General features: G+C 64.4%; 206 protein-coding genes, 5 tRNA genes and 2 pseudogenes (2 of these 213 cut by a window edge). 130 read left to right on the forward strand and 83 right to left on the reverse strand.

Annotated elements, in window-relative coordinates:
- On the forward strand, nucleotides 1-796 hold the 3' portion of the coding sequence (locus tag ACVWYQ_RS03245) for a helix-turn-helix transcriptional regulator (RefSeq protein ID WP_456725417.1). 341 nt of this gene lie to the left of the window's left edge; 796 of the gene's 1,137 nt are visible here — the last part of the coding sequence; its start codon lies beyond the left edge, outside the window; it ends in the stop codon at nucleotides 794-796.
- Nucleotides 797-903: 107 nt separating this feature from the next.
- On the opposite strand, the gene ACVWYQ_RS03250 is transcribed toward ACVWYQ_RS03245, so the two are convergent.
- The 3 genes from ACVWYQ_RS03250 to ACVWYQ_RS03260 form a co-directional block, all read right to left on the reverse strand.
- Nucleotides 904-1,782 (reverse strand): DUF1236 domain-containing protein, encoded by an 879-nt coding sequence (locus ACVWYQ_RS03250; protein WP_456725418.1) that lies wholly within the window; start codon nucleotides 1,780-1,782, stop codon nucleotides 904-906.
- A 209-nt stretch (nucleotides 1,783-1,991) separates the two neighbouring features.
- Nucleotides 1,992-2,759 carry a DsbA family protein gene (locus ACVWYQ_RS03255; protein ID WP_036022886.1) on the reverse strand — a complete coding sequence of 256 codons (768 nt, stop codon included), beginning with the start codon at nucleotides 2,757-2,759 and terminating at the stop codon, nucleotides 1,992-1,994.
- A 96-nt stretch (nucleotides 2,760-2,855) separates the two neighbouring features.
- The gene (locus ACVWYQ_RS03260; protein WP_036022887.1) at nucleotides 2,856-4,256 is read right to left on the reverse strand and encodes a M48 family metalloprotease; all 1,401 of its coding nucleotides are present in this window, start codon (nucleotides 4,254-4,256) and stop codon (nucleotides 2,856-2,858) included.
- Between the two features lie 205 nt (nucleotides 4,257-4,461).
- On the opposite strand from ACVWYQ_RS03260, the gene ACVWYQ_RS03265 reads away from it, so the two are divergent.
- From ACVWYQ_RS03265 to ACVWYQ_RS03275, 3 genes are all read left to right on the forward strand, one after another.
- Entirely contained in the window at nucleotides 4,462-5,649 is a 1,188-nt protein-coding gene (locus ACVWYQ_RS03265; protein WP_456725419.1) for a pyridoxal phosphate-dependent aminotransferase, read from the forward strand.
- 89 nt (nucleotides 5,650-5,738) lie between these two features.
- Nucleotides 5,739-6,296, forward strand: coding sequence for a biotin transporter BioY (locus ACVWYQ_RS03270; RefSeq protein ID WP_404546223.1), 558 nt, complete (start codon nucleotides 5,739-5,741; stop codon nucleotides 6,294-6,296).
- An 82-nt stretch (nucleotides 6,297-6,378) separates the two neighbouring features.
- Nucleotides 6,379-7,713, forward strand: a complete 1,335-nt coding sequence (locus ACVWYQ_RS03275) for a dicarboxylate/amino acid:cation symporter (protein WP_404541356.1) — start codon at nucleotides 6,379-6,381, stop codon at nucleotides 7,711-7,713.
- Nucleotides 7,714-7,797: 84 nt separating this feature from the next.
- Here the strand turns inward: ACVWYQ_RS03275 and ACVWYQ_RS03280 are convergent, their stop codons facing one another.
- Entirely contained in the window at nucleotides 7,798-9,030 is a 1,233-nt protein-coding gene (locus ACVWYQ_RS03280) for an NAD(P)/FAD-dependent oxidoreductase (RefSeq protein ID WP_271546725.1), read from the reverse strand.
- Nucleotides 9,031-9,096: 66 nt separating this feature from the next.
- Complete coding sequence (locus ACVWYQ_RS03285; RefSeq protein WP_442869366.1) at nucleotides 9,097-12,213, reverse strand: Rne/Rng family ribonuclease; 3,117 nt, start codon at nucleotides 12,211-12,213, stop codon at nucleotides 9,097-9,099.
- Nucleotides 12,214-12,916: 703 nt separating this feature from the next.
- Here ACVWYQ_RS03285 and ACVWYQ_RS03290 point away from each other — a divergent pair.
- The 5 genes from ACVWYQ_RS03290 (at nucleotide 12,917) to ACVWYQ_RS03310 (ending at nucleotide 19,809) form a co-directional block, all read left to right on the forward strand.
- Complete coding sequence (locus ACVWYQ_RS03290) at nucleotides 12,917-14,212, forward strand: N-acetylmuramoyl-L-alanine amidase (RefSeq protein ID WP_271546719.1); 1,296 nt, start codon at nucleotides 12,917-12,919, stop codon at nucleotides 14,210-14,212.
- 227 nt (nucleotides 14,213-14,439) lie between these two features.
- Nucleotides 14,440-16,941 (forward strand): penicillin-binding protein 1A, encoded by a 2,502-nt coding sequence (locus ACVWYQ_RS03295; protein WP_404541351.1) that lies wholly within the window; start codon nucleotides 14,440-14,442, stop codon nucleotides 16,939-16,941.
- A 107-nt stretch (nucleotides 16,942-17,048) separates the two neighbouring features.
- Nucleotides 17,049-18,180, forward strand: a protein-coding gene (prfB, locus tag ACVWYQ_RS03300; RefSeq protein ID WP_100213343.1) for a peptide chain release factor 2 whose coding sequence is annotated in 2 segments (ribosomal slippage) — nucleotides 17,049-17,117 and nucleotides 17,119-18,180 — 1,131 coding nt in all. Because the reading frame shifts where the segments join, the coding sequence is not laid out codon by codon here.
- 2 nt (nucleotides 18,181-18,182) lie between these two features.
- A complete protein-coding gene (locus ACVWYQ_RS03305) occupies nucleotides 18,183-19,067 on the forward strand; it encodes an NAD(P)-dependent oxidoreductase (protein ID WP_404541349.1) in 885 nt (294 codons plus the stop codon).
- A gap of 139 nt (nucleotides 19,068-19,206) precedes the next feature.
- Complete coding sequence (locus ACVWYQ_RS03310; RefSeq protein WP_404541347.1) at nucleotides 19,207-19,809, forward strand: DUF4337 domain-containing protein; 603 nt, start codon at nucleotides 19,207-19,209, stop codon at nucleotides 19,807-19,809.
- 249 nt (nucleotides 19,810-20,058) lie between these two features.
- Here ACVWYQ_RS03310 and ACVWYQ_RS03315 read toward each other — a convergent pair whose 3' ends face one another.
- Nucleotides 20,059-20,991 (reverse strand): LysR family transcriptional regulator, encoded by a 933-nt coding sequence (locus ACVWYQ_RS03315; RefSeq protein ID WP_157285908.1) that lies wholly within the window; start codon nucleotides 20,989-20,991, stop codon nucleotides 20,059-20,061.
- 169 nt (nucleotides 20,992-21,160) lie between these two features.
- Between ACVWYQ_RS03315 and ACVWYQ_RS03320 the strand changes: the two genes are divergently transcribed.
- The 4 genes from ACVWYQ_RS03320 to ACVWYQ_RS03335 all read left to right on the forward strand — a co-directional run bounded on the left by ACVWYQ_RS03320 (nucleotide 21,161) and on the right by ACVWYQ_RS03335 (nucleotide 25,871).
- The gene (locus tag ACVWYQ_RS03320) at nucleotides 21,161-22,135 is read left to right on the forward strand and encodes a Bug family tripartite tricarboxylate transporter substrate binding protein (RefSeq protein WP_157285907.1); all 975 of its coding nucleotides are present in this window, start codon (nucleotides 21,161-21,163) and stop codon (nucleotides 22,133-22,135) included.
- 52 nt (nucleotides 22,136-22,187) lie between these two features.
- Nucleotides 22,188-23,456, forward strand: a complete 1,269-nt coding sequence (locus ACVWYQ_RS03325; protein WP_404541343.1) for an FAD-dependent oxidoreductase — start codon at nucleotides 22,188-22,190, stop codon at nucleotides 23,454-23,456.
- 7 nt (nucleotides 23,457-23,463) lie between these two features.
- The gene (locus ACVWYQ_RS03330) at nucleotides 23,464-24,672 is read left to right on the forward strand and encodes a cytochrome P450 (protein ID WP_404541341.1); all 1,209 of its coding nucleotides are present in this window, start codon (nucleotides 23,464-23,466) and stop codon (nucleotides 24,670-24,672) included.
- A 215-nt stretch (nucleotides 24,673-24,887) separates the two neighbouring features.
- A complete protein-coding gene (locus ACVWYQ_RS03335; protein ID WP_456725420.1) occupies nucleotides 24,888-25,871 on the forward strand; it encodes a DMT family transporter in 984 nt (327 codons plus the stop codon).
- Here the strand turns inward: ACVWYQ_RS03335 and ACVWYQ_RS03340 are convergent.
- Nucleotides 25,858-27,213, reverse strand: coding sequence for a M23 family metallopeptidase (locus ACVWYQ_RS03340; protein WP_404541337.1), 1,356 nt, complete (start codon nucleotides 27,211-27,213; stop codon nucleotides 25,858-25,860). The two genes, ACVWYQ_RS03335 and ACVWYQ_RS03340, sit on opposite strands and share 14 nt — an antisense overlap.
- A gap of 111 nt (nucleotides 27,214-27,324) precedes the next feature.
- Nucleotides 27,325-28,038 carry a peroxiredoxin gene (locus ACVWYQ_RS03345; protein WP_404541335.1) on the reverse strand — a complete coding sequence of 238 codons (714 nt, stop codon included), beginning with the start codon at nucleotides 28,036-28,038 and terminating at the stop codon, nucleotides 27,325-27,327.
- A gap of 195 nt (nucleotides 28,039-28,233) precedes the next feature.
- Here ACVWYQ_RS03345 and ACVWYQ_RS03350 point away from each other — a divergent pair, with 195 nt between their 5' ends.
- Complete coding sequence (locus ACVWYQ_RS03350; protein ID WP_271546701.1) at nucleotides 28,234-32,040, forward strand: YhdP family protein; 3,807 nt, start codon at nucleotides 28,234-28,236, stop codon at nucleotides 32,038-32,040.
- A 172-nt stretch (nucleotides 32,041-32,212) separates the two neighbouring features.
- Here the strand turns inward: ACVWYQ_RS03350 and ACVWYQ_RS03355 are convergent, their stop codons facing one another.
- From ACVWYQ_RS03355 to tyrS, 4 genes are all read right to left on the reverse strand, one after another.
- Nucleotides 32,213-33,907, reverse strand: coding sequence for a methyl-accepting chemotaxis protein (locus ACVWYQ_RS03355; protein ID WP_404541333.1), 1,695 nt, complete (start codon nucleotides 33,905-33,907; stop codon nucleotides 32,213-32,215).
- A 387-nt stretch (nucleotides 33,908-34,294) separates the two neighbouring features.
- On the reverse strand, nucleotides 34,295-34,705 hold the full coding sequence (locus tag ACVWYQ_RS03360; RefSeq protein ID WP_271546697.1) for a DoxX family protein: 411 nt from the start codon (nucleotides 34,703-34,705) through the stop codon (nucleotides 34,295-34,297).
- Between the two features lie 230 nt (nucleotides 34,706-34,935).
- Complete coding sequence (locus tag ACVWYQ_RS03365; protein ID WP_404546221.1) at nucleotides 34,936-36,219, reverse strand: MFS transporter; 1,284 nt, start codon at nucleotides 36,217-36,219, stop codon at nucleotides 34,936-34,938.
- Nucleotides 36,220-36,275: 56 nt separating this feature from the next.
- Complete coding sequence (gene tyrS, locus ACVWYQ_RS03370) at nucleotides 36,276-37,538, reverse strand: tyrosine--tRNA ligase (protein WP_404541331.1); 1,263 nt, start codon at nucleotides 37,536-37,538, stop codon at nucleotides 36,276-36,278.
- A 166-nt stretch (nucleotides 37,539-37,704) separates the two neighbouring features.
- On the opposite strand from tyrS, the gene ACVWYQ_RS03375 reads away from it, so the two are divergent.
- From ACVWYQ_RS03375 to ACVWYQ_RS03385, 3 genes are all read left to right on the forward strand, one after another.
- A complete protein-coding gene (locus ACVWYQ_RS03375) occupies nucleotides 37,705-38,808 on the forward strand; it encodes an anhydro-N-acetylmuramic acid kinase (protein WP_404541329.1) in 1,104 nt (367 codons plus the stop codon).
- A 111-nt stretch (nucleotides 38,809-38,919) separates the two neighbouring features.
- The gene (locus tag ACVWYQ_RS03380; protein WP_404541327.1) at nucleotides 38,920-39,615 is read left to right on the forward strand and encodes a glutathione S-transferase family protein; all 696 of its coding nucleotides are present in this window, start codon (nucleotides 38,920-38,922) and stop codon (nucleotides 39,613-39,615) included.
- A gap of 10 nt (nucleotides 39,616-39,625) precedes the next feature.
- Entirely contained in the window at nucleotides 39,626-39,949 is a 324-nt protein-coding gene (locus tag ACVWYQ_RS03385) for a DMT family transporter (protein ID WP_275499148.1), read from the forward strand.
- A 13-nt stretch (nucleotides 39,950-39,962) separates the two neighbouring features.
- Here ACVWYQ_RS03385 and ACVWYQ_RS03390 read toward each other — a convergent pair whose 3' ends face one another.
- The 3 genes from ACVWYQ_RS03390 to ACVWYQ_RS03400 form a co-directional block, all read right to left on the reverse strand.
- Nucleotides 39,963-40,253 (reverse strand): DUF1330 domain-containing protein, encoded by a 291-nt coding sequence (locus tag ACVWYQ_RS03390; protein ID WP_404541325.1) that lies wholly within the window; start codon nucleotides 40,251-40,253, stop codon nucleotides 39,963-39,965.
- Between the two features lie 64 nt (nucleotides 40,254-40,317).
- Nucleotides 40,318-40,965 (reverse strand): alpha/beta hydrolase, encoded by a 648-nt coding sequence (locus ACVWYQ_RS03395; protein WP_025036034.1) that lies wholly within the window; start codon nucleotides 40,963-40,965, stop codon nucleotides 40,318-40,320.
- Between the two features lie 347 nt (nucleotides 40,966-41,312).
- Nucleotides 41,313-42,152: a LytTR family DNA-binding domain-containing protein gene (locus ACVWYQ_RS03400; protein ID WP_456725421.1), complete on the reverse strand. Its 840-nt coding sequence runs from the start codon at nucleotides 42,150-42,152 to the stop codon at nucleotides 41,313-41,315.
- Nucleotides 42,153-42,344: 192 nt separating this feature from the next.
- Here ACVWYQ_RS03400 and ACVWYQ_RS03405 point away from each other — a divergent pair, with 192 nt between their 5' ends.
- The 9 genes from ACVWYQ_RS03405 (at nucleotide 42,345) to ACVWYQ_RS03445 (ending at nucleotide 51,200) form a co-directional block, all read left to right on the forward strand.
- Nucleotides 42,345-43,538 carry an acyltransferase family protein gene (locus ACVWYQ_RS03405; protein ID WP_404541322.1) on the forward strand — a complete coding sequence of 398 codons (1,194 nt, stop codon included), beginning with the start codon at nucleotides 42,345-42,347 and terminating at the stop codon, nucleotides 43,536-43,538.
- Nucleotides 43,539-43,590: 52 nt separating this feature from the next.
- Complete coding sequence (locus ACVWYQ_RS03410) at nucleotides 43,591-44,730, forward strand: cysteine desulfurase family protein (RefSeq protein ID WP_404541320.1); 1,140 nt, start codon at nucleotides 43,591-43,593, stop codon at nucleotides 44,728-44,730.
- Between the two features lie 113 nt (nucleotides 44,731-44,843).
- Nucleotides 44,844-46,340 (forward strand): Fe-S cluster assembly protein SufB, encoded by a 1,497-nt coding sequence (sufB, locus tag ACVWYQ_RS03415; protein WP_275499138.1) that lies wholly within the window; start codon nucleotides 44,844-44,846, stop codon nucleotides 46,338-46,340.
- A gap of 132 nt (nucleotides 46,341-46,472) precedes the next feature.
- Complete coding sequence (gene sufC / locus ACVWYQ_RS03420; RefSeq protein ID WP_157285890.1) at nucleotides 46,473-47,225, forward strand: Fe-S cluster assembly ATPase SufC; 753 nt, start codon at nucleotides 46,473-46,475, stop codon at nucleotides 47,223-47,225.
- Nucleotides 47,226-47,237: 12 nt separating this feature from the next.
- Nucleotides 47,238-48,542: a Fe-S cluster assembly protein SufD gene (sufD, locus tag ACVWYQ_RS03425; protein WP_456725422.1), complete on the forward strand. Its 1,305-nt coding sequence runs from the start codon at nucleotides 47,238-47,240 to the stop codon at nucleotides 48,540-48,542.
- Entirely contained in the window at nucleotides 48,539-49,786 is a 1,248-nt protein-coding gene (locus tag ACVWYQ_RS03430; RefSeq protein ID WP_456725423.1) for a cysteine desulfurase, read from the forward strand. The genes sufD and ACVWYQ_RS03430 overlap by 4 nt, the downstream gene beginning before the upstream one ends.
- Nucleotides 49,783-50,154 carry an SUF system Fe-S cluster assembly protein gene (locus ACVWYQ_RS03435; protein WP_018641712.1) on the forward strand — a complete coding sequence of 124 codons (372 nt, stop codon included), beginning with the start codon at nucleotides 49,783-49,785 and terminating at the stop codon, nucleotides 50,152-50,154. Before ACVWYQ_RS03430 ends, ACVWYQ_RS03435 begins: the two co-directional genes overlap by 4 nt.
- A 49-nt stretch (nucleotides 50,155-50,203) precedes the next feature.
- A complete protein-coding gene (locus ACVWYQ_RS03440; protein WP_074447904.1) occupies nucleotides 50,204-50,614 on the forward strand; it encodes a HesB/IscA family protein in 411 nt (136 codons plus the stop codon).
- Nucleotides 50,615-50,780: 166 nt separating this feature from the next.
- Nucleotides 50,781-51,200, forward strand: a complete 420-nt coding sequence (locus tag ACVWYQ_RS03445) for a TfoX/Sxy family protein (RefSeq protein ID WP_271546675.1) — start codon at nucleotides 50,781-50,783, stop codon at nucleotides 51,198-51,200.
- Nucleotides 51,201-51,374: 174 nt separating this feature from the next.
- On the opposite strand, the gene ACVWYQ_RS03450 is transcribed toward ACVWYQ_RS03445, so the two are convergent.
- The 3 genes from ACVWYQ_RS03450 to ACVWYQ_RS03460 form a co-directional block, all read right to left on the reverse strand.
- Nucleotides 51,375-52,442, reverse strand: a complete 1,068-nt coding sequence (locus ACVWYQ_RS03450) for a GGDEF domain-containing protein (protein ID WP_271546673.1) — start codon at nucleotides 52,440-52,442, stop codon at nucleotides 51,375-51,377.
- A 164-nt stretch (nucleotides 52,443-52,606) separates the two neighbouring features.
- Nucleotides 52,607-54,115, reverse strand: coding sequence for a DEAD/DEAH box helicase (locus ACVWYQ_RS03455; RefSeq protein WP_036022928.1), 1,509 nt, complete (start codon nucleotides 54,113-54,115; stop codon nucleotides 52,607-52,609).
- A 299-nt stretch (nucleotides 54,116-54,414) separates the two neighbouring features.
- Nucleotides 54,415-55,380 (reverse strand): helix-turn-helix domain-containing protein, encoded by a 966-nt coding sequence (locus ACVWYQ_RS03460; RefSeq protein WP_456725424.1) that lies wholly within the window; start codon nucleotides 55,378-55,380, stop codon nucleotides 54,415-54,417.
- Nucleotides 55,381-55,582: 202 nt separating this feature from the next.
- On the opposite strand from ACVWYQ_RS03460, the gene ACVWYQ_RS03465 reads away from it, so the two are divergent.
- The 4 genes from ACVWYQ_RS03465 to ACVWYQ_RS03480 all read left to right on the forward strand — a co-directional run bounded on the left by ACVWYQ_RS03465 (nucleotide 55,583) and on the right by ACVWYQ_RS03480 (nucleotide 60,280).
- A complete protein-coding gene (locus tag ACVWYQ_RS03465) occupies nucleotides 55,583-57,097 on the forward strand; it encodes a caspase family protein (protein ID WP_157285884.1) in 1,515 nt (504 codons plus the stop codon).
- A 378-nt stretch (nucleotides 57,098-57,475) separates the two neighbouring features.
- The gene (locus ACVWYQ_RS03470) at nucleotides 57,476-57,907 is read left to right on the forward strand and encodes a hypothetical protein (protein ID WP_456725425.1); all 432 of its coding nucleotides are present in this window, start codon (nucleotides 57,476-57,478) and stop codon (nucleotides 57,905-57,907) included.
- Nucleotides 57,908-58,118: 211 nt separating this feature from the next.
- On the forward strand, nucleotides 58,119-59,336 hold the full coding sequence (locus ACVWYQ_RS03475) for an FAD-dependent oxidoreductase (protein ID WP_456725426.1): 1,218 nt from the start codon (nucleotides 58,119-58,121) through the stop codon (nucleotides 59,334-59,336).
- A gap of 179 nt (nucleotides 59,337-59,515) precedes the next feature.
- Nucleotides 59,516-60,280 carry an outer membrane protein gene (locus ACVWYQ_RS03480; RefSeq protein WP_456725427.1) on the forward strand — a complete coding sequence of 255 codons (765 nt, stop codon included), beginning with the start codon at nucleotides 59,516-59,518 and terminating at the stop codon, nucleotides 60,278-60,280.
- A 111-nt stretch (nucleotides 60,281-60,391) separates the two neighbouring features.
- On the opposite strand, the gene ACVWYQ_RS03485 is transcribed toward ACVWYQ_RS03480, so the two are convergent.
- The 4 genes from ACVWYQ_RS03485 to parE form a co-directional block, all read right to left on the reverse strand.
- Complete coding sequence (locus tag ACVWYQ_RS03485) at nucleotides 60,392-61,162, reverse strand: SDR family NAD(P)-dependent oxidoreductase (RefSeq protein WP_271546662.1); 771 nt, start codon at nucleotides 61,160-61,162, stop codon at nucleotides 60,392-60,394.
- A 21-nt stretch (nucleotides 61,163-61,183) separates the two neighbouring features.
- Nucleotides 61,184-61,369 (reverse strand): hypothetical protein, encoded by a 186-nt coding sequence (locus tag ACVWYQ_RS03490; RefSeq protein ID WP_036000069.1) that lies wholly within the window; start codon nucleotides 61,367-61,369, stop codon nucleotides 61,184-61,186.
- 190 nt (nucleotides 61,370-61,559) lie between these two features.
- Nucleotides 61,560-62,342: an outer membrane protein gene (locus ACVWYQ_RS03495; RefSeq protein WP_404541303.1), complete on the reverse strand. Its 783-nt coding sequence runs from the start codon at nucleotides 62,340-62,342 to the stop codon at nucleotides 61,560-61,562.
- A 442-nt stretch (nucleotides 62,343-62,784) separates the two neighbouring features.
- Nucleotides 62,785-64,827 (reverse strand): DNA topoisomerase IV subunit B, encoded by a 2,043-nt coding sequence (gene parE / locus ACVWYQ_RS03500; RefSeq protein ID WP_271546657.1) that lies wholly within the window; start codon nucleotides 64,825-64,827, stop codon nucleotides 62,785-62,787.
- A 273-nt stretch (nucleotides 64,828-65,100) separates the two neighbouring features.
- Here parE and ACVWYQ_RS03505 point away from each other — a divergent pair, with 273 nt between their 5' ends.
- Nucleotides 65,101-65,631 (forward strand): DedA family protein, encoded by a 531-nt coding sequence (locus tag ACVWYQ_RS03505; protein WP_271546656.1) that lies wholly within the window; start codon nucleotides 65,101-65,103, stop codon nucleotides 65,629-65,631.
- Between the two features lie 54 nt (nucleotides 65,632-65,685).
- On the opposite strand, the gene ACVWYQ_RS03510 is transcribed toward ACVWYQ_RS03505, so the two are convergent.
- On the reverse strand, nucleotides 65,686-66,687 hold the full coding sequence (locus ACVWYQ_RS03510; RefSeq protein ID WP_404541299.1) for an MBL fold metallo-hydrolase: 1,002 nt from the start codon (nucleotides 66,685-66,687) through the stop codon (nucleotides 65,686-65,688).
- A gap of 369 nt (nucleotides 66,688-67,056) precedes the next feature.
- Here ACVWYQ_RS03510 and ACVWYQ_RS03515 point away from each other — a divergent pair, with 369 nt between their 5' ends.
- Together ACVWYQ_RS03515 and argC are read left to right on the forward strand one after the other, a co-directional pair.
- Complete coding sequence (locus tag ACVWYQ_RS03515; RefSeq protein ID WP_275509733.1) at nucleotides 67,057-67,722, forward strand: FMN-binding negative transcriptional regulator; 666 nt, start codon at nucleotides 67,057-67,059, stop codon at nucleotides 67,720-67,722.
- On the forward strand, nucleotides 67,719-68,702 hold the full coding sequence (argC, locus tag ACVWYQ_RS03520; protein WP_036022938.1) for an N-acetyl-gamma-glutamyl-phosphate reductase: 984 nt from the start codon (nucleotides 67,719-67,721) through the stop codon (nucleotides 68,700-68,702). Before ACVWYQ_RS03515 ends, argC begins: the two co-directional genes overlap by 4 nt.
- Before the next feature lie 150 nt (nucleotides 68,703-68,852).
- On the opposite strand, the gene ACVWYQ_RS03525 is transcribed toward argC, so the two are convergent.
- Nucleotides 68,853-69,251, reverse strand: coding sequence for an MAPEG family protein (locus tag ACVWYQ_RS03525; protein ID WP_271546649.1), 399 nt, complete (start codon nucleotides 69,249-69,251; stop codon nucleotides 68,853-68,855).
- Nucleotides 69,252-69,373: 122 nt separating this feature from the next.
- The gene (locus ACVWYQ_RS03530; RefSeq protein ID WP_404541297.1) at nucleotides 69,374-71,182 is read right to left on the reverse strand and encodes a PHA/PHB synthase family protein; all 1,809 of its coding nucleotides are present in this window, start codon (nucleotides 71,180-71,182) and stop codon (nucleotides 69,374-69,376) included.
- A gap of 253 nt (nucleotides 71,183-71,435) precedes the next feature.
- On the opposite strand from ACVWYQ_RS03530, the gene ACVWYQ_RS03535 reads away from it, so the two are divergent.
- From ACVWYQ_RS03535 to ACVWYQ_RS03565, 7 genes are all read left to right on the forward strand, one after another.
- The gene (locus ACVWYQ_RS03535) at nucleotides 71,436-71,711 is read left to right on the forward strand and encodes a hypothetical protein (RefSeq protein ID WP_404541295.1); all 276 of its coding nucleotides are present in this window, start codon (nucleotides 71,436-71,438) and stop codon (nucleotides 71,709-71,711) included.
- 228 nt (nucleotides 71,712-71,939) lie between these two features.
- Entirely contained in the window at nucleotides 71,940-73,160 is a 1,221-nt protein-coding gene (locus ACVWYQ_RS03540; RefSeq protein WP_271546642.1) for an LL-diaminopimelate aminotransferase, read from the forward strand.
- Between the two features lie 28 nt (nucleotides 73,161-73,188).
- On the forward strand, nucleotides 73,189-74,505 hold the full coding sequence (locus ACVWYQ_RS03545; RefSeq protein ID WP_157285872.1) for a homoserine dehydrogenase: 1,317 nt from the start codon (nucleotides 73,189-73,191) through the stop codon (nucleotides 74,503-74,505).
- 165 nt (nucleotides 74,506-74,670) lie between these two features.
- Entirely contained in the window at nucleotides 74,671-75,672 is a 1,002-nt protein-coding gene (gene glpX / locus ACVWYQ_RS03550; protein WP_157285871.1) for a class II fructose-bisphosphatase, read from the forward strand.
- A gap of 148 nt (nucleotides 75,673-75,820) precedes the next feature.
- Nucleotides 75,821-76,540: a haloacid dehalogenase type II gene (locus ACVWYQ_RS03555; RefSeq protein ID WP_404541292.1), complete on the forward strand. Its 720-nt coding sequence runs from the start codon at nucleotides 75,821-75,823 to the stop codon at nucleotides 76,538-76,540.
- Between the two features lies 1 nt (nucleotide 76,541).
- Complete coding sequence (locus ACVWYQ_RS03560) at nucleotides 76,542-76,955, forward strand: ASCH domain-containing protein (RefSeq protein WP_275517256.1); 414 nt, start codon at nucleotides 76,542-76,544, stop codon at nucleotides 76,953-76,955.
- Nucleotides 76,936-77,460: a DUF4269 domain-containing protein gene (locus tag ACVWYQ_RS03565; RefSeq protein WP_404541289.1), complete on the forward strand. Its 525-nt coding sequence runs from the start codon at nucleotides 76,936-76,938 to the stop codon at nucleotides 77,458-77,460. The genes ACVWYQ_RS03560 and ACVWYQ_RS03565 overlap by 20 nt, the downstream gene beginning before the upstream one ends.
- 55 nt (nucleotides 77,461-77,515) lie before the next feature.
- Here ACVWYQ_RS03565 and ACVWYQ_RS03570 read toward each other — a convergent pair whose 3' ends face one another.
- The 3 genes from ACVWYQ_RS03570 to ACVWYQ_RS03580 all read right to left on the reverse strand — a co-directional run bounded on the left by ACVWYQ_RS03570 (nucleotide 77,516) and on the right by ACVWYQ_RS03580 (nucleotide 82,636).
- On the reverse strand, nucleotides 77,516-78,487 hold the full coding sequence (locus ACVWYQ_RS03570; RefSeq protein ID WP_404651880.1) for an MBL fold metallo-hydrolase: 972 nt from the start codon (nucleotides 78,485-78,487) through the stop codon (nucleotides 77,516-77,518).
- A gap of 213 nt (nucleotides 78,488-78,700) precedes the next feature.
- Complete coding sequence (locus tag ACVWYQ_RS03575; protein WP_456725428.1) at nucleotides 78,701-81,715, reverse strand: autotransporter outer membrane beta-barrel domain-containing protein; 3,015 nt, start codon at nucleotides 81,713-81,715, stop codon at nucleotides 78,701-78,703.
- Between the two features lie 255 nt (nucleotides 81,716-81,970).
- Nucleotides 81,971-82,636 carry a GntR family transcriptional regulator gene (locus ACVWYQ_RS03580; protein WP_271546629.1) on the reverse strand — a complete coding sequence of 222 codons (666 nt, stop codon included), beginning with the start codon at nucleotides 82,634-82,636 and terminating at the stop codon, nucleotides 81,971-81,973.
- Between the two features lie 117 nt (nucleotides 82,637-82,753).
- On the opposite strand from ACVWYQ_RS03580, the gene ACVWYQ_RS03585 reads away from it, so the two are divergent.
- From ACVWYQ_RS03585 to ACVWYQ_RS03610, 6 genes are read left to right on the forward strand one after another with little or no spacing between them, the layout of a single operon-like run.
- Entirely contained in the window at nucleotides 82,754-83,548 is a 795-nt protein-coding gene (locus tag ACVWYQ_RS03585; RefSeq protein ID WP_271546627.1) for an enoyl-CoA hydratase/isomerase family protein, read from the forward strand.
- 9 nt (nucleotides 83,549-83,557) lie between these two features.
- Nucleotides 83,558-84,817, forward strand: coding sequence for a CaiB/BaiF CoA transferase family protein (locus ACVWYQ_RS03590; protein ID WP_271546625.1), 1,260 nt, complete (start codon nucleotides 83,558-83,560; stop codon nucleotides 84,815-84,817).
- A gap of 52 nt (nucleotides 84,818-84,869) precedes the next feature.
- Complete coding sequence (locus ACVWYQ_RS03595; RefSeq protein ID WP_271546623.1) at nucleotides 84,870-85,862, forward strand: Bug family tripartite tricarboxylate transporter substrate binding protein; 993 nt, start codon at nucleotides 84,870-84,872, stop codon at nucleotides 85,860-85,862.
- 11 nt (nucleotides 85,863-85,873) lie between these two features.
- On the forward strand, nucleotides 85,874-86,356 hold the full coding sequence (locus tag ACVWYQ_RS03600) for a tripartite tricarboxylate transporter TctB family protein (protein ID WP_157285863.1): 483 nt from the start codon (nucleotides 85,874-85,876) through the stop codon (nucleotides 86,354-86,356).
- Nucleotides 86,357-86,368: 12 nt separating this feature from the next.
- Nucleotides 86,369-87,907 carry a tripartite tricarboxylate transporter permease gene (locus ACVWYQ_RS03605; RefSeq protein ID WP_057029102.1) on the forward strand — a complete coding sequence of 513 codons (1,539 nt, stop codon included), beginning with the start codon at nucleotides 86,369-86,371 and terminating at the stop codon, nucleotides 87,905-87,907.
- Nucleotides 87,904-88,905: a 4-hydroxythreonine-4-phosphate dehydrogenase PdxA gene (locus tag ACVWYQ_RS03610; protein ID WP_271546621.1), complete on the forward strand. Its 1,002-nt coding sequence runs from the start codon at nucleotides 87,904-87,906 to the stop codon at nucleotides 88,903-88,905. Before ACVWYQ_RS03605 ends, ACVWYQ_RS03610 begins: the two co-directional genes overlap by 4 nt.
- 32 nt (nucleotides 88,906-88,937) lie before the next feature.
- On the opposite strand, the gene ACVWYQ_RS03615 is transcribed toward ACVWYQ_RS03610, so the two are convergent.
- Together ACVWYQ_RS03615 and ACVWYQ_RS03620 are read right to left on the reverse strand one after the other, a co-directional pair.
- Nucleotides 88,938-89,681: an SDR family oxidoreductase gene (locus ACVWYQ_RS03615; RefSeq protein ID WP_271546619.1), complete on the reverse strand. Its 744-nt coding sequence runs from the start codon at nucleotides 89,679-89,681 to the stop codon at nucleotides 88,938-88,940.
- Between the two features lie 317 nt (nucleotides 89,682-89,998).
- Complete coding sequence (locus ACVWYQ_RS03620) at nucleotides 89,999-91,075, reverse strand: methyl-accepting chemotaxis protein (protein WP_404541285.1); 1,077 nt, start codon at nucleotides 91,073-91,075, stop codon at nucleotides 89,999-90,001.
- 282 nt (nucleotides 91,076-91,357) lie between these two features.
- Between ACVWYQ_RS03620 and recJ the strand changes: the two genes are divergently transcribed.
- From recJ to ACVWYQ_RS03635, 3 genes are all read left to right on the forward strand, one after another.
- Nucleotides 91,358-93,199, forward strand: a complete 1,842-nt coding sequence (gene recJ / locus ACVWYQ_RS03625; RefSeq protein WP_404541284.1) for a single-stranded-DNA-specific exonuclease RecJ — start codon at nucleotides 91,358-91,360, stop codon at nucleotides 93,197-93,199.
- A gap of 89 nt (nucleotides 93,200-93,288) precedes the next feature.
- Nucleotides 93,289-94,098, forward strand: a complete 810-nt coding sequence (locus ACVWYQ_RS03630; RefSeq protein WP_271546613.1) for an SDR family NAD(P)-dependent oxidoreductase — start codon at nucleotides 93,289-93,291, stop codon at nucleotides 94,096-94,098.
- Nucleotides 94,099-94,194: 96 nt separating this feature from the next.
- On the forward strand, nucleotides 94,195-94,986 hold the full coding sequence (locus tag ACVWYQ_RS03635) for an aldolase (RefSeq protein ID WP_404541281.1): 792 nt from the start codon (nucleotides 94,195-94,197) through the stop codon (nucleotides 94,984-94,986).
- Nucleotides 94,987-95,025: 39 nt separating this feature from the next.
- Here ACVWYQ_RS03635 and ACVWYQ_RS03640 read toward each other — a convergent pair whose 3' ends face one another.
- Nucleotides 95,026-95,910: a LysR substrate-binding domain-containing protein gene (locus ACVWYQ_RS03640; protein ID WP_404541279.1), complete on the reverse strand. Its 885-nt coding sequence runs from the start codon at nucleotides 95,908-95,910 to the stop codon at nucleotides 95,026-95,028.
- 108 nt (nucleotides 95,911-96,018) lie between these two features.
- Between ACVWYQ_RS03640 and ACVWYQ_RS03645 the strand changes: the two genes are divergently transcribed.
- Nucleotides 96,019-96,708 carry an FMN-dependent NADH-azoreductase gene (locus ACVWYQ_RS03645; RefSeq protein ID WP_404541277.1) on the forward strand — a complete coding sequence of 230 codons (690 nt, stop codon included), beginning with the start codon at nucleotides 96,019-96,021 and terminating at the stop codon, nucleotides 96,706-96,708.
- A 50-nt stretch (nucleotides 96,709-96,758) separates the two neighbouring features.
- Here the strand turns inward: ACVWYQ_RS03645 and ACVWYQ_RS03650 are convergent, their stop codons facing one another.
- Nucleotides 96,759-97,988: a lytic murein transglycosylase gene (locus ACVWYQ_RS03650; RefSeq protein WP_404541275.1), complete on the reverse strand. Its 1,230-nt coding sequence runs from the start codon at nucleotides 97,986-97,988 to the stop codon at nucleotides 96,759-96,761.
- Between the two features lie 190 nt (nucleotides 97,989-98,178).
- Here ACVWYQ_RS03650 and ACVWYQ_RS03655 point away from each other — a divergent pair, with 190 nt between their 5' ends.
- Complete coding sequence (locus ACVWYQ_RS03655) at nucleotides 98,179-98,430, forward strand: hypothetical protein (RefSeq protein WP_271546604.1); 252 nt, start codon at nucleotides 98,179-98,181, stop codon at nucleotides 98,428-98,430.
- Between the two features lie 35 nt (nucleotides 98,431-98,465).
- On the opposite strand, the gene ACVWYQ_RS03660 is transcribed toward ACVWYQ_RS03655, so the two are convergent.
- Nucleotides 98,466-98,984, reverse strand: coding sequence for a MarR family winged helix-turn-helix transcriptional regulator (locus ACVWYQ_RS03660; protein WP_157285853.1), 519 nt, complete (start codon nucleotides 98,982-98,984; stop codon nucleotides 98,466-98,468).
- A gap of 54 nt (nucleotides 98,985-99,038) precedes the next feature.
- On the opposite strand from ACVWYQ_RS03660, the gene ACVWYQ_RS03665 reads away from it, so the two are divergent.
- Both ACVWYQ_RS03665 and ACVWYQ_RS03670 read left to right on the forward strand, forming a co-directional pair.
- Nucleotides 99,039-99,518 (forward strand): carboxymuconolactone decarboxylase family protein, encoded by a 480-nt coding sequence (locus tag ACVWYQ_RS03665; RefSeq protein WP_157285852.1) that lies wholly within the window; start codon nucleotides 99,039-99,041, stop codon nucleotides 99,516-99,518.
- Nucleotides 99,519-99,539: 21 nt separating this feature from the next.
- Nucleotides 99,540-100,043 carry a cupin domain-containing protein gene (locus ACVWYQ_RS03670; RefSeq protein WP_225141852.1) on the forward strand — a complete coding sequence of 168 codons (504 nt, stop codon included), beginning with the start codon at nucleotides 99,540-99,542 and terminating at the stop codon, nucleotides 100,041-100,043.
- A 29-nt stretch (nucleotides 100,044-100,072) separates the two neighbouring features.
- Here ACVWYQ_RS03670 and ACVWYQ_RS03675 read toward each other — a convergent pair whose 3' ends face one another.
- The 3 genes from ACVWYQ_RS03675 to efp all read right to left on the reverse strand — a co-directional run bounded on the left by ACVWYQ_RS03675 (nucleotide 100,073) and on the right by efp (nucleotide 103,350).
- Nucleotides 100,073-101,059, reverse strand: coding sequence for a DUF808 domain-containing protein (locus ACVWYQ_RS03675; protein ID WP_271546600.1), 987 nt, complete (start codon nucleotides 101,057-101,059; stop codon nucleotides 100,073-100,075).
- 77 nt (nucleotides 101,060-101,136) lie between these two features.
- Entirely contained in the window at nucleotides 101,137-102,738 is a 1,602-nt protein-coding gene (locus ACVWYQ_RS03680) for a M23 family peptidase (RefSeq protein ID WP_456725429.1), read from the reverse strand.
- A gap of 45 nt (nucleotides 102,739-102,783) precedes the next feature.
- Nucleotides 102,784-103,350: an elongation factor P gene (efp, locus tag ACVWYQ_RS03685; RefSeq protein ID WP_028136595.1), complete on the reverse strand. Its 567-nt coding sequence runs from the start codon at nucleotides 103,348-103,350 to the stop codon at nucleotides 102,784-102,786.
- A 162-nt stretch (nucleotides 103,351-103,512) separates the two neighbouring features.
- Here efp and epmA point away from each other — a divergent pair, with 162 nt between their 5' ends.
- The 3 genes from epmA to ACVWYQ_RS03700 all read left to right on the forward strand — a co-directional run bounded on the left by epmA (nucleotide 103,513) and on the right by ACVWYQ_RS03700 (nucleotide 105,979).
- Nucleotides 103,513-104,565 carry an EF-P lysine aminoacylase EpmA gene (epmA, locus tag ACVWYQ_RS03690; protein WP_271546596.1) on the forward strand — a complete coding sequence of 351 codons (1,053 nt, stop codon included), beginning with the start codon at nucleotides 103,513-103,515 and terminating at the stop codon, nucleotides 104,563-104,565.
- Complete coding sequence (locus ACVWYQ_RS03695) at nucleotides 104,562-105,656, forward strand: lysine-2,3-aminomutase-like protein (protein ID WP_456725430.1); 1,095 nt, start codon at nucleotides 104,562-104,564, stop codon at nucleotides 105,654-105,656. The genes epmA and ACVWYQ_RS03695 overlap by 4 nt, the downstream gene beginning before the upstream one ends.
- Before the next feature lie 68 nt (nucleotides 105,657-105,724).
- Nucleotides 105,725-105,979, forward strand: a complete 255-nt coding sequence (locus ACVWYQ_RS03700) for a hypothetical protein (protein ID WP_157285847.1) — start codon at nucleotides 105,725-105,727, stop codon at nucleotides 105,977-105,979.
- A gap of 62 nt (nucleotides 105,980-106,041) precedes the next feature.
- Here the strand turns inward: ACVWYQ_RS03700 and ACVWYQ_RS03705 are convergent, their stop codons facing one another.
- From ACVWYQ_RS03705 to ACVWYQ_RS03730, 6 genes are all read right to left on the reverse strand, one after another.
- The gene (locus ACVWYQ_RS03705; protein ID WP_271546593.1) at nucleotides 106,042-107,127 is read right to left on the reverse strand and encodes a 3-deoxy-7-phosphoheptulonate synthase; all 1,086 of its coding nucleotides are present in this window, start codon (nucleotides 107,125-107,127) and stop codon (nucleotides 106,042-106,044) included.
- Between the two features lie 235 nt (nucleotides 107,128-107,362).
- Complete coding sequence (locus ACVWYQ_RS03710) at nucleotides 107,363-107,941, reverse strand: HdeD family acid-resistance protein (protein WP_275509755.1); 579 nt, start codon at nucleotides 107,939-107,941, stop codon at nucleotides 107,363-107,365.
- A 70-nt stretch (nucleotides 107,942-108,011) separates the two neighbouring features.
- The gene (locus ACVWYQ_RS03715) at nucleotides 108,012-109,052 is read right to left on the reverse strand and encodes a PrsW family glutamic-type intramembrane protease (protein ID WP_271546589.1); all 1,041 of its coding nucleotides are present in this window, start codon (nucleotides 109,050-109,052) and stop codon (nucleotides 108,012-108,014) included.
- Between the two features lie 323 nt (nucleotides 109,053-109,375).
- Nucleotides 109,376-109,618 (reverse strand): hypothetical protein, encoded by a 243-nt coding sequence (locus tag ACVWYQ_RS03720; protein WP_198399898.1) that lies wholly within the window; start codon nucleotides 109,616-109,618, stop codon nucleotides 109,376-109,378.
- A gap of 97 nt (nucleotides 109,619-109,715) precedes the next feature.
- The gene (locus ACVWYQ_RS03725; RefSeq protein ID WP_456725431.1) at nucleotides 109,716-110,342 is read right to left on the reverse strand and encodes a PilZ domain-containing protein; all 627 of its coding nucleotides are present in this window, start codon (nucleotides 110,340-110,342) and stop codon (nucleotides 109,716-109,718) included.
- Nucleotides 110,343-110,491: 149 nt separating this feature from the next.
- Nucleotides 110,492-111,148, reverse strand: coding sequence for a hypothetical protein (locus ACVWYQ_RS03730; protein WP_456725432.1), 657 nt, complete (start codon nucleotides 111,146-111,148; stop codon nucleotides 110,492-110,494).
- Between the two features lie 695 nt (nucleotides 111,149-111,843).
- Here ACVWYQ_RS03730 and ACVWYQ_RS03735 point away from each other — a divergent pair.
- Nucleotides 111,844-111,987 carry a hypothetical protein gene (locus tag ACVWYQ_RS03735; protein WP_271546583.1) on the forward strand — a complete coding sequence of 48 codons (144 nt, stop codon included), beginning with the start codon at nucleotides 111,844-111,846 and terminating at the stop codon, nucleotides 111,985-111,987.
- Between the two features lie 1,049 nt (nucleotides 111,988-113,036).
- On the opposite strand, the gene ACVWYQ_RS03740 is transcribed toward ACVWYQ_RS03735, so the two are convergent.
- Nucleotides 113,037-113,111, reverse strand: a tRNA-Glu gene (locus tag ACVWYQ_RS03740).
- Nucleotides 113,112-113,335: 224 nt separating this feature from the next.
- Between ACVWYQ_RS03740 and ACVWYQ_RS03745 the strand changes: the two genes are divergently transcribed.
- From ACVWYQ_RS03745 to ACVWYQ_RS03755, 3 genes are read left to right on the forward strand one after another with little or no spacing between them, the layout of a single operon-like run.
- Entirely contained in the window at nucleotides 113,336-113,590 is a 255-nt protein-coding gene (locus ACVWYQ_RS03745) for a PilZ domain-containing protein (protein WP_036033409.1), read from the forward strand.
- Nucleotides 113,591-113,640: 50 nt separating this feature from the next.
- Nucleotides 113,641-113,889 carry a hypothetical protein gene (locus ACVWYQ_RS03750; RefSeq protein ID WP_456725433.1) on the forward strand — a complete coding sequence of 83 codons (249 nt, stop codon included), beginning with the start codon at nucleotides 113,641-113,643 and terminating at the stop codon, nucleotides 113,887-113,889.
- A 5-nt stretch (nucleotides 113,890-113,894) separates the two neighbouring features.
- Nucleotides 113,895-114,062: a hypothetical protein gene (locus ACVWYQ_RS03755; RefSeq protein WP_225149579.1), complete on the forward strand. Its 168-nt coding sequence runs from the start codon at nucleotides 113,895-113,897 to the stop codon at nucleotides 114,060-114,062.
- A gap of 128 nt (nucleotides 114,063-114,190) precedes the next feature.
- Here the strand turns inward: ACVWYQ_RS03755 and ACVWYQ_RS03760 are convergent, their stop codons facing one another.
- From ACVWYQ_RS03760 to ACVWYQ_RS03785, 6 genes are all read right to left on the reverse strand, one after another.
- The gene (locus ACVWYQ_RS03760; RefSeq protein ID WP_456725434.1) at nucleotides 114,191-114,829 is read right to left on the reverse strand and encodes a glutathione S-transferase family protein; all 639 of its coding nucleotides are present in this window, start codon (nucleotides 114,827-114,829) and stop codon (nucleotides 114,191-114,193) included.
- A gap of 289 nt (nucleotides 114,830-115,118) precedes the next feature.
- Nucleotides 115,119-115,571, reverse strand: coding sequence for a VOC family protein (locus ACVWYQ_RS03765; RefSeq protein WP_135171220.1), 453 nt, complete (start codon nucleotides 115,569-115,571; stop codon nucleotides 115,119-115,121).
- Nucleotides 115,572-116,445: 874 nt separating this feature from the next.
- Nucleotides 116,446-117,129: a hypothetical protein gene (locus ACVWYQ_RS03770; RefSeq protein ID WP_456725435.1), complete on the reverse strand. Its 684-nt coding sequence runs from the start codon at nucleotides 117,127-117,129 to the stop codon at nucleotides 116,446-116,448.
- Nucleotides 117,130-117,322: 193 nt separating this feature from the next.
- Nucleotides 117,323-118,204, reverse strand: a complete 882-nt coding sequence (locus ACVWYQ_RS03775) for a hypothetical protein (RefSeq protein ID WP_456725436.1) — start codon at nucleotides 118,202-118,204, stop codon at nucleotides 117,323-117,325.
- A 9-nt stretch (nucleotides 118,205-118,213) separates the two neighbouring features.
- A complete protein-coding gene (locus ACVWYQ_RS03780; protein WP_456725437.1) occupies nucleotides 118,214-118,996 on the reverse strand; it encodes a hypothetical protein in 783 nt (260 codons plus the stop codon).
- Nucleotides 118,997-119,551: 555 nt separating this feature from the next.
- Nucleotides 119,552-120,211, reverse strand: a complete 660-nt coding sequence (locus tag ACVWYQ_RS03785; RefSeq protein WP_456725438.1) for an oxidoreductase — start codon at nucleotides 120,209-120,211, stop codon at nucleotides 119,552-119,554.
- Between ACVWYQ_RS03785 and ACVWYQ_RS03790 the strand changes: the two genes are divergently transcribed.
- Entirely contained in the window at nucleotides 120,199-120,429 is a 231-nt protein-coding gene (locus ACVWYQ_RS03790) for a transposase domain-containing protein (protein WP_456725439.1), read from the forward strand. The genes ACVWYQ_RS03785 and ACVWYQ_RS03790 overlap by 13 nt on opposite strands.
- Here the strand turns inward: ACVWYQ_RS03790 and ACVWYQ_RS03795 are convergent.
- From ACVWYQ_RS03795 to ACVWYQ_RS03805, 3 genes and pseudogenes are all read right to left on the reverse strand, one after another.
- Nucleotides 120,417-120,986 (reverse strand): protein-tyrosine phosphatase family protein, encoded by a 570-nt coding sequence (locus ACVWYQ_RS03795; protein ID WP_456725440.1) that lies wholly within the window; start codon nucleotides 120,984-120,986, stop codon nucleotides 120,417-120,419. The genes ACVWYQ_RS03790 and ACVWYQ_RS03795 overlap by 13 nt on opposite strands.
- Before the next feature lie 242 nt (nucleotides 120,987-121,228).
- Complete coding sequence (locus ACVWYQ_RS03800) at nucleotides 121,229-121,645, reverse strand: tannase/feruloyl esterase family alpha/beta hydrolase (protein WP_456727122.1); 417 nt, start codon at nucleotides 121,643-121,645, stop codon at nucleotides 121,229-121,231.
- A 117-nt stretch (nucleotides 121,646-121,762) separates the two neighbouring features.
- Nucleotides 121,763-122,848: pseudogene (locus ACVWYQ_RS03805) on the reverse strand (tannase/feruloyl esterase family alpha/beta hydrolase); the annotation flags it as partial.
- Nucleotides 122,849-123,038: 190 nt separating this feature from the next.
- Here ACVWYQ_RS03805 and ACVWYQ_RS03810 point away from each other — a divergent pair.
- Nucleotides 123,039-123,239, forward strand: a complete 201-nt coding sequence (locus ACVWYQ_RS03810; RefSeq protein WP_404541241.1) for a hypothetical protein — start codon at nucleotides 123,039-123,041, stop codon at nucleotides 123,237-123,239.
- Nucleotides 123,239-123,499 carry a hypothetical protein gene (locus ACVWYQ_RS03815; protein ID WP_404541239.1) on the forward strand — a complete coding sequence of 87 codons (261 nt, stop codon included), beginning with the start codon at nucleotides 123,239-123,241 and terminating at the stop codon, nucleotides 123,497-123,499. Before ACVWYQ_RS03810 ends, ACVWYQ_RS03815 begins: the two co-directional genes overlap by 1 nt.
- A 4-nt stretch (nucleotides 123,500-123,503) precedes the next feature.
- On the opposite strand, the gene ACVWYQ_RS03820 is transcribed toward ACVWYQ_RS03815, so the two are convergent.
- The gene (locus ACVWYQ_RS03820) at nucleotides 123,504-123,656 is read right to left on the reverse strand and encodes a hypothetical protein (protein WP_157783960.1); all 153 of its coding nucleotides are present in this window, start codon (nucleotides 123,654-123,656) and stop codon (nucleotides 123,504-123,506) included.
- Nucleotides 123,657-123,714: 58 nt separating this feature from the next.
- Nucleotides 123,715-123,906, reverse strand: a complete 192-nt coding sequence (locus ACVWYQ_RS03825) for a DUF3072 domain-containing protein (RefSeq protein ID WP_225141865.1) — start codon at nucleotides 123,904-123,906, stop codon at nucleotides 123,715-123,717.
- Nucleotides 123,907-124,004: 98 nt separating this feature from the next.
- Between ACVWYQ_RS03825 and ACVWYQ_RS03830 the strand changes: the two genes are divergently transcribed.
- On the forward strand, nucleotides 124,005-124,238 hold the full coding sequence (locus ACVWYQ_RS03830; protein ID WP_271546558.1) for a hypothetical protein: 234 nt from the start codon (nucleotides 124,005-124,007) through the stop codon (nucleotides 124,236-124,238).
- A complete protein-coding gene (locus tag ACVWYQ_RS03835) occupies nucleotides 124,232-124,459 on the forward strand; it encodes a hypothetical protein (protein WP_025036169.1) in 228 nt (75 codons plus the stop codon). The genes ACVWYQ_RS03830 and ACVWYQ_RS03835 overlap by 7 nt, the downstream gene beginning before the upstream one ends.
- A 42-nt stretch (nucleotides 124,460-124,501) precedes the next feature.
- On the opposite strand, the gene ACVWYQ_RS03840 is transcribed toward ACVWYQ_RS03835, so the two are convergent.
- Nucleotides 124,502-124,738, reverse strand: a complete 237-nt coding sequence (locus ACVWYQ_RS03840) for a hypothetical protein (RefSeq protein WP_157284226.1) — start codon at nucleotides 124,736-124,738, stop codon at nucleotides 124,502-124,504.
- A 431-nt stretch (nucleotides 124,739-125,169) separates the two neighbouring features.
- Here ACVWYQ_RS03840 and ACVWYQ_RS03845 point away from each other — a divergent pair, with 431 nt between their 5' ends.
- Complete coding sequence (locus ACVWYQ_RS03845) at nucleotides 125,170-125,397, forward strand: hypothetical protein (protein ID WP_035999684.1); 228 nt, start codon at nucleotides 125,170-125,172, stop codon at nucleotides 125,395-125,397.
- A gap of 60 nt (nucleotides 125,398-125,457) precedes the next feature.
- Here ACVWYQ_RS03845 and ACVWYQ_RS03850 read toward each other — a convergent pair whose 3' ends face one another.
- Nucleotides 125,458-125,760, reverse strand: coding sequence for a hypothetical protein (locus ACVWYQ_RS03850; protein ID WP_275502085.1), 303 nt, complete (start codon nucleotides 125,758-125,760; stop codon nucleotides 125,458-125,460).
- A 123-nt stretch (nucleotides 125,761-125,883) separates the two neighbouring features.
- Nucleotides 125,884-126,375 (reverse strand): hypothetical protein, encoded by a 492-nt coding sequence (locus tag ACVWYQ_RS03855; RefSeq protein ID WP_404541234.1) that lies wholly within the window; start codon nucleotides 126,373-126,375, stop codon nucleotides 125,884-125,886.
- 272 nt (nucleotides 126,376-126,647) lie between these two features.
- On the opposite strand from ACVWYQ_RS03855, the gene ACVWYQ_RS03860 reads away from it, so the two are divergent.
- The 3 genes from ACVWYQ_RS03860 to ACVWYQ_RS03870 all read left to right on the forward strand — a co-directional run bounded on the left by ACVWYQ_RS03860 (nucleotide 126,648) and on the right by ACVWYQ_RS03870 (nucleotide 128,258).
- Nucleotides 126,648-126,944, forward strand: a complete 297-nt coding sequence (locus tag ACVWYQ_RS03860) for an HU family DNA-binding protein (protein ID WP_008558895.1) — start codon at nucleotides 126,648-126,650, stop codon at nucleotides 126,942-126,944.
- 495 nt (nucleotides 126,945-127,439) lie between these two features.
- Nucleotides 127,440-127,574 (forward strand): hypothetical protein, encoded by a 135-nt coding sequence (locus tag ACVWYQ_RS03865; RefSeq protein ID WP_260347228.1) that lies wholly within the window; start codon nucleotides 127,440-127,442, stop codon nucleotides 127,572-127,574.
- 486 nt (nucleotides 127,575-128,060) lie between these two features.
- Nucleotides 128,061-128,258: a hypothetical protein gene (locus tag ACVWYQ_RS03870; RefSeq protein WP_333920065.1), complete on the forward strand. Its 198-nt coding sequence runs from the start codon at nucleotides 128,061-128,063 to the stop codon at nucleotides 128,256-128,258.
- On the opposite strand, the gene ACVWYQ_RS03875 is transcribed toward ACVWYQ_RS03870, so the two are convergent.
- Nucleotides 128,255-128,380 carry a hypothetical protein gene (locus tag ACVWYQ_RS03875; RefSeq protein WP_057029130.1) on the reverse strand — a complete coding sequence of 42 codons (126 nt, stop codon included), beginning with the start codon at nucleotides 128,378-128,380 and terminating at the stop codon, nucleotides 128,255-128,257. The genes ACVWYQ_RS03870 and ACVWYQ_RS03875 overlap by 4 nt on opposite strands.
- A gap of 77 nt (nucleotides 128,381-128,457) precedes the next feature.
- Entirely contained in the window at nucleotides 128,458-128,700 is a 243-nt protein-coding gene (locus ACVWYQ_RS03880; protein ID WP_404541232.1) for a hypothetical protein, read from the reverse strand.
- 270 nt (nucleotides 128,701-128,970) lie between these two features.
- Here ACVWYQ_RS03880 and ACVWYQ_RS03885 point away from each other — a divergent pair, with 270 nt between their 5' ends.
- Nucleotides 128,971-129,255, forward strand: a complete 285-nt coding sequence (locus tag ACVWYQ_RS03885) for a hypothetical protein (RefSeq protein ID WP_157284232.1) — start codon at nucleotides 128,971-128,973, stop codon at nucleotides 129,253-129,255.
- 95 nt (nucleotides 129,256-129,350) lie between these two features.
- On the opposite strand, the gene ACVWYQ_RS03890 is transcribed toward ACVWYQ_RS03885, so the two are convergent.
- On the reverse strand, nucleotides 129,351-129,602 hold the full coding sequence (locus ACVWYQ_RS03890; RefSeq protein ID WP_271540429.1) for a hypothetical protein: 252 nt from the start codon (nucleotides 129,600-129,602) through the stop codon (nucleotides 129,351-129,353).
- Nucleotides 129,603-129,767: 165 nt separating this feature from the next.
- On the opposite strand from ACVWYQ_RS03890, the gene ACVWYQ_RS03895 reads away from it, so the two are divergent.
- The 4 genes from ACVWYQ_RS03895 to ACVWYQ_RS03910 all read left to right on the forward strand — a co-directional run bounded on the left by ACVWYQ_RS03895 (nucleotide 129,768) and on the right by ACVWYQ_RS03910 (nucleotide 132,160).
- The gene (locus ACVWYQ_RS03895) at nucleotides 129,768-130,529 is read left to right on the forward strand and encodes an SIR2 family NAD-dependent protein deacylase (RefSeq protein ID WP_456725441.1); all 762 of its coding nucleotides are present in this window, start codon (nucleotides 129,768-129,770) and stop codon (nucleotides 130,527-130,529) included.
- A gap of 198 nt (nucleotides 130,530-130,727) precedes the next feature.
- Nucleotides 130,728-131,390, forward strand: coding sequence for a cold-shock protein (locus ACVWYQ_RS03900; RefSeq protein ID WP_157284234.1), 663 nt, complete (start codon nucleotides 130,728-130,730; stop codon nucleotides 131,388-131,390).
- 115 nt (nucleotides 131,391-131,505) lie between these two features.
- Nucleotides 131,506-131,991, forward strand: a complete 486-nt coding sequence (locus ACVWYQ_RS03905) for a DUF192 domain-containing protein (RefSeq protein WP_271540426.1) — start codon at nucleotides 131,506-131,508, stop codon at nucleotides 131,989-131,991.
- A gap of 92 nt (nucleotides 131,992-132,083) precedes the next feature.
- Nucleotides 132,084-132,160 (forward strand) — tRNA-Pro (locus ACVWYQ_RS03910).
- Between the two features lie 224 nt (nucleotides 132,161-132,384).
- On the opposite strand, the gene ACVWYQ_RS03915 is transcribed toward ACVWYQ_RS03910, so the two are convergent.
- Nucleotides 132,385-132,546, reverse strand: coding sequence for a hypothetical protein (locus tag ACVWYQ_RS03915; protein ID WP_456725442.1), 162 nt, complete (start codon nucleotides 132,544-132,546; stop codon nucleotides 132,385-132,387).
- 329 nt (nucleotides 132,547-132,875) lie between these two features.
- On the opposite strand from ACVWYQ_RS03915, the gene ACVWYQ_RS03920 reads away from it, so the two are divergent.
- Complete coding sequence (locus ACVWYQ_RS03920; RefSeq protein WP_456725443.1) at nucleotides 132,876-133,070, forward strand: hypothetical protein; 195 nt, start codon at nucleotides 132,876-132,878, stop codon at nucleotides 133,068-133,070.
- A gap of 12 nt (nucleotides 133,071-133,082) precedes the next feature.
- Here the strand turns inward: ACVWYQ_RS03920 and ACVWYQ_RS03925 are convergent, their stop codons facing one another.
- Nucleotides 133,083-134,255 (reverse strand): OpgC domain-containing protein, encoded by a 1,173-nt coding sequence (locus tag ACVWYQ_RS03925; protein ID WP_456725444.1) that lies wholly within the window; start codon nucleotides 134,253-134,255, stop codon nucleotides 133,083-133,085.
- 254 nt (nucleotides 134,256-134,509) lie between these two features.
- Between ACVWYQ_RS03925 and ACVWYQ_RS03930 the strand changes: the two genes are divergently transcribed.
- A complete protein-coding gene (locus tag ACVWYQ_RS03930) occupies nucleotides 134,510-134,815 on the forward strand; it encodes an ETC complex I subunit (RefSeq protein ID WP_024337795.1) in 306 nt (101 codons plus the stop codon).
- A gap of 251 nt (nucleotides 134,816-135,066) precedes the next feature.
- Nucleotides 135,067-135,549 (forward strand): Lrp/AsnC family transcriptional regulator, encoded by a 483-nt coding sequence (locus ACVWYQ_RS03935; protein WP_404541226.1) that lies wholly within the window; start codon nucleotides 135,067-135,069, stop codon nucleotides 135,547-135,549.
- 55 nt (nucleotides 135,550-135,604) lie between these two features.
- Here the strand turns inward: ACVWYQ_RS03935 and ACVWYQ_RS03940 are convergent, their stop codons facing one another.
- Nucleotides 135,605-136,633, reverse strand: a complete 1,029-nt coding sequence (locus tag ACVWYQ_RS03940; RefSeq protein WP_456725445.1) for an AraC family transcriptional regulator — start codon at nucleotides 136,631-136,633, stop codon at nucleotides 135,605-135,607.
- Between the two features lie 111 nt (nucleotides 136,634-136,744).
- Between ACVWYQ_RS03940 and ACVWYQ_RS03945 the strand changes: the two genes are divergently transcribed.
- From ACVWYQ_RS03945 to ACVWYQ_RS03960, 4 genes are read left to right on the forward strand one after another with little or no spacing between them, the layout of a single operon-like run.
- Nucleotides 136,745-137,917, forward strand: a complete 1,173-nt coding sequence (locus tag ACVWYQ_RS03945; protein ID WP_271540413.1) for an isovaleryl-CoA dehydrogenase — start codon at nucleotides 136,745-136,747, stop codon at nucleotides 137,915-137,917.
- A 24-nt stretch (nucleotides 137,918-137,941) separates the two neighbouring features.
- Nucleotides 137,942-139,546 (forward strand): carboxyl transferase domain-containing protein, encoded by a 1,605-nt coding sequence (locus ACVWYQ_RS03950; RefSeq protein ID WP_275509775.1) that lies wholly within the window; start codon nucleotides 137,942-137,944, stop codon nucleotides 139,544-139,546.
- A 4-nt stretch (nucleotides 139,547-139,550) separates the two neighbouring features.
- Nucleotides 139,551-141,554 carry an acetyl/propionyl/methylcrotonyl-CoA carboxylase subunit alpha gene (locus tag ACVWYQ_RS03955; protein WP_456725446.1) on the forward strand — a complete coding sequence of 668 codons (2,004 nt, stop codon included), beginning with the start codon at nucleotides 139,551-139,553 and terminating at the stop codon, nucleotides 141,552-141,554.
- Nucleotide 141,555: 1 nt separating this feature from the next.
- Nucleotides 141,556-142,467, forward strand: a complete 912-nt coding sequence (locus ACVWYQ_RS03960) for a hydroxymethylglutaryl-CoA lyase (RefSeq protein ID WP_404541218.1) — start codon at nucleotides 141,556-141,558, stop codon at nucleotides 142,465-142,467.
- Nucleotides 142,468-142,578: 111 nt separating this feature from the next.
- Here ACVWYQ_RS03960 and ACVWYQ_RS03965 read toward each other — a convergent pair whose 3' ends face one another.
- The 4 genes from ACVWYQ_RS03965 to ACVWYQ_RS03980 all read right to left on the reverse strand — a co-directional run bounded on the left by ACVWYQ_RS03965 (nucleotide 142,579) and on the right by ACVWYQ_RS03980 (nucleotide 146,462).
- Nucleotides 142,579-143,505 carry a dihydrodipicolinate synthase family protein gene (locus ACVWYQ_RS03965; RefSeq protein WP_271540406.1) on the reverse strand — a complete coding sequence of 309 codons (927 nt, stop codon included), beginning with the start codon at nucleotides 143,503-143,505 and terminating at the stop codon, nucleotides 142,579-142,581.
- 76 nt (nucleotides 143,506-143,581) lie between these two features.
- The gene (locus ACVWYQ_RS03970) at nucleotides 143,582-144,565 is read right to left on the reverse strand and encodes a TRAP transporter substrate-binding protein (protein WP_456725447.1); all 984 of its coding nucleotides are present in this window, start codon (nucleotides 144,563-144,565) and stop codon (nucleotides 143,582-143,584) included.
- A gap of 23 nt (nucleotides 144,566-144,588) precedes the next feature.
- Complete coding sequence (locus ACVWYQ_RS03975; RefSeq protein ID WP_404541217.1) at nucleotides 144,589-145,854, reverse strand: TRAP transporter large permease; 1,266 nt, start codon at nucleotides 145,852-145,854, stop codon at nucleotides 144,589-144,591.
- Complete coding sequence (locus tag ACVWYQ_RS03980; protein WP_404546216.1) at nucleotides 145,854-146,462, reverse strand: TRAP transporter small permease; 609 nt, start codon at nucleotides 146,460-146,462, stop codon at nucleotides 145,854-145,856. Before ACVWYQ_RS03980 ends, ACVWYQ_RS03975 begins: the two co-directional genes overlap by 1 nt.
- A gap of 230 nt (nucleotides 146,463-146,692) precedes the next feature.
- On the opposite strand from ACVWYQ_RS03980, the gene ACVWYQ_RS03985 reads away from it, so the two are divergent.
- On the forward strand, nucleotides 146,693-147,376 hold the full coding sequence (locus ACVWYQ_RS03985; protein WP_275502057.1) for a GntR family transcriptional regulator: 684 nt from the start codon (nucleotides 146,693-146,695) through the stop codon (nucleotides 147,374-147,376).
- 102 nt (nucleotides 147,377-147,478) lie between these two features.
- Here ACVWYQ_RS03985 and ACVWYQ_RS03990 read toward each other — a convergent pair whose 3' ends face one another.
- The 3 genes from ACVWYQ_RS03990 to ACVWYQ_RS04000 are packed head-to-tail and all read right to left on the reverse strand — an operon-like array spanning nucleotide 147,479 to nucleotide 150,407.
- Entirely contained in the window at nucleotides 147,479-148,837 is a 1,359-nt protein-coding gene (locus ACVWYQ_RS03990) for a TRAP transporter large permease (protein ID WP_456725448.1), read from the reverse strand.
- Nucleotides 148,834-149,388 (reverse strand): TRAP transporter small permease, encoded by a 555-nt coding sequence (locus ACVWYQ_RS03995; RefSeq protein WP_036045576.1) that lies wholly within the window; start codon nucleotides 149,386-149,388, stop codon nucleotides 148,834-148,836. Before ACVWYQ_RS03995 ends, ACVWYQ_RS03990 begins: the two co-directional genes overlap by 4 nt.
- The gene (locus ACVWYQ_RS04000) at nucleotides 149,385-150,407 is read right to left on the reverse strand and encodes a TRAP transporter substrate-binding protein (RefSeq protein ID WP_128261779.1); all 1,023 of its coding nucleotides are present in this window, start codon (nucleotides 150,405-150,407) and stop codon (nucleotides 149,385-149,387) included. Before ACVWYQ_RS04000 ends, ACVWYQ_RS03995 begins: the two co-directional genes overlap by 4 nt.
- Before the next feature lie 328 nt (nucleotides 150,408-150,735).
- Between ACVWYQ_RS04000 and ACVWYQ_RS04005 the strand changes: the two genes are divergently transcribed.
- Nucleotides 150,736-150,981: a pentapeptide MXKDX repeat protein gene (locus ACVWYQ_RS04005; RefSeq protein ID WP_036027965.1), complete on the forward strand. Its 246-nt coding sequence runs from the start codon at nucleotides 150,736-150,738 to the stop codon at nucleotides 150,979-150,981.
- Nucleotides 150,982-151,101: 120 nt separating this feature from the next.
- Here ACVWYQ_RS04005 and ACVWYQ_RS04010 read toward each other — a convergent pair whose 3' ends face one another.
- The gene (locus ACVWYQ_RS04010) at nucleotides 151,102-151,449 is read right to left on the reverse strand and encodes a DUF6481 family protein (protein WP_157284263.1); all 348 of its coding nucleotides are present in this window, start codon (nucleotides 151,447-151,449) and stop codon (nucleotides 151,102-151,104) included.
- 264 nt (nucleotides 151,450-151,713) lie between these two features.
- Here ACVWYQ_RS04010 and ACVWYQ_RS04015 point away from each other — a divergent pair, with 264 nt between their 5' ends.
- From ACVWYQ_RS04015 to ACVWYQ_RS04025, 3 genes are all read left to right on the forward strand, one after another.
- Entirely contained in the window at nucleotides 151,714-151,950 is a 237-nt protein-coding gene (locus ACVWYQ_RS04015; protein WP_275509791.1) for a hypothetical protein, read from the forward strand.
- 76 nt (nucleotides 151,951-152,026) lie between these two features.
- Nucleotides 152,027-152,260 carry a hypothetical protein gene (locus tag ACVWYQ_RS04020; protein WP_271540396.1) on the forward strand — a complete coding sequence of 78 codons (234 nt, stop codon included), beginning with the start codon at nucleotides 152,027-152,029 and terminating at the stop codon, nucleotides 152,258-152,260.
- A 175-nt stretch (nucleotides 152,261-152,435) separates the two neighbouring features.
- On the forward strand, nucleotides 152,436-153,197 hold the full coding sequence (locus ACVWYQ_RS04025; protein WP_275502052.1) for a hypothetical protein: 762 nt from the start codon (nucleotides 152,436-152,438) through the stop codon (nucleotides 153,195-153,197).
- A 383-nt stretch (nucleotides 153,198-153,580) separates the two neighbouring features.
- Here ACVWYQ_RS04025 and ACVWYQ_RS04030 read toward each other — a convergent pair whose 3' ends face one another.
- Nucleotides 153,581-153,742: a hypothetical protein gene (locus ACVWYQ_RS04030; RefSeq protein WP_035999590.1), complete on the reverse strand. Its 162-nt coding sequence runs from the start codon at nucleotides 153,740-153,742 to the stop codon at nucleotides 153,581-153,583.
- A gap of 163 nt (nucleotides 153,743-153,905) precedes the next feature.
- Between ACVWYQ_RS04030 and ACVWYQ_RS04035 the strand changes: the two genes are divergently transcribed.
- On the forward strand, nucleotides 153,906-154,091 hold the full coding sequence (locus tag ACVWYQ_RS04035) for a hypothetical protein (RefSeq protein ID WP_157284271.1): 186 nt from the start codon (nucleotides 153,906-153,908) through the stop codon (nucleotides 154,089-154,091).
- Nucleotides 154,092-154,377: 286 nt separating this feature from the next.
- Here the strand turns inward: ACVWYQ_RS04035 and ACVWYQ_RS04040 are convergent, their stop codons facing one another.
- Nucleotides 154,378-154,605 (reverse strand): DUF2171 domain-containing protein, encoded by a 228-nt coding sequence (locus ACVWYQ_RS04040; RefSeq protein WP_025036201.1) that lies wholly within the window; start codon nucleotides 154,603-154,605, stop codon nucleotides 154,378-154,380.
- A 114-nt stretch (nucleotides 154,606-154,719) separates the two neighbouring features.
- Here ACVWYQ_RS04040 and ACVWYQ_RS04045 point away from each other — a divergent pair, with 114 nt between their 5' ends.
- Nucleotides 154,720-155,988 (forward strand): hypothetical protein, encoded by a 1,269-nt coding sequence (locus ACVWYQ_RS04045; RefSeq protein WP_456725449.1) that lies wholly within the window; start codon nucleotides 154,720-154,722, stop codon nucleotides 155,986-155,988.
- A gap of 140 nt (nucleotides 155,989-156,128) precedes the next feature.
- Complete coding sequence (locus ACVWYQ_RS04050; RefSeq protein ID WP_456725450.1) at nucleotides 156,129-156,305, forward strand: hypothetical protein; 177 nt, start codon at nucleotides 156,129-156,131, stop codon at nucleotides 156,303-156,305.
- A gap of 79 nt (nucleotides 156,306-156,384) precedes the next feature.
- On the opposite strand, the gene ACVWYQ_RS04055 is transcribed toward ACVWYQ_RS04050, so the two are convergent.
- Nucleotides 156,385-156,461, reverse strand: a tRNA-Arg gene (locus ACVWYQ_RS04055).
- Between the two features lie 420 nt (nucleotides 156,462-156,881).
- On the opposite strand from ACVWYQ_RS04055, the gene ACVWYQ_RS04060 reads away from it, so the two are divergent.
- The 6 genes from ACVWYQ_RS04060 (at nucleotide 156,882) to ACVWYQ_RS04085 (ending at nucleotide 168,058) form a co-directional block, all read left to right on the forward strand.
- Nucleotides 156,882-162,077, forward strand: coding sequence for an alpha-2-macroglobulin family protein (locus ACVWYQ_RS04060; RefSeq protein WP_456725451.1), 5,196 nt, complete (start codon nucleotides 156,882-156,884; stop codon nucleotides 162,075-162,077).
- 95 nt (nucleotides 162,078-162,172) lie between these two features.
- Nucleotides 162,173-164,281 (forward strand): penicillin-binding protein 1C, encoded by a 2,109-nt coding sequence (gene pbpC, locus ACVWYQ_RS04065; protein ID WP_404655640.1) that lies wholly within the window; start codon nucleotides 162,173-162,175, stop codon nucleotides 164,279-164,281.
- A gap of 50 nt (nucleotides 164,282-164,331) precedes the next feature.
- Nucleotides 164,332-166,074 (forward strand): ArnT family glycosyltransferase, encoded by a 1,743-nt coding sequence (locus ACVWYQ_RS04070; RefSeq protein ID WP_456725452.1) that lies wholly within the window; start codon nucleotides 164,332-164,334, stop codon nucleotides 166,072-166,074.
- Between the two features lies 1 nt (nucleotide 166,075).
- On the forward strand, nucleotides 166,076-166,921 hold the full coding sequence (locus ACVWYQ_RS04075) for a phosphatase PAP2 family protein (RefSeq protein WP_456725453.1): 846 nt from the start codon (nucleotides 166,076-166,078) through the stop codon (nucleotides 166,919-166,921).
- Nucleotides 166,922-166,985: 64 nt separating this feature from the next.
- A complete protein-coding gene (locus ACVWYQ_RS04080) occupies nucleotides 166,986-167,723 on the forward strand; it encodes a glycosyltransferase family 2 protein (RefSeq protein ID WP_275502044.1) in 738 nt (245 codons plus the stop codon).
- Nucleotides 167,720-168,058 carry a lipid-A-disaccharide synthase N-terminal domain-containing protein gene (locus tag ACVWYQ_RS04085; RefSeq protein ID WP_025036223.1) on the forward strand — a complete coding sequence of 113 codons (339 nt, stop codon included), beginning with the start codon at nucleotides 167,720-167,722 and terminating at the stop codon, nucleotides 168,056-168,058. The genes ACVWYQ_RS04080 and ACVWYQ_RS04085 overlap by 4 nt, the downstream gene beginning before the upstream one ends.
- Before the next feature lie 65 nt (nucleotides 168,059-168,123).
- Here ACVWYQ_RS04085 and metC read toward each other — a convergent pair whose 3' ends face one another.
- Nucleotides 168,124-169,308, reverse strand: coding sequence for a cystathionine beta-lyase (gene metC / locus ACVWYQ_RS04090; protein ID WP_404651811.1), 1,185 nt, complete (start codon nucleotides 169,306-169,308; stop codon nucleotides 168,124-168,126).
- A 397-nt stretch (nucleotides 169,309-169,705) separates the two neighbouring features.
- Between metC and ACVWYQ_RS04095 the strand changes: the two genes are divergently transcribed.
- From ACVWYQ_RS04095 to ACVWYQ_RS04125, 7 genes are all read left to right on the forward strand, one after another.
- Entirely contained in the window at nucleotides 169,706-170,722 is a 1,017-nt protein-coding gene (locus tag ACVWYQ_RS04095) for an amino acid ABC transporter substrate-binding protein (RefSeq protein ID WP_057029155.1), read from the forward strand.
- Nucleotides 170,723-170,747: 25 nt separating this feature from the next.
- Nucleotides 170,748-171,953, forward strand: coding sequence for an amino acid ABC transporter permease (locus tag ACVWYQ_RS04100; RefSeq protein ID WP_036027974.1), 1,206 nt, complete (start codon nucleotides 170,748-170,750; stop codon nucleotides 171,951-171,953).
- Nucleotides 171,950-173,470: an amino acid ABC transporter permease gene (locus tag ACVWYQ_RS04105; protein WP_456725454.1), complete on the forward strand. Its 1,521-nt coding sequence runs from the start codon at nucleotides 171,950-171,952 to the stop codon at nucleotides 173,468-173,470. The genes ACVWYQ_RS04100 and ACVWYQ_RS04105 overlap by 4 nt, the downstream gene beginning before the upstream one ends.
- 11 nt (nucleotides 173,471-173,481) lie before the next feature.
- Nucleotides 173,482-174,219 carry an amino acid ABC transporter ATP-binding protein gene (locus tag ACVWYQ_RS04110; protein WP_456725455.1) on the forward strand — a complete coding sequence of 246 codons (738 nt, stop codon included), beginning with the start codon at nucleotides 173,482-173,484 and terminating at the stop codon, nucleotides 174,217-174,219.
- 93 nt (nucleotides 174,220-174,312) lie between these two features.
- Nucleotides 174,313-176,544, forward strand: coding sequence for an O-linked N-acetylglucosamine transferase, SPINDLY family protein (locus ACVWYQ_RS04115; protein ID WP_456725456.1), 2,232 nt, complete (start codon nucleotides 174,313-174,315; stop codon nucleotides 176,542-176,544).
- A 114-nt stretch (nucleotides 176,545-176,658) separates the two neighbouring features.
- Entirely contained in the window at nucleotides 176,659-178,932 is a 2,274-nt protein-coding gene (locus tag ACVWYQ_RS04120) for a tetratricopeptide repeat protein (protein WP_404541198.1), read from the forward strand.
- 118 nt (nucleotides 178,933-179,050) lie between these two features.
- Entirely contained in the window at nucleotides 179,051-181,288 is a 2,238-nt protein-coding gene (locus ACVWYQ_RS04125) for a tetratricopeptide repeat protein (protein ID WP_404541196.1), read from the forward strand.
- Between the two features lie 61 nt (nucleotides 181,289-181,349).
- Here the strand turns inward: ACVWYQ_RS04125 and ACVWYQ_RS04130 are convergent, their stop codons facing one another.
- Nucleotides 181,350-182,384, reverse strand: a complete 1,035-nt coding sequence (locus tag ACVWYQ_RS04130) for a cysteine synthase A (protein WP_035999544.1) — start codon at nucleotides 182,382-182,384, stop codon at nucleotides 181,350-181,352.
- A gap of 724 nt (nucleotides 182,385-183,108) precedes the next feature.
- Between ACVWYQ_RS04130 and ACVWYQ_RS04135 the strand changes: the two genes are divergently transcribed.
- From ACVWYQ_RS04135 to ACVWYQ_RS04165, 7 genes are all read left to right on the forward strand, one after another.
- Entirely contained in the window at nucleotides 183,109-184,593 is a 1,485-nt protein-coding gene (locus ACVWYQ_RS04135) for an efflux transporter outer membrane subunit (RefSeq protein ID WP_404541194.1), read from the forward strand.
- The gene (locus ACVWYQ_RS04140) at nucleotides 184,583-185,974 is read left to right on the forward strand and encodes an efflux RND transporter periplasmic adaptor subunit (protein WP_404541192.1); all 1,392 of its coding nucleotides are present in this window, start codon (nucleotides 184,583-184,585) and stop codon (nucleotides 185,972-185,974) included. The genes ACVWYQ_RS04135 and ACVWYQ_RS04140 overlap by 11 nt, the downstream gene beginning before the upstream one ends.
- 37 nt (nucleotides 185,975-186,011) lie before the next feature.
- Nucleotides 186,012-189,161 carry an efflux RND transporter permease subunit gene (locus ACVWYQ_RS04145; RefSeq protein WP_456725457.1) on the forward strand — a complete coding sequence of 1,050 codons (3,150 nt, stop codon included), beginning with the start codon at nucleotides 186,012-186,014 and terminating at the stop codon, nucleotides 189,159-189,161.
- Entirely contained in the window at nucleotides 189,161-192,268 is a 3,108-nt protein-coding gene (locus ACVWYQ_RS04150) for an efflux RND transporter permease subunit (RefSeq protein ID WP_157284297.1), read from the forward strand. The genes ACVWYQ_RS04145 and ACVWYQ_RS04150 overlap by 1 nt, the downstream gene beginning before the upstream one ends.
- 36 nt (nucleotides 192,269-192,304) lie before the next feature.
- Complete coding sequence (locus ACVWYQ_RS04155; RefSeq protein WP_271542155.1) at nucleotides 192,305-193,045, forward strand: tRNA-uridine aminocarboxypropyltransferase; 741 nt, start codon at nucleotides 192,305-192,307, stop codon at nucleotides 193,043-193,045.
- A gap of 84 nt (nucleotides 193,046-193,129) precedes the next feature.
- Nucleotides 193,130-193,203: transfer RNA gene (locus ACVWYQ_RS04160), tRNA-Cys, on the forward strand.
- A 174-nt stretch (nucleotides 193,204-193,377) separates the two neighbouring features.
- The gene (locus ACVWYQ_RS04165) at nucleotides 193,378-193,524 is read left to right on the forward strand and encodes a hypothetical protein (RefSeq protein ID WP_198399783.1); all 147 of its coding nucleotides are present in this window, start codon (nucleotides 193,378-193,380) and stop codon (nucleotides 193,522-193,524) included.
- 83 nt (nucleotides 193,525-193,607) lie between these two features.
- Here the strand turns inward: ACVWYQ_RS04165 and ACVWYQ_RS04170 are convergent, their stop codons facing one another.
- On the reverse strand, nucleotides 193,608-193,802 hold the full coding sequence (locus ACVWYQ_RS04170) for a hypothetical protein (RefSeq protein ID WP_157284301.1): 195 nt from the start codon (nucleotides 193,800-193,802) through the stop codon (nucleotides 193,608-193,610).
- Between the two features lie 263 nt (nucleotides 193,803-194,065).
- Here ACVWYQ_RS04170 and ACVWYQ_RS04175 point away from each other — a divergent pair, with 263 nt between their 5' ends.
- From ACVWYQ_RS04175 to ACVWYQ_RS04210, 8 genes are all read left to right on the forward strand, one after another.
- Entirely contained in the window at nucleotides 194,066-194,326 is a 261-nt protein-coding gene (locus tag ACVWYQ_RS04175; protein ID WP_271542157.1) for a hypothetical protein, read from the forward strand.
- Nucleotides 194,327-194,763: 437 nt separating this feature from the next.
- Nucleotides 194,764-195,927: a PspA/IM30 family protein gene (locus ACVWYQ_RS04180; protein WP_404541185.1), complete on the forward strand. Its 1,164-nt coding sequence runs from the start codon at nucleotides 194,764-194,766 to the stop codon at nucleotides 195,925-195,927.
- Between the two features lie 10 nt (nucleotides 195,928-195,937).
- Nucleotides 195,938-196,597: an OB-fold-containig protein gene (locus tag ACVWYQ_RS04185; RefSeq protein WP_157284307.1), complete on the forward strand. Its 660-nt coding sequence runs from the start codon at nucleotides 195,938-195,940 to the stop codon at nucleotides 196,595-196,597.
- A gap of 23 nt (nucleotides 196,598-196,620) precedes the next feature.
- On the forward strand, nucleotides 196,621-198,315 hold the full coding sequence (locus tag ACVWYQ_RS04190; protein WP_157284309.1) for a flotillin family protein: 1,695 nt from the start codon (nucleotides 196,621-196,623) through the stop codon (nucleotides 198,313-198,315).
- A 208-nt stretch (nucleotides 198,316-198,523) separates the two neighbouring features.
- Nucleotides 198,524-198,892, forward strand: a complete 369-nt coding sequence (locus ACVWYQ_RS04195; RefSeq protein ID WP_271542159.1) for a hypothetical protein — start codon at nucleotides 198,524-198,526, stop codon at nucleotides 198,890-198,892.
- 136 nt (nucleotides 198,893-199,028) lie between these two features.
- Nucleotides 199,029-199,103, forward strand: a tRNA-Asn gene (locus ACVWYQ_RS04200).
- Nucleotides 199,104-199,826: 723 nt separating this feature from the next.
- The gene (locus tag ACVWYQ_RS04205) at nucleotides 199,827-200,888 is read left to right on the forward strand and encodes an AI-2E family transporter (protein WP_404541182.1); all 1,062 of its coding nucleotides are present in this window, start codon (nucleotides 199,827-199,829) and stop codon (nucleotides 200,886-200,888) included.
- A 26-nt stretch (nucleotides 200,889-200,914) separates the two neighbouring features.
- Nucleotides 200,915-201,367, forward strand: a complete 453-nt coding sequence (locus ACVWYQ_RS04210) for a potassium channel family protein (RefSeq protein WP_456725458.1) — start codon at nucleotides 200,915-200,917, stop codon at nucleotides 201,365-201,367.
- Between the two features lie 57 nt (nucleotides 201,368-201,424).
- Here ACVWYQ_RS04210 and ACVWYQ_RS04215 read toward each other — a convergent pair whose 3' ends face one another.
- Entirely contained in the window at nucleotides 201,425-202,108 is a 684-nt protein-coding gene (locus ACVWYQ_RS04215) for a helix-turn-helix domain-containing protein (RefSeq protein ID WP_036039435.1), read from the reverse strand.
- 304 nt (nucleotides 202,109-202,412) lie between these two features.
- Here ACVWYQ_RS04215 and ACVWYQ_RS04220 point away from each other — a divergent pair, with 304 nt between their 5' ends.
- Complete coding sequence (locus ACVWYQ_RS04220; RefSeq protein ID WP_271542163.1) at nucleotides 202,413-203,036, forward strand: response regulator transcription factor; 624 nt, start codon at nucleotides 202,413-202,415, stop codon at nucleotides 203,034-203,036.
- 60 nt (nucleotides 203,037-203,096) lie between these two features.
- Nucleotides 203,097-203,576, forward strand: a complete 480-nt coding sequence (locus tag ACVWYQ_RS04225) for a response regulator (protein WP_456725459.1) — start codon at nucleotides 203,097-203,099, stop codon at nucleotides 203,574-203,576.
- Nucleotides 203,577-203,590: 14 nt separating this feature from the next.
- Here the strand turns inward: ACVWYQ_RS04225 and ACVWYQ_RS04230 are convergent, their stop codons facing one another.
- The 3 genes and pseudogenes from ACVWYQ_RS04230 to ACVWYQ_RS04240 all read right to left on the reverse strand — a co-directional run bounded on the left by ACVWYQ_RS04230 (nucleotide 203,591) and on the right by ACVWYQ_RS04240 (nucleotide 206,783).
- Nucleotides 203,591-204,175, reverse strand: a complete 585-nt coding sequence (locus ACVWYQ_RS04230; protein ID WP_456725460.1) for an invasion associated locus B family protein — start codon at nucleotides 204,173-204,175, stop codon at nucleotides 203,591-203,593.
- A 23-nt stretch (nucleotides 204,176-204,198) separates the two neighbouring features.
- Nucleotides 204,199-205,026, reverse strand: a complete 828-nt coding sequence (locus tag ACVWYQ_RS04235; RefSeq protein WP_456727123.1) for an alpha/beta hydrolase family protein — start codon at nucleotides 205,024-205,026, stop codon at nucleotides 204,199-204,201.
- 67 nt (nucleotides 205,027-205,093) lie between these two features.
- Nucleotides 205,094-206,783, reverse strand: a pseudogene (locus ACVWYQ_RS04240) (aspartate:alanine exchanger family transporter).
- Between the two features lie 132 nt (nucleotides 206,784-206,915).
- On the opposite strand from ACVWYQ_RS04240, the gene ACVWYQ_RS04245 reads away from it, so the two are divergent.
- The 5 genes from ACVWYQ_RS04245 to ACVWYQ_RS04265 all read left to right on the forward strand — a co-directional run bounded on the left by ACVWYQ_RS04245 (nucleotide 206,916) and on the right by ACVWYQ_RS04265 (nucleotide 214,358).
- Nucleotides 206,916-207,596, forward strand: a complete 681-nt coding sequence (locus tag ACVWYQ_RS04245; protein WP_157284503.1) for a YoaK family protein — start codon at nucleotides 206,916-206,918, stop codon at nucleotides 207,594-207,596.
- The gene (locus ACVWYQ_RS04250; RefSeq protein WP_456725461.1) at nucleotides 207,593-209,296 is read left to right on the forward strand and encodes a SulP family inorganic anion transporter; all 1,704 of its coding nucleotides are present in this window, start codon (nucleotides 207,593-207,595) and stop codon (nucleotides 209,294-209,296) included. Before ACVWYQ_RS04245 ends, ACVWYQ_RS04250 begins: the two co-directional genes overlap by 4 nt.
- 133 nt (nucleotides 209,297-209,429) lie before the next feature.
- A complete protein-coding gene (locus ACVWYQ_RS04255) occupies nucleotides 209,430-212,183 on the forward strand; it encodes a decarboxylase (RefSeq protein WP_456725462.1) in 2,754 nt (917 codons plus the stop codon).
- Nucleotides 212,184-212,201: 18 nt separating this feature from the next.
- Nucleotides 212,202-213,902 (forward strand): aspartate:alanine exchanger family transporter, encoded by a 1,701-nt coding sequence (locus ACVWYQ_RS04260; RefSeq protein WP_271542168.1) that lies wholly within the window; start codon nucleotides 212,202-212,204, stop codon nucleotides 213,900-213,902.
- A gap of 15 nt (nucleotides 213,903-213,917) precedes the next feature.
- Nucleotides 213,918-214,358 carry a hypothetical protein gene (locus ACVWYQ_RS04265; RefSeq protein ID WP_271542169.1) on the forward strand — a complete coding sequence of 147 codons (441 nt, stop codon included), beginning with the start codon at nucleotides 213,918-213,920 and terminating at the stop codon, nucleotides 214,356-214,358.
- Nucleotides 214,359-214,521: 163 nt separating this feature from the next.
- Here ACVWYQ_RS04265 and ppk2 read toward each other — a convergent pair whose 3' ends face one another.
- The gene (gene ppk2, locus ACVWYQ_RS04270; protein WP_157284331.1) at nucleotides 214,522-215,322 is read right to left on the reverse strand and encodes a polyphosphate kinase 2; all 801 of its coding nucleotides are present in this window, start codon (nucleotides 215,320-215,322) and stop codon (nucleotides 214,522-214,524) included.
- Between the two features lie 17 nt (nucleotides 215,323-215,339).
- Nucleotides 215,340-215,792 (reverse strand): hypothetical protein, encoded by a 453-nt coding sequence (locus tag ACVWYQ_RS04275; RefSeq protein ID WP_271542170.1) that lies wholly within the window; start codon nucleotides 215,790-215,792, stop codon nucleotides 215,340-215,342.
- 160 nt (nucleotides 215,793-215,952) lie between these two features.
- Between ACVWYQ_RS04275 and ACVWYQ_RS04280 the strand changes: the two genes are divergently transcribed.
- From ACVWYQ_RS04280 to ACVWYQ_RS04305, 6 genes are all read left to right on the forward strand, one after another.
- Nucleotides 215,953-216,378, forward strand: a complete 426-nt coding sequence (locus tag ACVWYQ_RS04280; RefSeq protein WP_271542296.1) for a hypothetical protein — start codon at nucleotides 215,953-215,955, stop codon at nucleotides 216,376-216,378.
- Nucleotides 216,371-217,606 (forward strand): HlyD family secretion protein, encoded by a 1,236-nt coding sequence (locus ACVWYQ_RS04285; protein WP_271542171.1) that lies wholly within the window; start codon nucleotides 216,371-216,373, stop codon nucleotides 217,604-217,606. The genes ACVWYQ_RS04280 and ACVWYQ_RS04285 overlap by 8 nt, the downstream gene beginning before the upstream one ends.
- A 123-nt stretch (nucleotides 217,607-217,729) precedes the next feature.
- Nucleotides 217,730-219,622, forward strand: a complete 1,893-nt coding sequence (locus ACVWYQ_RS04290) for a sensor histidine kinase (protein ID WP_271542172.1) — start codon at nucleotides 217,730-217,732, stop codon at nucleotides 219,620-219,622.
- 92 nt (nucleotides 219,623-219,714) lie between these two features.
- A complete protein-coding gene (locus tag ACVWYQ_RS04295; RefSeq protein WP_456725463.1) occupies nucleotides 219,715-220,695 on the forward strand; it encodes an ABC transporter substrate-binding protein in 981 nt (326 codons plus the stop codon).
- 112 nt (nucleotides 220,696-220,807) lie between these two features.
- Entirely contained in the window at nucleotides 220,808-222,490 is a 1,683-nt protein-coding gene (locus ACVWYQ_RS04300) for a DUF3300 domain-containing protein (RefSeq protein ID WP_271542174.1), read from the forward strand.
- A protein-coding gene (locus ACVWYQ_RS04305) for a DUF2950 domain-containing protein (RefSeq protein WP_271542175.1) crosses the window boundary here: on the forward strand, nucleotides 222,487-223,287 show its 5' portion. It continues 117 nt past the right edge of the window; only the first 801 of its 918 coding nucleotides appear in the window; the start codon lies at nucleotides 222,487-222,489; the stop codon falls past the right edge of the window. The genes ACVWYQ_RS04300 and ACVWYQ_RS04305 overlap by 4 nt, the downstream gene beginning before the upstream one ends.

The raw sequence follows: 223,287 nt of genomic DNA on the forward strand, positions 1-223,287 counted from the left end.
CGAATTTTATAACGAGATCCTGCGGCCGATGAAAAGATATTACGGCCTCACGGTATGGAACGGCTCGCAGAATCCGTGGCTTCAGATCGCTTCCTGCCGCACCCGCTCGAAAGGCCCCTTTCTGGAGCGCGAGGCGCACGCATTGGAGCAACTGTTTCCCCATTTGACACGCGCGCAACAGCTGCACCGGCGGTTGCGGACCGGGAATGATCGAGTGGCGGGACTGACGGCCGTAATCGAACGGCTCGCGGATGCCGCGATCGTACTTGACGCGGCGGGCCGTCTGCTGGTTGTCAACACGCGTGCACGCCAGATCCTCAATCAACGGGACGGGCTCTCTCAAGTCGCAGGCGCGTTGCAAGCCGCGACCGCAGCCATCACCGATCGGCTCCAGCATGCCATTGCGGAGGCCGCCACGTCGGCGGCCGATCATGGGCGGCGATTGAGTGTGGCGCGCTCTGGCGGGCGATTGCCGTTGCTGCTCGACGTCATGCCGGTCTGGCGACTTGGTCTTCCCGAGCCCGGGATGCGCTCACCGCGCGTCATCATCTTCATCAAGGAGCCGGACGCGCCGCCGCAGATCGACGAAAGGGCGCTCATCGAGACGTTTGGGCTCACGGCGCGCGAATGCCAGATCGTGTGCCTGCTGGCGGGCGGGCTGGGCGTGACGCCAATCGCCGCACGTCTGAAGATTCGAGTCGGCACTGTGCGGCAAAATCTGAAAAGCGTCTTCGGCAAGGCCGCCGTGCATAATCAGGCCGCCCTGGTAGCGTTGGTCCGCAACTTCGGACGTTAGTCTGGGAGCTTGAGGACAGCGCGCGTACGACCGCTTCAGAATTGGCGGCACCAAGAGAAAAGAAGGGCGGGCATCGCTGCCCGCCCCTCAGATTGCCGTGTTCTGCGTCAGACGTTCAGCACAGCCACGATCTCGTAGGTGTCCGGATCGACGATGACGATCTCTTCCCGGACGAGGACGTACTTGTAGCTCCGCCATTCCGGATAGATCGACACGACCCGCGACGGCAGAGCGTGAAGGGTGATGCCCTCCCGCGGAATGCGAGTGCCGACCGAGATCGAGAAGTTCACGTTGGTCACCGGGGCGACGCGCTGCTCGCGGATCACTGACGTGATCTGCGTGCGCTGCTCAGTCGAAAGCTTGGCAGCGGCGCCGGCTTGGCCGACCGTGGTCGAGCTCTGGCCCTGCGCGTTCTGGGTCGAGCTGGTGCCAGTCTGACCCTGCACGTTCTGGTTGGTGCTGGTGCCGGTCTGGCCCTGAGCATTCTGGTTGGTGCTCGTGGTGCCGGTGCCCTGTCGGGTCTCGGTGGTCGAGGTGCCGCTCTTGCTGCCCTCAGCCTTCATGTCCTTCTGGTCCTTAGCACCGGACTTGCTGGTGTCCTGGCTCATGCTCTTGGACTTGTCCTGCTGGGACTTGTCCATCTGGCCCTGCGCGCGATCATCGGTGCGCTGGCCCTTGGTGGTACCAGACTTGTCCTCTGCCGCGTTCTTGTTCATCGCGCCGCCCGAGGAGCGCTCGTCCTTCATCGCGCCGGACTTGTCTTCGGACTTCATCGTCCCGGAGCCGCCGGCCTGGCCAACGGTCCCCTTGTCCTGGCTCATCGAGCCACCGCGCTCAGCAGCGCCGCCGGAAGGTTGCGAATGCTGCATCTGCGCGCCACCGGCGGCGCCGCCGCTGTCGCGGCCCATATTGCCCTGCGCGTTCGCGAGGCCAGTGCCCGCGACGAGCGCGACTGCGGCAACCGAAATCATAAAGCGGTTCAACATCGAAATTCTCCTCACGTGTTCATTCGCGTCATTGCCCGCGCCGACAACGAAAGGGGATTTGAGTTGTTCCGGAACTTCGACTGTTCCGCGGCTTTTGTTTGTTGAACGCCAGATGAATGACTTTGCACGAAGGCGCCAACGTTCAGCGCAAGAAAAAGGGCCGGCATGTCTGCCGGCCTTTTTGTGTTCTCGCTATCGTAAAACTGTGATCAGCAAGTCGCCTTGCCGCAACGGGCAATGCCGATCTTCTCCTTCAGGCTTTCAACACCGACGGCACCGATCACGATCTGCTTGCCGATCACGTAGCTCGGCGTACCGTTCATGCCCATCGCTTCGGCGAGCTTGAAATTCTCCTCGAGGGTGGCGCGCACCTCGGGGCTGGCGATGTCCTTCTCGATGCGAGCCGTGTCGAGACCGGCTTCCTTGGCGGCTTGCATCGCGCGGGCCTTGTCGGCGGCGCCGCGGCCGCTGAGCAGCTTCTGATGGAAGTCGAGATATTTCTTGCCGGAGGGATCCTGCATGCGCACGGCGACCCCGACCTGCGCCGCTTCCACCGAGCCCTGGCTCAGCACCGGAAATTCCTTCAGCACCACCTTCAGCTTCGGATCGCCCTTCATGATGGTCAGCATGTCGTCCATAGCACGCTTGCAATAGCCGCAATTGTAGTCGAAGAACTCGACGAAGGTGACGTCGCCGTCCCTGTTGCCGAGCACGACCTGGCGCGGCGAGTTGAAGATCGCCTCGGCGTTCTGCGCGATGCTGGCCTGGTGCTTCTGCGTTTCGGCCGCGGCCTGGCGCTTGCTGAGCTCGGCCATGGCCTCCTCGAGCACCTCGGGATGGCTGACGAGATAGTTCTTGATGATCTTCTCGATCTCGGTGCGCTGGCTGTCGGAGAAACTGTCGGCCGAGGCGGGCACGGCTGCGCCGAACATGGCGAGCGCGAACAGGGCAGGAGCGAGCAGGCGCAGCGAAGGCATAGTCAAATCCTCTTATCCAAAGCAGGTTTCGAGAACGTCCCGGCGGATTCAGGCCCGGTGTCGTGACGTCGTGGTCGGGCGTCGTTCGAGTTTGCGTCAGTTGCGCGGCGGCTTCGCCGCCACGATGTCGTCGGCCTTGACCCATCCGGGGGTGCCGACGGCGAAACGTGTTTTCGCGCGCGTGGCAAGCTCGCGGGCGGTTTTGTTGTCGCCGCGCAAATATGCGGCCTGGGCCGAGGCGAGATCTGCCTCCGCATAATCTCCCTTCCGGCCATAGGCCATCGCGAGCTGGGTATACCCGAGCGCCGCCTCGGGCTCCCGGGCCACCGCGGCGCGGAGAATCCGAACGGCATCGTCGGTGTAGGCCTTATTATCGGTTCCGACCAGAGCCTGCCCAAGTAACATCTCGATGAGGGGGGCGTTGTTCGAGAGGGCGACGGCCTTGCGCAAGGGAGCGATCGCTTCGGCCGCCTTGCCGCTTTCCAGGAGCGCCTGGCCGCGCACCTCGTAGAAATACGGGTTGTTCGGCTGCACCTGGATCAGCGCGTCGATCTGGGCGAGCGCGCTGCGCAGATCACCGTGCAGATAGGTGCTGATGGCGCGGGCATAGCGCGCCGGCAGGCTGTCGTTGGTCTGGGGATAGCGGCGGTACACCGTCTCCGGCCGCTCCATGAAGGCGGAGATCTTGGCGCGGACCATGTCGTGCCGAAGCTGGAGCGCGGGATCGTCCTTCTTGTTCCAGTAGGGGCTGGAGCTTGCGAACTCCTGTAGCGCGGCGACGCGCTCGGCCGGCATCGGATGCGACTGCAGGTAGGGATCGGCACCGCGCGCGGCGAACAGGCTCTCGCTGGTGAAGCGCTTGAACGTCTCGTACATGCCCTTGGGCGATTGCTGGGTCGCAGCCAGGAACTTCACGCCGGCGCGGTCGGCATTCTCCTCCTGCTGGCGCTGGTAGGACAGCAGCGTGCGGCGGATCACCTCCTGCGGAGCGGCGATGGCGGCCGCGCCAGCATTGGCGAGCCCGTTGTTGCCTACGCTGCTGCGCTGCGTGCTGCCGGCCGCAATCGCGCCGGCGCCGAGCAGCATCGCGATGATCATCTGGGTCTGGGCGGCGGCGAGCTGCTCTCGCAGCTTGGACAGATGGCCGCCCGCCAGATGTCCGGTCTCGTGCGCGAGCACGCCGATGATCTGGTTCGGCGTCTCCGATTGCAGGATCGCGCCCCAATTGACGAAGATGCGGCGGCCATCCGCGACGAAGGCGTTGAACGAGCCGTCGTTGATGATCACCATCTGGATGTTGTGCTTCTCCAGACCCGCAACGCGCAGGATCGGACGCGTGTATTCGCGCAGCAGCTGCTCGGTCTCGGTGTCGCGCAGGACCGGCGGCCCCTTGGCCTGAGCGCGCGCGGCCGAGAACGGCGTCAGCGCGATCGCCGTGGCCGTGACGAGGGCGGTGAGGGCGGAGGCCTTCTTGCGCAATGCGATCTGGAGCGACATCAAGCGGTCTTGGTCAAAAGGGGCTCGGTCAAGTGATCTTGGTCAAGCAGTTCAGTGATTGGTTTTGGTGATTGGCGGCGGACCGGATACGCGATATGCCCTTGTGAACGGTGCCCTTATGAGCCGTACAATGCGGCCAGTCTGGGGCACAAGCGCCCCGTTTACGGACCGGACGGACCGGTTCGCCAGCCAATAGCAGAAATCGATGCGCGACGCGACATTGAGGAACCGGTTGGGGCAGTGGCTCGAGCCCTCCCGCCGCAGCGATGTTCCCCCGTTCATGGTGATGGACGTCATGGCCGCGGCGGCCCGAATCGAGGCCGCCGGCGGTCATGTGATCCATATGGAGGTCGGCCAGCCCGCGGCCGGCGCCCCCAGGACTGCGATCGCGGCCGCCCATGCGGCGCTCGAGGCCGGACGGATCGACTACACCTCCGCGCTCGGCATCCCCGGTCTGCGCGCGCGCATCGCGCGCCATTATCGCGACACCTATGGCTGCGATGTCAGCCCCGAGCGGATCGTGGTGACGACGGGCTCATCGGGCGGCTTCATCTTGGCCTTCCTGTCGATGTTCGAACCTGGCGATCGCGTCGCCGTGACGGTGCCGGGCTATCCGCCGTATCGACATATCCTGACCGCGCTCGGCTGCGAGCCGGTGCTGATCGAGACCACGAACGAAACGCGTCACGCGCTGACCGGCGAGGCCCTGCTCGCGGCGCATCGCAAGGCACCGCTGAAGGGTGTTCTGGTCGGCAGCCCCGCCAATCCGACGGGCACGATGATGTCCCGTGAAGCGCTCGCCGGCCTGATCGCGGCGGCGGAAGATGCCGGCATCCGCTTCATCTCCGATGAGATCTATCACGGGCTCGATTACGCGTTGCCGGCCGTGACGGCGGCCGCGCTATCCGAGCACGCGCTCGTGATCAATTCGTTCTCGAAGTATTTTTGCATGACGGGCTGGCGCGTCGGCTGGATGGTGGTGCCCGAGATCCTTGTGCGGCCGATCGAGCGGCTACAGCAGAACCTCTCGATCTCGGTGCCCGCGCTGTCGCAGATCGCAGCGGAGGCTGCCTTCGACGGCACGGCCGAGATGGAGGCGATCAAGCACGGCTACCAGGAAAACCGGCGCGTCCTGATCGATGGCTTGCCCAAGGCCGGACTGACGAGATTCCTGCCGGCTGACGGCGCCTTCTATCTCTATGCCGACGTCTCGGATTTCACCTCGGACAGTTTTGAATTCGCAAAGCAGATGCTGGAGCAGGCGCGCGTGGCGACAACGCCCGGCCTCGACTTTGATCCTGTCCATGGCCGTTCATTCATCCGCTTTTCCTATGCACGCTCGCTCGATGAGATGCGGGAGGCAGTTGACCGGATCGCTCACTGGCTTAAATAGCCGCCAGTTTCGACAGCCCTCCGGAGTTCGACGTGCCTGACCGTTCCACCCCGTCCGCGGCAACGCCACATTCCTCTCTCGCCGCATTGATGTGGCCGACGCAACCGGGCGAAGCCGTCGGCACGCTGCGTGCCGTCGTGCTGATTGCGCTCGGCACCGCGCTGATGGCGCTGTCGGCCAAGGTAAATCTGCCGCTGCCCTACGTGCCAATGACGCTGCAGACTTTGGTGGTGCTGATGATCGGTGCCGCCTATGGCTGGCGCCTTGGCAGCGCAACCATGATCGCTTACCTCGCCGAGGGCGCGCTCGGACTTCCGGTGTTTGCAGGCCCTGTGGGTGGGATCGCGCCGCTCGTCGGGCCGACCGCAGGCTATCTGTTCGGTTTCGTTGTGGCAGCTTTCGTGACCGGTTGGCTCGCCGAGCGCGGCTGGGATCGCAGCGTCGTGCTGCTGTTTGCAGCGATGGCCGCCGGCCATGTGGTCATTCTTGCCGCCGGCTTCGGCTGGTTGGCCTTTGGCCTCGATCTCGGCGCAGCGAAAGCTTGGCAGGTCGGCATCGTGCCGTTCATTGCGGGTTCGCTGGTCAAGAATGCGCTCGGCGCGGCGTTGATGCCGGCCGCGCGCCGCATCGTCGATCGCCGCGGTTAAACCTGCCACAATTTGCAGCTCCAATTAACGGGCCGGCCAAGTTGATCTTGGCTGGCCCAGCGCTTTGAGGGGAAGTGAAACGATGACGACGACAACAATAGCGGAGGCGCCGGTCGCGCCGCCCGCCGCCAAGCCGTGGTACAAAGTCCTCTACATCCAGGTGCTGATCGCCATCGTGCTCGGCGCCATCGTCGGATGGCTGTGGCCGTCCGTCGCCACCAACGATTGGATCAAGGCGCTCGGCGACGGCTTCATCAAGCTGATCAAGATGGTGATCGCCCCGATCATCTTCTGCACCGTGGTCTCCGGCATCGCCCACATCCAGGACGCCAAGAAGGTCGGACGCATCGGCGTCAAGGCGCTGGTCTATTTCGAGGTCGTCTCGACCTTCGCGCTGGTGCTCGGCCTCGTCGTCGGCAATCTCGTCAAGCCGGGGTCCGGCTTCGGTGGCGGAGCGGCAAACGAAGCGGCGGTGGCCAATTACGCCAAGCAGGCCGCTGGACAAAAGTCCGTCGACTTCGTGCTGCACATCATTCCGGACACCGTGGTCGGCGCCTTCGCGCAAGGCGAGATCCTTCAGGTGCTGCTGTTCGCGGTGCTGTTCGGCTTTGCCTTGATGAGCCTCGGTGAGCGCGGCCACACCATCCGCAGCTTCATCGACGATGCCGCGCACGCGGTGTTCGGCGTCATCTCGATCGTGATGCGCGCGGCGCCGATCGGCGCGTTCGGTGCGATGGCCTACACGATCGGCAAGTTCGGCACCGGCGCGATCCTCAATCTGCTCGGTCTGATCGCGACGTTCTACGTCACGGCTGCGCTGTTCGTGTTCGTCGTGCTCGGCCTCATCGCGCGCATGGCCGGGTTCTCGATCTTCAAGTTCCTCGCCTACATCAAGGACGAGCTGCTGATCGTGCTCGGCACCTCATCCTCGGAAAGCGCGCTGCCGTCCATGATGGAGAAGCTGGAGCGGCTCGGCTGCTCCAAGTCGGTGGTCGGCCTCGTCGTGCCCACGGGCTATTCGTTCAACCTCGACGGCACCAACATCTACATGACGCTGGCGACGCTGTTCATCGCGCAGGCGCTCGGCGTCGAACTCTCCTTCGCCCAGCAGATGACCATCCTGGTCGTGGCGATGCTGACCTCGAAGGGCGCCTCCGGCATCACCGGCGCCGGCTTCATCACACTGGCGGCGACGCTCGCGGTGGTCGATCCGCGCCTCGTGCCGGGTATGGCGATCGTGCTCGGCATCGACAAGTTCATGAGCGAGTGCCGGGCGCTGACCAATCTGTGCGGCAACGGCGTCGCCTGCGTGATCGTCGCCTGGTGGGAAGGCGAGCTCGACCGCGACAAGCTCAACGCCAATCTCGCCAAGGAGATCGATCCGACCGACATGGAGACGGCGATCACCACGGACTGATCGGGCTCTGGCAGCGCGAGCTGCGCTATCAGACTTAAAGCAATAGGGCTGATCGAACTGCTCGATCAGCCCTTCTTCTGTGGGCTAAAATCGCTCGGGCCGATACGGCGTGGGATCGACCGCAGGCGTTTCGCCGCTCATCATCTCCGCGAGCAGGCGTCCGGTCGCAGGGCCCAGCGTGAAGCCCTGATGGCCATGGCCGAAATTCATCCAGAGGCCGGGGTGGCGCGGGGCGGGGCCGAGCACCGGCAGCATGTCGGGCGTGCAGGGCCTCGTGCCGAACCACGGATCCGGCTCGACCCGTTTGCCGAGGTCGATCAGCTCGCGCGCCGAGGCTTCGGCGCTGGCGAGCTGCACTGGTGTTGCGAGTGCGTCCGCGCCGGTCAATTCGGCGCCGGTGGTGATGCGGATGCCCTTGGCCATCGGCCCCATGGCGTAGCCACGGGCCTTGTCGACCAGCGGAAGGTCGAGCGAAGCGCCGCCGCTGTAATGCATGTGGTAGCCGCGCTTGCGCACCAGCGGGATGCGATAGCCGAATTTGTACAATAAATCAGGCGACCACGGCCCGAGCGTCACGACGGCGTGGGCAGCGTCGATGCGGCCCTGGTCGGTGTCCACTGACCAGCCGGTCGCGGTCTGTCGCAGCGACTGCGCATCACCGAGCACGATCCTGCCGCCGAGGCGCGCGAACAACTCGGCATAGGCCGTGACCAGCGCGCCGGGGTCGGACACGGTCCAGGTGTCGAGCCAATGGATCGCTCCCGGGAGATCGTCACGCAGGATCGGCTCGGCTCTGGCAAGCTCGCTGCCCGACAGCACGCGATAGTTCACGCCGAATTCACGCTGATCTTCTTCCGCCGCCTTGATCGAGAGATCCAACGAAGCGCGATCGCGAAACAGCGCTCGGTAGCCGGCGCGGCGGATGAGATTGTCGGCATGCGCCTCGCGGATCAGGGTGTCGTGCTCGGCCGTTGCGTAGGCGATCAGCCGTGCCCAGGCCTCGATCGCCTCGCGATGCCGCTTCGGCGCCGAATGCCACCAATAGCGGAGCAGGGGCTCGACGTGGAGATGCAGCGAAGAGAGGCTGTAGCGCACGTCGTTGGTGCGGCCGGTCGCGATCTTCAAGAGCGAAGCGAGGTCGCGCGGCATCGGATAGGGGCGTACCGCCTCGGCCTGGATCATTCCGGCATTGCCGTAGCTGGTCTCGCGGCCCGGCTCCCTGCGATCGACCAGCGTCACCGACCAGCCGCGCCGCTGCAGATGCAGCGCGGCGCCCACGCCCACCATGCCGCCGCCGAGAATGATCGCGCTTTGCATCGCAGCTGACCTCATCAAATCAAAACCGCCCGGTTGGGCCGGGCGGTTTCAATTCTATTTGTCCCTTTACTCGCCGCCGCCGAAACGGCGTGACCACCAGCCGGCACGACGTGGGGCGGCCGGGGTTTCGCTTGCCGCCTCCGGCGCGGGCTCAGGTGCCGGCGCGGGTGCAGCAACCGGCTCGGTCGCCTCCGCCGCCGGCGTTGCGGGCTCCGCCTGGCTGTTCGCCAGGAAGCTCACCTTTTCGCGCACGGTGGAGCGGCGCCGCGCGGCCCTGTCGCCGGCTGGCTCTTCGTCCGGCGTTGCGGTCGTCGCGGCGGGAGCGGGCTCCGGCTGGGCCGGCGCCTCGGTCCGGATCTCGGCGTGCGGCTCAGGCTCGGCAACTTGCGGCTCGCCGGTCGGCTCGGCCTGCGCGATCGAGGGCGAAGCCTGGCTGCCGAGGCCGTCGAAATCGGCCACTGCATCGGCAGCTTCCGGCGGCGCGTTGGTGCCGAGCTCGTCGCTGATGGAGCCGGCAAGACCTTCCTCGCCGCTACCGCGACGGCGGCGACCGCCGCGGCGACCACGCCGGCGCCGGCGATCACCGCTGCCCTGCTGTTCGCCACGGGCGGCCTGTTCCTCGCCTTCCTCACCGTCCTGCTCGGCCTCGGTCTCCTCCTCGCTTTCGCCGGCGATCATCGCGGGCTCAGGCACGGTCGGCGCCGTATCCTCGCGCAACTCTCCTTCGCGCGGGCCGCCGCGGCCGCGCCGGCGGCGCCGGCGCTTGCGGCGCTGGCCGTCCTGCTCCGAGGCTGCCTCGCCGCCGCCCTGCTCGTCGGCAAGGCCTTCGGTCTCGTCGGTTTCGATCTCGGATTCCGTCTCCAGGTCGAAGACGTCCTCGTCGTCATAGGCCTCTTCGGCCGGTGGCGGCGGGCTCGCAGCGGCTTGCGCAACGAGCAGCGCCTTGGCGGCTTCGAGCGTATGCACCTGCTCGCCGCGGTCGATCACATAGGCCTGCGGGCCGCTGACGCTCGCGTCGGCGATCACCGACAGCGTGACCTTGAAACCGTTCTCGAGATCGCGCAGATGGCCGCGCTTGTGGTTCAGCACATAGAGCGCGACGTCGGTGCGGGTGCGGACCACGAGATTGTGGGTGGCGCCCTTCATCAGGATCTCTTCGAGGCCGCGCAGGAGCTGCAGCGCCACCGAGGACACCGAGCGGACGTGGCCGGTGCCGCCGCAATGCGGGCACGGATCGGTCGAGGATTCCAGCACGCTGGCGCGGATGCGCTGGCGCGACATCTCGAGCAGCCCGAAATGCGAGATGCGGCCGACCTGGATGCGCGCGCGATCCTGCCTGAGGCAATCGGACAGCTTGCGCTCGACCGCGCGGTTGTTGCGCTTCTCGTCCATGTCGATGAAATCGATGACGATCAGGCCGGCGAGGTCGCGTAGGCGCAGCTGGCGGGCGACCTCTTCGGCCGCTTCCATGTTGGTCTTGAGCGCGGTGTCCTCGATATGGTGCTCGCGCGTCGATCGTCCCGAGTTGACGTCGATCGAGACCAGCGCCTCGGTCTGGTTGATGACGATGTAGCCGCCGGAGCGCAGCTGCACGGTCGGCGAGAACATCGCATCGAGCTGGCTCTCGACGCCCATGCGCGAGAACAGCGGCTGGCCGTCGCGATATTGCTTCACCGCGCCGACATTGGCGGGCATCAGCATCTTCATGAAGTCGCGGGCCTCGCGGTGGCCGGCTTCGCCGGCGACCAGAATCTCGTCGATCTCCTTGTTGTAGAGGTCGCGCAGCGAGCGCTTGATCAGCGAGCCTTCCTCGTAGACGAGGGTCGGGGCCTGCGATTTCAGCGTGAGGTCGCGCACCGTCTCCCACATCCGGATCAGATATTCGAAGTCGCGCTTGATCTCGGGCTTGGTGCGGGCGGCGCCCGCGGTGCGCAGGATGATGCCCATGCCCTCGGGCACGTCGAGGTCCTGCACCACTTCCTTCAGGCGCGAGCGATCCTGCGCGCTGGTGATCTTGCGGCTGATCCCGCCGCCGCGTGCGGTGTTCGGCATCAGGACGGCGTAGCGGCCGGCGAGCGAGAGATAGGTCGTCAGCGCCGCGCCCTTGTTGCCGCGCTCTTCCTTGACGACCTGCACCAGCATCACCTGGCGGCGCTTGATGACTTCCTGGATCTTGTACTGGCGGCGCGGGCGGAAGGTGCGCTCCGGCACTTCCTCCAGCACGTCGTCGCCGCCGACGGATTCGACGACTTCCTCTTCGGCATCCTCGCCGTCCTCGTCCTCGTCGTCCTCCTCGGCTGCTTCCCCGGCGTCCGCTTGCGGGGCTTCCGTGCTTTCGCCGGCGGCGTAGACGGCATCGGCCGGTTCGGCGGCCGATGTCACGGCTTCCGCCAGAGGCTCCGCCTGCGCTTCCGCGGCATGAGCCTCGGGAGCGGAAGTCTCGAAGGTTGGAGCCGGCTGCGGCTCGGCAACGGTCTCGACCGCGGGCTCGGCGCCGACCGCCGCGACAGGCGCGGGCGTCTCGTCGGCGTGTTCATGATCGTGATGATCGCGTTCGTCCTCGCGGCCGTGGGCATCATCGTGAGCGTGATGGTGCTCGTCATCGCGGGCATGACGATGTTCGTCATGATCATGGTCGCCATGATCGTGGTCGCCATGATCGTGGCCCTCGTGCTCGCCGTGATGCTCGCTATCGGCGTGCAGATGCTCGCCCTCGGCATGCTCCGGCAGCGCGGCGCCGTCGACCGGCTGGGCGGCGGGATCGGCGCCGGCTTCGAGACCTTCGACGATGTCGCTGCGCACGCGCTCGCCATGACCGCGGCGGCGGGCGTTGCGGTGCCGCGAGCGGCGACGGCCGTGCGAGCGGTTCTCGCTTTCTTCCTCGGCCTCGCGATGGGCCTGTTCCTCGGCCTCGATCAGCGCCTGCCGGTCGGCGACCGGGATCTGGTAGTAGTCGGGATGGATTTCGCTGAAGGCGAGAAAGCCGTGGCGATTGCCGCCATATTCGACGAAAGCGGCCTGGAGCGAGGGTTCGACCCTTGTGACCTTGGCGAGGTAGATATTCCCGCGCAATTGCTTGCGTTGCGCGGTCTCGAAATCAAACTCTTCGACGCGATTGCCGCGGACCACGACGACCCGGGTCTCCTCCGGGTGGGTGGCATCGATCAACATCTTGTTGGGCATGTCTTAACTCTTGGCGGCGGCGGACGCGATAAGCCGTGGGCGCGTATCGCGCCGGCGGGTGACGCGACGGTCCACCTGATTCGGGGCTGAGGGGAAGGCCGAAACGCCGTCTCTCGCGCCTTGCCGAACCGGAAGCTTCAGGACCATTGCGACGCACGGGATTGTCACTCCGCAGCGTCGCGAATGCTCCTTCAGATTTCGTCGGCACAGTCTGGCGCATCAAGCGTCGGCCCGTATGAAACACTGGGCGGCGAGGCCGCCCTTCAATCAGTTGCTGCTGGCCAGGCACGGCGCGCGCGCTCGCCTTGGGGATCACGAACCGCCCCCTTGGGATCAAGGGACCGGGTAATGGGTTACGCCGCTGTCAGAACCGTCCCGGCAACATGAGTGGTAGCCCGAGACCGTCCGCCGCCGGGGCTTGACCCGCTCCACCTCGCTGCCGCGCACCGCGCTGGTCATAGAGGGAAGCGGAAAACGCTGGAATTCTCAAACCTTGAGAGTTCCGGCGCTGCACCGGGAGGCTGAATGCGACACAACCGGAAATATCGGCCGTCAGCATTCCGTACATACGAGGAATGAGCCATCCGTGCAAGGGAGCGTCGCACGGCGGTCACAGTCGCCGAGTTTCGCGTTTCCGTCATTAAGGATCGATTAACCCTGTGGTTCTATTGCGTTAAGAGAGCTGCTCGGAGGCACGGAATCGGTGGCGAGCCGCACAAATCGACGGATTTTGCTGGGGGGCGTGTTGCTGTGCACTGCGGCATTGCCCTGTGCCGATTCCGCGCGCCTGATCGCTGCGGAGAGCCGGCTGCAACCTGCTGCGGTTGCGGCGAATTTTCCGGTCGCCTCGGCCGCCCGCCTGGCCGGCGACGGCAAGCAGACCCGCTTCATCCTCGACCTCGACCAGACCGTCACCTTCCGCGCCGTCACGCTGGCCGACCCCTACCGCGTGGTGGTGGACGTGCCGCAGGTCAATTTTCAGCTGCCCGCGGGGACCGGAAGTGGGGGGCGGGGGCTGGTCAAGGCCTTCCGCTACGGGCTCGTCATGCCCGGCGGCTCGCGAATCGTGTTCGACCTGTCCGGACCGGCGAAGATCGCCAAATCCTACGTGCTGGAGGCGGCCAACGGCCAACCGGCCCGGCTCGTGCTCGAGCTGGAGGAGGTCGACCGCACCGCCTTCGTGTCGTCACGTGGCCCCGAAAACCGTCCCGAGCTGCGGCCCGCGATCGCTGAAGCGCCGCCTGCCACGGTTCCCAGCGCCGCGGCCCCGGATGGCGCGCAGCAGAAGGGTGATACTCGACCGGTGGTGGTGATCGATCCCGGCCACGGCGGCATCGACAACGGGACGCAGTCGAGCGGCGAGAGCGAGAAAAACCTGGTGCTGGCCTTTGGCCTGGCGCTCCGCGACAAGCTGGAAAAAGCCGGCAAGTACCGCGTGGTCATGACGCGGGACGACGACACCTTCGTTCCGCTCAATGACCGCACCAAGATCGCCCGCAATCTCAAGGCGGCCTTGTTCGTCTCGATCCACGCCGATGCGCTGCCGCGGGCGGAAGGGGATGCGCAGGGCGCGACCATCTATACGCTCTCCGACAAGGCCTCCGACGCCGAGGCCCAGCGGCTGGCGGATGCGGAGAACCGCGCCGATGCGATCGCCGGCTTCAACCTCGCGGAAGAGCCGACCGACGTCGCCGACATCCTGATCGACCTCACACAGCGGGAAACCCGCACCTTTTCAAACCGTTTTGCTCGCCATTTGATGAGCGAAATGAAGCAGACCGTGCGGATGCACAAGCATCCTCTGAAATCCGCCGGCTTCCGGGTCCTGAAGGCGCCCGACGTGCCATCGGTGCTGGTCGAGATCGGCTACGTCTCCAACAAGGCAGATCTCGAGCACCTGGTCTCCGAGGGCTGGCGGTCCCGCGCCGTGGGCTCGATGGCCCAGGCGATCGACGGATTTTTGACCAAGCGGATGGCCACGGCCGGGACGTCGAACTGAGCCGGTTTGTTCGTCCCGGCCCAAAGGCCCTAGTTTGGCCACAGCGGACGCTTTATAGAAACCGGTAGAGGGTTCCGGAATCGGCGAGAACCTGTTCGGCAAGCGTCTTAAGTCCGGCCTCGATGTGATTGCGTAAGCCGGTGAATTCGCGACGTGAGATTGGTGCCGTTTTGTGTGCCAAAGGGCTGATACTGGGCTGATCCAGAGTTTGAACGGATAAACAGATAATGCGCTTGCTGGTGCGGTTCATGGGCTTCCTGTTCGCCGCGGGAACAGTGGTGTTCCTTGTTGGCGTCGGGGCCGTGGCAGGCCTGATCTGGCATTTCTCCAAAGACTTGCCGGACTACTCTCAGCTTCAGGATTACGAGCCGCCGGTGATGACGCGTGTGCACGCGGTCGACGGTTCGCTGGTCGGCGAATACGCCAAGGAGCGGCGGCTGTATCTGCCGATCCAGGCGGTGCCGAAGCTCGTGATCAACGCCTTCCTCGCGGCCGAGGACAAGAATTTCTACGAGCATGGCGGCATCGACTACACCGGCATGGCGCGCGCGGGCCTGCTCTATCTGCAGAACTACGGCTCCAACCGCCGGCCGCAGGGTGCGTCCACGATCACCCAGCAGGTCGCCAAGAACTTCCTGCTCACCAACGAGGTCTCATTCTCGCGCAAGATCAAGGAAGCCTTGCTGGCGATGCGCATCGAGAAGACCTATTCGAAGGACAAGATCCTCGAACTGTATCTCAACGAGATCTATCTCGGCCTCGGCGCCTACGGCATCGCGGCGGCCTCGCTGGTCTATTTCGACAAGTCGGTGAACGAGCTGACAGTGGCGGAAGCGTCCTATCTGGCGGCGCTGCCGAAGATGCCGGCGACGCTGCATCCGGTCCGCAACCGCGACCGCGCCATCGAGCGCCGCAATTACGTGATCGACCGTCTCCTGGAAAACGGCTGGATCAAGCAGGCCGACGCCGACAAGTCGCGCAAGGAGCCGCTCGCCGTCACCAGCCGTTCCAACGGCGCCCACACCTTTGCCGGCGAATATTTCGCCGAGGAAGTCCGCCGCGACATTTTCGAGCGCTACGGCGAGAAGAAGCTCTACGAGGGCGGCCTGTCGGTTCGCACCACGCTCGATCCGAAGATCCAGGTCATGGCGCGCAAGGCCATGGTCGCCGGCCTCGTGAACTACGACGAGCAGCAGGGTTATCGCGGCGCCATCAGCAAGCTCGACATTTCGGGCGACTGGGGCGTGAAGCTCGCCGAGATCAAGTCGCTGTCCGACATCTCGCCTTGGCGCATGGCGGTGGTGCTGGAGACCAGCGATCAGTCGGCACGGATCGGCTTTCAGCCTGGCCGCGAGCTCGGCGGCGCGGTGAGCAAGCAGCGCGAGACCGGCATCATCACGGTCGACGGCGTGCGCTGGGCGCGGGCGCTGCAGGGCGGCACGAGAGGCAAGACGCCGACAGCGGTGTCGCAGGTGCTCCAGCCCGGCGACGTCATCTATGCCGATCCCCTCTACAAGGACGGCCACCCCGTCGAGGGCCAGTACCGGCTTCGCCAGATTCCGGAAGTCTCCGGCGCGATGGTGGCGATGGATCCCTGGACCGGCCGCGTGCTCGCGATGGTCGGCGGTTTCTCGTTCGACCAGAGCCAGTTCAATCGCGCCACGCAGGCCTACCGGCAGCCCGGTTCGTCGTTCAAGCCGATCGTCTATTCGGCCGCGCTCGACAACGGCTACACGCCCTCGACCGTCGTGCTCGACGCGCCGATCGAGATCGACCAGGGGCAGGGCGCCGGCGTGTGGCGGCCTGAAAACTTCTCCTCCGGCAAGTTCCAGGGACCGGTGACGCTGCGCAATGCGCTGCGGCAGTCGCTCAACACCGTGACGGTGCGGCTCGCGCAGGACATCGGCATGCCCTTGATCGGCGAATATTCCCGCCGCTTCGGGGTCTATGACGAACTGCCGAACTATCTTTCCTACGCGCTCGGCGCCGGCGAGACGACGGCGATGCGCATGGTCACGGCGTACTCGATGCTCGCCAATGGCGGCCGCCGCGTGAAGCCGACGCTGATCGACCGTATCCAGGACCGTTACGGCCGCACCATCTTCAAGCACGACCAGCGCGAATGCCGCGGCTGCGACGCGCCGGGCGGCTGGAAGAACCAGCCCGAGCCGCAGCTGATCGATCGCCGCGAGCAGGTGCTGGATTCCATGACCGCCTATCAGATCACGGAGCTGATGGAGGGTGTGGTGCAGTCCGGTACGGCCACGGTGATCAAGGAGGTCGGCAAGCCCGTCGCCGGCAAGACTGGCACCACCAACGAGGCGAAGGATGCCTGGTTCGTCGGCTTCTCGCCGGACATCGCAGTCGCAGTCTACATGGGCTACGACAAGCCGCGCCCGCTCGGCAAGGGCAATGCCGCGACCGGCGGCCATCTCGCCGCTCCGATCGTGCGCGACTTCCTCAAGCTCGCGCTCGCCGACAAGCCTGCGGTCCCGTTCAAGGTGCCCGCCGGCATCAAGCTCGTCCGCGTCGTCGCCAAGACCGGCATGCGCGCCGGCCCCGGCGAGACCGGCGGAACCATCCTCGAAGCCTTCAAGCCCGGCACGGCGCCGCCGGACAATTATTCGGTCATCGGCGTTGCCGACGCCGACGGACGCGGCATGCCGGTGCAGCAGCAGCAGCCGGATTCCGGCTTCCTCTTCCGGCCGGGCACTGGCGGGTTGTGGTAGGCCGCGGATAAGACCGACGATCACGGTTCGGGCAGTTGCGCTTTGCGGCTGCCGCCGCTACATCCCCTCTCGAACTGCACGCGGGATTCCGCAAGACAGAGAACAACATGCGCGCCGAAATCGAACGGTTGGTAGAAGAGATCAAGCAGTCGGTCGGGCTGCTGAGGAGGCATCTTTGACGTCGAGAAATCGACGGCGCGCCTCGCTGAGCTGAACAAGCTCGCAGAAGATCCCAACCTCTGGAACGATCCCCAGAAAGCTCAGAAGCTGATGCAGGAGCGCACCTCGCTGGAGGATGCGCTCAGCGGAATCGGCAAGGTCGAGCAGGAGCTCGAAGACGACATCGGCATGATCGAGCTCGGCGAGGCCGAGGGCGATGACGGCGTCGTCGCCGAAGCCGAAGCTGCGCTGAAGAACCTCAAGAAGGAAGTGGCGCGGCGCGAGCTCGAGGCGCTGCTGTCGGGCGAGGCCGACCGCTTCGATTCCTATCTCGAAGTCCATGCCGGCGCCGGCGGCACCGAGAGCCAGGACTGGGCGCAGATGCTCCTGCGCATGTACACGCGCTGGGCCGAAACCCACGGCTTCAAGGTCGAGTACCTCGAAGAGTCCGAGGGCGAAGAGGCCGGCATCAAGTCGGCGACCATCCAGGTCTCCGGCCACAACGCCTATGGCTGGCTCAAGACCGAAGCCGGCGTGCATCGCCTGGTGCGCATCTCGCCGTTCGATTCCAACGCGCGGCGGCACACCTCGTTCTCGAGCGTGCAGGTGTTCCCCGTCATCGACGACAGCATCAAGATCGACATCAAGGAATCCGACGTCCGCGTCGACACGATGCGTTCGGGCGGTGCCGGCGGCCAGCACGTCAACAAGACCGAATCCGCGGTGCGCCTGACGCATATCCCGACCGGCGTTGCCGTGGTCTGCCAGGCCGGCCGCTCCCAGCACAAGAACCGGGCGCAGGCCTGGGACATGCTGCGCGCGCGCCTGTACGAGATCGAGCTCAAGAAGCGCGAGGAGAAGGCCGCCGCCGACCAGGCCGCCAAGACCGACATCGGCTGGGGCCACCAGATCCGCTCCTACGTGCTGCAGCCCTACCAGATGGTGAAAGATCTGCGCACGGGCGTGCAGACCTCCGACACGTCGGGTGTACTCAATGGCGAGCTCGACGAGTTCATGGCCGCGACGCTGGCGCAGCGTGCCTTCGGCACCACGACCGGCGACATCGAGGACGTAGACTAGCCGTGCCGCGTGTCGCCTTCATCGGGCTCGGGCGGATGGGCCATGGCATGGCCGGCCGCTATCTCGATGCCGGCTTCACGGTGACGGTGTGGAATCGCAGCAAGACAAAGGCAGCGGACCTGATCGCGCGCGGCGCGATTTGGGCGACCTCGCCGGAGGACGCCGCGATCGATGCCGACGCGGTCGTGACCATGGTCGCCGACGACGAGGCCTCGCGCGCGGTTTGGCTGGCGCCGCAAGGAGCGGCCAAGACGGCGAAGGCCGGCACCATCGCGATTGAATGCTCCACCGTCTCCTATGACCATGCCCGTGAGATGGGCCGCGAGTTCAACGCGCGCGGGCTGATCTACATCGATTGCCCCGTGACGGGATTGCCGGACGCGGCGGCGGCCGGGAAGTTGACGCTCTTGGTTGGCGCCGACGCGGCCGATCTCGAGCGCGCGCGGCCCTATCTGACGCCGATCGGCGCGACCATCCGCCATTTCGGCGCGGTCGGCTCCGGCACGGTCTACAAGCTCATCAACAATCTCATGGGCGCGATCCAGATCGCCGGCCTCGCCGAGGGTCTTGCGATTGCCGAGCAGGCCGGGCTCGACATGAACCTGGTGCTGGAATCGATCCAGGCAGGCGTCGCGGCAAGCCCGCAGGTCGCGCGTCACTCCAAGCGCATGGTCGCCCGGGATTTTTCCGGAGCGACCTTCACTGCAGCGCTGCGGCACAAGGATGCCGCCTATGCCGTGAAGCTCGCCGAGAGCCTGCTCGCGGGCAAGCCGCTAGTCGCGCGCGCCGCAGTCGAGGCCTACGCGCAGGCGAAAGCGGCGATGCCGGATGAGGACGAAGGCAGGATGATCGAGCTGGTGTCGCGGCCAAAGACGCCTGCCTCATAATTTCGGCCTAGCAACGCAAGGCGGCGGACTCCGGCCTTGCAGGTGTTCGGCTTCTGACCCGGGCTCGTTCGTCGCGATAGTGACATAACGCCGTTGTTTATCGTGCCTGCGCTTTTTAGAAGCGAGGAGGAGCCGATCGATGAAAGCTGAAGACGCCGCGGATATGATGGATCAGGAGCAGGTGAACGACCGCTTCAAGCAGCGCGCGGCGGTCGGCATCGCCATTCTGGCGATGCTGCTCGCCATCACCGCGCTTGGCGGAGCCAACGCCGGCAAGGAGGCGACCAACAACAACATCTATGCCGCGAACCACTATGCCTTCTACCAGGCCAAGACCATTCGCCAGACCGACTATAACCTCGCGGCCGACGCGATCGAACTGGCGTTCCTGCAGGACGAAAGCCTCAATGCCGAGGCCAGGACGGCCCTGAAGGCAAAAGCGGAGGCCTATCGCAAGACGGCAGCACGCTACGAGTCCGAGCCCGAGACGCAGGAGGGCAAGAAAGAACTGATGGCGCAGGCCAAGGACTACGAGGGCAAGCGCGACCATGCACTGAAGCAGGATCCCTACTTCGACTATGCCGAAGCTCTCCTGCAGATCGCCATCGTGCTGATCTCGGTCTCGATTGTCGCGACGCTGCCGTGGCTTGCGATCGTCGGCGGCATTGTCGGTGCTGCGGGTGGCCTGCTGATGGTCAACGGCTTCACACTGGCGGTCCAGATACCGTTTCTGGCCGCGTAGAGGTCCGCACGCGGTTGCGGTGCAAGTGCTGCTGGCGCGCTGGATATTCGTGAGGAGCCTACGCGCACGCGGTGATGCCTGATGAGGATGAAGGCAGATGATCGAGCTGGTGTCGCGGCCGAAGAAGCCTGGCTAGGGCGTGTCCTCATACTTCAGATTAGCAACGCAGAGCGGAAGTCTCCGCCTTCAGGTGTTCGGCGGCTTGTGGATCCAAAACGGACGTTCCCATGGATCGGCGCGTACGCTTCGCTAGGCTTTGGCTTTTGGACGTTCGGCGCGCGCCCAGACCTTGAGCTCGAGCGCGTCGGACACCGCCTTGATCAGGAGCGCGCGGCCCTCGCGCACCGCTTGCGAGTGAGTTCGGTCCAAATTCTCGCAGAGTGCCCAGGTTACGAATTGCCCCTTAATCGGTCCCCAACTGATTGCATCCCCCAAGCCATGCTCAAAGACCGAAGAGGCTGGCACGACGGCATATCCGACTCCGCGGCGTGCAAGGTCGAGGCAAAGGCTCAGCGTGTCGGTCTCGACGGCCAATCGAAACTGCATACCTTTGCGTTCCAGGGCGTGCTCGATCTGGATCCGCGCCACATTCGGACGTCCCGGAAGCACCAGCCGCAAGCCGTCAAGCCTAGAAAGTGCGACCGGTTTTTCGGGGTGTAGTGCATCCTCTCTTCGACCGACCAGCACCATCGGTTCGCGCACCAGCGGCGTCTTGCGGTAGCTGGCGGTAGGCGAGGAGTCGTACGGCACAATGGCAATGTCGAGCAGGCGCGCGGACATGTACTCGCGCAAGATATTGCTGACACCCTCGTAGACACGGAGCGTGATACCGGGGTGCCGCTCCGCAAGCTTCTCCACGAAGGGGGATGTCACCACCTGTTGCCATGCGGGCGGCGTGCCGATGGCAAGTTGGCCCGAGGCCTTTTCGCCGACCTGCTCTCTGAGGAGAGTAAGCTGGCGCAACAGAGGACGGGCGCGATCAGAGAGCATCTTGCCAGCCTCCGTGAGGTCGACGCCGCCCGGAGTGCGGATGAACAGCTTGTTGCCCATCTGGTGTTCGAGGAGCGCAATGTGCCGCGACAACGCCGGCTGCGACAGATGCACGCTCGCAGCTGCCTTGTTGATGCTGCCGAGTTCAGCCACGCGCAGGAACAATTCCAGCAGGCGTACTTCAACAGTCATCACGACCTCGAGGGTTATACAGCCAGTGAATAACAATCATAGTCAATTGGCATTATAAGGATAACTCATACTGCTCCTAGAGTCCTGACGTCACGTGCCAACGAAGGGCGGCATTTGAGGAAACTGAAAATCGGCCGTTCGAGCCGAACTTCAGCAAGGGGAGGCGCTAATGCTTACGCGCGCAGGAGCGATTTCAACGGCACTGATGCTCGCAATTGCCATGACGGTGCCGGGCAGGGCGAAGGCGCAGGAATTTCCGTCGCGACCGCTATCCATCCTGGTGATCTATCCTGCCGGTGGTCCCGCCGATCTGATGGCTCGTGCGCTGGCGGAAGTATTGCGAGAGCGCCTCGGCCAGCCAGTAATCGTCGAAAACAAGCCGGGTGCCGGCGGTCAGATCGCGGGCACCGCCCTGATCCGCGCGCCGGCGGACGGACACACGCTTCTCATCGGTGACACCGCTTCGCTCGGAATCAACAAGGCCGTCTATGCGAATTTCAGCTACGACCCGCTGACAGATCTGGAGCCGGTTGCTCCACTGATGTTGATGCCGATGCTGCTTTATGTGCCAAAATCCAGCCCGTTCAATTCAACCGCCGATCTTGTTGCCGCAGCAAAGTCCAAGGCGCTGAATTATGCTTCGCAAGGCAACGGCAGCCTAGGCCACCTGCTCGGGGAAATGCTCAAGGCGGACGCGGCCATCCAGCTGGTTCATGTCCCCTACAGAGGTTCAGCGCCGGCGATGCAAGACCTGATAGGTTCGCAAGTTGACCTGCTGTTCGACGGTTTGGGACCCGGGCTGCCTAACGTCAGTGCGAACAATATCAAGGCGCTCTTCGTTGCGGGGCCTCAGCGCTTGCCGCAATTACCGAACGTACCCACTGCAGACGAGGTCAGGCTGCCCAATGTCGTGATGTCTTTGTGGCTCGGGGTTGTGGTACGGGCGGGTACACCCGAGCCAGTTGTCCAGCGGCTCAGCGAAGAGGTCGGCTATGCGATGCGGCAGCCGCAGGTCACCAAGCGATTTCTCGATCTCGGCTTTCAGATTCTCAACATGACGCGCGCGGAATTCCGCGAATTCGTCAAGAACGAAGCCGGCAAGTCAACCGCGTTGGTGAAAGCCCGCGGCATCTCCGCCGAGTAAGTCCATGACCCTTAATCTTGCCACCCGCACTGTCACCAGGGCGCGAGAACGAATGACCCTGGACGCGGAAGTCTGCGTCGTTGGAGGCGGTGCCGCAGGAATCATGGCGGCCCTGACGGCAGCCAGCCTAGGCCGCAAGACCGTCCTGCTCGACGCCATGCCGACGATCGGCGGCCAGCTTGTCGGGACGTTGCTCGGCACGATATGCGGCCTCTATTCCAACGGCCCGCGGCCATACCGCGTTACGTTCGGCGCGGTCGACGATATGCTGAACGAACTGCATCGCGCCGGCGCAATCCACGCCCGCCGTGCGCTGGACACGATCGTTCTACAGTACGACGAGATGCTATGCGGTCGCTGGAGCGAACGGGCACTCTCGCGTGCAAATGTGAACCTGGTGCTGGGTGCCGTCCTGCGCTCGGCCCGTGTTGAAAGTCGTCGCGTTGTCGAGCTTGATGTGTCGACGCGATGGGGCGATTTGGCCGTCCGCGCGGATGGATTTGTCGACGCCTCGGGCGATGCTGCCGTTGCATGGCACGCCGGATTACCTGTGCGCGAACCCCATCAACCCCAATGGGGCACGCAGATGATCTTGCTAGAGGGCTTCGCGGAAGATGCGATCCCCAATTTCGACGGATTCCATGTCGCAGAGGTTCTGAAGAACAAGAAGGCCGAATACGGTCTGAGCCGCGAGGATGGATTCATCTTCGCATTTCCCGGCCGCGGCGTGGCGACCGTCAACATGACGCACATGCCCAATCCGACCGAGCCAATCGCGGCCACGCGCGCTACGCTCGAGGGCAGGGACCAAGCCGACAAGGTGCTGGAATTTTTGCGGCGGGAGTTTCCGAGGTCGATGGGCCAGGTCCGTATCCGGGCCTACGGTTTGCCCGGAATCAGGCAAACCCGCTGGTTCGTCGGCGCGCACCAACTCACCATCGATGAAGTCCGGACCGGCCATCGCCCCGCCGATGCCGTAGCGCGCTGCTCATGGCCGGTCGAGGCGCATGACAGCGCCGAGACAGTGCATTGGGAAACTTTCGAGGATCGCAACCACATGCACTATGTGCCGTTGGGCAGCCTCGTGCATCGGGATAGCGACAACTTGATCGCGGCAGGCCGATGTATAGATGGCGACGTCGCGGCTCTGGCCTCGGTCCGTGTCATGGGACCCTGCTTTGCGATGGGGCAGGCAGCTGCCCACGCTCTGGATATTTCCGGCGGCAAGTCCCTACACGACGTCGATTCGAGCCGGCTCGCAAATCGCCTGCGCGACAATCTCGACGGCGCGAAGATCGATCGGTGGTGCGATGGTGTCTGACCCTGGCATGCGCTTCGCTCCACCCGCGGAGGTTACGAAACATACCCTTGTTGATGCTGCGTCATACGACGTCGACATCTACAGCGATGAGGTGATCGCCGAGCCCTACGGCCATTATCAGGCCATTCGCGATGCAGGCCCGGCGGTATGGCTGCCCAGGAACGGACTGTGGGCGGTCGGCCGCTTTGCCGATGTACGCTCGGTGTTGATGAATCACACGAAGTTCTCCTCAGCCCGCGGGGTCGCCGCCAATGAATTGATCAATTCTTCTTCGATCGGCAACACGATCACCAGTGATCCACCCGAACACACCAAAATGCGACGAATCATACGCGCGCCGTTGACGGCGCCAGCGCTAAAGGATGTTGCCCCGCGGATCGAGGCCGAAGCCGATGCGCTGGTCGCGCGTCTGGTGAAGCGGGGGAGTTTCGATGCGATAGAAGATTGTGCTCGACATTTACCGGTGTCGATCGTGTCCGATCTGGTGGGGCTGCCCGAGGATGGACGTGCGAACATGCTGCGCTGGGCGGCTGCGACGTTCGATGCGCTTGGTGCCATGAATTCGCGCGGCACGGCGGCCTTGCCGCAGATACAGGAGCTTCACGCTTATTGTCGCGATCCTTCCACCATCGCCCGTCTCAGACCCGACGGCTGGGCGGCCGCGATCTGGAAGGCTGCAAAAGGCGGAGAAATTTCGATGGAGAAATGCCCGGCGATGATGCGTGATTATATCAGCCCGAGCCTGGACACCACGATCTTCGCCACGGGCAGCCTGATCTGGTTCTTCGGCGAGAATCCCGACCAGTGGGACTTGGTGCGACGGGATCCGTCGCTGATCTCCGCAGCCATCAACGAAGCCGTAAGGCTGGAGTCTCCGATTCGGGGCTTCACCCGGGTCGTGGCGGAAGACACGGTTTTGGACGGAGTGAAACTCTCCGCCGGATCGCGAGTCCTCGTGCTTTACGCGTCAGCAAATCGCGACGAGCGTAAGTGGGAAGAACCAGAGAAATTCAACGTGAGACGGGATGTCCGTGATCACCTCGGTTTCGGAATCGGAGCGCATGTTTGCGCCGGGATGCATCTAGCGCGCCTGGAGATCACTGCGTTGATGACGGCTTTCGCACGCCGGGTATCCCGCTTTGAACTGGGGATGCCAACCAGGGCCGTCAACAACGTGCTGCGGGGGTTCACGAGTCTGCCGGTGACGGTTCGATAAGGCGAGGCGAGCAGCACGGCTCCGTTCTTGCCGCTCGATTCGCGAATGGGGTGTATGGGTTCGAGTCCTGGTCGGCCAGCATCGCGTGGGACAATTCGATCACCCAATTCATTGCCGGCATCAGCTTCGTAAAACGGCTCTGCATCGGAAATCGGGTGGCACTGTTCGCCCCGTCGCCCTAGGTCAGCGGGCTCGGCCAAGGGATGTAAGACCTCATGCCCCCAAGCGACCACAGGATCGACGCGCGCGACTGGTCGCTCCTCGCGGTGCTCTCGATCCTCTGGGGCGGCTCGTTCTTCTTCAACGGCGCGGCTCTGCGGGAATTGCCGCCGCTAACGCTGGTGTTCCTGCGTGTCGCGCTTGGCGCGGCCATTCTCGTTCTGTTGCTCCGCATGCAGGGGATCGGCTTCCCCAAGGGCGCGGCGGGCTGGGCGCCGTTCATCGCGATCGGGCTGCTCAACAACGTCATCCCGTTCTCGCTCATCGCGATCGGCCAGACTTTCATTCCGAGTGGGCTGGCCTCGATTCTGAACGCGACCACGCCGATGTTCACGGTGGTGGTGATGATTGCGGCGGGCCAGGAGGGCTTCCAGGTTCGCCGCACGGCCGGGGTGGCGCTCGGCCTTGCCGGCGTGATCCTTCTGCGCGGATGGGGTTTTGAGACGAGGCCGGGGCAGGGGCTCGGCATCCTGCTCTGCCTCGGCGGCGCACTGAGCTACGGCTTTGCGGCGCTGGCGGCGCGGCGCTTGCCGAAGGACGCAGTGCCGCTCGGGACCGCCACGTTCCAACTGATGGCATCGACCGTCATGATGGCGGTCGTCGCTGGCGTGGTGGAGCGGCCTTGGCAGCTACCGATGCCGCGCCTCACGACCTGGCTCGCCGTGCTCGGCCTCGCCGCGCTTTCGACGGCGCTCGCCTACATCGTCTTCTTTCAGATCGTGCGGCGCTCGGGTGCGAGCAACGTGATGCTGGTGACGCTGCTCATTCCCGTAACCGCCATCCTGTTGGGATGGCTGCTGCTGGATGAGCCGATCTCCGCGCGCGAGATCGCGGGCGCAATCGTCATCGGCAGCGCGCTGCTGGTGATCGACGGGCGTGCACTCGGCTCACTGCGCAGGCTCTCGGCCGCCGGTCGCTCCTCTGGCTTTCGGGAAACCCGGCGCTGCGAAACTGAAAGGGGCGGGCCTAACCCGCGCTGAGCCGTACGCCGGCGCGCAAGAACTTCTGCGGATCCACCGCTTCGCCTTCGATGCGGGTCTCATAGTGCAGGTGCGGACCGGTGGAGCGACCGGTCGAGCCGACGAGGCCGATGACCTGGCCGATCTTCACGACTTCGCCGACCCTGACGTTGATCTCGGAGAGATGGCCGTAGCGGGTCGAAAGCCCGTTGCCGTGGTCGACCTCGACCATGCGGCCGTAGCCGCCGGACCAGCCGGCGGAAACCACCTTGCCGTAGGCGGTGACGCGGACGGGATCACCGCTGGCGGCGCGGAAATCGAGGCCGGTGTGCATCGCGGGCCGACCCAGGAAAGGATCGCTGCGCACACCGAAGCCGGACGTGAACTCGACCTCGCCGATGACGGGCTTGCGATACGGCACCAGCGCCAGCGTGCGGTTGAGACGGTCCATCTCGGCGCGCGTGGTGTGGATGCGGTGAAGCTGCTTCTCGAACGGTCCGGCATTCGCCGTCAGCTTGACGGGGACGAACGGTCCGCCCATCGCGCTGCGCGGCACCGCGGCTTCGAGATGGGCAAGGTTCAGGCCGAGATCGCTGACCACGCTGCGCATCCGGCGCATGCGCGAATCCATGCTTTCCTCGGCCGCGTTGAGCGCCGCCATCTGGCGACGCTCAACCTGATCAAGCGAGGCCGTGAGCCGTACCAGCACGTTGTCGAACCCCTGGTTCTTGGCGAACTGTCTGGTCGGCGCCGCCAATACGTTCGGCGCGCGCGATTCGAGGCGCGCTTCGCGATCCGGCGGCGCCACGAAGATCACGGTGTCGCTGATCGGCGACGGTTTTGGCGTGGTCGGGCTTGCATCGCTCCGCTGCGGGGCGGTGCGGGGAATCGAGCCGGTCACGTCGGGCATGGCGCCAAGCGCCGTGGCCCGGGACTCCAGCGCCGTCTGGCGCTTCATGATCTGGTCGAGCTTCTGGTCGAACTGTTCCTGGTCGAGCAATTGACGGCTGGTGGTGCGATCGATCTTGGCGCGCAGCTCGGCGATGCGGTCCTCATAGGCGTATTGCATCTCGGCCTGGCGGGCGATCAGCCGGGTCAGGACGTCGTCACGGAACGCGAAATAGGTGGCGGTGGCGGCCGACCACAGTCCGAGCAGCACGACGGTGCCGACCACGATCCAGAACACCACGGGCCCGAAGCGGACCTGCTTGCCGGCATGCACGATGGTGTAGGCATCGTCGGTGGCGGGCAGGGGAATCGCGGTCACCGCCGCCGGGGCACCCAGGGGGCGCCGGAAAGCCCGTCCGTGGTCGTGAGGATGATGTTGGGGGTACTGCGAGTATTGGGCAGAACTTTTCGACATCGGCACTCCCGCGCCGGTCGGATGGGTTCCTTGCGGCTCAATTGCCGCCGCAATCTGGGCCGCGCATGGTTAATTTTCCGCAAATGGGAACGCGCGAATTTAAAGGATTGGTTAAAGGCTCCTTGCCGCCTCCAGCACTTCGTCGGCATGGCCATCGACCCGGACATTGCGCCAGATCCGCGCTATCTTACCGTCGGTCCCAACCAGGATCGTGGTGCGAAGAATCCCAAGGAAGCTCTTGCCATACATGGACTTTTCGCCCCAGGCCCCATACGCCTCCAGCATCTCATGCGTCTCGTCCGAGATGAGGGGCACGCCGAGCTTGTGCTTGTCGCGGAACTTCTCCTGGGCCTTTAACGGATCGGCGGAGATGCCGAGCACGGCGGTGCCGGCGGCAGCGAAGGCGCCCGCGAGGCGCGTGAAGTCGATCGCCTCCCGCGTGCAGCCGGGGGTGTCTGCGCGGGGGTAGAAGAACAGGACGAGCTTTCGGCCGGCATAGTCGGCCAGCGTGACCACGTCGCCGCCATCGCGCGGCAGGCGGAAGGCCGGGGCCTTTTGGCCCTCGGCCAAGCCGGACTTCAAGCCGGACTTCAAGCCCGACTTGACCGCAGCCGGAGAGGAGGCGGATTTGGAGGATTTTAACTGTTTCGATGGGGCCTTATGTGATCCTGCTTTTGCTATGGTCGCAGCTGATTTGCGTGCCGGTGTCCGCTGCGTTTTCGCGGATCTTGTTTGAGTCGATGCCCGCGTTTTTGCGGACTTCGTTGTAGCGGTCGGACTGCCGGAGGGCGTTTTGGACGATTTCTTTCGGGATTTCTTGGACATACGCCTTCCTTTCGACGCTTTCGACAGGTCAACCGAAGCGGTATTGCAGCTCTTGTCCGGCGAGCCGGAATCGTGCCCTCGGCTGGGCAAGTCTGGCGACGCCGGAGTATGGTTACAAGGAATTCCACGCACCACCCCACTGCTCGTTGAACGCGCTCCCGGGGCGAAATGACGAACAGCAGGAATATTCGAGGTATGGCGGCAGTGCCGGCGCAGGGAGCGTCACTTCCCGCGAACGGCTGCGGTCCCGGCGGCGCTCAATCCTATGACGGGCGCCTGTATCGAGAGGCAATGGCAAGGAATACGTCGCCCCAGGACTACAACCGGGATTTTGATCGGCGCGGCGGCCAATTCGAGCCGCAGGAGTGGGACGACGCCGACTGGGATCCGGATCAGGAAGCGGCTGCACGCAATCGCGCACGCCGGTTGCTGGCGCGTTCCGGCTCGGGCTTTCTTCGCTTCGGTGGTGGATTTGGCGCGCTGCGCCGCTGGACGGGTGGGGGACGCTGGCTGAAGCGCCTTGCGGTGGCCGTCGCCACCGTCATCGTCATTTTCATCGGCTGTTTCGGTGCGCTGTGGTGGCGGCTCGGTGCCGGTCCCATCAGTCTGGACATCGCAACCCCGTGGCTCGCAGCCGCGATCGAGGACAATATCGGCCACGGCAACACCGTTGAGGTCGGCGGCACTCAGATCGAGCGGGCGGGCCGGGTCCGCGTCGCCGTCCGCATCCGAGACATCATCGTTCGCGACCGCGATCACGCCGTCGTCGCCAGCGCGCCGAAGGCCGAGGTGAGGCTGTCGGGTGCGGCCCTCCTGATGGGGCACCTGCGTGCCGAGAGTCTCAACCTGGTCGATGCCGAGCTCGCCATCCGCATTGCGCCCGACGGCACCGTCACCGTGTCGGCCGGCGACACCGCAAAGCCGCTGGCGACCGGTGTCGCGTCCAAGAAGGACGCGGGCCTGCCGCCGACATTCCCACGCAGCGGTGTCCCCCCGCCGCCATTCGCGACCGCGCCTGCGAGCCCGGACGCATCGCAGGCTGCACCGCAGGCGACCGCGCAGAGCGGCATCCTTCAGGGCCTCGACTGGCTCGACAGCCTGAGCATGACGGGCCTCGACGGTCAGAACCTCAACGAGATCGGTCTGAAGAACGGCGTCCTGATCGTCGACGATCAGCAGCGCGGCAGCAAATGGTCGTTCGAGAACATCACGCTCAGCCTGCGCCGGCCGAGCCGCGGCGGCGTCGCGCTCAGCCTCGGCGAGCAGGGCGCGCGCCCGTGGATGCTGCGCGCCACGATCGGCCCGGCCGAGAACGGCGTGCGCTCGGTCGACATCAAGGCCGACAAGGTCTCGACCTCCAACATCCTGCTGGCGCTGCGGGTGAAGGACCTCACCTACACTGCCGACCTGCCGCTGACGGGCGAGCTCAAGGGCGAGCTCGGCCGCGACGGCGTGCCGACCTTCTTCCGCGGCAAGATCGCGGTCGGCGCCGGCAACATCATCGATACCGACACGCCCGACTACCCGATGGCAATCGACTCGGCCGAGATCAACGTCGAGTGGGATGCGAACCGGCGGGTGCTGGTCGCGCCGTTCAAGGTTCTCTCCGGCGCGAACCGCCTGACGCTGCTGGCCCATGTCGAGCCACCCAACGGCAACATCAACGACTGGCAGCTCGGCTTCAGCGGCGGTTCGATCCTGCTCGGCGGCATCGACAACGAGCCGCCGCTCGTCTTCAACCGCATCGCGATCGGCTTCCGCTTCGACACCGACCACAAGCGCATCCTGCTGACACAGGCCGACGTCTCCAACGGCGAGATCGGCGTCGCCGGCACCGGCGCCATCGACTATTCGGGCGAGCCGCGGCTCACCCTCGGTTTTGCGGGCACGCCGATGTCGGCCTCGGCCTTGAAGCGGATGTGGCCGACGCTGATCGTCCCCGAATTGCGTGAATGGGTGATCGAGCGGATCGAGCGCGGCACGCTCCAGCGCATCGAGATCGGCGTCAACTCGCCGACCAGGAACCTGCCGCGCAAGGGTCCGCCCATTCCGGACGACGGCCTGTCGGTCAACATCGTGGCGAGCGGCGTTGCGGTCCGGCCCGTGGACGGCATGCCGGTGGTGCGCGATGCCGATCTGAAGGCGCGCGTGACCGGTCGTACCGCGACTGTCAACATCGGGCAGGGCATTGCCGATACCCCCGCGGGCCGCAAGGTCACTATCTCCGACTTCGTCTTCGAGGTGCCGGACATGGCGCCCAAGCCGTCGCCGTCGCGGAGCAGGTTCCGTGTGGAGGGGCCGGTGCCCGCGGCCGCTGAAATGCTCGCCAATGATCGGCTGAGCGACCTGTCGGCGACCGTCGTCGATCCCAACACCAGCAAGGGAACGTTCTCGGCGAACATTCAGCTTGGCATGCCGGTCAAGGGCGAGCTGACCAAGGCCGACACCACCTACGCCGTCACCGCCGATCTCAACGGCTTTGCCGCCGACAAGCTGGTGATGAACCAGAAGCTGGAAGCCAACAACCTCAAGATATCAGCCAACAACCAGGGCTATCAGGTCAAGGGCGACGTCAAGATCAACGGCCAGGCGGCCTCGCTCGATTATCGCAAGCCGGCCGAGGGCGACGCGGATGTCAGGCTGCAGGCGACGCTGGACGATGCCAGCCGCGCGCGGCTCGGCTTCGATCTCAGCCCCGCCGTCATCGGATCGTTGCCGATCAAGCTGTCGGGCAAGATCGCGAGCGGCGCGGATCAGACGACGAAGCTCGGCGTCGAGGCCGATCTGACCTCGGTCAGGCTCGACAACATCCTGCCTGGCTGGGTCAAGCTGCCGGGCAAGTCCGGCAAGGCCAGCTTCAAGGTGGTGCCGACGGCGCAATCGACGCGTTTCGAGGACATCGTCATCGAAGGCGGCGGCGCCTCGATCAAGGGCTCGCTCGAGCTCGACGCGAACAGCGATCTCGTGAACGCGAACTTCCCGACCTACGCGCCGTCCGACGGCGACAAGGCCTCGCTCAGGGTGGAGCGCAGCCAGGACGGTGTGCTGCGCGGCACCATGCGTGGCGACGTGTTCGACGGCCGCGGCTTCCTGAAGTCGGCGATCTCGGGCAATTCCAAGGACGACAAGAACAAGCTGAAGAACGTCGATTTCGACATCGATGTGAAGCTCGGTGCGGTCGCCGGCTTCAACGGCGAAGCCATGCGCAGCCTCGACGCCAAGATGTCGAAGCGCAACGGTGCCATCAAGGCGTTGACGCTGAGCGGCAAGATCGGCCGCGACACGCCTGTCGCGGCAGATCTGCGCGGTGGCCGCGCCCAGGGCAGCCGCGAGGTGATCTACCTGCAGACCAATGATGCCGGCGCGCTGCTGCGCTTCACCGACACCTACACCAAGGCGGTCGGCGGCCAGATGGTGGTGGCGATGGAGCCGCCGGCCTCCGAGCCGAACACCGCGCGTGAAGGCCTGATCAACGTGCGCGACTTCACCGTGAAGGGCGAGGCGCAGCTCGAGCGCGTGGCTGCCGGCGCGCCCAACGGCACCGGCAACGGTGTCTCCTTCAGCGCGCTGCGCGCCGAGTTCACCCGGCAAAACGGCGCACTCACGATCCGCGATGGCGTGGTCAAGGGGCCGATGATCGGCGCCACCATCGAGGGCTCGATCGACTATCCCGGCAACCAGGTCTGCATGAGCGGCACCTTCGTGCCGATGTACGGCGTCAACAACATCTTCGGCCAGATCCCGCTGTTCGGCATCTTCCTCGGTGGCGGCAACAATGAGGGGCTGATCGGCGTGACCTACGAGGTCGTCGGCACGCCAGCCGCGCCCGTGATGCGCGTCAATCCGATCTCGGCGATGGCGCCGGGCCTGTTCCGCAAGATCTTCGAGTTCAACACCGGCAAGCAGAACTCGCCGTTCGAGGAATTCCCCTCGCATTCGAACGACGGCTCGACCGGATCGACGCGCCAGCTGTCGAGCGGTTGCACCCTCGCGCGGCGGTAGCGGCGATCTGCTTCTCTCCGACGTCATGGCCGGGCTTGTCCCGCCTGCGCGGCCGAAGCCGCTTCGGCGCGGCGAAAGCCGGGCATCCACGCTCTTCGTGCGGGGAGCCAAAAACGTGGATGGCCGGGACAAGCCCGGCCATGACGCAAGTGGAGATATTCGGGCCTGAAGGCTACGCTGCGCGCACGCCCTTCAGGAACGTGCCGACCTCGCCGGAGAGCTGCTCGGCCTGCTTGGAGAGGTTGCTGGCTGCCGCGAGCACCATGCCGGCAGCGTTGCCGGTCTCGTTGGCTGCGGTGGAGACGCCGCCGATATTGGTGGTGACCTCCTTGGTCGCCTCCGCGGTCTGCGAGACGCTGCGGGCGATCTCGGCGGTGGCGGCGCCTTGCTCCTCGATGGCCGCGCCGATCGAGGTGGCGATGCGGCTGACCTCCTCGATGGTGGCGGTGATGCCGCCGATCGCATCGACAGCTTCCTTGGTGGCGCCCTGAATCTGGGCGATCTTGTCGCCGATCTCGCGGGTGGCTTCCGCGGTCTGGCTCGCCAGCGACTTCACCTCGGAGGCGACCACGGCAAAGCCGCGGCCGGCTTCGCCGGCGCGCGCAGCCTCGATGGTGGCGTTGAGCGCGAGCAGGTTGGTCTGCGCCGCGATGTTGGAGATCAGCTCGGCGACATGCTCGATCTGCTGGGCGCCGTCCGAGAGTGCGCGGACGATGGTGTCGGTGCGGCGGGCGCTGTCCACCGCACGTCCCGTGACCTCGGCGGATTGGGCGACCTGGCGGCTGATCTCGGTGATGGAGGAGGAGAGCTCCTCGGCGGCGGAGGCGACGGTCTGGACACGCTGGCTGGCCTCATTGGCGGCCGAGCCGACCAATGCGGCGCGGCGATTGGTGCCTTCGGCGGTCGACGACATCGACTTGGCCGTGGTCTCCAATTCACCGGAGCCGGAAGCCATCAGGCCGACGAGCTGGCCGACGGAGGCATCGAAGCGGTCGGCAAGGGCGATCAGGGCCTCGCGCTTCTCCTGCTCGCTGCGGGCCTTGGCCGCGACCTGCTCGGCCTCCAGCGTGCGGGCCGTGAGCGCGGTCTGCCTGAGGATTTCGAGCGTCTCGGCCATGCGGCCGATCTCATCGCCGCGGTCGGTCTCCTCGACCGGCTTGTCGATGGCGCCTTCGGAAATCGCCTGCATGCGGCTCTTCTGACGGTCGAGCGCGCCGAGCACGTCGCGCGCGATCAGCCAGGACAGCGCCGCCATCAGCAGCATCAGGCCGATGCCGATGGCGCCAAGCTCCAGCGTCAGGGCGCGCACGTCGGCGTCGATGTCGTCGACATATAGGCCGTAGCTGATGATCACGTTCCAGGGCGCGAACTTGCGCGCGAACACGGTCTTGCGGACCGGCTCGGTCTGGCCGGGACGGGGATAGAGATAGGAGGTGACGCCGCCCTGCGCAGTCTCGCTGCCGGCCTTGATGATGGCGTCGGCGATCAGCACGCCGTTGGAATCCTTGGTGCCGGTGATCTTGCCTTCGAGCTGCTGATTGGCGCCGTTCACGACCAGGGAGCCGTCCGGATTGTAAACCACCGGATAGCCCTGGTTGCCGTTGAAGTTCATGCGGCGGCCGCGCTGGTGGAACAGGCTCTTGGCCTCGGCCACCGTCAGCTTGCCGGCAGTCACTTCGTCCTGGAGCGCTTGGGCGTAGTTGTAGAGGAGCTCGACGGCGGTCCGCATCTGCTGGACGCGGTCTTCCATCATCCGGCTCTTGCTGAGCACGGCCGATACGCCGATGATGGCTGTGACCGTGAGAGCCGCAAGGCAGACCATGCTGGCAAGCTTGGTACGGATCTTCAGATGACTCAGCAGTTTCATCACAGCCCCTACGGAATGGTTGTTATTGCTCGCACCGGTAGCATGAAGTTCTTACCAATCATGAATGGAGGCATGCGGCGGCCTGCTGCGAGGACGGCGCAGGCGCGTGCGCAATCGTGCAGGCCAATCGCCTTGCCGATGGGCTCCAGTCCTTCCGGGAGAAGGGAATCGGTCTTGGGTTTTGGCAGCTAGACCGTCTGGACGGACCTGCAATGAATCGATTCGTTCATCGCATCATCATGTCTCTGCTGCTCGTCGCCGCCCTCGTTCTGATCTGGAACGTGCTGGGGACGCGCTGAGACGGCACCGGAGATCTGCCGGTGCCGTCGTCGTGCTTAGCGGATGAGATGTGCTTCAGCGGGCGCGGATGCGCGGCCGGTCCCGCGGCTATTTCTTGCCCATCGCTGCGTCGACGCTGACCGGGCCTCCGCCCGCCGCCGAGAGATACAGGCAGGCGAAGCAAAACAGGATCGCCAGGGTGCCGTTGTTCAGCAGCGGCAGGAACACCGGCGTCTCGCCCCTGAACATGTGGCCCATGAAATAGGCGAACGCCATTTCACCGGACAGGATGAAGGCCGACAGTCGCGAGAACAGGCCGATCATGAGCAGCCCGCCGAGCACCAGTTCGAGCGCGCCGGCCGCGCCGTAAAGCGACATCAGCTCGACCTTGGCGAACATCGGAACAGCCGGAAACTTGAACAGCTTGGCGACGCCGTACTGGAACAGCAACAGGCCGGTGATGAAGCGAAACAGGCTCAGGAGAACCGGTTGAAAGCGAGTGAGATAAGGAAAGTCCATTGGTTTGCCCTCCATCCAATGCTGGACCCAATGCTGCGACTTGGACCGCATTCGCTTCCGCCTCGCAAGCCACCCCGGATCAATTCAGCACTGACATTTTCGTCATGTCGGACAAAACACCGCAAGGCCCGCCGCCAGCGGCACGCGACCCTCCTTTTGGCGCATGTTCGCCTCGCGCTCGTCCGTAGGATTCCGGTGAAACCAGGGTGTGCAGGTTACGTCGGGGAGACCTACTCCCGCAAAGCAGGGACGACCAGGAACGGAATCATTCCGAGGATCACGCTCGCAAGTGCGAAGGCGAGCAGGAGATCGTAGCCGTGTGTGACATCGTGGATCAAGCCGCCGCTCCATGAGCCGAAGGCCGAGCCGAGGCCGCTGCCGATCGAGATCGTGCCGAAGATGGTGCCGACGCGTTCTCCGCGAAAGATCTTCATCGCGGTGGCGCTGATCAGCGGCCCGCGGGAGCCCATCATGCTGCCGAAGCAGATGACGAAGCCGGTGAGCAGAATGACGTTGGGATAGTACTGCAGCAGCCAGAGCAGAACGATGCCGAGAATCGAGATCGCGTAGCTGAGCAGCACCGACGGCCGGCGTCCGATCAGTCCGTCGAGCGCGGAGACGCCGAGCATGCCGAATACCAGCACGATTCCGGAGAAGCCCCAGGCGGTCGCAGCCTGGAGCGGCGGAAAGCCGGCGTCGATCAGATAGGCCACGATCTGCGCCGCGATCGCATACATGCCGACCGCGGTGAAGAAGAAGGTCGAGAACAGCGCCCAGAATGCGTGGTGGCGCATCGCGCTCGCGAGCGTCCAGCCGCTGTCGACGAAGTCAGGATCGCTCTTCTTGGCGATGTGCGGCGAGCCGGCCGCGAACATGCGCCAGGGCAGCAGCAGCAGCGGCACCAGCAGGGCGAGCGCGGCGAGGCCGAACAGCTGATAGGTCTCGCGCCAGCCGAGATGATCGATCAGGAGCTGCGAGGCCGGCAGCAAGGCCAGCACGCCGCCGCCCATCGCCGAATAGACCACCGCCATGGCGGTCGGCAGGCGTGGTCCGAACCAGCGGCCGAGCAGGATCGAATTGGGCACATTGCCGATGAAGCCAACGCCGATGCCGACGCAGATGCCGATCGAAAGCTGGAATTGCCAGAGCGCTTGCGCATGGCTCGCGATCAGAAAGGCCGAACCGAGCAGGAGCAAGCCGACCGCATAGACGAGCCGTGGCCCGGAATGATCGAACAGGCGCCCGACCAAGGGTGCGGTCAGCCCGCTGACGAGCCAGGTGAGGGAGTAGATCGAGACGGCCTGGGCGCGGTCCCAGCCCAGGCTTTCTGAGATCGGCTTGAGGAAGACCGTGAAGCTCTCGCTCAAGCCCCGACCAAGAACAGCCAGCGTGAAGCAGAGGCCGAGCACGACGAGTGCGGTGCGCACCGCGTCCCGCCCGGTGCTACCGATCCGTTCCTTGCTCGTTTCCGCTGTCGTTCCCGCTTTCGTTTCCCTGGGCGTGTTCTGGTCCATTGCCGTCAGGGAGCGCGCATCCGTGCGCCCTGACAAGCAGTGAAAAGCTCATACGCCTATGCAGGCTTGAGTAGCACGTGCTTCTTTTTGCCTAGTGAGACTTTGATAGCCCCGTCCTTGAGGTCCGCCGAAGTGAGCATTTTCATGATGCTATCGACCGTCTCGTCATTGATTTTCACGCCGCGGGAATCGATCAGGCGGCGAGCTTCGCCGTTCGATCGAACCAGTTTGGTGAGTTGAACCGCAATGAGAACCGATAGCCCCTCACCAAACAGGTACTTCTGCTCGTGTTCGGGTATTAGGACCGTAGGCAAAGTCTCCGCGGTTGCCCTTTCCTCGAAGGTGCGGCGCGCGGTCTCCGCGGCTTCGTTTGCGGCGTCGCGGCCGTGCAGCAGCGCGGTCGCTTCGGTTGCGAGCACCTTCTTGGCCTCGTTGATCTCCGAGCCGCCGAGCGCCTCGAGCTTCCTGATCTCGGCCATCGGCAGCGTCGTGAACAGTTTCAGGAACTTGCCGACGTCGGCGTCCTCGGTGTTGCGCCAGTATTGCCAGAAGTCGTAGGGGCTGAACTGGTCGGCGTTGAGCCACACCGCGCCTTGCGCGGTCTTGCCCATCTTGGCGCCCGAGGCGGTCGTCAGCAGCGGCGTCGTCAGCGCGAACAGCTGGTGGGTGCCCATGCGGCGGCCGAGATCGACGCCCATGATGATGTTGCCCCACTGGTCCGAGCCGCCCATCTGGAGGCGGCAGCCGGTGCGCTTGGCCAGCTCGACGAAGTCGTAGGCCTGGCAGACCATGTAATTGAACTCGATGAAGCTCATCTCCTGCTCGCGCTCGAGGCGCAGCCGCACGGAATCCATGGTCAGCATGCGGTTGACCGAGAAGTGCCGGCCGACGTCGCGCAGCATCTCGATCCAGTTCAGCTTGGTCAGCCATTCCGCATTGTCGAGCATGACCGCGTCGCTCTTGCCCTCGCCGTAGCGCAGCACCTTCGCGAACACGCCGCGGATCGATTCCTTGTTGGCCTCGATCTCGGCGATGGTGCGCATCGCGCGCGTCTCATCCTTGCCGGAGGGATCGCCCACCATGGTGGTGCCGCCGCCCATCAGTGTGATCGGCTTGTTGCCGGACTGCTGCAGCCAATGCAGCATCATCATGGTCAGGTAGTTGCCGATGTGCAGCGAACGGGCGGTGCAATCGTAGCCGACATAGGTGGTGGCCTCGCCCTTGGCGGCGAGCGCGTCCAGCCCCTCGAAATCGGAGCACTGATGGATGAATCCACGTTCCTGCAGGGTGTTGAGGAAATCCGATTTAAATGCAGTCATCTGTCGGCGTGCCTGACAATTCTTGGTTTACCGTTTTGGGGGCAATTTAAGGGTCTTCCGCGGGAACCCGGTTGGCCGCCCGCCACTTGGCGCGTTGGCATTATAAGATGTGCCCCTCTGGCACAAGATCGGCATGCCAGCGCGGGTCTCTTGAGGATGCTGGTCCATGATGTTGACAGCACTCGGTTTGATGAGCGGCACCTCGCTGGACGGGGTGGATGTCGCGCTGATCGAGACCGACGGAAAGCAGGTGAAGGCGTTCGGGCCATCCAGTTACCGGCCCTACGGCCCGGCCGAGCGCAACCTGCTGCGCCAGGCCTTGAGCGAAGCCGTGCATCTGCAGCAACGCGACGCCCGCCCGGGCATTCTGGGCGATGCCGAGCGCGCAGTGACGCAGGCCCATGCCGAGGCGGTCGCCGCCTTCCTCGCCCAGAACCGGATGAGGGCGGAGGACGTCGACATTGTCGGCTTCCACGGCCAGACCGTGCTGCACCGGCCCGAAAGACGGCTGACGGTGCAGATCGGCGATGGGCCGGCGCTGGCAAGGGCCATCCATATACCCGTGATGCACGACTTCCGCGCCGCCGATGTCGAGGCCGGCGGGCAGGGCGCCCCGCTCGTGCCGGTCTATCACCGCGCGCTCGCCCATTCGCTGGAGCGCGAAGGGCCCATCGTCGTGGTCAATATCGGCGGCGTCTCCAACATCACCTATATCGACGGCAACGATGCGTTGATCGCCTGCGACACCGGCCCCGGCAACGCGTTGCTGGACGATTTCATGTACCGCACCATGAACCAGGCATTCGATGCCGAAGGCAAATTCGCTGCGCTCGGCAAGGTGGATGATGCCTGGATTGCGCGGGCGCTGGAGCTGCCCTTCTTCGCAAGCCCGCCGCCGAAATCGCTCGACCGCAACGATTTCGCGGCCCTGCGGCTTGGCGACGTGCTGCCTGCCGACGGCGCGGCGACGCTGACCGCCTTCACCGCCGCCGCGATCGCCCGAATCATTCCGCTGTTGCCGCGGCGGCCGCGGAGCTGGATCGTCTGCGGCGGCGGTGCCCGCAACCTCACCATGCTGCGGATGCTGCGGGAGCGGGTGGGCTCGGCCACCGTCGAGGCGGCCGAAACGCTCGGCTGGGCCTCGGACGCGATCGAGGCGCAGGCCTTCGGCTTTCTCGCCGTCCGCGGCATGAAAGGCCTGCCGCTGTCCTATCCGGCGACCACCGGCGTGCCGATGCCGATGACCGGCGGGGTGATCGCCAGGCCCTGAAGATGACTGCCTGAGGATCACGCTCGGTTGATGCGAATGCATTGATCTTGACGAGTTAATGCAGATGCATCTATATTGGATGCAATTGCATCTAACAGCCGGATCGTTGCCATGACATCTTCGCTTAATACGCCCGCTTCACTGAAACTGATCAGCCACAAGCTTTGTCCCTACGTGCAGCGCGCGGTGATCGCGCTGAAGGAGAAGGGCGTGCCGTTCGAGCGGATCGACATCGATCTCGGCAACAAGCCCGACTGGTTCTTGAAGCTCTCGCCGCTCGGCAAGGTGCCGGTGCTGGTGGTGACGACGGAGCAGGGCGAGGTCGCGCTGTTCGAGAGCAACGTGATTTGCGAATACATCGAAGAAACCCAAGGCGCCGCGAAGCTGCATCCGGTCGACGCGCTGAAGCGGGCCGAGCACCGCGCCTGGATGGAGTTCGGCTCGGCGATCCTCGGCGACCTCTGGGGCTTGGAAACCACGACCGATCCGGCGATCTTCGAGAGCAAGCGCCAGGCGCTCGTCGCAAAGTTCGCGCGGGTCGAGGCCGCGCTCGGCGCGGGCCCGTACTTCGCCGGCGAGGCGTTCAGTCTGGTCGATGCGGTGTTCGCACCTGTCTTCCGCTATTTCGACCTGTTCGACGAGCTGACCGAGCACGGCATCTTCCGTGACGTGCCGAAGGTCCGTGCCTGGCGCGCCGAACTCGCCAAACGGCAGAGCGTGCGCACGGCAGTGGGCACGGACTATCCGCAATTGCTGCGGGCCTTCCTCGTGCAGCACGACGCCCATCTGTTGAAGCTGGCGGCCTGAGGCCACGCCGATGTCACCGTCGATGGCTTGGCTGATGCTGGTGATCGCCGGCGCGCTCGATGTCGGCTGGGCGATCTCGATGAAATACGCGGAAGGCTACACGCGCGCAGGATGGAGCATCGTTTCGCTCGTGCTGCTCGCCGCCTTCGTGTTCCTGCTCGGGCGCGCCTTGAAGGTGCTCGAGGTCGGCGTCGCCTATTCGGTGTGGACCGGCATTGGCGCGGCCGGCACCTTCCTGATGGGCGTGGTGCTGTTCGGTGAGACCTTGAGCGCGATGAAGCTTGCCGGCATCGCGCTCGTCTTGATGGGGATCGTCGCGCTCAAGCTGGCGTAGTCAGTTGCTGCGATCAGATGCACCCATCCGCGAGCAGCAGCCTGCTGGTCGTCGTCGCCTGACGCAGTTTGAACAGGGGTTGAATGTCAGGATCATCCAAGAAGGCCTGAGCCTTCTCGCGGTCCGCAAATTCGATGATGACGAGACGTTCGGGCGCCCAGTCGCCCTCAATCGTTGTCGGCTCGACGCCGCGGACGAGGTATCGCCCTGCGTGCTTGGCGATGAACGCCGAAACTTCAGCGATGTAAGTCTTGAATCCGGCGTAGTCGTTCACCGAGAGATCAAGAACCAGATACGCCTTCATCGCTCGCAATCTCCAGCGTGATGGGTCCGCAGCCATGCCGCGAACCCATCCACGTCGGAAGATATTACCGCACGTTGGCGAGCCGCATGTCCAGATACGCCGTGATGGTTTCCATCAGCGGCTCGAGCTTGGAATCGAAGAAGTGGTTGGCGCCGGGGATGATCTGCTGATCGATCACGATGCCCTTCTGCGTCTTCAGCTTCTCGACCAGCGTGTTAACGTCCTTGGGCGGCACCACCGCATCCTTCTCGCCATGCACGATCAGGCCTGAGGACGGGCAGGGCGCGAGGAACGAGAAGTCGTAGAGGTTGGCCGGCGGCGCGATCGAGATGAAGCCCTCGACCTCGGGGCGGCGCATCAAGAGCTGCATGCCGATCCAGGCGCCGAAGGAGAAGCCGGCTACCCAGCAGGCGCGCGCCTCGGGATTGATGGTCTGCGCCCAGTCGAGCGCGGCGGCCGCATCGGACAATTCGCCGGTGCCGTGGTCGAACGAGCCTTGGCTGCGGCCGACGCCGCGAAAGTTGAAGCGCAGCACCGAGAAGCCGCGATGGGCGAAGGCGTAGTAGCACTGGTACACGATCTGATGGTTCATCGTGCCGTGGAACTGCGGATGCGGATGCAGGATCATCGCAATCGGCGCGTTCTTCTGCTTGGCCGGGTGATAGCGGCCTTCGAGGCGGCCGGCAGGGCCGGTGAAAATGACTTCAGGCATCGATGATCTCTGATTTAAGTCCCTTGGAGGTGATCCCTGCGCAATCGTCCGATTGTGGCTCTCGCAGCGTTGCCGCCGACGAGAGCACGGATGAAGGGTGGAGAGGCGCGCCCTCGGATGATGCGCGAGTGGCGCGCAGGTGAACTGACGCGCGCTTCTAACACAAGGCCAGGGTCAAAAAGCAAGCTTCTTCGACATCTCTCAATCAGCTCAAGAGCTTAGCCAGTCATTCCAATGTCATCTCTGGGTGCCTGCCGCGACCTGGACCCGCCTGAATCAACCGAAGCACGGCAAGAGCCGGCCGTCCTGCCGAAGGGCGCTATCCAACTCATTGAAATCACGATTGTTTAGGGGGCGCCTGGGGCGATTCCCGCCGGCGCGGTTCCGCTTCCGAGCGAGGCGACCGCCGGCCGGTAGCGCCGGCTGCCGCCGAGCGTCTGGCCATTGTCGAAGGCGAGCTCGAAATCCCCTGATGGCTTGAGCTCTACGCCGCGCACCCGGTCGAGATTGGCGAGCTTGGTCCGGTGGACACGAACGATGGAAAAGCGCGCCAGCTCGCTTTCCGCCGCCGCCAGCGTGCCCCGTATGAGGTGCTGGGTGCCGTCGGCGAGGCTGTATTCGATGTAATTGCCGGCTGACGCGACCCAGAGGATATCGCGCGGCACCACGCGAATGCGGCTGGTGCCGTCGCGCAGCCAGATCAGATCGGGGGACGATGGCTGCGGCGGGGTGGGCGGCGCCGACGGTGCGACTGCCGCGCTCTTCAGCTCACGCCGGCTTTCGAGCAGCCAGATCGTGGCGGCGATCAGGACAAAGGCCACGGCGTCTTTGCGGAATTCGTATAGGACCGTCGCGAGCGAAAAACGGAAATCGTAGGCGCCGCCGGCGAGCCAGAGCGCGAGCTTCCGCACCCAGACCATGCCGGTGATGTGAAGGGTGGAGAAGCCGAGCAGGGCGATCGCCCCGATGGCCGCCTGGGCGGCGAGGCCGGGTGTCCGGCGCATGCGGCGGACCGCCAAGACCAGGATCGGCAGCAACAGCAGGATGACGGCGATGCTCGACATCTCCCAGAACAGCCGCCGGCCGATGTCGTAGCTGTCGCCGCGCCAGGCCGCGTCCTGGGCGAACGAAAACGCATTGACTACTCCGATCACGAGCGCGACGGCCGCGATCGCTGCGAACATCATCCGGTCGCCGCCGCTGATCCCGAAAGACCCGCGACTCGTCCCAGCCGCCGGCGGCTCATCCCCTCCTGTCCGATTCTGATCCCAAACCGGCTCGACGCGCGCCGCAGGCGGAGCATTTTCGGTGTCAGCCATTTTCGATGTCAGCCCTGGCCCCAAAACCGCGTTTGTCGTCCCGTCAAGGAGCAGAAAACCATGACAACACCACAGCAATCCCAAAGCTCTGAAAGGCGTATCGACCTGGATTGGGTGCGGATTTTAGCCTTCGCGCTGCTCATCTTCTACCACGTCGGCATGCTCTACGTGTCCTGGGGATTTCACATCAAGAGCGCGCACCGGCTGACGTGGCTGGAACCCGTGATGCTCTTCCTCAACCCATGGCGGCTGTCGCTGCTGTTCCTGGTGTCAGGGGTTGCCACCCGCTTCATGCTCGGGAAGTGGAGCCTCGCCTCGCTCGCCGGCGCGCGGTCGGCACGGCTCCTGATCCCGCTGATCTTCGGCATGCTCGTGATCGTGCCGCCGCAGGCCTATCTCCAGATCGTCGAAAGCCTCGGCTACCCCGCGGGCTTCTTCGATTTCTACGCCAGGCACTACTTTGCCTTCGGCGCGCAATTCTGTCCGAAGCCGTGCATCGTGTTGCCGACCTGGAACCATCTCTGGTTCGTGGTCTATCTGTGGGTCTACACCATGGCGTTGATCGGCGTGCTCGCGTTATGGCCGGCCGGCGCTGACTGGCTTGGCCGAAAGTTGGCTCGTGCGCTCACCGGCCCATGGCTCCTGATCGCGCCCTGCCTGCTGTATGCGGCCTGGCGCCTGGTGCTGTTCCCGGCTTTCCCGTCGACACACGCGCTGTTCGACGATTGGTACAACCACGCGGACCACGCCACGGCCTTCCTGATCGGTTTCCTGCTGGCCAAGCAGGACGGGATCTGGCGCGAACTCGAACGCCTGCGCTGGGCGGCCCTGCTGGCGGCCGCCGCCTGCTTCGCTGGTTTCATCCTGGTACGCGCCGGCCTGTTTGCGCCGTCGCCCATGCTGAAGTGGTTCGCCGCCTCGGCCTATGGCTGTTATCAATGGCTCGCGATCGCCGTTGTGCTGGGCTTTGCGCGGCGCACCTTCACAGCCGACAGCCCGGCACGGCGCTATCTGACCGACGCGATCTTCCCGTACTACATCGTGCATCAGACCGCGATCATCGTGATCGCGCATCAATTGCATGACAGCGGTCTGTCGGCTGGGATCGAAGCGTCCATTGTCATCGCCGGAACCGCGCTCACATGTGTGGCGACCTATGAGATCGTCCGGCGCGTTGCCTGGCTGCGGCCGCTGTTCGGATTGCAGGCGGTGCCGCGAAGCGTTGCAAGGATGGAGCAGCATCAACCGGCCTGACGAGCGCGCGCCCTCCGATTGGCCGGACGACAAAAGGTGCTAAGAGGGCCAGATGCCGAACCGTGTCTATCTCGACTGGAATGCGACCACGCCGCTGCGCCCCGAGGCGCGGGCGGCGATGGTCGCGGCCTTCGACCTGGTCGGCAATCCATCCTCGGTCCATGCCGAGGGGCGGGAGGCGCGGCGTTTGGTCGAAGAAGCCCGCGCGAGGGTTGCGGCCGCGGTCGGGGCGCAGCCGCGCAACGTCGTCTTCACCTCCGCTGGAACCGAGGCCAATGCGCTGGCGCTCTCGCCGGGTTTGCGGGGCCCGTCCGGAGGACCTGTCGAGCGGCTGTTGGTCTCGGCGGTCGAGCACGCCTCGGTGCTATCAGGCGGCCGGTTCCCGGCGGACAAGATCGGCCTGATCCAGGTCACGCGCTCCGGCGTGGTCGACCTCGATCATCTGAAGGCGCTGCTGAAGGGCGGCCCGCCGGCCTTGGTCTCGATCATGGCCGCCAACAACGAGACCGGCGCCCTTCAGCCCGTCACGGAGGCTGCAACCATCGTCCACGAGGCCGGCGGCCTGCTGCATGTCGACGCGATCCAGGCGATGGGCAAAATCCCGTTCGATATCAATTCGGTAGGCGCAGACCTTGCGACCTTTTCTGCGCACAAGATCGGCGGGCCCAAGGGGGTCGGCGCCCTGGCGATGACTGAGGGGATAGGCGGGCTGGAGCCGGTGCTGCGGGGCGGGGGGCAAGAGCAGAGCCGCCGGGCTGGAACCGAGAACATTGTCGGGATCGCCGCCTTTGGCGCGGCGGTGAAGGCTGCGCTTCAGGCTCTGCCGGAGGATGTGAAGCGTATGGCAAGTCTCAGAGATCGCATGGAAAATGGCCTTCGTGATATTCCCAGGACGACTGTCTTTGCGAAAGACGTGGCACGGTTGCCGAATACCGTGCTTTTCACGGCGCCGGGTTTGAAGGCCGAAACCGCCGTGATCGGCTTCGATCTGGAGGGCATCGCGGTCTCTTCCGGCTCCGCCTGTTCCTCGGGAAAGGTCCAGCCTTCTCACGTCCTGTCGGCGATGGGCTATGATCCCGCGGTGGCCCAGGGAGCGGTGCGTCTCAGTCTGGGCTGGTCCACGGAACCGGATGACATCAATAGGGCGTTAGAGGCTTGGCGAAAGCTTGGTAATACCCTACTTAAGGGTTGAGCGATGAAACACGGCTTGAACGGTTCTAAGCCCGTGCTTTCCGCAGAGAAATATCGTAATACTCGTCCGAGTTTGATCCACCGCGGTCCTTGAAACCGCGAGCGGAGGATGGAATGCCAGCCGTACAAGAGACGGTCGAGCGCGTGAAGCGCATCGACGTCGACCAATATCGTTATGGGTTTGAGACCCTGATCGAGTCCGACAAGGCCCCCAAGGGTTTGTCGGAAGAGACCGTCAAGTTCATCTCCGAGAAGAAGAACGAGCCCGCCTGGATGCTGCAGTGGCGGCTGGAGGCCTATCGGCGCTGGCTGACCATGCAGGAGCCGACTTGGGCCCGCGTCGACTATCCCAAGATCGACTTCCAGGACCTCTATTATTATGCGGCGCCGAAGCCGAAGAAGACGGTCTCGTCACTGGATGAGATCGATCCGGAGATCCTGAAGACCTACGAGAAGCTCGGCATTCCCTTGCGGGAAGTCGCGATGCTCGAAGGCGTCGAGCCGAAGCCCGGCGAAGAGGATCCCGCCCGCCGCAAGATCGCGGTCGATGCCGTGTTCGATTCGGTCTCGGTTGCGACCACGTTCAAGGCCGAGCTGAAGAAGGCCGGCGTGATCTTCATGCCGATCTCGGAAGCCATCCGCGAGCATCCTGAATTGGTGCAGAAATATCTGGGCTCGGTGGTTCCGACCTCGGACAATTTCTATGCCACGCTGAACTCGGCGGTGTTCTCCGACGGCTCGTTCGTCTACGTGCCGCCGGGCGTGCGCTGCCCGATGGAGCTGTCGACCTATTTCCGCATCAACGAGCGCAACACCGGCCAGTTCGAGCGCACGCTGATCATCGCCGACAAGGGCTCCTACGTTTCCTATCTCGAAGGCTGCACCGCGCCGCAGCGCGACGAAAACCAGCTGCATGCCGCCGTGGTCGAGCTCGTCGCCCTCGACGACGCCGAGATCAAATATTCGACGGTGCAGAACTGGTATCCCGGCAATTCCGAAGGGAAGGGCGGCATCTACAATTTCGTCACCAAGCGTGGCGACTGCCGGGGCGCCAACTCGAAGATTTCCTGGACCCAGGTCGAGACGGGATCTGCGATCACCTGGAAGTATCCGAGCTGCATTCTGCGCGGCGACAATTCGCGCGGCGAGTTCTATTCGATCGCGATCTCGAACGGCTTCCAGCAGGTTGATAGCGGCACCAAGATGATCCATCTCGGCAAGAACACGTCGAGCCGGATCATCTCCAAGGGCATCGCCGCCGGCAAGTCGCAGAACACCTATCGCGGTCTCGTCACCGCGCATCGCAAGGCGACGGGCGCGCGCAACTTTACCGCCTGCGACTCGCTGCTGATCGGCGACAAATGCGGCGCGCACACCGTGCCGTACATCGAGGCGAAGAACTCGTCCGCGACGTTCGAGCACGAGGCGACGACCTCGAAGATCTCCGAGGACGTGCTGTTCTACTGCATCCAGCGCGGGCTCAGCCAGGAAGAAGCGGTCGGCCTCGTCGTCAACGGCTTCGTCAAGGACGTGCTGCAGCAGCTGCCGATGGAATTCGCGGTGGAAGCGCAGAAGCTGATCTCGATCTCGCTGGAAGGATCGGTCGGCTAGCTCGGACCTCATCCTGAGGAGGCCGCGCACGCGGCCGTCTCGAAGGATGGATACCGGAAAGATTGGTGGCCTCAATCCTTCGAGAAGCGCCTGCGGCGCTCCTCAGGATGAGGGGATAGATGGAAAAACATTATGGCTTTGCTTGAAGTGAAAGACCTCAAGGTTCGTGTCGAGGAGCGTGAGATCCTCCACGGGCTGACGCTGACCGTGAACGAGGGCGAGGTGCACGCGATCATGGGGCCGAACGGCTCCGGCAAGTCGACGCTCTCGCATGTCATCGCCGGCAAGCCCGGCTACGAGGTCACCGACGGCCAGATCCTGTTCAGGGGCGAGGACCTGCTGGAGATGGATCCCGACGAGCGCGCCGCCAAGGGCGTGTTCCTGGCGTTCCAGTATCCGGTCGAGATTCCCGGCGTCACCACCATGAATTTCCTGCGCACCGCTCTCAATGCGCAGCGCAAGGCGCGCGGCGAGAGCGAGCTGATGGTGCCTGATTTCCTCAAGAAGGTCCGCGAAGTCTCGAAGTCGCTGAACATCCCGCAGGACATGCTCAAGCGCGGCGTCAATGTCGGCTTCTCCGGCGGCGAGAAGAAGCGCAACGAGGTGCTGCAGATGGCGCTGTTCGAGCCGAGCCTGTGCATCCTCGACGAGATGGATTCCGGCCTCGACATCGACGCGCTGCGCATCGCGGCCGACGGCGTCAACGCACTGCGCTCGCCGGGGCGCGCGATGGTCGTCATCACCCACTATCAGCGGCTGCTGAACTACATCGTGCCCGATTTCGTGCACGTGATGTCCAGGGGCCGCGTCGTGAAGAGCGGCGGCAAGGAACTGGCGCTGGAGCTGGAAGCCTCCGGCTATGCCCAGTTCGAGGATGCCGCGTAAGGAATTCTTAAGATGAACGTTGCTGTGGCAAAGACCGGGAGCGGCCGCGCGGTGAGCGATCTCTTCGCCAGCGCCGAAGGCCGCCTGCCGGGTTCGCCTGATGTGGCAGCAGTGCGCCGCGAGGCATTCGAGACCTATGAGCGTCTCGGGCTGCCGCACCGCCGGATCGAGGAATGGAAATACACCGACCTGCGCGCGCTGGTCGGGGAGGTGCTGCCGCTGGCCGCCGTGCCCGATACGACCGCGCTGAAGCGCGCCGCGGACGCGGCGAAGGCGCATGCAATCGCGGGCGCCTGCAAGCTGGTGCTGGTCGATGGCGTGTTCGCGGCCGAGCTTTCAGACGTGAAGGCGCTTGCGTCCGAGGTCAGCTTCAAGACTCTGCGCGAGACGCTGGATAAGGATGCCGGTCTCCTCAAGACCGCGTCCACCGATGCCGTGATCGCGGTCAACGCGGCGCTGGCGACCGACGGCGTGGTACTGTCGATCGCGGATGGAACGCAGCTCTCTGCGCCGGTCCAGATCATCCATGTTGCGACCGCCGCATCGGCCTCGGCTATCACCCGCTCGCAGGTGGCGATCGGGAAGGGCGCCCGTGCCACCATCATCGAGAGCTTCGTCGCCGCCGGCGCTGCGGCCTACCAGGTCAACGACGCCGTCATCGTCTCGATCGGCGACGACGCCGACGTCGCGCATATCCGCCTGATGGACGATGCGGCCGATGCGGTGAACATCACATCGCAGTTCGTCACCGTCGGCGCCAACACCAAGCTGAACGTCTTCAACATGACCAGCGGCGCTGCGGTCAGCCGCTTGCAGGGCTTCATTACGCTGGCGGGCGAGGGCAGCAAGCTCTCGGTCAACGGCGTCAACCTCCTGAAGAAGACCGAGCATGGCGACACCACACTGGTGGTCGATCATGCCGTGCCGAACTGCGTCAGCCGCGAGATCTTCCGTGCGGTGATCGACGACCGCGCCCATTCGGTGTTCCAGGGCCGCATCATTGTCCGTCCCGACGCGCAGAAGACCGACGGCAAGATGATGACGCGCGCGCTGCTGCTCTCGGACGAGGCCGAGGCCGACAACAAGCCCGAGCTCGAGATTTTTGCCGACGACGTCTCCTGCGGCCACGGCGCCACCGCCGGTGCGCTCGACGACAGCCTGCTGTTCTACCTGAAAGCCCGTGGCCTGCCGGAGAAGCAGGCCCAGGCGCTGCTGATCCAGGCCTTTGTCGGCGAGGCGATCGAGCAGATCGCCGATGATACTTTGCGCGAGCACGTGATCGGCATCGCCGAGCGCTGGCTGGAGCGGCGGTCATGAGCACGCATCCGGCGGTCAAGAACGGCGCCTATGACGTTGCGCGCGTGCGCCAGGATTTTCCGGCGCTCGCCATGCAGGTCTACGGCAAGCCGCTCGTCTATCTCGACAACGCCGCCTCGGCGCAAAAGCCGAGCGCTGTGCTCGACCGGATGACGCAGGCCTATACGTCCGAATACGCCAACGTGCATCGCGGCCTGCACTACCTCGCCAATGCGGCGACGGAGGCCTATGAGGGCGCGCGGGCAAAAGTCGCGCAGTTCGTCAACGCCCGTCGGACAGAGGAAATCATCTTCACCCGCAACGTCACCGAGGCGATCAACCTCGTGGCGTCGTCCTGGGGCGAGCCGAACATCAAGCAAGGCGACGAGATCGTCCTCTCGATTATGGAGCACCATTCCAACATCGTGCCCTGGCATTTCCTCAGGGAACGCCATGGCGCAGTGATCAAGTGGGCGCCCGTCGATGATGAGGGCAATTTCCTGATCGACGAGTTCGAGAAGCTGCTGACGCCGAAGACCAAGCTTGTCGCCATCACCCAGATGTCGAACGCGCTCGGAACGTTCGTTCCGATCAAGGAAGTGGTGCGGCTGTCCCATGATCGCGGCATTCCGGTACTGGTCGACGGTGCGCAAGGCGCGGTGCATCTGCCCGTCGACGTGCAGGATCTCGACTGCGATTTCTACGCGTTCACCGGCCACAAGATCTATGGCCCGACCGGCATCGGCGCGCTCTATGCCAAGCATGAGCACCTCGTCGCGATGCGGCCCTTCAACGGCGGCGGCGAGATGATCCGCGAGGTTGCGAAGGACTGGGTCACCTATGGCGATCCGCCGCACAAGTTCGAAGCCGGCACCCCGCCCATCGTCGAGGCGGTCGGCCTTGGCGCTGCCATCGACTACGTCAACTCGATCGGCAAGGAACGCATCGCCGCCTACGAGGCCGACCTCACCGCCTACGCCCAGGAGCGCCTGCGCGAGATCAACTCGCTGCGGCTGATCGGCACGGCGCGGGGCAAGGGCCCCGTGATTTCCTTCGAGCTCAAGGGCGCGCACGCCCACGATGTCGCCACCGTGATCGACCGCCAGGGCATCGCGGTGCGCGCCGGCACCCATTGCGTCATGCCGCTTTTAGAGCGGTTCAACGTGACGGCGACATGCCGGGCCTCGTTCGGCATGTATAATACGCGGGAAGAAGTCGATCATCTGGCACAGGCGCTGCTGAAGGCGCGGGATTTGTTTGCATGAGTGACACGGCCGAAATCAAAGCCAATCCGATGGAGACCCATTCGGCGTTGCCGCCGGAGGAGACCGAGCGGCTGACCCGCGAGATCATCGCCGGGCTCAAGACCGTGTTCGACCCGGAAATCCCCGCCGACATCTACGAGCTCGGCCTGATCTACAAGGTCGAGATCAAGGACGACCGCTCCGTCGACGTGCAGATGACACTGACAACGCCGAACTGTCCGGCCGCCGGCGAGCTGCCGACCATGGTCGAGAACGCGGTGGCGAGCGTGCCCGGTGTCGGCGTGGTCGACGTCAAGGTCGTCTGGGAGCCGCCGTGGTCGCCGGAACGCATGAGCGACGAGGCCCGCCTCGTGCTGAACATGTGGTGACGGTCTCGGCCCGCATTGAATTCGCTCCGCAACGGACCACATAGACAACATGACCCAGATTTCGTCAGGCTCGACACCAGCATCCACTCCGAAGCCGCGGCGGCCGCGCCCGCAGGTGATGCGGCTGACGGACGCCGCTGCCCAGCGCATCACCGAGCTGACCCAGCGTGCGGACTCGGAAATCGTGGGCTTGCGCGTCGGCGTGAAGAACGGCGGCTGCGCGGGCCAGTCCTACACGGTCGAATACGCCCACGACATCCGCCCGACCGACGAGGTCGTCGAGGACAAGGGCGTCAAGATCCTGGTCGATCCCAAGGCCGTGCTGTTCCTGCTCGGCACCGAGATGGACTACAAGGCCGACAAGATGCAGGCCCAGTTCGTCTTCAACAATCCCAACCAGGTCTCCGCCTGCGGTTGCGGCGAATCGGTCGAGCTGCGGCCGGCAAAGATCGACGGGTAATTTCGGCCTACGCTCTGCTCTCTTGTCCCGGACGCGCTGCAGCGCGCTTGCGCTGCTGCGCAGAGCCGGGATCCACGCTATACTTTCCGTCGCAGAGGGCTGGGCCCCGGCTCTGCAGCGCACCGTTACACGCTGCGCTGCGTCCGGGGCACGAGAGAGCGTCAGCATGGACCGCGAATTCCTGATCGACCTGTTCGTTGATTTCGGCCCGGTCACCATCCGGAAAATGTTCTCCGGCTACGGCATCTCCGCCGACGGCGTCAATTTCGCGCTGTCACTGCGCGCCGGCCTGTTCTTTCGCGCCGACGAGACGACCATTCCCGACTTCGAAGCCGAAGGCTCAAAGCCGTTCCAGTATTCGACCCGCGCCAAGACCGTGGTTGTGAATTCCTACTGGGAGCTGCCGGCGCGTCTGTTCGACGATTCCCAGGAGCTTGCGCAATGGGCGAGGGCGGCGCTCACTGCCGCGCAGCGCGCCAAGGTGAAGAAACGACCGAAGGCGAAGAAGGCGGCGAGGAAGAAGCCCGTTGCAAAGAAGCGGGCGGCCAAGAAAACGGCGCGTAAGGCGGGTCGCCGTAGCTCATAACGCGACGGCGGAAGCTCGCCCGTTGTTGAGGCCAAGTTCTCGCTCCCTTGTCACCGTCATTCCGGGGCGCGGCATAGCCGCGAGCCCGGAATCCATAACCACCGTCGTGAGTATGGATTCCGGGCTCGCACCAAGAGGTGCGCCCCGGAATGACGGCGGTAGATGAATTTGGCGCTACGCCACCCGGCTGTGGCTCTCGATCGCGAATTCCGGATCGGCTTCGCAGATCACGCGGTTGCGGCCGTTGCGCTTGGCGGCGTAGAGGCAGGCGTCGGCGCGCTCGATCAGCGCGTCGGTGTCGTCGCCCTCCCTGAGCATGGAGACGCCCACGGAGATGGTGACGCGGCCGAGGATTTCGCCGGTCGATTTCTTCTTCAATTCCTTGGCCATCACGGCGCGGCGAATGTGATCGGCCACCGTCAGTGCCTGGCGCATCGCGGTGTTGGGGAGAACGACCGCGAATTCCTCGCCGCCGTAGCGCGCGGTGATGTCCTGGCCCTTGATGGTCTGCTTCAGCGAAAGGCCGACGAGCCGCAGCACCTGGTCGCCGGTGAGATGGCCGTAGGAATCGTTGAACGACTTGAAGTGATCGATGTCGAACAGCAGCAGCGACAGCGGCTCGCCCGAGGCGAGCGCGCTCTGCACCGCCATGCCGATCATGCGGTCGAAATATTTGCGATTTCCCAGGCCCGTGAGCGGATCGGTCAGGCTTTCGGCGCGGATCGCCTCCAGGCTCTGCTGAAGATTGCTGATCTCGTTCTTCGACAGCGTCAGCCGGTCTTCCAGCGCCTTGTTGGTCTCGCGCATCTCGCTGGTGGAGCGCAGCAGCGCCTCGACGATCGCTTTGACCTGGTCGCGGTTCTCGGCCGACGACAGTTTCTCGGTCGCATCCGACAGACTGGTATCGTAGGCCCCGGTCATGCCGAGCGCCTCGCCCAACACCTTCACCACGTCGTCGATCTCGCCGACGACGCGCGCGCCGACCTTGTCGATGCGGTCGGTAGTCTTGATGTGGGAGAGATAGGTCTCGTAGATCTGCTCGAGATCGGCCTCGGTCAGCTTGCCGCTGCGCGCCAGCGTCTCATTGATGATCTTATTGAGCGGTGCGTTGTAGCCGGTGGCGTAGACGTACCAGATCTCGTAATTGCGGGGAATGGCCGTCTGTCGAAGCGATCGGATCTGACCGAGCGCCACCTCGGCGAACGCCAGCGTGCGTTCGTGTTCGTCGAGTACCTTGATCACTGAACATCCCCACAGCGGCCGACGCGCCATCGACCGCAGCAATCCTTAAATTATGTTCGTAGGCTAACGGACGATCGTGAACGCCCCGTAAATATACGTTCACGGGGCATCCAAAAAATTGCAGTTCGAGGATTTTCAACCGAAATCTGGCGCGCCAGCGCGCTTCAGGCGCCGGCGGGGGAGCGCACCGGCCGCAGAAGAAACGCCGGCAGATGCGAGTGATCGCCCGGCTCGCTGTCGATCTCGCGCTGGCGGCGCGGCTCGGGACGGCCGATCGAGGGCACATGCGACGAATTCGCTTGCGGGCGCGCACCATTGCGCGGCTCGGATGATTGCCTGGCTTCGCGCGGAGGCCGTGCCTCGCGTGCCGGCCTCGCCTCGGGAGCCGCCCGTGCCTCGCCACGCGCCTCGCGCGGCTCGTGGCTGCGTTCGCGGTCATGACCGCGCCGCTCGCCGCGCTGCGGCTTGCCGCGTCCGCCGCGTGAACGCTCGCGGCCGCGCTGCTCGCGCGGACGCTCGCCTTGTTCGCCCGCTTCGGCGTGGACGTCATAGTCGCCTTCGGCGCGCGGAATGCTCTGGCCGATCAGCTTCTCGATTGCCGCCATCGACTTCTGGTCGAGCGGTGTCACGATCGAGATCGCGGTGCCGGTTCGGCCGGCGCGGCCGGTGCGGCCGATGCGGTGGACGTAATCGTCGGCGTGGTGGGGAACGTCGAAATTGAAGACGTGGCTGACCTCGGGAATGTCAAGACCGCGGGCGGCGACGTCGGAGGCGACGAGGAGGGGCAGCTCACCCTTGCGGAACTGGTCGAGCGCGGCCATGCGGGCCGGCTGGTCCATGTCGCCGTGCAGGGCGCCGACGCTGAAGCCGTGCTTCTGCAGCGATTTGTGAACGATCGCGACCTCGCGCTTGCGATTGCAGAAGATGATCGCGTTCTTGAGGTCCTTAGCCTCGCGTAGCAAACGGCGGAGCAATTCGCGCTTCTCGTGCGCCTCGCGGCCGGCGGGCACCTGGGCTTGCGTCACGGTGACGGCGGTCGTGGCGGGCCTGGAGACCTCGACCTTCTGCGGATTGTGCAGGAAGGCTTCGGTGATGCGCCGGATTTCCGGCGGCATGGTCGCGGTGAAGAACAGGGTCTGCCGCGTGAAGGGGACGAGCTTGCAGATGCGCTCGATGTCGGGGATGAAGCCCATGTCCAGCATGCGGTCGGCTTCGTCGATGACGAGCAGTTCGACGCCGGTGAGCAACAGGCCGCCGCGCTCGGTATGGTCGAGCAGCCGGCCGGGGGTGGCGATCAGCACGTCGACACCGCGCATCAGCTTGGCATCCTGGTCGCCGAAGGAGACGCCGCCGATCAGGAGGGCGACGTTGAGCTTCTGGCCGGCGCCGTAGCGGTCGAAGTTTTCCTTCACCTGGGCCGCGAGCTCGCGGGTTGGCTCGAGGATCAGCGTGCGCGGCATGCGCGCCCGGGCGCGGCCCTTTTCGAGGATGGTGAGCATCGGCAGCACGAAGGCCGCGGTCTTGCCGGTGCCGGTCTGGGCGATGCCGAGCACGTCCTTGCGTGCGAGGACGTGGGGGATCGCCTGTTCCTGAATGGGGGTGGGGGTGGTGTAACCGGTGGCCGCCACTGCGGCGAGGACTTTTTCGGACAGTCCGAGATCTGAAAAGGACATTGAGCCTCTGGTCGAAACCGCCGTTCGGAATCGAGGGTAATAAGGCTGTCGCGTTCCACCCCGAAACGGCGCGCTCTCGAAGAAGCTGGGGGTGCTGACTCACGCGGACAAAGCGCAAGGCTCAGGAATCGCTCTTCGATCTGAGCCGCGTCGACCCGGAACATAGGCGGGAATTGGCCAAAGTCAATGGAGCGGGCGCGGGAAGAGCCTAAAAAGCCTGAGGTTTTTGCCCAAATCACGGGCGCGGCTGGGGTTTTCCCCCGAGCCCCTCCGCCTAGCCGCAACCGCCAAGACAGCAGCTAAGGCCCGTCCGAGCCTTTTGCCCGGAAATCACCTGGGGCCATGCCATAAGCGGCGTTGAATACCCGGTAATAGGTCGCCAGGCTCTCGAAGCCGCACGACGACGCGATGTCGGCGATCAGCCGTTCCGGCGCCTCGCGCAGCAGGCGGCGGCTCTGTTTCAGGCGCTCGTCGGTCACCGTCTGGGAAAAGCTCTTCTCCGCCATCTCGAACAGCATGTGCAGGTGACGAACGGAGACGCCGAGCAGGTCGGCCACCATGGCCGGCGCAAGATTGGGGTCCTGAAGGTGGCGCGCGATCAGCCGCCGGGCTTGCGAGAGGCGGGCGGTCCGCAGTGCCTCCTGTCCTCGCCGGCTTCCGGGCCGCACGATGCCGCGCTCGATCAGCGCCAGGTGGGCCAACGCCTGGACCAACGAGGTCTGGACGGCAGAGGCCGTATCGTCCGCGGCGATTTCGCCGAGATCGGCGAAGCAGGCCGCGAGCAGGGGCGCCAGGGCCGGATCGTTGAAGGTCCGGGGCGCCAGCTCGCGCATGCGCTTGTCCTGTACCGGGATGTGGCTCACGGGGATCTTGAGGATCCGCAGGTGGAAGCCCCCGGTGCCCAGCGGGCCGGTGCGGTAGGGCAGGTCGGTATGGCTGGTGGCGAAGCTGCCATTGGCAATGGCAAAGTCGCTTGCGCGCATGCCGCCGAACCAGCCGCCGCTGCCGAGCTGCTGATAGACGCAGATCGCCTCACCCGGGGCATAGGCGATGTCCGACGCGCTGCGCTCGACCGCGTAGGGCGAGGCCTTCAGCTCGACGAGGCCGGCGCCGCCCAGCTTACGCAGCGAGAATTCGCCGAAGAAGTCCGCGCGCCGTTCGCGCGCGAGCTCGGCGGTGACGCCGAACAACCCCTTGGCGCGCACCTCGCGCCAATAGTCGAATCGATCCTTCGGGTCGACCTCGTCCGTACACCAGTGCAACACGGCAGCCCCTCGCTTCCGGCGAAATTGTCCAAAAGGAAACAGATTCCAGCGGAATCGGCCATAGTCGGATCGTACAATCGGAGCCCCAGCGTCCTTGAACCGTCGTCAGGTCTGGGCCGACTATCACACAGCGGCAGGGGGTCCCATGAACTGCCGTTCGAAGATCGGCGGCAGGGCCGGTTCTGCAACGGGAAATTTTGCGATGACGCGTCGGCTTTTCAGAATTCTGGCGGCCCTTGGCCTCGCGGTAGGCCTGAGCGGCTTCGCAGTGCCCGCCTGTGCCGAGAAGCGCGTCGCGCTGGTCGTCGGCAACAACGATTACAGGAACGTGCCGAAGCTGCTCAAGGCGGTCAACGACGCCCGCACCATGGGCGACACGCTGAGGCAGCTCGGCTTCTCGGTGATGGTCGCCGAGAACCAGAGCCGGCAGCAATTCTCCGAGACGCTGCTCGCCTTCGACAAGGCGATCGAGCCCGGCGACACCGCGTTCTTCTTCTATGCCGGCCACGGCTTCGAGATCGCGGGGCAGAACTATCTGCTGCCGACCGACGTGCCGGCTGCGACCGAAGGGCAGGAGGAGCTGGTGCGTGACGCCTCGATCCTGGCCGACCGCATCGTCGAGCGGCTGCAGAACAAGAAGGCGCGGACCTCGATCCTGGTGTTCGACGCCTGCCGAAACAACCCGTTCGAGCGCAAGGGCACCCGTGCGGTCGCCGGCGCCGGCGGTCTCGCACCGATGACCCAGCTGCCCGAGGGCGTGTTCTCGGTGTTCTCCGCGGGTCCCCGCCAGACCGCGCTCGATCGGCTCTCCAATGACGACGCCAATCCAAACTCAGTGTTTACTCGCACCTTCGCCAAGGAGCTGCTCAAGCCCGGCGAGAATCTGGTGCAGGTGGCGCAGCGTACCCGCCGTGCCGTCAGCGAGCTCGCCGACACCGTGAAGCACAGGCAGGTGCCTGTCTATTTCGACCAGATGGTCGACGATGTCTTCCTCAGCGGCCTCGCCAAGGACACCGCCGCGCGTTCGGACGATCCGCCGCCCACGAAGCTTGCGGCGCTGCCGCCGGTGTCGGTGCCGCAGATGCCCAAGGAGGAGACCCTCAACGCGCCGATCGCGAGCTTCTCGCGTCACAATGGCGGCTGGAGCGTGACCTTCTCTTTCGCCGATCCGACGCTCGGCATTTCCTGGCGCATGGCCGGCGCGGGCGATTTCCGCGAGACCGGATTCATCGACACGCTCGATCCGCGCACGCGCAAGCGGATGCCCAACCCGTCGATCGAGCTGCCGCCGGATGCGCAGGCCGGGACCATCGAGGTCCGTTATGTCGATCAGTCCGGCGACATGCAGGGCCCGTTCCCGATCAGGTTCGATCCCGAGGCCGCGCTGATCCGCGACCAGCGCAAAATCCTCGACATGACCTCGACGAGCTGGCTGTCGTTCCGCGAGTTCAACGGACTGCTCGTCTACTACACGCATCTCGTCTCCTACCGCTGCGCCATTCGCGAGGTGCGCATCGGCGTCGACACCGCCGTGCCCAACCAGGTGCTGAAGATGCCGCCCTGCGACATGCGCGACCCCAGCGCGGTCAGCGCCGGCATGCCGCTCTACATGAAGCTCGCGCCAAGCACGAAATCCGTCTCGGTGGAGCTGACCTATCGCGACGGCAGCGTGTCAGAGATCAAGAGCTTTCGCAGCGCGAACCGGAGCAATAATTGATGCGCTGTTCGATTGTGACGGGATGATCTTGCGCAGCGGCCGAACTTAAATCGGACAAGCCAAGGTGAAAGTGCTAGAGCCGGGAATGACAAAATTCATTATTGTCGCGCTCCTTACGACGCTTCCGGTTCTGGCTCAAACGAATCCAGTTCCCACAGCCCCACCTCTCACCGATCGCGAACGCGTCCAGGCGGACCGCGCGAAGGCCGCCGAGGATGAGAAGGGGGCTCCGGCCACGCGGCCATGGGATCGCGACGCCGAGGGCAAACGGCCGTGGGACCGCAAGTCGCCAAAGTCCTGAGACGAGAAGCTCGCTTCCCCTGCGGAAGGAACAACTCCTGCCGGGCTGGATTGTCTGCCAAACCAGGGAGACGATCCATGATCCGTAAATCCATCCTCGTCACGATCGCTTGTGCTGCGCTTTCGACGGCCGCCCTTGCTCAAGGAGGCGGTGGTGGCGGAGGCGGTGGTGGTGGCGCAGGTGCGGGTGCCGGTGCCGCGGCAGGCACGGGGACCGGCGGAGCCAGCGGCGGATCTGCGGCCAGCTCGGGTGCCGGAATCGGCACCTCGCCCAGCAGTGCCAATTCCGGGCCGTCGGCTCCCTCTGGGATGGGAACGCAGGGCACCACCACAGGCGCCAACATCAACACCAATAACAGCCCGACCAATCCCAACGTTCAGGCGCCGACTGCCGCCGGCAAGTCGCCCACGGCAGCTCAGGCCGAGCGAAACATGGGTGCCGGGCGCGCTCCGAATGGGGTGCCGATCGGCAGTCCGGGGTCCGGGACGAGCAGCGAGGATCAGAAATAGTCGAACGCGATTGTCACGGAAGGCCCGCACGAAACGGGCCTTTCATTTGACGCCGGTCTGCTGCTCCCAACCGGCATTGATCCACCTGCGCCCTGCACAATTAGGACTGTCTTTGACCTGAATCGCGCTAGTATCGGCGGACATCTCTTCATCGATACTCACCTCGCGGATCTCGTCTGCAGTGACACCCGACCAACAACCTGCGAGGACCATGAAGGTCCGCTGCTGCATCGTCGGCGGGGGACCTGCCGGCATGATGCTCGGCTACCTCCTGGGACGCGCCGGCATTGACGTCGTGGTGCTGGAGAAGCATGCCGATTTCTTCCGCGACTTCCGCGGCGATACCGTGCATCCCTCGACGCTTCAGGTGATGGATGAGCTCGGCCTGATCGACGGCTTCCTCAAGTTGCCGCACCAGCGTCTGCAAAAAATGGACGGCCTGTTCGGCGGCACGCCGGTGCGCATTGCCGATCTCAGCCGGCTCCATACCAAATACCCCTTCATCGCCTTCATGCCGCAATGGGACTTCTTGAATTTTCTGCGCGAGGCGGGCAGGCGCTTTGCCTCGCTCGAGGTGATGATGAGCACGGAGGCGATCGATCTGATCCGCCGCGGCGAGACGATCGCCGGCGTGCGGGCGAAGACGCCTGAGGGCATCATCGACATCGAGGCCGATCTCACCATCGCCTGCGACGGCCGGCATTCGACGGTGCGCGAGCGCGCCGGCCTTAGCGTCGAGGAGATCGGCGCGCCCATGGACGTGCTGTGGTTTCGCGCCGGCCGCAGACCCGAAGAGACCGAGAACGTGTTCGCGCGGGTCGAGCCCGGCAAGATGATGATCACCTTCGACCGCGGCGATTATTGGCAGTGCGCCTATGTCATCGCCAAGGGACAGTACGATGCGGTGAAGGCGAGGGGACTTTCGGCGCTGCTCGACGACGTCGTGCGCATGGCGCCGATCCTCCGCTCCGGCATCGCCGAGGTGAAGAGCTTCGACGACGTCAAGCTGCTCACCGTCGCGATCAACCGTCTGACGCGCTGGACGCAGCCAGGCCTGTTGTGCATCGGCGATGCCGCCCATGCGATGTCGCCAATCGGCGGCGTCGGCGTCAATCTCGCCGTGCAGGATGCGGTTGCAACCGCGAACCTCCTGGCGGACAAGCTGCAGCATGGCTGCCCGTCCGAGCACGAGCTCGATGCCATCAGGCGCCGTCGCGAGTTCCCTGTGAAGATGACACAGCGAATGCAGATGGTCGTGCAGAACAACATCATCAGCGGCGCCTTGCAGGGCGGCGATCGGCCGCTGAAGGTGCCGCTGGTCGTGCGCCTCATCACCGCGCTGCCATGGCTGCAGGGCATCCCGGCGCGCCTGCTTGCGCTCGGCGTGCGGCCCGAGCACGTGCATTCGCGCGCCGCACCGCAATCCTAGCGTAGGACTTCGGTGGGGATAACGCGGCGTGAATTCGCGCGCGATGCGTTGCACGCTTGCAACATCGCCATCGGATTCACGGCGTGATGCTGGCCCAACCGCCACGTTAACCGTGTTGATTTCAATTTTAGTAAGAGCCGTCTGTGACCGTGCGTCCATCCAAGGACACGGGGTGTACCATGCGTAATAAGTTGATTGCCGCCTTCGCCTGCACGACGGCTCTGGTTTCGACCGGTGCCTCCGCCGCCGATCTCGGTGCGCGCTACACGAAGGCGCCCGCCTATGTCGAGCCGCTGTTCAACTGGACCGGCTTCTATGTCGGCGGCCACATCGGCGGCGCATGGACCAACCAGCAGTTCATCAACAACGGCACCGGCGCGGCGTTCGGCGATCTGCTGCCGGGAGAGGGCTATCGCCAGCGCAACGCGGGCGTCATGGGCGGCGCGCAGATCGGCTACAATTGGCAAGCCAACAACTACGTGTTCGGCGTGGAAGGCACGATCTCCGGCCTCGATAACAAGGGCTCGTTCACGAACACCGCGTTTGGCGCGGGGGATAACGTGTTCTCCTGGCGTACCAACGTGCTCGCCACCGTGGTCGGCCGCGCCGGCTTCGCCGTGCAGAACAACCTGTTCTATTTCAAGGGTGGCTATGCCGGCGCGAACAACCGCCTCTCGGTCACCGACACCGTCGGTGTGGCGACGGGCTCGGGCGGACAAACCCACTGGGCCAACGGCTGGACCGTCGGCGCCGGCTGGGAGTACGGCGTCACCCGCAATTGGATCGTCGGCCTCGAATACAACTACGCGGCCTTCACCAGCCAGACCTATCAGCTCGGCGGCACCTCCGGAAACTACACCTTCGATGCCAAGCCGCGCGACATTCAGTGGGCCGTGGTGCGTGCGAGCTACAAGTTCGACGCCCCCACCATCGCCCGCTACTGAGCACGTCGACGCAACGCGACCAACGATCAAGAAAAGCACTGTCTCAATTCAAAAGCCCCGGCGTCGTCCGGGGCTTCTTTTTTGCGTTGTTGGATGGCGCGCAGACCGGCCTCAGGCCATCACCGAGAATCCGCCGTCGACCGGGATCGCGGTGCCCGTGACGAAATTCGACGCGGACGATGCCAGGAACACGGCGATGCCGGCGAAGTCGTCGATGTCGCCCCAGCGCCCCGCAGGCGTGCGCGCCAGCACGCGCTCGTGCAGCCCCGAGACCTGCTGTCGCGCGCCACGGGTGAGATCGGTGTCGATCCAGCCCGGCAGGATGGCGTTGACCTGGATGTTGTCCGGCGCCCAGGCATTGGCGCAGGCGCGGGTGTACTGCACGATGCCGCCCTTGCTGGCTGCATAGGCGGTCGCGAAGCTCGCGCCGAAGATCGACATCATCGAGCCGATGTTGATCACCTTGCCGTTGCCGGACGCCTTCAGCGCCGGATAGGCCAGCTTCGAGCACACGAAGGCGCTGGTGAGATTGGTGTCGATCACCTTGTTCCACTCGTCGAGCTCGAGCTCGTGCGGCGGCTTGCGGATGCTCATGCCGGCATTGTTGACGAGGATGTCGATGCGGCCGAGCTCCTTGACGACACGGTCGATCATGGCTGCGACCGCCGCCTTGTCGGTCACGTCGGTGGCGACGGCGATCGCCTTCACGCCGCGCTGCCTGAGATCGGCCACGGCGGTGGCGGACTTGCTCTCGTTGCGTCCGACCACGGCGATATCGGCGCCGGCATCGGCGAGGCCGCGCGCCATGCCGAGCCCGATGCCGCCATTGCCTCCCGTGACGATCGCGACCTTGCCGCGGAGATCGAACCGGCTGGATGTCATGCTTGGATTCCCTGGTTTCTTCTATTGGTTGCTCTGCCAGATCAGCACCAGCCCGAACCCGGCCATGGCTGCGCCATAGCCGGCCCAGTGCAGCTGGTTGACCATGAAGCTCGATCGCGGCCACGGAACCGTGCCCGTGCCCTGTCCGATCCAGAGCAGGCCGAGGGCGGTTGCAAACAGGCCTGCCACCAGCAGAAATCTGCGCATGCCTTCCTCCCATCGGTCCGCTTCTGTCGCGCTCCACGGCATCAATGACTGCCGCAGCCACGAAAACTTGCCGACAGACTAGCCGTAGCTCTGGTACGGACACAATGGGCCGTGGCCGCAAGGACGCTAGAGCCCAAAACGAAAAAGCCCCGGCGATGCCGGGGCTTTGACGCTTGATCGTGAGATCGGATCAGTACTTCGCGACGACCGGACCGGTCCAGTTGAAGCGGTAGACCAGCGAGGTGCTGATGGTCTGGTTCCAGTGGGTGGTGCGGATGCTGTTGGCGAGCGGAACGTTGCCGACGTCGGTCAGCTCCGTGTTGGTCTTGCCGCTGTAGAAGGCCGAACGATACTCGGTCTTCATGAACCAGCCAGGCGAGGTGATGCCGAAGAAGTTCAGGCTGTTCTCGACGCCGCCGCCGACGAACCAGCCGTGACGATCGTAACCGTCGAGGTGGATACCAGCGGGCGTGCCGGCGAGGTTGGTGAAGTTGGTGCGGCCGAAATGCGCGCCCGAGTAACCGCCGTTCACGTAGGAGAGAACGTTCGGTGCGACCAGCCAGCCGAGGCGAACACCAGCAGCCCACGAGGTTTCCAGCTTCTGGCTGCCCGTGAGGCCAAAGATAGGATCCTGGATGGTGCCCTTGATGCTGCCGAACTGACCGTCAGCGAACACACCGGCAACCCAGGTGCCGCTGAACTGCCAGTCGTAACCGGCGCCGACGGTGCCGAACCAACCCGAGCCGCCCTGACGCTGATTGATCGTCAGCGGAACCGCGCCCACCGTGGTCTGCACATGCTGGTCGGTGTTGGAGAGACCGCCGCCGCCGCCGCCGAAGACGTAGAAGCCGGTCCAGTTGGCGACGGGCGCCGGCATCGGAGCCTTCGCATAGGGACGAGCGCCCAAGTCGGCAGCCGAGGCCGAACCGGTCATCGCCGCGAGCGCGGTCAAAGCGAGCAATGTCTTCTTCATTTTAAATCCCCAAACCTTGTCGGCGCGAGCGCACTGAAGTCCGTGTCATCTGATGCCTGAACTATAGACGGTTCTTGCCGAAATGCTGTTGCCGGACAGGCACAGTCGCCGGAAAACGCCGGTGCGCGGGTATTTTGCGGCGGCGTCTCCTAGATCTAGAAAAATTGTTATATTTCAATGGCTTGAGCAAGTTTTGGCGACTTGATCTTGAGTAAGGTTTCGTTAGCAAATTCGGTTTTGTCCGAGACGGAGGCAATCCTGCTCCCGGCCGCAACATCCGCTGAGTCGCTGGCCGAGTCGCCGCGAGGCGCATCCCCGGAAGCAACGAAGATCCCGGCAGCACACAAGGTAAACTGGTCCGAAACAACGGCCGTTGCCCCAAAGACACAGCCCCGGCTTTGGGCCGGGGCTGTGTTGGCGTGCAGCCGGTTTGGTTGCCGCCTCAAACGTCCAGCAGCTCGTCGCTGGCAAACTCGGCCTTGTCCGAGATGAAGGCAAAGCGCGCCTCGGCCTTGGTGCCCATCAGCCGCTCGACCGAATCCGCCGTGGTGTCGCGGTCGTCGGCCAGCAGCACCACCTTGAGCAGCGTCCGCTTGGCCGGGTCCATGGTGGTCTCCTTGAGCTGCGCAGGCATCATCTCGCCGAGCCCCTTGAAGCGGTTCACCTCGACCTTGGCGTTGGCGTTGAACGCGCTCTTGAGCAGCGCCTCCTTGTGGGCGTCGTCGCGGGCGTAGACCGACTTGGAGCCGTGGGTCAGCTTGTAGAGCGGCGGCACCGCGAGGAAGAGGTGGCCTTCGTCGATCAGCCGCGGCATCTGGCGGTAGAAGAAGGTGATCAGGAGCGAGGCGATGTGGGCGCCGTCGACGTCGGCGTCGGTCATGATGATGATGCGCTGGTAGCGCAGATCCTCCTCGCGATATTGCGCGAGCGTGCCGCAGCCGATCGCCTGCACGAGGTCGGAGAGCTGCGCATTCGCCGTCAGCTTGTCCTTGCCGGCGGAGGCGACGTTGAGGATCTTGCCGCGCAGCGGCAGCACGGCCTGGGTCTTGCGGTCGCGCGCCTGCTTGGCGCTGCCGCCGGCCGAGTCGCCCTCGACGATGAACAGCTCCGAGCCCTCGGTGCCGGCATCGGTGCAGTCGGCGAGCTTGCCGGGCAGGCGCAGCTTCTTGCCGGCCGTCTTGCGCGCGGTCTCCTTCTCCTGCCGCCGCCGCAGCCGCTCCTCGGCGCGGTCGATGACGAAGTCGAGCAGCCGGTTGGCCATGTTCGGATTGCCCGACAGCCAATGGTCGAACGGGTCCTTCATTGCCTGCTCGACGATGCGCTGCGCTTCGGCGGTGGCGAGGCGATCCTTGGTCTGGCCCTGGAATTCGGGCTCGCGCACGAACACCGACAGCATCACGGCGGCGCCCACCATCACGTCTTCCGAGGTGACGGAGGCGGCGCGCTTGCCCTGGCCGACGCGCTCGGCGTGATCCTTCAAGCCGCGCAGCAGCGCGCTGCGCAGGCCGGATTCGTGGGTGCCGCCGTCGGGCGTCGGCACGGTGTTGGTGTAGGAGGAGAGGAAGCCGTCGGCATCCGCGGTCCAGGCCACCGCCCATTCGCAGGCGCCGTGCGCGCCGTTGCGTCCTGACTTGCCGGAGAAGATGTCCGGATGCACCAGCGTGTCGGCGTGGATCGCGGCAGCGAGATAGTCCTTGAGGCCGCCCGGGAAGTGGAACGTCGCTTCCGCCGGCACGTCCTCGACGCCTTTGAGCAGCTCGGGCGCGCAGTTCCAGCGGATCTCGACACCGCCGAACAGGTAGGCCTTCGAGCGCGTCATCTTGAACAGGCGCTGCGGCTTGAACGCGGCCTTCTGCCCGAAGATGTCGGTGTCGGGCTTGAAGCGCACGCGCGTGCCGCGGCGATTGTTGACCTTGCCGAGGTCCTCAAGCTTGCCCTTGGGATGGCCGCGCTCGAAGGTCATGCGGTAGAGCTTCTGGCTGCGCGCAACCTCGACCTCGAGACGCGAGGAGAGGGCGTTCACCACCGAGATGCCGACGCCGTGCAGACCGCCCGAGGTCTCGTAGACCTTGCTGTCGAACTTGCCGCCCGAATGCAGCGTGCACATGATGACTTCGAGCGCCGACTTCTTCGGGAATTTCGGATGCGGATCGATCGGGATGCCGCGGCCGTTGTCGGTGACGGTCAGGAAACCGTCCGCACTCAGCTCGACTCCGATGAAGGTCGCGTGCCCGGCCAGCGCCTCGTCCATCGAGTTGTCGATGACTTCGGCGAACAGATGATGCAGCGCCTTCTCGTCGGTGCCGCCGATATACATGCCCGGCCGGCGCCGCACCGGTTCCAACCCTTCGAGCACCTCGATGTCGGCTGCCGTGTAATCGGCTTCCCCGCCACTGCGCGGCGCCGCCTTGACGGCGGCGCGGGCCTTCGGCTCGTCACCGCCGAAAAAATCGTCTTTTGCTTTTGGCTTCAACTGTTTGGACATATATCTTGATGCGGTTTGAGGGCTGCAGAGGCAGCGAATCGGTTAGGCCGACTATGCCACTTCTGACTTGGAAAGGTTACCGCAGGGCGGTCGGGCGCTGTGGGTTGGGAGGCAATCCCGGCGATTTTACGCCGCAGCCTCGCCATTTCCCGGCAATTTGACGCTCCGGCCTGGTGATGTCGGGTTATGTGACTTGATGTCACACAAGTCCTTGGCTTACCAGTCCTTTTCATCGAGCAGCACCTTGAGACGGGGCGGGAAGGCTAATCTGGTATGGAGCAGTTTGCGCACGCCCTCGTCGAATTCGTGCGCGCTCACCAGGCTTGGGCCGCGCCGATCGTATTCCTGCTCGCATTCGGGGAGTCGCTTGCCTTCATTTCGATTTTGGTCCCGGCCTGGGGCGCGCTGGTGGCGATCGGTGCGCTGATCGGGGCCAGCGGCATCAATTTCTTCCCGGTCTGGATTGCCGGCGCACTCGGTGCGGCGCTGGGCGATTGGGTCTCCTATTGGTTCGGCTTCCGCTACAAGGAGCGGGTCGCGCAGATGTGGCCGCTCTCGCGCTATCCGGAACTCCTGCCCAGGGGCGAGGCTTTCGTGCGCAGCTGGGGCATTCCCAGCATCTTCATCGGGCGCTTCTTCGGCCCCTTGCGCGCCTCGGTGCCGCTTGCGGCCGGCATCTTCGAGATGCCCTATTGGACCTTCCAGGCCGCAAACTTTGTCTCGGCCCTGATCTGGTCCGCCGTGCTCCTGCTGTTCGGCGACGTGCTCGCCAAGATCATGGAATGGATCTGGCGCGTGATCTGACCGGGCAACCGGGGCTGCCCGGTCAGGGCGTCAGGCCAAGCCTACTGCGCAAGCCTACAGCGATGCGTTCCAGATCGCGGGGATCCAGCGGTAGCCGGAGCCGTCCTTTTCCTTCTCGACCCGGACGAGACCGGGGAAGGCGGCGTGGAAGGCCTGGATCGGCATCTTCTCGGCAATCGCCATGTCGTAGAGCTTGCGGCGCGTTTGCTGGGCCAGCGGTTTGTCTACATCGGATGCGATGTTCCATTCGGGATGCTTCACGAACAGGAACGCTGCGCCCGCGGTGATGTCCACCTGCACCAGCACCTTCTCGGCGCCGGAGGCGACGATGAAGGAATTGTGGCCCGGCGTGTGGCCGGGGCTCGCCATGGAGGTGATCCCGGGCGCGACTTCCTTGCCGGCCTCATATTGCGTGACCTTGCGGCCCAGGGCATCGAACACGCGGCGGATGTTCTTGAAATTGTTCTCGAGGATCGGATTGCCCATCCCCTTGCTCATCTCGCCGTCATCCATCCAGAACTTCCATTCCACCGCCGGAACCATGATCTCGGCATTGGGGAAGGCGGGCTTGTTCTCGGCCGCCAGCAGGCCGTTGATGTGGTCGCCATGGAAATGGGAGATGATGACGGTATCGACCGCCGCGCGGTCGATGCCGGCGGCGGCGAGATTGTTTTGGAATTGGCCGACCTTGCCCTTCGACTGTGTGAACTGGTCGGGACCGAGCCCGGTATCGATGACGACGAGCTTCGGTCCGGTGTTGACCACCACCGGGTTGAAGGTGTGGGTGACCTTGTCGGCCGGCAGGTGGTGCTCGGCGAACACTTTGTTGATGTCATCCTTGCTGGCGCCGGCGGCGTAATTGTCGGTCAGATTGACGGTCGCAACGCCGTCGCAGACCACCGTGACCTGGTGGGTGCCGACATTGTAGCGATAGAAGCTCGCATTCTGCTTCTCGGCCAGCGGCGCGGCGGCGCCCGCGGGCGAAATCTTCACGAAAGGCAGGAGCGCCGATGCGGCGGCGCCTGCTAGCGTTGCGCGACGAGTAATCTCGGTCATGGTGATGTCCTGAGGCTGGGTGCGAACGGCTCGGGGCCGGCGAAGAGGTTGTGTCCCGCCGGTCGTTCTCGAAAACCCCTACTTTTAGTAGAAATTCCACGGCGGTCCGATGACATCTGTGCGCATCCTGCCGTCCCACTGAACCGATTTACTCTTGACCATGGAACCAGCTGGCATTATAGCCGCGCGCCATGATCAACGCCGCGACCATTCTGTTCGCCCGTCGCCGCCGCCGCAGCTTAGCGGTTTGGGCGGTCGATCGCGTTTGAGATCATCGTCTTTGCCGCTGGACCCGATCCGCGGCATCCTCTCTCCTGTCAGCGCGATCTGATCCGGCGGCCCCCCGAGGAGGCCCAGCAGGAGACCACGATGTACACGCCACCCTTTTTCAAGCAGGACCGCGCCACGAGCCTGAAATTTGCCGAGGAGCGCGGCTTCGGTACGATGTGCGCCTTCGATGGCAAGCGGCCGATCGCCTCGCCGCTGCCGTTCTATTTGACCTATGCCGCGGACGGCACCCCGCAGGCTGCCTTTCATCTCGCCCGTCACAATCCGCTGCTAAAGCTGGCGGGCGGCGAGGCGTCGTGGCTGCTCGCGGTCAACGGCCCGGATGCCTATGTATCGCCGGACTGGTACGTCTCGCCGGATCAGGTTCCGACCTGGCTCTACCAGTCGGTGCATCTGAGCGGGCCGGTTCGGCTGTTGTCGGATGACGAGCTGGCGGTGCAGCTCGAGACGCTTAGCGCCAAGTTCGAGAGCTGGCTGTTGCCGAAAAAGCCGTGGACGTCGGCCAAGATGACGGCGGGTCGGCTGGAGACGATGAAGAAAGGGATCGTTGGGCTGGTCATGACCGTTGAGGAGGTCGAAGGCAGCTTCAAGCTGAACCAGCACAAGTCGGATGCCGATTATGCAGCGATCGCGAATGCGCTTGACGGCGGCGATGCCGATGCCAAGCGGATCTCACAATTGATGCGGCAGGCAAGGCCGCAGATTTTCGCAGACGACACGAACATGCTCGAAGGGAGCGCATCATGAGCCTCGCTGACACCACCAAAGCTCCGGCCACCAGCGCGGCCAAGAAGCCGGCCACCGTCTTCGTCGACGGCGGCTCCGGCACCACCGGGCTCGGCATCAACGAGCGGCTGAAGCTCCAAAGCGACGTCGCGGTGAAGACCATTGCCGACGACAAGCGCAAGGATCCCGCGGCCAAGAAGGCGCTGATGGAGGAGGTGGATCTTGTCATCCTCTGCCTTCCCGACGATGCCGCCAAGGAAACCGTTGCCCTGGTCGACGGCATGGGGGCTCACGCGCCGAAGGTGCTGGATGCCTCGACCGCCTACCGGGTCGCGCCGGACTGGGCTTACGGCTTTGCGGAGCTGACGCCTGACCAGGCCGGCAAGATCAAGGCCGCGAAGAAGGTTTCCAATCCCGGCTGCTATCCGACCGGCGCGATCGCGCTGCTGCGGCCGATCGTCGATGCCGGCCTGCTGCCGCCTGATTATCCCGTCACCGTCAACGCGGTGAGCGGCTATTCCGGCGGTGGCAAGTCGATGATCGCAAGCTTCGAGGATGGTAGCGCGCCGTCCTTCGAGCTCTACGGCCTCGGCTTCGAGCACAAGCATCTGCCGGAGATGCAGCTCTATTCGAACCTGACACGGCGGCCGATCTTCATTCCCTCGGTCGGCAATTATCGCCAGGGCATGCTGGTCTCGGTGCCGCTCCAGCTCGACACGTTGCCGGGCAAGCCAGGCGGCGCCGACCTGCAGGCCGCGATGGCAAAGCGTTACGCCGGCTCGAAATACGTCAAGGTGATGCCGCTGCAGAACGAGGCGAGCAAGGGCGGCCGGCTCGAGCCGGAGGCGCTCAACGAGACCAACATGCTCGAGCTCTACGTCTTCGCCAGCGACAAATATCACCAGGCGCTATTGGTCGCCCGGCTCGACAATCTCGGCAAGGGGGCATCCGGCGCAGCCGTGCAGAACATGCGGCTGATGCTCGGCCTGCCGGAGGAGTGAGGCAGGCACTGCTCGTGCCCCGGACGCAGCGCAGCACTTCTTCAGTGATGCGCTGCAGAGCCGGGGCCCATCTATGCTTCGCTTGTTGCGTTCTGGGTCCCGGCTCTACGGCACGTCACCAATGTGCCGCGCCTTGTCCGGGACACGAGACTAAACCACCCTGAAGATCGCCAGCACCAGCACGGCCTGGGCGAAGAAGCCGACGGTGAAGGCGAGGGTGCGGAACACCGGAATTCCGAGCGCATAGACGATGATGTGCGCGACGCGCGACCAGAAATAGACCGCGCAGGCAAGCACCGTCCATTTCGTGGAATAGTCGATCGCGTTCAGGATCAGCACCAGCGGGGCGAAGATGACGAGGTTCTCGACCGCGTTGTCATGGGCGAACATCAGCCGGTTTGCCCACTCCGCCTGCGGCTTGTCGCCGCGCGCGGGGTTGGCCATGGCACCGCTCAAACCGCGAACCTGGCAGCGGTTGATGATGTAGGGAACCCACAGAACTCCCGTCAGGATCACCGTCAGTGTCAGCCAGAACAATTCGCGTGTCATAGTGCCGGTCCCCTGTGTCGTCGCTGGATTGAGGAGAGAGCATGATCCGGAAAAGTGAGTAGCGATTTTCCGAAAAGATCATGCTCAAACAATTATCCTATACGAAAGCGCGCCGGATTCCGCTACGCGCGAACTCTGACATAGCTGCCGGGCGCGTCCTCGATCGGCGGGAATGCGTCGCTGCCGACCGCGCGCGCCGGGACTTCCTCGGGATCGAGCTCGCCGAGCCACTCCCGCCAGTCCGGCCACCACGAGCCCTTGTGCTCCACGGCGCCCTTCATCCACTGCGCGACGCTGACGTTCTTGATGTTGTCGTTGGTCCAATACTGGTACTTGTTCGCGGCAGGCGGATTGACCACGCCCGCGATGTGGCCCGAGCCGGACAGCACGTATTTCACCGGGCCGCCGAAGAATTGCGAGCCGTAGAGCACCGATTCCGCGGGCGCGATGTGATCCTCGCGGGTGGCGAGATTGTAGACCGGCACCTTCACCTTGGAGAGATCGAGCAGGGTGTTGTCGAGCGCCATCGTGCCGGTGGAGAGCCGGTTCTCCAGGTAGCAATTGCGCAGGTAATAGGAATGGTTGGCCTGGGTCATCCGTGTCGCATCGGAGTTCCAATGCAATAGGTCGAATGCGCTCGGCTGCTGGCCCTTCAGATAGTTGCTGACCACGTAGGACCAGATCAGGTCGTTGGACCGCAGCATGTTGAAGGCCATGGCCATCTTCGAGCCTTCGAGCACGCCGACCGTTTTCATGTCCTGCTCGAGTGCCGCGATCTGCTCCTCGTCGACGAACACGAGCAGATCACCGGCATGGGTGAAGTCGACCTGGGCCGCGAAGAACGTCGCGGACGACACGCGCTGGCGGCGCTTCTCGGCGAGCCAGGCCAGCGTGGTCGCGAGCATCGTGCCGCCGACGCAATAGCCGGCGGTATGCACCTTCATCTCGCCGGTGATCTTCTCGATCACGTCCATCGCCGTGAGCGGGCCTTCCTTCATGTAGTCTTCCCAGCCCTTGTTGCCGAGCCGCTTGTCGGGATTGACCCATGAGATCACGAAGACGGTGATGCCCTGGTCGACGCACCACTTGATGTAGGATTTCTCCGGCTTGAGATCGAGGATGTAGAACTTGTTGATCCAGGGCGGCACGATTAGGAGCGGCGTGCGCAGCACCTTCTCCGTCGTCGGCGAATACTGGATCAGCTGCATCATCTCGTTCTGGTAGATCACCTTGCCCGGCGTCGTCGCCATGTTGACGCCGACGACGAGATTGTCCGGGTTGGACTGGCGGATCTTCAGCATGCCCTTGCCGGCGGCGATGTCCTCGGCCAGCATCTTCAGGCCGCGCGCGAGGTTCTCGCCGCTGGACGCCACCGTCTCGCGCAGCACTTCGGGGTTGGTCAGCACGAAGTTCGACGGCGAGAGCGCGTTGGTGACCTGCTGGACGTAGAACTCGGCCTTGCGGCGCGTGTGCGGATCGAGCCCTTCGGCGTCGCGCACCAGCTCCTGCGCCCATTTGGTCGTGAGCAGATAGAGCTGCATGACGAAGTCGAAGAACTGGTTCGACTTCCATTCCGGATCGGCAAAGCGCTTGTCGCGCGGCGAGGGGGCGATCGCCGGCTCGGCGTCCTGGCCGGCCATGCGACGCACCGCCGAGCCCCACAGGTCGAGATAGTCCTTGGCGAGCTTGGTCTGGAGATCGGACGAGCGGGACGTGTCCGACAGCCAATATTCGGCGACCGACGTGAACGTCTTGACGACCTCGGCAAGCTCGGCCGGCGGACGGTCCTGCACCTCGCCGCTCTCGCGCGGCTTGAGGTAGGCGGCGAGCGCCTTGCCGCCGCTCTCCATCGCCCGCGCGACGTTCATCGCAAAGGCTTCGGCGTCGAACTTCGTCTCGGGTTTCGGCGTATCGGTCGTGGCCATACTCATGAGCAGAACAGTAACGATTCATTCCGTATTCGTCACCGCGAAGCTCGCAGGTTTGACGTTAAACACTCTCGAAGATGTGTTGCACTGCGACAAATCTTCTTGGTTCCGTCACAATCGGGCCGCACGGCTCGGTTTGTTGGGCATCGGCTGTTTTCTCGCTCGCACCATTTGGGCAGCAATGGTTTGAGCTTGCGCACGGTCTTGGGTAAGCTTGCCCGGGGCCGTGCTTTGGGACGAGTAGGGGATTTCCCAAGTGTTGGCGTTATGGGACCTGCAAAAGACGCTGCCGATCTCCGGCGCGGTGCTGATGGCCGCGCTCGCCCTGGGCGGGTGTTCGAGTCAACTCGCGGATCTGGCGCCCGCGGATGCGCCGCCGCGCGCCAGGGAGCCCGGGACCTATCTGCCGGTGCATGATCTGCCGCCGGATCGCGATCAGGCGATTATCCCGCTGGAGCAGCGCGCCAAGATCGAGGCCGAGCTCGCCGCCGCGCGCGATCGCCAGGCCGCCGCCGCCAAGGACGCCAAATAGGCCCGTGGCCGGGAGACCGGCAAGGTAATCGCTGGCGCCTCCGCTTTGCCGTGCTAAAAGACCTCGGTTCAGCCTGGAGTCAGGGCTAACGACTTCAATCTTCGTTGCCGACGATTGCTCTAAGTATCTGATTTTGAGTAATTTTCGCAATGGAGCCTGAGTGCTTTCGTGCCGGCCCTCGCGGCCTGTCGATTCTGTCCTGACCGGTTGCCCGGAGCCCAGAGAGCCATGGAAGAATTTTACCGCATTCGCCGCCTTCCGCCTTACGTGTTCGAGCAGGTCAACCGGGCCAAGGCGGCTGCGCGCAATGCCGGCGCCGACATCATCGACCTCGGCATGGGCAATCCGGACCTGCCGGCGCCAGCGCATGTGCTGGAGAAGCTGAAGGAGACGCTCGGCAAGCCGCGCACCGACCGCTACTCGGCCTCCCGCGGCATCCCCGGGCTGCGCCGGGCCCAGGCCGCCTATTACGCCCGCCGCTTCGGCGTGAAGCTGAACCCCGACACCCAGGTCGTGGCGACGCTGGGTTCGAAGGAGGGTTTCGCCAATGTGGCGCAGGCGATCACCGCGCCGGGCGACGTCATCCTCTGTCCGAACCCGAGCTACCCGATTCACGCCTTCGGTTTCTTGATGGCGGGCGGCGTCATCCGCTCGGTGCCGTCGGAGCCGACGCCGCAATTCTTCGAGACGGCTGAGCGGGCGATCGTGCATTCGATCCCCAAGCCGCTCGCGCTCGTCGTCTGCTATCCCTCGAACCCGACCGCCTATGTCGCGAGCCTCGACTTCTACAAGGACCTCGTCGCCTTCGCGAAGAAGCACGAGATCCTGATCCTGTCCGATCTGGCCTATGCCGAGGTCTATTTCGACGAGAGCAACCCGCCGCCCTCGGTGCTGCAGGTGCCGGGCGCGATGGACTGCACCGTCGAGTTCACCTCGATGTCGAAGACCTATTCGATGGCCGGCTGGCGCATGGGCTTTGCGGTTGGCAATGAGCGCGTGATCGCCGCGCTCGCCCGCGTCAAATCCTACCTCGATTACGGCGCCTTCACGCCGGTGCAGGTCGCGGCGACCGCGGCGCTGAACGGTCCGGACGATTGCATCAAGGAGATGCGCGACACCTACCGCAAGCGCCGCGACGCGCTGGTTGAATCGTTCGGCCGCGCGGGGTGGGAGATCCCGCCGCCGGAGGCCTCGATGTTCGCCTGGGTGCCGCTGCCGGAAGCCTTCCGCAGCGTCGGCAGCATGCAGTTCGCGACCCTGTTGGTGGAGAAATCCGGCGTTGCGGTCTCGCCCGGCGTCGGCTTCGGCGAGCATGGTGAAGGATATGTCCGCATCGCCATGGTGGAAAACGAGCAACGGATCAGGCAGGCCGCGCGCGGCGTCCGCCGCTTCCTTGAAAGCGGCATCGAAACGTTGCACAACGTGGTTCCTCTCGCCAATCGGCGGTAATTCTCTTCTGCAGGTTTTCTGAAGTATCATGGTCGCACCGCTGAAAGTGGGCATAGCGGGGCTCGGCACCGTGGGTGCCGAGGTTATCCGTTTGATCGAAACACAGGCGCGCGTGCTCGCAGGGCGCAGCGGCCGGGGCATCCGCGTGGTTGCGGTCACCGCGCGTTCGAAGGCGAAGAAGCGCGGCATCGACCTGCGCGGCTTCGATTGGGCGAAGGACCCGATCGCGCTCGCCACGCATCCGGAGGTCGATTGCTTCGTCGAGCTGATGGGCGGCGCCGGCGATCCCGCGCTGTCGGCGGTGGACGCCGCGCTCGGCGCCGGCAAGTCGGTCGTCACAGCCAACAAGGCGCTGCTCGCCAAGCACGGCCTCAAGCTGGCCAAGGCGGCTGAAAAGCACGGCGGTGCGCTGAATTTCGAGGCAGCGGTCGGCGCCGCGATCCCCGTCATCAAGACGTTACGTGAAGGCCTTGCCGGAACCGGCATCAACCGCGTCTACGGCATCCTCAACGGCACCTGCAATTACATCCTGACCCGGATGGAGCAGGAGGGCCTGTCCTTCGCCGAATGCCTCAAGGATGCGCAGCGGCTCGGCTATGCCGAGGCCAATCCGTCCTTCGACGTCGATGGCCACGATACCGCGCAAAAGCTCGCCATTCTCGCCAGCCTCGCTTTCGGCACGAAAGTTGCTCAAAGTGCGGTGTATGTCGAAGGCATCTCCTCCATCGCGCCGGAAGATCTTCGCGCCGCCGACGATCTCGGTTATCGGCTCAAACTGCTCGGTGTTGCCGTGCGCACCGCCAAGGGCATCGAGCAGCGCGTGCATCCGACCATGGTGCCGAAATCCTCCTCGATCGCGCAGGTGATGGGTGTCACCAATGCGGTCACGATCGATGGCGAAGGCATTCCGCCGATCACGCTGGTCGGCCCCGGCGCGGGCGGTGCTGCGACCGCATCCGCCGTCGTCGCCGACATCGCCGACGTCGCGCGCGGCATCCGCGCCAATCCGTTCGGCCGGCCGATCGGGCAGCTGCGCGACACCAAGAAGGCGCCGATGGAGCGCCACGAGGGCGGCTATTACATTCGCCTGCTCGCGCGCGATTTCCCCGGCACTGCGGCCGCGATCGCGACGCGGCTTGCCGAGCAGAAGATCTCGATCGAGTCGATCGTGCAGCGTCATCCCAATGGCGGCGCTGCGCCCACTGACGGCAAGGCGGTCCCCGTGCCCGTCATCCTGATCACCTATGCCACACACGAGGATGCCGTGCGCCGTGCGCTCGCCGCCGTGCAGAAGGACAAGGTGATCAGCGGACGGCCGCAGGTGATCCGGATCGAGAAGAACTAGAGCATGACCTCGGACCCGGAGGGCCGCGCAGCGCAAAGTGTTGAGCGTTTTTCCGGAAAGGTCATGCTCAAGCCATAAGGCGGTCGTTCGGTCGAACGAACCGTGGGCGTTGTGAGTTAGCGCGGGCAGGAATCCCGCCCAGAAACGTTTCGAAGGAGTAAGCCGATGTCGACCCATATTGAAGTCCCCCCGCACGCCTTGCTCGAGCGAATTCTCACGCTGGAGATCGTGCGGGTGACGGAGCGGGCGGCGGTGTCGTCGGCGCGGTTGCGCGGCCACGGCAACGAGAAGGCGGCCGACCAGGCCGCCGTCGACGCCATGCGGCGCGAGCTCAACAAGCTGCCGATCCAGGGCACCATCGTGATCGGCGAGGGCGAGCGCGACGAGGCGCCGATGCTCTATATCGGCGAGCAGGTCGGCCTCAAGGCCGGTCCCGAGGTCGATATCGCGGTCGACCCGCTCGAAGGCACCACGCTGTGCGCCAAGAACATGCCGGGCTCGATCGCCACCATGGCGATGGCCGACGGCGGCACGCTGCTGCACGCCCCCGACGTCTACATGCAGAAGCTCGCGATCGGCCCCGGCTACGACAGGGGTGTCGTCGATCTCGATGCCTCGCCGGCCGACAATGTCCGCCGCCTCGCCAAGGCCAAGGGCGTGAAGCCTGAGGGCATCACCGTTCTCGTGCTCGACCGTCCGCGCCATGCCGACATCATATCGAGCGTGCGCTCGACCGGCGCTGCCGTGCGCCTGATCACCGACGGCGACGTCGCCGGCGTCATCCATTGCGCCGACCCCGACAACACCGGCGTCGACATGTATCTCGGCACCGGCGGTGCACCGGAAGGCGTGCTCGCCGCCGTGGCGCTGCGCTGCATCGGCGGCCAGATGCAGTGCCGCCTCATCCTCGATTCCGACGAGAAGCGCGAGCGCGCTGCCAAGATGGGCGTCAACGATCCCAAGATGATCTACGGCATCGAGGACATGGCGCGCGGCGACTGCCTGTTCGCCGCCACCGGCGTCACCACGGGCTCGCTGCTCTCGGGCGTCAAGTTCCGCAAGGACGGCGTGATCGAGACCGAGACGGTGGTGATGCGCTCGGTCACCGGCACCGTGCGCTACATCAAGGCCGAGCACCGCGAGCTGGCCAAGTTCCATCTGGATTGATCCAGGCACGCCAACTGCCGTCATTCCGGGGCTCGCGAAGCGAGAGCCCGGAATCCATCGGGCGGCAGACTCCGACGCGAAATGGATTCCGGGCTCGATGCTGCGCATCGCCCCGGAATGACAATAAGAACAATCGGAGGAAGCGCCCATGTCCGATCTCTCCGCCGTCAAAGCCCTGGTGTTCGACGTGTTCGGCACGGTCGTCGACTGGCGCACCAGCCTGATCACCGACTTCATGTGGTGGAGCAAGCAGCGCGGCATCAGCGCGGATTGGACCGCGCTCGTCGACGGCTGGCGTGGCATGTACATGGCCTCGATGGACGACGTGCGCCAACATCCAGAGCGCGGCTACGTCATGCTCGATGACCTGCACCGCCGCTCGCTGGAGCAGCTCGTCGCGAAATTCGCGATCAAGGGCCTCACCGAGGCCGATCTCGATTACCTCACCAAAGGCTGGCACCGCCTGCATCCCTGGCCCGACAGCGTCGCCGGCTTGAGGCGTCTGAAATCAAAATTCGTGATCTCGCCGCTCTCGAACGGGAACGTCGCGCTGCTCACCAACATGGCGAAGTTCGCCGGCCTGCCGTGGGACCTCATCATGTCGGCTGAGCTGTTCGAGCACTACAAGCCCGATCCCGAGACCTATCTCGGCGCAGCAAAGCTGCTCTGCCTCAGGCCGGAAGAGGTGATGATGGTCGCGGCCCACAATGGCGATCTCGCCGCCGCGCAGAAGAACGGGTTGAAGACCGCCTTCGTGGCGCGGCCGACCGAATACGGCCCGCTTCAGAAGGTCGATTTCGAAGCAACCGGCCAATGGGACATCGTCGCGAGGGATTTTGGCGGCATCGCGGACAAGCTCGGCTGCTAGGATGGGCAAGGGGATTCCCGAGCCGTATCAGCATCTGCGAACCTTCGCGTTCGGTGACAATCCTGCGCTGGCTGACGAATTGGTCGAGCTCGTCGTCATGGGCATCAAGACCGCGACGTGCAGCACCGAAGATGAGCCGAACACGTCTACGCCAGGTGAGCGCTGGGTCGTGCTCGACGGGCGAGCAGAGCCGCGCTGCGTCATCGAAACCATCGAGGTGACATATCGGCGCTTCAATGAAGTCGACGCAGCCTTTGCACATGATGAGGGAGAAGGCGACCGGAGCCTGGGTCATTGGCGCCGTGCCCATCAATCCTATTTCGGCAGGCTCGGGCGCTATAGCGACGACATGATGCTGATGTGCGAGCGTTTTCGCCTGGTCGAGGTCTTCGGCGATGCCGGGAACGATCGATAGCTACGAAGCGGCGATCGGCAGTTCGGGATTGCTCGATGAGCTGCGGGAGTTCGATCCACGCGTGGTCGGGACGCTGCCCTTGGGGCTCTCGACGCCATTGAGCGACATCGATGTCGTCTGCCACGTTCCGGACGCGGCGGCTTTCGCCGAAGTGGTTTGGCGACGGTACCGCGCCTGTGACGGGTTTGCGCTCTACCAATGGTGCTCCAGCCAACGGCCGGTGGTGGCCCGCTTCGAATGGGGCGGCTGGCCGTTCGAGCTGTTCGGGGACCCGAGGCCGGTCGATCAGCAGGAAGGCTGGCTGCACTTCGAGATCGAGCGCAGATTGCTCGCGCTCGGCGACGGGCGTCTGCGCAAAGCCGTGGCCGACCATAGGGCGCGCGGGATGAAGACCGAGCCCGCGTTTGCCGCCGCGCTCGGCATTGCCGGGGACCCGTATTCCGAATTGCTTGCATTGGGCCGTGAGACCGACGCTCAGCTGCGGGCCCGCCTGGAGTGCCTGTAAGGTTCGCCGCGAGGGACCGCACAGGTCCCCGCGCCGCCCGGATCTGAACTGACGGCTACAACGTCATCTTCATCGGCTCCGGATAGTAGCGGAAACCATCTCCGGCCTTGGCGACATGACCATAGCCTGGCCAGGCGAAGTGATAGGACATCACCGGGATCTTGTTCGCGGCCAGCATCGTCAGCAGCTTGACGCGCGATTCGGCCGCCTGCTTCGGGTCGGAATCGTAGGAGAACTCCATCCGTGGCTTCTCCAGCAGCAGCACCGAATGGTGCGAGAGATCGCCGAGGAAGGCGAACGACTTGCCTGCCGACGAGACCATGAAGATGGTGTGGCCGACGGTGTGGCCGGGCGCAGCGATCGCCTGCACGCCAGGCAGGAATTCCTCGCCGTCCTTGAAGAACTTGATCCGGTCTCGGACCGGCAGCAGGTTCTTGCGGGCGTGGACGACGAAGTCCTTGGCCGCGCTGCCGAGCTTGCCTTCGTCGGTCCAGAAGTCGAAATCGCTCTGGGCGATGTAGACTTGCGCGTTAGGGAACAGCGGCTTGCCGCCCTCGTCGACGATGCCGCCGATATGATCGATATGGGCATGCGAGCACACCACGGCGTCGATGTCGCCGGGTTTGATGCCGGCCTCGGTCATGCTCTTTTGCTGGCGGCCGGTGCTGGCACCGAACATTTTCGATGAGCCCATGCCGGTGTCGAACAGGATGAGCTTGTCTCCGGTGTTGACGATCGGGGAATTCTGTTCGAGCACGACATTGTCCGGCGACAGGAAATTGTCGGCCAGCATCTTCTTGACCTCTTCCTTGGAAACGCCGGTGAAGGTCCCGGAGGGATCGCCGAGCGGAAGTGGTCCGTCGGATACGACGGTCACCTCGGCATCGCCGAGAATGAAGCGGTGCCAGTAGGGCGTCTGGGTGCCGAGCTTGGGCGCCCGCGCCATCGCGCTGCTGCCGAGCATGGCGCTGGCGCCGAGGCCGGCGCCGAGTGCGAGTAGGGACCGACGCGAGACGTCGAATGTCATCCTTTTTCTCCGCTTTCGTTTTTCACAACGCGTTGTGCGCGTTGTGTTCGGCGCGCGCCGATAGGCGGATGCTGCTCCGGTTCAGATGAGCTAGCAAGTGGAATTGGTTTTGACGATGAGAGCCGCCTGCCGAAGCGAAAGCCATTCCGGCTGCCCGCCAATAATTGTGTCACCTTTGTGTCTGGTGTGTCTGGTGATCGTGTGCCCGCGGCATCACCAGCTGTATCGGACCACGCCCTTGCCTGCGTAGGAGCGCGTGACGTTCGAGAACTCACCCTCGAACGTCCCGGCAGCCGACCAGCCGGTGAGCCATTTCTTCTCGACCGATCCCGTCACCAGCGCGGAGTCCGAGGCCATCGCCGCACCGTTTACGACAAAGCTCGCGCCGGGAAGAGCTTGGAACGTAGCTCCGATGACGCGGTCCGGATTGAAGTCGTGCGCCCAGGCGAGCCGCCCGCGCAAGGTGACGATCCCGTCAGCCTGGGCGAAGGATTTGTCCGTGCGCAGGCCGAGCTCGGTGCGGGTGTTAGTGACGCTCTTGGCACCATAGGCCAGCGCGAACAGGTTGCCGCCGACGATGGCCTGTTCGGCGTAAGCCGGCAGGTCGAACGTCGTGAACTGCGCTGCGGCGTAAGGCGTAAGGCCGACGCCCTGCGTGACGAAGCGGTAGCCGCCCTCGAGGCGGCCGGAATAGGCGTTGGCGTTGAACTCGGCGCGCAGGCGATCGACGCCGGCAACCGTCACGGTGCGATCTGTGGTGATGTCCTGCCATCCATAGGCCAGCGCACCGGTGATGTAGGCAGGGCCGACGATGTGCCGGAGGAAGGCGCCGGCCTGGAACAGGTCGGACCGGCCGCCGCCGAGCGCGTTCGCCACGGTAAAGTTGGTGCCGCCGCCGGCGAGCGCGAAGCCAACCAGCGTATCCGGCGAGATGCGATAATCCGCACCGACGGCGGTGCCATAGAGGTTGCTTGTGGTGGTGTTCGATCCGACGATGGCGTTGCCGTCGGTCTGCTGCGCGCCGCCGAAGCCTGCCGCCCAGACGCTCCACCGCTGCTCGAACGACGGTGCAACCGGTGCCTTGGTGTAGATCGCAGCCAGTGCGTCGTTCGGCTTGCGCTTGCGCGCGTACGCCAAGGCGGTCTCATCCGCATAGGCATTCGGCGTGCCGCCCGCACTGACGGGATCGCCGCGGCCCGCAATGAACGGATCGGTCATCACGCCCATGAACTGGTTCATCGCGTTGAAGGTCGTCTGCTGCGGCGCGCTGCCGACCTCGCCGGAGAGCTGGGTCAGGCCGGCGGGCGTCAGGCTACCGAACACCAGCGGGATCGTGCCATTGGTGTTGAAATAGTTGATGATCGCGTTGCCGACGTTCTGCTGATTGACGTTGAGGTTGCCCGATGGAGGCACGAAGTTCAGCGCAAGGTTCAGATAGGCGTGGGTTGCGTCGTAGCTCAGCGTGGTATTGAAGCCCGAAGGCAGGCCGACATTCAGGACCGTCGGATCGAATGTGCCGCTGACGCTGCCTGCGTTGAGAATGGTGTACTGCTTGGCGACATAGCTTCCGGCCGCGAAGCTCGCAGCTACCGTGGCACCGCCGAGGGTCGCATTGCCGGTCACATTGGCAAAAGTCGACGTCGTGGGGTCCACGTAGACAAGATACAGCGCCCCGGACTGCATCGCGAGGCTTGCCACGGTCATGGACGTGCCTGGCGCGGCTACAATGCCCGGCGACAAAAGCCCACCCGCGTTGATCTGGGTGGCGCCAACGGTGCCGCTGCCGACCAGTTGGCCGCTTGCGTTCACCGTGGTGAGGACCGAGGATGCAATCGAGCCAATCACGGCGAGGACGCCGCTATTGACGGTTGTTGACCCGGTGTAGGTGTTCGCAGCCGTCAGCAATGTCACGCTCGTTGCGCTGTTGCCATTCTGCTGGAAGGCGCCGGTGCCGCTGATCACGCCTGTGAAGGTGAGAACGTTCGAGCGATTGACGGCGAAAGTGCCGTTGTTGACGACGTTGCCGACAATCGAACCGGTCGTGCCGCCATTGCCGAGCTGCAACGTGTGGCCGGAATTGATGCTGGTCCCACCGGTGTAGGTGTTGGCGCCGGTCAACGTCACAGTGCCGGATGGGCCGAAGCTCAGGCTCAGGCGCCCGGCGCCCTGGATGACACCACCGAAATCGCCGTTCATGATGGATATGGTGGTCGCGGCACTGGATCCGGTGTTTACCGTTCCTGCGCCGAGCAGGTTGCGCAGGGCGCTGGTATGGTCGTTGTAATCGAGGACCGCGCCTGCGGCCACCGTCGTTGAGCCGGCGTTGCCTGTAAGAAACGATAGGATGCTGTCGGTTGCCTGCAACGTGCCGCCGTTGACCGCGAGCGTCGTACCGGTGCTGACGGATGTGCCGACCGCGAACTGCACTTGAACGGTTCCCGTATCCGTTGCGGATCCGAACTGCACATGAGCGTCGTTCATGCTCATGCCGCCCGCGGCCAACAGAGTCGTGCCGGCGCCCGCCGCCAGGGTCGAGGTCGTGGCGGTCGTGAAGGTGATATCGTTCGCTAGCGTCCCGGTGACGGTCGTGCGTAATGTGCCGCCGCTCATGGTGATGGCACCGCCCCCGAACGCGTCGATCGCGCCCGCCGTTGCGTGACCGCCGGTCAGTGTCCCGCCAGTGACCGCGGTGCCGCCCGCATAGGTGTTGGTGCTGTTCAGCGTGACTCTGCCGGGACCGGCGACCGTCAAGCTGCCGGGACCTGTGATCTGGCCGGTGCTGTCGACCAGGAACTCCGCACTCGCGGAGGCCGTCGTGATGACGGTGTTAGAATTGAGCTGAAGAACGCCGCCGGCCGTAATATCGCCGGTCAGGAACGGATTGCTTGATTGCACATTGATCGCGGCCGAGCCCGCGCTGGTCTGCATGATCAGGGTGCCGTTGACGAAACCGAAATTGCTGTTCGTGGCCGAAGAGTTCAGATTCAACGTGCCAATCGTGAACGTCCCGGCCTGCAGATTGACTTGTGGACCTTGATTCGGGACCGTCGCATTGAATGTCGCAACAGCGTCGACTGCGTTGGGAACGATGGCCGGCGTCCAGCTTCCGCCTACGGCCCAAAATCCGGGGCCGCCATTCCAGGTCTGGGCGGCCGCCTGGCCGGAGATCGCCGTGAGCAGAATTGCCGCCACGGCGGGTAGCGCCGCCGTCAATGCGGTACTCGTCAACAGCGCCTTGATTAAACTCGTTCTCCGCCTCGTACGCGAGCCGCCAACCTCAATTGCCAATTCCACAGGGCGCCCCGATGCAATGCGTGGCCAAATGTTCCGAGCGAGACATACGTAGCTGTTTCGCCGCCGGCGGACCACCGGCGCCACTTCTCGTCGCCGACCTCACTGACGATTTCGGGGCGGTGTGATTGCGGGGCAACAGAAGGTTGCTTGTTTTCCGGGCAGCGCGACCACCCGCCGGTGTCTCGCCACTCACGCAATACGCAACGTGGGCTCACTGCCTTCCGTCTCGGCGAAGCCCGCCTGCAGCACCTCTTCGCGCTTGTGACGGAGATGTGCTCGCAGAATATGCGAGAGGCCAACGCCGTCGCGGCGCTGAAGCGCGTTCAGGATCGCCTCGTGCTCCTTCACGGCGAGCGCCCAGCGCTGCGCCGTCATCGGCGTGACATAGCGCGCGCGCCGGATGCGCGCGGTCACCGAGGCGTAAAGCCCGGCGAGCACGGGATTTCCTGCCGCAGTCACGATGGCTTCGTGAATGGCGCGATTGCCACGGTAGTACTGGATCAGGTCGCGCTCACGATAATGCTGCACCATGTCCGCATGTGCGGCGGCGATCGCGTCGATCTCGGCGTCGCTGATGCGCTCGCAGGCGAGTTCGCCCGCGAGAGCCTCCAAGCCCTGGCAGACCTCGAACAGGTCGCGCATGTCCTTGTCGGTCAGCTTTGCTGCCCGCGAGCCGCGATGCGGCAGCAGCTGCACGAGCCCTTCCGCCGCCAGCACCTTGAGCGCCTCGCGCAGCGGCGTCCGCGAGATTTCGAGCCGCTCGCACAGCTCGCGCTCGGGAATCCGCGCGCCCGGCGGGATCTCGCCGTCGAGCAGGATGGCGCGGATGCGGTTGACGACCTCGTCGTGAAGCATGGCTCTGAGCTCAGTTTTGAATGCAAAATCGAGCTTATATGCAGAAACTGTCAAGTTCCAGCTTGAAAATTCCAAGTTTTGCATTCAAAAATGTAAAAAACAGAAAGGTGTGAGGAAATGGACCTGCAAGTGGAGGCTGGAGACCTCGTGTTCGAGCGCGACGGCGGCATCGGGCGGATCACCTTCAACCGCCCGCAGGCCCGCAATGCCTTCACTTTTGCCATGTACGAGCGGCTTGCCGCGATCTGCGAGGAGGTCAACCGCGACCATGACATCAAGGTGCTGGTGCTGCGCGGAGCCGGCGACAAGGCCTTCGCGTCCGGCACCGACATCAACCAGTTTCGCGAGTTCAAGTCGCCGCAGGACGCCATCGATTACGAGAACCGCATCGACCGCGTGCTGACCACGCTCGAGCAGTGCCGGGTGCCGACGATCGCGGCGATCAACGGCTTCTGTACCGGCGGCGGGGCGGGCATTGCCGCGGCCTGCGACCTCCGCATCGGCACGAAAGCTGCGAAGATCGGATTCCCCATCGCCAGGACGCTCGGCAATTGCCTTTCGATGTCCAATGTCAGCCGTCTCACCGCGCTGATCGGCGCCGCGCGCGTCAAGGATCTCATCTTCACCGCGCGCCTCGTCGACGCCGCGGAGGCCGCAAGCGTCGGGCTGCTCGGCGAGGTCGTCGACGATCTTGCCGCCCTTGAACGACGCGCAGACGAGGTCGCCCGGCTCGTCGCGAGCCATGCGCCGTTGACGCTGAATGCGATCAAGCAGGCGGTGGCGCGTCTGCAACGCCGGCTGACGCAGGACGAGGGCGAAGACCTCATCCTGATGTGCTACACGAGCCAGGATTTTCGCGAAGGGCTCGATGCTTTCCTCAACAAGCGCGCGCCGCAATGGCGCGGCCAATAGGACGAGCCGATGCAAAGCGATCCGTCGCAATCCACCTCCCGCCGCTCGGGCCCGCTGGCCGGCCTCAAGGTCATTGACCTCACCCACGTCATGGCGGGACCGACCTGCACCCTGATGCTCGCCGACATGGGCGCCGACGTCATCAAGATCGAGAAATGGCCGAACGGCGACGACACCCGTCATTCGGTGCCGCCGAAGATCGGCGACGAGGCGGCCTCGTTCCTGATGATGAATCGCAACAAGCGCGGCATCGTGCTGGATCTGAAGACCGACGGTGGCAAAGAGGTGCTGCGCCGGCTGATCGCGAATGCCGACGTGCTGGTCGAGAACTTTGCGCCGGGCGCCATGGAACGCCTCGGCTTCGGCTACGAGGCGCTGCACGCGGAATTCCCGGCGCTGATCTATTGCTCGCTGTCGGGCTTCGGCCGCACCGGCCCGTACAAGCATCGCAGGGGATTCGATCTCGTCGCGCAAGCCATGAGCGGCATCATGAGCTTTACCGGCGAGCGGCCCGACGGTCCGCCCGTCAAATGTGGACCGCCGCTGTCCGACATCACCGCCGGCCTGCTCGCGAGCATGGGTATCCTGGCGGCCTACACGCATCGCCTCAAGACCGGTGAAGGGCAGTGGGTCGAGACCTCGCTGTATGAAGCTGCGCTGGTGCAAACCTATTGGCAGTCGACCATCGCGCTCGCCGCGGGCACTGCGCCGCGCGCGATGGGCTCGGCGCATCCACTCAACGCGCCGTATCAGGCGTTCGAAGCCTCGGACGGCTGGCTCGTGGTCGGCGGCGCCAACAAGAAGCATTGGCTGTTGATGCTGGAAGCGCTCGGCGCGAGCGAGCTCGCCGACGATCCGCGCTTCGTCACCGGTGCCGATCGCATGGCCAACCTGAAAGAGCTCGAAGCCGTCCTGAGCGAGCGCTTCCGCACGAAGTCGCGGGCGCATTGGCTGGCGGCGCTGGACGAGAAGGGCGTGCCGTGCGGCCCCGTGCACGACATGCTGGAGGCGCTCGGCGATCCGCAGACGCTGGCGCGCGAGATGGTCGTCGAGGTCGAGCACTCCACGCTCGGTCCCGTCAAGACGATCGGGCTTCCCATCAAGTTTTCGGAGACCCCGGGGAAAGTGCGATCAGGCGCACCGGTCTATGGTGAGCACACGCGAGAGGTTCTGGCCGAGCACGGGTTCGACCAGTCACGAATCGAAGCGCTCGAAAAAGAAGGCGCGATCGTCTCGGCCCAGGAAATACGTGAGGAACACGTCGCCTGACCGGACGCCGATACGACAACAACAAAAGACAAAAAATCAGCTGGAGGAAATCATGGGTCGGACGTCAACATTTCTGCTCTCGGCAGCCGCAGTCCTGCTCGCCGGCACCATGCCGGCGCTCGCCGCCTGGCAGCCGCAAAAGCCGATCGAGTTCATCGCCACCGCCGGTCCCGGCGGCGGCACCGACAATCTCGCGCGCGCGGTGCAGAACATCATCACTAAGCACAAGCTGATCGAGCAGCCGATCGTCGTCGTCAACAAGGGCGGCGGTAGCGGCGCCGAAGGCTATGTCTACGGAAAGGCCTCCGCGGGCGATCCCTACAAGGTCATCTTCGGCACGTCGAACGCCTGGCAGCAACCGCTCGTCTCCAAGGTCGCCTTCAACTACACCGATCTCACGCCGATCGCGGCGATGGCGCAGGACGAATTCCTGCTCTGGGTCAAGCAGGACGCGCCTTACAAGACCGCAGGCGATTATCTGAAGGCGGCCGCAGCGGGCGAATTCAAGATGGGCGGCGCGCAGTCGAAGGACACCGACGAGGTGCTGACGCGCATGATCGAGAAGACCGGCAAGGTCAAGCTGACCTACATCCCCTTCAAGAGCGGCGCCGAGACCGCCGTGCAGCTCGCCGGCGGGCATCTCGACTCCCACGTCAACAACCCGAGCGAAAGCCTCGGGCAATGGCGCGGGGGCACGCAGCGACCGCTCTGCGTGTTCAGCCCGAAGCGGCTGCCGCAGGGGCCGAAGGTCACTGCGACGGATGGCTGGGGCGACGTTCCAACTTGCGTCGAGCAGGGCCTCGACATCAAGCAATATGAGCAGCCGCGCACGGTGTGGCTGCCCGGCAAGGTCACGCCGGAACAGGCCGCGTTCTATGTCGACCTCATGAAGAAGGTGCAGGCGACGCCGGAGTGGAAGGACTACATCGAGAAGACCTCCCAGGTCGACACGTTCCTCACCGGTGCCGAGCTCGAAAAATTCATCAAGGAGGACCTCGAGCGCGTCAAGCAGGTCGCGGGCGAGCAGGGCTGGCTGGTGAAGTAAGGCATTACGCCATGATCTCACGCCGCACGCTTGAACTTGCGACAGCCGTGCTCACCGGCAGCTTCGGCGTGGCCGTCGTCGTCTCCAGCCTCGACAATGGCATCGGCTGGTCGAGCGCAGGCGTGGACGCCGGCACGTTCCCGTTCCTGACCGGGATCATCATCGTGGTCGGGAGCCTCACCAATCTGGTACGAGGCGTGCTGCCGGCCGCGACGCTCGCAAACGTTCCCATCGCGATCACGTCCATCGAGCTGCGTCGGCTCGCCGGCCTGTTCGTGCCGGCTGCCATCTTCGTCGCCGCGATCCCGCTCGCCGGGATGTACGTCGCCTCGGCTCTCTACGTCTTCACCGTGCTGGCGATCCCCCAGCACCAATCGGTGCCGCGCGCGCTCGCCATGGCAGGTGCCACGGCGCTCGCGCTCTACCTCGTGTTCGAGCGCATGTTCCAGGTCAGCCTGCCGCACGGCGCGCTCGCTTCCGCGCTCGGGTTCTGAGGGAGCGGCGGGATGGACAATCTCCAGGAGCTCCTGCACGGCTTCACCATCGCGGTCACGGTGCCGCATCTGGTCCTGATGGTGGTCGGCGTGCTGCTCGGCATTCTCGTCGGCGTGCTGCCGGGGCTGGGCGCGCCGAACGGCGTGTCGCTGCTCCTGCCGCTCACCTTCGGCATGCAGCCGGTCTCGGCCATCATCCTGCTCTCCAGCATGTATTGGGGCGCGCTGTTCGGGGGATCGGTGACCTCCATCCTGTTCAATATCCCGGGGGAGCCGTCGTCGGTGGCGACCACCTTCGACGGCTATCCGATGGCGCGCGACGGCAGGCCGACCACCGCGCTCGCGACCGCCTTCGGTTCGGCGGCGTTCGGCGCGCTGGTCGGCGTCATCCTGATCACCTTCCTCGCCTCCTGGGTGGCGCAGGCTGCGCTCGCGTTCGGGCCGGCCGAGTATTTTGCCGTCTATTTTCTCGCCTTTGCCAGCTTCGTCGGCATGGGCGGTGCGGCGCCGATCAAGACCGTCGTGGCGCTGGCGCTCGGCTTCGCCATCGCCGCCATCGGCATCGACACGGTCTCCGGAAGCGTCCGCCTCACCATGGGCGTGGACGAACTCGTCAAGGGCGTCAGCTTCGTCGTGGCGGTCATGGGCCTGTTCGGCATTGGCGAACTGCTGGTCGCCGTCGAGGAGGAGTTTCACGCCCGCGCGGTCTCTTCCAAGATCGATTGGCGCGAGGTGTTTCGCGCCGTCGGCCGCCTGCCGCGGCACGGCGTTGCGCTGCTGCGCAGTGCCGCGATCGGATGCTGGATGGGCATCACGCCGGGCGGCCCGACCGCGGCCTCCTTCATGAGCTACGGTATCGCGCGGCGCTTTTCACGGCGCGGCCGACATTTCGGCACGGGCGAGGTCGAAGGCATCGTCTCGCCGGAGACGGCCGATCATGCCGCCGGGACCAGCGCGCTGCTGCCGATGCTCTCGCTTGGCATTCCCGGCTCGGCGACCGCGGCCGTGATGATGGGCGGGTTGATGATCTGGGGCCTCAATCCCGGGCCCATGCTGTTCGTGGACCAAAAGGATTTTGTCTGGGGCCTGATCGCCTCGATGTATGTCGGCAACATTGTCGCCGTCGCCCTGGTGCTGCTGACGGTCCCGGTGTTCGCCGCCCTGATGCGGATTCCCTTCGTGGTGATCGCGCCGCTGATCGTGATCATCTGCGTCGTCGGCGCTTATTCGGTGTCGAACTCCTATCTCGACGTCGTCATGATGCTCGGCTTCGGGGTCGTCGGCTATCTCTTCAAGAAGCTGTTCTATCCGCTGGCGCCGCTCGTGCTCGCGATCGTCATCGGCGACAAGGCCGAGGACGCCTTCCGGCAGTCGATGCTGATCTCCAAGGGATCTCTCGGCATTTTCTTTGCGAACAAGCTGGTGACGTGCCTGATCGTGGGCGGCATCGCGCTGCTGCTGCTTCCGCTTCTGTTGCAGCTGCCGCGGCTGTGGCGCAAACCTGCGTCGCCCGCGACCGATGCGCCAGTCCAGGAAAGGGCGATCATATGACCGCAAAGCCGCTGATTGCGCTGGCCATGGGAGATCCCGCCGGCATCAGCCCGGAGCTGACGGCCAAGCTCGTGGCGCAGGACGACATCCGCGCGGGCTGCCGGCTCGTCGTTATCGGCGACCGCCGCATTTTCGACGAGGGCGCGCGCATTGCGGGCGTCAAGCCGGAGCTGAAGATGCTAGAGCAGGGCGCCGATCTTCGCGCAGCGCAGGAAGATGCGCTGTTCGTCGATCTCCGCCACCTTGCTCCCAGGGAGGTCGAGCCCAAGACTGCGACCCTTGCCGGCGGAAAATTCGCGCTGGCCAATTACAGGCATGCGCTCGAGCTCGGCCGCGACGGCCATGTCGACGCGGTCTGCTTCACGCCCTTCAACAAGCAGGCGATGCGCCTTGCCCGCGCCGAGTACGAGGACGAGATCGCGTTCTCGGCCGAGGTCGTCGGTCTCAAGACGCCGGCAAGCGAATTCAACGTGCTCGACCGGCTCTGGAACGCACGGGTCACCTCGCACATCCCGCTCAAGGACGTCGCTGCGAATCTATCCGGCGAACGCATCCATCGCGCGCTCAAGCTGACCGATTTCTGCATGCGGAACGCCGGCTTTGCGCGGCCGCGCATCGCGGTCGCAGGCCTCAATCCCCATGCCGGGGACGGTGGCAATTTCGGCCGCGAGGAGATCGACGTGATCGCGCCGATGGTCGCAGCAAGCCAGCGCGAGGGCATTGCCGCGGAGGGACCGTTTCCGGCCGACACCGTGTTCCTGCGCGCCAAGGCGGGCGCCTTCGATGCCGTGCTGACGATGTATCACGACCAGGGCCAGATCGCGATGAAGCTAATGGGTTTCGATCGCGGCGTGACCTTGCTCGGCGGCTTCCCGTTCCCGATCTGCACGCCCGCGCATGGCACCGCCTACGACATCGCGGGGCAGGGCATCGCCTCGATCGGCGCCAGCCGTGCCGCGCTGCTGCTCGCCGCGGAGATGGCGCGGCGCACCGGCTGATCGCATGCTGATCTAGCGTGCCCGCCGGTGCCTCAGCGGCTCGCGAGCCATTTTGCGAGCGGCGTCGCCCCGAGCCGTGCTTCGCCGAGTGGGTTCAACGACGTGTCGTCGATGGGAGTGCCGTAGTACAGCGCCGTCCGATCTCCGATCACGGGGCGTGGGTCGCCGGACGCCTTCAGGCGGCGCGCGATGAATTCATTGAAGGGGGCCTTCTCGGGGCCGGCGATATCGATCGTGCCGTTGAGCGGCCGGCCGCTTGCGACCTCCGCGAGGCGATCGACGACGTCGTCGGCCGCGATCGGCTGAAACTGAGCCGTGGGAACGACGATCTTCCCCTCGATTGCGCTTGTGTCGGCAATGGCCGCGAGGAATTCGAAGAACTGGGTGGCGCGCACGATCGAGTAGGGCACCGAGGCGGACTTGATGACGGTTTCCTGCGCCAGCTTGGCACGGAAATAGGCGTTGTCGGGCGAGCGGTCGGTGCCGACGATCGAGAGCGCCACGTGATGCTTCACGCCTGCTGCGGTTTCTGCCGCGACGAGATTCTCGCTCGATTGCTGGAAGAATGCGAGCACCGCTGCCGGCTCCCAGGACGGCGCGTTGGCGACGTCGACGACCACATCTGCGCCCGAAAGCGCTGCGGCAAGGCCTTCCCCGGTTACGGCGTTCACGCCCGATTTCGGCGAAGCTGCCACCGCTTCGTGGCCCTGCTGCTTGAGCTTCGCCACCAGTCTTGATCCGATCAATCCGGTTCCGCCGATCACGACGATCTTCATGGCTTGTCTCCTTGCGATTGTGGGGCGGGAGATGATCGAAGCCAATCGAAACTCACGCCTCCCACGTCACTCATGTGGTGCGAAGTGACTCTAGCCGATCCATGGCGCAGGCTCTTGCCTGTAGCGGGCTTACCTTGCCGGAAAATGCTGCCAGCGTTTTGCCCGACGTGTCAAAATGTTTGGTCGCCGCAAGCGGCGGACTGGCCCTTGAAAATGCTAATGAAAACAATCCCCAGGCTACTGTGCATGGGGTTGTTTCGCAGTTTTGGATGGGACGGGCGACGGCCTCCGATTCCGGGAGGCGGCCGCTGCTCGCCTCACGACCCGCAGACGATCACGCCGTACCAGCCGAGCCCTCGATAGGTCTCGTAGCCCGGCGTGGCATGGAACGCGACCAGTGTGCCCGTGCGTTCCTGATAGAAGCCGGAGCGCTGGCCGTTCAGCGACAGCGAGATGCGCTCGCTGAGGATGCCCTGGCCGTCGGACGCCGCGATCACGCGGAAATTCGAATCGACCAGCAATACGCGCGCCTTGTCGCTGTCGCCGACGCGCACGCCCTGCACGATGGCGCGGGCCTGCGGCTCCCAGTCGAAATGGATGGCGAGAACCCCGATCGGCGCGCCATGGGCCTGGCCGCCGGCGCGGACGCTGGCGCAATAGGTCGCGACCTGCGCATTGCCGAGCAGCGGTTGGTTCTCGACGTCCCCGGCGACATAGTCGTCGCCGGAGCGAAGGGCTCTCGCGTCGCGAAACCATTTGGTGTGGGCGACGTTCTGGCCGACGACGCGGAAGCGGTCGGCGCGGCCGTTGGCGACGACGTTGCCATCGAGGTCGCAGAGCCAGAGATCGAGATAGACGGTGTAGGCCCCGAGGATCACGCCGAGGCGCTGCGAGGCATGGGAGACGGCCGCAGCATTGGACGAGGCTGCGCAATCGACCACGGCGGAATCGGTGGCCCACCAGCGCACGTCGCAGGTGCGTTCGTAGAGATTGCGGTCGATCAGCTCGATCGCGTTGAGCGACAGGTCGACCATCCGCTCGCCGCGGGAGCGCTGGCTCATGCGGTCGATCGAGGCGACGAGATCGCCGGTGCGTTTCGTCAATTGGGTCTCGAGCTCGCGGGCGATGGTTTCGACCTGCTGGCCGACGCCGCGCACCTCCTGTGCCACCACCGCAAAGCCCGCGCCTTGCGCGCCGGCGCGGGAGCTCTCGATCAGCGCGTTCAGCGCCAGCATCTTCATCTGGTTGGTGATCTGCTGGATCGACTTGGTCTTGTCGACCGCGATCTGGTTGACCTCGGCGGTGAGACGGTTGATCAGCGCGGAGACGTCGGAATCATCGTCCGCGGGTTCGGTGGCGATCGGCTTGGCTTTCAGACCCAGCGCAGCAGACATCGGGAACTTCCCTTGGCAATGAGGTCTGATCTGCAATGAACGGGGAACAACGACTTACAGATCGAATACGATTCTTTTTCGAGGATTCCGCCTAACGCCTGCTTAATTTGCTGTTTGGCGGGATGCCTAAATGATAGTCACTCCGGCCTGCCTGCTGGCCATCCACCGCTTTGTGCGTCCCGGCCGTTGCAAATCGCCGGGGTTTCCCAGCCAATCCTTTCAAGCCAGTCGCGGCCCCGAGCGTGTCGCCCGGACCCGAGTTCCCAATCGATAGCCCTCGTCATGACGCCTCCCGCATCCGCGCTCCCCGTCGAAGCGCCCCAGGCCTTCCTGGGCGTGGCGCGCTCGCTCACCGACAAGCTGTGGCGCGACCGGCTCGATGCGCGCGGGGCAGCCCAGGCGCTCGCCATCGTGCAGCGGCACCAATTGCCGGAACTGCTGGCGCGGGTGCTGGCCGGCCGCGGTGTCGACATCGATGCCGTCGCCGACTTCCTCGATCCGACCATCCGAAAGCTGCTGCCGGACCCGTTCACGGTGACGGAAATGGAGGCCGCCGCCAAACGCATCGCGGATGCCGCGACCAGGGGCGAGAAGGTCGCGATCTTCGGAGACTACGACGTTGATGGCGCGACCTCGGCGGCGCTGCTGGCCTGGCATCTGCGCCATTGCGGGCTCGATCCGCTGATCCACATTCCCGACCGGATTTTCGAGGGCTACGGCCCCAACACGGAAGCGGTGCGCGCGCTCGCGGGCAAGGGCGCCACGCTGCTCGTGACCGTCGATTGCGGCACCACCAGCATCGAGCCACTCGCCGAGGCCAAGCGCCTCGGCATGTCCGTGGTCGTGATCGACCATCACCAGGCTGGCACGGAGCTGCCGGTGGTGGATGCGCTGGTCAATCCGAACCGGCTCGACGATCTCTCCGGCCTCGGTCATCTCGCCGCTGTCGGCCTCGTGCTGGTGACGCTGGTCGCGGTCAATCGCGAGCTGCGGCAGCGTGGCTTCTGGACCAGCGAAATGCCGGAGCCCGATCTCCTGGGCATGCTGCATCACGTCGCGCTCGGCACCGTCGCCGACGTCGCGCCGCTGATCGGCCTCAACCGCGCTTTCGTCGCCAAGGGGCTGATCGCGATGCGTCGGCGCGACCATGTCGGCCACACGGCGCTGATGGACGTGGCGCGGCTCAACGGCCCGCCGGAGGCCTGGCATCTCGGCTTCATGCTGGGCCCGCGCGTCAATGCCGGCGGCCGTATTGGCCGCGCCGATCTCGGCGTGCGGCTGCTGCTCGAAGGCGACAGCGTCGAGGCGGCGCGGATCGCGGCCGAGCTCGACCGTCTCAACAGCGAACGTCGCGTCATCGAGCAGGCGGCGGAAGCCCAGGCCGAAGCCGAAGCGCTGGCCTCGATCGGGCTGGAGGACAAGCTCGCCGTGATCGTCACGGCCTCGGAAGGCTGGCATCCCGGCGTGGTCGGCCTCGTTGCCTCCCGCCTGAAGGAGAAGTTCTCGCGGCCCGCCTTTGCCATTGCGCTGGAGCCGGGCGGCATCGGCACGGGCTCGGGCCGTTCGATCGCCGGCGTCGATCTCGGCAAAGCAGTGCGGCAGGCGGTCGCCGACGGCATTCTGCTCAAGGGCGGCGGCCACGCGATGGCTGCGGGCGTGACGCTGCGGAAGGAGAAGCTCGCCGAATTCCGCGCCTATATCGAGAGCGCGCTGGCGCGCGACGTCGCCGAGGCGCGCCACGTCAACGAGCTCTATATTGACGGCGCGGTCACCGCCCGTGCGGTGACGCCGGAGCTGGCGACGACGCTCAACCGCGCCGGTCCCTTCGGCAGCGGCAATCCGGAGCCGGTGCTGGCGCTGCCGTCGCACCAGCTCGTGTTTGCCGACGAGGTCGGGCAGGCGCATCTGCGCCTGCGCTTCAAGGCGGGCGACGGCGCCATCGTCAACGGCATCGCGTTCCGTTCGGTCGGCCAGAAGCTCGGCAATGCGCTGCTCGCCAATCGCGGCCAGCCGATGCACGTTGCGGGCTCGCTCTCGGTCGATCGCTACCAGGGCGCCGAGCGTGTGCAATTCCGTGTCGTCGACGTCGCGCTACCGGACCAGGGGCCATCCGTGATTAGATGACGCATGATCCGGAAAAGTGCGAAGCGGTTTTCCGACAAAGATCATGCGCAAAAAATAACGGCCTCGAACGACAAGAAAAGGGAGTGAGCATGGCAGGGCAGGTTGAGGGCAAGGTCGCGCTGGTGACGGGTGGCGCCTCCGGCATAGGCGAGGCCATCGTCGAGCTGTTCGCGCGCGAGGGCGCGAGTGTCGTCGTCACCGATATCGACGAGCTGCGCGGCCCGGAGCTCGCTAGGCGCGTAACAAACGTGGGCGGCAAGGCGATCTTCCTGGAGCAGGATGTCACCAGCGAAGAGCGCTGGATCGAGATCGTCGCCGAGATCGCAAAGCGCTTCGGCCGGCTCGACGTGCTCGTCTCCAATGCGGGTATCGGCATTTCCGTGCCGTCGATCGTCGACATGACGCTCGCCGACTGGCGCAAGCAGAACGCGATCAACCTCGATGGCGTGTTCCTCTCGGTCAAGCATTGCCTGCCTTTGATGCGCAGGACCGGCGGCGGCTCGATCATCATGATGTCCTCGCTGGCGGGCCTGCGCGGCTCGCCCGGATTGTCGGCCTATTCGGCGACGAAGGGCGGCGTGCGGCTGTTCGCCAAGTCGATCGCGATGGAATGCGCGGCTGCGGGCGATGGCATCCGGGTCAACTCGGTTCACCCCGGCATCATCGACACCCCGATCTGGGGCAAGATCCCGACGGGGGCGGCCGGCGCCGGCCAGAACGCTCCGATCGATCCGGAGGAGCGCGCCCGCGTCGTCACGCCGCTTGGCCGCGCCGGCCACGCCGCGGAGATCGCTTCGGGCGTGCTGTATCTCGCTTCCGATGCCTCGCGCTACGTCACCGGCAGCGAGCTCGTCATCGACGGCGGCATGAACGCCGGCGGCGTGCCGCGGCGCGCTTGAGCTGCGCAGGGCAGGGTGGCTGCCACAGGGGCTGACGCGCAGGCGTTGCCCCTGTACAAGATGAGCAACTGCCAACCGACAGAGGTTTTACTCGCCATGGCGCACAGCCTTCACGCGTCCTCGCCCGCGCCGCATCGTTCGAACCGGCCCGATCTCGCCACCGACGCGATCCGCACCGCGCGCGAGGATCTCGCCGCCTGCTTCCGCATGGCCGCGCGCAACGGCTTTGAGGAGGGCATCTGCAACCACTTCTCGGCGGTGGTGCCGGGCCATGACGACCTGTTCCTCGTCAATCCCTACGGCTACGCCTTCCGCGAGCTAACCGCGTCGAAGCTGTTGATCTGCGACTTCCACGGCAATGTCCTCGACGGCGAGGGCGTGCCCGAGGCGACCGCGTTCTACATCCATGCCGAGATGCACAGGCTGCTGCCGCGCGCCAAGGCCGCCTTCCACACCCACATGCCCTATGCGACGGCGCTGTCGATGACCGAGGGCGAGCCCCTGATCTGGGCCGGCCAGACCGCGCTGAAATTCTACGGCCGCACCGCGGTCGACCGCGACTACAGCGGCCTCGCGCTCGACAGCCGCGAAGGTGCCCGCATCGCGTCCGCCGTCGGCGATGCCGACATCGTTTTTATGAAGCATCACGGCGTGATGGTGCTGGCGCCGACCATCGCGGAGGCCTGGGACGATTTGTATTATCTCGAGCGCGCCGCTGAGGTGCAGGTGCTGGCGATGTCGACGGGGCGGAAGGTGCTGCCGGTCGATCCCGCCGTTGCGGCGGAGACCTACAGGCAGATGCGCGAGGGCGATTCCGAATCCGCGCGGCTGCATCTCGCCGCGATCCGGCGGCAGCTCGATGCGGTGGAGCCGCAATATCGGCACTGACCACGATGTCATTCCGCGGCGCGCGAGCTGCGCTGCGTATCAGCGGGCCGCGTTGAACTCTGACTTCAGCCAGTGTCGTACAGCCTCGACCGGCTCGGTGAGCGGCCGGTCGCGGCTGCGGACCAAGTGCAGCGAAGAGCCTTCCAGCTCCGGCCCGAATGGTGCGATCAACGTTCCCTGCGAAAGTTCGTCGGCGACGAGCACAAGACTGTGCAAAGCGATACCAGCACCCGCGACGGTTGCCTGGATGGCATGGGTTTCATCGCTGAAACGCACGCCGGCGCGCGCATCAACGTCGTTAATGCCGGCCGTCTTGAGCCAGCGCCGCCAGGTCGGATTTCGGGCATCACGACGGTGCCAGTCGAAATGTAGCAGCGTTGCTGAGCGCAGGTCGCTCGGTCTTCGGATGCCCAAGCGCGGACTGACCACCGGCGCGAAACGATCGACCGTGAGCGGCTCGGCAATCAGATCGGGATAAGGACCGGAACCGTAGCGAAGTGCGAGGTCCGCGGTCGAATTGAGATCGGCCACCTCCAAGCTCGCAAGCAATGTGAGATCAATGTCGGCTCTGCTCTTTCGGAGCCCAGCAAGACGCGGCACCAGCCATTTGGCTGTGAAAGCCGGCGTCGCCGAAAGTGTGACCACCGCCCGGCGTCGCTTCCGGCTCAATCCTTCCAGAACACGCGCAAACGCATCAAAGCCGTCGCGCAGGACTGGAAGCAGGACCTGTCCTTCCGCGGTGAGCAGAACCTGCCGGGTCCGGCGCTCGAACAGCCTGACCCCGACCGTCTGCTCCAGCTGTCGCACCTGATGGCTGATCGCGGTCGGCGTGACGTGAAGCTCGTCGGCCGCGCGCTTGAAGCTGAGGTGACGTGCCGCCGCTTCAAATGCACGCAATCCCGCCAGCGGAGGAAGCCTTCTCATCGCGAACTCGAGGATGAATGCAGTTCATCCATAAGCTGAGCAACTTTCGTTTGTCAACGACGGGGCCTGAACCGATCTATTGGGCAAACAGATGAGAGGAGTGCTGCAATGCAACTGCTACAAATCGATTCAAGCGCGCGGTTGGAGCCTTCAGATGCAAATCCGCGCGGTTCGCACACCAGGCGTCTAACTCAGCGTTTCGTCCAGCGATGGCTACAGTCGCGGCCGGGGGATCGCGTCGTCAGCCGCGACCTCGGTCGCTTCGCACCGGGCCCGGTGACGGACGGCTGGGTCAAAGCGGCCTTCGCGAAGCCCGATCGGCGCGAGCCATGGATGAGCGAGGCTTTGGCGGAAAGCGATGCGCTGGTCGACGAGTTGATCTCAGCTGATCTGATCGTCGCGGGCGTGCCAATGTACAACTTCGGTGTGCCAGCGCAGTTCAAGGCATACATAGACAACGTCGTTCGGGTCGGACGCACGTTCGGCTTCGACCGATCACGCCCGGACGATCCATATTCGGCGCTGCTTGCGGGCATGGACAAGCGTCTTGTCCTGCTCGGCTCGCGCGGAGACTACGGGTACGATCCGGGCGGGCGCATGGCCGCCGTCAATCATGCCGAAGGAGCCGTCCGGGACGTGTTTGCTTTCATCGGGATCACGGCCTTCCACAGCATCGCAGTCGAGTACGACGAATTCGCCGACGATCGGTTGCAGGCGTCGATTGCCGCGGCCGAGCGTGCCGTGGATGACCTCGTCGACGAGCTGCTGAAGCTCACAGAACAGCGAAACGCGGCTTAAGGGTCGGCTGCAGCTGCGGCGGAGGCGCCAGCGCCGAGCTCCCAGCCGTGCTAGTTGGTTTGCCGCAGCTTGGCCAGCACCTTCAGCCCGCCGTAGCCGTCGGCGGGCGCGATCCCGACCTTCTGCTGAAACTCCTTGACTGCCTTCATGGTGTCGTTGCCAACCCGGCCGTCGGTGCCGCCCGTGTCGAAGCCGGCCTTGGTCAGGCGCGTCTGCATCTCCTGCACTTCGGCGAGCGTCAACGCCCGCTCGGAGCCCGGGAAGGGCTGGATGAAGGGCGGGGCTCCCAGGCAGCGATCCCCGAGATGGCAGATCGCCAGCGCGTAGTTCATGGAAGGGTTGTAGCTCTTCACCGAGTAGAAATTCGGCCCGAGCAGGAAGGTCGGCCCGCCCGCAACCGGCGTCCACATCTGCGCGGATGCATTGGGCTGCGGAAATGATTGGCCGTCGGCACGAGTCACGCCGGCCGCCTGCCAGGCCGCAAACGTCCGGCTGCCGCTCATGTTGGCGGGCGCGCGCACCTCGTAGCCCCAATGCTCGCCGCGGTGCCACTTGCCGCGATTGACGAGATATTTTGCGGTCGAGCCCAGCGCATCGTCGGGCTTGCCGAATGGCGAGACCTTGCCGTCGCCGTCATAGTCGATACCGACATTGAGCCAGACCTCCGGCATCCATTGCGAATGACCCATCGCGCCGGCCCATGATCCGCGCATGTCCTCAGGCGTGGACCAGCCCTTGTCGACGATGCGCAGTGCATTGATCAGCTCGGTCTCCCAATAGGCCTTGCGGCGCGGCTCGTTCCAGGCGAGCGCGGCGAGCGAGGGAAACACCGGCCGCATGTGGTTCTGCTGCACCAGCGGATCGCCATAGGCGGACTCGACGCCCCATAGCGCCAGCAGCGTGCCGCGCTCGACCCCGAAATCGCGCTCGATGCGGGCGAACAGCGCCTCGTTGTTCTTCAGCGCGATCTTGCCGTTGATGATGCGCCAGTCCGAGACGCGGCGGTTGATGTACTGCCAAACCTGCTCGCGGAATTCGGGCTGGTTGCGCATCTGCGCAAACACGCTCATGTCCGGTTCGACCCGTCCCATCGCGCGCTGCCATGTCGCGGCGGAAATACCTTTTGCCATCGCGCGCGCACGAAAGCTCTCGCGCCATTCGTCGAAGCCGGGAGGCGCGGCGAGAGCGCGGGTGGGAAGCGCGAGCAAAGCGGCTGCACCGAGCGTCGACTGGAGCAGGGCGCGGCGTGTATGACGGGGCGAGGAATCAGTGTGCTTCATGGGCACATTCTAGCCGGAAACATGGCACGCGTGAGTCGGTTCCGAAACGGCCGCGTGCGTCAACTCGGCCCGACCCCGTCGGTCGTTCCCACCGGAACAAGTGCCCCACTCCCGCATTCCTCCCACGCCAGAGGAGAATAGTCGGTCCTGGTACGGCCGGCCTTCCTGTTCATCGAATCGTCGGGGTGGAATGAAGATACGCACGCACGCCGAAAGCCATATCGTCGAACTCGACGACGGATCGCAATGGAAGATCTTTCCCGGCGACCTCGCGACGACGCTGAGCTGGAAGCCCGAAACCGATTTGCGTCTGGAGCCGAGCGGTGAGCGGGTGAGTTCGCACGTGCTGGTCAATCCCGCCGACCAGACCCGGGTGCGGGTGATCGCGGCGGACGAGAGCTGGCCGGACGGCGCAGTTAAGAACGCCTTGAAAGGCGGGTAGCACCAGCGGCCACGACAGCCGCGAATGCCGGTCGCCTAGTCCTCCTGAAGGTCAGCCGCGATTCCGGCAAGCCAACGCCGGATCGCGGTTTCCGCCTTTGCATCCAAATTGCGAGCGAGCCGCTTCTCCAATTCGAGCACACGCTGCCGGCACGTCTTCAAAAGAGTCGCGCCTCGCGGCGTCAGCGTCCATTGCTGGATGCGGCCGTGAACGGGATGAGGCGTCATCGCAATCGCGCCGTCGCGTTCGAGATTGCGGATGATGACGCCGACGGTCTGGGGCGTCAGGAAGGTGAGGCGGGCGACATCGGCCCCCGACAAGCCCGGATAGGCGTTCAGCATCGTCAGCACCGCGAATTGCGGCGAGGTCACGCCGAGATCGGCGAGCGTGCGCTCCATCGTCAGGCGAACCGCGGCGTGGGCCTGGCGCAGCAGGTAGCCGAGATAGCCTTGCTCGCCGCGCTTGCCTTCGCCCGGTGCCGGGACATGCACCGCGCCGGCTGCAACGGCCTTGCGGCCCGATTGCAATGTCATGACATTCGTCTTGCGCGACATATAAGAGCTCTTATAATGTATCTGAGCTCTTATAATAAGCCGAGGTGAATGGCAATGGCACACGCCCGCAGCGAATACGAGGATTTCAAGCGGATCGCGCCCGATGCGTTTGATCTGGTGCTGGCGCTGGGCCAGCTTGCGGCCAAGGCCGGCCTCGACAAGCAGCTGCTCGAGCTGGTCAAGCTGCGCGCCTCTCAGATCAACGGCTGCGCGTTCTGCGTGCAACACCACGTCCTGCTGTCGGAACGGATCGGCGTTCCCCTCGACAAGCTCCATCTGCTCGCGGTCTGGCGCGAGGCGCCGATCTTTTCGCCGCGCGAGCGGGCTGCGCTCGCCTGGGCCGAGGCGCTGACCTGTTTGCCGGACGGCGTCAGCGAGGAGGTCTACGCGGAAGCGTCCGGCGAATTCTCCGAGACTGAACTGACGTACCTGACCTCGGCGGTCGCCTCGATCAACGTCTGGAACCGTTTTGGCGCGGCGTTTCGCTGGACGCCTGCAAAGCGGCCGGCGGCCGCCGTTGCCGCTTCGTCCTGACGGGGAGAGGGGAAGATCACGATGACAGCCATGAGCCTTTCAGCCGTGCAGTACCCGTTGCCGTCACGTTCGACAGCGTTCGCCGTCATCGCAGGATTAGTTTGCGCGCTGGCAATCGGCAAAGCTCTGCCGGTGACGATCGACAGCGTGTCCAGCGCCCTCGCGCCGCTCTGCGCGACGGCGGCGGAAGGCTCGCCGCTCGATAAGGTTGAGCCGATCGGCTCCTACGCGCTTCCGAACGTGCCCGGCAAACGCGTTACCATCGTGCGCGTGTCCTATGGTCCAGGCGGGTTTTCGCGCCCGCATCGTCACTCCGGCTCCGTCACCGCCTACATCACCAAGGGCGAGATCCGCTCGCAGCTCGGCGGCGGCCCGGTCGAGACGTTTGGCGTCGGCCAGTCCTTCTTCGAACCGCCGGGCTCGACGCATCTGGTCTCGGCCAATGCCAGCATGACCGAGCCGGCGGAACTGATCGCGGTGTTCGTGGCGGATGAGGGCGCGCAGCTGACGACGTTCCTGGAATAGGCTGCGCGCGTCATCCGCAATGGCTGTGCTCAGGCCGATCGCGATCGCCTCAACCGCTTCCAGGCCGGCGCGAGTCCGTATTGGACGACCGGAATGGCAACCGCGCCGACGAGCAGTCCAAGCGCACCCGAGATGGCTGCCTCGACCGACCATTCGACGATGCCGGCAACGGATGGAAGGAGATGTGCGGCAGCCTCGGTTATGGCATGGACCGTGTGGCCGATCGCGGGTGGGCCGTACTTCTCGATGCCGTGCAGGATGATGCCACCGCCGACCCAGATCATGGCGGCGGTGCCGATCGTGCTCAGCACCGCCAGGAAAACGGGCATGCCGCGGACGAGCGCGCGCCCAAGCAATCGGATCGCGCCGCCGGCGAGCGAGGCGCCGTCGAACCGCGCGAGGGCGATGCCAGCATCGTCCGCCTTCACGATCAGGGCCACCACGCCATAGACGCCAACAGTGATGAAGAGGCCGACCAGCGCCAGCACCAGCGCCTGCGTCCAGATGCTGCCCGCCGGGAGGGCCGCCAGCGTGATCGCCATGATCTCCGCCGACAGGATGAAATCCGTCTTGATGGCGCCAGCGACCTTCTCGTCCTCGACCGACTGGGCATTCAACGCAATCGGCTCGAGCTGAGCTTCGTGCTGGTGCGCATGATGCGGCATCACGGCTTCGAGCACCTTTTCGGCGCCCTCATAGCAGAGAAAGGCGCCGCCCAGCATCAGCAGCGGCGTGACCGCAGCGGGAAGGAAATAGCCGAGCAGCAGGGCAATCGGCAGCAAGATCAGCAGTTTGTTGCGTAGCGATCCGACCGCGATCTTGCCGACGATCGGCAGCTCGCGTTTCGAAGCAAAACCGATGACGTAGTTCGGCGTGACCGCCGCATCGTCGATGACCACGCCAGCCGCCTTTGTGCCTGCCTTGGCTGCCTGGCTGGCGATATCATCGAGCGACGCTGCAGCCACCTTAGCGATCCCCGCGATGTCGTCGAGAAGACCGATCAGTCCGACACTCATCAACCTATCCTTCTTCGTTCGAGCGGGGGCGCGACCAGAGGCTTTCCTGCCCGCTCCGGCAACGAACCAGTACGCTCTCAGTTCTGCTCGCCGCCCGCTCCCTCGCGCAGGTCAGGCTTGAGCACGTCTTCCGGCAGCGCATGGGCCACCGGCTGCGCCGTGACCGCGATCTCCGGGCCGATCTCGCGGCCGCGCGCGCGGATCAGCCGTTCATAGGCCGAGACCAGCGTCACGTAGGGGCTGACCCAGATCCAGCCATCGCGGGTGAATACCTGGACGTCGAAATGCAGGTGCATCGAGGTGCCGGCGGGACGGTCGAGGTAGTTCGAGATCACGCCGATCTTCTCGCCTTCGGTGACGATGCGGCCGTTGAGCACGCCATCGGCGTTCATCGCATGCGGATTCATGTGCATGTAGCGGAAACGAATGTGCTCGGTGCGGCTATTGACCTGAAGCGTTGCGGCCTGGTCCTTGGCTCCACGGATGACGATTGCGTCACGCACGGCGACGACGCCGCGCCGCTTGGGATCGCAGGGCTCGCGGCCTTCACCGGGCGAAGGGCAGTCGGCGGCGCGGATGTCCTCGCCCTGGTGGCCGTAACCTCCGCCGCATTGCCACACCTCGAAACTGCGCGACTCGCAGAAATTGTCGCGCCAGGGATAGGCGGTCGGGCCTTCGCTCTTGTCGCGCTTGCCGAAGGATTGGGAGCGCACGAAGGCGGGCGCCTTCTCCAAGGGAAAGCGGATCTGGGCATAGGCCATGGCGTCGGGATGACCGCCCTGCTTGCGGTAGCCGGTGTTCGGAATGATGTCGCCGCTCGGCCGGTAGCTGAAATCCGGTGAACGCACCGCGGGGCGATCGATAATGTTGGACGCAACGTCCGCCAGGGGCCGCATGCGCTGGCCGCCTGCGACGCGCAGTGCCTTCAGGAAGCGCTCGGCGACTGGATAGGCCTCCTTGCAGGCGAGCCGCCGTGGCCTCGCGACACTGTCGAGGCACTGGATCGAGACCACATAGGCGGCGCCGAAGCGGGTGAAGGCATAGCGCACATAGCCTTCCCGGATGAACCTGCGCAGATCCGGGTAGGTTGCGGCGAGCGGCTTGACTGGCTCGCCCTTGCCCCCGGCCGGATCGGCGATGTCGTAGAGCAGCGCCGAGCCCGTGATCTGCACCTCGACAGGCTTTGCGTACACCCGGCTCGGCATGCCGTCACCGGCGCCGGGCTCGAGCGAGAAGGTCGCGCTGTAGCCGGCAGGACCGGCATCGAACATGTCGACGGGATTGAAGTCGGCTTGGTAGCGCGCCAGCGCGAGCGTCGCCGGCGCGCCGCTGCGCTGCGCATCGAGATACGCGGCGGCGTCGAACGGCAGCAGCACGGGGACGGGACTTCGGGTAATGCCGGTGAAGAAGCGCGAGGAGACCGCGTTGAGCTGCACCAGTGCCGGCATCGCGCGCGGATCGTAGCGCGGCACCGAACGGCGCGGTGCGAAGATGAAGTCGCCCGCAATTTGCGGACGGCTGTTGATCTCGCTGCGAAGCTGGTCGAGCGCCGCGCGCCACTCGATGCGCAGGGCCGTCAGCGAGGGGCTGCGGAATTCATCCGCAGCGATCGGTGCGGCAACGAGAAGCGACGGCCACGCCAGGAGAAGCGAGACGAAGCGGAGACTGTTCCTGCCCACTGCTTCGCCCCCCGGCGGTACCTGTTCCGATCCTCGATGGCTCGCTTAGTCCTTGGCACGCTCGGAGTAGGAACCGTCTTCGGTCATCACCACAATGCGCGTGCCGACCGAGATGTGCGGCGGCACGGTGGTGCGCACGCCGTTGGACAGCACCGCCGGCTTGTAGGAGGAGGAGGCGGTCTGGCCCTTGGTCACCGGCTCGGTCTCCACCACTTCCAGCGTCACGCGCTGCGGCAGTGCGATCGACACCGGATTGGTGTCATGCATCGACAGTTTGACGGTCATATCCGGCTGAAGATACGCGGCCGCGTCGCCGACGACGTCCTTGGAAACCTGAACCTGGTCGTAGGTCTCGGGGTTCATGAAGTGGTAGCCATCGCCATCTTCGTAAAGGAAGGTGTAGTTGCGCTCTTCGATGGTGGCCTTTTCGACCTGGTCGGTGGTCTTGTAGCGTTCCGAGATCTTTACCCCGTCCGAGATTCGGCGCATTTCGATCTGGCTGACCGGGGTTCCCTTGCCGGGATGGATGTTCTCGGCGCTCACGACGACATAGAGCTTGCCGTCTTGCTCGATCACGTTGCCCTTGCGAATAGAACTGGCGATGACTCTCAAAGCTGTATTTCCTGCTTGCTTGGCCCGGCACCAGCCAGGACGTGGTCGAATTGCTGGGGGACTTGGGGCCTCAAATCGGACCTCGGCACCCGTTTCGGGCCGCAACATACTGATTTTGCCGTTGGATGCCAGCATTTTGCTGCCGGCCGGGGCGGTGGGTTGATGGCTGGGGACAAGCCGATGTCGCCGTTTTGGTCGCCCGCGCGCCACCTCGACCGACGGCCGTTCCTCCAGGCAAGGGGCGCCGTGACCGGAGCTTTGCGGGGGTTTTTCGCCGAACAGGGGTTTGTGGAGGTCGAAACCTCCATTATCCAGGTCTCTCCGGGCAACGAGACCCATCTGCACGCCCCCAGGACCGAGATCATGCGGCCCGATGGCAGCCGGGCCAGCCGATACCTGCGCACCTCCCCCGAATTCGCCTGCAAGAAGCTGCTGGCGGCGGGCGAGACGCGGATTTTCGAGTTCGCACGGGTGTTCCGGGACCGCGAGCGCGGCGACCTGCATCTGCCCGAGTTCACCATGCTGGAATGGTACCGGGCGGGAGCGCCCTATGATGCCATCATGGCCGATTGCGTCGTCGTGATCGCCCGAGCGGCGCAGGCGACCGGGATCGAAGCCTTCTCCTTCCGCGGCCGGACCGCCGATCCCTTCGCCGAGCCGGAGCTCCTGACGGTCGCGGGCGCCTTCGCGCAGTTCGCCGGCATCGACCTGCTGTCGACAATCTCGGGCGGCGAGGGTAACCGTGCGGCGCTTGCCGCTGCGGCAGCCGGGAAGGTCCGTGTCGCCGAGGACGACACCTGGTCCGACATCTTCAGCAAGGTCCTGGTCGAGCACGTCGAGCCGCAGCTGGGGCAGGGGCGTTTGACCATCCTGTTCGAATACCCATCTCCAGAGGCGGCACTGGCGCGGGTGAAGACGGACGATCCGAGGGTCGCCGAACGTTTCGAGGTCTATGCCTGCGGCGTCGAGCTCGCCAACGGCTTTGGAGAGCTGACCGATGCCGAGGAGCAGCGCAAACGCTTCACGGAATCCATGACGGAGAAGCAGCGCCGCTATGGCGAAGCCTATCCGCTCGACGAGGATTTTCTGGCGGCGGTCGCCGCAATGCCGGAGGCGAGCGGTGTCGCGCTCGGCTTCGACCGGCTGGTGATGTTGGCGAGCGGCGCCACACGAATTGATCAGGTGGTGTGGACACCGCCTGCGGATGAGAGATGACAAAGACGAACCTTGCACGCACCCTGCGCGAACCTGCCGAGCTGGTAGCCGAGGGCCTGGCGCCCGCATCGGCGCTGCCGGCGCTCGAACGCGTCGCCGCGCGCTATGCCGTGGCGATCACGCCGGATCTGGTCGGGCTGATCGATGCGACGGATCCCGACGATCCCATCGCGCGGCAGTTCGTTCCTGTTTCGGCCGAGCTCGAGGCGCAGCCGGGCGAGAATGCCGATCCGATCGGCGATCACCCGCATTCGCCGGTCGCGGGAATCGTGCACCGCTATCCCGACCGCGTGCTGTTCAAGCTCGTGCACGTCTGCGCGGTCTATTGCCGCTTCTGCTTCCGCCGCGAGATGGTCGGGCCCGGCAAGGAGAATGCGCTGTCGGAGAGCGCCTATCGCGCCGCGATCGACTACATCCGGTCGCATGGCGAGATCTGGGAAGTGATCCTGACCGGCGGCGATCCCCTGATGCTGTCGCCCCGGCGGATGAGCGAGATCATGGCCGACCTTGCGGCCATCGATCACGTCAAGATCATCCGTCTCCACACCCGTGTCCCGGTGGCCGAACCCGCGCGCGTCAGCGCGGAGATGGTTGCAGCCCTGAAGGTTGCGGGCGCGGCCACCTGGGTCGCGGTACACGCCAATCACGCGCGCGAACTGACGGGAGCCGCGCGCGATGCCTGCGCGCGGCTCGTCGATGCTGGAATTCCCCTGGTGAGCCAGTCCGTGCTTTTGCGCGGCGTCAATGACGACATCGCCGCTCTCTCGGATTTGATGCGAGCTTTCGTCGAATGCCGGATCAAGCCCTATTATCTGCACCACGGCGATCTCGCCCCGGGAACGGCGCATCTGCGCACGACGTTGGCAGCGGGGCAGGCCTTGATGCGGCAGTTGCGCGGGCGGGTGTCGGGTTTGTGTCAGCCGGACTATGTCATCGACATTCCCGGCGGTGCCGGCAAGTCGCCGGTGGGTCCGAATTACGTGTCGGCGGTGAAAAATACCGCAAACGAGACAAGTGAAGCGGAATCAGAAACGCGCTATCGTATCGTCGACTATTGCGGCGACGTTCATCTCTATCCGCCCGAAGCATGAGTGGCGATGGCATCGACGCTGACTTGAGTGCTGGGCTTGGACGCTGATTTGAGAATGGAGAAATGGACATGACGAAGATCATGCTGGCAGTATCGCTCGTGGTCTTGCTTGGCGGCGCGGCTGTTGCGCAGACCGGCGGCTCCAAGGGGTCGACCTCAAGCGGCGCATCGTCCGGATCGGTGTTGCCGGCGCCGGTCGGTCATCGCCAGCCGCGTGCCAGCGATGTGCCTAGCGAGAAGAATCTGAGCGATGCGAACGATCCGCTCAGCAAGGAAAACCAGGCGCTCGACAAGAAGATCAAGAGCATCTGCCGCGGCTGCTGAGGCTTTACACCTCTCCCCGTCGGGGAGAGGTGAGGAACGAGGCATCCTAAACTCGTGATCCGTCAGGCTGACCTCTCGTGCAGTCCGGCGCGCTGGATATTGCGGCGAATCTCGACCGCGTCGGCGAGCTGCTCGAGCGTCTTCGCCGTCGTTGCCCAGTCGATGCAGCCGTCCGTGATGCTCTGCCCGTAAGTGAGCGGCTTGCCCGGCACGACATCCTGGCGGCCGGCGACGAGGTTGCTCTCGATCATCACGCCCATGATGCGGCTCTCGCCGCCAGAGATCTGGCGGGCGATGTCGGCCATCACCAGCGGCTGGTTCTCCGGCTTCTTGCTCGAATTGGCATGGCTGGCATCGACCATCACCAGCGGGGCAACGCCGGATTTGGTCAATTCGTTGCAGGCCGCCGCAACGCTTGCCGCGTCGTAGTTCGGCTCAGCTCCGCCGCGCAGGATGATGTGGCAGTCCTCGTTGCCGGCGGTCGAGGCGATCGCCGAGCGTCCGAGCTTTGTGACGGCCATGAAATGATGGGGATGCGAGGCTGATTTCACCGCGTCGGCCGCGATCCGCACATTGCCGTCGGTGCCGTTCTTGAAGCCGACCGGGCAGGACAGGCCCGAAGCCAGCTCGCGATGGATCTGGCTCTCGGTCGTGCGCGCGCCGATCGCGGCCCAGGAGACGAGGTCGGCGATGTATTGCGGCGTGGTCATGTCGAGGAACTCGGTGCCGGCGGGCAGGCCGAGATTGTTCACCGCCGCGAGCACGTTGCGCGCGAGCCGCAGCCCCTTGTTGATGTCGAAGCTGCCGTCGAGGTCGGGATCGTTGATCAGGCCCTTCCAGCCAACCGTGGTGCGCGGCTTCTCGAAATAGACCCGCATCACGATCTCGAGCTGATCGGCGAGATCCTCGCGAAGCTTTGCGAGCCGCTCGGCATAGTCGAGCGCCGCCTTGGGATCATGCACCGAGCAGGGGCCGACGACGACCAGAAGGCGGTCGTCCTGATTGCTCAGGATGGCATGGATGGCGTTGCGCGCGGCCATCACCACACGCGTCGCAGTGAGCGTGCGCGGGACCTCCCGCATCACCTCTTCCGGCGTGCTCAGTTCTTTCAGTTCGCGGATACGAAGATCGTCGGTCGTGCTCAGCACGGCGGGCTCCTGTCTGTTTTAGAACCTGCCGGCCAATAAAAAAGCCGCCAGGTCTGGCGGCTGTTCGGACGTTTGCTGCAATGTTTCAGATTGAGCGCGATCCTCCCGCCGCCAGCGAGCTGTCGTAGCTAAAATACCAAAAATAGCTGGTGGCGACGGTGATCATGGAAAGGCCATATAGCGTGCCGCTGACGCCTTGTCACCCCCCAATCAGAATGTGGAGCGACGAGGCGCCTCAACTGTTGCCTTTGCGTGCCGCCAGCGCCATTCCGATCAGGGTGGCGCCGCCGAAGAGCAGGTTGATACCGACGAGGACGCCAATGGCCCACTCCGCCGAGCTCGGCAGCCCCGTGATCACCATGAACGAGATCGCGATGTCGACGAGGCCCGAGATCAGCAGCCATGACCAGCGGCCGCTGAGCTCACGGCGGTGCTCCAGCGCGTACATGATAGTGGCGACGCCCTCGGCGAGGAAATAGGCGCCGAGCACGATAGTCAGCGTCAGCACGGCCTGCATCGGCCGGGCCAGCAGCAGCAGGCCGGTGAGCACGGCCAGCGCAGCCGAAATCAGCGACCACCAGAAGCCCGGCGTGCTGCGCGCCCAATAGGTCGCGATCAGTCCGCCGATGCCGCCGATCAGGAACATCCAGCCGAGGAAGATCGCAGTCGCAAGACTGGCGAGCGGCGGCAGGATGAGCGCAGCAATGCCGAGGACGGCAAGCAGGATCCCTTCGAACAGAAAAGCCTTCCAATGTGCCTTGACCGCCTGGTTCATCTCGGATTGGAGGCGGACAAATTCCTCGGGCGATGTCATCGTCTGGCTCCGGAACGAGAGGATTGCGTCCCAATCTAGTGGGCCTGTCGCGCGTTCGCCATGCGTTGGATCAAGTGCCGCCGGGCGCCGACGAAAAGCCTTCTGCGTTGGTGCGAATGCGGTTGCGGCCGAGAATGTAGATCGCCGATGTGACAATCAGAAGCGCTAGGCCGAGCAGGATCGAGACGAAACCGATCGGAATCAGCGCCAGCGTCAGGTTGCGCTCGGGGTTGATCAGCCAGTGATGAATCGAGGTCAGGACGAAGGCGAGCCCGACGAAGCCGATGCCGCCGCCGGCGAGCAGCAGCGCCCACATCCGGCGCAGCTGGCTGAGCCGCTCGCGCGCGACATCGGTTCGCGGCGCGTGGTGGCGCGCGACGCGCCGCACCAGGCGGATGGCGAAGGCAATCGAGCTGAAGCCGATCAACAGGCTTGCAGCGCCCAGCCACATGCGGAGCGTCGGATCGAGATCGGGCATGCGCTGGAGCGTCAGCAGCGGGAAGTCGAAGGCCGTATGGAGCGCAAGCGGGCCGCCGAAGATCAAGAGCCGGCTGGAGAGACGGGCCCAATCGCGATGGTGGCGGTTTGCGCCAAGCGCCGTGCCGGCGCGCGCGATGGTCAGGTAGGCGCCGGCGATGATGCCGAGCGCGCCGTGGAACGGCACGGTCAGGACGCTGCGCAGCGCGGCGAGCGAGCGCCACATGTCGGCGTGATGGACCAGGTAGGCGAGATTCTCGTAGGCGGCGAAGCCGAGGCCGACCGCGGCGCCGTAGACCACTGTGTCCATCGGATTGGCAAAGGTGCGCCGCTTGGTCGAGGAGACCAGCACGATGGCGAGCACCTTGACTGCCTCCTCGGGCAGCGCGACGCCGAAGATCGAATGCATGGCCAGCGCCGCCCAGGGATCGTCGGGGGCGGCGACCATCTTGGCGAAGGGGGCGCGGGCGAGACCCAGCAGAGAAATGCTGGCCGCGCCTAACAGGAATGCGGTCCAGACCTGGGCCGGCGGCCCGGGGCGTTCCTCGGCAGCGATGACGAGCCAGAGCAACAGCAGCGCCGGGGCGATAGCGGCAGTTCCAATGACGGTGGGGAGCGCTTCGATCAGGTACATTGGCGCCGAAAATAGGTTCCCTTGATCCGCTTATCTACGCTCACCGATGCGACCATGTGTCATGCGCCGGCTGTCGGCTTCCTGAAGGCGTGCGACAGCTGCCGTTCATCCGGGCTCATTGTGGGGAGTAGAATGCGAGCGCAATCAATCGCATGATGGCAGAAGCTCGCCAGTCACGGCAACGATTGCCCGGCACGCTGGGGATTGTGATTTGCAAGCCAGTTCAAGGAAATGCGCGGGATTCCTCGATTCCTGGCTTACCCGGCCCATCGGCCCGCGGGCGCGAGGCCCTCGCCTGGATGCAGCGCCAGCGCCTTCCGAGCTCAGTGCGTGGTGATCGCGGGCGGCGCGTCGGGTGCGACGTCGAAGGCGCCGAGATGGAATTCCTCGCCGGCGAACTCGTTTGACTCGGAACTCTGTGCCAGCAGCGTGAACGCGGCCTGCGGGTATCGCTTCCAGATCTCCAGATCGCCGGCGGTGATGGTGAGCCAGCCGAACGTGTACATGTAGCGTCCGGGCTCGGTGACCCGGCCGACCCTGTCCCAGGTGATCTTGTCGACTGCCATTCGGTCCCCCGATCGCAAGTCTGCAAAATGACGTCCGGCCCGAGGCCCAGACCTGCAAAAGCTGATCCGGCATTGGGGCCGCTATAGGGCGGCGAATTCAGGCCGACTTCAGCAAGGGCGCGCGGACGATCAGGCGGACGAGGTCGTCCCGGTCCAGCTTTTCGGCGAATTTGACCGCAAAGCCGTGCTCGAACTTGCGGATCACCCGCCCGACACAGGCGCCGACCGCAAGCGGGGTTCCGACCACCGGATCATACTCGGAGGACACCGCGACGCCGGCCGTCGAGACGTCGATGATGAAGCACGGGTGACTGCTGCCGTCCGCGAGGGTCAGCACGGTGTGCGAGACCTGCGGAACGAAACGCGCGTCGCGCCGCAGCTCCCGAACATTGGCATCCTTCTGCTTCTTCTCGAGCCAGGTCAGCTTTTCCGACATCCAGGCGCGCCGCGCCCGCGTCATCTCGAGCTCCATCAGGAAGCCCTGCTTCAGTGTCGCGCTGATCGTGCCCTGGAATTCGCCGAAATCCTCGAAGTAGGAGGTCAAGCGCTCGCCGACCTTGCCGACCACGGGCACGTCCACGATCATCCGGAACGGCGAGACGCGCTTGGTCCGGCAGGCGAAGCTGCGGAGCTTGCCCTCGCAATCGTACCAGCGGGGCAGCGAGTAGCTGCCGCTGACCGCAACATCCACTGCTCGCTGCCTCAGGAAGTCTGCGACGGACATGAGCGCTGACCGGGGGTTCGGGTGATTGCCGTAGTTCCACGGTAGCGAACAAATTCTAAGCAAATGATACTGCTGCCTAAGAGCTGGGGTGAATTTTCGGTAAATGGCCCGGGTCGGCAGAGCAGCGGGAAGCGCGGCATAAGCGACGGCTAGCGAGGTCCGAACAGCACCAGGATCGCCAATGCGGCAAAGGCGAACTGGATCATCGTCCATATCAGTCCGTTCGGACGGATCTCCCATCGTAGGCGCGGCAATGCGCGCCGGAGCGCGAGCGCCGTCAATGCTTCGATGAAGGCGAGCAGAATGGCAATGCCGGCCAGGGAAGACCAGGACTGGGTCGGAGGCATCCAAGACGCGAACCAGGCGGGAACCGAGGCTTTCAGGGGGCCGAGCAACGCGAACCATCCGAACCAGAATACAAAGCGCTTGACGAGGTCTTGGCCGATCGTTTCGGGCTCGAGGCGGATACCGATGCTTGCCAGCGAGCTTTCGATGCGCTCGCCATCCGTCAGGAAGAGAAAGGCACCGAGGTAGAGCGGAACGCGCGAATGGAAGAGCAGGGCGATGACACCGAACAGCACGATGTAGCCGAAGGCATCGCCGAGAATGTCAGCGACGGCCTTGCCTGACCGCTCCGGCGAGGGCGGCGTCAACGCCGCCTGGCGCTCCGGCAGTGATTGGAGGTGGGCCATGTGCGCGAGCATCTTGGCGCGCCGGTCCGGCGCATGCCGGCGCGGGTGGCGCAGCCATATGGGAAGCGCCGGCATCGGGGATGCGTCTGCGATGTCGTCATTGTGCTGCGGCATGGGCCTCGACCGTTTCGACCTGACATTGGTCGGAGACGAGGAGCGAGGAGGTTCATGCTGCCACGGCGGCTTTGCGCCTCTGGCGCCCCCTAGCGGAATCGAACCGCTCTCTCCACCGTGAAAGAGATGAGAATAGGTCCATGGCCGTCCACCTCCGTAACAATAGACATCGACAAGGCACAAACGAAGCTCAGGAAGATCCGCGGGCAGTTGACACGCGACCAAGAGAACTGGGCCGCCCGGGTTGGTCAACTCACGGCAGCGGCCAAGAGGTTGAGCGCTGCGATCATTGCGGCCCGGTCGATGGAGGGCTGAGGCATGGCCAAGGCAAAGGAGAAGCCCATCACCCGCGCGGGCATCACGCGGCGTCGCAACGCCGCCAAGCGTCGCCGGCTACGTCTAAGGACACCTCTGGGCCGGCTCGACGCAGACGGTGCATCGTGAGCGCAGAACATCAACCGGCGCCTGTTGTGGCTCGCGATCGAATGGGGACTGGAGCGAGCTCCGAAGGTCGGTCCCGCGCCCAGCGCCGAGCTGTGCGACTACTGCCGGAAGCACGGGATCAACGTCGACTGGATGCTCGACGGCGATCTAAAGGGCCTCAAGAGGATGATCGACGAACGCCGAGGGCACCAGAGGACTGAGCGAGGCCTTTGGCGAGGTATGCCCAGCTCACGCCTGAGCACCAGCTGATCGTGACGGCCGAGATCAACCGCATCCTGGCGAGCGCGACCAATGAAGCGCCATTGAGCAGGGCCCGCCGGTTCACGCTGGCGGGCCGTTCGTTTTCGGGCATCTCCGCGTGGAACAACCGCCACTTGCAATGGAACCGGAATTAACATATGATATTTTTATTTCAGTTCAGAGTTGTGTTCATTGAAGCAGATTGCACCCCAAGGGCTCTGTCGGCGCCCCGCTCTCGTCACGCCTGAAATGGTTGCACTCGCGATACTCGGGGGTCTGGCCCTGCTTGCTGTGCTTTGGGGGTGGTCGAGCCCACGAGTTGAGACGCCCCAGCACGTGGTCACCAAGCGCAATCCTCCTGATTGCTACTCAATCGCCAACAGGGTAGCCGCTGGCTGTTTCGAAAAAAATAAATGAGCGATGCCGGCGGCTGGCCTCGCGGCGACCGCAGGTTGCACAGGAGGCGCGACCGGCCGCGGCTGATGACGCACCGCCCCGGGCTCAGTAAGCACGAGGCCCGCTGGTTTACGCTGGCGGGTCGTTATTTTTCCAGACTTCTGCCAAGCTGGCCTTATGATCTAGGGGATTCGGAGACATCTCGGTTAAGCGAGCATGGGCATGCAAGCGATGACGCGGGTGATATTGGTCGGCCTTCCTAGCCTACTTGTCTCTGCTTGTGTGAGCTCTAATCAAGTCACTTCCGGTCCGACAGCCCGATCGGGGGCACCATGGGCGCGAGATCTCAATGAACCGCCCCCTCGACGACAGGCGGCTGATGCAGCGATCTCAGGCATAAAGGCGGACCTGAATGCTGCGCGCGAAAGAGCTTCGCACTAGGGCTTGGCCCCCGGGCTGCGCCCACAACGTCCGCCGGCCGGCGCGCTTTCCATTACTCAGATTGTAAATGCTTTATTTCGCTACCGCTCGTTCTGTGCCAGCATCGCGGCGCAATAGACCGGCCGATCGAATAGCAGGAAGGTGGAGCCGCTTTAGACGTCGCGCGCTTGGCTGTCTGGTGCTCCGGATTCAGCAGGCCCCAGAGTACCGCTAGAGCGGCCATGGCTCCGACCATCGCTAGGGCGAGCTTGTCGAGCTTCGTGAAAGCGGTGCGGCGATCGAGCCCACGTCCATGGGTGTTCGCACGGGTTTATTGGCCACACGTTGGACACGGCGGCAGAGTGGATCTTCAAGTGATTGGTTTTGGTGGCGCTCCCTAGCGGAATCGAACCGCTCTCTCCACCGTGAAAGGGTGGCGTCCTAACCGATAGACGAAGGGAGCAAACGCAGGGCCCTGCCGATTGTCCCGGCACGGCCGCTGGCCGGCCGAACAGGGCCCGGCGGCTTGCAGCGGGCGAACGTATAGTGGCCTTTGCGCTCCCGGGCAAGCCGTTCGGGAACGGTCTTTCGGCCCCGGTGGATAGCCCGGGGCGCGGGATCATTCGGAGGCGATTTCAACGGTTTGTTAGCGTTCCCTGCGTAGCGCTGGACGGGGAGATTTTGCCGATGCCACCGCCGAAGAAGCGCGCAGCCCGCAAGCTGCTGTCGCAGCATGCCTGGATCACGCTCGACGGCGGCTTTGCCGCTCGGCACTGCCTGGTTCAGGACATCTCGGATTCGGGCGCCAGGATCACCCTGGACGAGGACGCGAGCCAGCTTCCCGGCGTGATCCGGATGGCCTTTGCACGCGATGCGCGCACCGGGCGGAGCTGCCAGGTGGTCTGGCGCCGTGGCAAGTCGGCCGGCGTCAGGTTCCTCTGATCGCGGACGGTTCGATGGCGCGCGCGACCGGTCCGGGCTACAAGGCGGCGATGCGCACGCTGCTCCTCATCCTGCTGTCCTTGCTGGCCACGTCCGCGACCGCGGCGGAGAGCCTGCGCCTGCCGTCCGCCGAGCGGCCGCAGGCGGGCAAGGCGCTGCCGCTGAACGGCAGCACGGCCGGCAAGGCGCGGGCAGGCGCCTGCGCCGCCTATGGCGCTGGCTTCGTGATGGCCGAGGGCACCGGGACCTGCGTCAAGCTCGGTGGCTCGACCAGCCTCGACACCAACATCCGGCGCTGAAGCCCATGTCCGCGGATCTGGTGCGGCTCGACATCATCGTCCCCGTGCTGATGTATTGCGCACTGCTCTGGTGGGTCGGCCGCGGCCTCAGCTGGACCGCGCGGCTCGCCACGGCCGCCGTGACTCTGGTGCTGATCGTCGTCGTGCTGCTGGTCGAGCGCGGCTGGCGCTAAAGCCTGAAACAAAACCCCGAAAACAACCCCATGCACAGTAGCCGTCAAGCGTGGCCGTGACGCCGCGGGGCGCGCGCCCGAACGCGGATTCCCCGCGCGATCGCCGCAGCTTAAGGCGCGCGAGGGGCTCACGACATCGGCGGTGCGACGAATTGCGCAAATCCCGGCCGTTTGCCGAGCTCGGCGAGCCAACGGGTGAGGTGCGGCTGGGCCGGCCGGCTGATGCCCTCGACCCCGAGCCAGCGCCGCGCATAGGATCCGATCGCGATGTCGGCGAGCGTGAACGCATCGCCCTCGATGAAGCGGCGCGTGGCGAGCAGGCGGTCGGCGATGGCCCAGACCTCGGCGGCGGCATCGGCATCGCGCTGCACCTGGATCATGTCGCGCTCGGCGGGCGCGGTGCGCACGATGCCCCAGAATACCGGGCGGTCGACCGGCTGCACCGTCGACAGCGTCCAGTCGAGCCAGCGGTCGACCGAGGCGCGCTGCTTCGGCGCCTCGGGGTAGATCGGCGTGCCGCGCCCATGCGCGAGACAGAGATAGCGCATGATGGAGTTGGATTCCCACAGCACGAAGTCGCCCTCGACCAGCGTCGGGATCCGCGCGTTGGGATTCATCGCCAGGTACTCGGCCTCGCGCGTCTTGCCGTATTGCATGCCGGCATCGATGCGCTCGTAAGCCAGGCCAAGCTCGGTGCAGCACCACAGCACCTTCTGCACGTTGACCGAATTGGCGCGTCCCCAGATCGTCAGCTTGGCGTCAGGCATGAAGCGTCTCCCCGCATTGTCGCTTGCTGCGGGTGATAGCGGAATTCGGCGCGCCGGGCGATGCGCGATTGCATCGCGCCCGTCATGCAAAAAGCTCCGCACGCGGCGGAGCTTTCCTTGCAAAGTTCAAGCTTTTCGCTCAGCGGCCGAAGAACAGCCACAACAGAATGATCACCGGGATAGGCACGCCAATCATCCAAAGCAACAGCCCTCTCGCCATCGCATCCTCCTCCAAATCGGTTTCGTGAAAGGAGAACGTCCGGCGAGGGGCCTGGTTCCTGCCTGTGGCTTACCAATGGCCGGTGTTCGGCATCGACGCCCAGGGCTCCTGCGGCGGCTTCGGATCGCCCTTCTGCAGCAGCTCGATCGAGTGCAGGTCCGGCGAGCGGACGAAGGCCATGTTGCCGTCGCGCGGCGGACGGTTGATGGTGACGCCCGCCTTCATCAGCTTCTCGCAGGTGGCGTAGATGTCGTCGACCTCATAGGCGAGATGGCCGAAGAAGCGGTCCTCGCCATACGTCTCCTCGTCCCAATTGTAGGTGAGCTCAACCAGCGGCGCCCCGCGCGTCGGCGGCTGCTTCTTCAGGGCTTCGAGATCGTCCGCCGAGCACAGGAACACCAGCGTGAAGCGCCCCTTGTCGTTCTCGATCCGCCGCACCTCCTTCAAGCCCAGCGCATCCTGGTAGAATTTCAGCGCGACATCGAGATTGCGCACGCGCAGCATGGTGTGGAGGTATCGCATTTTCTTGTCCTTCTGAGAACGTTGTAAGAATTTCCGTCCGTCTCGGCACGACGGGGCACAAAATAGCAGTAAATATCGTATTGGTGCACTCACATACGTGCGGAATACGTGCGGGTCCGACCCGCTTTTGTTCTGGTGGCCCAAGCGCAGAATCTTGGGCGGATGTCGCATCGAGCGCGTGTCTGTGTCCAGCCTCTTGAGCCCTCGGGCCGGGGCGGGCATAGCCGCCGAGGCGGGCGTTCCAGAAAATGTTAAGCGGATTTCCGGCGACGATGTAGCTAGCTGCGTCTGTGTCGGCGAATGCTGCTGGGTATTTGTCTAAGCGTTTGCTGTTTAATTCTGGTGATCGTCGTGATGGTGATATTGGTGGTCGTTGCGATGGTTACGTTGATTGTCAACAGAATTGGCTTGCGTTGATCGTTTCGGTGAAAATCCACCCACAGCCTAGGACATTCTGTCCTTTGAGTTTTTTGCCTTATCCACAAAAGCCTCCCATTATTCCCCAAGGAATAAGGGGGATAACCGCGACGAAATCCGAATCGCCGCTGTCCGGGCGCGCGACTCACAGATAGAAAAGGCGCCGGTCGATGTTGGAAGCATCGGCCAGCGCCTGGGGTGGAGATTCCGAGGACTCTCCGCCTGAACACCGTAGGTTCTCGCTCCCTCCAGGCATTCTGTCAATCGAGTAGCGCGCGGAGAAAGCCGCTTCGCGCGACGGAGAAGCTTGGCCATGTCGGATAAGTTGTCGGTGCACTTCTGGTTGCTGAGTGCGAATGCGGAGGGGAACTGGGCAATCGCAGCCCTCATCGTCTTGGTGGTGGTGCTCGCCATCATCATGACCTGGCGGAGGAGGGCATAGCATCCGGTAACTGATCTAAGCGTTCGGCAACCTTCGCCTAGCCGTGCGCTCCAACTCATTCACGGCCTTCGCCAGCTTCCGCGCCGCGCTGTTGAGTTTGTCGATGCGGGACTGTGTTTCAGTGCTGAGCCGGTTGAGGTCAGGGTTAGTCTTCATCGTGCGAGCCGGTTGGCCGGCGCGGACGAAGAATCCCAAATCTTCCAGGTCGACAAACTTGCGACTTAGCCCCTTCACCTTCACAAGGAGCGCGTTCAGCTTCTTATCGAGGAACTCGTATTGCGCGCCCTGCCAGTGATCCGAAACGATTTCAACGTTGCTGATGAAGCCGTTGTGCCAGATATGGTGAAAGTTATGGGTGGCGAGGAACTCGACCTGCTCCGCTGTAAAAACCCTCCGAAACTTTACGATCAGATCGACATCATTGGGGTTAGGAGGCTTCCGTTTGTACGTGCCAATACCCAGCACCACCAAGCCAAGCGCGATTAAACTCCAGCCGATGCGCTCCGGGGTATCAGTCCAAGCTGATTGTGGTGTGCTCGGGAAAAGGACCGTCAGGGCAAACCTGACGAACTTCTCTATCCAGCCGACAAGCGTCGAGATGCCTGCCGCGACAAGGAAGAGGCCGGCCTTATTCCACGCATTTCCGAACCAAAGTCGGAGTAGCTCGATGGCCTTCTCGCCCCAATATTTCTGATCCACGAGCGCCCCCTGAAAAGGGTATAGCAACACCCTACGTTGCGCTCAACTCGCTCGCTACCGTGGCGTTATCGCTCCTTTTCCCTTGGTGGTGACCGTGCTGGATGTCACCGTAAGAAAAAGTCCCCACCCTGGTGGGCGGCCGTACTCGCCGCTCTAGTTGCACTTGCCGGACTGGCGCCACGGGTTACCGGCGTTATTTTGACCCGATCTCCGGCTGGGGCGGTTTATTGCCCAGATCAGCGAGTGACATCTGTTCGACCGCCGGACCCGTCTTATGAGTAAACCCAGCTATTTCCTTCTCCAACTGGCGCTGTAGCTCCAATTCCTCTTTTTTCTTTTTGTCTTCTTCCAGGATGATGATGAGAGACTGCCTCAGCACACGGAAGAAGCCCAAGCACTGCTCTTCCTCTAGCTCGTGAATGCCCAAGCTGAGGATCGAGTAGATCTTGGCGTTCTTGACTAGGAAGGGCGGCAGGTGATCCTTGAGCAACTTGATCTTGTCGTCCATGCGGACGCCGTAGAACTCCTCGTCCTTCCACCCCTCGGTCTCTTTGAACTCCTTAAAGCGCTTGACGATCAGCCGCTCGAATATGCGGCGCAGGTAGACGTAAGAGCCAATGCCGACGTTATGCGCGGCGAGGCCGATGGCTTTATGGAATTCGGACGAGTCCCCTTTATCTAGTAGCTTCGAATAGTCCTTGCTTTCGTCAAGCGCTATGTCCGCGAAAGATGGATACTGACCCCACTTACGCAATACGCCATCGGTGATGAGAATGAGAAATCGCAGCATGTGCTTTTCGTTGAATGTGCATCTAAACTGAATCTCATTCCAAACAGAACCAACTGAGTGGTCGTATTTTTGCAACCAGTTAAACGACACCTCTCCGCTCGTGCGGTTAAACACGCGCAGTTGCCTGCACTCGGGGCAAAACCCCTCCATGCGCAACGGGTTATGGAGCAAGTTGGTGATATCATCGACGGTTGTCTGTATCCGGTCGTAGGGTGGCGTCTTGAAAAAGAAATCGGCAGCCGTTGTGTAGGCGGGCAGAGCTTTTTCTTTTTTCGGCGTGTTCAAGATCAGCTCCTAAGGCTGCGGCGGTTTCATCGCGCCGAAGACGATTTCGACGCAGTCTTTGCATTCGATCAGGTCAGGCGATGCGATGTTGACCCGAAGGTTGATCGGCTTCAGGTTCATGCCCTGTAACGCCTCCGATAGGCGATAGGCGCAGTTAAACGGCGTTCCGTTGTCTGTGCCTACATTGATAGTAATTCCATCAGGAAACACGTTCCTGGCGTTGCGTCCGCCCTCAAGTCGCCAGCTGCCCATAGAGAGGATGTTGGTCATCTCGGCCACCGTCTCGGTCGCAGATTTGTCAGCGGGCTTCTCCCACATGCGCGCCTCGCAGGGCTTGCCGTTGCCCGCATTCACGGTCTGAAAGCGCAGGTTGCTAGCGTACTTCCAACGATCGATGTCAGTCCATTTGAACAAGCCGCTCGATGCCGTATTTTGCTGTGTAGCTCTACTTTCGGCGGCAGCGAGCTTTTGCTTAAGGTCGCGAATTTCGTCTGCCTGCACGATTTCGTATTTGTTGTAGAGAATCTTCCCAGTGTCGTACTGATGATAAAGGCCGGCCGCTGAGGTTATAAAGGCTCCAACGCCGGTGATGACGGCTGCCGAAACTCGGCGAAATCTTTCCCAATTAACCGCTCGGAAGAAAGCAGGGATCTTCTGAATTCCCGACGCCTTACCCCAGCGAGTAAGATTCTCTTTGGCATCGTCCGGCGAGACGCGCGCAAAGGCGATCACTAGGCCTGCGATAGTGATACAGGCGCCGATGATGGTCCAAATCGTCTGAAAAACGCTCATGGCCGAACTGATGCGTCTGGAATCGGGTGGGCAAGGAAAAAGCCGAAGAATATCAGCTCACTTTGAGGTGGCAAGATGGTTGCCAAGCGCCCGCCCGTTGAGGGAGTAATTGGCTTTAAGCCCCGGCCAGTGACATGGAAAAAGGTGTTACCTCCCTAAGCGTCCTCGCGCCTTTACGCTGCTCGCCATCCTGCTCGGGGTGGGACTGCCTGTCGTCAAGTCGGAAGCGACGCTAGCCATGCAAATAGACCTGTAGTCCGAGCATGATGTCGCTTGAGCCGGTCGTAAGAAAACAGCGCTAACCAAAATCTCAAGCGCCCAAAATCCTATTCTCATCAAAGTTGTCTCTATCCAAAAGTACACGGGAGTTGTAGCCGGTGAGAGTGCTTGTCACTAGGCCGCAATGCGTGAACATCCGGAATATCTGACAGATTGACGGTGACAATGCAGTCCAGTGCACACGAAAATCCCACTGCGGGCAGCGATGTTTCACGCCGGGCACCAAGTGACCCTTTCCGTGATTGCGTGAAGGGTGCCGGCTCGCTACGCACTGCATCACGTTCGAAGCAGTGCCGCCATCTCTTTCCAATGATAGATTCGCACCTTCTCGGTTTGATGCCGCGCGGCTTTGGCGATGGCGTGCGCGATGTCGTTGCCGGCGAGCCCGCGATAGCGGTCGGCGGGGCCAACGAGCAGCGGATTGAGCGCGCCCCATAGCGCGATGATGAGGCGTTCGCGCGGGCGGTCCTCGTCGCGCGCGCCGAGGATCATCGACGGGCGGAAAATATGCGTGTGCTCGAAATCGAGCGAGAGAATGTCGCGCTCGACCTCGCCCTTGGTCCTGAGATAGAACACGCCGGACCCGGCGTTGGCGCCGACGGCCGTAACCAGAAACACCGACCGCGCGCCGTTCGCTTTGGCGATCTCGGCCGCGAGCACCGGATAATCATGATCGATCTTGTAGTACTCGGCCTCGTCAGGGGTGTGCTTGCGCGTGGTTCCCAGCGCGATGAAGATCTCGTCCGCAACCAATTGCGGCTTGAGTGCGGGCAGGGACGCGCGATCGCCGATCAGCACCGTGAGCTTCGGATGGCTCACCGCCAGCAGCTTGCGGGCCACCGCCACGACGCGCGAATAATCGGGACTGTCCAAGAGGTCGCGCAGCAATTGCGAGCCGATGAAGCCGGTGGCGCCGAAGACAAGTGCGGTTTTCATTCGAGCACCTTTTTTGCGTTGATCATTTAATCGCTATTCTGTGCAAATTCACTGTCGTCTCTGATCGTTCTCGATCCGCCGCACCTTCCGCAATCGCGGCGCATCCCGCAGCTTGGCTTACAGACGTGCTGTCGCGCCTAGCGGATCACCCTGCCAAGCGCATTGACGAACCGCTGCCTTGGAATTGGCGCCCCCAGAACGTCGCTCACGTGGCGTGAACGCGGTAGCCAGGCGGCACCTCGCCGCGCTGCGCATTGCCGAAGGCCACCACCCAATCGCGCTGCTCGTCGGTATCCGGCACGATCAGGCCCCGCGAGGCTCTGATCAGCTCAAGCGCTGCCTCCGCCTCGATTCCGGAACAGATCAGTGCGCACGCTGCAATTACCGAAGACCGGCCAATCCCCGCCCGGCAATGGATCGCGATGGAACGACCGTCTCGCAAGCCGGTGGCCAACAAGTGAGCGATCTGCGAAGCCTCATGCCAGGATTCTGGTAATCCACGATCTGGAATCGGGAAAGAAATGAAGTCGATCCCATTAGAACGGCAAAGCTCGGCTTCACGCTGCAACCCAAGCTCCGAAATCTCCTCGTGCTCCAGAAGGCTCACCACCACATCGACGCCGGAGTTCTTCCACTCGTTCACCTCCGTCTCCAACCAGTCCTCAGCGCGAGGACGCGCCATAGTCGCTATCCGTCCAACCGCTTGAATCTCAATCCAATGTAATCGGGACATCCAAACCCTAGTTGTGCAATCCACTACACGGCAGCATCGCATAGTCCACGCCTTACTGGCAGGGTGCGGCCTTCCCCGGACGGCTACTCTTAACGAGATTGCGGTGACAGTGCACTTACTCGACTCTGTTGACCTCAGCTGGGCGCGGAGCCCAGCGCAAGGGCGGCCGGGCCCGCAGCGCCGGCGCCGAGCGTGGGAGGCCGTCGTCGTAGCGGCTCGCGCTTGGCCGATCGAGACACCGCAATTGCGGTGCCAGTGCACTCAATTGGCGCTGCAGCTATTCCCTACCTGCACTCGAAACTCGCCGCGCTCTCGGGATCGCCTTGGCCCTTGTACCGCGCATGTTGCGGATAGGCGCAAAGCGGCCGGCTGCGGCCGGGAAAGGCTGGTCCCGTCGCCTCCACCATTTCGGGCGCCTTGCCGTCTTCCACCCAGTTCACGACCGCGGTGAGGAGATCGAAACGATCGAGCGCGGCGCCGCTCGAGCAGTGACCCATGCCGGGCACCAGGAAGGCCCGGCTCGATTTCTCCCGCACCAATTCCATGCCGCCGGAATCCGCCGCCATGCGCTCGTAGTAATTCACGGTGTCGTTCGCCGAGAACCAGGGATCGCTCACACCGTGGTAGAACAGCAGCTTGCCGCCATGGCCGAAGTAGCTCGAGAGGTTGGTCCAGTAGGCGGTGTTGGTGAGGCGATCCATCCCGCTCGCGTTGACCCGGTCTTCGAGCTGATCGACGTTGATGCTTTCCCAAACAGGCGGTCCGACCGGACTGCGCGCGCCTGTGGCCAGGATGCCGGGAATGGCAACGCCTTCGGCTGCCACGCCGCTGTCCCACGGGAACGGCGGGTAGACCTGCGTGCCGCGTGAATTCTTCGGTCCGGCAAAAGCCTTCTTCAGGGCGTCGACCTGCGGCGGCGCCAGGCAAGAATCCGTCTTGTCGCCCTTGCAGGTGAGCACCGCGGGATCGAATTGACAGGCCTTGCCGTCGAAGATCAGGCCATCCTTGACGCCGTCCTTGGCGTCGCAGGCATCGAGGATCGCGTTCGTGATCAGCTTTCGCTCGCCTGCGGAAAACGTCTTGGCGGGCTCCGGCTTGCCGGACGCATCTTTCGGCGCGATCTGGCTGAAGGCAGCGTTGGCCCAGGCGAGACCGATATTGGAATTGCCGGTGCGCATCGCAGGCGCGCCGGCGACGATGCCGTCGAATTGCTCGGGATAGCGCGCCGACGCCAGCATGCCTTCGCGGCCCCCGGTCGAGCAGCCCGTGAAGTAGGAACGCTTTGCGGGCTGGCCATAGTAATGCGCGACGATCGCCTTGGCGGCCATCGTCACCTTGCCGACGGATGCATGGGCGAAGTTGAGCGCGGCTTCCTGGTCCTTCAGGAACGAGGCATCGAACACCGCGCCCTGATGACCGCTATCGGTCGAGACCACGGCAAAGCCGCGCGCCAGCGCCGGCACCTCGCCGGCCGCGTGGTAACCTAGCGGCGGCCGGATCGAGCCGTTCAAACCGCCGCCGCCCTGAAACAAGAACCGGCCGTTCCAGCGATCGGGCAGGGCAATGGCAAAGCCGATCGCGTAGGACTTGCCCTCGACCCCCACGCGCTGATCGATCACGCCATCCGCGCGGCAATTCGGCGGCAGCGCCACCGAGACGGTGGCCGGCGCCGGCGGTGACGGCTGCACGGTTCCCGGCGGCGCCTCCGGCACCATTTCGGCCTTGGTGATCGTTGCCGTCGATCCCGGCATCGTCCAGCCGGTCAGGTCAGCGCATTTGAGCGCAGGTGGTATGTTGGCTGAATCGTCGGCGCTTGCCGGCGAGATCGCAATGACCGTGATGGCCGCTATCAGACCCAGGCCAGCCATCGCATCATCAAGCGCCACCTTTCTTTTTCGCTGCATCGTTCCTCCCTGCGCTTTCTGAATTTTATTGCGGCACTTAACTCACGCCGGCCGCCGGCCGATCTGCTGCAGCGACACTGAAACTATCTTGTGTTATTCGGCAGGTGCAGTCCAGCGGCGCAGGCTTTCAACCGCTCTCGTCATTGCCTCCGCACTTGAACCCCGCCAGAGGTCGCGCCGACCAAACGGCATGGCCGCACTCGTTGCAGAACTCCTGTTCGATCTCGTCAGAACCCTCGTGGGTAGCTGGCTGAGACAGGCTGTAGTGGCCATCTGTGCGTGGCTCGATACCAAGATTCACGGCCGCGCGGCACGCTTTGTCGTGGGCGGGTTGCTCGGGATCGCCGCTTTTTTCCTCGTTCCTGTTATCGCTGGCTTGCTGGGTCTTTGATGCCCTGGCTGAGGACGTACCTTGTCATCGCATTGGCCATCGGGGCGCTCGTCTCGACGGTGCTCCTCGTCCTGGAGCCGCTGACCGACTTCGCGTTTCTTTGGCTGGAGTGGCCGGGTATCAGCGCAGCGTATTTTTTCCGGGGAGCGGTCGGAGGACCCATTGTCGGCATCGCCATTTCCTGGGTCGTGAATGCGCTGACTTACGGTCTGGGTGCTTTCGTCATTCTCAGCGTCATCAAGGTGCTGAGGGAAGCATGATCCCTCACGCCGTCTCCTCGTCACCCTTGGCCACGATCTCGACTTCGAAATAGCCCATGTCGCGGAGCTCGGCGGCTTTCTTCTCGGCCGCTTCCCTTGTGTCTCGCTTCAAGATGATCTGGCCCGCTCCGTCGCGGGCACAAACGAAATAAGGCATTTTCGATTCCCAATTTCGTTTGCATACGCACGGAGCCGGGTTCCCGCAATTGGACGGCTCACTCGTCCAGCCCGGCCTTTTGCCGCATCTTGTCGATCAGCTCCGAGGCCTCGGCCTTGGTCAGTTCTTCCTCGGGCAGGTCCTGGTGAGCCTGCTCGGCCAGGGTCTTGAGATAGGATTCCTGGGCTCCGGTCATCGGGTCGTCGCCGGAAACCCAGTCCTTCGGGTCCTTCCGGGTGTTGTCGGCCATCGCGCATCTCCTATTCGGTTTTCCGTAGAACGTCAGACTCGACTCTTCGTTCCGTTTTTGTTCTCATGGGCCATATCTAGAATTTGCGAGGCGGAACAATGCCGGACCTGGACTTTCTCAGGCGGGAGATCGAACGGATGCGCATCCAGATGGGCAGGCAGAGGAAGGAGATCCTCCAGCTGCAACGGGCGGGTATCGGCACGGCCTCGGCCGAGGCGTTGCTGTCGCGGATGCAGGCGAAGGTCGAGAGCCTGTGCGCGGAACGCGATGCGCTGAAGGCGGCAGAGCCGCGCCAGTCCAAGGGCAGGGTGCTCGGCGGGAGGACATGGTGAGCAGGCGATGGTTCGACGATGAGCGAGACCTGTCGCCCTTCCTGACCGCGCTCGAGGACGTCCGCCGCAGGGCGACGCGGGAAGGGTGGTGCTATGCCCACGTCCAGGCCATCATCGTCGCCATCGACCAGTACGCGGAAGCTGCGACGGGTAACCGCGAGTATTTCCTCAACAAGCCGGTTTCGATCGGGGACAACCGGAAGGCCGCGGACATTCCGTGAGCGCCCGAGCGGCTCTCGGGACTGCGCGGCTATCGTTGCCGATCAGCGCGGTGAGACCGAGGAGGAGGGCGCTGACCTCATGCGTTCCGCCGAAGCGGTCTTGCTTCGCGGCGAAGGCCTGGCGCGGCGCTTGCCCGACTTCGGACCAGCTTTTGGTGTGATCCCGTTCTGCTCGTCGAACTGCTTCAGCCAGGCCGCGATGTAGCGCGGGTCGTCGGGACAAAGCCGCTCGAGCAAACGAAGGTTCTGCGCTCTGAATTCCACAAGGGTTTTCGGCATCACGGCTCCTCAAAACCCTGCCCGTCGCAAAAAGTGCGGCCGGACGGCCGCCGGGTCAACGGCAAAGAGCGCTTGAAATCCCGAGCGAGCTGATGCAGCGCCAAAAGCGAAAACCCCGCCCTTTCGGGAGCGGGGTTCTCTGTCGAGGTGAAGCTTAGGGACGCTTCAACTGTAAGACGCGCGAGCGGCTAAGAAAGTTCAAACGAAAGTGCGCCGCTTCGATTGCAAGCGAATGCACGCGCGCCGGGCCATTACAAATCCGTAAGTCGGTTGAAAATCGACGCCGCAAAACTATCTCTGCGTCAGGCGGCAGCGTAACAAGCCGCCCCTCAACTGACACCCAGCCGCCGCGCTCAGAAAAAAGGCGAAGCTGGGTCCTTTGACATTCTCCGGCTCAGGTCCAGCCTCATTGGCCTCAGAGGCAAACGTCCATGGCCGCCCGCACTTACAACCACGAACGCTGGTCGGAAGACGACGACCGGCTGCTTCGATCCATGTGCGAAACCGGAAAGAGCCTCACGCTGATGATCGTGAAGCTCAAGCGCCCCATTGCATCGATCAGGTCGCGCGCGATCGAGCTTGGCATCAATCTGCCGGGCACGCGCATCGGTCTGCGACGGAAGCGGCGAACAGCCCGTACGCCCAGACAAAGCCGCTGAAGGCACCACGACAATTCAGCCGCGCCGCTCTGCTGCGGAGCGGTGCGGCTGCAACCAAGCTCAGGCCGCAATCCGGTGTTCGACGGGCGCCGTCAGGAACTTGAGCGCTTCGGCATGGGCGAGATCCGGAACCGCGATCGCCGTGTGGCTGTACATCGCGTGTGTGCGCGACGTCGCGATCTGGTCCAGGATCCCCTTGCCCTTGATGACGTGGAGGCCCATGCCGTCATCGACGGGGAAGATCGCCAGCACCACGTCGTAGGCCGCGATCACGGCTCTGAGCGCCTCGGCCTTGTCTTCGGCGACATCGACGAAAATACGAACATCCGCCGCGAGTTCACGCAGCTCGTTAAAATCCAGCACTTTGAGGATACTCCAACGCAACCAACCTGAGTGAAGCTTGGTCGCGTTAGGTTACTGAAGCGTCAACAACGGATCGCCGAGCCACAAGTTTCACGACGAGGTGACGCCAAAGCGCGATGCTATCTAGCGCTTGGCGTCCTCCTTGCGCAGCCTGGCCTCGGCGGCCTCGTCCACGAGGGTCAAGCTGGCGCCGTCATAGCTCAGCTTGAAACCGCGGCCGACGATCCAGGTCCAGCCCTCCCGGTCCTTGATTGCCGAGGCGTTGAACTGGTCGGAGATGGATTTGACCGCAGCTTCCTGCGATCCCGGATTGTTCAGCGTCGCATTGACGCGCCAGATCGGATGCCTGGGGTCGGTCTCGTCGCTGTCGACGGCGACCTTGGCGCCGTTGATGTCGCATGCGAGCGTGTACGGACCTCGGCTCGGCCGGCAGAGATAGTGGCGTCGCGCGACGAGCTTGTTGGCCTCCTCGAATGACATCCCGGGCGAGAAGCCGAACATGTCGGACTTTTTCACGAGGGCGAAGGACGCGGGCTTCAAGAAGCTAGGCTGGATCGCGACGAGGGCTGCGACGGCGACCACGATCAGACCTGCGATGACGATAGCGACCTTCATCAGAACCCCATCAGATACCTTTCCTGGCTTATAGCAGCCGCGGCGCTGTGCCAGGTTCGAGAAATTGCAGGTCCTAAAATTGCAGGTCCTGCAACGTCTTGCACAGGAAGTCGGGAACCTCGCGGAGCCCGTGCTTGCGTTTTTGGCCTCGATAGGGTCTAAGCCCGATCGCTTCATGACTTCTGGCATGAATCAGCAGCGCGCACTCGCGGGTCCGGCCGCGTCCCCAGCAGCAGAATTGCTCCGCGCACCCATTCAAAGGAATTCAGACCATGGCGAAGATGACGAAGACCCAATTGATCGATGCAATTGCCGAGGGCACGCAGCTTTCGAAGAACGACGTGAAGTCGGTGATCGAGTACATGGCGACGGTCGGCTACAAGGAGCTCAACGAGTCCGGCGAGTTCGTCATTCCCGGCTTTGTGAAGATGTCGGTCGTGAACAAGCCGGCGACCGAAGCCCGCATGGGCATCAATCCCTTCACCAAGGAGCCGATGCAGTTTGCGGCGAAGCCCGCCAGCAAATCGGTCAAGGCCTCGCCGCTGAAGGTGGCCAAGGACGCCGTCTGACGTGCCGGCGATGTCGGTGCGGTGGGCTCATTGACGCGCCGGCGCAGCAATCAACGGCCGAGGACCAGGTGGTGCTCGGCCATCGCGATGCCCGAACATCAAGACGACCATCAGGGTAACCAGCACGCGGTACTCGCTTCGTCCTGAACGACGAGCTTTGTTCCCTCACCATCCTCATCCGCTTCACAAGAAAAAGCCCCGCGCTTTCGCGCGAGGCTTTTCTGGCTGACGGCGTTGGGATTTCAGCGCCTGGCCGACAGCCATGGCTTTAACCTAAAGTTGAAATCGCAAAAAGCAACAGCGCCGCCACGACGGAGTATGTTCGTCAGGCGGCGCTGCCGTGTAACTGGGCGCTGAAATCCCCAGCTTCCATAGGTGCTTGTCGCGCCGAAAAGGTTCAACGCCGCCCCCCACCAAAATTTTACGTCCGGGGCTGGACTTTTTGTTCTCATTTTGTTCTAGTGAGACGCGTTGATGGACCGTTGGAGGTTGCTCATGACCGTCGAAAAACAGCGCGAAGTGATCAGGCTCTGGAACGAGCTCAGAAAGGTCGAGGGCCCTGCGGCGGAGGAGCTGCGCATCCAGATCCTCGAATGCTTCTCGAAGGAGAAGCCGAAGCGGGCGGCCTGACTTTGTCGACGCCACGCGGCAACGCGCAAGCGCGATCCGCTCCGAGGGGGCGCGCTTGATATGTCGCCGCGTTGCTTGCCGGCGAAGAGTCTTCTCGAAGTTGTGTCGAAGAAGAGTCTTGTTGCAGAAGAGACTTGTTGCAGAAGACACTCGTCGAAGAAGGGTCCCGCCGGGTCGACGGTGTGAGCGTGCGCGCTTTCATCGATCGTTAGGAGTTGCTCTCCGCGCATTCTTGCGACTCCGATTCGTTCTTCGCGAACGAAACGGAGTCGAAGCTGGAACAAAGCCGGGCGTTCTTGCGCCGCTCTCGCCGCGAAGGTGCCGGATGCGTCTGGCTAACGATAGCTTATGCGGATGCCGATAACCCTATTCGGTTAGGTTAAAAGCCCAATCGCGTTGCGCTTGCTGCGCCTTGGGGTAGGTGTTCGGCAACGACAAGCAAGAAACGCCTTTGCCAAAAACGATTTGCGCAAGCAGCAATTTGCCATGATGCCTTTTTCAGCTCCGTCCTTTTTCCAAGGCGACCGGCACACCTACCGGCGCGTCGCGGTCGTCGGCACGCTGTTCTGTATTGCTTTCGTTGTGATCAGCTTCTCGCTGCGGCCGCAGGCCGAGGACACGCGCGTTGCGGTCAAGGCCGACCGTTTGGTGCGTACGGCAGGTCAAGCCGCGCGCGCCAACTAACGCTCGTCGCCGCAACGGCGGTCATCGGCCCGCGCCTGCGGGCATCCGGCGCCGCGCGAGGCGAGCGCCACGAAGCCGGCATAGCCGGACAGGTTGAGCAAGACTTCGAGCCAGGCGGGCATATCTCTTTCTCTCCGCTCAGCAGGGAACGGACTCAACGTCCGCGCGCATTCCTGGTTCCATACTCCCGCGAAGAAACTCAGAGCCGGGTGGACGGGTCGAGCCGGCGGCCGAGGGTCACGACGGATTCGCTCGACGGCTGCTCCTTGAGGAACTCGGCGATGGCCTGCGCCAGCTCGCGGTCGCTCATCGGCGTCGGCGGCGGGCGCAGCGTGCCGACACCGAAGCTGCGGACGATCTCGTCGTAATGTTCATCCTCGGATTTGGGAACCAATTTGCGGATACGGGCCAGCAAAGCGGATAAGGGCAAACTCTCCTCCATGATTGTTGTCCCCGCTGGCAACCGTCATGGTCTGCTGCCATCTGCTCCCGTGAAACTGAAAACCCCGCCAGCACCGCGGAGATGCTGACGGGGTCTTCGTGCTGTCGCCTCGACCCGGATGGCGGAGGCTCCCGCACTTGAGACGCTAACCCTCGTCTCGCCGTTTCGTTCCCGCTTCATCGACATTTCTTGCCTGCGGGCTGGTTCCATCCATGCGCAACCATCGCAGGCGCTCGCCGTTGTCTCCGCGACACGCGAAGGAGGACAAGCATGAAGAAGACACTGGCAGTTCTGGCCACCATCGCGGCGGTCGGTGTGACCGCGGTCGCGGCGCCCGCGCCGGCTGAGGCGCGCGGCCGCGGCGGCATCGGCCCGGGCCTGGCGTTCGGCCTCGCCGCCGGCGCGATCACCGCGGGCGCAGTCGCGGCTTCCCAGCCCTATGGCTATTACGGTCCCCGCTACCGCTATTACGACGGTCCCGCCTATTACGGACCGGGTCCGTACGCCTATTACGGCGGGCCGTACTACCGTCACCACCACTACCGTTATTGGTAGTCGGCGAATAGCGAAAAGCCCGGAGCGGTGCTCCGGGCTTTTTTCGTTCGCATGTCGTCATTCGTATGTCGTTGCGCCTGCCGGCGCGATGATGCCTACGGCCAGAGCGAGGGCCGCTCGACCTTGCGGGCATTCTCCAGCGTCGCCACGAAGTATTCCTCGCGCTCGCGCTTGAACTTTTCCTGTGTGGCACGGAAGGCGGCGACACGGGCGGCGATTTCTTCGCGTTCGCGCTCTTTGCGCTGTTCGTCTTCGGTCATGTCAAATCCCCTCGACACCTGAGTATGTGCACATCCGAACTCAAGCACTGCCGCCGCAATCACGTTGAGTCGCGTCAACACATCCATTGGCACTTCCGAATGGGGCGTCAATGGGGAGGAGGCATTGCAGGATTGTGATATGCGAAGGTCGGAAGAAATTGCCGAGTGCATTGCATTGGCGCTTGATAAGAGCGTCAACGATCTTGTCGCTTGCGTATGTTGCTGTCAGGCCAAACTATCGGGGAGGCGCGATTGATCGCATCGGATCTGCAGAGCGGTATCGAACGGCTCGGCGACATGATCGCCGAGGCCAGGACCATCGTGCCGTTCACCGGTGCCGGCATCTCGACCGAATGCGGCATTCCCGACTTCCGCTCGCCGGGTGGAATTTGGACGCGTAACCGTCCGATCCCGTTCGACGAGTTCGTCGCGAGCCAGTCAGCGCGGGACGAATCCTGGCGCCGCCGCTTTGCGATGGAGGAGGTCTTCGCCGCAGCGAAACCCGGCCGCGGCCATCGGGCGCTGGCATCGCTCTACCGCGCCGGCAAGGTTCCCGCCGTCATCACCCAGAACATCGACAATCTGCACCAGGCCTCGGGATTCGCGCCGGAGCACGTGATTGAACTTCACGGAAATACCACTTATGCGCGCTGCATCGGCTGCGGGCAGGACTATCCGCTGGACTGGGTGAAGCGCCGTTTCGACGGCGATGGCATCGCGCCCAACTGCACCGCCTGCGACGCGCCGGTGAAGACCGCCACGATTTCCTTCGGGCAAATGATGCCGGACGAGGAGATGCAGCGCGCGACAGCGCTGTCGCAGGCCTGCGATCTCTTCATCGCGATCGGTTCCTCGCTGGTGGTCTGGCCGGCGGCCGGCTTTCCGATGATGGCCAAGCGCGCCGGTGCACGTCTCGTGATCATCAATCGCGAGCCGACCGAGCAGGACGACATCGCCGACCTCGTCATCCACCACGACATCGGCGAGACGCTCGGGCCCTTTGTCGGCAATTGAGGCATCAATTTGATTCGCGGCTGTGCAAGCTGTTCATAGGTTCCGGCGAATCTCTTTTTTGTCTATGCGTCTCAACCGGGAGTGTTATCTTTTGAGTCGAAAGATTCGCGTCGCGTCGAATTGAGAACATTCTCTTAAGACGCGTGATTCGAGCGCCGCCAATGTGGCGGGTTGCATGGCAGTGTGGGGTCCGGGGTTATGGGGTCGTCGGACGGATTTGAGTCCAAGAAGCTTGGAGTTCCCGGACAGGGCACCTCGCCAGGGCGATTGACGCCGGGCGAGCATGGCGGAGCCGGCCGCGACAATGCGCTCAATCCCTTCACCGGATTGGGCGAAGCCAGCGCCAATCTCGTCGAGGTCACCGGCGTCATCAAATGGTTCGACGCCTCCAAAGGTTACGGCTTCATCGTTCCCGACAACGGCTGGCCGGACGTGCTCCTGCACGTTACCGTGCTTAGGCGCGACGGCTTCCAGACCGCTTATGAGGGCGCCCGCATCGTCGTCGAGTGCATCCAGCGCGCCAAGGGCTACCAGGCCTTCCGCGTTGTCTCGATGGACGAGTCGACCGCGATCCACCCGGCGCAGATGCTGCCGCCGCGCACCCATGTCACGGTCACCCCGACCAGCGGGCTGGAACGGGCCCAGGTCAAATGGTTCAACCGGCTGCGCGGATTCGGCTTCCTGACCTGCGGCGAGGGCACGCCCGACATCTTCGTGCACATGGAGACGCTACGCCGCTTCGGCATGACTGAGCTGAGACCGGGTCAGTATGTGCTGGTCCGCTTCGGGCCCGGCTCCAAGGGCATGATGGCGGCCGAGATCCATCCCGAGACCGGATCGCCGGGATTGCAGTCGCACTAAGGCTATGAATTCCAGCAATTGTGAGCAGAGGCGCGCCGCAAGTCCGGCGCGCCTCTTCCTTTTCCGGCGGTCGCCGCGTAAGGACTGACTGAAGTCCCACGCCATGAGAGCCCCCATGACTTCTGATCGAAAGGACGCCTGGTCCGCTCTGAAGGGCTGGCTTGCCGCCATCCTCGTCATCGCCGGCTGGGCCGTCGCCGGCGCGCCGGCCGGCGCCGCCAGCTTCCAGCCGCTCGAGATCGTCACCAAGAACGGCGTGCAGGTGTTCTCGGTCGAGATGGCAACGACCCCGGAGGAGAAGGAGACCGGCCTGATGTACCGCAAGGAATTGGCCGACGGCAAAGGCATGCTGTTCGACTTCAATCCCGAGCAGGAAATCTCGATGTGGATGAAGAACACTTATGTGTCGCTCGACATGATCTTCATCCGCGCCGATGGCCGCATCCTGCGCATTGCGGAGAATACCGAGCCGTTGTCGACGAAGATCATCTCCTCCCGGGGACCCGCCCGGGCCGTGCTGGAGGTGGTGGCGGGGACGGCGCAGAAGTACGGCATCCGCCCCGGTGATCGCGTCGGCCACCCCCTGTTCGGCGGCAAATAGGACGGGCAGGGGCGATTGCGGCCCAGGCCGGCGGCTTTGGAAAGCTTGCTGGCGCTCCGGGAAGCGTGTATCGACGGGGCTCGCCGGACATTCGGGGTATAGCGCAGCCTGGTAGCGCGGCAGTTTTGGGTACTGCAGGTCGTTGGTTCGAATCCAGCTGCCCCGACCATTCCCCGGGCGGCGCTGGCCTAGAGGTCAGCATCGAACCGGCATGGCCTGGCATCCACGCGTCCGGCCTTCGCTTCGCCTGGAAATCAGCAAAGCCTCATCGAACCTTCGTCCGTCGCGATAGACAAATCCGTGTTGGGGATTTCAGCGCCTAATGTCTAAACGGACGCCGCCAAGCGATGAATATTCCGCTTGTGCGGCGTTGCGTTTTGCCCGGCGCGCTCGTCAGTTCGAGGCGTACCAGCCGGGCGGAAATGGCACGTACGGCCAGGCCATCTGATTGTCGTTGGCGGCTTGCGGCGGCCGTTGCGAGGCCGTGCTCATGATTGGCGCGGGCGGGATCACGCGCAACGCGAGGCGCAGACGCGCACATTGCAATTTCATCATTGTCGTCCCCCCAGCAACCTACTTGCTTCCAAACGTCCGATCGTCTGCAAAGTTCAGTCTTAAAATCACCCTGCGCCGAAACGGCGCGCTCATCCTCAAATCACGGGCATTCTAGAAAAACCGGCGCAAGCTTTCAACCAAACGCGCCGCTCCATCCCAAGAAGTAAGGTTGATCGGCAAGGTTAAGGGCGAGCGGCTGTTGCGGCCGTTTGGCTGGCTGCTATCAGGTCGGTCCCGGCTCGCGATGGGCTGTCCACTCTGTGCCACCACAGATGACTGTTCGTCGCGGCGCGCGGATCAGCCTAAGTTCTGCGCCAGCGAGTTCTGCCATGGCTATTGACCGCAACATCGGGGCCATCGGTCCGCAGTCAAACTGGACCGAGATCTGGCACCTCTGGACGGTGATCGTGCCGCGCCGCTCCATCAACGGGCAGTTCGTGCTCGGCAAGGTCTGGCGTCGCCACGACGGCCGCGACTGGATCTACAAGAAGTTCACCGAGTTCGACGGCGAAGAGGCGGCTTAACTGCCGCCTCTCTCAGGCCGCCTTCGCTTCCGCAGCCGGCTTGGCCGGCGGCGGCTTCAGCGGCTTGTCCTGCTTCTTCGACCACGAGATGTAATAAGCCACGGTCGTCATGATCGCGATGCCGGCGACACTGACGAAGATCTGCGCGAGCAGCGACCCCGAGCTCATCGACAGCTCGAAATGACCGACGAAGGACAGGAACACGCCGACGCAGAACACGGCGAGCGACTGCTGGCCGCAGACGATCAAGGGGTCGAACACCTTCCACTCCAGCCCGGGCCACTCCTTCGGCACGAAGCGGATCACCAGGATCACGATCACCACGAAGTGGAGGAAGCGATACGGCGCGAGGTTGGTCTTGTCATTGGGGTTGAAGGCCGAGAACAGCCATTCCGGGAACATGCCGCCGAAGGTGGGGAAACGGCCGGCCATGGTCATGACCAGCGCGAACAGGAGATAAGCGAGGCAGACCCACAGCGTAACAGGCGAGTTGATCAGCGCCATCGAGCGCCGCGCACCGCCCATGGAGCACCAGGCGCCGAACACGAACAGCACCTGCCAGCAATAGGGGTTGAAGTACCACTGGCCGGCCGGATAGGCGGTCAGGTTCCAGCCGTTATGGCGCGCGACGAGCCACAGCACGATCGACAGGATCATCGTCAAATCGGGCTTGCGCAGCATGAACCAGAGCACGGGCGGAAACAGGCCCATCAGCACGATGTAGAGCGGCAACACGTCGAGGTTGAGCGGCTTGAAGCGCAGGAACAGGCCCTGGCGCAGCGTCTCGGTGGCGTTGTCGACGAGGCCGGCGACGTTGAACTCGTTGATCATCTCGGAATCGCCGAAGCGCAGCGCGAGATAGCTAATCGAGGCGATGTAGATCACGAACAGGATGATGTGAGCGACATAGAGCTGCCAGACCCGCTTGGTCAGCCGGGTGGCACCGACGATGAAGCCGCGGTCCAGCATCATCCGCGCATAGACGAAGGAGGCGGTGTAGCCGGAGATGAAGACGAACAGGTCGGCCGCGTCGGAAAAGCCGTAGTTGCGGGTCGTGATCCAGTTCACGACATTGTCGGGGATATGGTCGAGAAAGATCGCCCAGTTCGCGACACCGCGAAACAGGTCGAGCCGGAGGTCGCGACCCTTGTCGGGAAGCGTGGCGCTGACGTTCAGGAAGGCCATGCGTCGGGAGCTTTCAGAGAGGACAGAAGCGCGGAGATCGATGAAAACCGGGCCGCCAAAAGGGGTCCCAGGATGAGACGCGGGTACGCAATTGTCACGGTGCAGCATAATGACTATACCGTTGGCGAGGGTTGCCGGGGCCGGAATCAGGATCAGTTCCCAACCGGCTTCTCTATACTATCCCCGAGATTTCCACCAACTGCCACCGTGACGCATCGAAATCGAACGGAAAGATCAAGAGGCCCGGACCAGTCATGACCGCACGCATTTTCAAGCCCGCCAAAAACGCGATGCAATCCGGCCGGTCCAAGACCAGGGAATGGCAGCTCGATTACGAGCCGGAGCAGCCGCGCTCGGTCGAGCCGCTGATGGGCTGGACGTCGTCGGCCGACATGAAGCAGCAAATTACGCTGCGCTTCCACAGCAAGGAAGAGGCGATCGCCTATTGCGAGCGCAAGGGCATCGCCTATCAGGTGATCGAGCCCAAGGAGTCGATCCGCCGGCCGGTCGCCTATGCCGACAATTTCTCGTTCCGCCGCGGCGAGCCCTGGACGCATTGAGGGGCCATTCTCACCCGAAGCATCGAAAGTGCCGTCATGCCCGGGCTTGTCCCGCCTGCGCGGCCGAAGCCGCTTCGGCGAGGCGAAGGCCCGGGCATCCACGTTTTTGGCGGTAGACGAAGAACGTGGATGGCCGGGACGAGCCCGGCCATGACGAAGGGAGCGGCTGGTCGCCCGCGCCTGAGAACCCTTGGCACCAATTCCGCCCCGTGCTTCGCTGCCCGCATGACACGACCAGGACGAGGTGGGGGATGGCGGGGCGTGACCAGCTCGACGGCGTCGATCTGAAAATCCTATCCGAGCTGCAGCAGGACGGGCGGGTTCGCAACAACGAGCTGGCGCTGCGGGTCGGCGTGTCCGCGCCGAACTGCCTGCGGCGGCTGAAATCGCTGTTCAGCCGCGGCGTGATCCGGGCGGTGCGCGCCGTGATCGACGAGCGGCTGCTCGGCTATGAGGTGGTGTCGTTCGTGTCGATCCAGCTCGGCAGTCAGGCCCAGCCGGTGCTGGAGGCGTTCGAGAGCTCGATCGCCGCGATCCCGCGCATCCAGCAATGCTGGCGGATTTCCGGCGACACCGACTATCTGCTCAAATGCGTGGCCCCGAGTGTCGAGAGCATGCGCCAGCAGCTCCTGCACTTCGCCGCGATGCCCAATGTGAAGAACGTCCGCAGCTTCCCCGTGCTCGGCGTCGCCAAGGACGTACCGCTGCCGTTGCACGAGGTCGCGGCGGCATAGCCGGTAGGGCTGCGAATATCCCAGCGGAAACCGATCTGAACTTCAGCGAAGCGCCTCAGCGATACCGCCCCCGAAACTCGCGCGGGGAGGTGCCGGTCCAGGTTCGAAAGGCCCGCGAAAAGCTCTTCTCGTTGCGGAAGCCGGCGATTTCGGCGATGCGCTTGATCGGCGTGCGGCCGCGCATCAGCTCCTGTTTGGCGAGCTCGAATTTCGCCTCCTCCTTGAGATCGCGCAGCGAGGTGGACTCCTCGCGCAGGCGGCGATGCATCGTGCGGGTGGAAAGCGCGAGCTCGCGCGCGACGTCCTCGGCGCCGAGGACCCGTCCGCGCGCTTCTCGCAGCACGCGGCGGACGCGCTCGACCAGCAGGCGGTCGCGCCGGTAGGGCAGCACGGTGAGCCGGAGCGCGCCCTTGAGCATGTTGTCGAGATCGGCTGCGCTGCGCGTCAGCGGCAGCGAAAGATAGTGCTTGTCGAAGACGATGGCCGCGCGGTCCGCGTCAAAGCGGAGGCTCCGGCAAAAGATGGTCGGATAGACCGAGACGTGGCCGGGCTCGGAGTAAGGAAACTCAGCCGCGCGGAGCGCGATCTGGGAGTCGACAGCCCAGCATGAGAAGCCGAGCACGTAGCGGAACAGTGTGACGAGGCAGAACTCGCGGAACGGCCCGAGGTCACGGAGCTGACGGATCGACACGACGGCGGTCTCTTCGCCGACCTCGAGATCGAGCAGCACATCCTCCGTGACCAGGCGGTGATGCCGGCACCAGCGCTTGAGCGCGACCTCCAGCGTCGGTGCGGTGATCGAGGCCCGGCACAGCATGCCGTAGGTGCCCCATGGCAGCCGGCGCGAGAACCAGCCAAGCGCCTCGTCATCGAGCTCGCGCATGGCATGGCCCGCCAGCGCCTCGAACTGGGCCGCGGTCACACGCCCATCAGGAGAATTCACAAGCTCCGGCGCGACCTGACCCCGGCTCAAGGCCTCGGCGGGATCGCGGCCGTAATGCTCGTACGCGGCCACCACGCCGCGGACGAAGGCGGCGGGCGTGACGGCGCGGCGCGGAATCGCGGTGGCGGCTTGAAAAGGCATCGGAATTCCTTTCGGAAATCCTCGCCAAGTTTGGCGGAAAATGCAACCTTTTCGACTGCAAGAGGGCCGGGACCGGGCTAGGTTCGGAGCCCAAAATAGGGAGGACTCGCCTTGAACATCCCGAGCATCGATTTCGATCTGGGCGAAGACATCAGCCTGCTGCGCGACACCGTTCGTTCGTTCGTGGAGGCGGAGATCACCCCGCGTGCCGCCGAGATCGAAAAAGCCAATCTTTTCCCCGCAGACCTCTGGAAGCGCTTCGGCGACCTCGGCCTGCTCGGCATGACCGCGCCGGAGCAATATGGCGGCTCCAATATGGGCTATCTCGCCCATATCGTCGCCATGGAGGAAATCTCGCGCGGTTCGGCGGCCGTGGCCCTGTCCTACGGCGCCCATTCCAATCTGTGCGTCAACCAGATCCGCCGCAACGGCAATGACGCGCAGCGGCAGCGCTATCTGCCGAAGCTGATCTCAGGCGAATATGTCGGTGCGCTCGCGATGTCCGAGCCGGGCGCCGGCTCCGACGTGGTCTCGATGAAGCTGCGCGCCGACAAGCGCGGCGACCGCTACGTGCTCAACGGCTCCAAGATGTGGATCACCAATGGCGGCGATGCCGACGTGCTGGTGGTCTACGCCAAGACCGATCCGGAGGCCGGCCCGCGCGGCATGACCGCGTTCCTGATCGAGAAGGGTTTTAAGGGCTTCACGCACGGCCAGCATCTCGACAAGCTTGGCATGCGCGGCTCCAACACCTATCCGCTGTTCTTCGATGATTGCGAGGTGCCGGAGGAGAATGTGATGGGCAAGGTCGGCGAGGGCGTCAAGGTGCTGATGTCCGGCCTCGATTATGAGCGCGCCGTGCTCTCGGGCGGCCCGCTCGGCATCATGGCGGCCTGCATGGACGCGGTGGTGCCCTACATGCACGAGCGCAAGCAGTTCGGCCAGCCGATCGGCGACTTCCAGCTGATGCAGGGTAAGCTCGCCGACATGTATTCGACCTGGCAAGCCACGCGCGCCTATGTCTATGCGGTGGGCCGCGCCTGCGACCGCGCCGATCACGCGCGCACCTTGCGCAAGGACGCGGCTGCTGCGATCCTCTATTCCGCGGAGAAGGCAACGTGGATGGCGGGCGAAGCGATCCAGGCGCTGGGCGGGGTTGGCTATACCTCCGAATTCCCGGTCGGGCGCTTGTGGCGCGATGCCAAGCTCTACGAGATCGGCGCCGGCACCTCCGAAGTTCGGCGCATGCTGATCGGCCGCGAACTGATGGCCGAGACGGCTTAAGTCCTTCACCTCATTGGAATCACCATGCCGCTCCATTCCAGCATCGATCCGTCGTCATCAGATTTTGCGCGCAATTCCGAGGCCATGCGCGGTCTCGTCGCGGACTTGCGCGAAAAGCTCAGCCTGGTCGCCGGCGGTGGGGGCGAGGCTTCGCGCAACCGCCACACCGCGCGCGGCAAGATGCTGGCACGCGAGCGCGTCGACCTCCTGGTCGATCCCGGCACCTCGTTCCTGGAGCTGTCGCCGCTCGCGGCCTATGGCCTGTATGGCGGCGACGTGCATTCGGCGAGCGTCGTCACGGGGGTGGGGCGCATCTCGGGCCGCGAATGCGTGATCGTCGCCAACGATGCCACCATCAAGGGCGGCACCTATTACCCGATGACGGTGAAGAAGCATCTGCGCGCGCAGGACATTGCGCGGCAGAACAATCTGCCTTGCGTCTACATGGTGGATTCCGGCGGCGCCTTCCTGCCGCTGCAGGACGAGATTTTTCCGGACGAGCGGCACTTCGGCCGCATCTTCTACAATCAGGCGCAGATGTCGTCGCAGGGCATTCCGCAGATCGCGATCGTGATGGGCTCCTGCACCGCTGGCGGCGCCTATGTGCCGGCAATGTCGGACGAGAGCATCATCGTGCGCAACCAAGGTACCATCTTCCTCGGCGGCCCGCCGCTGGTGAAGGCCGCGACCGGCGAGGTCGTCAGTGCGGAGGAGCTCGGCGGCGCCGACGTGCATTCGCGGCAGTCCGGCGTGACCGATCACTATGCCCAGAACGATGCGCATGCGATCGGCATCGCCCGGCGTATCGTCGGCACGCTCAAGCCGTCGGTGCGGCCGAACCTGAACATGCATGTGCCACGCGATCCGCTGTTTCCGGCGGAGGAAATCTACGGCGTGGTGCCGGTCGACGGCCGCAAGCCGTTCGACGTGCGCGACATCATCGCGCGCATCGTCGACGGCTCGGAGTTCGACGAGTTCAAGAAACTCTATGGCACGACGCTGGTGTGCGGCTTCGCCCATATCTGGGGCTATCCGGTCGGCATCATCGCCAATAACGGCATCCTGTTCAGCGAGAGCTCGCTGAAGGGCGCGCATTTCATCGAGCTGTGCTGCCAGCGCGGCATTCCGCTTGTTTTCTTACAGAACATCACCGGCTTCATGGTCGGCAAGAAGTACGAGGCGGGCGGCATCGCGCGCGACGGCGCCAAGCTGGTGACGGCGGTCGCGACGGCGTCGGTGCCGAAATTCACCGTGGTGATCGGCGGCTCCTACGGCGCCGGCAATTACGGCATGTGCGGGCGCGCCTACGCGCCGCGCTTCCTGTGGATGTGGCCGAACGCGCGCATCTCGGTGATGGGCGGCGAGCAGGCCTCGATGGTGCTGAGCCAGGTTCGCCGCGACAATATCGAGGCCAAGGGCGAGAGCTGGTCCAGGGAAGAGGAAGACAAGTTCCGCGAGCCCATTCGCGCGCAATATGAGAGCCAGGGCCACCCGTACTACGCGACCGCGCGGCTGTGGGACGACGGCGTGATCGATCCGGCCGACACGCGTCTCGTGCTCGGCCTTGGCCTCTCGGCGGCATCGAATGCGCCGATCGAACCGACGAAGTTCGGCCTGTTCAGGATGTGATGCGATGGACCGCTCAAAGCTCTACCGGCGTTTTCGCACGCTCCTGATCGCCAACCGCGGCGAGATCGCCTGCCGCGTCATCCGCACCGCCCGAGCCATGGGCCTGCGCACGGTCGCGGTCTATTCCGAGGCCGATCGCGAGGCGATGCATGTCGCGCTCGCGGACGAAGCCGTGCTGCTGGGGCCCGCGCGTGCCCGCGACAGCTATCTCAACATCGAGCGTTTGATCGAGGCCGCACACAAGACCGGCGCGGAGGCCGTGCATCCCGGCTACGGCTTCCTGTCCGAGAATGCCGAGTTCGCGCAGGCGTGTTATGACGCCGGCCTCGTCTTCGTCGGGCCGACCGCCGGGATGATGACGGCAATGGGCTCGAAATCCGGCTCGAAAGAGCTGATGGAGAAAGCCGGCGTGCCCTTGGTGCCCGGCTATCACGGCGAGGCCCAGGACGACGCAACGCTTTCGAAAGCAGCGGACAAGATCGGCTTCCCCCTGCTGGTGAAGGCCTCCGCCGGCGGCGGCGGCCGCGGCATGCGCATCGTGCGCTCAGCCGACGAGTTGGCGCCGGCGATCGTCAGCGCCAAGCGTGAGGCCAAGGCCGCCTTCGGCGACGACCGCATGCTGATCGAAAGGTATGTCGATAATCCCAGGCATATCGAGGTGCAGATCATCGGCGATAGCCATGGCAATCTGCTCTCGCTGTTCGAGCGCGAATGCACCTTGCAGCGCCGGCACCAGAAGGTGATCGAGGAGGCGCCGTCGCCGACACTGAACGCTGCCCAGCGCGAAACCGTCTGCGCCGCCGCGCGAAAAGCGGCGGGCGCGGTGAACTATGTCGGTGCCGGCACCATCGAGTTCGTCTCCGACGGCAAGGACGTGTTCTTCATCGAGATGAACACGCGCCTGCAGGTCGAGCATCCCGTGACCGAGCTGATCACGGGCATCGACCTCGTCGAGTGGCAGCTGCGCGTTGCCTTCGGCGAGGCGCTGCCACTCAAGCAAGACGAGATCAAGCTCAACGGTCACGCGGTCGAGGCGCGCGTCTACGCAGAGAACCCGACCAAGAACTTCATGCCGTCGGTCGGCAGGATCTCGACCAGGCGGCTGCCGGCCGAGACGGGCGGCCTGCGCATCGACGCCGGCTATCGCGAGGGCGATACGGTCTCGCCGTATTATGACGCCATGCTCGCCAAGGTGATCGCCTGGGCGCCGACGCGGGACGTCGCGATCGAGCGGCTGAATCGCGGGCTGGAAGAGACAGACGTCCGCGGCATCGTCACCAACATCCCGTTCCTGTCGGCGCTGATGACGCATCCGAAGGTGCGGGCGAATGCGATCGACACCGGCTTCATCGAGCGCGAGCTGGCCGTGCTGACCGAAGCGGCGCCGGCACCCGGAGAGCTCGAGCTCTGCGCCGCAGTCGCCGCAATCGTCAACGAGGAACAGCAGGCCGCGCAGGCCGAGACGAGTTCGCCCTGGCAGACCTTCGGCTGGCAGCCGGTGGGTCGCCGCCAGCGCAGCTTTGCCTTCCGCGTCGGCCATGGTCCGGAGCAGAAGATCATTCTGAACTACGGCAGGGGACCGTCGACGCTGGTCGTCGGCGAGCGCGAGCTGGCGTTCACGATCGCAGCGAGGGATGGCGGCTTCGATCTGACGCTCGACGGCGTCAAATCGTCGGTGGCAGCGGTCATCGATGGCCATGAGCTGTACCTGCGCACGCGCAACGGCCGCTTCGACCTGCATTGGGTCGATCCGTTCGGAGGCGAGAGCGAGGAGCATGTCGGCGAGGACAAGATCGCAGCGCCCTTGCCCGGCACGGTGGTTGCCGTGCTGGCCGAGGAGGGGGCCAAGCTGGAGAAGGGCGCGCCGATTCTCACGCTCGAAGTGATGAAGATGGAGCAGACGCTACGCGCGCCCTATGCCGGCGTGCTGAAGTCCATCAAGTGCAAGGTCGGCGACATCGTGCAGGAGGGCGTCGAGCTCGCGATGGTCGAAGCTTCAGGGGAATGAGATGAGCGATCCTGTCCGCATCATCGAAATGGGGCCGCGCGACGGCCTCCAGAACGAGAAGACCCCCGTCAGCGTCGAGGCCCGCATCGCCTTCATCGAGGCGCTGGTCGGGGCCGGTCTCGACACGGTCGAGGTCGGCGCCTTCGTCTCGCCCAAGGCCATCCCGCAGATGGCTAGCTCGGACGCCGTGCTGCGCGGCATCGCGCATGTGAAGGGCGCCGAATTTCACGTGCTGGTGCCGAACGAGAAAGGCTACGAGGCCGCGCGTGCCGCGGGCGCCAAAGTGGTCTCCGTGTTCGCGGCGGCCTCCGAGGGGTTTTCCCGGGCGAACATCAACTGCACGATTGCGGAGTCCATCGAGCGGTTCAGGCCGGTGCTGGCACGCGCCAGGGACGATGGTATCAATGTGCGCGGCTATATCTCCTGCGTGCTGGGCTGTCCGTTCGATGGCGAGATCAAGCCGAAGGCTGTCGCCGATCTCGCGAGCACGCTGTTCGAGCTCGGCTGCTACGAGATCTCGCTCGGCGACACCATCGGTGTCGGCACGCCAGCCAAGGCCAGAGAGATGCTGCGCGCGGTTGCCGCCAACATTCCCGCAGCCAGGCTCGCGATGCATTTCCACGACACTTACGGCCAGGCGCTCGCCAACCTCTATGCCGGATTGGAGGAGGGCGTCCGCGTCATCGACGCCGCCGCCGGCGGGCTCGGCGGCTGCCCCTATGCGCCGGGCGCGACGGGGAACGTCGCAACGGAAGACGTCGTCTACATGCTCGAAGGCATGGGGATCACGACAGGTGTCGATATGGAGAAGCTGCTGGCGGCGACGAACGCGATGAGCGTCGTGCTCGGCAAGCCGCCCGTGAGCCGCGTGGCGTCCGCGCTAAACGCGAAGAAGAAGCGGGCGGATTCGTAGCACCAGATCTGGTAGGGTGGGCAAAGGCGCATTGCGCCGTGCCCACCATCTTTCGCAATCATTGGCAGAAGGTGGGCACGCTGCGCTTTGCCCACCCTACAAAGCGTGCCTTCAAGCCGCCTTCAGCCCGACATCCGGCAGACGCGGCCGGTTCTTGAGCGCCTTCGCCATCATGGCCTCGACCTCTGCCTTTTCATGCGGCAGCAGTGCGAGGCGGGGCGGGCGGGTCAGGGCGGTGCCGCGGCCCATGATGTGCTCGCACAGCTTGATGCACTGGACGAGGTCCGGGCGGGCATCGAGGTGCAGGAGCGGCATGAACCATTCGTAGAGCGGCATCGCCTCGGCGAAGCGTCCAGCCTTGGCGAGGCGGAACAGCGTCTCGCCCTCGCGCGGGAAGGCGTTGGACATGCCGGAGACCCAGCCGACGGCGCCCATGGCGACGCTCTCGACGATGACGTCGTCGAGACCTGCGAACAGCACAAACCGGTCGCCGACCATGTTGCGGGTGTCGATGAACCGGCGCGTATCGCCCGAGGAATCCTTGAAGCAGACCACGGTCTCGACGTCGGCGAGCGAGGCGAGGATGTCTGGCGTAACGTCGTTCTTGTAGATCGGCGGGTTGTTGTAGAGCATCACCGGCAGGTCGGTAGCGCTGGCAACCGCGCGGAAATGCGCGGCGGTCTCGTGCGGCTTGGACGAATAGACCAGCGCCGGCATCACCATCACGCCGTCGATGCCGACGCGCGCGGCTTCCTTCGCGGTCTCCACCGCAAAGGCGGTGGTGAATTCGGCGATGCCGCACAGCACGGGCACGCGGCCCTTCGCGACCGACTTCGCCGCTTCCATGATCGCGACCTTCTCCTTGCGCTCCAGCGAGGTGTTCTCGCCGACCGAGCCGCAGACGATCAGGCCGGAGACGCCGTCGCGGATCAATCCGTCCATCACCTTGGCGGTTGCGTCGATGTCGAGCGAGAGATCGTCGTGGAATTGGGTGGTGACGGCCGGGAAGACGCCTTCCCAGGAGATGCGTGGGCTCATTGTTTGGCTCCGATTGGAATTGTGCCGGCGGATCGTTCGATCCGCCGGGCATTGACGTGAAGAGGATGGATGAGGGTCAGAGCGTCGCGCCGACCTTGCGCAGCTCGGCGAGAACGGGGGCCTTGGGCAGCCAGATCTTGTCGAACTCGGCAATCACGGCCTCGGTATCCTTGGCGTCGACCTGGCGGATCGGGATCGGCGCGTTCTTGAAGTTCTGGATCAGCGTGGGCTCGTTGCCGGCGAGCTCGTCGATCTGCGCGTCCAGCGTCGTCTTGATCGTTTTCGTGATCAGCTCGCGATCGGCGGCGGGCAGCGATTGCCAGACGCGGCCGGAGACGACCGCGGCCATCGGCATGAAGACGGCGTTCATTTGCAGGATCACCTTCGACACCTTGTCGAAACGCTGGTTCCAGGAGAATTCGAGATCGGCCTCGAGGCCATCGACCTGGCCGTTGGCCATGGCGTCGAACACTTGCGGCGTCGGGATCGGCGTCGGCGCCGCGCCGAGCGAGGAATAGAAATCGCGATAGACCGGGGTCGGGTTGATGCGCAGCTTCATGCCCTTGATGTCGGCGAGCGAATTCAGGTCCTTGGAGGAGAACACCGCGCGCATTCCGGTGATGCCCCAGCCGAGCCCGATCGTGCCGGTCTCCTGCGGCAGCACATCGAACAGCTTCACTGCCGCCGGATGCCGCACGAACTTCGCCACCGCCGGCGTCGAGCGCACGATGTAGGGCGCGTTGATCGCGGCGATGTGCGGCACGCGCGAGCCGAGCTCGGCGGCCTGGATGAAGCCCATGTCGAGCGCGCCGGACTGCAATTGCTGCATCATCGCGGTCTCGTTGCCGAGCTGGCCGGCGTGGAAGACGGTCAGGGTCAGGCGGCCGTTGGTGGCGGCCTTGAGCTCGTCGCCGAATTTGAGCGCGGCCTTGTTCCAGGAATGGCCGTTCGGCGTGATCAGGCCGAGGCGAAATTCCTTGGCCTGGGCGAGCGCCAGCGACGGGGCGAACACCGAGGCGGCGGCACTGGCGGCGAGAAAGCGGCGGCGGGAAAGCGGCATGGTCGGGCTCCTTTCGGATGGGTCTATTTGACGAGGATCAGCGAGAGCGAGGGATAGAGCGAGAGCAGCACCAGGAGGATGCAGGCGATGACGAAGAAGGGCAGCGTCACCATGAACATCCTGCCGGGCTTGGCGCCGGTAACGGCGGCCGCGACGAAGAAGCAAAGCCCGACCGGCGGCGACAACAGGCCGAGCACGAGGTTGATCACCACGACCACGCCGAATTGCCGGGGGTCGATGTGATAGATCTCGGTTGCGACCGGCAGCAGGATCGGCACCGTCATGATCAGGCCGGGAATGCCGTCGATCACCGTGCCGATCAGCAGCAGGATGACGTTGCAGATCAGCATGAAGCTGACCGGATCCTTGGCGACGGTCTGGATCCAGGCGGCGGTCTCCTGCGGCACCTTGCCGAAGATCAGCACCCAGGAGAACACCGCGGCGGCCGCCACCAGAAACAGCACGATCGCCGAATAGATCGCGCTGCGCAGCATCATCTGCGGCAGCTGCGAGAACTCGAATTCCTTGGTCCAGAACTTTCCGACCAGGGCCGCGGCCACCGCGCCGACGGCCGCCGATTCCGTGGCGTTGGCGAGGCCGCCGAGGATGCTGCCTACGATGACGATCGGGATCAGCAGCGTCGGCGAGGTCCGCAGGATCGTCATCACGCGCTGGCGCGGCGTCTGATGGTCGGCGCGCGGATAGCTGTAGATGTAGCCCATCAGCGCGATGACGAGGCAGAACATCACGGTGAGGATGACGCCCGGGACGATGCCGGCGATCAGCATGTCGCTGACCGAGACCTGCGCCAGCACGCTGTAGACCACGAACATCACCGAGGGTGGGATGATCGGGCCGAGCATGCCGCCATAGGCGGTGAGGCCGGCCGCGAAGGTCTTGTCGTAGCCCTTCTTCTCCATCTCGGGGACCATGATCTGCGCCATGATCGCGACCTGCGCGGTCGCCGATCCCAGGATGGACGAGATGAACATGTTGGCGAGGATGTTGACGTAGGCGAGCCCGCCCTTGAGCGAGCCGACGAAGGCCATCGCCATGTCGACGATGCGCCGCGTGATGCCGCCTCCATTCATGATCTCGCCGATCAGGATGAAGAGCGGGATCGCGATCAGGCCGTAGCTGTCGACGCCGCCGAACAGCTGCAGCGGATAGGACTGGAACAGCACGGGATTGCCTGAGGCGGCGATATAGACAAGGCCGGCTAGGCACAGGCAAAGGCCGATCGGTACGCCGACCAGCATGAACGCCATGAAGGCTGCTGACGTGATCATCAATTGACCCCGTCGAGCTCGGAGAGCTGGAAGCCTTTTGGCGCGGTGCGCGGGACCAGCTCGAGATCTTCCAGCAGATTGGCGAGGCCGTGAACGGTCATCGACACCGCGAAGATCGGCAGCGTCAGATAGAGCACCCAGGTCGGCCAGTTCAGCGTTTGCGTGCGCTCGGTGTAGAGGAAATTGAACGTCTCGGCGGCGAGCTTGCGCCCGTCGAAGCCGGCGCGGGTGAGGCCGATCGGGTCCATCCAGAGCACGCAGGTGACGATCAGGGCGATGCCGAACACCACGACGAGGCCGGTCGAGATCACCTTTGCAAATTTCTGGTGCTGAGCGGAAAGTCGCTCCGTCAGCATGGACACCGCAAAATCGAGCCGCAGCCGCGTCATCGCGGATGCTCCGATGAAGGTCAGCCAGACCACGCAATAGACGGCGGATTCATCGATCCAGTAGATCGGGAAATGCGAGTAGCGGGTGACGACGTTCACCAGGATCAGGCCGGTGAGCAGGTACATCAGGCCCATCAGCGCGAGCCGCTCGCAGGCGAGCAGGGCACTCGACATCCGGACGATCATGCGTCGGAGGCTGAGCGCGCGCGTGGCCGGCATGGTCTGCTCGATCATGAAAGAGGCCCCAACCCCCTGAAGATTTGTCGTGCGATTGCCAAATGTATAATTTATACATTTTGGGAGTCAAACGGAGTTTGCGGTCATTTGGGCGGCAGGGCGCGTGTTTGCTGGGCATTAGGTTTGTGACGCCCGGCTTTTGCCGGGCAGCTCGACATGCAAGACAGGGACCGTGTCGGCCGCGCGAGTCGGGAAGGACAACGGACGATCAGATGAAGCAGCCTCTGAAGCATCGCACCCTGTCGGCCGCGATCGTCGACCAGCTCCGCCAGGCGATCCTCGACGGCACCTATCCGGCCGGATCGCAGCTGCGCCAGGACGCGTTGGGCGAAGCCTATGGCGTCAGCCGCATCCCGGTGCGCGAGGCGCTGTTCCAGCTCGAGGCGGAAGGCTTGGTGCGCATCGTGCCGCAGAAGGGCGCCATCGTCTCGGAGCTGTCGTTGGACGAGATCAACGACGTGTTCGACCTCCGCCGTATCCTGGAGCCGCGGCTGCTGGCACAGTCGGCGCCGCGCTTCACCACGCAGGATTTCGACGGGCTCGACGACATCCACCGGAGCTTCGAGAAGGCGATCAAGGCGAGGAACGTCAGTGAGTGGGGCCAGCTCAACGCCGACTTTCACATGGCGCTCTACGTCCACGCCCCGCAGCCACGCACGCGTGCGATCGTGCTGTCGCTGCTGCAGACCAGCGACCGCTACACGCGGCTACAGCTCTCCAACACCAAGGCGATGGGCATTGCCGAAAAGGAGCACGCCCATCTGATCGCGCTCTGCCGCGCACAGAAAGTGGAGGAGGCCTGCCGATTCCTGGAGCGGCACATCGAGGCCGTGCGCAAGGACCTGCTGCAGGTGGTGGCGAACGCGCCGAAGTCGCGGCGGAAGGAGAAGTCGTAGGGTGGGTTAGCCGAAGGCGTAACCCACCGCTGTTCGTCTCCGCAGCGACAGAAGGGTGGATTACGCCTTCGGCTAATCCACCCTACAGACCGGCGATCGCTTCTACCTGCCCCCGTCCGGCCCCATCACGAGGTCCGGCAGCCAGGTCGAGATCCCCGGCACCAGGCACAGCAGCAGCACTGCGAGCATCATCAAGAGCACGAAGGGCAGGGTGCCCCAGATCACCTCGCGCAGGGGAATATCGGGCGCGACGTTGCGGATGACGAAGATGTTGAGGCCGACCGGTGGGTGGATCAGCCCCATCTCCATCACGATGGTCATGACGACGCCGAACCAGATGATGTCGAAATTGGCGGCGCGGAGCGGCGGCAGGATGATCGGTGCGGTCATCAGGATGATCGAGACCGGCGGCAGGAAGAAGCCGAGCACCACAACCATGACGAGGATCGCGAACAGCAGCTCCCAGCGCGGCAGATGCATCGCGACGATGGATTCGGCGACCGATTGCGAGATGTGCAGATAGCTCATCACGTAGGAATAGAGCAGGGACATGCCGATGATCATCATCAGCATGGTCGATTCCCGGATCGTCGACTTCATGATTGGCGCGAGGTCGCTCGGCCGCCACACGCTGTAGATCGCAGCGATCAGCGCCAGCGCCAGGAGGCCGCCGAGGCCGGCGGTCTCCGACGGCGTGGCGTAGCCGCCATAGAGCGCGACCATGACGCCGGTGAGCAGCAGCACGAATGGGATCACGCGTGGCAGCACGCTGAAGCGTTCGGCGAGCGTGTACTCGTCACGATGCAAGATCGGAGCCTCCGGTCCGCCGTTCTTGTAAGCCACCTCGGCGGCGGCATATTCCTGGCGGAAGCGAACGACGGCATAGGCGCCGAATAGGAAGACCAACAGCAGGCCGGGACCGATGCCGGCGAGGAACAGGCGGCCGAGCGACTTCTCGGCGGCGACCGCGAACAGGATCATCGTGATCGAGGGCGGCAGCAGGATGCCGAGCGTGCCCCCCGCTGCGATGATGCCGGCGGCGAAGCCGCCGGAATAGCCGCGCTTGCGCATCTCGGGGATGCCGGCCGAGCCGATCGCCGAGCAAGTTGCCGGCGAAGACCCCGCCATCGCCGCGAACAGCGCGCAGGCGAACACGTTGGCAACGCCGAGGCCGCCGGGCACGCGGTGCAGCCAGGCATGCAGCGCCAGATAGAGATCCTGGCCGGCGCGGGACTTGCCGATCGCCGCGCCCTTCAGGATGAAGAGCGGGATCGACAACAGCGTGATCGAGGCCATCTCCTCGTAGACGTTCTGCGTCACCGTATCGAGCGAGGCCGAGGGCATGAAGATGGCCATGAACACCACCGCGACCGCGCCGAGCGCGAACGCAATGGGCATGCCCGAGAACATCACCAGCAGCGTCACAATGCCGTAGGCGAGGCCGATGCCGAAAACGCTCATGGCCGCTTGGCTCCGGTGAAGGGCAGCGCAAGCTGCACGAGGATCTGGAGGCAGAGCAGGCTCATCCCGAGCGCCATCAGCGAGTAGGGGATGGCGAGCGGCGGCGACCACATCGAGTTGGAGACCTGGCCATCGACATAGGCTTCGTGCGCCAGTGTCCACGACTTCCAGGTGAAGAAGGCGCAGAACAGGAACGTGGCGGCATCGACCAGCCAGAGCCGGACCTGGTTCGCGAATGGCGAGAGCAGGCCGACGAAGGCCTCGATGCCGATATGACCGCGATGCTGCTGCACATAGGCCGCCGTCATGAAGGTCGCGCCGACCAGCAGGAACACGGCGGCTTCGTCCTGCCAATAGTTCGCGGCCTTGTACAGCGCGCGGCTGAGCACGCTGTAGCTCAGGATTGCACAGGCCGCGACAAGTGCGATCGCGGCGAACACGACGATGATGCTGTTGAGGACGGCGAGACCGCGATCGATCGCCGCCGCAGGGCCGGTCCCCGCGGCAACGCTCGTCCGGTCGTCACGATCCGGAAGCGGACCGTGGCTCATGCTGCGACGTCGATCGCTAGCTTGAGCAGGTTTGCGGCGGTCGCGGTCTTGGCGCTGTAGTCCTTCCACGCGGTGTCGCGGGCGATGTCGCGCCATTTTCCGACGGTGGCGGCATCGAGCGCCGAGACCTTTGCGCCAGCCTTCTCGTAGACCTTGGCGACATCGACATCGTCGTCCTGCGCGCCCTTGCGGCCAAAGGCTTCGAGCTCGGTACCGACCGCGAGCAGAATGTCCTGATGGTTCTTCGGCAGCTTGTCGAAGATCGCCTTCGACATCATCAGGGGCTCGAGCATGAACCAGTAGGACGTGCCCGCGCCTGATGTCAGCGACTTCGCGACCTCTTCCAGGCGGAACGAGATCAGGCTGGTCGAGGAGGTGATGCCGGCATCGCAGGCGCCGGTCTGCATCGCTGCGTAGATCTCGTTCGACGGCACCGACAACACGGAGGCGCCGGCGGTCTGCAGCACCATGTCCATCTCGCGCGAGCCGCCGCGCACCTTGAGGCCCTTGGCGTCTTCAGGAGCGACGATCGGCTTGGAGCGGCTGGCGACGCCGCCGGCCTGCCAGACCCAGGTGAGCAGGATGATGCCCTTGTCGGCGAGGAAGTCGGTCAGCGCCTTGCCGACCGGTTCCTTCTTCCAGCGCAGGCCCTGGTCGTAGGTGGTCACGAGGCCCGGCATCAGGCCGATATTGGTTTCCGGCACTTCGCCGCCGGCATAGGGCATAGGATAGAGGCTGATATCGAGCGCGCCCTTGCGCATGGCGGAGAACTGCGCGTTGGTCTTGATCAGCGAGGAGTTCGGATAGATCTCGGCGGCAATGTCGCCATTGCTGCGCTTACTCACTTCGGCGGCGAACATGCGGCACAGCCGGTCGCGGAAATCGCCCTTGTCGATGGTGCCGCCTGGGAACTGATGCGAGATCTTCAGCGTGGTCGCGGCCTGCGCGGTGCCGGTGCCGAAGCGGAGAATGGCAGGTGCCGCGACGGCGGTCGCGAGCAGATGGCGGCGCGTGAACATGATGTAATCCCCTTGGGCGTTTCTTTGGGCGTTTCTCGGAGTGTTTTTGGCAGAGGTGATTTGAACTGGGTTCTTCGCGACCGCGGGGCCAATCCAAGCCGGTCTCCATCCGATGGTCTTTCATCTGATAGTTCGAGACAGAGTGCCGCGGCAAGTGCCGGTTGTGCTGCGCTGCAGCACTTCCGATCCATGCGGGCTCGCCAACTAACGAGGGCGGCTGGCCGCAGAAATTTATCGATGGTCAGCGTAACAACGCCACACAGCTATCCGTCGAGACAGGATAGCGGCGTCCGTCGCTGACAAACACCATCACGAAGGAAGATGAACCATGACCATTCGCACCCGCATCGTGCTCGGCGTCTCGGCTGCCGCTCTCTCGCTAGGCCTCGCGTTTGCGCCGGCCGCCTTTGCTCAGGACAAGATGGGCAAGGATGATGGCATGATGAAAAAGGACACGATGTCCAAGGACGGCATGATGAAGAAGGACACCATGTCCAAGGACGACGGCATGAAGAAGGATCACATGTCGAAGGACGGCATGAAAAAGGACGACGGGATGATGAAGAAGAACTGATCCCGGGTCGTCATCGCGCAACGCCCCCTGGGCGGGCCGCGTCCTCTCGAATTCCGGCGGCATTTGAGGCCGCCGGAATGATGGCTCAGTTCAAGTTCAATTGAACGTGACCAGCGCGCTTTACTTGCGCTTCGCCTTGCGGGCGGCGTAGCGCGCGTCGCGCTTGGCCTTCTGCTCGGCCTCGATCGCAGCCTGCCTCTCGGCGGCTTCCTCGGCTTCCCGCGCGATCCGAGCAGCTTCGGCTGCCTTGGCCTCTTCCTCGAGGCGCTTCTGCTCGGCCTTTTCGGCCTCCCGCGCGGCCTTTGCCTCGGCGCGCTTGGCCGCGAGCGCCTCACGCTCGGCGCGCTTCGCCGCCACCGCGGGATCATCGGGCCCCGGCTGCGACTTGAACTTGTTCAAAAGATTTTTGCGGGCGTCTTGCGCCGCCTTTTGCCGGTCTGCAAAGCCGGGTTCCCTGAATCCACTCATCGACGAGCCTTGTCTTCCTCGCTTTCGATCCTACATCGGTGCCTGTTGGTAAGTCGGCTGGGCATAGCAGGCGCCACGCGACGCAGAAGCGTGTACATCGGCGCGCGTCGCGAAGCCACCCATAATCGCAGCCGATCAGGTCAACGAAAAATCGCCCCCCGACGATCTCTCGTAGCCCGAAAAAACTGCCGAATTGTGATCTCCCTCATAAGGGAGCACATGGGCGACGCCTAGCGTCCGCCCGCGACGAGACGGAGCACGGGCATGACGATCTCAAGACCGAGCCTGAAAGTGCTGGCGATTGCCTTCGCCTTGGCGGGCGCGGCCGGCGCCGCCTTGCTGCTGGCTCGTCCGCAGCCCATCGAAAGTGCCGTGCTGGGAGCGGATTGGGAATGCACCCAGACCGCATTCGTGCTCACGAGCTGCGCACCGCGCGTTCAGGAGGCAATTCCGGCGGTCGAAACCTTGCGCAAGGATGCAATCCAGCAGACCCGGGGCTGAATGGGGCCGGACGATCGGGATGTGACGCGACGCCGCAGAGGTGGTAAAGCCAGCGCGCCAGCGTGACCAGGCGGCCATGTCGAAGCCAGAGTCCAGATCCGAACCGGGCGACGAGCCCCATCCTCGACCGAACCGTCAGCCCAAGCCTCCGTCCGGCGACCGCCGCGGCGCGCTTGCAGGATTGATCATCGCGGTCGTGATCCTCGGCGTCGGCTGGTGGCTTGCCCGGGATCTGACGGCAGCCAGCAAGATGCAGGATTGCCTGATGTCCGGGCGAAGCAATTGCAATGTGATCGAGCCGGCTCGCTAGGCGCGCGCTACAGCATGGCCGATGGGACCGAAAAATTGCCCTGATCTTAATCATTTGTAACGGGACTTAGCCGATCAAGCAGGGCAGTGAATTCGGCCGGCATCAGCCCGGCGCGCGGCGATTCGTCGATCGCGCGCGGGATTCACGGCCATGAGCGAGCAGGGGGCGAGCACGCATGAGTGCGTCCAAACATATGAAGATCTTCATTCCCTTGGTTTCGGCCACGTCGCTGCTCGCGCTGTCGGCGCAGGCGCAAGAGGCCAGGTCCCGGCAAGAGGTCGTCCAACCGCCGGCCGGGCCGGCAGCAGGCGCGCCGCCACAGGCCAATCCGCCTATGCGCAAGGGCCCTCCGCCGCAGCAGGCGACCAGGCCTGCGCAGCCCGGCGGTCAGCCCCATGCCGGTCACAACGCCGGGGGCCCGCCGCCCGGACGTCACGTCGCGCGCGGTCCTGCTCCCACACGTGATTGGGGTGGGCACACCTATCGCGGCAATCTTGCCTGGGAGGGTGGACGCTGGCGCCACGAAGTCCGCCATGGCCGATCCGGCTGGTGGTGGGACGTTGGCGGTGTCTGGTATTATTATCCGCAGCGTATGGCCGGCCCGCCGGCCTACATCTCGGAGGACTATATCGACGACGTGCCGGTGGTCTACGCCCGGCCTCCGGTGGCCTATGCGCCGCCCCCTCCGCCCCCGCCACCGCCGGCCGATCCTGGCGCCAGCGCGCTAGGCGGTGCGATCGTCGGCGGCCTGCTGGGCGGCCTGATCTCAGGCAATGCAACGGGGGCCGCCGCAGGCGCGGTCTTCGGGGGCGCAACGGGTGCGATCGCCGGCGCGACCGCGGCGTCCCAGCCCGGCTATTACTGGGCGCAGGGCACCTGCTATTACCGCTATCCGAACGGCCAATATGTGCAGGCCGATCCCCGCGCCTGCTATTGAATTCGCTTGGCCGGTTTGGAGCATGGAGGCGGGCTTCGGGCCCGCCTCATCCTTTTGCACGCGGCGGTTGCATTGAAATAGCCCTGGTGCTCGTCGCCCCCTCACGTCAATTTCAAAGAAAAATGGCGGGATGATTCGCGGGGGATGTGGGACATGCTGGATGCCATCCAGATCAGCGTGGCGCTCTGGGCCATGATCGTTTGCGGCGGAATTAAACTCTCGCAGGCGTTGCCCTACCTGCTCTAAAGCGCGATGCGATTAGGATGAATCGTCATCGCGCTTTAGATTATGTTTGAGCATGATCTTTTCGGAAAACCGCTTCACACTTTTCCGGATCATGCTCTAAAGGCGGGATCGGCGGGCAGGCGAATTGCCTTGCTCCGTCAGGACACGAGCCAGTCGAAGAATGCAATCGAGGCCCAGACCAGGCCGGCGATCCAGGCCACCATGACGACGCCGATGGTGCCGAGATAGGCGATGCCGAGCAGGTCCGCGCGATGTCGCTGCCTCGGGACGATGACTTCGGTTGCTGCTTTGCGTGTCATGACCGGACATCACCCATGAAGCCTGGACACGTAGTTTAGCGGAGATGTCGCGGACAGGCTGTGACGTGGTTCACAGACCGGTGCAGGAAGGCTGGTGGTTACCCCGCAATCATACGGACGAAATTGCCACGCACTCGTCCAGATGGCCGGCTAGAGTCTGCGCATGTACACCGAGTACGATCCGCAACACGAGGCCGAGGCCGCTATGAAGCGCGCCGCGGAGGCCGAGGGTGCCGACAGGCAACGGCTGATCCAGCTGGCCCTGGCATGGCACGAACTCGCCCGCGATCTGCACGATGAGCAAGCCGGCCCCTCACATCCAGCCGGGCGCAGGCCTTTGGCCCGATAGCGCTGAGATGAGAAAAACCCCGTGCTCGGGGGCAAGCACGGGGTCCTTCAAAGCCGACCGGGGCTGGCGGGTCGGCACCACTCTGTTCGGTTATCCAACGCGCGGACCGCGCATTCGTTCCGATCAATCTGCAGCGCTGAAATCCGATCGCATTGCAGCGACCTTCCGCAGAAAGTCAGCGTTAACGAATGCTCCGCGCAATCGAATTGCGGTCGCGATTCGTGCTTGCGAACGAAGCGGAGTCGGACCGTGAACAAACAAAAAGCCCCCGCAGGGGCTCAGTGTTTCACGCGGCTTCCGTCTTCGGGACGGCGTCGGCATTCACCGACAGCTTGACCACGTCGCCTTCGACGGCACCGACATATTTCGTGTCGATGTAGTGATGATGGTCCTTGTGACCTTCCGGGCTGTCCTTGCGCGTCAGCTTGATGCGGTTGCCCTCGAGACGATCGACGGTGCCGACATGGGCGCCGTCCTTGCCGATGATTTTCATGTGTTCTCTGATGTCAGCCATGCTGTCCTCCTTGCATGGCTTCAACTGCGAAGGCGCCGGTTCGTTGCAGCAGGCACGTTGGACCCGTTGGGATTTCCGGACGTTGACGCCTGATTGGATCTGTCAAGAAGCGCGATGGAGACCGTTCGGGCCTATCTGGAACGCAAGCACTGGGAACTCAAGCTGTTGAACGACGGCCTGAGAAACCCGCTCGATTTGGCGTCGCCGAGTTCCGTCGATGACGTCGTCAGATCCAAATTCCAGATCACGGCCGCGCTCAGGGCGGAGCATGAATTACACGAGTGGAAGGCGACGGAAACAGCTTGGTCGCACACGGCCGATCCCGCAAGCGGGCCGTTCGAGTTCAGCTACGACTACCAGCGGGCCGATCTGACAGTACGCGGTCCTTCATTCTACGAGCTCGATGGTGGCTGCACGAGCACGGCGATCTACACCGCCTCGGGGATGGCGGCGATCTCCGCCGTGCTGCTTGCTTCCGCGCGGATCGTCGCGAAAGCCGATATCCTGGTGCTGCCGGGCTCCTACGGCGAGACGCTGGAGCTGATCCGAAGCTTCATGCCGCATTTGCGGATCGAACCCTTGCCGCTGCCGCTCGGCGATGCGCTTGCTCCGGAGAAGTCACCGCGTATCTTGCTGCTGGATTCCTGCTCCGTCGCCGGCGCCATCGAGGCGGTGTTGCGCCGTGACGGCTCGGGCCTCGATCTCCTGATTTTCGATACGACGTGCTTCGCCGGCAGGTCGGGCCGCATCAGGCGAGTGGTGGGGTGGGCCAGGCGACACGGAATTGCGCTGGTGCTGGTGCGAAGCCACAACAAGCTCGATTCGCTCGGAGCGGAATATGGCCGGCTCGGCTCGGCCGTCTTCGTGCACGGGCATGAGCGTCCACCGCGGGCAGGGCACGCTGAATGGTCAGGTCTCGCGTCCGAAACGCGTAACGCAGTGCGGCTGCTCGGCGGCGCGGCCTTGCCGGCCCACTTCCCGCCGTTCGCAGGCAGCGCGGCGTATTGGGCGCTGACGAAGCGGCGCGTGGCGGCGATCTTGCGCAACGGCCGAAGCTCGGCGCGATGCTTTGCCGCCGAGATCCCGGCGCTCTCGGCTCAGCTTCGCTTCGCTCACGGCCTCTACGTCACCCTTCGCGGAAGGCGCGCGCTCGACGAGGCGGCCGCGCGGCAGGCTGCCGAGGACATGAGCTGCGAATTGCGCCGCGCGGGCTTTCCCATCCGCCACGCCGGCAGCTTCGGCTTCGATTTCGCCGCGACCGAGTGGTTTCACGACGGGACGACGGACCAGTACAGCGTCCGGGTGGCTGTTCCGGACCTGCCGACGGAGGTGTGGGACGATCTCACCGCCGCTATTGCGCGGTGGTGGCGCGGTCGTCAGTAGGCGGGGGCTGGATAGACGGCAGGGCGGGCGGCGTGGATCAGTCGACCGCCAGGCAATATTCGAGTCGCGGTTTCTCCTGGCCGCGGCGCGCCCAGTCTTCAACTGTAAACGCAGGCTGACGTTGTCCCATGGCGGCGCCAATGATCGAGGCCTGGACGACCTTGATGGGCCTCGTGACCACGTTGGTGTTCACCACGCCTGCATCCACGGCCAAATACGATATCGCAACGACCGCGACCGCAGACGCGATCGCCATTCTCGTCAGCTCGGATTGCTGCATTCCCAAACCTATCGGGCACGTCTCGCCCGGCGCTTAGATAGGGGCGATCGGCGCCGTTCAAAGGCTGGCATATGGTTACCCACGCGTTCGTGAAGAGCGGCGGCGAGGCAACGAGCTGGCGATCCCGGCAGGACTCGAACCTGCAACCCGCGGAGTAGAAATCCGCTACTCTATCCAGTTGAGCTACGGGACCGTCTTGAGCCGGCCGGCTTGGGCCGCTCGGATTGGGCAGCTGGCCGTTCATGTAGCATGCCAATATGAAAAAACTGGTGTTTCGCCAAGCCTGAACCGAACCGTTTTCCTCATTGCGACGACAAAGCGGAACGGTGGGGTGTCAGGGTGCCGGGTTGAGCGGCAGCGGACTGGACGATGGATCACATCGCCGGGAACGCTGAACAGCTTCCGGGACACGGCCGCCGGTCGACTGGTCAGGTAGTGCTGCGCCATCAGGACGGCGTGCGCGCCTTTATCTCGGCCGGTCTCCTCTGGGCTTGCCTCTGTCATGGCGAAAGCGACGCTTTGCACCTTCTGGTTCCATCGCCTTGAGTCCGTCACCTTTCCGCGCATTTCATTTGCCGCCGCGGCGTTCGTCCGCGCTTTCCGGGAGTCCTCCATGATCGGTCTTGTTCGCGCCGTCACAATCTGCGCCGCGCTGGCGCTCGGCCTCGTCGCTGCGCAGGCCGCCGACAAGGCGTTCAAACGCGACGACCTCGCCGATTCCGCGATCAAGCTGGAGGCCCAGATCAAGAGCGAGGCGGGGCCGGTCGCCAAGTCCAACGCGGCGCTGAAGACGGACGCCGACGCCGCCTTCCGGCGCAATGATTATCGCACCGGCCTTTCGGTGCTCGGCCAGATCGCCACCACGACGCCGGAGGACGCCGGCAACTGGCTGCGGCTCGCCAAGGTCATCTTCCAGATCCCGCCGAAGAGCTCGAGCGAGCAGACCTTCCTGCTGGAGCGCGCCTCGACGGCGGCCTATATCGCTTACATGCGCGCCGGCAATCCGGGCGAGGAGGCGGACGCGCTTGCCGTGCTCGGCAAGGCGCTGGCCGACCGCAAGCTGTGGCGGCCGGCACTGGATGCGCTGCGGCTGTCGCTCGACATGCGCGAGGTCGCCGAGGTCCGCGGCCAATATGAGAAGATGCGCGACGAGCACGGCTTCCGGCTGCTCGACTATACCGTAGACTCGGATTCGGCGAGCCCGCGTGCCTGCTTCCAGTTCTCCGAGGAGCTCGCCAAGCGCACCGACTTCGCGCCGTTCCTGGCTCTCGCCGGGCAGGACAAGCCGGCGCTGTCGGCCGAAGGCAAACAGCTCTGCGTCGACGGGCTGAAGCACGGCGAGCGCTACAACATCAACCTGCGCGCCGGCTTGCCGTCGACCGTGAAGGAGGGGCTGCCGAAATCGGCCGAGTTCAACATCTATGTGCGCGACCGCAAGCCGTTCGTGCGCTTCACCAGCCGCGCTTATGTGCTGCCGCGGACCGGCCAGCGCGGTATTCCCGTCGTCAGCGTCAACACGCCCGCGGTCAGCATCAACGTCTTCCGGATCGGTGACCGCAACCTGATCAACACGGTGGTCGACAGCGATTTCCAGAGGACGCTGTCGAAGTACCAGCTCAGCGAGCTCGGCGACGAGCGCGGCGTCAAGGTCTGGACCGGCGAGCTTGCGACTGCGACGACGCTGAACCAGGACGTCACCACGGCGTTCCCGGTCGACCAGGCGCTCGGCGAGCTCCAGCCCGGTGTCTACGTCATGACGGCCGCGGCGAGGGCTTCGGACGAGGACTACCAGCTCGCCACGCAATGGTTCATCGTCTCCGACCTCGGCATCGCCGCTTATTCCGGCAATGACGGCATCCATGTTTTCGTCAATTCGCTGGCGTCGACTGATCCGGTCGGCAAAGCCGAGGTGCGGCTGGTCGCGCGCAATAACGAGATCCTGGCGACACGCAAGACCGACGATGCTGGTCACGTGCTGTTCGAGGCCGGCCTTGCGCGCGGCGAGGGCGGATTGTCGCCGGCGATGCTCACGGTCACCGGGGAGAAGGCCGACTATGCCTTCCTGAGCCTGAAGACCTCGGCCTTCGACCTGTCCGACCGCGGCGTTTCGGGGCGCGCGGTGCCCGCCGGCGCCGATGCCTTCGTCTATGCCGAGCGTGGCGTCTACCGTTCCAGCGAGACCGTGTTCCTCACCGCGCTGCTCCGCGACGGGCAGGGCAATGCCGTCAGCGGCGGGCCGATGACACTGGTGGTCGAGCGCCCGGACGGCGTCGAATATCGTCGCGCCGTCCTGGCAGATCAGGGCGCCGGCGGCCGCACGCTGTCCGTGCCGCTCAACTCGGCCGTACCGACCGGCACGTGGCGGGTGCGTGCCTTCACCGATCCGAAGGGAGCTTCGGTCGGCGAGACCACCTTCATGGTCGAGGATTACGTCCCCGATCGGATCGAATTCGACTTGTCCGCCAAGGACAAGCTGATCAAAGCTAACGCTCCAGTGGAGCTTAAGGCCGACGGTCATTTCCTCTATGGCGCACCGGCCTCGGGCCTGCAGCTCGAAGGCGACATGCTGATCGCGCCCGCGCCCGAGCGGCCCGGCTTTGCCGGCTACAAGTTCGGCGTCGACGACGAGGAGACCACCTCGAACGAGCGCACGCCGCTGGAGAACCTGCCCGAGGCGGACGCCAATGGCGTCGCGACCTTCCCGGTGACGCTGGACAAGCAGCCGGCCTCGACGCGCCCGCAGGAGGCGCAGATCTTCGTCCGCATGGTCGAGACCGGCGGCCGCGCCGTCGAGCGCAAGATCGTGCTGCCGGTCGCGCCCGCCACGGCGCAGATCGGCATCAAGCCGCTGTTCGGCGACAAGAACGTCGCCGAGGGCGACAAGGCCGAGTTCGACGTCGTGTTCGTCTCGCCGGAGGGCGAGAAGCTGCGCCGCGACGGTCTGCGCTACGAGCTGCTGAAGATCGAGTCGCGCTACCAGTGGTACCGCCAGAACAATTACTGGGAGTACGAGCCGGTCAAGTCGACCTCGCGCATCGCCGACGGCGACGTCACTGTTACGGTCGACAAGCCGACGCGGATCTCGCTCACGCCGCAGCCCGGCCGCTACCGGCTCGACGTCAGGTCGAACGAGGCTGACGGTCCGGTGACTTCGGTGCAGTTCGACGTCGGCTGGTACTCCGACGGCAGCGCCGACACGCCGGACCTGCTGGAGACCTCGATCGACAAGCCGCAATACGCCTCCGGCGACACCATGACGGTGTCCGTCAACGTCCGCAGCGCCGGCAAGCTCACCATCAACGTGCTCGGCGAGCGGCTGCTGACGACGCAGACCATCGACGTCAAGGAAGGCACCGCGCAGGTCAAGCTCCCGATCGGCAAGGATTGGGGCACCGGCGCCTATGTGGTGGCGACGCTGCGCCGTCCGCTCGATGCCGCCGCCCAGCGCATGCCGGGCCGTGCGATCGGGCTGAAATGGTTCGGCATCGACAAGCAGGCTCGCACCTTGCAGGTCAAGCTGTCGCCCCCTTCGCTGATCCGGCCGAATTCGACGCTGAAGATCCCCGTCAAGCTCGATGGGCTCAATCCGGGCGAGGATGCCAAGGTCGTCATCGCCGCGGTCGACGTCGGCATCCTCAATCTCACCAATTACAAGCCGCCGGCCCCGGACGATTATTATCTCGGCCAGCGTCGCCTCAGCGCCGAGATCCGCGACCTCTACGGACAGCTGATCGACGGCATGTCGGGCACGCGCGGCCAGATCAAGTCCGGCGGCGACGCCGGTGGCGAGCTCCAGGGCTCGCCGCCCACGCAGAAGCCGCTCGCGCTCTATTCCGGCATCGTCACCGTCGCTGCCGACGGCTCGGCCGAAGTGAGCTTCGATGTTCCGGAGTTCGCGGGAACCGCGCGCGTGATGGCGGTGGCGTGGACCGCGACCAAGCTCGGCCGCGCCAACACCGACATCGTGATCCGCGATCCCGTCGTGCTCACGACGACGCTGCCGCGCTTCCTGCTCAATGGCGACCGCGGCTCGGTCAATCTCGAGATCGACAATGTCGAGGGCCAGGCCGGCGACTACGTCATCAACGTGAAGGCGGGCGGCCCGGTGAAGATGACCGGCAATCCCGCAACCACGGTGAAGCTCGCCGCCAAGCAGCGAAATTCGTTCTCGCTCGCGCTCGATGCGACCGCGGCGGGGCAGGCGACGCTCGACGTCGACATCAAGGGCCCGAATGGCCTCGCGCTGGTGCGTCACTATGCGTTCGACGTCAAGCCAGCGACGCAGGTGCTGGCGCGGCGCTCGATCCGGACGCTGGCGAAGGGCGAGAGCCTGACGCTGACTTCGGACATGTTCTCCGACCTCGTGCCGGGCACCGGCGCTGTCTCAGTTTCGGCCAGCCTGTCGACCGCGCTCGACGCGGCAACGATCCTGAAGGCGCTCGACCGCTATCCCCATGGCTGCTCGGAGCAGATCACGAGCCGGGCCATGCCGCTGCTCTATGTCAACGAGCTCGCGGCCGGCGCGCATCTTGCCATGGACACCGAGGTCGACCAGCGCATCCGCGACGCCATCGAGCGGCTGTTGGCTCGCCAGGGCTCGAACGGCTCGTTCGGCCTGTGGTTGGCCGGTGGCGACGATGCCTGGCTCGATGCCTACGTGACGGACTTCCTCACCCGCGCCCGCGAGAAGGGCTTTGCGGTGCCGGACGTGCTGTTCAAGAACGCACTGGACCGTATCCGCAACTCCGTCGTCAATGCCAACGAGCCGGAGAAGGACGGTGGCCGCGATCTCGCGTACGGCCTCTATGTGCTCGCGCGTAACGGCGCAGCTCCGATCGGCGATCTCCGCTATCTCGCCGACACCAAGCTTGCCAACCTCGCGACCCCAATCGCGAAATCGCAGCTTGCCGCGGCGCTGGCCTTGGTCGGCGACCGCAACCGCGCCGAGCGGGTCTATGGCGCAGCGCTCGACAGCCTCGCACCCAAGCCGGCGCTGGAATTCGGCCGCACCGACTATGGCTCGCAGCTGCGCGATGCCGCTGCACTGGTGTCGCTGGCCAGCGAAGGCAACGCGCCGAGGGCGACGCTGACGCAGGCGGTGTCGCGGGTCGAGACCGCCCGCGGGCTGACGCCCTACACCTCCACGCAGGAGAATGCGTGGCTGGTGCTAGCGGCACGGGCGCTCGCCAAGGAGAACCTCTCGATCGAGGTCGATGGGCAGCCGGTCAAGACCGCCTTGTACCGCAGCTACAAGGCGGACACGCTGGGCGGCAAGCCGCTGAAGATCACCAACACCGGCGATGCGCCGGTGCAGGCGGTCGTCTCGGTGTCGGGCTCGCCGGTCACGCCGGAGCCGGCGGCGTCCAACGGCTTCAAGATCGAGCGCGGCTACTATACGCTCGACGGCAAGCCCGCCGACATCAGCAAGGTCAAGCAGAACCAGCGCTTTGCGGTGGTGCTGAAGATCACCGAAGCCAAGCCCGAGTACGGCCACATCATGGTGTCGGACTATCTGCCGGCGGGTCTGGAGATCGACAATCCGAACCTGGTGTCGTCCGGCGACAGCGGCACGCTGGACTGGATCGAGGACGGCGAGGAGCCGGAACATACCGAATTCCGCGACGACCGCTTCACCGCGGCCGTCGACCGGGCCTCGGATTCCAAGTCGGTCTTCACGCTCGCCTATGTCGTGCGCGCGGTCTCGCCCGGCAAATACGTGCTGCCGCAGGCCTATGTCGAGGACATGTACAATCCCTCGCGCTATGGCCGGACCGGCACGGGCAGTGTCGAGGTGCGGGCGGCGAAGTGAGTGCTGGTGGGATGAGCGAGGTCGCGCCTCAAACTCGGTCGTCATGCCCGGGCTTGACCCGGGCATCCACGGACTTTGCCGCGGCGACGAAGAACGTGGATGGCCGGGACAAGCCCGGCCATGACGGAGCAAGGGGCGGGGGGCTTCGCATCCTCTCCACCCTCGCACTCACCCTCATCCTCGCCATCATCGGCTTTGTCGGCTGGGTCTACTCCCTCGGCCCGTTGCCGCTCGATGAAGCGCGGCAAGTCTCCACCACGATCGTTGACCGCAACGGCAAGCTGCTGCGCGCCTACGCCATGGCTGACGGGCGCTGGCGGCTGCCGGTCGATGCCAACACAAACGTCGATCCGACCTATCTGAAGCTGCTGTTCGCCTATGAGGACCAGCGCTTCTACGCCCACAACGGCGTCGATCCGCTCGCTCTGGGACGCGCCGCGTTGCAGCTGGGAACGCGCGGCCACATCGTCTCGGGCGGCTCGACCATCAGCATGCAGCTGGCCCGTCTGATGGAGCCGCGCCGGCAGCGCTCGCTGTACGCAAAATTGCGGCAGATCGTGCGTGCCATCGAAATCGAGCGCAGCATGAGCAAGGAGCAGATCCTCGATCTCTATCTGGCGTTGGCGCCCTATGGCGGCAATCTCGAAGGCATCCGCGCGGCGTCGATCGCCTATCTCGGCAAGGAGCCGAAGCGGCTGTCGCTGGCGGAGGCCGCGTTGTTGGTCGCGCTGCCGCAATCGCCGGAGACCCGCCGGCTGGATCGCTTCCCGGAGGCAGCCCGCAAGGCGCGCGACCGCGTGCTCGACCGCATGGTCGAGGAGCACGTGGTCAGCACTGAGGAGGCCAATCAGGCCAAGGCGGTACCGGTGCCGACACTGCGCAGGCCGATGCCGATCCTGGCGCCACACGCCTCCGACGCCGCGCTGTCGACGGTCAAGGACACGCCGATCATCAAGCTGACGCTCGATGCGACCTTGCAGAAGGTGCTGGAGCCGCTGGCGCGCGACCGCGCAATTGCGCTGGGGCCGAACATCTCGGTCGGCATCGTCGTGGTCGACAATGAGAGCGGCGACGTGCTCGCGCGTGTCGGCTCGGCCGATTATTTCGACGAGAGCCGGGCGGGGCAGGTCGATATGACTCGCGCCATCCGCTCGCCAGGCTCGACGCTCAAGCCCTTCATCTACGGGCTGGCCTTCGAGGACGGCTTTGTCCATCCCGACAGTCTGATCGACGACCGCCCGGTCCGCTTCGGCTCCTATGCGCCGGAAAATTTCGACATGACTTTCCAGGGCACGGTTCCGGTGAGGAAGGCGCTGCAACTGTCGCTGAACGTGCCGGCCATCGTGCTGCTCGACCGCGTCGGCTCGAGCCGGCTGACCTCGCGGCTGCGGCAGGCCGGCGGCAACCTCGTCCTGCCCAAGGACGAAGCGCCCGGCCTCGCCATGGGCCTCGGCGGCGTCGGCGTGACGCTGCAGGATCTGGCCCAGCTCTATGCCGGCTTTGCCCGCCTTGGGACCACCAAGCCGTTGCGCGAGATCGTCACGGCCAAGGACGAGCGGGAGCCGCTGCGGCTGCTGGATCAGGTCGCAGCCTGGCAGGTCGGCAACGTCTTGCTCGGCACGCCCCCGCCGGAGAACGCCGCCCACAACCGCATCGCCTTCAAGACCGGCACCTCCTACGGCTATCGCGACGCTTGGTCGGTCGGCTTCGACGGTCGCATGACCATCGGCGTCTGGGTTGGCCGTCCGGACGGAGCGCCGGTTCCCGGCCTGATCGGACGCGTCGCCGCCGCGCCCATCCTGTTCGATGCCTTCGCCCGCAGCGGCAAGACGCTGGCCGCCTTGCCGAAGCCGCCCAAGGGAACCCTGGTCGCAAGCAACGCGAAGCTGCCGCTGCCCTTGAAGCGGTTCCGTCCGGTCGGCGAACTGGTGCGAAGCGGGGGCGAGCAGCCGCTGCACATCCAGTTTCCGCTGAACGGCTCGCGGATCGACGTCGATCGATCGGGCGGCCGGGAGAGCGCGGCCATGCCGGTCAAGGTCGCCGGCGGCGTGCTGCCCATAACCGTTATGGTTAACGGCACCGCGCTCGGCGAGATCGACGGCCGCCGTCAGCGGCTGATCGATCCGCCCGGCCCGGGCTTTGCTCGGCTCACCGTGATCGACGCCACGGGCGCCGCGGACACAGTCGTCATTCGAATTCAATGACCCTGCCTTAAGCGGTTGTGGCCATGGCGGTTTCAGCGTAAGCGGAACCAATGGCCGACACCTACCCCAGCCCCCGTTTTGGTGCCCCCCGCGAGTCGAAATCGCCCACAAATCCGGGCAGCGGGCTCGTGCGCATGCTCGACATCGTCACGGCCAGCCACCCGCGCGCAGTCGGCTTCCTGGTGCTGTGCGCGCTGCTGCTGTTCCTGCCGGGCTTCTTCACCATCCCGCCGATCGACCGCGACGAGGCGCGGTTTGCCCAGGCCACCAAGCAGATGGTCGAGAGCGGCGACTATGTCGACATCCGCTTTCAGGAGGACGTCCGCTACAAGAAGCCGGTCGGCATCTACTGGTTGCAATCGGCGACCCTCGAAGCCGCATCGATGCTCAAGCTGCCGAAGGCCGAATTGCGTATCTGGGTCTACCGGCTGCCGTCGCTGATGGGGGCGATCGGCGCCGTGCTGATGACCTATTGGGCCGCGCTCGGATTCATCACACGACGTGCCGCGGTGCTGGCGGCGCTGATGATGTGCGCCTCCGTGCTGCTCGGCGTCGAGGCGCGCCTGGCCAAGACCGACGCCATGCTGCTGCTCTGCGTGGTCGCCGCGATGGGCGCGATGGCGCGGGCCTATCTGTCCTGGCAGCGCGCCGAGGACGAGACGCATCCGCCCTGGAGCTGGCCCGCGATCTTCTGGACCGCACTCGCCATGGGCATCCTGATCAAGGGCCCGCTGATCCTGATGTTCGCAGGCCTGACCATCGTCGCGCTCGCGATCCAGGACCGCGACGCCTCCTGGCTGTGGAAGCTGCGGCCTGTCTGGGGCCTGATGTGGATGCTGGTGCTGGTGCTGCCCTGGTTCGTCGCGATCTTCTGGCGCGCGGGCGAGACCTTCTTCACCACCTCCGTCGGCGGCGACATGCTGAGCAAGCTCGGCGCCCAGGAATCCCACGGCGCACCGCCCGGACTTTACCTGGCGCTGTTCTGGATCACGTTCTGGCCAGGTGCGCCGCTGGCGGCGATGGCGGCGCCCGCGGTGTGGCGGGCCCGCCGCGAGCCCGGTGCGCAGTTCCTGCTGGCCTGGCTGATCCCGTCCTGGATCGTGTTCGAGGCGGTGCTGACCAAGCTGCCGCACTACGTGCTGCCGCTGTATCCCGCGATCGCGATCCTCACCGCCGGCGCGGTGGAGCGGCGCGTGCTGTCGCGCTCCTGGCTGATGCGTGGCTCGGCCTGGTGGTTCGCGATCCCCGCAGCCGCCTCCATCATTGCGGTGGTCGGCTCGGTGATACTGACGCGGCAGCCCGCTTTCGTGGCCTGGCCGTTCATCGCGGCCGCGCTGATCTTCGGTCTGTTCGCCTGGTGGCTGTTCGATACCAACCGCGCCGAGCGCTCGTTGCTCAACGCCCTGGTCGCAGGCCTGATGCTCGCCGTGACGATTTACGGCATCGTGCTGCCGTCACTGACGCCGCTGTTTCCCAGCATCGAGATCGCGCGCGCGCTTCGCAACGTCACCTGCGTCGGACCGAAGGCGGCTGCGGCCGGTTATCACGAGCCGAGCCTCGTCTTCCTGGCGGGCACCCGGACCTTGCTCACCGACGGCTCCGGTGCGGCGGATTTCCTGCGGCAGGGCAGCTGCCGCTTCGCGCTGATCGAGCAGCGCTCGGAGCGCAGCTTCGTGCAGCGTGCCGAGGCGATCGGGCTGCGCTACAAGGTCGGCGCGCGCATCGACGGCTATAATTTCTCGCAAGGGCGCGCGATCTCGATCTCGATCTTCCGCTCGGAAGGAACCGAATAGGGTGCGGGCCCCGACCGACATTGCGCCGCATGCCGGCTATCCCGCGCAATTGCTAGCGGTATCCTGGCGCGCGCTGGCGCAGCTCGTGCGGTCGCCCTCGCATTCGCGCCGCGCCGAGGCCGCCCGGAAGCTGGCGCGGCATTCGCTATGGATTGCCACGGCGGGTGCAGCGCTCGTCATCGTGCTGATGATCGCGTTCGATCAGACCGAAATCCTGCTGATGCCGCCGCGCGGCACGCCGAGCCTGTGGCCGATCCGCATCCTCACCGATTTCGGCAAGGACGAGTATATCCTCTCGGTGCTGGGTGCTGCGCTGGTGGTGCTGGCGCTCGTTGCGGCAGGGCTGCACGGGAGGCGTCGCGCGCTGTTGCTCGGCTTCGGCACGCGGCTGCAATTCCTGTTTCTGTCGGTTGCCGTGTCAGCCTTCGTCGCCGAAATCCTGAAATATGTCATCGGCCGCGGACGTCCGTTCGTCGGGGGCAAGGCCAATCCGTTCAACTTCGTCCCGTTCGAGGGGACGGGGGCTTATGCCAGCCTGCCGTCAGGCCACGCCGTGGCCGCGTTCGCCCTGGCGTTTGCCGTCTCGGCACTGTGGCCGCGTCTGCGCGTCTTCATGTTCACTTACGCAATCGTGATCGTGCTGACGCGCCTGGTGTTGCTGGCGCATCATCCGAGCGACGTGGTCGCAGGCGCTCTGGTCGGAACGGTGGGCGCCATGGCCGTTCATTACTGGTTCGCGGCCCGAAAGCTCGGATTTGCCATCCGCGCCGACGGCACCATCGTGCCGCTTTCAGGGACGTTTTCCGACCGCCTCAAAAGGGTTGCTCGCCGGGCATCCGCCCCATAAAAGCGGCTGCCTGCCGGGACCGCCGGTTCCCCTGGGCAGGTCAATTCCAACCACGAGCCTCGATTTGTCGACGTCCCAGCCTTCGGTGTCCATCGTTGTTCCCGTGCGCAACGAAGCCGACAACATCGCGCCGCTGATCGCGGAGATCGGCGCGGCACTCGATGGCCGCTGGCCCTATGAGATCATCTACGTCAACGACGGCTCGACCGACGCCACCGGCGAGCGGCTTGGCGCCATCATGAAACAGCGGAGCAATCTGCGTCAGCTTCGCCATGCACGATCGGGCGGCCAGTCGGCGGCCGTGCGCAGCGGCGTGCGCGCGGCGCGCGGGGAGATCGTGGCGACGCTCGATGGCGACGGCCAGAACAATCCGGCCTTCCTGCCCGACCTGATCGCGGCAGTCGAGAAGGGGGCAGGGCGCGTCGGTCTCGCGGCCGGCCAGCGGATCGGGCGCAAGGACACCGGCTTCAAGAAATTCCAGTCGCGCGTCGCCAACGGCGTTCGCAACGCCATCCTGAAGGACGGCACGCGCGACACCGGCTGCGGGCTGAAGGCGTTCCGCCGCGACGTCTTCCTGATGCTTCCATATTTCGACGGGCTGCATCGCTTCCTTCCCGCGTTGGTCCGCCGCGAAGGCTACGACATCGCCTATGTCGACGTGATCGACCGGCCGCGCCATTCGGGCGTGTCCAACTATGGTTTCTTCGACCGGCTGTGGATCGGCATCATGGATCTCGCCGGCGTCTGGTGGCTGATCCGCCGCAAGAAGGCGACGCCTGAAGTGACCGAGGTGAACGCATGATCATTCAATACGGTCAGGCGCTGAGCAATTATCTCTATGACGTCTTCGTCGCCAAATTCGACTTCTGGCTGGCATTCGGCCTGGTCGCGCAGCTGTTCTTCACGGCGCGCTTCCTGGTGCAGTGGATCGCGAGCGAGCGCGCCGGCAACAGCGTGGTGCCGATGGCGTTCTGGTTCTGCTCGATGGGCGGCGGGCTGATGACGCTGGTCTATGGCGTCGTGAAGCGCGAGCCCGTCATCATCCTCGGACAGTCGCTCGCGACCATCATCTATATCAGAAACATCATGCTGATCTGGAAGAACCGCGGCACCGCCTCAAAGACGCTGGACCGCTGACCGAGCGTTCGGCTCCGCTTGTTGAAGCCTGGCACGTTGCTGGGCGAGATGCCCAATCCTGATGCTCACATGGCCGCTTTCAGGGCAGCGAAGCCGCGATCGAGATCGGCCTTGAGGTCGTCGGTGTTCTCGAGCCCGATGTGGAGACGCAGCGTCGGGCCGCCGGGCGCCCATTTGGTCGCAGTGCGATAGGCATCGCAATCGAAGGGAATTGCAAGGCTCTCGAACCCGCCCCAGGAAAAGCCCATGCCGAACAGCTTCAGCGTATTGAGCATGGTGTCGACCGCCTTCTGCGGCGCCGGCTTCAGCACGATGCTGAACAAGCCGGAGGCGCCGGTGAAGTCGCGCTTCCAGATCGCATGACCGGGATCGGTCTCGAGCCCGGGATGCAGCACCCGCGCAACCTCAGGCCTCGCCGCCAGCCAGCGCGCCATCTCGAGCCCGGAGCGATGATGCTGCGCCAGCCGCACCGATAGCGTGCGGAGGCCGCGCAGCGCCAGGAAGACGTCGTCGGGACCGGCGCAGACGCCAAGCAGGCGGATGCCTTCGGCAATCATCGGCCAGGCCTTGGCGTTGGCCGAGATCGTGCCGAACATGATGTCGGAATGACCGCCGATATATTTGGTGGCGGCCTGCATGCTGATGTCGACGCCCTGGTCGAGCGAGCGGTGATAGAGCGGCGTCGCCCAGGTGTTGTCGTCGATGACGAGCGCGCCGCGCCCATGTGCGACTTCGGCGATGGCGCGAATGTCGGGCATCTCGAACGATTGCGAGCCCGGCGCCTCCACCAGAACGGCCCGGGTGTTGGGCTTGAACAGCTTGTCGATGCCGGCGCCGATCATCGGATCGAAATAGGTGGTCTCGACGCCGTAGCGCGTGAGCATGCCGTTACAGAAATTGCGCGAGGGCCGATAGATGTTGTCGACCACCAGGATGTGGTCGCCGGCCTTCAGCACCGAGAGCAGGGTGGTGGAGATCGCCGACAGCCCCGACGGCACGATACCGACGCCGGCGCATTGCGGACCCTCCAGCGCCATCAGCGTCTCCTGGAACGCCTTGGTGGTCGGGGAACCGTGACGGCCGTAGGTGAACTCGCCGCGATGGGCGTGCAGGTCCTCTGCGGTCGGATAGAGCACGGTCGAGCCGTGGAAGACCGGCGGATTGACGAACCCCTTCTGCGCCTTGGTGTCGCGGCCGGAGGTGACCAGCCGGGTATCGGCGTGCTGCTCTTGGGGGGACGAAGAATCCATGCGCCTGCTTTCAAAACCGCGTTTCCACCGGACGCATCGCGCCCCTGGGCCGACCGAAAGGCCGCGGTCGTTAATAACAGAACACAGAAGAGTCCCGTCAACCCCTTGACCCGGAACGCTAGTCGTTCTGTGATGCGCAGGTGCTATTCAGTCGCCGCATGTTGAGGGGCCTGCCGCGACCTTCGATCCATTGCCTGACCGGACGTCGCGTCACAGCCAAGAGATGGCGGGCGCCGGCGGCGGGGATGAAGGTATGGCCTCCCGAGATCGGCGAGTGTTCGGCAAGGTTTTCCAGCATGACTCTTGCAAGGCCGGATTCTTGAAGGACCTGGCTTGGCAGAGACGATCCTAAGACAACATTCCTGACCTTGAGACGACCTTGAAAGGCCCAAAGCCCATGAAACGCGTAACCCTGGCTCTCTCCCTTGCTCTCGCCGCCGGCCTCACCGCCCAAGCCGCCGATGCGCAAACGCTCAAGACCGTCAAGGATCGGGGCATGGTGTCCTGCGGCGTCAGCCAGGGCCTGCCGGGCTTCTCGTCGCCCGACGATAAGGGCAACTGGACCGGCATCGACGTCGACGTCTGCCGCGCCATTGCCGGCGCCATCTTCAACGATCCGACCAAGGTCAAGTTCGTGCCGCTGTCCGCCAAGGACCGCTTCACCGCGCTGCAATCCGGCGAGATCGACGTGCTCTCGCGCAACACCACCTGGACCATCTCGCGCGACACCTCGCTCGGCGCCAATTTCACCGGCGTGACCTATTACGACGGGCAGGGCTTCATGGTGAAGAAGTCGCTCAAGGTGAATTCGGCGCTCGAGCTCAACAGCGCATCGGTCTGCGTGCAGACCGGCACCACCACTGAGCAGAACCTCGCCGACTACTTCAAGGCCAACAACATGAAGTACGAGGTGATCGCGTTCGCCACCAACGACGAGACCGTCAAGGCCTATGAAGCCGGCCGCTGCGACGTCTTCACCACCGACCAGTCGGGCCTGTACGCCAACCGCCTCAAGCTCGCCAGCCCCAACGACCATATGGTGCTGCCCGAGATCATCTCGAAGGAGCCGCTCGGTCCGATGGTGCGCCACGGCGACGACCAGTGGTTCGACATCGTGAAATGGACGCTGTTCGCGATGCTCACCGCCGAAGAGCTCGGCGTGACCTCGAAGAACATCGACGAGAAGGCGAAGCTGGAAAATCCCGAGCTGAAGCGCGTGCTCGGCAGCGACGGCAATTTCGGCGAACAGCTCGGCCTGACCAAGGATTGGGTGGTGCGGATCGTCAAGACCGTCGGCAATTACGGTGAGGTGTTCGATCGCACCGTCGGCGCCGGTTCGCCGCTCGGGATCAATCGCGGTGTCAACAATCTCTGGAACAAGGGCGGTCTTCAGTACGCGCCGCCGATCCGCTGATCAGCCCTGATCGGCCGGCAGCGGCATGAGCACCGAGGCTCGAAAACCGCCGCCCCAGATCGCGCTGAAGATCCGGCGCATTCTGGGCGGCAAGGCAGGCTGGAACGGCGTTGCCGTCCAGTTTGCCTTCGCGGCGATCCTGGGCTGGATCGGCTACGAGATCGTCTCCAACGCGCGGGCCAATCTCGAGAACCAGCACATCGCCGCCGGCTTCGGCTTCCTCAGGAACAATGCCGGCTTCGACGTCAACCAGACCCTGATCTCCTATACCGGCTCGGACACGTTCCTGCGCGTGTTCGTGGTCGGGCTGTTGAATACGCTCGTGGTCTCCGTGGTGGGCATCGTCTTCGCCACGGTGATCGGCTTCATCGTCGCGCTGTGCCGGCTGTCGCCCAATTGGCTGCTGTCGCGGGTCGGCGAGATCTATGTCGAGGTCATCCGCAACCTGCCACTGCTGTTCCAGATCCTGTTCTGGTACCTGGCGGTGCTCGCGGCCCTGCCCAATCCGCGGCAGAGCATTTCCCTGTTCGGCATTGCCTTCATCAGCAATCGGGGCCTCGTCATTCCCAGCCCGATCGGTCAGAGCGGTCTCGCGCCGTTCCTGGCGGTGCTGGCGCTCGGCATCGTCGCCTCACTGGCGCTGCGCGTCTACGCAAGGCGAGCGCTGTTCCAGCGCGGGCAGGTGATCCGCATCTGGCCTTCCGTGCTGGCCCTGCTGTTTGGGCTTCCGCTCGCCACGATGCTGGTGTTCGGTCTGCCCTTCACCTTCGAGCTGCCGCAGCTGAGGGGGTTCAACTTCGCCGGCGGCTCACGCATCATCCCGGAATTCGTGGCGCTGACGGTGGCGCTGGCGACCTATACCGCCGCCTTCATCGCCGAGATCGTGCGCGCTGGCATCCTGTCCGTTCACAAGGGGCAGATGGAGGCGGGATCTTCGCTCGGCCTCAGCCGCGGCGCAACGCTCCGCCTCATCGTCGTGCCGCAGGCCATGCGCGTCATCGTGCCGCCGCTGACCAACCAGTACCTCAATCTCACCAAGAACTCGTCGCTGGCGGTCGCGATCGGCTATCCTGACCTGGTGTCGGTGTTTGCCGGCACGTCGCTGAGCCAGACCGGGCAGGCGATCGAGATCATCGCCATGACGATGGGCGTCTATCTCCTGATCTCGCTCCTCACCAGCGCGATCATGAGCGTCTACGGTTGGCGCGTCAGCCGGAGCCTCGGCGCATGAGCGATGTCATGTCATCCAGCTTCGTTCGCCAGGATCTGCTCGCCGAGCGTCCGGCGCCGGTGAAGACGACGGGCTTCATCGGCCTGATGCGCACGCGCCTGTTCAACTCGCCGACCAACATCCTGCTGACGATCGTCGGCGCCTTGCTGCTCTGGTTCACCATCGTCCCCTCCGTCAAGTTCCTGATGGTCGATGCGGTCTGGAGCGGTAAGGACCGCACCGCGTGCCTCGCCGAGAACGCCGGCTTTGCGGTCGGCGCCTGCTGGCCCTACATCCAGGCGAAGCTCCCGCAACTGATCTACGGCTTCTATCCCGAGGCCGAGCGTTGGCGGGTGAACCTGACGCTGTTGCTTGCAGTGGTCCTGCTGTTGCCGCTGCTCATTCCGCGGCTGCCGGCGAAGAGCCTGAATGCCGGCCTGTTCTTCGTCGCCTTTCCGATGGTGGCGTTCTTCCTGCTGCACGGCGGCGGCATCAAGGGCTTCGGGCTGAGCTGGACGGCCGGCCTGCTGCAATTGTTCGACGAGAGCATCGTCGGTGCCGGACAGGCGCTGCTCACCTCGAGCAGGACCTCCGCGGTCGGTCCGCTGCTGTGGGCGCTCGGGAGCCTCATCGTGCTGCTCGGAACGGTGATCCATTGGCTGATCTTTCCGCTCACCTGGCTGCGCGATTTAATCCAGGGCACGGGCCAGCCGGTCTGGGCGGATTTCGCCGTCACGGGCGCGATCGTCTGCCTGATCGCCTTCGTTCTCGGCGGTGGTGTTCGCACCGGCGGGCGGGCTCTTGCATCGAGCGTCGCCACCTTCATTGGCATCGCCATCGTCATCAGGCTGATGGACCTCGACCACGGCGGATTGCCGATCGTGACGACGAATCTGTGGGGCGGCCTCCTGGTGACGCTGGTGGTGTCCGTCACCGGCATCGTCACCTCGCTGCCGATCGGCATCGCGCTCGCGCTCGGCCGCCGCTCGACCATTCCCTTGATCCGAATCTTCTCGATCGCCTTCATCGAGTTCTGGCGCGGCGTGCCGCTGATCACCGTGCTGTTCTTCGCAACCTACATGCTGCCCCTGTTCCTGCCCGGCAATTTCACCGTCGACGGCTTGGTGCGTGCGCTGATCGGCATCGCGCTGTTCACCGGCGCCTATCAGGCCGAGAACGTCCGCGGCGGGCTCGCGGCCATCCCGCGCGGGCAGAGCGAGGCGGCCGCCGCCCTCGGACTGTCCTGGTGGAAGACGACCTCGCTGATCGTGCTGCCGCAGGGGCTGCGGCACGTCATTCCGAACCTCGTCAACAGCTTCATCTCGCTGTTCAAGGACACCTCGCTGGTCTCGATCGTGGCGCTGTTCGATCTGCTCGGCTCGCTGCGCGCCTCGTTCGCGGATCCGAAATGGTCGACGCCGTCGACGGCGTTCACCGGCTTCGCCTTCGCCGGGATCATCTACTTCCTGTTCTGCTTTGGCATGTCGCGCTATTCCTTGTTCGTCGAGCACCGCCTCAACGCCCACCGCCGCAACTGATCGAGGCCACCATGTCCGAGCCCATCGTCAAGATTTCCGGCCTGAACAAATGGTACGGCGAATTCCACGTCCTGCGTGACGTCGATCTCGCGGTGCAGAAGGGCGAGCGCATCGTGATCTGCGGCCCCTCGGGCTCGGGAAAGTCCACGCTGATCCGCTGCATCAATGCGCTGGAGGAATTCCAGGAGGGCGAGATCGTCGTCGACGGCATCGAGCTCGGGCCGAACCTCAAGCACGTCGACGCGGTCCGCCGTGAAGTCGGCATGGTGTTCCAAAGCTTCAACCTGTTCCCGCACCTGACCGTGCTCGACAATTGCACGCTGGCGCCGATCTGGGTCCGCAACATCCCCAAGAAGGACGCGGAGGAGACCGCGATGAAGTTCCTGGAGCGGGTCAAGATCCCGCACCAGGCCAACAAGTTTCCGGGTCAGATGTCCGGCGGCCAGCAGCAGCGTGTCGCGATCGCGCGAGCCCTGACCATGAACCCGAAGGTGATGCTGTTCGACGAGCCGACCTCGGCGCTCGACCCCGAAATGGTCAAGGAGGTGCTCGACACCATGGTCGACCTCGCCGAGGAAGGCATGACCATGCTGGTCGTCACTCACGAGATGGGCTTTGCCCGCGAGGTCGCCAACCGCGTCGTGTTCATGGACGCCGGGCAGATCATCGAGGCCAACACCCCGAACGAGTTCTTCGCCGCCCCGCAGCACGCCCGCACCAAGCTGTTCCTGAGCCAGATTCTGCGCTGAGCCCGGCAAACTGTGGCCTCGCCGGTCTGACCGCAAGCCTGGCACCATCCGAATCGGCTTGCCTCTCTTCGGACCATCCTCCGGAGAGAGACCTTGCAGAGCAGTGCCGGCGTGCGCGCATACCAGAATGCGCGACTGGAAAAGAAGCTGATGAAGCAGGCGGACGCCGTCATGGCCTTCGCGATCGAGGCACTCGGGCAGGGCAGGCCCGATGAGGCCGAGATGCTCTGCCGCGAGATCTTGAAGGAGGTGCCGGATCATTTCCATGCCACGCACCTGCTCGGCCTGCGCGCGTTCGACGGCGGGCGGCTCGAGGAGGCGGAATTCCTGCTCGAGCGTGCGATTGCGCTCGATCCGCGTTCGCCCGATGCGCACGGCAATCTCGGGGCGGTCTATTTCGCGCTGGAGAAATTCGCTGGCGCCCGCGCCTGCCAGGAGAAGGCCATCGCGCTCAAGCCGAACTGTCCGATCACCCTGACCAATCTCGGCAATACGCTGCTGCACATCGGCCTCGGCAACGAGGCGATCGGGCTGCACGAGCGGGCGATCAGGCTGAGGCCGGATTATGCCGATGCGTTTTGCAACCGTGGCATGGCGGAATTGATGACGGGCCAGTTCGAGCGCGCCAAGGCGAGCTTCGACCGTGCCCTGACATTTCAGCCATCGCACGCCGAGGCGATCGCGGGCAGGGGGATGGTCAGCCTCGAGCTCCGGCACTTCGCGGAAGCGGGCGCCGCCTTCGACGCCGCGCTCGCGATCAAGCCGGCTTCACCGCGGATTCTGCTGCAGCGTGGACGGCTCAATATGAGTTTAGCTCGGCTGGAGCAGGCGGCCGCGGACCTCGACACGGCGCTGGCGCAATCGCCACGGCTCGAGCTCGCGCTGTGCTGGCGGGCGCAGATCGCCATTCTCGCGGGAAACACGGCGCGGGCGATGGCAGGCGTCAAGACGCTGCTCAAGGTCAATCCGCGATCCGAAATGGGGCTGGCGCTGCTGGCAGCTTGTCACGTGAACCAGGGAGACATCGCGACCGCGCTCGCGCACCTCGACGCGGCGCTCGAGATCGCGCCCGACTTTCCGGAGGCGATCGGATACAAGATTTTCGTGCTGGACTACCTGCCGGCGGCCGATTTCGCCGCGCAGCAGGCCGCGCGGAAATACTGGTGGGACTCGATCGGCGCGAAGTTGCCGCAAAGGGCGCTGGCACCGCGGCCGCTCGATCCGGACCGGCGGATCGTGATCGGATACGTCGCGTCCGAATTCAGGAACCACTCGGCGGCATACTCTCTGTTGCCGGTGCTGCGTCATCATGATCACGCCCAGTTCAAGATCGTCTGCTATTCCTGCTGGCCGGTGCAGGACGAGGTGACGGAGAGATTCAAGCCTCTCGCGGATGTCTTCGTCGATGCCGCACAATTGTCCGATGACGAGCTGGCCGACCGCATCCAGGCCGATGGCATTGATATTCTGATCGATGTCTCCGGGCACACGACCGGCAGCAGGCTTCATGTCTTTGCCCGCAAGCCGGCGCCGATCCAGGTCACAGGCTTCGGGCACGCCACGGGGACAGGCCTTCAAACCATGGACTACGTGCTCGCGGACCCGATCTTCATTCCGCAATCGGCGCGTCATCTCCTGGCCGAGAAGGTCCATGACCTGCCGTGCCTGATCACGATCGATCCGATTCTGGACATTCCGCCTTCAGAGCCACCCATGCTCCGCAACGGCTACGTCACTTTCGGGGTGTTCAACCGCATCTTCAAGATTTCGGACGAGGCCATCCGGGTGTGGTCGAACGTCATGCATGCGGTGAGGGGATCGAAGATCGTCGTCAAGAACGGGCTGCTTGACGATCCATTGCTGCGCGATCGACTGGTCGCGCGGTTCGCGGCACAGGGCATCCCCGAAGAGAACGTCATCTGCATGGGCTCGACCTCGCGCCCCGAGCATCTGCGGGCCTTCGCGATGGTCGACATGTCCCTCGACACCTTCCCGCAGAACGGCGGCATCAGCACCTGGGAGTCCCTCTATGCCGGCGTTCCCGTGGTCGCCAAGCTCGGCAGCGGCGCCTCGTCGCGCGCCGGCGGCTCCATCGTCGCGGCCGTCGGCCTGGAGGACTGGGTCGCCGAGGATGACGCGGGCTATGCCGCGATCGCGTGCAACTATGCGGCGCAGCCGGCCTACCTGGCAAAGCTGCGGGCGGATCTGCCGGCTCGGATCGCAGCCTCGCCGGCCGGCGACGTCGAGTTTTACACGCGCGAGGTCGAAGCGGCTTATCGCCGGTTCTGGCGCGATCATTGTGCCGCCGCTTCGGAGGTGGCGTAGGAGGATCTTGCGCCGGGCCCCGGGAAATCCCGGAGGCGATAGGACTCCGGTGACCGGCGGGCCAAGCTCGCGAATCAGTTAGACTCTGCTGAGGGCATCCTCCGGAGATACACCTTGCAGAAGAGCGTCGGCGGCGCGCGCGCGTTCCAGAATGCGCGATTGCAGAAGAAGTTGATGAAGCAGGCCGACGCCGTCATTGCCGCTGCGGCGGACGCCTATGGCCAGGGCCGATATGCCGAGACCGAGGCGCTGTGCCGCGAGATCCTGAAAGCGCTTCCGGATCATGTCGATGCCATGCACCTGCTCGGCATGTGCGCCCATGACGGCCGGCGCCTGGAAGAGGCGAGGGAGCTGCTCGAGCGCGTGATTGCGCTCGATCCGCGCCTGCACGATGCCCACAACAACCTCGCGACCGTGCATTTCGATCTCGGCAATCTCGAAGAAGCACGGCGCTGCCAGGAGAGGGCGATCGCGCTGAAGCCGAATTTCGCGGTCGGGCTGACCAATCTCGGCAACACGCTGATGCATCTGGGGCAGTACGTGCAGGCGCTCGAGATGCACGAACGCGCCATCAAGATCAAACCGGATTACGCCGACGCGTACTGCAATCGCGGCATGATCGAGATCTTGCTGGGACAGGTCACGAAGGCCAAGGAGAGCTTCGATCGCGCCTTGCTGTTTCAGCCGCGCCACGCCGAGGCGATCGTCGGCCTCGGCATGGTCGCCATGGAGCTCCGGCACCACGAGGAGGCGGCGGCCAAGTTTGCGATGGCGCTCGCGATCAAGCCGGGCTCGCCGAGGATCCTGGCCCAGCGCGGGCGGCTCAGTTACGAGCTGCAGCGCCTGGAGCCCGCGCTTGCGGACTTCGATGCGGCGCTCGCGGTCTCGCCCAAGCTCGAGCTTGCGCTCCGGGGCAAGGCGCAGGTCTGCCTCGTGATGGGAAAGACCGCACAGGCGACGGCGGCGGCAACGGCGTTGATCGAGCAGAATCCGCGCTCCGAGATGGGGCTGGCGCTGATGGGCTTTGCCTATTCGAACCAGGGCGACATGGACTCTGCGATCGAATATCTCGATCGCGCGCTGGCGATCAGGCCGGACTATGGGGATGCAATCAGGGGCAAGATCTTCCTGCAGGACTATCGTGCCGAGGCCGATTTCGCCCTCCAGCAGGCGGTAAGACGCGAGTGGTGGGACCGGATCGGCTCCAAGCAGCCGCGGCGGACGCTGCCGAAGCGGGCGCTCGACCCGGACAAGCGGATTGTGGTCGGCTATGTCGCGGCCGAGTTCCGGCAACACTCGGCGGGGCTCACCTTGCTGCCGGTGCTGCGCCATCATGATCACGCCAAGTTCAAGATCATCTGCTATTACTCCTGGCCGGGCGCGGATGAGTACACCGCCAAGTTCAAGGCGCTGGCGGACGTCTGGGTCGACGCCTGGGACCTTTCCGACGACGAGCTCGCCGATCGCATTCAGGCCGACAATGTCGACATTCTGATCGACGTTTCCGGCCACACGACCGGCAACAGGCTGCAATGCTTCGCGCGGAAGCCGGCTCCGATCCAGGCCACCGGCTTCGGACACGCGACGGGCACGGGCATGCCGACCATGGATTACGTGCTCGCCGATCCCATTTTCATTCCGCCATCGGCCCGGCACCTGTTTCCCGAGAAGATCCACGATCTGCCGTGCCTGATCACGATGGAGCCGGTCACCAATCTAAAGCCCTCCGAGCTGCCAATGCTCCGCAACGGCTACGTCACCTTTGGTGTGTTCAACCGCATCTACAAGATCTCGGATGATGCGATCCGCGTGTGGTCGCGCATCATGCGGGAAGTGCCGGGATCGAAGATCATCCTCAAGCATGGTCTGCTCGACGACGCCCTGCTGCGCGATAGCCTGATCGCACGCTTCATCGCACAGGGTATTGCGGAGGAGGACATCACTTGCCTCGGCACCACCTCGCGTGACGACCATCTGATGGCCTTCGACAAGATCGATATTTCCCTCGACACGTTCCCGCAGAACGGCGGCATCAGCACCTGGGAATCCCTCTACAAGGGCGTTCCGGTCGTGGCCAAGCTCGGCATTGGAGCCTCCTCGCGTGCCGGCGCCTCCATCGTGGCGGCCGTCGGCCTCGGCGACTGGGTCGCGGAGGACGACGACGGCTATGTCGAGATCGCCCGCAAGTTTGCCTCGCAGCCCGAATATCTGGCGAAGTTGCGCGCGGGCTTACCGGCCCAGATCGCAGCCTCGCCCGCCGGCAATGTCGAGATCTACACGCGTGAGCTCGAGGCGGGCTACCGAAAGTTCTGGCGCGACTATTGTGCCGCTGCCGCCGAGCACGGCGACGCTGCGGTCAGCGGGGCGGACGCACCTGGCGGCTCCTGAGCCGCGTCCTGCAGGCGACCCCCGGGATATCCCGGACGGATTTCTGGTCCGGCAGCCCGGCCGGGTCGGTGCGCGAATCAGTTAGACTCGGCCTTGGGCCATCTTCCGGAGAGACACCTTGCAGAGCAGCGTCGGCGCGCGCGCATTCCAGAATGCGCGATTGCAGAAGAAATTGAAGAAGCAGGCCGACGCCGTCATCTCCGCAGCGGCGAGCGCCTATGGCCAAGGCAGATATGCGGAGAGCGAGGCGCTCTGCCGCCAGATTTTGCAAGCCGTTCCGGATCATTTCGACGCCACACACGTGCTCGGCCTCAGCTTGCAGCAGGGCGGGCGCCTCGACGAGGCGCAACAGCTGCTCGAGCGCGCGATTGCGATCGATCCGCGTTCGCATGAGGCTCAGAGCAATCTCGCGGCGCTCTACTTCGTGCTTCAGAAATTGGAAGCGGCGCGCGCCTGTCAGGAGAAAGCGATCGCGCTGAAGCCGAATTTTACGCCGGCCCTGGCCGGTCTCGGCAACACCCTGCTCCAGATGAACCTGCCCGAGCAGGCCATCGAGGTCTACGATCGCGCCATCAAGCTGAAGCCCGACTACGCCGACGCGCTTTGCAATCGTGGCGTGGCGGAGCTGGCGCTGTTCCGGTTTGACCGTGCCAGGGAGAGCTTTGATCGCGCTTTGTTGTTTCAGCCGCGCCACGTCGAAGCACTCATCGGCAAGGGCGTGGTCAGCATCGAGCTCAAGCGCTACGATGAGGCGGAAGCTGCGCTCGCAGCGGCATTCGCGATCAAGCCCGATTCGGCCAAGATTCTGGCGCAGCGCGGACGCCTCAACTCGGCGCTGTCGCGGCTGGAACAGGCGGCGGCGGACTTCGATGCGGCACTTGCGCTTTCGCCCCGGTTCGAAATGGCCTTGCGGGGAAAGGCGGAGGTCTCGCTCAGCCTGGGAAATACCGCACAGGCGATCCTGGCCTCCACGACCTTGCTCGAGCAAAATCCACGTTCCACGATCGCATTGGCGTTGCTGAGCTCCTGTTTTGCAAATCAGGGAGAAATCGCGTCCGCAATCGAACATCTCGACGCCGCGCTGGCGATCTCGCCGGATCCAGACTTGATGGCGCGGAAGATCTACTATCTGGACTTTCTCCCCGACGCCGATTTCACGATCCAGCAGGCGACGCGAAGGTCCTGGGGCGAGGCGATCGGTGCCTGCGTGCCGCAGAGGAAGCTCGCCCCCCGCCAGCTCGATCCCGACAGGCGGATCGTGATCGGCTATGTTTCCGCCGAATTCTGGTATCATTCGGCGGCGTTCGGCTTGCTGCCGGTGCTGCGCCATCACGATCATGCCAGCTTCGAGGTCGTCTGCTATTCGTGTTCGCCGACACGAGATGCGATCACAGCCGAATTCAAGTCGGCGGCAGACGGCTGGGTCGATGCCTGGCAGATGTTCGACGACGAACTGGCCGATCGTATCGAGGCCGACAAGGTCGATATCCTGATCGACGTGTCCGGGCACTCGTCGGGCAACAGGCTTCAGGTCTTCGCCCGCAAGCCGGCTCCCATCCAGGTCACGGGCTTCGGGCACGCGACCGGTACGGGCCTTCGGACGATGGACTACGTGCTCGCGGATCCGGTCTTCATTCCGCAATCGGCGCGGCATCTGCTGGCCGAAACAGTCTATGACCTGCCGTGCCTGATCACGATCGATCCCATCCTGGATGTGCCGCCTTCGGAGCTTCCCATGCTTCGCAACGGCTACGTCACTTTCGGCGTGTTCAACCGCGTCAACAAGATCTCGGACGAGGCCATTCGCGTGTGGTCGAACGTGATGCGGGAGGTGGCCGGATCGAAGATCATCATCAAGCATACGCTGCTCGACGATCCCCTGGTGCGCGACGGCCTGCTCGCGCGCTTTGTCGCCCACGGGATCGCCGAGGAGAGGATCACCTGCCTCGGCTCGTCCGAGCGCGCCGATCATCTGCGAGCCTTCGCGCTGGTCGATATTTCGCTCGATCCGTTTCCGCAGAACGGCGGCGTCAGCACCTGGGAATCCCTCTATGCGGGCGTTCCGGTCGTCGCCAAGCTCGGCCACGGCGCATCCTCGCGCGCCGGCGGCTCCATCGTGGCCGCCGTCGGTCTTGACGACTGGTTGGCCGAGGACGACGAGGGCTACGCCGCTATCGCGTGCAAATTCGCTGCCCAGCCCGCGCATCTGGCAAAGCTGCGCGCGGAATTGCCGGCCCGGATCGCGGCTTCGGCCGCGGGTAATGTCGAAACCTACACGCGCAGGGTCGAGGAGGGTTACCGCAAGTTCTGGCGCGACTATTGTGCCGCGGCCTCGGAAAGCGGGCGGGTCGCTTGAGCCGGCCGAACTGCGCAGATTTTGTGGATCTGCGCCCTCGGCCCGATGATGCGTGTGACGATCAGACGAAGGGCGGCTTGATGTTGCTGCGCTTCTCCAGCCATTCCGGCACCGGCAGGTTCTTGGCGCGCATGAAGTCGGCGTTGAACAGCTTCGACAGATAGCGGCTGCCGGAATCGCACAGCACGGTAACGATCGTCTTGCCGGGCCCGAGCTGCTTCGCAAGCCGCATCGCGCCGACGACATTGATGCCCGTCGAGCCGCCGAGGCACAGACCTTCGTGCTGGAGCAGCTCGTAGATCGCACTGACCGCGTCGGTGTCGGGAATGAGATAGGCATCGTCGACCTTGGCGGTCTCGACGATGGCGGTGGCGCGGTTGAGGCCGATGCCCTCCGTGATCGAGCCGCCCGGCGTCGCCTTGGGATCGCCGGTCCTGAAATATTCGTACATGCCGGCACCGTGGGGATCGGCGCAGGCGATGCGGATGTTCTTGTTCTTCTCCTTCAAATAGCGGCTGACGCCGGCGAGCGTGCCGCCGCTGCCAACCGAGCAGACGAAGCCGTCGACCTTGCCGCCGGTCTGCTCCCAGATCTCAGGCCCCGTGGATTCGTAATGCGCCTTGGCGTTGTCCAGGTTGTTCCACTGGTCGGCGAACAGCACGCCATTGGGCTCGGTCTTGCGCAGCTCGTCGGCGAGCCGCCGGCCGACATGCTGGTAGTTGTTGGGGTTGGCGTAGGGAAGGGCCGGCACCTCGATCAGCTCGGCACCGCAAAGCTTCAGAAAGTCCTTCTTCTCCTGACTCTGCGTCTCCGGGATTACAATCAGGGTGCGATAGCCGCGCGCGCTCGCAACCACGGCAAGGCCGATGCCGGTATTGCCGGCGGTCGCTTCCACCACCAGCCCGCCGGGCTTCAGCTCGCCGCGCTTCTCGGCCTCCAGGATCATCCATTTGCCGGCGCGGTCCTTCACCGACTGACCGGGATTCATGAACTCGGCCTTGCCCAGGATGGTGCAGCCGGTCAATTCCGAAGCCTGCTTGAGCTTGATCAGGGGGGTGTTGCCGATGGCTTCGACAACGTCGTTGCGAATGGTCATGTCGGGGGAAATCACTACCAAGGGGTTGATCGGCTTTGGCCCGAACCTAGTGCTTGGGAGGCCAAAGGGGAAGGCTTTTGCGCTGCGGCGAACCTGACCGAAACGCCCGCGGAAACAGTGATATGCCCGAGACGAGACCGGCGCTGATGCGCGCGGCCGCGAGGCGGGATATCGGTAGGAGGAAACGACCGAACCCCGGCCAGGGCACGAACGATTGCGCTCCCCATCAGCACTGTCGCGACCGATTCTTGCCACTGGCGAGACGGGTCGCGACAGGACACGTGGACGCGGTGACGGCCAAAGAGATATCGGTACGTTGGACGGCTTCGTTTTCGGCAAGATTGGCTGGTGTTGTGCGTCGCCCAGAGGGTGGGACTGAGCTGAAGGCGTGCAACGCGTTGGGAATAAAGAGCGAAGCTAAGGGTGTGGCCGCGATATCACATGAAATCTTGGTAAGCTTGCTTACGTTTCCCAATGTTTCGCAATGAAGAAAGTCTCTGCGAGACAGGCGCTTTTCGCATTCTTGTCAGTTCGCTCCCGCCTCGTTGGCACGGGCATCTCGCAATTGCGGCACTGTCCCGCCGTTCCGGGCCCGGCTAGTATGAAGCTCAGGTTCCGCAGAAAGCATCATTACTGTGAGCGCGTCGTCCAAAGCCTCCCGACCGTCCCGCCGCGAATCGGTTAATCCGGCAGCGTTGCGGCGGCTTGATCTGCCCGGCGGGGGGTGGATGTGACACAGCAAGTTCCAGTGATCGCCTCGCGGCGGTCTCTCGGTTCTGCATTCGGAACGCTGCGCGCGGCGCGATGGATTGCGGTGCTCTGTCTCGCCGCCGGCTCGGGGGCGTGCGTGCTGACCCAGGATCTTCCCGATCCCGCGCTCGACGTTCCCGCGCACTACAAATATGCCGGCAAGGGCGATGCGCCGCCGTCGCTGGATTGGTGGCGCGGCTTCCGCTCCGCGGAGCTGACGCAACTGATGGAGGAGGCGCAGACCGTTAATCTCGACATTGCCGCAGCCGTGGCGCGCATTGTCCAGGCTGACGCGCAGGCGCGACAGGCCGGCGCGGCGCTGCTGCCGAGTGTCTCGACAGCCGGATCGGAGTCCTATTCACGCACATCCGGCTCGAGCGCTTCGGGGCTGTCCATCGGCGGGCGCGAGGTCGTCAATTACTCGGCCTCGCTGAGCGCGAGCTATCAGCTCGATTTCTGGGGGCAGAACCGCGACGCGCTGCAATCGGCGGAGGAGACGGCGAACGCCAACCGTTTCGATCGCGACACGGTCGCGCTGACGACGCTCGCCGCCGTCGCCAACGCCTATTTCCAGGTGCTCGCCTCGCAGGACCGCATCAGGACCTCACAGCGCAACATCGCGAGCGCGCAGCGCATCCTCGATGCGGTGAGGGAGCGCCGCAGGGCGGGCACCGGCACCGATCTCGACGTTGCCCAGCAGGAGAGCGTGCTGGCGAACCAGAAGGCGCTGGTGCCGCCGTTGCGCCAGACGCTCGACCAGAACGTCAACGCGCTCGCCGTGCTGGTGTCGCGGCCGCCGGAGAGCGTGCGCGTGCACGGCGGCTCTCTGGACCGGATCGCGATCCCGCGCGTGACGCCCGGCCTGCCGTCGGAGCTCCTGACGCAGCGGCCGGACATCCGCCGACAGGAGGCGCAGCTCGCCTCGGCCACCGCCAACATCGGCAATGCCCGCGCTCAGTTCTTTCCGACCATCCAGCTCACCGGCAATGGCGGCTACCAGAGCTCGGCGCTGGTCTCGCTGTTCCAGCCGCATGCGGCCTTCTTCCAGCTCGTCGGCAGCGCGACACAGCCGATCTTCGACGGCGGCAGGATCCTCGGCAATTTCGAATTGGCCAAGGCGCGGCAGGACGAGCTGCTGCAAACCTATCGCAAGACCATCGTCCAGGCCTTTGCCGACGTCGACAACGCCCTGTTCTCGATCAAGCAGACCACGATCAGGCTGCAATTGCAGCGCGACGTCGTCGCCGCCTCGCGTCGCGCCTTCGATCTTTCCGAGCAGCAATTGCGTGCCGGCACCGCCGACATCGTCACAGTGCTCAACACCCAACTGACCCTGTTCCAGGCGGAAGACGCGTTGTGGCAGGCCCAACTCGCACGGCTTCTGGCCATCGTCAGCCTGTACCAGGCGCTCGGCGGCGGCTGGGAGCCGCGAATGGAGAAACCGGTCAATGCTCTTTAAGCCGGACACCAAGCAGGGCGCGGGAGAGGGGACGACGAAGAGATCGCGCGGCCGTGGCTTCGTCATGACCCTGATCACGCTCGCGATCCTTGGCGGCCTTGGTTACGTCGGCTGGATTGCAATGCAGCAGCAGCAGGCGAACAACCGCAATCAGCGCCCCGATCTGCCGGTGCCGGTGCTGGCGGCGAGCCCGCGCATCCAGGACGTGCCGGTTTATCTCGACGGCGTCGGCGCGATCCGCGCGCTCAACACCGTAACCGTGCGCTCGCAGGTCGACGGCAAGCTGATCGCGGTCAACTTCACGGAAGGCCAGGACGTCAAGAAGGGCGACGTGCTCGGCGAAATCGATCCGGCGATCTATCAGGCTCAGTACGACCAGGCGGTTGCCAAGAAGGCGCAGGATCAGGCCCAGCTCGCCAATCAACGCATCGACCTCGCGCGCTACGAGCAGCTCGCTGCCTCCAACGCCGGCTCCAAGCAGCAGGCAGACACCCAGCGTGCGCTGGTCGCGCAGACCGAGGCGTTGGTCAAGGCCGACCAGGCTGCGATCGACAACGCGGCGGCGACGCTGAGCTACACCAAGATCGTGGCGCCGATCTCGGGCCGTGTCGGCCTGCGCCTGGTCGACCAGGGCAACATCATCCATGCTTCCGACACCACGGGCCTCGTGGTGATCACGCAATTGCAGCCGATCGCGGTGTGGTTCAGCCTGCCGCAACAGCAGATCATGCGCGTCAACGCGGCGGCGGCGAAGGGGCCGCTCGCGGTCGACGTGTTCGGCAATGACGGCATCACGGTGATCGATACCGGCAAGCTCACCGGCATCGACAACCAGGTCGACCAGACCACCGGCACGCTCAAGCTCAAGGCCGAATTCCCCAATGCCAATTACCAGCTCTGGCCGGGCCAGTTCGTCAATGTCCGCCTCAAGGTCGAGACCTTGACGCAGGCGTTGGTGGTGCCGACCTCGGCGGTGCAGCGCGGCCCGATCGGCACTTTCAGCTACGTTATCGGCGCGGACAACATCGTCTCGGCCAAGCCCGTGACGGTGACCCAGCAGAACGAGCATGACGCCGTGATCGCCAGCGGCCTGTCGGCGAGCGAGAGGGTGGTCACCACGGGCTTCGCAAATCTGTCCGACGGCTCCAAGGTGATCGTCGGCCGCGACGACCAGACTCCATCGGCCGATCTTGCCCCGCGCAAGCGCTCGCGCGCACCGGACGCCCAGAAGAAGGATGGTGCCAACGAAGGCCAGAAGGACGGCCAAGCCAAGGACGGCGAGTTGCGCGCCAAGCGCAAGAGCAGCGAAGGCGACCAGAAGGGGCAGACGGGACCGGCGCCGGGGCCGGGGGCATCGGAAAGTGGAGCCAAGCAGCCATGATCCCGACAACAGCCGCTTGAAGCGGCAGGCATAACCAATGGGCGTCTCCGAACCCTTCATCCGCCGGCCGATCGCGACCTCGCTGCTCGGCATCGCGCTTCTGATCGGCGGGCTGCTCGGCTATTTCGCACTGCCCGTCTCGGCGCTGCCGCAGGTCGATTTCCCGACCGTGCAGGTGACGACGCAGCTGCCGGGCGCGAGTCCGGACGTGATCGCCTCGCTGATCACCGCGCCGCTGGAGCGGCAGCTCGGGCAGATCCCGTCGCTCTCGGCGATGAACTCGACGAGCTCGTTCGGCGTCAGCCAGATCTCGCTGCAGTTCGAGCTCAACCGCGACATAGACGGGGCGACGCAGGACGTGCAGGCCGCGATCAATGCCGCCGCGGGCGTGCTGCCGAGGACGCTGCCTTACCCGCCGACCTACGCCAAGGTGAACCCGGCGGATGCGCCGGTGATGACGTTGGCGCTGCGCTCGGACACGATCTCGCTGCGGGTGATGAGCGACATCGCCGACACCATTCTGGCGCAACGTTTGAGCCAGATCTCCGGCGTCGGGCGCGTGTCCGTGCTGGGCGGGTTGAAGCCGGCCGTGCGCATCCAGGCCGATCTGGCGCGCCTTGCAGCCTACGGCATCGCGATGGAAGATCTGCGCACCGCGATCGCCAATGCCAATGTCTCGGGGCCGAAAGGCTCGCTCGACGGCGCGCAGCAATCCTACATCATCGCCGCCAACGACCAGATCGCGGCGGCCGAAGCCTACAAGCCCGTCATCATCGCCTATCGCAACGGCTCGCCGGTGACCATTGCCGACGTCGCCCAGATCGTCGACGGCCTCGAGAACGACCGCACCGGCGGCTGGTACCAGGGCACGCCGGCGGTCATCCTCGACATCCAGCGCCAGCCCGGCGCCAACGTCATCGACGTCGTCAGCCAGATCCGCGCCGAGATCCCGAAACTGCAGCGCGCGATCCCGGCCGGCGTGAATCTCACCATCGTCTCCGATCGCACCGTCACCATCCGCGCCTCGGTGCGCGACGTACAATTCACTCTGGTCCTTGCCGTCGTGCTGGTGACGCTGGTGGTGCTGCTGTTCCTGCGTTCGTTGCGCGCGACCGTGATCGCCGGCGTGGCGCTGCCGTTGTCGCTGATCACGAGCTTCGGCATCATGTATTTTGCCGGCTTCAGTCTCGACAATCTGTCGCTGATGGCGCTCACGATCGGCACCGGATTCGTCGTCGACGATGCCATCGTGATGATCGAAAACATCGTGCGTCACATGGAAAATGGCGATGGCGCGATGGAAGCCTCGCGCAAGGGCGCCAGCGAGATCGGCTTTACCGTGATCTCGCTGACGGTGTCGCTGATTGCGGTCTTCATCCCGCTCCTGTTCATGTCGGGCCTGGTCGGGCGCATGTTCCGCGAATTCGCGCTGACCTTGACGATTGCGGTCGTGACCTCGGCGGTGGTCTCGCTGACGCTGACGCCGATGATGTGCTCGCGGCTGCTCAAGCACGCGCACGAGGAGCTGGCCGTGCCGGGATTGGCCGCGATCAGCCGCTTCATCGACCGTACGGTCGACGCCTATCACACATCGCTGTTGTGGGTGCTGGAGCGTCAGCGCGCCACGCTGGTCGTGACGTTCGTTACGCTGATCGCGACGCTGGTGCTCTATGTCGTCGCGCCCAAGGGCTTCCTGCCGCTGCAGGACACCGCGTCGATCACGGCGGTGACCGAGGCGGGGCCCGACGTGTCGTTTGCGGAAATGAAGAGGCGGCAGGCCGAGGCGGCCGAGGCCATCAGGGCCGACCCTGATGTGGTCGGCGTGGTGTCGGTGATCGGTGCGGGCTCCGTCAACCCGACCACCAATGTCGGCCGGCTCGTCATGAGCTTGCGGCCGCGCGGCGAGCGCCAAGACGATGTCAGCGTGGTCGTAACTCGGCTGAAGGAGCGGGTCTCCGGCATCCCCGGCATGACCGTCTATTTCCAGCCGGTGCAGGACGTGCAGATCTCGACCCAGTCGAGCCGCTCGCAATACCAGTACACGCTGACCGGCACCGATGCGGCGCTGGTCTCGGAATGGGCGCGCAAGCTGGTTGCGGAGATGCGGCGCGATCCTCTTTTCCGAGACGTCTCCTCCGAGGCGCAGGAGGGCGGCCTGCGGGCGCAGCTCGATGTTGACCGCACGCGCGCCGGCCAGCTCGGGGTAAGCCTGCAAGCAATCACCGACACGCTGAACGATGCCTTCGCGCAGCGGCAGATCTCGACCATCTACGGCCAGGCCAACCAGTACCGCGTGGTGCTGGAGGCCCTGCCGATGTATCAGCGCGATCCCTCGATCCTGTCGAAGCTCTATCTGCCGGGCGCCGCGAGCGCCACCGCCGGCGCGCCCAATGCCCAGGTGCCGCTGTCGGCCGTGGCGACGCTGAAGCGGACCACGGCGCCGCTCGCGATCTCGCACCAGGCGCAATTCCCGTCGGTGTCGCTCAGCTTCAACCTGGCGCCGGGCGCGGCGCTTGGCGATGCCGTCGAAGCTGTGAAGGTGATCGAGACCCGCATCGGCATGCCGGGCAGCATCGTCGGCGTCTATGCCGGCGACGCCGCCGAATTCGCCAAGGCACTCGCCGGCCAGCCGTGGCTGCTGCTCGCCGCCGTCATCACGATCTACATCGTGTTAGGGGTGCTCTACGAGAGCTATATCCATCCGATCACGATCCTGTCGACGCTGCCCTCGGCCGGTGTCGGCGCCATCCTGGCGCTGATGCTGTGCGGACAGGACCTCTCGGTGATCGGCCTGATTGGCATCATCCTCTTGATGGGCATCGTCAAGAAGAACGCGATCATGATGATCGACTTTGCGCTCGAGGCCGAGCGCGGGCGGGGCATGTCGCCGAACGAAGCGATCGTGCAGGCGTGTCTGTTACGCTTCCGTCCGATCATGATGACGACGCTGGCGGCGCTGTTCGGGGCGCTGCCGCTCGCGATCGAGAGCGGCACCGGCGCCGAGCTGCGCTTTCCCCTCGGCATCTCCATCATCGGCGGTCTGCTGCTCAGCCAGCTCCTGACACTTTACACGACGCCCGTGATCTACCTGGCGCTCGACCGCATCAACCGCCGGTTCGAGCAGGCATTGCCGCCGGCCGAATCCGGCGGCCCGCCGGTCGCCGGCGCGACCGAGGGGATGCAGTGATGGCATCGATCTCGGAGCCCTTCATCCGCCGTCCGGTCGCGACCACGCTGCTGTCGATCGGGCTGTTCCTGCTGGGTATCGTCGCCTACCAGTTCCTGCCCGTCGCCTCGGTTCCGAATGTCGACTTCCCCGCCATCTTCGTCTCCGCCAGCCGGCCCGGCGCCGATCCGTCCGTGATGGCGGCGACGGTGGCGTCGCCACTTGAGCGGCGGTTGGGAGAGATCGCCGGCATCAACCAGATCACCTCGACCTCGAGCCTCGGCACGACCAGCATCCAGCTTCAGTTCGACATCGGCCGCAACATCGACAAGGCCGCGCGCGACGTGCAGGCGGCCATCAACGCCGCGATGGTCGACCTGCCGAGCGACCTGCCGACGCTGCCGCGTTTCCGCAAGGCAAACACGGCCGGCGCACCCATCTTCGTGCTGGCGTTGACCTCCAAGACGATCTCTCCGTCGGCGATCTACGACGTCGCCGACAGCGTCTTGGCGCAACGCATCTCGCAGGTGCCGGGCGTCGGCAACGTGTCGATCTCCGGCGCCGACCAGCCGGCCGTGCGCGTGCAGCTCAACCCGGTTGCGCTGTCCAATGCTGGAATCGCCACTGACGACGTGCGAACCGCGATCATCGCCGCCAACGCGCTCGGCCCCGTCGGCATCTTCGAAGGCGAGCGCCAGAGCGAGACGCTGTCGCTGAACAAGCAGATGCGCACGGCGAAGGAGTTCCGCGACATCGTCATCAAGAGCTCGGGCAATAATTTCGTGCGGCTGTCGGACGTCGCCGACATCGAGGATTCCGTCCGCAACGTCCGCTCGATCGCCTGGTTCAACAGGCAACCGGCGGTTCTGATCCAGATCACCAAGCAGGGCGATGCCAACGTCATCGACACCGTCGACCGGGTCAAGGCGCTCATCCCCGAGCTGAAGCAGTGGATCCCGGCCGGTGTCGAGATCTCCACCCTGGTCGATCGGACCGGCACGATCCGCGCCAGTGTGCTGGACATGCAATGGACGCTGCTGGCAACGTCCGTCCTTGTGATGGTCGTCGTGTTCGTGTTCCTGCGGCGGCTGACGCCGACCATCGCGGCCGGCATCTCGGTGCCGCTGGCACTCGCCGGCACTTGCGCAGGCATGTGGGTCGCAGGCTTCTCCATCGACAACCTGTCGCTGATGGCGCTCGCCATCTCCGTCGGCTTCGTCGTCGACGACGCCATCGTCATGATCGAGAACATGTTCCGCAACCTCGAGCAAGGCATGCGGCCGTTCCGGGCGGCGCAGGAGGGCGCCAAGCAGATCGGCTTCACCGTGGTCTCGATCAGCCTGTCGCTGATCGCCGCCTTCACGCCGCTGATCTTCATGGACGGCGTCGTCGGCCGGCTCCTGCGCGAATTCTCGCTGACGCTGACCTTTGCCATCCTGGTCTCGACGCTGGTGTCGCTGACGGTCACGCCGATGATCTGCGCCCATTACATCCGGCAGACCACCTCCGGCACGGCAACGCTGTTCGACCGCATTATCGAAGGCGCGCTATCGCGCACCGTCGCGTTCTACGCCCGCAGCTTGCGCACCGTGCTGGAATTCCCGCTGCTGACGCTGCTGGTGTTCTTCGCCACCATCGCGCTCACGGTGACGCTCTACATCAAGGTCCCCAAAGGCTACTTCCCGACCGACGATTCCGGCCTCATCATCGGCGCGACGCGCGCCTCGGCGGACATCTCGTTTCAGTCGATGCTCGGCCTGCAGCAGCGGCTCGCCGAGATCGTGATGCGGGATCCGGCCGTGGCCGGCATCGGCTCGACCGTGGGCAGCGGAGGCGGGGGGCCGGGGCCGGCAACCTCGAACCGCGGCACCATGTTCATCAGCCTGAAGCCGCCGGAGGAGCGTGGCCACGTGTCGACTGAGGTCGTGATCGACCGGCTCAGGCGCGCGCTGTATCCCGTGCCCGGCATCCGCCTCTTCATGTTCGCCGCCCAGGACGTGCGGGCCGGCGGGCGTCAGAGCGATTCCGACTACCAATATACGCTCACCAGCACCGATCTCGGCCTGTTGCAGAAATGGGCGCCGATCGTGGCCAAGCGCCTGGAGAGCGTGGAGGGCATCACCGACATCTCCAGCGATCGCGATCCCGGCGGGCTGCAGCTGACGCTCGCCATCGACCGCCAGAAGGCGTCCGCGCTCGGCGTCAGGGTCCAGGACATCGACAACGCGCTGAACAACGCTTTCGCACAGCGGCAGATCTCGATCATCTACACCCAGCGCAATCAGTACATGACCGTGCTGGAGATCGACCCGAAGTTCCAGGTCGACCCCTCCAATCTCGATCGCATCTACGTCGCCGGGGCGGGAGATGCGCAGGTGCCGCTGTCGGCCGTGGTGCGCGCGACGCGTGGGCTCGCTGCGCTTGCCGTCTATCATTCGCAGTCGTTCCCATCGACCACGGTGTCCTTCAACCTGATGCCGGACGTGCCGCTTCAGGCGGCGACCCAGAACATCCAGCGCGCGGTCGACGAGTTGCACATGCCCGAAGGCATTCGTGGCAGCTTCGACGGCAATGCCGGCGATTTCGCCAGGACCAGCGGTCGTCAGCCGCTCCTGATCCTCGGCGCGCTGGTCGCGATGTATATCGTGCTCGGGGTGCTCTATGAGAGCCTCGCCCATCCGCTCACGATCATCTCGACGCTGCCTTCGGCCGGCTTAGGTGCGCTGCTGGCCTTGCAGCTCACCAACACGCCGCTGACGGTGATCGCCTTCGTCGGCATCATCCTCTTGATCGGCATCGTCAAGAAGAACGGCATCATGATGGTGGACTTCGCGCTCGATGCCGAGCGCCAGCGCGGCCTGTCCTCGGCCGAGGCGATCTTCGAGGCCTGCCAGGCGCGCTTCCGCCCGATCCTGATGACGACCATGGCGGCGCTGTTTGCCGGCATTCCGCTGGTGATCGCGACCGGCCCCGGCACGGAGTTGCGCCGCCCACTCGGCATCACCATCATCGGGGGCCTGTTCGTCTCGCAGATCCTGACGCTGTACACGACGCCCGTGATCTACCTCCTGATCGACCGCCTGCGGCGGCGATCCGAGCCGCGTCCGCTGGCGGCCCCGGCGGAATAGGTTGTTGCAGCGCCGCGTCAAGCGTATAGCGGCGCCATGTCCAATCCGTCCGACACTACCGCCGCGCCGGCCGAGCCGATCCCCGAATGCCCGCATTGCCAGAAGCCGATGCCGCTGTGCATTTGCGACAGCGTCACGCCGATCGAGAACCGGCTCTCGCTCCTGATCCTGCAGCATCCGCAGGAGCAGGACAGGGCGCTCGGCACGGCGCGGCTGCTGGCCAGGCATTTTGCCGATGCCACGGTGCGGGTCGGCCTGTCCTGGCCGAGCCTGTCCAAGGCGCTGGGACGTCCGGTCGAGAATGCTTCGCACTGGGCGGTGCTCTATCTCGGCTCGGCACGCGCGGCCGATCTCGATGCCGAAGCTGAGATCGTCGCGCTCAACCGCAAGGGCGAGGTCGCGGAGAACCAGCGCGCGATCCTCGGCAAGCTCGAAGGCGTGGTGCTGCTCGACGGCACCTGGAGCCAGGCCAAGGCGCTGTGGTGGCGCAATCCCTGGATGCTCAAATGCCAGCGCGTGATCCTCAATCCGGCGCATCCCTCTCGCTACGGGCGCTTGCGCAAGGAGCCGCGCCGCGACGGCCTCTCGACCATCGAAGCCGCCGCGACGATCCTCGCCGGCCTCGAGCGGCGCTCTGATATCGCCGAGACGCTTCATGCCAGTTTCGAACGGATGCTGGCTCGCTACCGCGAGGTCCAGGCCGAGATGCCGGAACTGGCACCCAAGCCCGCGCCCAAGGGCCGCCGGCGCGACTTCCGGCGCGGCAAGCGCGCCTGATTTTGCCTGGACATTTCGCTGTGCTACCCGCGGGCCGTGGGGTTGCCTAAGCCATTGATCCCCTATATTGGTCCGCCCTTACGGGGCCACGTGGCGGAGTGGTTACGCAACGGTCTGCAAAACCGTGTACACCAGTTCAATTCTGGTCGTGGCCTCCATCACAAGTCTCTGATTTTCCGCAAAATTTTGACTTTTGGGCGGTTTCGCCGAGCCGCACGCGCCAGCCAGTCACCGGGTTTGCCCGGGGCTTGGCGGAAAGGTGCGATTCAGTCCTCTGGCATAGACTTCGCATCTGCGAAGAGACGCATCCAAACCCTGGAGCTGGAGAGCACGTGGGCGACGTCGTTCGATTTGTCCCGAAATCCGAGCTGGAGCGGGCCCGCCTCATTGCTGAGGCGCGCGCGATCTATGACAGCATCTTTCCGCCGGCTGCACCCGACCGGGCGCCGCAGCACGGCGAGGAGCGCGTCAAGACTTGATCGGGCTGCGCCGGTCCCCCCCGGCGCTCGGTCACGCCGAACCGCCCGCAAGGCGGACGCATCGGTTCACTTCAAGGCGGACCTCAGCAGGCCGCGTACCAGTCGTCGGGAAAGGGCAGGAGGGGCCAGGCGCCCTCGTTGTCATTGGCAGCGTTGGGCGTCGCGTTGAAGCTCCACGAGCGGGGCACGTATTCCTCCACCGGCACAGGCGCGAAATCCTCAAACACCATGGCGTCCCGGACAGCATCCAGCAGCAAATTGAATTCGGCTTCGCTCATCACACCCTCGCAGAACGCGGACGGCGCAATGTCGCAAAGCCGATTTGTTTCCGTATTGACCCGATCGTTCGCATTTTAACGATGCGGCGATCGGGACCCGAATGGTTAGCGATTCCTGAAAATCCCCGGGGCAACCCTATGTGCCGCCGCCGCGCGGCGGGTGTGAAGGAGATCACGTCCCTGGCGGTTTATTTCTCGTAACCCCTTTGCACCGTGCCGGCCAATGCAGGCCGGAGCGGGCAGTGCAGAGCGGGAGACCGGTCATGAAGGCGAGGTTCTTGCGGTTTGCGGGCGTGAAGAGCCGGGCGCGGAGCGCCTCGACGGTCGGGCTGTTCCTGACGCTGTTTGCCTCCGCGGCCCATGCACAGGGAACGGCAGAGCAGCGGCGGGCCTGTACGCCCGATGTCTACCGGCTCTGCGCCGGCGAGATCCCCAACGTCCGCGCCATCACCGCCTGCCTGCGTCGCAACCGCGCCAACCTCAGCGAGGCCTGCCGATCCGTATTCGACCAGGCGGGTGGCTGAACGGCCCGCCTGTGGGTTTGTGCGCAGCAAGTGTCTCGCAGAGGCTCGCGAATCGGTCACAGGCACCCTGTGGATATGCTGTGGATTTGCTGCGGATGCCGGACGTGAATGCTTCGTACCGTCGTCGCATCTTGGTCGGCGATCGTCATATCTCCGTCAAATGAGCTCACCGAAATAATTGCGCGATCTGGCAGATCGCTGCTGCGGCCGGAGCTCCGCGCAACGGCGCGTCGAGAGAATGACGGCTTACCGAACACCCACAGCATTCGTCTCAAATTTCAACCGAAGCGTGCATCAAATCTTGATCGGCCGTCCGCTAGGGATGATCGGCAGCCTTGAACGCAGGCCCTCGTCGCCGCGACTAACCTACAGAGTGTATGGGAATCAGCAGAACGTGATCGAGTTTCCTCTTCCGAAAGTACCAAAATGGTGCTTTAGTGCTTTCTATGAGCCCATCTCGCAAAAACGCGCCGTCCGCGCTGCGTTACCGGCTTGCCCCTGACCCGGCCGCCAAGGCCGCCATCGAGGCGACATTCCAGGCTTATGACCGCATGATGGAAATCCTCGATGAGGTGGCGCGGACCCACAATGTGGGTTCCAATGTGGTCCTGCTCCATGCCCATGCCTATGAGCCGATCCGCAAACAGACGGCGCTGCCTTCGCGGCTGGTGACGTTGGGGCTCCGCGACCGCGCGGAGTATCGCGCCGCGCAAGGGCGCCGCCTGCCGCTCGACGACAAGCTCGCCAAGATCAAGGGGCCCGCCACCATTTCGATTGCGACCGTGCAAGGGCGCTTCAGCGTGCCCTTCGACTACGCCGGCTATGCCGAGGGCTGGGGGCAGAGCGTGCCGGCGCGCCTCATCCGCACCGACGACGGTTTCGAAGTTCACTACGGCGTCACGCCGAACAGCCTGCCAGAGGAGGAGAACGCCATGGATAACATCGCTGCCGCTCCCGACAATTTCCTGTCCCGAGTCGGGCGCCTGATTGCCGGGATCGCGTACGATGCGATCGAGCAGGCGGAAGGCAAGAACAAGCTGAAGGTGGTCGGCCAGGCCATCCGCGAAATCGAGCGCGCCGAGACCGAAGCGCGCGATGCGCTCGCCGCTGCGCGGGCCGAGGAATATCGCCTCAACGCGCGCCGCAGCGAGATCGAGCGGGCGATGACCGATCTGACCGCCAAGATCGAGGCCGCGATCGCAGACGGGCGCGATGATCTCGCCCGCGCCGGCATCGCGCGGCAAATGGACCTGGAGGCGCAGTTCGAGGTGCTCTCTCGCGCCATCGACGAGAACAACGAGAAGATCGAGCAATGCGTCACATCGCTCCGCGCGGTGCTGTCGGCGCTCCAGGATGCCGAGCAGCGCCGGGCCGATCTGGAAAAGAGCGAGGCACAGGCCAGCCCACAGACATCGACGTCGTCGCGGAAATCCGGCGGCACCTCCGCTGCCGCGAAGGCGCTGCGGGCGGGCAGGGCAGTGGCACGGGCCACCGGCGTGCCGCCGGGAATTCCTTATTCGAGCGACATCGACGAGCTGAGCACGCTCCATCGCGACAAGGAAATTGCAGCGAGGCTGGCCCGGTTGAAGTCGGGCTCCTGAGTGCGGTGTCATGAGCGCTTTGCTCGAACACGTCATGGCGCCTGAAGTCAGGCCGTTCGCGATCGCGGCGGCTATGATCATCATCGTCGGCTCGGTCGAGGTGATCTCGATGCTGGTCGGGGCCTCCTTGAGCGAGATGCTGGGCACCAACATCGATTTTGCTCATCCCAGCGACAACGGCGTGCTCAACGCTATTTCATGGATCAATGTCGGCGGCGTGCCGCTCCTGATCTTCCTCTTGCTGCTGCTCGGCGCCTTCTCCATCACCGGCTTCCTGATCCAGGACCTCGCGCGGATGGTGGCGGGTCCCTTGCCGGCGGCGGTCGCCTCGATCGGGGCAGTCGCCGCATCGGTTCCACTGGTCCGCGTTTCCAGCCGTGCCATCGCGCGGATCATTCCCAAGGACGAAAGCTACGTCGTCGGCCTCGGCGATCTCGTCGGCCGCATCGGCGAGGTCGTCGTCGGCCCGCTCGACCAGGGGCCGCCCGGCCGCGTCAGTGTCGCCGACGTCCACGGCAACCGCCATTTCGTCTCGGCGGTCGCGGCGCCGCAATCGGGACCTTTGCCCCAGGGAACCATGGTTCTCCTGGTCGACCGCGACGGCACGCGCTTCGTCGCGGTGAAGGCCGACGATGAACTCAAGCCGTCGAAGCCCACTCTAAGCAATTAGCAAGTCCCACAGCGGAGAAAGTCATGTTCGACATCGCAGTCCCGGCCGTGATCGGCGTCGCGCTGATCGTCGTCCTGGGGATCGTCTTCACCATCCTCTACAAGCGCGCCACCCGCGACGAGGCCTTCGTGCGCACCGGGCTCGGTGGCAAGAAGGTCGTGCTCGACGGCGGCGCCATGATCCTTCCGATCTTCCACTCCTGTGCCAGCGTCAACCTGAAGACGTTGCGCCTCACCGTCGAGCGCAAGGAGCGGGAATCCCTCATCACCAAGGATCGCCTGCGCGTCGACATCGTCGCCGAGTTCTATGTGCGTGTCCGTCCCGACGAGGAGAGCATCGCGCTCGCGAGCCAGACGCTGGGTGCATTGACCAACGATGCCGAGGCGCTGCGCAACCAGGTCGAGGCGAAATTCGTCGACGGCCTGCGCTCGGTCGCCGCGACCATGAGTATCCTGGAGCTCCAGGAGAAGCGCTCGGACTTCGTCAAGCACGTGCAGTCCACGGTCGAGTCTGACGTGAAGTCGAACGGGCTCGAGCTGGAATCGGTGTCGCTGACCAAGCTCGACCAGACCGACGTCAAATTCTTCAACCCGGAGAATTTCTTCGACGCCGAAGGTCTCACCCAATTGAAAACCGTCACCGAAACCCGGCGGCGCGATCGAAACGCCATCGTTCGCGACAATGAGGTGGCGATCGCGCAAAAGGATCTCGAAGCCCGGCAGCAGACCCTCGGGATCGAGCGGACCAAGAAGGAAGCCGAGCTGTCGCAGGAGCGCGACATCGCCAACAAGACGGCGAGCACCCGCGCCGAGGTCGCGACCGCGACGCAGACAGCGCGTCTGACCGAGGAGAACGCTCGCATCGACACCGATCGCGCGGTTGCCGAGAAGGAGGCGGGTGCCAAGCAGGTCAAGGAAACCGCGGTGATCGAGTCGGAGCTGGCAATCAACAAGCGCAAGACCGACGCCCAGCGCGAGATCCAGATCGCGACGCAGGAGAACGAGATCCAGATCGCGGCGAAGAGCAAGGAGACGTCGGAAGCCGTCGCCGAAGCCAAGACCGCCGAGGCGCTGGCCGTCTCCGCGGAGGAAAAGGTCGTCACCGCGCGCGCCATCGAGGTCGCCGATCGTGCCCGCCTGACCCAGGTGCTGGCCGCACGCACCGAGGCCGAACGGAAATCGACCGAGCTGATCGTCGCCGCCGAGGCCGAGAAGAAGGCCTCGCTCGATCGCGCCGAAGCCGTCAAGACGCTGGCCACCGCCGAAGCTGAATCCAACAAGATCAAGGCGGTCGGCGTCCGCAACATCGGCGAGGCGGAAGCCGCCGTCATCACCATGAAGAACGAGGCGCAGAACAAGCTCGGCAGCAACGTCATCGATTTCGAGATCGCCAAGAAGCGGATCGAGACCATGCCGTCCGCGCTGGCGGAGATGGTGAAGCCGATCGCGAACCTCAAGGATGTCCGCATCCTGCACACCGGCGGCGCGTTCGGCGGCAATGGTGCGAGTGGAGGCAATGTCGGCTTCGGCGAAGGTCTGGCCGGCGAGCTGCTCAAGGTTCACGCGCTGCGTCCGATGATCGACGAGATCCTGCGCCAGAGCGGCTTTGCGCCGGGCGACGATCCGGTCAAGGCGCTGGTCGGTGCCGTGACGGGCAAGAGCAATGGCGCGGCCGTACCGGTGCCGGTACCGGAGAAAACAAACTCTGCCGATCTATGAATGCCGGTTCATTGCTGCTGAGAATTCGAAACGATAAACAGGTTGGGCGCGTCTCGCGTCGCGCAGCCGTCCCGGAGTGCAGATCGATCGTTTCTTGAACATGGCGATCGCGCTCCGGACGTGTCTCCAGGCAACGCATTTCCCTGCCGCGGCGCCCGCGCCGATCCATGCCGGTCGCCGAGGCCTGTTTTGATCGGAGGATTTTCAGATGAAGCATTTTCTGTCCGGATTGATCGCGATCGCCCTTTCGATCGCCGCCACGCCGTCACTTGCGACCGATGCCCGCAACGTCACCGTCGTCAACGAGACCGGCTATGCCATCAAGTTTCTGGGTTTCAACGCGCCGGATGACGGGCTGGACGAATGGGAGAACGAGCTCGACAAGGTGTTGCAGAACCAGGCCAGCACTTATGTCGAGTTCGACGACGACGATGAAGGCTGCGTCTGGAACATCCGGGTCGACTGGAAGAACTATGACGAGTCGGTGCTGTGGAAGAACGTCAATCTCTGCAAGCTCACCGCGCTCCGCTTGCGCTACGACCCCGGCACCAAGACCACCTCGTTCCTGGCGGAATAATCCTTGCCCGGTCCCGGCCGGAGGAGCGGCCGTTCCAGGTCCCTCCGAGCGCGTTGCGGATGATGACGAATTCGTCCTTTGCAAGCGCAAGCGGCTTTGTTATACGCAGCCGCGCGCGAACGAACGGTTCGCCCTTTCCTCGGTAGCTCAGCGGTAGAGCATCCGACTGTTAATCGGATGGTCGCTGGTTCGAATCCAGCCCGGGGAGCCATCAGGCTGTTTCGTAAGCCTCTCCAAACACTCCAAAATCAAACAAGACATTTACGTAGGTCCTTGAAACTTCAGGGCTTTTTGATGTTCTGTTATGTTCTAAGGCTTCCATCGGCGTCCGCCCTCGTCCGGAGCCGTTGGGGGTATGGAAGGGGGGTAGGGGCCTTGCACCCCCCAAATTCACCCCCTCAGATACCCCCAAATTCCAGCCACGGGGGTTTGAATGAAATTCCGGAAGGCGCTCTCTGATCGGCCGTTCTAAGCGCCAAGGCCGAATCGAAGGACATAAAGCTGGCCGATGGCGGCGGCCTATTCCATCTGATCACGACCAAAGGGGCCACGTAGAGGATCGATGTTGGCTCTTGCTGGTCTCGCGGCCGAACTCGACAAGCTCGGTCATCGCAACGACCAAGGTACGATATTCCCCGATCAGCGGTGGCGTCCTGATCGGCGTGAAATACGCCCCAGAATGATGTATTCCGAGGCGATTCTCGCCCGCTGGAACCCACCAGCCGACCTTCCGTGCAAGCTGAGGCTTCCAGCTAAGGCCGCTGCCAAGCGAGGCTGACGTGACTTGCGAGCTTGATCTGGATCAAGCCTCCGCGGTGGGCCGCCCCGCTAGCTGCTCAGCAGCGGTCCGTCGGCCTGGAGGCAACGACCCTTGAAAACGCTTCGCCAGCTTCTGTCCGCGGAGGACATTGTCCAACTCGTGATCCGGCTAGGCTTGCTCGGGCTGCTGATCTTCTGGACATTTGTCGTCCTCCGGCCGTTCGTGCCGATCCTGAGCTGGAGCGCCGTGCTGGCCGTGGCGTTTCATCCCGTCTTCGCCTGGCTCGCCCAACGCCTCGGTGGCCGTCCCCGGACAGCCTCAGCCGTTCTCACCCTGATCACGCTGGGCATCGTCATCGGTCCCGCCGCCTGGCTCGGCCTCAGTGCAGTCGAAGGAATCCGGGATCTTGCGGGCCAGATCGGCAGTGGCGATCTCGCGCTCCAGGCCGCACCGGAGCAGATCAGGAGCTGGCCGTTGATCGGTCCTCAGCTCTACGCGATCTGGAACGAGGCCTACACGAACATCCGTGCGGCGCTGCGCGAAGTGGCGCCGTACTTGAAACCGCTCGCCGGAGTGATGCTGTCGTTTGCCGGTGACACCGGAATTGGCATGCTCCAATTCCTGCTGTCGGTGATCGTCGCGGGCTTTCTGCTCCCGCACGGCGCGCAGCTCGTCGCCGCGCTGCGCGGCTTCCTGTTGCGCGTCGTGCCCGGCCGGAGCGAGCACTTTCTCGAGCTCGCCGGCGCAACCATACGCGCCGTCGCGCAGGGCATTATCGGCGTCGCCATCCTTCAGGCCTTGCTGGCGGGCATCGGCTTCAAGCTCGCAGAGATCCCAAGCGCGGGACTGCTCGCGGTCGTCGTGCTCTTGCTGTCGATTGTCCAAATCGGCGCCGGCCCCGTTCTTTTCCCCGTGCTGGTCTGGATATGGGTGGACAAGGACGTGACCGTCGCCCTGCTCTTGACTGTCTATCTGGTCGTCGTCGGTCTGCTCGACAACGTGCTGAAGCCGCTCCTCATGGGGCGGGGCCTGACGACGCCGACGCTGGTCATCCTGATCGGGGTCATTGGTGGTACGCTCGCGCATGGAATCATCGGACTGTTCATTGGGCCGATCATCCTGTCGGTGGCCTGGGAGCTCGCGACCGCATGGACAGGAATCGACCGCGCTGCGTCAGCGCGGGTCGATCAGGAAACCGTTGTCGCAAAGGAAACGATCGAGGCACGGTTGGCCTAGGCTGAAATGAGGTGTGGTTCACCCCGATGATGCTCCAATTCCTTGTCGGCACGCTCGTCAGCGTGATCAATATCGGAATACACGCGCTCGTGACGGTGGTCGCCGTCACCGTCGCCCGCAGTGCCGTCCCGCGCCATACCAAGCGACCGCGATTGCACCTCATGAGCGTCATGATCACGATCGCCGTCGTGTTGAAGATCGCCCACATGATCGAAATTCTGATGTGGGCGGCGACCTATCATGTCGTCCAGGCCGCCGCCGACGCAGACATGCTCTACTTTGCCTTCGTCAACTACACCACGCTTGGCTACGGCGACATCACGCCGGTGCGCGAATGGCGCCTGCTCGGCCCGCTGACCGCCATGAACGGTGTTCTGCTGTTCGGCTGGTCCGCCGCCATTCTGTTCGAAGTCTTGCTCAAGACGCTCGACCATCTCGGCCTCACCGAAAAACCCGGCGCGGACCTGCCACGCACCTGATGCTGTCGCGTCGGTCAATCTCAACCATTGCGGAAACGTGAACCGGCCTTCGCCGGCTCAGGGCTGCAGATCGAGGCTTGCGAGCTGGTGCCGGTCGAGCAGCACGATCTGGCGTTGGGTGTTGCCGATGAAGCCGAGCACGCCGAGCTCATGCAGCCGCGACAAAGCCCGCGAGACGGTCTCCAGCGTCAGGCCGAGATAGTCGGCGATATCGCGGCGTGACATCGGAAGCGCCATGACGCCTGCAGCCGTCAGGCGCTTGTCCATTTCGAGCAGGAACGCGGCGACACGCTCCAGGGAGGTCTTGCGGCCGAGAAGCAGCATGTGGTCTTCCGCATGCTGGAGGTTATTCGTGGTCATGCTGAGCAGGTTTCTGGCTACCATGGCATCGCTCTCGGCCACGATTTCCAGGCTTTGGCGTTTGATCAGTCGCACCGTGGTATCGACGATGGCTTCCGTCGTGAAGCGGTGCTCGCTGCCGTTCTCGAGCCCGAAGATGTCACCGACGAGGTGAAATGCGCCGATCTGCCTGCGACCGTCCGACAGCAGCTTGTAGCTTCGTACCGCGCCGGACTTGACCTGATAGACATACTCGGCCGGCTCCTTCTCGCCGTAGATCTCGGAGCCTTTCCGGTAGGAAAATTCGCTTAAATTGACCAGTGCATTTGAATGACTTGCCATACCGAGGTCGCGGAGAGTATTGGGTCGCAGCGTGGAATCCGTCGTGATGCGAACGAACATAGGCCAACTCCTCAGCTTTTCCGCCGAATTGGTCTGTCAGACGAAATACGTTGCCGGAAATGCGCCGCGCAATCCCGCTCCCGCCGAAGTTGATTTTCGGCCAGCGAAGTATTGTTATCCATTGTCCCAAGGTTCATTGTACCAAAGGACAGCACGGACGATTGCTGCGCTGGATGAGAAGCCCTCTGCGCAGGGTAGCTGCGACGAATTGCGAAGCAGATATTTCGACTTTCAGACGTGAGGATCGCTTTGAACAATGAGAAGGACGTCGAGCGTCCTCATTGAGTTGGGCGAGAGGTAGAAGTTGCCAGGCCTTGTTCACGTTGTTGACGACGACGCGTCCTTTCGGACCGCGATCGAGCGCCGGCTGAAGCTCGCGGGGTACGAGGTGGCGACATATGCTTCCGCACTGGAGCTGCTGGACTCGCTGTCGGATGACGAGCGGGCCGGGTGTATCCTGCTCGACGTCCGGATCCCTGGCCTGAGCGGCCCGGACCTGCAGGCCCGGCTGGCCGCGTCCGGTTCGATGTTACCCATCATCTTCCTGACTGGTCATGCCGACACGCCAACGACCGTACGTGCAATCAAGGCCGGTGCGGAAGACTTCCTGACCAAACCAGTTTCGTCCGAGCAACTGCTCGATGCCATCGAGCGGGCGCTGGCCAGTCAGCGGACGGCGCGGGCCCAGGCCAGCAGGCTTGATACGCTTCGTCGTCATCTGGCCGCGCTGACCCAGCGCGAGCGACAGGTGTTTGATCTGATCGTGCGCGGCCGGATCAACAAGCAGATCGCGCATGAGCTGGGGACCACCGAGCGCACCGTGAAAGCACACCGCCATCAAGTGATGGAGAAGATGCAGGTTCGCTCGCTGGCGGAGCTCGTTTCGATCGCAGAGCGTCTCGGAATGCTCAATCCCGACGAACGCTGACGGCTTCGGAACGGCGTAAAGTTCCCTCGATGCGCCTGTCCCAAAGGACAATGCCGAGGCGTGTTGACAGTGCGCGACAAGCTGTGTGCAAGATGCACACATAACCGCGTCAGAATGCAGAGCCTTCGCAATCCAATATCCCAACGGCGTCTTCCAGAAAGGCAAATCGCCTTGCCCCTGCGCGAATCCGTCTTTGTCGTAGATGACGATCTGTCCATGCGGACCAGCATGGACCGGCTTCTGCGGGGACACGGCTTCGCAACGACTCTGTTCGACTCTGATAGCGCCTTGCTCGATCATGGCAGGCTCCATACGGCGATCTGCATCATCCTCGACATCAATCTGGGTGTGAGGTCCGGCATCGAGGTGCGGCGAAGTTTGGCCGGGAATGGCATCGCAGCGCCGGTGATCTATGTCACCGGCAATGACAGCCCGGCGAACCGCGCCGCAGCGATTGCTTCAGGCTGCATCGCCTATCTCATCAAACCGTTTGCGGCTCAGTCCTTGATCGAGTCCGTCGAGCGCGCACTCGTCTCGTAGCTCCGCCTCGGCCGTCATTCGTCGACATATTGCTCGAGCGTCCTGGTCGGCGCCCCCTTGTGGGCGGAAGCAAATTGCGCGAGCGGAATCGAGGTCGTCACGGCAAGAAGATTTGAATCGACGAGTTCGAGCAGAAGCGTCTGACCGTTTTCCATTTCATCAATGATTCTCGGCGCCACGACGTCCGCCGCGACGCATAGATTGGTGAGACACCAGGTATAGGGAACGCGAAACGCGGTGCCCTGGTCGACGGCTAATTTCGGGGATTGTTGCAGGTACATCCCGACCGGTACGAAAAGTTGCAGGCGGGCTGTGGGCGCGTCCTCCCGCTCGATCAGATCGATGCGCACGGCGGTCTGCCCGGTCGCGAAGCGCCCAGTGATCGAGGTTCGGCAGAGGGTGGGCGCACCTCCAGCCCTGAAGCACAGTTTTTGCCAGCCGCCATAGCTGATGTCGTTGGCGTCACGCTGGCCGCGTGTTGCGACCTCGGCGGGCTTTTCGGATTGCGCTGCCATGGGTGAGGCGACGCTCGAGATCGTGGCGGCCCCGATTGCTGCAACCATCAGGAGGCCAGAGAGACAATCAAGAACACGGGCCATCGCTGCAACTCCGAAATCCGGACTCAGTTCTGCGCATCGAGAAACCTGGCGACCAACGGCGACCAGAGCGGAACCGCGTCCGGCGAACCGAGGAAGAAATGTCCCTCGTTGCCGAACGGCGGCATCAGGTGATATTCGGCCCGGCCGCCGGCGGCGAGGAAGGCCGTGTGCATGCGCTTTGACAAGTCGGGACCGAAGAACGTGTCGTTCCCGATGTAGATCCACAGCATCGGCACGCGCGATGTGCGGCCGAAATCGGCGGTGGCCTCGACCAGCCGGTCGGGTGCGCAATTGTTGTTCGGCTTGCCGCCGACCCGTCCGCCGCGCCCCCCGGCAAAGACAATGATGGCCTTCACCTGCGGCGGGTTCACGCTCGACAGGGCGATCGCGCCCCAGCCGCCGGCGGACTGCCCGACGACGATCACGTCCTTCGGGATGATCCGCTTTTCGGCGGCCAGGTAGTCAATGATCCAGAGGTCGACCTGGGCGATCGCGAGGCCCGCATCACGGAAATTGGGATTGGTGCACTTTCCGATTTTCGAGAAGAACGGGCCGAACAGCCCGCGTTCGGGGATGTCGATCGCTTGCGCGCCATAGCCGCTGCCTACCGGCGCCACCACAAGATAGCCGCGCTTCGCAAACCATTTGGCGGCGTCGCGAAATTCGACCAGCGGGAAAAGGCTGCGCTCGGTCGCGTCGAGCGAGACGCCGTGATTCATGATAACGAGCGGAAACGGACCGTCGCCGACTGGGCGCACCAGATAGGCGAACATCGGGAGCGGCAGGGGCAGCGCCCAGATTTCCTCCTGGATGCGGACCTCGTCCCCGGCGCGCGTAGACGATGCGGCCATGATGAGGGCGAGGAAGGTGATCGCGAGAGAATGGAGCAAGGCAGGTCCGCGTCGCATCTGGGCCCCCTCAACCTGCGTAGGTTGCGGCCACGACGATCGGGCCGAGCACCGTGAGGACGACATTGCCAACAGCGTAGGGGACGGCAACGCCGAGCACCGGCGTCTGGCTCTCGGCAACGTCGCAGGCGCCGGTGACGGCGGCATCGACCGTCATCGCGCCGGCGAGCGCGCCGCAGGTCACGACGGGGTTCATGCGCAGCAGATAGTAAGCAGCCAGCGTTCCGACCGTCATCGGAACCAGCGTGACCACGATGCCCATGCCGACCAGCAACAGACCGTGCGCCTGGATCGCCGACCAGGCGGCAAGGCCGTTGCCGAGTCCGATCGCCGCGATGAAGCCGCCGAGGCCGATGTCGCTCAGGGTCTGCTGCGCGGCCGGCGGCATTGCACCGATTCCGGGTCTGCGCGTCCGCAGCCAGCCGCAGACGAGCCCGGCGATCAGTGCGCCGCCGCCACCACCCAGCGTCAATGCAACAGTGCCGACTTTGAAGCTGGCAAGGCCGGCCAGAAGACCCACTGCGATGCCGGCGGCAAGATAGGCGATGTCGGTGCGATCGCTGCTATTGAGCGTATGTCCCACTTGCGCCGCTGCACGCGCGATATTGCTGGTGCTGCCGACCAGCGTCATGACGTCGCCGAGATAGACCCGCGTGTCTGGACCGAGAGGCACTTCCCGCCCCATGCGCGTGAGCGCACGCAGGAATACGCCGCGCGCATCGGATCCAAGCCGGTCAACGATCTCGCGAAGTGAGCGGCCGTGCAACTTGCGGTTATCAACGAGCACCTCGATCACATTGCCCGGCAGGTTGCGCAGCAGCTCGCCGGCGTCGATCTCGGCGCCGATTATCGGCTTGGCCGCAACGATCGCGGCGGTCGGTCCGGCAATGACGATGTCGTCGCCGGCCTCCAGCACGGTGTCCTGCTGCGGCTTGATGTCGGCCCCGCCGCGCACGATGCGTTCCACGACCGTGCGGCTGCCGATCTCCGCCTCGATCGCGCCGATGGTGCGACCTCCGCCGGCCGACACGCGATAGGCGCGGGCCTGAAATTTGCGATAGGACAGGTTTTCCGCCTTTGGTGGCGCACCACCGGCGAGCTCGGCCTCGAGCTTTTTCGCCTCTACCTTCAGATCGATCCGCATCAGCCGTGGCGCGACGAATGGCACGAACAGGAGCGTCAGGATGTAGCCGAGCACGTAGGTCACGGCATAGCCCCGCCGCGATGTTGGCTTCCTGCTGCTTCAGCACGTCGCTCGGCAGGCCGAGCTGCTGTAGCGCGCCGGATGCGGTGCCGATCACCGAGGATTGCGTCAGCGCCCCGGCGGTCAGTCCTGCCGCTGTCCCCGTGTCCAATGTGAAGACACGAGCGAAGGTGAGCACCAGGACGAGCCCCGTGGCGCCGATCACCAGCGCGAGCACGACCTGTGCCAAAGTCCGCACGCTCAGCGAGGCGAAGAATTCCGGTCCAGAACGGTAGCCGATCGTGAAAACGAACAGGCTGAACAGAATCGCCCTGAGGATCGGCGGGAACGTGAAGCTCCCGAGCTGTCCGATCAGCACGGCGACGATCAGGATGCAGGCGGTAGTTCCGATCGAGAAGCCGCGAACCCTGATGCGGCCGAGGATGGTGCCGATCGCGATCGCGAGCAGCAGGAAAATTTCCGGTGCGGTGGCGATGATCCACCTGACGGTTTCCATGGCATTCCCCAGGCACTTCGGCGTGATTTGATTGGCGGCGGCGGGATGTTGCTTGATCCAGATCAAGCCTTCGCGGCGACGTGGCGGCGCCTATGACCCGATGGAATGTTCGCGACAGCCCATTTTTCCGACATGAGTACCATGGACCTCGCAGCCGGCGCGATCCGCCGCGATGAGACGGTCGGGATCGTCCTGCTGCTCGCCTTTGCCGGCGGCTATATCGATGCCTATACCTGGATCATCCACGGTGTGATGGCGAACGCCCAGACGGCCAACCTGATCTTCCTCTGGGTCTATGCGATGGCTGGCAACTGGGCGAAGGCCTTGCACTTTGTGCCACCAATCCTGGCTTTCGCGATCGGAATCGTGCTTGCAGCCTGGCTGCGCCGCGTAGCGGGCGAGCGGGCCAGCGCGATCAGCACGTTGATCGAGATCCTGCTCTTGATAGCGATCGGCATCCTGCATAATCGGTTGCCCGATCTGGCCGGCACGCTCGGTATTTCCGCCGTGGCGGCGATGCAGGCCGCGATGTTCGTCAAGGTCGAAGGCACTGTGTGCAGCACGGTGATGATCACCGGCAATATGCGTCAGGCGATCGAGAATGTCTTCGCAGTCGCAGCAGGCGGCGCGCCGTTGGGAGCGCTGCGCCGCTCGGGCATCTTCTTCGCATTGTGCGCCGTGTTCGGCTTCGGTGCCGCCGCCGGTGCCTTTGCGACCAAGAGCATCCCCGATCTCGCGTTGGGCCTGCCCGTGGTGGCGCTGTTGATTGTGCTGCTGCGCTGCGAGGCGTTCCGTTCGGAGGAGGGGCGATGAACCGGCCATCCGCCCCGACCTGGACGCGATTCTTTCCACCGGCCGAATGGCTCGCGGCCTACCGACGCGAATGGCTGCCCTCCGACGCGGTCGCCGGCATCACGCTCGCCGCCTATGCCATTCCAGTCTCGCTCGCCTATGCCGCGCTCGCCGGCCTGCCGCCGCAGATCGGCGTCTATGGTTACATGCTCGGGGGCATCGGCTATGCCTTGTTTGGGGCGTCGCGCCAGCTCGCGATCGGCCCGACCTCGGCGATCTCCCTGATGATCGCCGGGACGGTCGGCGCCCTCGCGGGAGGCGATGCGGTGCGCTATGCGCAGATCGCGAGCCTTACGGCCTTTGCAGTGGCTGTGCTGTGCTTCATTGCCTGGCTGTTCAAGCTTAGCGTGCTGGTGCGCCTCGTCAGTGACAGCATCCTGGTCGGCTTCAAGGCGGGGGCAGGGCTCACCATCATCATGAGCCAGTTGCCGAGCCTGCTCGGCATCGCTGGCGGCGGCCACAATTTCTTCGATCGCGCCATCAAGCTGTCCGGGCAGCTCGGCGGCATCGATCTGCTTGTGCTGGGCATCGGCGCGATCGCGCTGCTGCTGCTTCTGCTTGGCGAACGGCTTCTGCCGGGAAAACCCGTCGGCATCACCGTCGTTGCACTCGCGATCGCATCGGCAACGCTCCTGGGCTTGCCCGCCCTCGGTGTGCCCGTCACCGGGAAGATACCGGAAGGGCTGCCGACGCTGGGACCCCCGACATTCGGGCTGCTGGAATTCGACGACCTGTTCCCGCTCGCGGCAGGCTGTGTGCTGCTGGCCTATATCGAAGGCGTATCAGCGGCGCGCAGCTTTGCCGCCAAGCACGGTTATGCGCTCGACGTTAGACAGGAGTTCCTGGGGCTGGGCGCGGCGAACCTCGCGGCCGCCTTCGGCCATGGCTATCCCGTCGCGGGCGGCCTGTCGCAATCGGCGGTCAACGACAATGCCGGTGCACGGACGCCGCTGGCGCTGATAATCTGCTCGGTGGCGCTCGGGCTGTGCCTGCTGTTCTTCACGGGGCTGCTGACCAACCTGCCCAAGGCGGTGCTCGCGGCGATCGTCATCGCCGCCGTCTACAGGCTGGTCGACGTCCGGGCGCTGCTGCGAATGTGGCAGGTCAGTCGGATCGATTTCTACGCAGCGGCGATTGCGCTGATCTCCGTTCTGTTGCTCGGCATCCTCCAGGGCGTTCTGCTGGCGTCGATCGCCTCGATCTTCCTGTTGTTGGCGCGGGCCTCGCAGCCGAATGTCGCGTTCCTCGGCCGCCTGCCCGGCAGCGGCCGTTATTCGGATAGCGCCAGACATGAGGGCATCGAGCCGCTGGTCGGGATCATCGCTTTCCGGCCCGAAGCCTCGCTGCTCTACATCAATGCCGAGACGATCCTGGAAACCGTCCTGACTGCGCTCCGGAGGTCGCCCGGCGTCCGGCTGGTCGCCTGCGACCTCTCGGCGTCGCCCTATATCGATCTGGCCGGTGCGCGCATGCTGCGTGATCTCTACGACGAGCTTGCGTCACGCAGGGTGACCTTCTGCATCGTCGGCGCTCATGCGCAGCTCCGCGACCTCCTGCGCGCCGAAGGGCTCGCAGACAAGACCGACAGCGGCCAGTGGCTGCGGTCGCTCGACAGCCTGCTCGGCGATGATCAGACGAGCGTCGCGCAACGAAGGAGCTGATGTTTTCGTGTTGCGCTGCGAAGGCATCGTATCGGCGCGAACAATGCACGCGTCCGTTGACTTGGATCAATAGAGCGACCGGCGCCGAACCCACGATCCCGCATCACCTTCGGTAAAGGATCGGGAGAGAGAGATGTCCAAAGACGCCAAGCCCGCACAGAAGCGTATCGACCAGTTCTTTTCCGGCCCGGGCGCGCGGGCAGACGACTGGCGCGAGCTTGTGGAAGCAGCAAAGACCTGGGCGCGCGTGGGCAATCGCGCAGCCTATGACGCGGCACTGGCCGATCTTTCGATCACCGAAGAATTTCACGGCTATCCCGGTCCGCACCTCATGGCGGCGCTGCGGGAAGCAGCAGTCGCCGGCGATGGCGCGTCATCGTTCGCCCTTGCGACGCGAATTGCCCAGGCACTGGCGACACGATCCTTCCGCCAGCATGCCGGCGACTGGAGCGCCAAGGATGACGGCGATGTCGATGCGCCCGAACTGGTGCCGCCGGCCTTTGGCGCGCACAGCGCGCGCAGGCCGTATTTCGAGACCCTGATCGTCACCGGCGTATCATCGAGCCAGTGGCCGGCACTGGCTGCTGAATGGCGCAAGCTGCGGCGCCCGGTCGATGCCTTTGTGTACGAACCTGTCATCGTCGGCAGCCTGGAGGACGCCTTCTGCGCGACGATGCTCAATCCGAACATTGGAGCCGTCATCATCAACGAGGGCTTTGGCCTGCGTTCGCGCCACGATGCGCCGGTGTTGCGCTCGATCATGGCCTCGGCCGGTCTCATCGACGAAACCGACGCCTCGGCGCTGCGGCTCGCCCAGATCATCAAGCGCGTCAGGCCCGAGCTCGACCTTTACATGATCTCGAACCGGGACGTGGAGGAGCTCGCAGGTAATCCCGAGGCGGATGTGGTCCGCCGCATCTTCTATTCCGTTGAAGAGCTGCTGGAGCTGCATCTGTCGATCCTGGAAGGCATCCAGGATCGCTACGACACGCCGTTCTTCGACAATCTCAAGAAATACGCCCAGCGTCCGATCGGTACCTTCCACGCGCTGCCGATCGCGCGCGGCAAGTCGATCTTCAAGTCCGATTGGATCCGGGACATGGGTGAGTTCTACGGCCCGAACCTGTTCCTGGCCGAGAGCAGCGCCACCACCGGCGGTCTCGACAGCATGCTGGAGCCGACCGGCAACATCAAGAAGGCGCAGGAAAAGGCGGCAAGGGCGCTCGGTGCCGACCGCGTGTTCTTCGTCACCAACGGCACCTCGACGTCCAACAAGATGGCGGTGCAGGCGCTGCTCGCGCCGGGCGACATCGCGATCGTCGACCGTAATTGCCACAAGTCCCATCATTACGGGATGGTTCTGGCCGGCGCGCAGCCGCTCTACGTCGAAGCCTTCCCGATGACGGAATACTCGATGTACGGCGCGGTGCCGCTGAAGACCATCAAGCAGGCGCTGCTGGGCGCTAAGGCCGACGGCCGGCTCGACCGCGTCAAGATGGTCGACCTGACCAACTGCACCTTCGACGGCCATATCTACAACACGAGGCGGGTGATGGAGGAATGCCTCGCCATCAAGCCCGATCTGATCTTCCTCTGGGACGAAGCCTGGTTCGGCTTCGCGCGGTTCTCGCCGTTCCTACGCCGCCGCACCGGACTTGGCGCCGCCAACGAGATCGAGGCATGGATGCGCCATCCCAAGTCGGTCGAGGCCTATGAGAAGCAGCAGGCCGAGCTCGGCAAGAACCCGTCCGACGAGATGCTGCTCAAGACCCGGCTGATCCCAGATCCCAGACAGATCCGGCTGCGCGTCTACCAGACCAACTCGACTCACAAGTCGATGTCGGCGATCCGCCAGGGCTCGATGCTCTCGGTCAAGGACGTCGAATTCCACACGGTCGAGCAGCAGTTCAAGGAGGCGGTGTTCACCCACGCCTCGACCAGTCCGAACCAGCAGCTGATCGCGAGCCTCGACATCTCGCGGCGGCAGATGGAGCTGGAGGGCTATGGCCTGGTCGCCAATGCCATCGAGATCGCTTTCGCGATCCGCCAGGCAGTCAACAACAATCCGCTGATCTCGAAATATTTCCGCATCCTCGGGGCCGACGCCATGGTGCCGGCGCAGTACCGCCAGAGCGGCTTCACCGACTTCCTCGCCCCCGGCGTCAACTGGGCGAATACATTGAAGAGCCTGGACGAGGACGAGTTCTGCCTCGACCCGACCCGCATGACGCTGGTGTGCGGCATGGCCGGCTATGATGGGACGCAGTTCAAGGGCATTCTCGCCAACGAGTACAACATCCAGGTCAACAAGACCTCACGCAACTCGGTCCTGGTCCAGTCCAACATCAACAACACCCGCAGCGACGTCGCCCATCTCGTCCGCGTGCTCGCCGAGATCGCGGGCGAGATCGACCGCGGCCTTGCCCAGGGCGGTGCCAATGCGCGGAAGACCTTCGAGGCACGGGTGACGAGCCTGATGAAGGACGTGCCGGACCTGCCGAATTTCTCGCATTTCCACCCGAGCTTTCGCGGCGATGCCGGCACCAAGACCAATGAAGGCGACATCCGCAGCGGCTTCTACGCGGCCTATGACGTCGCCGGCTGCGAGCACCTCCGCCTCAATGATCCCGAGATCGACGGGCGGCTGAAGGCCGGGCCCGAACTCGTCTCGGCCAACTTCGTGATCCCGTATCCGCCGGGCTTCCCGATCATGGTGCCCGGCCAGGTCATCACGCAGGAGACCATCGACTTCATGCGCAAGCTCGATGTGAAGGAGATCCACGGTTACGACGCCAAGGAAGGCTTGAAGCTCGTGCGCACCGAGGCATTGGCCAAGCTCGGCCGGCCAAAGCCCGGCGCGCAAACGAAGCTCAAGGCCGCATCCTAGGGCTTGGAGGGGACCAATATGCAGTCATTTTTCCAGTTCCTGCAGCAGTATCCATATCTGCTGCTGTTCTTCGTCGTCGGTCTCGCCGTTTATATCGGCCGGGCCAGCATCAAGGGCTATGGCCTCGGCATGGTCGCCGGTGCCATCGTGGTCGGCGCGGGCATCTCGGTCTGGGCATCCAGCTATGGCGTGAAGCTGGAGTTGAACAACTTCGCCAAGAGCCTGTTCTACTATCTCTTCATGTACGGCGTCGGCCTGCGCGTAGGTCCGTCCTTCGTCAACAGCCTGCGGGGCGACGGGATCAAATTCTTGTTCCTCGCGGTGGTGTCGAGTGTGATCGGCCTGACCCTTGTCGTGCTTGGAGCGAAGCTCTTCGCGCTCCCGCCCGGTGCGGCCGGCGGCATGCTTGCGGGCTCTCAGACCATGTCGGCGGCGATCGGTTCGGCCGAGCAGGCCGTCACGTCGGGAGTCGTGAAACTGCCTGCCGGGATGAAGCCCGAGGATGCCTCCGGCATGATCGCTTTGTCCTACGGCATTACCTACATTTGGGGCACCGTCGGCATCATCCTAATCTGCAAATACCTGCCGCGCTGGTGGGGCGTCGATGCCAAGGCCGCCGCCAAGAAGTATGAGCAGGAGTTCGGCGTCAAAGATCTCGAAGGCGGCGCCCTGACCGGCTACCGTCAGTTCGGCCTGCGGGCCTATCGGCTCGAAAATCCCGCGACGGTCGGAATGAGTATTGCCAAGTTCCGCTCGATGAATCCGGAATACCGGATCGTCAATGTGGGACGTAACGGCGAGCCGCAGGGTGCTGATCCCGAGCTCGTGCTGCAGAAGGGCGATATCGTCGCGCTGGGCGGATCGACCGAGCATCTGACTGAGAAGATGGGCCTGATTGGTCCGGAGGTCGCCGATGCCAAGACGCTCGGTATACCCATGGACCAGGCCGAAATCGTCGTCTTCAATAAGGACGTGGTCGGGCGGACCTTCGAGTCCTTCCGCGACACGGCCATCGCCGGCCAGCTGCAGGTGACCAAGGTCGAGCGGGGCGGGGTGCAGATCCCGGCCGGTCTCAAGACCAAGCTGGAGCGCATGGACATCGTCTCGGTGGTCGGCCTCAAGTCGGCGGTCAACGAGCTCGGCGAGATGTGGGGCCGCATCGCGCGCGCCAACACCTCGACCGATCTGCTGACCCTGTCGGTCGGCATGATCATCGGCTTCCTGATCGGCATGATCGAATTCCCCGCCTTCGGTGCCAAGGTCGGTCTCGGCAATGCCGGCGGGCTGTTGCTGTCCGGCGTGATCGTGTCCTCGGTCGTGTCGCGGCTGCGCTTCTTCGGCAATACGCCGAACGCGGCACGAAACGTGCTCGAGGATCTCGGCCTCGTCGTGTTCGTCGCGATCGTCGGGGTCAATGCCGGCGCCGGCCTGTTGGCTCAGCTCACCGGCGCGCTCGCGCTCAAGATCTTCATCGTCGGCTTCATCGCGTGCACGATCCCGCCGTTCATCGTCTGGGCGATCGGATACCACGTCTTCAAGATCAACCCGGCGGTGCTGATGGGCGGCGTTGCCGGCGCGCGCTCGCATTCCGGCCCGTGCCGCGAGGCCGCGGTCGAGATCCAGAGCTCCGTGCCCTGGATCGGATTCCCGGTCGGCTATGCCGTCTCGGGCATCCTTCTCACCATCTTCGGCTACTTCGCGATGATCCTGGCTCAATAAGGGGGAAGACACGTCATGAGAAAATTGTCCTTCGGCGCCGTCCTGGTCGCTTCGCTCGCCGCCGTTTCTGGCTTCAGCACGTCCGCGCGTGCCGACACCGGTCAGGTCGCGGTCGTCTTCACCAAGGGTGGCTTCATCGTCGGCGCCGGTGGCGGTGAGGGCGTTCTGGTCTACCGGGGCAAGAAATACCCATTCACGGTGTCTGGCATGAGCGTGGGCCTCACCATCGGAGCGTCGACCACGAAGTTCGTCGGCCGCGCGCTCAATCTGAAGGGGCCGGCGTCGATCGAAGGCTCTTATGCCGTGGGAGGAGCGGGCGGGGCAATCGCCGCAGGTGCCGGCGCCGTTCAGTTGCAAAACAGCAATGGCGTGATCCTCCAGCTCAGCGGCCCGCGGGTCGGCGCGGAAGTATCGGCTGCCGTCGGTGGCGTCACGATCCGCCTGAAATCGAGTTGAAGGGGTCGTATGGTTATTGAGCGATCGACGGCAGCATCGGGCCCCTAAAGCATGATCCGGAAAAGTGTGTAGCGGTTTTCCGAATAGAACATGCTCAGACAACAACCTAAAGCGCGATGACGATTCTTCCCAATCGCGTCGCGCTTTAGCGGCCCGATGCTGCTCAATAGCGCTGCGCGACGAAACTCATTTTCTTGAGGCTGGCCTGGTCGTTGTAGCGTCCCTTGTCGGAGCGCTTCGGCAGCGTGATCTTGTCCTTCTTGATGCGCTGGTAGGGGATGGCGCCTAGAATGTGGGCGATGCAGTTCAGCCGCGCCCTTCGTTTGTCGTCGGAGCGGACGATGTGCCAGGGCGCATCCTTCGTGCTGGTCTTCTTCAGCATCAGGTCGCGCGCGCGCGAATAGTCGTACCAGCGACGGAAGGATTCCAGGTCCATCGGGCTGAGCTTCCACTGCCGGACCGGGTCGTCGATGCGGGCCTTGAAACGGCGCTCCTGCTCGTCCATGCCGACCTCGAGCCAGATCTTGATCAGGATGATGCCGCCGTCGATGACGTATTTCTCCATCTGCGGGCACAGGTTGAGGAAACGCTCGTGCTCGGCGGGGGTGCAGAAGCCCATGACGTACTCGACACCGGCGCGGTTGTACCAGCTCCGGTCGAAGATCACGATCTCGCCGCCGGCCGGAAACCTCTCCATATAGCGCTGGAAGAACAACTGCGTCTTCTCGCGGTCGGACGGCGCGGGCAGGGCGACGACCCGGAACACGCGCGGGCTGACCTTCTCGGTGATCGCCTTGATCGTGCCGCCTTTGCCGGCAGCGTCCCGACCCTCGAACAGGACGATGACGCGGAGCTTGTTTTCCCGCACGTAGTCCTGGAGATGGCACAGCTCGACCTGGAGCTTCTCGAGCTCCTTCTCGTAATCCTTCCGCTTCATCCGCTCTGCAGGGCCGTCCTTCGCCATGCCGATCCCACCTGTTGCTAATCGTCCCAGGAAATGGTCACGCCGATGTCGCCGGGCACGCCCCCGGGAAAATCGATGATCTGATAGGCGATGCGATAGCCGCGCGGCTTCAGATAGTCGGTCCAGAGCTGGAAGATTTCCTTGGGAATCCCCGTCAGGGTGTTCTCCCAGCCCTTTTCCATCTGATTGATGGCGCGGCCCTTGTCCGTGCACAGCGAGTTGGGGAAACGATAGACCAGCACTTCCGTGAGGCCGTTGCGCACCGCGCGCTGGATGACGGTCGAGGCGAGCTTGATCTTTTCCTCCTCGGTCTTTCCCGAGGGTTTGCTCAAGCGCTCGATCAAGGCATGCTTCTCCGCCTCGGCCGCGGCGGCAAGGCGTACATATTCCTCCGCCTTTTCGGCCTCCTTGAGGGCGGCTTCCTTACGAATCTGGGCAGCGCTGGGGATGAGATCGTCTAGGCCGGGCATGGGCGGCTCCTGGTGATTGCGCGATCAGCATGCTGCAGATGCTAGGTTGGCTCGGCTGCGGTTCCTTGACTCAAATCAAACAAATGCGAACATGCCCGACCACAGTGCCGCCCATGTACGTTTTAATCGGGAGAGACGTTTGAGCGAGCAGCTTCATCCGATGGCACCGCATCATCTGCCGTTCTATCTCGCACCGGGAAGCGGGACCGACACGCTGATGGTGGTGATGGGCGTATTCCTGATCGGCACCGTGCTCTGGATCGGCACGCTCTATTGGAAGCTGCACAGCCTGCCCGAGCGCATGGCGCACAAATCGCAGAAATTGCAGTTCGAGCTCGTTGCTGTGCTCGGCCTGATCTCGCTGTTCACGCACATGCACATCTTCTGGATCGCCGGCCTGCTCCTCGCGATGATCGATCTTCCGGATTTCGGCACGCCGCTGCGCAGCATTGCCGGATCGGTCGAGAAGATCGCCGACGCGACGCCGGCCTCCGATGCGGAGGAAGTCCAGGCCGAGGCAGCCGTCGCGCCGCCTCCTGCGGGCAAGCCGGGACCCGCCAAGGAGAAGGAGCGCAGTCATGCTTGAGCTGCTGATCTGCTCCCTCGTCACGATCCTGCCGGATTACCTCTACCGTCGCTACGCCCAGGGCAAGCGCTTCGGCAAGGAAATCACCTTCTTTTCAGTCTGGTACGAACTGCGCTGGGGCATCACGGCCTGCCTGATGCTCACGGTGTCGTTGATCACCATGATCTTCTACTTCCATCCGGCGACGTCGTCGGCGACACTGTACTTCCGCACCGTGCCGATCCTTCCCGAGGGCTCGGGCCGTGTTGCCGAGGTCAAGGTCCCCTTCAGCGCACCCGTCAAGCAGGGCGACGTGCTGTTCATCCTCGACAGCGCGAAGCAAAAGGCTGCGGTCGAAACCGCCAGGCGCAAGATTGCGGAGGTCGATGCCGCCGTGCAGACGGCGCAGGCCGATGTTGTCAAGGCCGAGGCGCAGCTCGGGGAGGCGAAGGCGAACTACCAGCAGGCCAAGGACGAGCTCGAGGTGAAGACCGAGCTGCAGCGCCGCAATCCCGGCATCGTTCCGCAGCGTGACATCGACAAGCTCCAGGTGCTGGTCGATCAGCGCCAGTCCGGCATCGATGCTGCAACGGCCGCGAAGCAATCGGCGTCCTTGCAGGTCTCCGTTCTGCTGCCGGCCCAAAAGGCCAGCGCAGAAGCCGCGCTCGATCAGGCTCAGGTCGACCTCGACAAGACTTATGTGCGTGCCGGCGTCGACGGACGGGTCGAGCAGTTCCTGGTTCGCCCCGGCGACGTCGTCAACCAGCTGATGCGCCCGGCCGGCGTTCTCGTTCCGGAGGGAGCGGGCCGCAAGGCGCTCCAGGCCGGTTTCGGCCAGATCGAGGCGCAGGTCATGAAGGAAGGCATGGTCGCGGAAGCGACCTGCATCTCCAAGCCATGGGTGATCATCCCGATGGTGATCACGACGGTGCAGGACTATATCGCGGCCGGACAGTTCCGCACCGGCGAGCAGCTCATCGATCCGCAGAACGCGGTCCGTCCCGGCACCATCCTGGTGTTTCTGGAGCCGCTTTACAAGGGCGGTCTCGACGGTGTCACGCCGGGCTCGAGCTGCGTGGTCAATGCCTACACCAGCAATCACGAGGAGATCTCGGCCAAGGACACCCCGACCAGCCGGAAGATCGCGTTGCATGTCGTGGATGGCGTCGGCCTCGTCCATGCGCTGCTGCTGCGGATCCAGGCGCTGTTGCTGCCGATCCAGACGCTCGTGCTGAGCGGCGGGCATTGAACTTACCCGGGGCACACCAGCAGGCGCAAGAAACGATCATGCTGCAGTCCGGGACTGTCCGCATGGGGCGATCCGGGCTAGAATTGACTGGCAAGCAGCTGCGGTAACCTGCGAGTGTCTAGCATGAGCGGGGGCGCGTCCATCGTCCGGCTGAAGCTGCGGCTCGCGGCCGCGTTGCTCTGTCTCGGCCTGCTCATGGCCGAGTGCCTGTCGTCCGGGCAAGCCGGTGCCCTCGAGCGGACCCGGCGAGGCGAGCTCAAGCGCGTGCTGTTGCTGCATTCCTTCGGCCGGGAGTTTCGGCCGTGGAGCGACTATGCGCGTGACATCAAGGCCGAGCTCGAGCGGCAATCGCCCTGGCCACTCGATATCCAGGAGCACGCGCTACTCACCGCGCGCTTCAACAATCCTGGTCCCGAGGCGCCCTTCGTCGAGTATCTGCACTCGCTGTACCACGGCGCGACGCCCGACATCGTCGTGAGCATCGGCGCGCCTGCAGCCCGGTTCGCGCAGAAATACCGCGCCAGGCTGTTCCCCGATGCGCCACTGATTCTATCTGCAGTCGAGGATCGGCTAATCGATCGCGCCGATCTCGGCGACAACGATGTCGTCGTGGCCGTCCGCAACGATTTCGTCGCGGCCTTCGATAACATTCTTCAGGTTCTGCCTGATACCAAATCGGTTGCGATCGTCATCGGTGCCTCGCCACTCGAGAGGTTTTGGACGGAGGAGCTGAAGCGGGAGCTGAAGCCTCTCGCGGAGCGGATCGAACTCGTCTGGTACTCGGATTTGTCCTTCGAGGAGATCCTGAAGCGCTCGTCAAAGCTGCCGTCCCACACCGCGCTGTTTTGGGGGCTGATGTCCGTCGATTCGGCCGGGGTGGTCTATGAGAACGACTGGGCCCTGCGCAAACTGCATGCCGTCGCGAACGCCCCGATCTTTTCTTACCAGGAGCCGTTTTTCGGCGAGGGCGCAGTCGGGGGACCGATGCACTTGGTTCGGGAAACGACGTCGCGGACCGTCAGCGCCGCGATCGGTATCCTCGGCGGCGCGAAACCTTCGAGCATCACATATGTGCCGACCGCCTTCGCTGCGCCGCGTTACGATTGGCGGGAGTTGCAGCGCTGGGGCATCAGCGAGAGTCGTCTGCCGCCGGGAAGCGCAATCCTGTTTCGCGAGCCGAGCATCTGGCAGCGCTATCACTGGCAGATGCTGATGATCGCGGCCGTGTTCCTGGTCCAGGCCGGGCTCATCAGCGGGCTCCTGCACGAGCGACGCCGCCGCCAGGTTGCCGAAGTTGAATCGCGCCATCGGCTGACGGAACTCGCCCACGTCAACCGCTACTCGGCCGTTGGCGAGCTGACGACCTCGATCGCGCATGAATTGAACCAGCCACTCGGATCGATCCTGACCAATGCCGAAACGGCAGAGCTCATGCTCAAGGCTGCCCAGCCGGATCTGGTCGAGATCCAGCAGATCCTCGCCGACATCAGACGGGACGACCAACGGGCGAGCGAGGTGATCCGCAGGCTGCGCAGCATCCTGAAAAAGGTCCCGTTCGAGATCAAGACCATCGAGCTCAACGATACGGTGCGCGAAGCAATCGATCTCGTGAAGGCCCTCGCTCAGGGGCGCCGGATCACGTTGAGCTATGTGCCGGCCCTGGCCGGCCTTCACGTCAAGGGAGATCCGGTCCAGCTTCAGCAGGTCATTCTCAACCTGATCATCAACGCAATGGATGCGATTTCCGATGCGGACGCCGGAAAGCGGGAGGTCAGCGTGTCGACGCTCAGCACCGGCAATCAGGCCGAGATCAGGATCGCCGACACCGGGCCCGGAATACCCGCCTCCGATCTCGCAAGTCTGTTTGATCCGTTCTTCACGACCAAACCGCACGGCATGGGCATGGGCCTCGCGATCGCCAGAACCATCGTCGAGGCCCATCACGGCACAATCGCCGCGGCGAACCAGCCTGCGGGCGGCGCGCTGTTCACGATCAGGCTTCCGACCGCTCGCTGAGCGGGCGGTATCTTGATCTTGATCAAACATCACGACGCTGAAGCCGTTCTCTCTCAGTCGCATGACAAGTACGACGGGCGAGCGTGAGGCGTATGAGACGTCGTGACTTCATGAGGCTGGTTGGTGCTGCCGCTGCATTGCCGGTCCTGGCGAAAGCCCAGGACCGAATGCCCGCCGTCGGCGTGCTGACGGGCAATGTCGCTGGTGATCCCGGGGCGCAAATGCGCGTGGATGCCTTTCAGCAGGGTCTCACCGATCGAGGCTGGGTCGCCAACCAGAACTACCGCCTGGAGGTGCGCTGGCCGGGCCCCGATCCGGCGCGCCAGAAGTTGGAGGCGCTCGAGCTCGTCGCCGCGGCGCCGGACGTGCTGTTCTCGACCAGTACGGGATCAACACGGGCGCTGCGCGATGCAACGCAGCGCATTCCGATCGTCTTCGTGGGGCTTTCCGATCCGGTAGGGACGGGGCTTGTCGCCAATCTGGCCCGGCCGGCCGGAAATCTGACCGGCTTTTCGCTCTATGAGCATTCGATGAGCGGGAAGTGGCTCGGCCTCTTGAAGGACATGGTGCCGGGAATGAGCCATGCGGCCCTGCTGTTCAATCCGGAATCGGCACCCTACGGACCGTTCTATGTTCAAGCGGCGCACCAGATGGAAGGCCGTCTCGGCCTCAAGATTGCCGGTGCGAGCGTTCGCAGCGGTCCGGAGATCGCGGGAGTGATCGAGACGGCGGCGCGCACAGGCGGCGGCCTCATCGTGCTGCCGGATGGCGGCTTCTTCGGAACCCACAGCACGATGGCCATTGCATTGCTGGCGCAGCGGCGCGTGCTCGCCATCTTCGCAGTCCGCTTCTACGCGTCGAATGGCGGACTGATGTCGTATGGTGCAGATCTCACCCAGCAATTTCGTGATGGCGCCGGCTATGTCGACCGCCTCCTGCGAGGTGCCGATATCAGCACTCTCCCGGTGCAATTTGCCACCAGGTTTGAGCTCGTCATCAACATGAAGACCGCCACGGCCCTCGGCCTGACGGTGCCGAACCGGCTTCTGCTGGATGCCGAGCTGATCGAATGATAATCCGATCTTTGCGCTGCAGCAGCCGCGATGACCCGTTTCGTTGATCTCGATCAACAAATGCCTGCGCCCCGGCTTGATCCTTCCGCACTGAAGTCCGAGGGAGGATGTGATGTTTCGTTGCGGCAAGATCCTGATGGCGCTGGCGCTCTTGATGTCGACCTCGGTCGCTGCGACGGCGCAGATCACAACGACACCTGCAGCGCCGACGACGCAGGCGCAGCCTGCCAGTCCGCCTGCGCCGACGGCCGAGCTCTTGAAGCCCGAGCAGCTCGAGGCCCTCGTCGCACCGATCGCGCTTTATCCCGACGAGTTGCTCGCCAATGTACTGGCCGCCTCCACCTATCCGCTGGAAGTGGTGCAGGCCGACCGCTGGCTGAAGGAGCGCAAGGGCCTGAAGGGCGATGCGCTGAAGACGGAAGTGGAGAAGCAGGGCTGGGATGACAGCGTCAAGGCACTGGCCAGCACCGCCGATGTCCTCGTGATGATGAGCGATCAGCTCGACTGGACCAAGAAGCTCGGCGATGCGTTCCTCGCGCAGCAGCCCGACGTGATGGACGCGATCCAGCGTCTGCGCAACAAGGCCTATGACAACAAGAAGCTCGTCACCACCAAGCAGCAGAAGGTCAGCGTCCAGTCTCAGGAAGGCAAGCAGGTCGTCGTCATCCAGCAGGCCGATCCCGCGGCGATGTACGTGCCGTATTACGACCCGGCGACCGTCTACGGCAGCTGGCCCTATGCGGAGTATCCGCCGTATTACTGGGGCTACCCGTCCTATATCGGCGCCGGCGTGGTTGCGGCCGGCATCGCCTTCGGCACGGCCTGGGCGATCGGACGCTGGGGCAATTACTGGGGCGGCGGCTGCAACTGGGGTAACCGCAACGTCTATGTCAACCATCGCACCACGAACATCGGCAATGGCTGGCAGCACAATCCGGCGCATCGCGGCGGTGTCCGCTACAACAACAGCAATGTTCAGCAGCGCTTCGGCAACAACAATCTGAAGTCCGGCGTGTCGGACCGGATGGATTTCCGCGGCCGCGACGGCAACCAGGTGCTGCGTCCCGACCAGGGTGCCGGGGACCGGGCGGGAGATCGTGCGGGTGATCGCGGCGGTCCAGGAGATCGCGCTGGGGATCGCGCAGGTGATCGCGCCGGCAATCGTGGCGACCGTCCGGGCGCGGGCGATCGCCCCAGCGCAGGGACGCGCGACCGGCCCGGCGGCGGCGATCGTGCCGGTGCCGGTGATCGTGCCAAGGGCGCGACCAAGGGTGGCGGCGATCGCGCCAAGGCTGCGAACCGCGCCGGCGGCGGTGCGGCCAATCGCGGCGGCGGCAATCGTGGCGGTGCCATGAACGTCTCCTCCGGCCGCTCGGCTGCCGCAGCATCCGCACGCGGCCGCGCCAGCATGGCGAGCATGCCGCGCGGTGGAGGCGGCGGACCAAGCTTTGCCGGGCGCGGCGGCGGTGGCGGAATGGCGATGCGTGGCGGCGGAGGCGGCTTCCGTGGCGGTGGCGGCGGCGGCCGGCGCTCGGATATCGCGCTCAAGCATGACATCGTCCTGCTCGGACACCTCTCGAACGGCCTTGGCTATTATCGCTTCAGCTATATCGGCACCGATAAGGCCTATGTCGGCGTGATGGCGCAGGAGGTCGAGCAGGCGATGCCCGCTGCCGTGACCCGCGGCAGCGACGGCTATCTGCGCGTCCACTACGAAAAACTCGGCCTGACGTTCCGCACCTATCGCGACTGGCTCGCCGGCGGCGCGAAGATTCCTGCGGAGGTGATGCCATGACCGGTCTGAGATCGTTTAGCCGTGCGCTGATGCCCGGCGTCCTCGTGCTCGCGCTGCTCGGATCGGCCTCTCTCGCGCAGGAATCCTACAAGACACCGGAAGAGGCCGCGTCTGCCCTTGCCGCCGCGGTCAAGAGCGGCCCGAAAGACATCTTGAAAGTGCTCGGCAGGAATGCGGAGGACATCGTGTCGTCCGGTGACGAGGTTGCCGACAACGACATTCGGGCGCGCTTCACTGCGATGTACGACGCCAAGCACGGCATCAAGGCGGAGGGTAACAAGACTGCTACCTTGATGCTCGGGCCGGACGACTTCCCGTTTCCAATTCCGCTGGTCAACACCAGGACGGGCTGGGCGTTTGACACCGACGAGGGACGCATCGAGGTGCTGCGCCGTCGCATCGGCCGCAACGAGCTCGACGCGATCCAGACCGCGCTCGCCTTCGTCGACGCGCAAAACGAATATGCGGAAAAGGACCGCGGCGAAGGCGTCGGCGTCTACGCGCAGCGCATCGTCTCCTCGCCCGGCAAGAAGGACGGCCTGTTCTGGCGCGACGACAGCGACCCGAGTCCGCTCGGCGCGCTCGCGGCCGAAGCCTCGAAGGAGGGCTATCGCGGCGGCGATGTAGGCCCTGCACCTTATCACGGCTATTACTTCCGAATCCTCAAAGGGCAGGGGCGGGACGCACCCGGTGGTGCGCTCAACTACGTCGTCAAGGGCAAGATGATCGGCGGCTTCGCCCTGATCGCCTGGCCCGCGGAATACGGCAATTCGGGCGTGATGACCTTCTTGGTCAAT

This window comes from Bradyrhizobium sp. USDA 3397, from assembly GCF_054060965.1.

Bases quoted from the DNA above. Each gene is read 5' to 3' on its own strand.
- ACVWYQ_RS03295 (WP_404541351.1), top strand. From the start codon at position 14,440: ATGCGCTTGCTGGTGCGGTTCATGGGCTTCCTGTTCGCCGCGGGAACA.
- ppk2 (WP_157284331.1), bottom strand. From the start codon at position 215,322: ATGGCGAAGGACGGCCCTGCAGAGCGGATGAAGCGGAAGGATTACGAG.
- ACVWYQ_RS03515 (WP_275509733.1), top strand. From the start codon at position 67,057: ATGTACACGCCACCCTTTTTCAAGCAGGACCGCGCCACGAGCCTGAAA.
- ACVWYQ_RS03345 (WP_404541335.1), bottom strand. From the start codon at position 28,038: ATGTCCAAGAAATCCCGAAAGAAATCGTCCAAAACGCCCTCCGGCAGT.
- ACVWYQ_RS03665 (WP_157285852.1), top strand. From the start codon at position 99,039: ATGGCACACGCCCGCAGCGAATACGAGGATTTCAAGCGGATCGCGCCC.
- ACVWYQ_RS03410 (WP_404541320.1), top strand. From the start codon at position 43,591: ATGCCGAACCGTGTCTATCTCGACTGGAATGCGACCACGCCGCTGCGC.
- ACVWYQ_RS03885 (WP_157284232.1), top strand. From the start codon at position 128,971: ATGAAGAAGACACTGGCAGTTCTGGCCACCATCGCGGCGGTCGGTGTG.
- ACVWYQ_RS03980 (WP_404546216.1), bottom strand. From the start codon at position 146,462: ATGCCGGCCACGCGCGCGCTCAGCCTCCGACGCATGATCGTCCGGATG.
- ACVWYQ_RS04210 (WP_456725458.1), top strand. From the start codon at position 200,915: ATGATGCTCCAATTCCTTGTCGGCACGCTCGTCAGCGTGATCAATATC.
- ACVWYQ_RS03610 (WP_271546621.1), top strand. From the start codon at position 87,904: ATGACCGCAAAGCCGCTGATTGCGCTGGCCATGGGAGATCCCGCCGGC.
- ACVWYQ_RS03525 (WP_271546649.1), bottom strand. From the start codon at position 69,251: ATGACACGCGAATTGTTCTGGCTGACACTGACGGTGATCCTGACGGGA.
- ACVWYQ_RS03860 (WP_008558895.1), top strand. From the start codon at position 126,648: ATGGCGAAGATGACGAAGACCCAATTGATCGATGCAATTGCCGAGGGC.
- ACVWYQ_RS03605 (WP_057029102.1), top strand. From the start codon at position 86,369: ATGGACAATCTCCAGGAGCTCCTGCACGGCTTCACCATCGCGGTCACG.
- ACVWYQ_RS04195 (WP_271542159.1), top strand. From the start codon at position 198,524: ATGAAGCATTTTCTGTCCGGATTGATCGCGATCGCCCTTTCGATCGCC.
- ACVWYQ_RS03780 (WP_456725437.1), bottom strand. From the start codon at position 118,996: ATGAGCGTTTTTCAGACGATTTGGACCATCATCGGCGCCTGTATCACT.
- ACVWYQ_RS03455 (WP_036022928.1), bottom strand. From the start codon at position 54,115: ATGTCCTTTTCAGATCTCGGACTGTCCGAAAAAGTCCTCGCCGCAGTG.
- ACVWYQ_RS04255 (WP_456725462.1), top strand. From the start codon at position 209,430: ATGTCCAAAGACGCCAAGCCCGCACAGAAGCGTATCGACCAGTTCTTT.
- ACVWYQ_RS03490 (WP_036000069.1), bottom strand. From the start codon at position 61,369: ATGCGCAGATTTCTGCTGGTGGCAGGCCTGTTTGCAACCGCCCTCGGC.
- parE (WP_271546657.1), bottom strand. From the start codon at position 64,827: ATGTCCAAACAGTTGAAGCCAAAAGCAAAAGACGATTTTTTCGGCGGT.
- ACVWYQ_RS03405 (WP_404541322.1), top strand. From the start codon at position 42,345: ATGACAACACCACAGCAATCCCAAAGCTCTGAAAGGCGTATCGACCTG.
- ACVWYQ_RS04230 (WP_456725460.1), bottom strand. From the start codon at position 204,175: ATGGCCCGTGTTCTTGATTGTCTCTCTGGCCTCCTGATGGTTGCAGCA.
- ACVWYQ_RS03800 (WP_456727122.1), bottom strand. From the start codon at position 121,645: ATGGATCGCCTCACCAACACCGCCTACTGGACCAACCTCTCGAGCTAC.
- ACVWYQ_RS03670 (WP_225141852.1), top strand. From the start codon at position 99,540: ATGACAGCCATGAGCCTTTCAGCCGTGCAGTACCCGTTGCCGTCACGT.
- ACVWYQ_RS03935 (WP_404541226.1), top strand. From the start codon at position 135,067: ATGGCGGGGCGTGACCAGCTCGACGGCGTCGATCTGAAAATCCTATCC.
- ACVWYQ_RS03595 (WP_271546623.1), top strand. From the start codon at position 84,870: ATGGGTCGGACGTCAACATTTCTGCTCTCGGCAGCCGCAGTCCTGCTC.
- ACVWYQ_RS03965 (WP_271540406.1), bottom strand. From the start codon at position 143,505: ATGAGCCCACGCATCTCCTGGGAAGGCGTCTTCCCGGCCGTCACCACC.
- ACVWYQ_RS03930 (WP_024337795.1), top strand. From the start codon at position 134,510: ATGACCGCACGCATTTTCAAGCCCGCCAAAAACGCGATGCAATCCGGC.
- ACVWYQ_RS03940 (WP_456725445.1), bottom strand. From the start codon at position 136,633: ATGCCTTTTCAAGCCGCCACCGCGATTCCGCGCCGCGCCGTCACGCCC.
- ACVWYQ_RS04215 (WP_036039435.1), bottom strand. From the start codon at position 202,108: ATGTTCGTTCGCATCACGACGGATTCCACGCTGCGACCCAATACTCTC.
- glpX (WP_157285871.1), top strand. From the start codon at position 74,671: ATGTCGACCCATATTGAAGTCCCCCCGCACGCCTTGCTCGAGCGAATT.
- ACVWYQ_RS03745 (WP_036033409.1), top strand. From the start codon at position 113,336: ATGCCACCGCCGAAGAAGCGCGCAGCCCGCAAGCTGCTGTCGCAGCAT.
- ACVWYQ_RS04265 (WP_271542169.1), top strand. From the start codon at position 213,918: ATGAGAAAATTGTCCTTCGGCGCCGTCCTGGTCGCTTCGCTCGCCGCC.
- ACVWYQ_RS03820 (WP_157783960.1), bottom strand. From the start codon at position 123,656: ATGCCTTATTTCGTTTGTGCCCGCGACGGAGCGGGCCAGATCATCTTG.
- ACVWYQ_RS03975 (WP_404541217.1), bottom strand. From the start codon at position 145,854: ATGATCACGTCAGCAGCCTTCATGGCGTTCATGCTGGTCGGCGTACCG.
- ACVWYQ_RS03565 (WP_404541289.1), top strand. From the start codon at position 76,936: ATGCCGGGAACGATCGATAGCTACGAAGCGGCGATCGGCAGTTCGGGA.
- ACVWYQ_RS03890 (WP_271540429.1), bottom strand. From the start codon at position 129,602: ATGGATGTGTTGACGCGACTCAACGTGATTGCGGCGGCAGTGCTTGAG.
- ACVWYQ_RS03825 (WP_225141865.1), bottom strand. From the start codon at position 123,906: ATGGCCGACAACACCCGGAAGGACCCGAAGGACTGGGTTTCCGGCGAC.
- ACVWYQ_RS03395 (WP_025036034.1), bottom strand. From the start codon at position 40,965: ATGCCTGAAGTCATTTTCACCGGCCCTGCCGGCCGCCTCGAAGGCCGC.
- ACVWYQ_RS03495 (WP_404541303.1), bottom strand. From the start codon at position 62,342: ATGAAGAAGACATTGCTCGCTTTGACCGCGCTCGCGGCGATGACCGGT.
- ACVWYQ_RS03255 (WP_036022886.1), bottom strand. From the start codon at position 2,759: ATGCCTTCGCTGCGCCTGCTCGCTCCTGCCCTGTTCGCGCTCGCCATG.
- ACVWYQ_RS03580 (WP_271546629.1), bottom strand. From the start codon at position 82,636: ATGCTTCACGACGAGGTCGTCAACCGCATCCGCGCCATCCTGCTCGAC.
- ACVWYQ_RS03810 (WP_404541241.1), top strand. From the start codon at position 123,039: ATGGCCGCACTCGTTGCAGAACTCCTGTTCGATCTCGTCAGAACCCTC.
- ACVWYQ_RS03830 (WP_271546558.1), top strand. From the start codon at position 124,005: ATGCCGGACCTGGACTTTCTCAGGCGGGAGATCGAACGGATGCGCATC.
- ACVWYQ_RS04045 (WP_456725449.1), top strand. From the start codon at position 154,720: ATGGAGACCGTTCGGGCCTATCTGGAACGCAAGCACTGGGAACTCAAG.
- ACVWYQ_RS03265 (WP_456725419.1), top strand. From the start codon at position 4,462: ATGCGCGACGCGACATTGAGGAACCGGTTGGGGCAGTGGCTCGAGCCC.
- ACVWYQ_RS04000 (WP_128261779.1), bottom strand. From the start codon at position 150,407: ATGTTCACGCGCCGCCATCTGCTCGCGACCGCCGTCGCGGCACCTGCC.
- ACVWYQ_RS04035 (WP_157284271.1), top strand. From the start codon at position 153,906: ATGTACACCGAGTACGATCCGCAACACGAGGCCGAGGCCGCTATGAAG.
- ACVWYQ_RS04190 (WP_157284309.1), top strand. From the start codon at position 196,621: ATGTTCGACATCGCAGTCCCGGCCGTGATCGGCGTCGCGCTGATCGTC.
- ACVWYQ_RS04130 (WP_035999544.1), bottom strand. From the start codon at position 182,384: ATGACCATTCGCAACGACGTTGTCGAAGCCATCGGCAACACCCCCCTG.
- ACVWYQ_RS03760 (WP_456725434.1), bottom strand. From the start codon at position 114,829: ATGCCTGACGCCAAGCTGACGATCTGGGGACGCGCCAATTCGGTCAAC.
- ACVWYQ_RS04285 (WP_271542171.1), top strand. From the start codon at position 216,371: ATGCTTGAGCTGCTGATCTGCTCCCTCGTCACGATCCTGCCGGATTAC.
- ACVWYQ_RS03950 (WP_275509775.1), top strand. From the start codon at position 137,942: ATGCCGCTCCATTCCAGCATCGATCCGTCGTCATCAGATTTTGCGCGC.
- ACVWYQ_RS03320 (WP_157285907.1), top strand. From the start codon at position 21,161: ATGCTTACGCGCGCAGGAGCGATTTCAACGGCACTGATGCTCGCAATT.
- ACVWYQ_RS03725 (WP_456725431.1), bottom strand. From the start codon at position 110,342: ATGTCCGTCGCAGACTTCCTGAGGCAGCGAGCAGTGGATGTTGCGGTC.
- ACVWYQ_RS03960 (WP_404541218.1), top strand. From the start codon at position 141,556: ATGAGCGATCCTGTCCGCATCATCGAAATGGGGCCGCGCGACGGCCTC.
- ACVWYQ_RS03375 (WP_404541329.1), top strand. From the start codon at position 37,705: ATGATGTTGACAGCACTCGGTTTGATGAGCGGCACCTCGCTGGACGGG.
- ACVWYQ_RS03730 (WP_456725432.1), bottom strand. From the start codon at position 111,148: ATGCCGCAGCACAATGACGACATCGCAGACGCATCCCCGATGCCGGCG.
- ACVWYQ_RS03285 (WP_442869366.1), bottom strand. From the start codon at position 12,213: ATGCCCAACAAGATGTTGATCGATGCCACCCACCCGGAGGAGACCCGG.
- ACVWYQ_RS03330 (WP_404541341.1), top strand. From the start codon at position 23,464: ATGCGCTTCGCTCCACCCGCGGAGGTTACGAAACATACCCTTGTTGAT.
- ACVWYQ_RS03715 (WP_271546589.1), bottom strand. From the start codon at position 109,052: ATGTACCTGATCGAAGCGCTCCCCACCGTCATTGGAACTGCCGCTATC.
- ACVWYQ_RS03655 (WP_271546604.1), top strand. From the start codon at position 98,179: ATGAAGATACGCACGCACGCCGAAAGCCATATCGTCGAACTCGACGAC.
- ACVWYQ_RS03870 (WP_333920065.1), top strand. From the start codon at position 128,061: ATGATGCCTTTTTCAGCTCCGTCCTTTTTCCAAGGCGACCGGCACACC.
- sufD (WP_456725422.1), top strand. From the start codon at position 47,238: ATGAACGTTGCTGTGGCAAAGACCGGGAGCGGCCGCGCGGTGAGCGAT.
- ACVWYQ_RS04060 (WP_456725451.1), top strand. From the start codon at position 156,882: ATGATCGGTCTTGTTCGCGCCGTCACAATCTGCGCCGCGCTGGCGCTC.
- ACVWYQ_RS04245 (WP_157284503.1), top strand. From the start codon at position 206,916: ATGAGTACCATGGACCTCGCAGCCGGCGCGATCCGCCGCGATGAGACG.
- ACVWYQ_RS04295 (WP_456725463.1), top strand. From the start codon at position 219,715: ATGAGACGTCGTGACTTCATGAGGCTGGTTGGTGCTGCCGCTGCATTG.
- ACVWYQ_RS03635 (WP_404541281.1), top strand. From the start codon at position 94,195: ATGGCGCACAGCCTTCACGCGTCCTCGCCCGCGCCGCATCGTTCGAAC.
- ACVWYQ_RS03540 (WP_271546642.1), top strand. From the start codon at position 71,940: ATGGAAGAATTTTACCGCATTCGCCGCCTTCCGCCTTACGTGTTCGAG.
- ACVWYQ_RS03435 (WP_018641712.1), top strand. From the start codon at position 49,783: ATGAGTGACACGGCCGAAATCAAAGCCAATCCGATGGAGACCCATTCG.
- ACVWYQ_RS03360 (WP_271546697.1), bottom strand. From the start codon at position 34,705: ATGGACTTTCCTTATCTCACTCGCTTTCAACCGGTTCTCCTGAGCCTG.
- ACVWYQ_RS03470 (WP_456725425.1), top strand. From the start codon at position 57,476: ATGATCCGTAAATCCATCCTCGTCACGATCGCTTGTGCTGCGCTTTCG.
- ACVWYQ_RS04235 (WP_456727123.1), bottom strand. From the start codon at position 205,026: ATGGCCGCATCGTCTACGCGCGCCGGGGACGAGGTCCGCATCCAGGAG.
- ACVWYQ_RS04185 (WP_157284307.1), top strand. From the start codon at position 195,938: ATGAGCGCTTTGCTCGAACACGTCATGGCGCCTGAAGTCAGGCCGTTC.
- ACVWYQ_RS03905 (WP_271540426.1), top strand. From the start codon at position 131,506: ATGACTTCTGATCGAAAGGACGCCTGGTCCGCTCTGAAGGGCTGGCTT.
- ACVWYQ_RS03880 (WP_404541232.1), bottom strand. From the start codon at position 128,700: ATGGAGGAGAGTTTGCCCTTATCCGCTTTGCTGGCCCGTATCCGCAAA.
- ACVWYQ_RS04260 (WP_271542168.1), top strand. From the start codon at position 212,202: ATGCAGTCATTTTTCCAGTTCCTGCAGCAGTATCCATATCTGCTGCTG.
- ACVWYQ_RS03445 (WP_271546675.1), top strand. From the start codon at position 50,781: ATGGACCGCGAATTCCTGATCGACCTGTTCGTTGATTTCGGCCCGGTC.
- ACVWYQ_RS03465 (WP_157285884.1), top strand. From the start codon at position 55,583: ATGACGCGTCGGCTTTTCAGAATTCTGGCGGCCCTTGGCCTCGCGGTA.
- ACVWYQ_RS04145 (WP_456725457.1), top strand. From the start codon at position 186,012: ATGGGCGTCTCCGAACCCTTCATCCGCCGGCCGATCGCGACCTCGCTG.
- ACVWYQ_RS03310 (WP_404541347.1), top strand. From the start codon at position 19,207: ATGAAAGCTGAAGACGCCGCGGATATGATGGATCAGGAGCAGGTGAAC.
- ACVWYQ_RS03545 (WP_157285872.1), top strand. From the start codon at position 73,189: ATGGTCGCACCGCTGAAAGTGGGCATAGCGGGGCTCGGCACCGTGGGT.
- ACVWYQ_RS03350 (WP_271546701.1), top strand. From the start codon at position 28,234: ATGGCGGCAGTGCCGGCGCAGGGAGCGTCACTTCCCGCGAACGGCTGC.
- ACVWYQ_RS03385 (WP_275499148.1), top strand. From the start codon at position 39,626: ATGTCACCGTCGATGGCTTGGCTGATGCTGGTGATCGCCGGCGCGCTC.
- ACVWYQ_RS03335 (WP_456725420.1), top strand. From the start codon at position 24,888: ATGCCCCCAAGCGACCACAGGATCGACGCGCGCGACTGGTCGCTCCTC.
- ACVWYQ_RS03700 (WP_157285847.1), top strand. From the start codon at position 105,725: ATGACGAAGATCATGCTGGCAGTATCGCTCGTGGTCTTGCTTGGCGGC.
- ACVWYQ_RS03785 (WP_456725438.1), bottom strand. From the start codon at position 120,211: ATGAAAACCGCACTTGTCTTCGGCGCCACCGGCTTCATCGGCTCGCAA.
- ACVWYQ_RS03815 (WP_404541239.1), top strand. From the start codon at position 123,239: ATGCCCTGGCTGAGGACGTACCTTGTCATCGCATTGGCCATCGGGGCG.
- ACVWYQ_RS03555 (WP_404541292.1), top strand. From the start codon at position 75,821: ATGTCCGATCTCTCCGCCGTCAAAGCCCTGGTGTTCGACGTGTTCGGC.
- ACVWYQ_RS04280 (WP_271542296.1), top strand. From the start codon at position 215,953: ATGGCACCGCATCATCTGCCGTTCTATCTCGCACCGGGAAGCGGGACC.
- ACVWYQ_RS03260 (WP_036022887.1), bottom strand. From the start codon at position 4,256: ATGTCGCTCCAGATCGCATTGCGCAAGAAGGCCTCCGCCCTCACCGCC.
- ACVWYQ_RS03250 (WP_456725418.1), bottom strand. From the start codon at position 1,782: ATGTTGAACCGCTTTATGATTTCGGTTGCCGCAGTCGCGCTCGTCGCG.
- ACVWYQ_RS03710 (WP_275509755.1), bottom strand. From the start codon at position 107,941: ATGACATCGCCCGAGGAATTTGTCCGCCTCCAATCCGAGATGAACCAG.
- ACVWYQ_RS04140 (WP_404541192.1), top strand. From the start codon at position 184,583: ATGCTCTTTAAGCCGGACACCAAGCAGGGCGCGGGAGAGGGGACGACG.
- ACVWYQ_RS03400 (WP_456725421.1), bottom strand. From the start codon at position 42,152: ATGATGTTCGCAGCGATCGCGGCCGTCGCGCTCGTGATCGGAGTAGTC.
- ACVWYQ_RS03365 (WP_404546221.1), bottom strand. From the start codon at position 36,219: ATGGACCAGAACACGCCCAGGGAAACGAAAGCGGGAACGACAGCGGAA.
- ACVWYQ_RS04015 (WP_275509791.1), top strand. From the start codon at position 151,714: ATGACGATCTCAAGACCGAGCCTGAAAGTGCTGGCGATTGCCTTCGCC.
- ACVWYQ_RS03645 (WP_404541277.1), top strand. From the start codon at position 96,019: ATGCAACTGCTACAAATCGATTCAAGCGCGCGGTTGGAGCCTTCAGAT.
- ACVWYQ_RS03990 (WP_456725448.1), bottom strand. From the start codon at position 148,837: ATGAGCGTTTTCGGCATCGGCCTCGCCTACGGCATTGTGACGCTGCTG.
- ACVWYQ_RS03630 (WP_271546613.1), top strand. From the start codon at position 93,289: ATGGCAGGGCAGGTTGAGGGCAAGGTCGCGCTGGTGACGGGTGGCGCC.
- ACVWYQ_RS03530 (WP_404541297.1), bottom strand. From the start codon at position 71,182: ATGAGTATGGCCACGACCGATACGCCGAAACCCGAGACGAAGTTCGAC.
- ACVWYQ_RS03755 (WP_225149579.1), top strand. From the start codon at position 113,895: ATGTCCGCGGATCTGGTGCGGCTCGACATCATCGTCCCCGTGCTGATG.
- ACVWYQ_RS03280 (WP_271546725.1), bottom strand. From the start codon at position 9,030: ATGCAAAGCGCGATCATTCTCGGCGGCGGCATGGTGGGCGTGGGCGCC.
- ACVWYQ_RS04150 (WP_157284297.1), top strand. From the start codon at position 189,161: ATGGCATCGATCTCGGAGCCCTTCATCCGCCGTCCGGTCGCGACCACG.
- ACVWYQ_RS03985 (WP_275502057.1), top strand. From the start codon at position 146,693: ATGAAGCAGCCTCTGAAGCATCGCACCCTGTCGGCCGCGATCGTCGAC.
- ACVWYQ_RS04110 (WP_456725455.1), top strand. From the start codon at position 173,482: ATGTCCGAGCCCATCGTCAAGATTTCCGGCCTGAACAAATGGTACGGC.
- ACVWYQ_RS04170 (WP_157284301.1), bottom strand. From the start codon at position 193,802: ATGAGCGAAGCCGAATTCAATTTGCTGCTGGATGCTGTCCGGGACGCC.
- ACVWYQ_RS03600 (WP_157285863.1), top strand. From the start codon at position 85,874: ATGATCTCACGCCGCACGCTTGAACTTGCGACAGCCGTGCTCACCGGC.
- ACVWYQ_RS03955 (WP_456725446.1), top strand. From the start codon at position 139,551: ATGGACCGCTCAAAGCTCTACCGGCGTTTTCGCACGCTCCTGATCGCC.
- ACVWYQ_RS03795 (WP_456725440.1), bottom strand. From the start codon at position 120,986: ATGCGATGCTGCCGTGTAGTGGATTGCACAACTAGGGTTTGGATGTCC.
- ACVWYQ_RS03650 (WP_404541275.1), bottom strand. From the start codon at position 97,988: ATGAAGCACACTGATTCCTCGCCCCGTCATACACGCCGCGCCCTGCTC.
- recJ (WP_404541284.1), top strand. From the start codon at position 91,358: ATGACGCCTCCCGCATCCGCGCTCCCCGTCGAAGCGCCCCAGGCCTTC.
- ACVWYQ_RS04095 (WP_057029155.1), top strand. From the start codon at position 169,706: ATGAAACGCGTAACCCTGGCTCTCTCCCTTGCTCTCGCCGCCGGCCTC.
- ACVWYQ_RS03275 (WP_404541356.1), top strand. From the start codon at position 6,379: ATGACGACGACAACAATAGCGGAGGCGCCGGTCGCGCCGCCCGCCGCC.
- ACVWYQ_RS03430 (WP_456725423.1), top strand. From the start codon at position 48,539: ATGAGCACGCATCCGGCGGTCAAGAACGGCGCCTATGACGTTGCGCGC.
- ACVWYQ_RS04025 (WP_275502052.1), top strand. From the start codon at position 152,436: ATGAGTGCGTCCAAACATATGAAGATCTTCATTCCCTTGGTTTCGGCC.
- ACVWYQ_RS03475 (WP_456725426.1), top strand. From the start codon at position 58,119: ATGAAGGTCCGCTGCTGCATCGTCGGCGGGGGACCTGCCGGCATGATG.
- ACVWYQ_RS03875 (WP_057029130.1), bottom strand. From the start codon at position 128,380: ATGCCCGCCTGGCTCGAAGTCTTGCTCAACCTGTCCGGCTATGCCGGC.
- ACVWYQ_RS04105 (WP_456725454.1), top strand. From the start codon at position 171,950: ATGAGCGATGTCATGTCATCCAGCTTCGTTCGCCAGGATCTGCTCGCC.
- epmA (WP_271546596.1), top strand. From the start codon at position 103,513: ATGGCTGGGGACAAGCCGATGTCGCCGTTTTGGTCGCCCGCGCGCCAC.
- ACVWYQ_RS03620 (WP_404541285.1), bottom strand. From the start codon at position 91,075: ATGTCTGCTGCGCTGGGTCTGAAAGCCAAGCCGATCGCCACCGAACCC.
- ACVWYQ_RS03615 (WP_271546619.1), bottom strand. From the start codon at position 89,681: ATGAAGATCGTCGTGATCGGCGGAACCGGATTGATCGGATCAAGACTG.
- ACVWYQ_RS03720 (WP_198399898.1), bottom strand. From the start codon at position 109,618: ATGGCAGTCGACAAGATCACCTGGGACAGGGTCGGCCGGGTCACCGAG.
- ACVWYQ_RS03315 (WP_157285908.1), bottom strand. From the start codon at position 20,991: ATGACTGTTGAAGTACGCCTGCTGGAATTGTTCCTGCGCGTGGCTGAA.
- ACVWYQ_RS04040 (WP_025036201.1), bottom strand. From the start codon at position 154,605: ATGGCTGACATCAGAGAACACATGAAAATCATCGGCAAGGACGGCGCC.
- ACVWYQ_RS04300 (WP_271542174.1), top strand. From the start codon at position 220,808: ATGTTTCGTTGCGGCAAGATCCTGATGGCGCTGGCGCTCTTGATGTCG.
- ACVWYQ_RS03915 (WP_456725442.1), bottom strand. From the start codon at position 132,546: ATGATGAAATTGCAATGTGCGCGTCTGCGCCTCGCGTTGCGCGTGATC.
- ACVWYQ_RS03765 (WP_135171220.1), bottom strand. From the start codon at position 115,571: ATGCGATACCTCCACACCATGCTGCGCGTGCGCAATCTCGATGTCGCG.
- ACVWYQ_RS04010 (WP_157284263.1), bottom strand. From the start codon at position 151,449: ATGAGTGGATTCAGGGAACCCGGCTTTGCAGACCGGCAAAAGGCGGCG.
- ACVWYQ_RS03840 (WP_157284226.1), bottom strand. From the start codon at position 124,738: ATGCCGAAAACCCTTGTGGAATTCAGAGCGCAGAACCTTCGTTTGCTC.
- ACVWYQ_RS03695 (WP_456725430.1), top strand. From the start codon at position 104,562: ATGACAAAGACGAACCTTGCACGCACCCTGCGCGAACCTGCCGAGCTG.
- ACVWYQ_RS03750 (WP_456725433.1), top strand. From the start codon at position 113,641: ATGCGCACGCTGCTCCTCATCCTGCTGTCCTTGCTGGCCACGTCCGCG.
- ACVWYQ_RS04070 (WP_456725452.1), top strand. From the start codon at position 164,332: ATGGCCGACACCTACCCCAGCCCCCGTTTTGGTGCCCCCCGCGAGTCG.
- ACVWYQ_RS03325 (WP_404541343.1), top strand. From the start codon at position 22,188: ATGACCCTGGACGCGGAAGTCTGCGTCGTTGGAGGCGGTGCCGCAGGA.
- ACVWYQ_RS03480 (WP_456725427.1), top strand. From the start codon at position 59,516: ATGCGTAATAAGTTGATTGCCGCCTTCGCCTGCACGACGGCTCTGGTT.
- metC (WP_404651811.1), bottom strand. From the start codon at position 169,308: ATGGATTCTTCGTCCCCCCAAGAGCAGCACGCCGATACCCGGCTGGTC.
- ACVWYQ_RS04050 (WP_456725450.1), top strand. From the start codon at position 156,129: ATGATCGAGGCCTGGACGACCTTGATGGGCCTCGTGACCACGTTGGTG.
- ACVWYQ_RS03995 (WP_036045576.1), bottom strand. From the start codon at position 149,388: ATGAGCCACGGTCCGCTTCCGGATCGTGACGACCGGACGAGCGTTGCC.
- ACVWYQ_RS03510 (WP_404541299.1), bottom strand. From the start codon at position 66,687: ATGACCGAGATTACTCGTCGCGCAACGCTAGCAGGCGCCGCCGCATCG.
- ACVWYQ_RS04100 (WP_036027974.1), top strand. From the start codon at position 170,748: ATGAGCACCGAGGCTCGAAAACCGCCGCCCCAGATCGCGCTGAAGATC.
- ACVWYQ_RS04005 (WP_036027965.1), top strand. From the start codon at position 150,736: ATGACCATTCGCACCCGCATCGTGCTCGGCGTCTCGGCTGCCGCTCTC.
- ACVWYQ_RS03675 (WP_271546600.1), bottom strand. From the start codon at position 101,059: ATGAGTGTCGGACTGATCGGTCTTCTCGACGACATCGCGGGGATCGCT.
- ACVWYQ_RS04175 (WP_271542157.1), top strand. From the start codon at position 194,066: ATGAAGGCGAGGTTCTTGCGGTTTGCGGGCGTGAAGAGCCGGGCGCGG.
- ACVWYQ_RS03855 (WP_404541234.1), bottom strand. From the start codon at position 126,375: ATGAAGGTCGCTATCGTCATCGCAGGTCTGATCGTGGTCGCCGTCGCA.
- ACVWYQ_RS03505 (WP_271546656.1), top strand. From the start codon at position 65,101: ATGGAGCAGTTTGCGCACGCCCTCGTCGAATTCGTGCGCGCTCACCAG.
- ACVWYQ_RS03590 (WP_271546625.1), top strand. From the start codon at position 83,558: ATGCAAAGCGATCCGTCGCAATCCACCTCCCGCCGCTCGGGCCCGCTG.
- ACVWYQ_RS04275 (WP_271542170.1), bottom strand. From the start codon at position 215,792: ATGCCCGGCCTAGACGATCTCATCCCCAGCGCTGCCCAGATTCGTAAG.
- ACVWYQ_RS04085 (WP_025036223.1), top strand. From the start codon at position 167,720: ATGATCATTCAATACGGTCAGGCGCTGAGCAATTATCTCTATGACGTC.
- ACVWYQ_RS03380 (WP_404541327.1), top strand. From the start codon at position 38,920: ATGACATCTTCGCTTAATACGCCCGCTTCACTGAAACTGATCAGCCAC.
- ACVWYQ_RS03270 (WP_404546223.1), top strand. From the start codon at position 5,739: ATGTGGCCGACGCAACCGGGCGAAGCCGTCGGCACGCTGCGTGCCGTC.
- ACVWYQ_RS04030 (WP_035999590.1), bottom strand. From the start codon at position 153,742: ATGACACGCAAAGCAGCAACCGAAGTCATCGTCCCGAGGCAGCGACAT.
- ACVWYQ_RS03390 (WP_404541325.1), bottom strand. From the start codon at position 40,253: ATGAAGGCGTATCTGGTTCTTGATCTCTCGGTGAACGACTACGCCGGA.
- ACVWYQ_RS03835 (WP_025036169.1), top strand. From the start codon at position 124,232: ATGGTGAGCAGGCGATGGTTCGACGATGAGCGAGACCTGTCGCCCTTC.
- ACVWYQ_RS04020 (WP_271540396.1), top strand. From the start codon at position 152,027: ATGTCGAAGCCAGAGTCCAGATCCGAACCGGGCGACGAGCCCCATCCT.
- ACVWYQ_RS03865 (WP_260347228.1), top strand. From the start codon at position 127,440: ATGACCGTCGAAAAACAGCGCGAAGTGATCAGGCTCTGGAACGAGCTC.
- ACVWYQ_RS03845 (WP_035999684.1), top strand. From the start codon at position 125,170: ATGGCCGCCCGCACTTACAACCACGAACGCTGGTCGGAAGACGACGAC.
- sufC (WP_157285890.1), top strand. From the start codon at position 46,473: ATGGCTTTGCTTGAAGTGAAAGACCTCAAGGTTCGTGTCGAGGAGCGT.
- ACVWYQ_RS04290 (WP_271542172.1), top strand. From the start codon at position 217,730: ATGAGCGGGGGCGCGTCCATCGTCCGGCTGAAGCTGCGGCTCGCGGCC.
- ACVWYQ_RS03925 (WP_456725444.1), bottom strand. From the start codon at position 134,255: ATGGCCTTCCTGAACGTCAGCGCCACGCTTCCCGACAAGGGTCGCGAC.
- ACVWYQ_RS03560 (WP_275517256.1), top strand. From the start codon at position 76,542: ATGGGCAAGGGGATTCCCGAGCCGTATCAGCATCTGCGAACCTTCGCG.
- ACVWYQ_RS03660 (WP_157285853.1), bottom strand. From the start codon at position 98,984: ATGTCGCGCAAGACGAATGTCATGACATTGCAATCGGGCCGCAAGGCC.
- ACVWYQ_RS04250 (WP_456725461.1), top strand. From the start codon at position 207,593: ATGAACCGGCCATCCGCCCCGACCTGGACGCGATTCTTTCCACCGGCC.
- ACVWYQ_RS03900 (WP_157284234.1), top strand. From the start codon at position 130,728: ATGGGGTCGTCGGACGGATTTGAGTCCAAGAAGCTTGGAGTTCCCGGA.
- ACVWYQ_RS03585 (WP_271546627.1), top strand. From the start codon at position 82,754: ATGGACCTGCAAGTGGAGGCTGGAGACCTCGTGTTCGAGCGCGACGGC.
- sufB (WP_275499138.1), top strand. From the start codon at position 44,844: ATGCCAGCCGTACAAGAGACGGTCGAGCGCGTGAAGCGCATCGACGTC.
- ACVWYQ_RS03355 (WP_404541333.1), bottom strand. From the start codon at position 33,907: ATGAAACTGCTGAGTCATCTGAAGATCCGTACCAAGCTTGCCAGCATG.
- ACVWYQ_RS03570 (WP_404651880.1), bottom strand. From the start codon at position 78,487: ATGACATTCGACGTCTCGCGTCGGTCCCTACTCGCACTCGGCGCCGGC.
- tyrS (WP_404541331.1), bottom strand. From the start codon at position 37,538: ATGACTGCATTTAAATCGGATTTCCTCAACACCCTGCAGGAACGTGGA.
- ACVWYQ_RS04155 (WP_271542155.1), top strand. From the start codon at position 192,305: ATGTCCAATCCGTCCGACACTACCGCCGCGCCGGCCGAGCCGATCCCC.
- ACVWYQ_RS03440 (WP_074447904.1), top strand. From the start codon at position 50,204: ATGACCCAGATTTCGTCAGGCTCGACACCAGCATCCACTCCGAAGCCG.
- argC (WP_036022938.1), top strand. From the start codon at position 67,719: ATGAGCCTCGCTGACACCACCAAAGCTCCGGCCACCAGCGCGGCCAAG.
- ACVWYQ_RS03970 (WP_456725447.1), bottom strand. From the start codon at position 144,565: ATGCCGCTTTCCCGCCGCCGCTTTCTCGCCGCCAGTGCCGCCGCCTCG.
- ACVWYQ_RS03340 (WP_404541337.1), bottom strand. From the start codon at position 27,213: ATGTCGAAAAGTTCTGCCCAATACTCGCAGTACCCCCAACATCATCCT.
- ACVWYQ_RS03640 (WP_404541279.1), bottom strand. From the start codon at position 95,910: ATGAGAAGGCTTCCTCCGCTGGCGGGATTGCGTGCATTTGAAGCGGCG.
- ACVWYQ_RS03485 (WP_271546662.1), bottom strand. From the start codon at position 61,162: ATGACATCCAGCCGGTTCGATCTCCGCGGCAAGGTCGCGATCGTCACG.
- ACVWYQ_RS03920 (WP_456725443.1), top strand. From the start codon at position 132,876: ATGGCTATTGACCGCAACATCGGGGCCATCGGTCCGCAGTCAAACTGG.